The organism is Pseudaquabacterium terrae (assembly GCF_013266755.1).
GTDB classification, from domain to species: Bacteria; Pseudomonadota; Gammaproteobacteria; order Burkholderiales; family Burkholderiaceae_C; genus Pseudaquabacterium; species Pseudaquabacterium terrae.
The window spans coordinates 1-225,629 of sequence record NZ_JABRWJ010000006.1 but is presented as its reverse complement, the minus strand read 5'-3'; the positions used below and the strand labels follow the sequence as shown (position 1 = coordinate 225,629).

Annotated in this window: 189 protein-coding genes, 1 pseudogene and 1 riboswitch; of the genes and pseudogenes, 110 read left to right on the top strand and 80 right to left on the bottom strand. The window is 70.6% G+C overall.

The genetic code is table 11. The features are described 5' to 3' along the window. The first annotated feature begins 133 nt into the window (after window positions 1-133). From HLB44_RS20305 to HLB44_RS20295, 3 genes are read left to right on the top strand one after another with little or no spacing between them, the layout of a single operon-like run. On the top strand, window positions 134-820 hold the full coding sequence (locus tag HLB44_RS20305) for an ABC transporter ATP-binding protein (RefSeq protein WP_173126040.1): 687 nt from the start codon (window positions 134-136) through the stop codon (window positions 818-820). Next, window positions 817-2,079 carry an ABC transporter permease gene (locus HLB44_RS20300; RefSeq protein WP_173126037.1) on the top strand — a complete coding sequence of 421 codons (1,263 nt, stop codon included), beginning with the start codon at window positions 817-819 and terminating at the stop codon, window positions 2,077-2,079. The genes HLB44_RS20305 and HLB44_RS20300 overlap by 4 nt, the downstream gene beginning before the upstream one ends. An 11-nt stretch (window positions 2,080-2,090) precedes the next feature. Then, window positions 2,091-2,648: a DUF3299 domain-containing protein gene (locus tag HLB44_RS20295; RefSeq protein ID WP_173126034.1), complete on the top strand. Its 558-nt coding sequence runs from the start codon at window positions 2,091-2,093 to the stop codon at window positions 2,646-2,648. Here HLB44_RS20295 and HLB44_RS20290 read toward each other — a convergent pair. Beyond that, window positions 2,627-2,833 (bottom strand): hypothetical protein, encoded by a 207-nt coding sequence (locus HLB44_RS20290; protein ID WP_173126031.1) that lies wholly within the window; start codon window positions 2,831-2,833, stop codon window positions 2,627-2,629. The two genes, HLB44_RS20295 and HLB44_RS20290, sit on opposite strands and share 22 nt — an antisense overlap. 139 nt (window positions 2,834-2,972) lie before the next feature. On the opposite strand from HLB44_RS20290, the gene HLB44_RS20285 reads away from it, so the two are divergent. The 3 genes from HLB44_RS20285 to HLB44_RS20275 all read left to right on the top strand — a co-directional run bounded on the left by HLB44_RS20285 (window position 2,973) and on the right by HLB44_RS20275 (window position 5,768). Next, the gene (locus HLB44_RS20285; RefSeq protein WP_173126028.1) at window positions 2,973-3,293 is read left to right on the top strand and encodes a hypothetical protein; all 321 of its coding nucleotides are present in this window, start codon (window positions 2,973-2,975) and stop codon (window positions 3,291-3,293) included. A 101-nt stretch (window positions 3,294-3,394) separates the two neighbouring features. After that, the gene (locus tag HLB44_RS20280) at window positions 3,395-5,425 is read left to right on the top strand and encodes a TonB-dependent receptor (RefSeq protein WP_173126025.1); all 2,031 of its coding nucleotides are present in this window, start codon (window positions 3,395-3,397) and stop codon (window positions 5,423-5,425) included. A 70-nt stretch (window positions 5,426-5,495) separates the two neighbouring features. Next, window positions 5,496-5,768 (top strand): hypothetical protein, encoded by a 273-nt coding sequence (locus HLB44_RS20275; RefSeq protein ID WP_173126022.1) that lies wholly within the window; start codon window positions 5,496-5,498, stop codon window positions 5,766-5,768. 10 nt (window positions 5,769-5,778) lie between these two features. Here the strand turns inward: HLB44_RS20275 and HLB44_RS20270 are convergent, their stop codons facing one another. Both HLB44_RS20270 and HLB44_RS20265 read right to left on the bottom strand, forming a co-directional pair. Continuing rightward, entirely contained in the window at window positions 5,779-7,068 is a 1,290-nt protein-coding gene (locus HLB44_RS20270) for a tetratricopeptide repeat protein (RefSeq protein WP_173126019.1), read from the bottom strand. An 87-nt stretch (window positions 7,069-7,155) separates the two neighbouring features. Beyond that, the gene (locus tag HLB44_RS20265) at window positions 7,156-8,190 is read right to left on the bottom strand and encodes a M14 family zinc carboxypeptidase (protein ID WP_173126016.1); all 1,035 of its coding nucleotides are present in this window, start codon (window positions 8,188-8,190) and stop codon (window positions 7,156-7,158) included. Window positions 8,191-8,275: 85 nt separating this feature from the next. On the opposite strand from HLB44_RS20265, the gene HLB44_RS20260 reads away from it, so the two are divergent. The 15 genes from HLB44_RS20260 to HLB44_RS20195 all read left to right on the top strand — a co-directional run bounded on the left by HLB44_RS20260 (window position 8,276) and on the right by HLB44_RS20195 (window position 22,473). After that, window positions 8,276-8,938, top strand: coding sequence for an alpha/beta hydrolase (locus HLB44_RS20260; RefSeq protein WP_173126013.1), 663 nt, complete (start codon window positions 8,276-8,278; stop codon window positions 8,936-8,938). 85 nt (window positions 8,939-9,023) lie between these two features. Continuing rightward, window positions 9,024-9,149 (top strand): hypothetical protein, encoded by a 126-nt coding sequence (locus tag HLB44_RS37935; protein ID WP_281375195.1) that lies wholly within the window; start codon window positions 9,024-9,026, stop codon window positions 9,147-9,149. Between the two features lie 59 nt (window positions 9,150-9,208). Next, on the top strand, window positions 9,209-10,567 hold the full coding sequence (gene amrB, locus HLB44_RS20255; RefSeq protein ID WP_173126010.1) for an AmmeMemoRadiSam system protein B: 1,359 nt from the start codon (window positions 9,209-9,211) through the stop codon (window positions 10,565-10,567). Between the two features lie 2 nt (window positions 10,568-10,569). Continuing rightward, window positions 10,570-11,658, top strand: a complete 1,089-nt coding sequence (gene amrS / locus HLB44_RS20250) for an AmmeMemoRadiSam system radical SAM enzyme (protein ID WP_173126007.1) — start codon at window positions 10,570-10,572, stop codon at window positions 11,656-11,658. 87 nt (window positions 11,659-11,745) lie between these two features. After that, a complete protein-coding gene (locus HLB44_RS20245) occupies window positions 11,746-12,498 on the top strand; it encodes a VOC family protein (protein WP_173126004.1) in 753 nt (250 codons plus the stop codon). 5 nt (window positions 12,499-12,503) lie between these two features. Beyond that, on the top strand, window positions 12,504-13,070 hold the full coding sequence (locus HLB44_RS20240) for a YdeI/OmpD-associated family protein (RefSeq protein ID WP_173126001.1): 567 nt from the start codon (window positions 12,504-12,506) through the stop codon (window positions 13,068-13,070). Between the two features lie 104 nt (window positions 13,071-13,174). After that, a complete protein-coding gene (locus HLB44_RS20235) occupies window positions 13,175-13,630 on the top strand; it encodes a (2Fe-2S)-binding protein (RefSeq protein ID WP_173125999.1) in 456 nt (151 codons plus the stop codon). Continuing rightward, entirely contained in the window at window positions 13,627-15,807 is a 2,181-nt protein-coding gene (locus HLB44_RS20230) for a xanthine dehydrogenase family protein molybdopterin-binding subunit (RefSeq protein WP_173125996.1), read from the top strand. The genes HLB44_RS20235 and HLB44_RS20230 overlap by 4 nt, the downstream gene beginning before the upstream one ends. Continuing rightward, window positions 15,800-16,177 (top strand): sulfur oxidation c-type cytochrome SoxX, encoded by a 378-nt coding sequence (gene soxX / locus HLB44_RS20225; RefSeq protein ID WP_173125993.1) that lies wholly within the window; start codon window positions 15,800-15,802, stop codon window positions 16,175-16,177. The genes HLB44_RS20230 and soxX overlap by 8 nt, the downstream gene beginning before the upstream one ends. A gap of 1 nt (window position 16,178) precedes the next feature. Then, window positions 16,179-16,625: a SoxY-related AACIE arm protein gene (locus HLB44_RS20220; protein ID WP_173125991.1), complete on the top strand. Its 447-nt coding sequence runs from the start codon at window positions 16,179-16,181 to the stop codon at window positions 16,623-16,625. A 6-nt stretch (window positions 16,626-16,631) separates the two neighbouring features. Next, window positions 16,632-16,952, top strand: coding sequence for a thiosulfate oxidation carrier complex protein SoxZ (gene soxZ, locus HLB44_RS20215; RefSeq protein WP_173125988.1), 321 nt, complete (start codon window positions 16,632-16,634; stop codon window positions 16,950-16,952). Continuing rightward, the gene (gene soxA, locus HLB44_RS20210) at window positions 16,949-17,695 is read left to right on the top strand and encodes a sulfur oxidation c-type cytochrome SoxA (protein ID WP_173125985.1); all 747 of its coding nucleotides are present in this window, start codon (window positions 16,949-16,951) and stop codon (window positions 17,693-17,695) included. Before soxZ ends, soxA begins: the two co-directional genes overlap by 4 nt. Before the next feature lie 110 nt (window positions 17,696-17,805). Beyond that, complete coding sequence (locus HLB44_RS20205; RefSeq protein ID WP_173125982.1) at window positions 17,806-19,140, top strand: CE1 family esterase; 1,335 nt, start codon at window positions 17,806-17,808, stop codon at window positions 19,138-19,140. Between the two features lie 57 nt (window positions 19,141-19,197). Continuing rightward, window positions 19,198-21,813: an ATP-binding protein gene (locus HLB44_RS20200; protein WP_173125979.1), complete on the top strand. Its 2,616-nt coding sequence runs from the start codon at window positions 19,198-19,200 to the stop codon at window positions 21,811-21,813. Window positions 21,814-21,921: 108 nt separating this feature from the next. Further along, a complete protein-coding gene (locus HLB44_RS20195) occupies window positions 21,922-22,473 on the top strand; it encodes a hypothetical protein (protein WP_173125976.1) in 552 nt (183 codons plus the stop codon). On the opposite strand, the gene HLB44_RS20190 is transcribed toward HLB44_RS20195, so the two are convergent. The 9 genes from HLB44_RS20190 to HLB44_RS20155 all read right to left on the bottom strand — a co-directional run bounded on the left by HLB44_RS20190 (window position 22,470) and on the right by HLB44_RS20155 (window position 33,710). Beyond that, the gene (locus HLB44_RS20190; RefSeq protein WP_173125973.1) at window positions 22,470-23,504 is read right to left on the bottom strand and encodes a threonine ammonia-lyase; all 1,035 of its coding nucleotides are present in this window, start codon (window positions 23,502-23,504) and stop codon (window positions 22,470-22,472) included. The genes HLB44_RS20195 and HLB44_RS20190 overlap by 4 nt on opposite strands. A gap of 98 nt (window positions 23,505-23,602) precedes the next feature. Next, a complete protein-coding gene (locus HLB44_RS37930; RefSeq protein WP_281375194.1) occupies window positions 23,603-23,728 on the bottom strand; it encodes a hypothetical protein in 126 nt (41 codons plus the stop codon). A gap of 13 nt (window positions 23,729-23,741) precedes the next feature. Beyond that, window positions 23,742-24,995, bottom strand: a complete 1,254-nt coding sequence (locus HLB44_RS20185; RefSeq protein WP_173125970.1) for a cystathionine gamma-synthase family protein — start codon at window positions 24,993-24,995, stop codon at window positions 23,742-23,744. Between the two features lie 10 nt (window positions 24,996-25,005). Further along, a complete protein-coding gene (locus HLB44_RS20180) occupies window positions 25,006-25,866 on the bottom strand; it encodes a tetratricopeptide repeat protein (RefSeq protein ID WP_173125967.1) in 861 nt (286 codons plus the stop codon). 95 nt (window positions 25,867-25,961) lie between these two features. Next, window positions 25,962-26,468: a PEP-CTERM sorting domain-containing protein gene (locus HLB44_RS20175; RefSeq protein WP_173125964.1), complete on the bottom strand. Its 507-nt coding sequence runs from the start codon at window positions 26,466-26,468 to the stop codon at window positions 25,962-25,964. Window positions 26,469-26,506: 38 nt separating this feature from the next. Further along, window positions 26,507-29,608, bottom strand: coding sequence for an endonuclease/exonuclease/phosphatase family protein (locus HLB44_RS38210; RefSeq protein WP_173125961.1), 3,102 nt, complete (start codon window positions 29,606-29,608; stop codon window positions 26,507-26,509). Window positions 29,609-29,848: 240 nt separating this feature from the next. Beyond that, the gene (locus tag HLB44_RS20165; protein WP_343051428.1) at window positions 29,849-30,481 is read right to left on the bottom strand and encodes a class II aldolase/adducin family protein; all 633 of its coding nucleotides are present in this window, start codon (window positions 30,479-30,481) and stop codon (window positions 29,849-29,851) included. Beyond that, window positions 30,478-31,689: a 6-phosphofructokinase gene (locus HLB44_RS20160; protein ID WP_173125959.1), complete on the bottom strand. Its 1,212-nt coding sequence runs from the start codon at window positions 31,687-31,689 to the stop codon at window positions 30,478-30,480. The genes HLB44_RS20165 and HLB44_RS20160 overlap by 4 nt, the downstream gene beginning before the upstream one ends. A 47-nt stretch (window positions 31,690-31,736) precedes the next feature. Then, the gene (locus HLB44_RS20155; protein WP_173125956.1) at window positions 31,737-33,710 is read right to left on the bottom strand and encodes a GumC domain-containing protein; all 1,974 of its coding nucleotides are present in this window, start codon (window positions 33,708-33,710) and stop codon (window positions 31,737-31,739) included. A 245-nt stretch (window positions 33,711-33,955) separates the two neighbouring features. Here HLB44_RS20155 and HLB44_RS20150 point away from each other — a divergent pair, with 245 nt between their 5' ends. From HLB44_RS20150 to HLB44_RS20110, 9 genes are read left to right on the top strand one after another with little or no spacing between them, the layout of a single operon-like run. Further along, the gene (locus HLB44_RS20150; protein ID WP_246312370.1) at window positions 33,956-35,017 is read left to right on the top strand and encodes a TRAP transporter substrate-binding protein; all 1,062 of its coding nucleotides are present in this window, start codon (window positions 33,956-33,958) and stop codon (window positions 35,015-35,017) included. A gap of 19 nt (window positions 35,018-35,036) precedes the next feature. Then, window positions 35,037-37,571 (top strand): ATP-binding protein, encoded by a 2,535-nt coding sequence (locus HLB44_RS20145; RefSeq protein ID WP_173125953.1) that lies wholly within the window; start codon window positions 35,037-35,039, stop codon window positions 37,569-37,571. A 52-nt stretch (window positions 37,572-37,623) separates the two neighbouring features. After that, the gene (locus tag HLB44_RS20140) at window positions 37,624-40,011 is read left to right on the top strand and encodes a bifunctional salicylyl-CoA 5-hydroxylase/oxidoreductase (RefSeq protein WP_173125950.1); all 2,388 of its coding nucleotides are present in this window, start codon (window positions 37,624-37,626) and stop codon (window positions 40,009-40,011) included. After that, window positions 40,011-40,559 (top strand): MarR family winged helix-turn-helix transcriptional regulator, encoded by a 549-nt coding sequence (locus HLB44_RS20135; RefSeq protein WP_173125947.1) that lies wholly within the window; start codon window positions 40,011-40,013, stop codon window positions 40,557-40,559. Before HLB44_RS20140 ends, HLB44_RS20135 begins: the two co-directional genes overlap by 1 nt. Next, window positions 40,556-41,416 (top strand): enoyl-CoA hydratase family protein, encoded by an 861-nt coding sequence (locus HLB44_RS20130; protein WP_173125944.1) that lies wholly within the window; start codon window positions 40,556-40,558, stop codon window positions 41,414-41,416. The genes HLB44_RS20135 and HLB44_RS20130 overlap by 4 nt, the downstream gene beginning before the upstream one ends. A 2-nt stretch (window positions 41,417-41,418) precedes the next feature. Then, the gene (locus HLB44_RS20125; protein ID WP_173125941.1) at window positions 41,419-42,585 is read left to right on the top strand and encodes an acyl-CoA dehydrogenase family protein; all 1,167 of its coding nucleotides are present in this window, start codon (window positions 41,419-41,421) and stop codon (window positions 42,583-42,585) included. Further along, window positions 42,582-44,201, top strand: coding sequence for an AMP-binding protein (locus HLB44_RS20120; RefSeq protein WP_173125938.1), 1,620 nt, complete (start codon window positions 42,582-42,584; stop codon window positions 44,199-44,201). Before HLB44_RS20125 ends, HLB44_RS20120 begins: the two co-directional genes overlap by 4 nt. Then, entirely contained in the window at window positions 44,201-44,593 is a 393-nt protein-coding gene (locus HLB44_RS20115; RefSeq protein WP_173127088.1) for a Rid family hydrolase, read from the top strand. Before HLB44_RS20120 ends, HLB44_RS20115 begins: the two co-directional genes overlap by 1 nt. Continuing rightward, window positions 44,590-45,030, top strand: a complete 441-nt coding sequence (locus tag HLB44_RS20110) for a nuclear transport factor 2 family protein (protein ID WP_173125935.1) — start codon at window positions 44,590-44,592, stop codon at window positions 45,028-45,030. The genes HLB44_RS20115 and HLB44_RS20110 overlap by 4 nt, the downstream gene beginning before the upstream one ends. A 1-nt stretch (window position 45,031) precedes the next feature. On the opposite strand, the gene HLB44_RS20105 is transcribed toward HLB44_RS20110, so the two are convergent. Beyond that, entirely contained in the window at window positions 45,032-45,628 is a 597-nt protein-coding gene (locus HLB44_RS20105; RefSeq protein WP_173125932.1) for a thymidine kinase, read from the bottom strand. A gap of 72 nt (window positions 45,629-45,700) precedes the next feature. Between HLB44_RS20105 and HLB44_RS20100 the strand changes: the two genes are divergently transcribed. The 9 genes from HLB44_RS20100 to HLB44_RS37925 all read left to right on the top strand — a co-directional run bounded on the left by HLB44_RS20100 (window position 45,701) and on the right by HLB44_RS37925 (window position 55,460). After that, window positions 45,701-47,131, top strand: a complete 1,431-nt coding sequence (locus HLB44_RS20100; protein WP_173125929.1) for a C13 family peptidase — start codon at window positions 45,701-45,703, stop codon at window positions 47,129-47,131. 246 nt (window positions 47,132-47,377) lie between these two features. Then, window positions 47,378-48,259: an amino acid ABC transporter substrate-binding protein gene (locus HLB44_RS20095; RefSeq protein WP_343051425.1), complete on the top strand. Its 882-nt coding sequence runs from the start codon at window positions 47,378-47,380 to the stop codon at window positions 48,257-48,259. A 108-nt stretch (window positions 48,260-48,367) separates the two neighbouring features. Further along, window positions 48,368-49,267, top strand: coding sequence for an amino acid ABC transporter substrate-binding protein (locus HLB44_RS20090; RefSeq protein ID WP_173125923.1), 900 nt, complete (start codon window positions 48,368-48,370; stop codon window positions 49,265-49,267). A gap of 187 nt (window positions 49,268-49,454) precedes the next feature. Then, window positions 49,455-50,141: an amino acid ABC transporter permease gene (locus HLB44_RS20085; RefSeq protein WP_246312387.1), complete on the top strand. Its 687-nt coding sequence runs from the start codon at window positions 49,455-49,457 to the stop codon at window positions 50,139-50,141. 1 nt (window position 50,142) lies between these two features. Continuing rightward, the gene (locus HLB44_RS20080; RefSeq protein ID WP_173125917.1) at window positions 50,143-50,808 is read left to right on the top strand and encodes an amino acid ABC transporter permease; all 666 of its coding nucleotides are present in this window, start codon (window positions 50,143-50,145) and stop codon (window positions 50,806-50,808) included. Between the two features lie 13 nt (window positions 50,809-50,821). Continuing rightward, window positions 50,822-51,556 carry an amino acid ABC transporter ATP-binding protein gene (locus tag HLB44_RS20075; protein ID WP_173125914.1) on the top strand — a complete coding sequence of 245 codons (735 nt, stop codon included), beginning with the start codon at window positions 50,822-50,824 and terminating at the stop codon, window positions 51,554-51,556. 13 nt (window positions 51,557-51,569) lie between these two features. Beyond that, on the top strand, window positions 51,570-52,028 hold the full coding sequence (locus tag HLB44_RS20070) for a universal stress protein (protein ID WP_173125911.1): 459 nt from the start codon (window positions 51,570-51,572) through the stop codon (window positions 52,026-52,028). Window positions 52,029-52,156: 128 nt separating this feature from the next. Then, window positions 52,157-53,773, top strand: coding sequence for a methyl-accepting chemotaxis protein (locus tag HLB44_RS20060; RefSeq protein WP_246312369.1), 1,617 nt, complete (start codon window positions 52,157-52,159; stop codon window positions 53,771-53,773). A gap of 136 nt (window positions 53,774-53,909) precedes the next feature. Continuing rightward, window positions 53,910-55,460 carry a methyl-accepting chemotaxis protein gene (locus tag HLB44_RS37925; protein ID WP_173125907.1) on the top strand — a complete coding sequence of 517 codons (1,551 nt, stop codon included), beginning with the start codon at window positions 53,910-53,912 and terminating at the stop codon, window positions 55,458-55,460. Here HLB44_RS37925 and HLB44_RS20050 read toward each other — a convergent pair. Then, window positions 55,454-57,424, bottom strand: coding sequence for a sensor histidine kinase (locus HLB44_RS20050; protein WP_173125904.1), 1,971 nt, complete (start codon window positions 57,422-57,424; stop codon window positions 55,454-55,456). The two genes, HLB44_RS37925 and HLB44_RS20050, sit on opposite strands and share 7 nt — an antisense overlap. A gap of 82 nt (window positions 57,425-57,506) precedes the next feature. Here HLB44_RS20050 and HLB44_RS20045 point away from each other — a divergent pair, with 82 nt between their 5' ends. Then, a complete protein-coding gene (locus HLB44_RS20045; RefSeq protein WP_173125901.1) occupies window positions 57,507-58,634 on the top strand; it encodes an MBL fold metallo-hydrolase in 1,128 nt (375 codons plus the stop codon). Between the two features lie 16 nt (window positions 58,635-58,650). On the opposite strand, the gene HLB44_RS20040 is transcribed toward HLB44_RS20045, so the two are convergent. From HLB44_RS20040 to dnaA, 4 genes are all read right to left on the bottom strand, one after another. Then, a complete protein-coding gene (locus HLB44_RS20040; protein WP_173125898.1) occupies window positions 58,651-60,285 on the bottom strand; it encodes a gamma-glutamyltransferase family protein in 1,635 nt (544 codons plus the stop codon). Window positions 60,286-60,292: 7 nt separating this feature from the next. After that, window positions 60,293-62,875, bottom strand: a complete 2,583-nt coding sequence (gene gyrB, locus HLB44_RS20035) for a DNA topoisomerase (ATP-hydrolyzing) subunit B (protein ID WP_173125895.1) — start codon at window positions 62,873-62,875, stop codon at window positions 60,293-60,295. A gap of 113 nt (window positions 62,876-62,988) precedes the next feature. After that, a complete protein-coding gene (dnaN, locus tag HLB44_RS20030) occupies window positions 62,989-64,095 on the bottom strand; it encodes a DNA polymerase III subunit beta (RefSeq protein ID WP_173125892.1) in 1,107 nt (368 codons plus the stop codon). 230 nt (window positions 64,096-64,325) lie between these two features. After that, window positions 64,326-65,762, bottom strand: a complete 1,437-nt coding sequence (gene dnaA, locus HLB44_RS20025; protein WP_173125889.1) for a chromosomal replication initiator protein DnaA — start codon at window positions 65,760-65,762, stop codon at window positions 64,326-64,328. Window positions 65,763-66,025: 263 nt separating this feature from the next. Between dnaA and rpmH the strand changes: the two genes are divergently transcribed. The 5 genes from rpmH (at window position 66,026) to mnmE (ending at window position 70,303) form a co-directional block, all read left to right on the top strand. Next, window positions 66,026-66,163: a 50S ribosomal protein L34 gene (gene rpmH / locus HLB44_RS20020; protein WP_173125886.1), complete on the top strand. Its 138-nt coding sequence runs from the start codon at window positions 66,026-66,028 to the stop codon at window positions 66,161-66,163. A 32-nt stretch (window positions 66,164-66,195) separates the two neighbouring features. Continuing rightward, window positions 66,196-66,675: a ribonuclease P protein component gene (locus tag HLB44_RS20015; protein ID WP_173125883.1), complete on the top strand. Its 480-nt coding sequence runs from the start codon at window positions 66,196-66,198 to the stop codon at window positions 66,673-66,675. A gap of 16 nt (window positions 66,676-66,691) precedes the next feature. Then, complete coding sequence (gene yidD, locus HLB44_RS20010; protein WP_343051421.1) at window positions 66,692-66,970, top strand: membrane protein insertion efficiency factor YidD; 279 nt, start codon at window positions 66,692-66,694, stop codon at window positions 66,968-66,970. Next, window positions 66,967-68,634 (top strand): membrane protein insertase YidC, encoded by a 1,668-nt coding sequence (gene yidC, locus HLB44_RS20005; protein WP_173125880.1) that lies wholly within the window; start codon window positions 66,967-66,969, stop codon window positions 68,632-68,634. Before yidD ends, yidC begins: the two co-directional genes overlap by 4 nt. Before the next feature lie 259 nt (window positions 68,635-68,893). After that, the gene (gene mnmE, locus HLB44_RS20000) at window positions 68,894-70,303 is read left to right on the top strand and encodes a tRNA uridine-5-carboxymethylaminomethyl(34) synthesis GTPase MnmE (protein WP_173125877.1); all 1,410 of its coding nucleotides are present in this window, start codon (window positions 68,894-68,896) and stop codon (window positions 70,301-70,303) included. A 31-nt stretch (window positions 70,304-70,334) separates the two neighbouring features. On the opposite strand, the gene HLB44_RS19995 is transcribed toward mnmE, so the two are convergent. Further along, window positions 70,335-72,332 carry a cation:proton antiporter domain-containing protein gene (locus HLB44_RS19995; protein ID WP_173125874.1) on the bottom strand — a complete coding sequence of 666 codons (1,998 nt, stop codon included), beginning with the start codon at window positions 72,330-72,332 and terminating at the stop codon, window positions 70,335-70,337. Between the two features lie 81 nt (window positions 72,333-72,413). Between HLB44_RS19995 and HLB44_RS19990 the strand changes: the two genes are divergently transcribed. Genes HLB44_RS19990 through HLB44_RS19975 form a run of 4 tightly spaced genes read left to right on the top strand, consistent with a single transcriptional unit; the run spans window position 72,414 to window position 75,475 of the window. Next, window positions 72,414-73,403, top strand: coding sequence for a KpsF/GutQ family sugar-phosphate isomerase (locus HLB44_RS19990; protein ID WP_173125871.1), 990 nt, complete (start codon window positions 72,414-72,416; stop codon window positions 73,401-73,403). Continuing rightward, entirely contained in the window at window positions 73,403-73,972 is a 570-nt protein-coding gene (locus HLB44_RS19985; RefSeq protein ID WP_173125869.1) for a KdsC family phosphatase, read from the top strand. Before HLB44_RS19990 ends, HLB44_RS19985 begins: the two co-directional genes overlap by 1 nt. Then, window positions 73,962-74,693, top strand: a complete 732-nt coding sequence (lptC, locus tag HLB44_RS19980; protein ID WP_173125867.1) for an LPS export ABC transporter periplasmic protein LptC — start codon at window positions 73,962-73,964, stop codon at window positions 74,691-74,693. The genes HLB44_RS19985 and lptC overlap by 11 nt, the downstream gene beginning before the upstream one ends. Next, complete coding sequence (locus tag HLB44_RS19975) at window positions 74,690-75,475, top strand: SDR family oxidoreductase (protein WP_173125865.1); 786 nt, start codon at window positions 74,690-74,692, stop codon at window positions 75,473-75,475. The genes lptC and HLB44_RS19975 overlap by 4 nt, the downstream gene beginning before the upstream one ends. 65 nt (window positions 75,476-75,540) lie before the next feature. Here HLB44_RS19975 and HLB44_RS19970 read toward each other — a convergent pair whose 3' ends face one another. Then, complete coding sequence (locus tag HLB44_RS19970; RefSeq protein WP_173125863.1) at window positions 75,541-76,056, bottom strand: RNA recognition motif domain-containing protein; 516 nt, start codon at window positions 76,054-76,056, stop codon at window positions 75,541-75,543. Between the two features lie 251 nt (window positions 76,057-76,307). On the opposite strand from HLB44_RS19970, the gene HLB44_RS19965 reads away from it, so the two are divergent. The 8 genes from HLB44_RS19965 (at window position 76,308) to HLB44_RS19930 (ending at window position 86,301) form a co-directional block, all read left to right on the top strand. Next, the gene (locus HLB44_RS19965; RefSeq protein ID WP_173125861.1) at window positions 76,308-77,186 is read left to right on the top strand and encodes a hypothetical protein; all 879 of its coding nucleotides are present in this window, start codon (window positions 76,308-76,310) and stop codon (window positions 77,184-77,186) included. Between the two features lie 5 nt (window positions 77,187-77,191). Next, window positions 77,192-77,833 carry a MarC family protein gene (locus tag HLB44_RS19960; protein ID WP_173125859.1) on the top strand — a complete coding sequence of 214 codons (642 nt, stop codon included), beginning with the start codon at window positions 77,192-77,194 and terminating at the stop codon, window positions 77,831-77,833. Between the two features lie 12 nt (window positions 77,834-77,845). Further along, complete coding sequence (creB, locus tag HLB44_RS19955) at window positions 77,846-78,553, top strand: two-component system response regulator CreB (RefSeq protein WP_173125857.1); 708 nt, start codon at window positions 77,846-77,848, stop codon at window positions 78,551-78,553. Then, window positions 78,553-79,986, top strand: coding sequence for a two-component system sensor histidine kinase CreC (creC, locus tag HLB44_RS19950; RefSeq protein ID WP_173125855.1), 1,434 nt, complete (start codon window positions 78,553-78,555; stop codon window positions 79,984-79,986). The genes creB and creC overlap by 1 nt, the downstream gene beginning before the upstream one ends. A 114-nt stretch (window positions 79,987-80,100) precedes the next feature. Further along, window positions 80,101-81,519 carry a cell envelope integrity protein CreD gene (gene creD, locus HLB44_RS19945; protein WP_173125853.1) on the top strand — a complete coding sequence of 473 codons (1,419 nt, stop codon included), beginning with the start codon at window positions 80,101-80,103 and terminating at the stop codon, window positions 81,517-81,519. Window positions 81,520-81,528: 9 nt separating this feature from the next. Beyond that, entirely contained in the window at window positions 81,529-83,193 is a 1,665-nt protein-coding gene (locus HLB44_RS19940; protein WP_173125851.1) for a GMC family oxidoreductase, read from the top strand. 478 nt (window positions 83,194-83,671) lie between these two features. Next, window positions 83,672-84,493 carry an HDOD domain-containing protein gene (locus HLB44_RS19935; RefSeq protein ID WP_173125849.1) on the top strand — a complete coding sequence of 274 codons (822 nt, stop codon included), beginning with the start codon at window positions 83,672-83,674 and terminating at the stop codon, window positions 84,491-84,493. 113 nt (window positions 84,494-84,606) lie between these two features. Continuing rightward, the gene (locus HLB44_RS19930) at window positions 84,607-86,301 is read left to right on the top strand and encodes an AMP-binding protein (RefSeq protein WP_173125847.1); all 1,695 of its coding nucleotides are present in this window, start codon (window positions 84,607-84,609) and stop codon (window positions 86,299-86,301) included. A gap of 80 nt (window positions 86,302-86,381) precedes the next feature. Here the strand turns inward: HLB44_RS19930 and HLB44_RS19925 are convergent, their stop codons facing one another. The 6 genes from HLB44_RS19925 to HLB44_RS19900 form a co-directional block, all read right to left on the bottom strand. Further along, on the bottom strand, window positions 86,382-87,401 hold the full coding sequence (locus HLB44_RS19925; protein ID WP_173125845.1) for a Bug family tripartite tricarboxylate transporter substrate binding protein: 1,020 nt from the start codon (window positions 87,399-87,401) through the stop codon (window positions 86,382-86,384). A gap of 38 nt (window positions 87,402-87,439) precedes the next feature. Then, window positions 87,440-89,506 carry a diguanylate cyclase domain-containing protein gene (locus tag HLB44_RS19920; protein WP_173125843.1) on the bottom strand — a complete coding sequence of 689 codons (2,067 nt, stop codon included), beginning with the start codon at window positions 89,504-89,506 and terminating at the stop codon, window positions 87,440-87,442. Next, window positions 89,503-91,566, bottom strand: a complete 2,064-nt coding sequence (locus tag HLB44_RS37920; protein WP_173125833.1) for a diguanylate cyclase — start codon at window positions 91,564-91,566, stop codon at window positions 89,503-89,505. Before HLB44_RS37920 ends, HLB44_RS19920 begins: the two co-directional genes overlap by 4 nt. A 132-nt stretch (window positions 91,567-91,698) precedes the next feature. Then, on the bottom strand, window positions 91,699-92,607 hold the full coding sequence (locus HLB44_RS19910) for an alpha/beta fold hydrolase (protein WP_173125831.1): 909 nt from the start codon (window positions 92,605-92,607) through the stop codon (window positions 91,699-91,701). Then, on the bottom strand, window positions 92,604-92,741 hold the full coding sequence (locus tag HLB44_RS19905; protein ID WP_173125829.1) for a hypothetical protein: 138 nt from the start codon (window positions 92,739-92,741) through the stop codon (window positions 92,604-92,606). Before HLB44_RS19905 ends, HLB44_RS19910 begins: the two co-directional genes overlap by 4 nt. A 94-nt stretch (window positions 92,742-92,835) precedes the next feature. Further along, window positions 92,836-93,480, bottom strand: a complete 645-nt coding sequence (locus HLB44_RS19900) for a TetR/AcrR family transcriptional regulator (RefSeq protein WP_173125827.1) — start codon at window positions 93,478-93,480, stop codon at window positions 92,836-92,838. Window positions 93,481-93,611: 131 nt separating this feature from the next. Between HLB44_RS19900 and HLB44_RS19895 the strand changes: the two genes are divergently transcribed. The 3 genes from HLB44_RS19895 to HLB44_RS19885 all read left to right on the top strand — a co-directional run bounded on the left by HLB44_RS19895 (window position 93,612) and on the right by HLB44_RS19885 (window position 98,697). Next, on the top strand, window positions 93,612-96,557 hold the full coding sequence (locus HLB44_RS19895; RefSeq protein WP_173125825.1) for a PAS domain S-box protein: 2,946 nt from the start codon (window positions 93,612-93,614) through the stop codon (window positions 96,555-96,557). Between the two features lie 71 nt (window positions 96,558-96,628). Beyond that, window positions 96,629-97,927: a Fic family protein gene (locus HLB44_RS19890; protein ID WP_173125823.1), complete on the top strand. Its 1,299-nt coding sequence runs from the start codon at window positions 96,629-96,631 to the stop codon at window positions 97,925-97,927. Beyond that, window positions 97,924-98,697, top strand: a complete 774-nt coding sequence (locus tag HLB44_RS19885) for a substrate-binding periplasmic protein (RefSeq protein ID WP_173125821.1) — start codon at window positions 97,924-97,926, stop codon at window positions 98,695-98,697. Before HLB44_RS19890 ends, HLB44_RS19885 begins: the two co-directional genes overlap by 4 nt. Window positions 98,698-98,720: 23 nt before the next feature. Here the strand turns inward: HLB44_RS19885 and HLB44_RS19880 are convergent, their stop codons facing one another. The 3 genes from HLB44_RS19880 to HLB44_RS19870 are packed head-to-tail and all read right to left on the bottom strand — an operon-like array spanning window position 98,721 to window position 102,443. Beyond that, complete coding sequence (locus HLB44_RS19880; RefSeq protein WP_173125819.1) at window positions 98,721-100,421, bottom strand: ABC transporter ATP-binding protein; 1,701 nt, start codon at window positions 100,419-100,421, stop codon at window positions 98,721-98,723. Window positions 100,422-100,428: 7 nt separating this feature from the next. Further along, complete coding sequence (locus HLB44_RS19875; RefSeq protein ID WP_173125817.1) at window positions 100,429-101,508, bottom strand: ABC transporter permease; 1,080 nt, start codon at window positions 101,506-101,508, stop codon at window positions 100,429-100,431. Next, a complete protein-coding gene (locus HLB44_RS19870) occupies window positions 101,505-102,443 on the bottom strand; it encodes an ABC transporter permease (RefSeq protein ID WP_173125815.1) in 939 nt (312 codons plus the stop codon). The genes HLB44_RS19875 and HLB44_RS19870 overlap by 4 nt, the downstream gene beginning before the upstream one ends. Window positions 102,444-102,771: 328 nt before the next feature. Here HLB44_RS19870 and HLB44_RS19865 point away from each other — a divergent pair, with 328 nt between their 5' ends. From HLB44_RS19865 to HLB44_RS19840, 6 genes are read left to right on the top strand one after another with little or no spacing between them, the layout of a single operon-like run. Beyond that, window positions 102,772-104,547, top strand: a complete 1,776-nt coding sequence (locus HLB44_RS19865) for an ABC transporter substrate-binding protein (protein ID WP_246312368.1) — start codon at window positions 102,772-102,774, stop codon at window positions 104,545-104,547. After that, window positions 104,544-106,382 carry an ABC transporter substrate-binding protein gene (locus HLB44_RS19860; RefSeq protein WP_343051419.1) on the top strand — a complete coding sequence of 613 codons (1,839 nt, stop codon included), beginning with the start codon at window positions 104,544-104,546 and terminating at the stop codon, window positions 106,380-106,382. The genes HLB44_RS19865 and HLB44_RS19860 overlap by 4 nt, the downstream gene beginning before the upstream one ends. A gap of 14 nt (window positions 106,383-106,396) precedes the next feature. Beyond that, window positions 106,397-108,208, top strand: a complete 1,812-nt coding sequence (locus HLB44_RS19855; protein ID WP_246312367.1) for an ABC transporter substrate-binding protein — start codon at window positions 106,397-106,399, stop codon at window positions 108,206-108,208. Window positions 108,209-108,216: 8 nt separating this feature from the next. Continuing rightward, complete coding sequence (locus tag HLB44_RS19850; RefSeq protein ID WP_173125809.1) at window positions 108,217-110,034, top strand: ABC transporter substrate-binding protein; 1,818 nt, start codon at window positions 108,217-108,219, stop codon at window positions 110,032-110,034. Window positions 110,035-110,042: 8 nt separating this feature from the next. Further along, complete coding sequence (locus HLB44_RS19845) at window positions 110,043-111,833, top strand: ABC transporter substrate-binding protein (protein ID WP_173125807.1); 1,791 nt, start codon at window positions 110,043-110,045, stop codon at window positions 111,831-111,833. Continuing rightward, entirely contained in the window at window positions 111,830-112,735 is a 906-nt protein-coding gene (locus HLB44_RS19840) for an NAD(P)-dependent oxidoreductase (RefSeq protein WP_173125805.1), read from the top strand. The genes HLB44_RS19845 and HLB44_RS19840 overlap by 4 nt, the downstream gene beginning before the upstream one ends. A 7-nt stretch (window positions 112,736-112,742) precedes the next feature. Here the strand turns inward: HLB44_RS19840 and HLB44_RS19835 are convergent, their stop codons facing one another. After that, window positions 112,743-113,675, bottom strand: a complete 933-nt coding sequence (locus HLB44_RS19835) for a LysR family transcriptional regulator (protein WP_173125803.1) — start codon at window positions 113,673-113,675, stop codon at window positions 112,743-112,745. Between the two features lie 129 nt (window positions 113,676-113,804). On the opposite strand from HLB44_RS19835, the gene HLB44_RS19830 reads away from it, so the two are divergent. The 3 genes from HLB44_RS19830 (at window position 113,805) to HLB44_RS19820 (ending at window position 115,428) form a co-directional block, all read left to right on the top strand. Continuing rightward, complete coding sequence (locus HLB44_RS19830; protein WP_173125801.1) at window positions 113,805-113,969, top strand: hypothetical protein; 165 nt, start codon at window positions 113,805-113,807, stop codon at window positions 113,967-113,969. 66 nt (window positions 113,970-114,035) lie between these two features. Continuing rightward, window positions 114,036-114,563: a sigma-70 family RNA polymerase sigma factor gene (locus HLB44_RS19825; RefSeq protein WP_173125799.1), complete on the top strand. Its 528-nt coding sequence runs from the start codon at window positions 114,036-114,038 to the stop codon at window positions 114,561-114,563. Window positions 114,564-114,567: 4 nt separating this feature from the next. Continuing rightward, window positions 114,568-115,428, top strand: coding sequence for an anti-sigma factor family protein (locus HLB44_RS19820; protein ID WP_173125797.1), 861 nt, complete (start codon window positions 114,568-114,570; stop codon window positions 115,426-115,428). Window positions 115,429-115,432: 4 nt separating this feature from the next. On the opposite strand, the gene HLB44_RS19815 is transcribed toward HLB44_RS19820, so the two are convergent. Continuing rightward, entirely contained in the window at window positions 115,433-115,954 is a 522-nt protein-coding gene (locus tag HLB44_RS19815) for a GNAT family N-acetyltransferase (RefSeq protein ID WP_173125796.1), read from the bottom strand. Between the two features lie 47 nt (window positions 115,955-116,001). On the opposite strand from HLB44_RS19815, the gene HLB44_RS19810 reads away from it, so the two are divergent. Further along, complete coding sequence (locus tag HLB44_RS19810; protein WP_173125794.1) at window positions 116,002-117,606, top strand: AmpG family muropeptide MFS transporter; 1,605 nt, start codon at window positions 116,002-116,004, stop codon at window positions 117,604-117,606. 37 nt (window positions 117,607-117,643) lie between these two features. Next, window positions 117,644-118,588 carry a M48 family metallopeptidase gene (locus tag HLB44_RS19805; RefSeq protein WP_173125792.1) on the top strand — a complete coding sequence of 315 codons (945 nt, stop codon included), beginning with the start codon at window positions 117,644-117,646 and terminating at the stop codon, window positions 118,586-118,588. Window positions 118,589-118,598: 10 nt separating this feature from the next. Here the strand turns inward: HLB44_RS19805 and HLB44_RS19800 are convergent, their stop codons facing one another. The 10 genes from HLB44_RS19800 to HLB44_RS19755 all read right to left on the bottom strand — a co-directional run bounded on the left by HLB44_RS19800 (window position 118,599) and on the right by HLB44_RS19755 (window position 130,232). Continuing rightward, window positions 118,599-119,216: a Crp/Fnr family transcriptional regulator gene (locus tag HLB44_RS19800; RefSeq protein WP_173125790.1), complete on the bottom strand. Its 618-nt coding sequence runs from the start codon at window positions 119,214-119,216 to the stop codon at window positions 118,599-118,601. A gap of 101 nt (window positions 119,217-119,317) precedes the next feature. After that, window positions 119,318-120,058 carry a helix-turn-helix transcriptional regulator gene (locus HLB44_RS19795; RefSeq protein WP_173125788.1) on the bottom strand — a complete coding sequence of 247 codons (741 nt, stop codon included), beginning with the start codon at window positions 120,056-120,058 and terminating at the stop codon, window positions 119,318-119,320. A 105-nt stretch (window positions 120,059-120,163) separates the two neighbouring features. Then, window positions 120,164-122,080 (bottom strand): M48 family metalloprotease, encoded by a 1,917-nt coding sequence (locus HLB44_RS19790; protein ID WP_173125786.1) that lies wholly within the window; start codon window positions 122,078-122,080, stop codon window positions 120,164-120,166. A gap of 116 nt (window positions 122,081-122,196) precedes the next feature. After that, a complete protein-coding gene (locus tag HLB44_RS19785) occupies window positions 122,197-124,425 on the bottom strand; it encodes a xanthine dehydrogenase family protein molybdopterin-binding subunit (protein ID WP_173125784.1) in 2,229 nt (742 codons plus the stop codon). Next, window positions 124,422-124,913, bottom strand: coding sequence for a (2Fe-2S)-binding protein (locus HLB44_RS19780; RefSeq protein WP_173125782.1), 492 nt, complete (start codon window positions 124,911-124,913; stop codon window positions 124,422-124,424). The genes HLB44_RS19785 and HLB44_RS19780 overlap by 4 nt, the downstream gene beginning before the upstream one ends. A gap of 81 nt (window positions 124,914-124,994) precedes the next feature. Then, window positions 124,995-125,513: a nuclear transport factor 2 family protein gene (locus HLB44_RS19775; protein ID WP_173125780.1), complete on the bottom strand. Its 519-nt coding sequence runs from the start codon at window positions 125,511-125,513 to the stop codon at window positions 124,995-124,997. A gap of 123 nt (window positions 125,514-125,636) precedes the next feature. After that, on the bottom strand, window positions 125,637-126,959 hold the full coding sequence (deoA, locus tag HLB44_RS19770; RefSeq protein WP_173125778.1) for a thymidine phosphorylase: 1,323 nt from the start codon (window positions 126,957-126,959) through the stop codon (window positions 125,637-125,639). 1 nt (window position 126,960) lies between these two features. Next, the gene (ushA, locus tag HLB44_RS19765) at window positions 126,961-128,580 is read right to left on the bottom strand and encodes a bifunctional UDP-sugar hydrolase/5'-nucleotidase UshA (protein ID WP_173125776.1); all 1,620 of its coding nucleotides are present in this window, start codon (window positions 128,578-128,580) and stop codon (window positions 126,961-126,963) included. Between the two features lie 18 nt (window positions 128,581-128,598). Continuing rightward, on the bottom strand, window positions 128,599-129,411 hold the full coding sequence (locus HLB44_RS19760; RefSeq protein WP_173125774.1) for a purine-nucleoside phosphorylase: 813 nt from the start codon (window positions 129,409-129,411) through the stop codon (window positions 128,599-128,601). Beyond that, window positions 129,408-130,232, bottom strand: a complete 825-nt coding sequence (locus HLB44_RS19755; RefSeq protein ID WP_173125772.1) for a DeoR/GlpR family DNA-binding transcription regulator — start codon at window positions 130,230-130,232, stop codon at window positions 129,408-129,410. Before HLB44_RS19755 ends, HLB44_RS19760 begins: the two co-directional genes overlap by 4 nt. Before the next feature lie 127 nt (window positions 130,233-130,359). Between HLB44_RS19755 and deoC the strand changes: the two genes are divergently transcribed. Together deoC and HLB44_RS19745 are read left to right on the top strand one after the other, a co-directional pair. Continuing rightward, window positions 130,360-131,403, top strand: coding sequence for a deoxyribose-phosphate aldolase (deoC, locus tag HLB44_RS19750; RefSeq protein ID WP_173125771.1), 1,044 nt, complete (start codon window positions 130,360-130,362; stop codon window positions 131,401-131,403). 1 nt (window position 131,404) lies between these two features. Then, the gene (locus tag HLB44_RS19745) at window positions 131,405-133,807 is read left to right on the top strand and encodes an aldehyde dehydrogenase family protein (RefSeq protein ID WP_173125769.1); all 2,403 of its coding nucleotides are present in this window, start codon (window positions 131,405-131,407) and stop codon (window positions 133,805-133,807) included. Between the two features lie 158 nt (window positions 133,808-133,965). Here the strand turns inward: HLB44_RS19745 and HLB44_RS19740 are convergent, their stop codons facing one another. From HLB44_RS19740 to HLB44_RS19720, 5 genes are read right to left on the bottom strand one after another with little or no spacing between them, the layout of a single operon-like run. After that, window positions 133,966-134,385: a cytidine deaminase gene (locus HLB44_RS19740; RefSeq protein ID WP_173125767.1), complete on the bottom strand. Its 420-nt coding sequence runs from the start codon at window positions 134,383-134,385 to the stop codon at window positions 133,966-133,968. Window positions 134,386-134,387: 2 nt separating this feature from the next. Next, window positions 134,388-135,356, bottom strand: coding sequence for an ABC transporter permease (locus HLB44_RS19735; RefSeq protein WP_173125759.1), 969 nt, complete (start codon window positions 135,354-135,356; stop codon window positions 134,388-134,390). Continuing rightward, window positions 135,349-136,482, bottom strand: coding sequence for an ABC transporter permease (locus HLB44_RS19730; RefSeq protein WP_173125757.1), 1,134 nt, complete (start codon window positions 136,480-136,482; stop codon window positions 135,349-135,351). Before HLB44_RS19730 ends, HLB44_RS19735 begins: the two co-directional genes overlap by 8 nt. Next, complete coding sequence (locus tag HLB44_RS19725) at window positions 136,479-138,026, bottom strand: ABC transporter ATP-binding protein (protein WP_343051418.1); 1,548 nt, start codon at window positions 138,024-138,026, stop codon at window positions 136,479-136,481. The genes HLB44_RS19730 and HLB44_RS19725 overlap by 4 nt, the downstream gene beginning before the upstream one ends. Window positions 138,027-138,028: 2 nt before the next feature. Further along, window positions 138,029-138,997: a BMP family lipoprotein gene (locus HLB44_RS19720; RefSeq protein ID WP_173125755.1), complete on the bottom strand. Its 969-nt coding sequence runs from the start codon at window positions 138,995-138,997 to the stop codon at window positions 138,029-138,031. Between the two features lie 90 nt (window positions 138,998-139,087). On the opposite strand from HLB44_RS19720, the gene HLB44_RS19715 reads away from it, so the two are divergent. The 3 genes from HLB44_RS19715 (at window position 139,088) to HLB44_RS19705 (ending at window position 145,619) form a co-directional block, all read left to right on the top strand. Beyond that, window positions 139,088-140,134, top strand: coding sequence for an adenosine deaminase family protein (locus HLB44_RS19715; RefSeq protein WP_173125753.1), 1,047 nt, complete (start codon window positions 139,088-139,090; stop codon window positions 140,132-140,134). Beyond that, window positions 140,131-141,945, top strand: a complete 1,815-nt coding sequence (locus HLB44_RS19710; RefSeq protein WP_173125752.1) for a bifunctional metallophosphatase/5'-nucleotidase — start codon at window positions 140,131-140,133, stop codon at window positions 141,943-141,945. Before HLB44_RS19715 ends, HLB44_RS19710 begins: the two co-directional genes overlap by 4 nt. Before the next feature lie 326 nt (window positions 141,946-142,271). Next, the gene (locus HLB44_RS19705) at window positions 142,272-145,619 is read left to right on the top strand and encodes a TonB-dependent receptor (protein ID WP_173125750.1); all 3,348 of its coding nucleotides are present in this window, start codon (window positions 142,272-142,274) and stop codon (window positions 145,617-145,619) included. A 93-nt stretch (window positions 145,620-145,712) separates the two neighbouring features. Here the strand turns inward: HLB44_RS19705 and ssb are convergent, their stop codons facing one another. Then, window positions 145,713-146,225: a single-stranded DNA-binding protein gene (gene ssb / locus HLB44_RS19700; RefSeq protein WP_173125748.1), complete on the bottom strand. Its 513-nt coding sequence runs from the start codon at window positions 146,223-146,225 to the stop codon at window positions 145,713-145,715. A 153-nt stretch (window positions 146,226-146,378) separates the two neighbouring features. Next, window positions 146,379-148,361, bottom strand: coding sequence for a hybrid sensor histidine kinase/response regulator (locus HLB44_RS19695; RefSeq protein ID WP_173125746.1), 1,983 nt, complete (start codon window positions 148,359-148,361; stop codon window positions 146,379-146,381). A 120-nt stretch (window positions 148,362-148,481) separates the two neighbouring features. On the opposite strand from HLB44_RS19695, the gene recQ reads away from it, so the two are divergent. Continuing rightward, the gene (gene recQ / locus HLB44_RS19690) at window positions 148,482-150,362 is read left to right on the top strand and encodes a DNA helicase RecQ (RefSeq protein WP_173125744.1); all 1,881 of its coding nucleotides are present in this window, start codon (window positions 148,482-148,484) and stop codon (window positions 150,360-150,362) included. A 7-nt stretch (window positions 150,363-150,369) separates the two neighbouring features. On the opposite strand, the gene HLB44_RS19685 is transcribed toward recQ, so the two are convergent. After that, window positions 150,370-151,272 (bottom strand): LysR family transcriptional regulator, encoded by a 903-nt coding sequence (locus tag HLB44_RS19685; RefSeq protein WP_173125742.1) that lies wholly within the window; start codon window positions 151,270-151,272, stop codon window positions 150,370-150,372. Between the two features lie 73 nt (window positions 151,273-151,345). Here HLB44_RS19685 and HLB44_RS19680 point away from each other — a divergent pair, with 73 nt between their 5' ends. Together HLB44_RS19680 and HLB44_RS19675 are read left to right on the top strand one after the other, a co-directional pair. Then, window positions 151,346-151,780: a DoxX family protein gene (locus tag HLB44_RS19680; protein ID WP_173125740.1), complete on the top strand. Its 435-nt coding sequence runs from the start codon at window positions 151,346-151,348 to the stop codon at window positions 151,778-151,780. Next, entirely contained in the window at window positions 151,777-152,520 is a 744-nt protein-coding gene (locus tag HLB44_RS19675; protein WP_173125738.1) for a glutathione S-transferase family protein, read from the top strand. The genes HLB44_RS19680 and HLB44_RS19675 overlap by 4 nt, the downstream gene beginning before the upstream one ends. Here the strand turns inward: HLB44_RS19675 and HLB44_RS38205 are convergent. Then, window positions 152,498-152,899: an Ig-like domain-containing protein gene (locus HLB44_RS38205; protein WP_217283747.1), complete on the bottom strand. Its 402-nt coding sequence runs from the start codon at window positions 152,897-152,899 to the stop codon at window positions 152,498-152,500. The genes HLB44_RS19675 and HLB44_RS38205 overlap by 23 nt on opposite strands. A 56-nt stretch (window positions 152,900-152,955) precedes the next feature. Here HLB44_RS38205 and HLB44_RS19665 point away from each other — a divergent pair, with 56 nt between their 5' ends. From HLB44_RS19665 to uvrA, 3 genes are all read left to right on the top strand, one after another. Then, window positions 152,956-153,687, top strand: coding sequence for a sigma-70 family RNA polymerase sigma factor (locus tag HLB44_RS19665; RefSeq protein WP_343051416.1), 732 nt, complete (start codon window positions 152,956-152,958; stop codon window positions 153,685-153,687). 7 nt (window positions 153,688-153,694) lie between these two features. Continuing rightward, complete coding sequence (locus HLB44_RS19660; RefSeq protein WP_173125736.1) at window positions 153,695-154,948, top strand: hypothetical protein; 1,254 nt, start codon at window positions 153,695-153,697, stop codon at window positions 154,946-154,948. A gap of 79 nt (window positions 154,949-155,027) precedes the next feature. After that, complete coding sequence (uvrA, locus tag HLB44_RS19655; RefSeq protein ID WP_173125734.1) at window positions 155,028-157,931, top strand: excinuclease ABC subunit UvrA; 2,904 nt, start codon at window positions 155,028-155,030, stop codon at window positions 157,929-157,931. Here the strand turns inward: uvrA and HLB44_RS19650 are convergent. Continuing rightward, on the bottom strand, window positions 157,928-158,557 hold the full coding sequence (locus tag HLB44_RS19650) for a DJ-1/PfpI family protein (RefSeq protein WP_173125732.1): 630 nt from the start codon (window positions 158,555-158,557) through the stop codon (window positions 157,928-157,930). The genes uvrA and HLB44_RS19650 overlap by 4 nt on opposite strands. A gap of 58 nt (window positions 158,558-158,615) precedes the next feature. Here HLB44_RS19650 and HLB44_RS19645 point away from each other — a divergent pair, with 58 nt between their 5' ends. From HLB44_RS19645 to HLB44_RS19620, 6 genes are all read left to right on the top strand, one after another. After that, complete coding sequence (locus tag HLB44_RS19645; RefSeq protein ID WP_173125730.1) at window positions 158,616-159,941, top strand: aminotransferase-like domain-containing protein; 1,326 nt, start codon at window positions 158,616-158,618, stop codon at window positions 159,939-159,941. A gap of 87 nt (window positions 159,942-160,028) precedes the next feature. Continuing rightward, a complete protein-coding gene (locus HLB44_RS19640) occupies window positions 160,029-160,886 on the top strand; it encodes an amidohydrolase family protein (protein WP_173127066.1) in 858 nt (285 codons plus the stop codon). A 99-nt stretch (window positions 160,887-160,985) separates the two neighbouring features. After that, window positions 160,986-161,495: a DinB family protein gene (locus tag HLB44_RS19635; RefSeq protein WP_173125728.1), complete on the top strand. Its 510-nt coding sequence runs from the start codon at window positions 160,986-160,988 to the stop codon at window positions 161,493-161,495. After that, the gene (locus HLB44_RS19630; RefSeq protein ID WP_217283746.1) at window positions 161,495-161,821 is read left to right on the top strand and encodes an ArsR/SmtB family transcription factor; all 327 of its coding nucleotides are present in this window, start codon (window positions 161,495-161,497) and stop codon (window positions 161,819-161,821) included. The genes HLB44_RS19635 and HLB44_RS19630 overlap by 1 nt, the downstream gene beginning before the upstream one ends. Next, window positions 161,818-162,708 carry a DinB family protein gene (locus HLB44_RS19625; RefSeq protein ID WP_173125726.1) on the top strand — a complete coding sequence of 297 codons (891 nt, stop codon included), beginning with the start codon at window positions 161,818-161,820 and terminating at the stop codon, window positions 162,706-162,708. The genes HLB44_RS19630 and HLB44_RS19625 overlap by 4 nt, the downstream gene beginning before the upstream one ends. Beyond that, the gene (locus tag HLB44_RS19620; RefSeq protein WP_173125724.1) at window positions 162,705-163,586 is read left to right on the top strand and encodes a hypothetical protein; all 882 of its coding nucleotides are present in this window, start codon (window positions 162,705-162,707) and stop codon (window positions 163,584-163,586) included. Before HLB44_RS19625 ends, HLB44_RS19620 begins: the two co-directional genes overlap by 4 nt. Before the next feature lie 85 nt (window positions 163,587-163,671). Here the strand turns inward: HLB44_RS19620 and HLB44_RS19615 are convergent, their stop codons facing one another. Continuing rightward, window positions 163,672-164,103 (bottom strand): SWIB/MDM2 domain-containing protein, encoded by a 432-nt coding sequence (locus HLB44_RS19615; RefSeq protein ID WP_173125722.1) that lies wholly within the window; start codon window positions 164,101-164,103, stop codon window positions 163,672-163,674. A gap of 315 nt (window positions 164,104-164,418) precedes the next feature. Between HLB44_RS19615 and HLB44_RS19610 the strand changes: the two genes are divergently transcribed. Further along, complete coding sequence (locus tag HLB44_RS19610; protein WP_173125720.1) at window positions 164,419-164,778, top strand: phage holin family protein; 360 nt, start codon at window positions 164,419-164,421, stop codon at window positions 164,776-164,778. Window positions 164,779-164,799: 21 nt separating this feature from the next. On the opposite strand, the gene pbpC is transcribed toward HLB44_RS19610, so the two are convergent. Genes pbpC through HLB44_RS19595 form a run of 3 tightly spaced genes read right to left on the bottom strand, consistent with a single transcriptional unit; the run spans window position 164,800 to window position 174,475 of the window. Then, complete coding sequence (pbpC, locus tag HLB44_RS19605; protein WP_343051414.1) at window positions 164,800-166,995, bottom strand: penicillin-binding protein 1C; 2,196 nt, start codon at window positions 166,993-166,995, stop codon at window positions 164,800-164,802. Next, the gene (locus HLB44_RS19600; RefSeq protein ID WP_173125718.1) at window positions 166,992-172,817 is read right to left on the bottom strand and encodes an alpha-2-macroglobulin family protein; all 5,826 of its coding nucleotides are present in this window, start codon (window positions 172,815-172,817) and stop codon (window positions 166,992-166,994) included. Before HLB44_RS19600 ends, pbpC begins: the two co-directional genes overlap by 4 nt. A 47-nt stretch (window positions 172,818-172,864) precedes the next feature. Continuing rightward, complete coding sequence (locus HLB44_RS19595; RefSeq protein WP_246312366.1) at window positions 172,865-174,475, bottom strand: M48 family metalloprotease; 1,611 nt, start codon at window positions 174,473-174,475, stop codon at window positions 172,865-172,867. A gap of 130 nt (window positions 174,476-174,605) precedes the next feature. Between HLB44_RS19595 and moaC the strand changes: the two genes are divergently transcribed. After that, window positions 174,606-175,103, top strand: coding sequence for a cyclic pyranopterin monophosphate synthase MoaC (gene moaC / locus HLB44_RS19590; RefSeq protein WP_173125716.1), 498 nt, complete (start codon window positions 174,606-174,608; stop codon window positions 175,101-175,103). 16 nt (window positions 175,104-175,119) lie between these two features. Here moaC and HLB44_RS19585 read toward each other — a convergent pair whose 3' ends face one another. The 15 genes from HLB44_RS19585 to recA all read right to left on the bottom strand — a co-directional run bounded on the left by HLB44_RS19585 (window position 175,120) and on the right by recA (window position 189,398). Then, window positions 175,120-175,977, bottom strand: coding sequence for a hypothetical protein (locus HLB44_RS19585; RefSeq protein ID WP_173125714.1), 858 nt, complete (start codon window positions 175,975-175,977; stop codon window positions 175,120-175,122). Between the two features lie 5 nt (window positions 175,978-175,982). Beyond that, complete coding sequence (locus HLB44_RS19580) at window positions 175,983-176,630, bottom strand: hypothetical protein (RefSeq protein ID WP_173125712.1); 648 nt, start codon at window positions 176,628-176,630, stop codon at window positions 175,983-175,985. Between the two features lies 1 nt (window position 176,631). Further along, on the bottom strand, window positions 176,632-177,414 hold the full coding sequence (locus HLB44_RS19575; RefSeq protein WP_173125710.1) for a TIGR04255 family protein: 783 nt from the start codon (window positions 177,412-177,414) through the stop codon (window positions 176,632-176,634). Window positions 177,415-177,541: 127 nt separating this feature from the next. After that, on the bottom strand, window positions 177,542-179,305 hold the full coding sequence (locus HLB44_RS19570; protein WP_173125708.1) for a PglL family O-oligosaccharyltransferase: 1,764 nt from the start codon (window positions 179,303-179,305) through the stop codon (window positions 177,542-177,544). 47 nt (window positions 179,306-179,352) lie between these two features. Next, complete coding sequence (tfpZ, locus tag HLB44_RS19565) at window positions 179,353-180,144, bottom strand: TfpX/TfpZ family type IV pilin accessory protein (RefSeq protein ID WP_281375193.1); 792 nt, start codon at window positions 180,142-180,144, stop codon at window positions 179,353-179,355. Window positions 180,145-180,240: 96 nt separating this feature from the next. Beyond that, complete coding sequence (locus tag HLB44_RS19560; RefSeq protein ID WP_173125704.1) at window positions 180,241-180,735, bottom strand: pilin; 495 nt, start codon at window positions 180,733-180,735, stop codon at window positions 180,241-180,243. A gap of 192 nt (window positions 180,736-180,927) precedes the next feature. After that, window positions 180,928-181,707 (bottom strand): MBL fold metallo-hydrolase, encoded by a 780-nt coding sequence (locus HLB44_RS19555; protein WP_173125702.1) that lies wholly within the window; start codon window positions 181,705-181,707, stop codon window positions 180,928-180,930. A 255-nt stretch (window positions 181,708-181,962) separates the two neighbouring features. Beyond that, entirely contained in the window at window positions 181,963-182,667 is a 705-nt protein-coding gene (locus HLB44_RS19550; RefSeq protein ID WP_173125700.1) for an FHA domain-containing protein, read from the bottom strand. Window positions 182,668-182,729: 62 nt separating this feature from the next. Then, window positions 182,730-183,515 (bottom strand): Stp1/IreP family PP2C-type Ser/Thr phosphatase, encoded by a 786-nt coding sequence (locus tag HLB44_RS19545; protein ID WP_173125699.1) that lies wholly within the window; start codon window positions 183,513-183,515, stop codon window positions 182,730-182,732. 175 nt (window positions 183,516-183,690) lie between these two features. Further along, complete coding sequence (locus tag HLB44_RS19540; RefSeq protein ID WP_173125697.1) at window positions 183,691-184,629, bottom strand: serine/threonine-protein kinase; 939 nt, start codon at window positions 184,627-184,629, stop codon at window positions 183,691-183,693. A gap of 82 nt (window positions 184,630-184,711) precedes the next feature. Beyond that, a complete protein-coding gene (locus HLB44_RS19535) occupies window positions 184,712-185,437 on the bottom strand; it encodes a TerC family protein (RefSeq protein WP_173125695.1) in 726 nt (241 codons plus the stop codon). A gap of 157 nt (window positions 185,438-185,594) precedes the next feature. Next, the gene (gene sucD / locus HLB44_RS19530; RefSeq protein ID WP_173125693.1) at window positions 185,595-186,488 is read right to left on the bottom strand and encodes a succinate--CoA ligase subunit alpha; all 894 of its coding nucleotides are present in this window, start codon (window positions 186,486-186,488) and stop codon (window positions 185,595-185,597) included. A 16-nt stretch (window positions 186,489-186,504) separates the two neighbouring features. Further along, window positions 186,505-187,665 (bottom strand): ADP-forming succinate--CoA ligase subunit beta, encoded by a 1,161-nt coding sequence (gene sucC, locus HLB44_RS19525; RefSeq protein WP_173125691.1) that lies wholly within the window; start codon window positions 187,663-187,665, stop codon window positions 186,505-186,507. Between the two features lie 173 nt (window positions 187,666-187,838). Further along, window positions 187,839-188,351: a recombination regulator RecX gene (recX, locus tag HLB44_RS19520; RefSeq protein WP_173125689.1), complete on the bottom strand. Its 513-nt coding sequence runs from the start codon at window positions 188,349-188,351 to the stop codon at window positions 187,839-187,841. Between the two features lie 6 nt (window positions 188,352-188,357). Next, entirely contained in the window at window positions 188,358-189,398 is a 1,041-nt protein-coding gene (gene recA / locus HLB44_RS19515; protein ID WP_173125687.1) for a recombinase RecA, read from the bottom strand. Between the two features lie 185 nt (window positions 189,399-189,583). Here recA and HLB44_RS19510 point away from each other — a divergent pair, with 185 nt between their 5' ends. Together HLB44_RS19510 and HLB44_RS19505 are read left to right on the top strand one after the other, a co-directional pair. Beyond that, on the top strand, window positions 189,584-190,255 hold the full coding sequence (locus tag HLB44_RS19510; RefSeq protein WP_173125685.1) for a response regulator: 672 nt from the start codon (window positions 189,584-189,586) through the stop codon (window positions 190,253-190,255). A 45-nt stretch (window positions 190,256-190,300) separates the two neighbouring features. Beyond that, entirely contained in the window at window positions 190,301-191,872 is a 1,572-nt protein-coding gene (locus HLB44_RS19505; RefSeq protein WP_173125683.1) for a sensor histidine kinase, read from the top strand. A gap of 13 nt (window positions 191,873-191,885) precedes the next feature. Here the strand turns inward: HLB44_RS19505 and rodA are convergent, their stop codons facing one another. From rodA to HLB44_RS19480, 5 genes are read right to left on the bottom strand one after another with little or no spacing between them, the layout of a single operon-like run. After that, window positions 191,886-193,040: a rod shape-determining protein RodA gene (gene rodA, locus HLB44_RS19500; RefSeq protein ID WP_173125681.1), complete on the bottom strand. Its 1,155-nt coding sequence runs from the start codon at window positions 193,038-193,040 to the stop codon at window positions 191,886-191,888. Next, window positions 193,037-195,046, bottom strand: coding sequence for a penicillin-binding protein 2 (gene mrdA / locus HLB44_RS19495; protein ID WP_173125679.1), 2,010 nt, complete (start codon window positions 195,044-195,046; stop codon window positions 193,037-193,039). The genes rodA and mrdA overlap by 4 nt, the downstream gene beginning before the upstream one ends. Continuing rightward, window positions 195,043-195,561 carry a rod shape-determining protein MreD gene (gene mreD / locus HLB44_RS19490; RefSeq protein WP_173125677.1) on the bottom strand — a complete coding sequence of 173 codons (519 nt, stop codon included), beginning with the start codon at window positions 195,559-195,561 and terminating at the stop codon, window positions 195,043-195,045. The genes mrdA and mreD overlap by 4 nt, the downstream gene beginning before the upstream one ends. Continuing rightward, window positions 195,558-196,505, bottom strand: coding sequence for a rod shape-determining protein MreC (gene mreC / locus HLB44_RS19485; RefSeq protein ID WP_173125675.1), 948 nt, complete (start codon window positions 196,503-196,505; stop codon window positions 195,558-195,560). Before mreC ends, mreD begins: the two co-directional genes overlap by 4 nt. Before the next feature lie 57 nt (window positions 196,506-196,562). Continuing rightward, entirely contained in the window at window positions 196,563-197,606 is a 1,044-nt protein-coding gene (locus HLB44_RS19480) for a rod shape-determining protein (protein WP_173125673.1), read from the bottom strand. A gap of 254 nt (window positions 197,607-197,860) precedes the next feature. Here HLB44_RS19480 and gatC point away from each other — a divergent pair, with 254 nt between their 5' ends. The 3 genes from gatC to gatB are packed head-to-tail and all read left to right on the top strand — an operon-like array spanning window position 197,861 to window position 201,113. Continuing rightward, window positions 197,861-198,160: an Asp-tRNA(Asn)/Glu-tRNA(Gln) amidotransferase subunit GatC gene (gene gatC / locus HLB44_RS19475; RefSeq protein WP_173125671.1), complete on the top strand. Its 300-nt coding sequence runs from the start codon at window positions 197,861-197,863 to the stop codon at window positions 198,158-198,160. After that, window positions 198,157-199,638, top strand: a complete 1,482-nt coding sequence (gene gatA, locus HLB44_RS19470) for an Asp-tRNA(Asn)/Glu-tRNA(Gln) amidotransferase subunit GatA (RefSeq protein WP_173125669.1) — start codon at window positions 198,157-198,159, stop codon at window positions 199,636-199,638. Before gatC ends, gatA begins: the two co-directional genes overlap by 4 nt. Next, a complete protein-coding gene (gatB, locus tag HLB44_RS19465; RefSeq protein ID WP_173125667.1) occupies window positions 199,635-201,113 on the top strand; it encodes an Asp-tRNA(Asn)/Glu-tRNA(Gln) amidotransferase subunit GatB in 1,479 nt (492 codons plus the stop codon). Before gatA ends, gatB begins: the two co-directional genes overlap by 4 nt. On the opposite strand, the gene HLB44_RS19460 is transcribed toward gatB, so the two are convergent. Beyond that, complete coding sequence (locus tag HLB44_RS19460; RefSeq protein ID WP_173125665.1) at window positions 201,082-201,783, bottom strand: DUF4124 domain-containing protein; 702 nt, start codon at window positions 201,781-201,783, stop codon at window positions 201,082-201,084. The two genes, gatB and HLB44_RS19460, sit on opposite strands and share 32 nt — an antisense overlap. A 5-nt stretch (window positions 201,784-201,788) precedes the next feature. Continuing rightward, window positions 201,789-202,490, bottom strand: a complete 702-nt coding sequence (gene pyrE, locus HLB44_RS19455; protein ID WP_173125663.1) for an orotate phosphoribosyltransferase — start codon at window positions 202,488-202,490, stop codon at window positions 201,789-201,791. A gap of 22 nt (window positions 202,491-202,512) precedes the next feature. Between pyrE and HLB44_RS19450 the strand changes: the two genes are divergently transcribed. The 4 genes from HLB44_RS19450 to HLB44_RS19435 all read left to right on the top strand — a co-directional run bounded on the left by HLB44_RS19450 (window position 202,513) and on the right by HLB44_RS19435 (window position 207,006). Further along, window positions 202,513-203,301 carry an exodeoxyribonuclease III gene (locus HLB44_RS19450; protein ID WP_173125661.1) on the top strand — a complete coding sequence of 263 codons (789 nt, stop codon included), beginning with the start codon at window positions 202,513-202,515 and terminating at the stop codon, window positions 203,299-203,301. A 69-nt stretch (window positions 203,302-203,370) separates the two neighbouring features. Continuing rightward, complete coding sequence (locus tag HLB44_RS19445; protein ID WP_173125659.1) at window positions 203,371-205,854, top strand: serine/threonine-protein kinase; 2,484 nt, start codon at window positions 203,371-203,373, stop codon at window positions 205,852-205,854. 69 nt (window positions 205,855-205,923) lie between these two features. Next, on the top strand, window positions 205,924-206,325 hold the full coding sequence (locus HLB44_RS19440; RefSeq protein ID WP_173125657.1) for a DUF3597 domain-containing protein: 402 nt from the start codon (window positions 205,924-205,926) through the stop codon (window positions 206,323-206,325). A 90-nt stretch (window positions 206,326-206,415) separates the two neighbouring features. After that, complete coding sequence (locus HLB44_RS19435) at window positions 206,416-207,006, top strand: DUF937 domain-containing protein (protein WP_173125655.1); 591 nt, start codon at window positions 206,416-206,418, stop codon at window positions 207,004-207,006. A 6-nt stretch (window positions 207,007-207,012) separates the two neighbouring features. On the opposite strand, the gene metW is transcribed toward HLB44_RS19435, so the two are convergent. Then, window positions 207,013-207,597 carry a methionine biosynthesis protein MetW gene (metW, locus tag HLB44_RS19430; protein WP_173125653.1) on the bottom strand — a complete coding sequence of 195 codons (585 nt, stop codon included), beginning with the start codon at window positions 207,595-207,597 and terminating at the stop codon, window positions 207,013-207,015. Continuing rightward, window positions 207,594-208,751: a homoserine O-succinyltransferase MetX gene (metX, locus tag HLB44_RS19425; protein ID WP_173125651.1), complete on the bottom strand. Its 1,158-nt coding sequence runs from the start codon at window positions 208,749-208,751 to the stop codon at window positions 207,594-207,596. Before metX ends, metW begins: the two co-directional genes overlap by 4 nt. 47 nt (window positions 208,752-208,798) lie before the next feature. Further along, window positions 208,799-208,875, bottom strand: a riboswitch (SAM riboswitch). A gap of 89 nt (window positions 208,876-208,964) precedes the next feature. On the opposite strand from metX, the gene HLB44_RS19420 reads away from it, so the two are divergent. Genes HLB44_RS19420 through HLB44_RS19405 form a run of 4 tightly spaced genes read left to right on the top strand, consistent with a single transcriptional unit; the run spans window position 208,965 to window position 217,692 of the window. Beyond that, window positions 208,965-209,624, top strand: coding sequence for a ubiquinone biosynthesis protein (locus HLB44_RS19420; protein WP_173125649.1), 660 nt, complete (start codon window positions 208,965-208,967; stop codon window positions 209,622-209,624). A gap of 35 nt (window positions 209,625-209,659) precedes the next feature. Then, the gene (locus tag HLB44_RS19415; protein WP_173125647.1) at window positions 209,660-211,807 is read left to right on the top strand and encodes a flotillin family protein; all 2,148 of its coding nucleotides are present in this window, start codon (window positions 209,660-209,662) and stop codon (window positions 211,805-211,807) included. 30 nt (window positions 211,808-211,837) lie between these two features. Beyond that, a complete protein-coding gene (locus HLB44_RS19410; RefSeq protein WP_173125645.1) occupies window positions 211,838-216,988 on the top strand; it encodes a DNA repair ATPase in 5,151 nt (1,716 codons plus the stop codon). Further along, window positions 216,985-217,692, top strand: coding sequence for a phospholipase D-like domain-containing protein (locus HLB44_RS19405; RefSeq protein ID WP_173125644.1), 708 nt, complete (start codon window positions 216,985-216,987; stop codon window positions 217,690-217,692). Before HLB44_RS19410 ends, HLB44_RS19405 begins: the two co-directional genes overlap by 4 nt. 19 nt (window positions 217,693-217,711) lie before the next feature. Here HLB44_RS19405 and HLB44_RS19400 read toward each other — a convergent pair whose 3' ends face one another. Then, window positions 217,712-219,133 carry an FAD-dependent oxidoreductase gene (locus tag HLB44_RS19400; RefSeq protein ID WP_173125642.1) on the bottom strand — a complete coding sequence of 474 codons (1,422 nt, stop codon included), beginning with the start codon at window positions 219,131-219,133 and terminating at the stop codon, window positions 217,712-217,714. 128 nt (window positions 219,134-219,261) lie between these two features. Between HLB44_RS19400 and HLB44_RS19395 the strand changes: the two genes are divergently transcribed. The 7 genes and pseudogenes from HLB44_RS19395 (at window position 219,262) to HLB44_RS19365 (ending at window position 225,509) form a co-directional block, all read left to right on the top strand. Then, entirely contained in the window at window positions 219,262-221,064 is a 1,803-nt protein-coding gene (locus HLB44_RS19395) for a GMC family oxidoreductase (protein ID WP_173125640.1), read from the top strand. Further along, window positions 221,064-221,678: a gluconate 2-dehydrogenase subunit 3 family protein gene (locus tag HLB44_RS19390; RefSeq protein ID WP_173125638.1), complete on the top strand. Its 615-nt coding sequence runs from the start codon at window positions 221,064-221,066 to the stop codon at window positions 221,676-221,678. Before HLB44_RS19395 ends, HLB44_RS19390 begins: the two co-directional genes overlap by 1 nt. Next, on the top strand, window positions 221,678-222,340 hold the full coding sequence (locus HLB44_RS19385) for a 3-keto-disaccharide hydrolase (protein ID WP_173125636.1): 663 nt from the start codon (window positions 221,678-221,680) through the stop codon (window positions 222,338-222,340). The genes HLB44_RS19390 and HLB44_RS19385 overlap by 1 nt, the downstream gene beginning before the upstream one ends. Window positions 222,341-222,380: 40 nt before the next feature. After that, a complete protein-coding gene (locus HLB44_RS19380; RefSeq protein WP_343051409.1) occupies window positions 222,381-223,331 on the top strand; it encodes an HlyD family secretion protein in 951 nt (316 codons plus the stop codon). Between the two features lie 3 nt (window positions 223,332-223,334). Then, window positions 223,335-223,994: pseudogene (locus HLB44_RS19375) on the top strand (ABC transporter ATP-binding protein); the annotation flags it as partial. An 80-nt stretch (window positions 223,995-224,074) separates the two neighbouring features. After that, window positions 224,075-225,211: an ABC transporter permease gene (locus HLB44_RS19370; RefSeq protein ID WP_173125632.1), complete on the top strand. Its 1,137-nt coding sequence runs from the start codon at window positions 224,075-224,077 to the stop codon at window positions 225,209-225,211. A gap of 37 nt (window positions 225,212-225,248) precedes the next feature. Next, window positions 225,249-225,509 carry a hypothetical protein gene (locus tag HLB44_RS19365; protein ID WP_173125630.1) on the top strand — a complete coding sequence of 87 codons (261 nt, stop codon included), beginning with the start codon at window positions 225,249-225,251 and terminating at the stop codon, window positions 225,507-225,509. The last annotated feature ends 120 nt before the right edge of the window (window positions 225,510-225,629 follow it).

Sequence of the window (225,629 nt, the reverse complement as noted above, 5' to 3'; positions counted from 1 at the left end):
TTGTTCGATGACTGGACTGTAGGCAGTGCCCGCTGTGCGTTCCATCGACTTGCGACGAAGCCGCGCGAGCGTGCGCCGAAGCGTCGCCAGCGCCGACGAACCGTTCTCGAGCCCACTGCTAAGCTGCCGCGCCATGACACTCCCGGCGCTGCACCTCGCGGGCCTGCGCTACCGCTGGCCCGGCGCCCACCAAGACCTGCTGCAGATCGAATCGCTGGACATCGCGCCCGGCGAGCGCGTCTTCCTGCGCGGCCCGAGCGGTTGCGGCAAGAGCACGCTGCTGTCGCTGATGGCCGGCGTGCTGGTCGCCGATGCCGGCGCGCTTGCGCTGCTCGGCCGCGACTGGCGCGCACTGTCGTCGGCGGCGCGCGATGCGCACCGCGCCGACCACCTGGGCTACATCTTCCAGCAGTTCAATCTGCTGCCCTACCTGTCGGTGCTCGACAACGTGCGCCTGCCCTGCCGCTTCTCGCGCCGGCGCGCCGAACGCGCCGGCGCCGGCGCCGCCGAGCGGCTGCTCGAACGCAGCGCGCTGGCGCAAACGCTGTGGCGGCGCCCGGCCGGCGAGCTGTCGGTCGGCCAGCAGCAACGCGTGGCCGCCGCGCGCGCGCTGATCGGCGCGCCGGCGGTGGTCGTCGCCGACGAGCCGACCTCGGCCCTCGACGAGGACCTGCGCGAAGCCTTCATGGTGCTGCTGCTCGAGGCGTGCACCGAAGCCGGCAGCGCGCTGGTCTTCGTCAGCCACGACGCGCGGCTGGCCGCTCGTTTCGACCGTCAGCTCGACCTGCCGGCGCTGAACCGGGCCTTGCTCGCCGCATGAAGCCTTTGCTCAGCCTCGCGGCGCGCAGCGCCTGGAATCGCCGCTTCGCGCTGTCGCTGGTCGTCGTGTCGATCGCGCTGTCGAGCTTCCTGCTGATGGGCATCGAGCGCATCCGCCAGGACGTGCGCGACAACTTCTCGCAGGCCGTCTCCGGCACCGACCTGATCGTCGGCGCGCGCACCGGCCCGGTGCAGCTGCTGCTGTATTCGGTGTTCCGCATCGGCAATGCCACCAACAACATCCGCTGGTCGAGCGCGCAGGCGCTGGCGCAGCACCGCGCGGTGGCCTGGACGGTGCCGCTCTCATTGGGCGATAGCCATCGCGGCTTCGCGGTGCTCGGCACGACCGGCGACTACTTCAGGCACTTCCGCCATGGCGACAAGCAGCCGCTGCGCTTCGCGCACGGCAAACCCTTCGAAGGCCTGTACGACGTCGTGCTCGGCGCCGACGTCGCCGCGCGGCTCGGCTACCGCCTCGGCCAGCCCGTCGTGCTCGCGCACGGCGACGGCGCGCTGCAGGCCAACGACCATGCCGACAAGCCCTTCAGCGTCGTCGGCATCCTGGCACCCACCGGCACCCCGGTCGACCGCACGCTGCACGTCAGCCTGCAGGCGATCGAGGCGCTGCACGTCGACTGGATCGCCGGCGCGCGGCTGCCGGGCGTGGCGGTGTCCGCTGAAGCCGCGGCGCAGCGCGACCTGACACCGCGCAGCATCACCGCGCTGCTGCTCGGGCTGAAGAACCGCGCCGCGGTGTTCTCGCTGCAGCGCGAGGTGGCCGGCTTTCGCGACGAGCCGCTGCTGGCGATCCTGCCCGGCGTTGCGCTCGACGAGCTGTGGGAAGTCGTCGCACTCGGCGAGCGCGGGCTGCAGGCGATGAGCGCGCTGGTCGCGCTGGTCAGCGTGGGCGGTCTGGTCGCGGTGATCCTCGCCGGCTTGAACGAGCGCCGGCGTGAGCTGGCGATCCTGCGCGCGGTCGGCGCCGGGCCGCGCCAGGTGCTGTGGCTGCTGGCGCTCGAAGGCGCGCTGGTGACGCTCGCCGGCGTGGCGCTCGGCGTCGCCGCCTGCTGGCTCGCGGTGGCGGGCGCGGGCGGCTGGGTGCAGGGGCATTTCGGCCTGACGCTGCAGGCCGCGCCGCCGGGGGCGACAGAATGGCGCCTGATCGGCGCGCTGCTCGCCGGCGGCTGGCTCGCGAGCCTGCTGCCGGGCTGGCGCGCCTACCGGCTGTCGCTGGCCGACGGCTTGTCGCCCCGTCTGTAAAGAGTCCCCCGATGTCCCGTTCCTCACTCGTCTCCCGCCGACTGCTGCTGCTCGGCCTGCTTGGCAGCGTCGGCGCGCTGCGCGCACAGCCCGCCAGCAAGCCCGGCGGCTACACCGAGCTGCGCTGGGACGACCTGGTGCCCAAGGGCTGGGACCCGATGGCCGGCATGAAGGACAAGAACCTCGGTGCGCTGACCGACGGCGACCCACGCGCGATGGACATGATGAGCAAGCTGCGCGAGGCCTGGGACAACGCGCCGGCCGAACCGAAACTCGACGGCGCGGCGATCAAGCTGCCCGGCTACCTGGTGCCGCTGGACGAGACCAAGGCCGGCATCACCGAATTTCTGCTGGTGCCGTACTTCGGCGCCTGCATCCACAGCCCACCGCCGCCGGCGAACCAGATCGTGCTGGTGCAGCCGGCCAAGCCGATCACCGGCTTCCAGACGATGGACACGGTGTGGGTCAGCGGCCGCTTGCGCGCCGCGCGCCAGGGCTCGCCGATGGGTACGGCGGCTTATCGGCTCGAAGCCGCGCTGGTCGACCGCTACCAGGCGCCGGCACGCTGAACCACGGGCAGCGCGGCCATGCAAGCCGCGACTTGCCAGGCCAGCGGCAAATCCTGAGACAGCGCCTCGAACCCGCGGTGCTCGATCACCGCGAGCCCGCTCGACAGCTCGTGACTGGAGTCGAACCAGCCGCAACCGGCCAGCGGTTCGTCGCGCGTGTCGAATTCGTGGGTCGCCGTCGCCATGCAATCCTCCTGAAGTTGATCGTTGCCTGCTGCGCATCGTCCGTCCGCACCGGCCGCCGCACCATCGCCCCGGCGGGTGGAAGGCGCCCACCCATCGGGGGGATCCGCGCGCACTGCTAAGCTCTCGCGCCTTTCCGCCATGCGCCGCCGCCTGCTGATCCTGATGTCGCTGCTGGTGCTGCTGATGCAGCCCGCTGCGCTGCTGCATGGCCTGTCGCACCAGCGCTCGGGCGCGCAGGCCGCAGCGGCCGCGCACGGCGACGAAGAGGCGGCGACGATCGAGCTCGCCTGCCTGGAGTGCCTGGCCTTCACGGCGCTCGGCAGCGCCTTGCTGCCCTCGGCGTCGCCGGCCGCAATGCGCGCGCCCTCGGCGCCCGCACCGGCGCTGCCGGTGCTCGCGCACCGCGGCGGCACCGGCGCCGGTTATCACGCCCGCGGACCTCCCCCCTTCCTGGCCTGACCGAACGGCTGCAGCCGTTCCCTCCTCGACGACGCTGCGCGATGGCCTGAGCTGAAGGCCGCCGCGCCGCGCCGTCCGTGCCGACTTGCCAGGACGCTTCGATGTTCCGATCCCCTTTCCGCTTCACCCCGCTCGGCGCGCTGCTCGCGCTGGGCTCCTTCGCCACGCTGGCGCAACAGCCGCCGGCCACCGTCGTCATCACCGGCAACCCGCTCGGCCGCGACGAGTTGATCCAGCCCAGCAACGTGCTCGCCGGCGACGGCCTGGCGCTGCGCCGCGGCGGCACGCTGGGCGCAACGCTCGATGGCCTGCCCGGCGTCGCGCAAAGCGGCTTCGGCCCGCAGAGCGCGCGCCCGGTGATCCGTGGCCTCGACGGCGACCGCGTGCGCCTGCTCGACAACGGCGGCGCATCGGCCGACGCGTCGAACCTGAGCTTCGACCACGCCGTGGCGATCGATCCGCTGGTGATCGAGCGCCTCGAAGTGCTGCGCGGGCCCGCCGCGCTGCTGTATGGCGGCAACGCCACCGGAGGCGTGGTCAACGCCATCGACAACCGCGTGCCGCGGCGGCCGCTGGAGCGCCTGGGCGGCCGCGCCGAAGTGCGCTTCGGCGGCGCGGCCAACGAGCGCGCCGGCGCCGCGGTGATCGAAGGCGGCGCCGGCGGCCTGAACTGGCATGCCGATGTCGCCGCCCGGCGCAGCGAGGACCTGCGCGTGCCGCGCTTCAGGCCGGTGTTCGACGGCGAGCCCGGCGAGCCGACACGGCGCGTCATCAACAGCGCCGGCGACAGCAACGCCGGCGCGGTCGGCGTGAGCTGGGCCGATGCCGACGGCTACGTCGGCGCGGCGGTTGATGGCTACCGCAACTATTACGGCGTCGCCGTCGAGCCCGGCGTGACCATTCGCATGCGGCGCCAGCAGGCGCAGCTCGCCGGCGAGCGCCGCTCGCTCGCCGGCCCGTTCGCGCAGTTCGAGTTCCGCCTCGGCCAGACGCGCTACCGCCACGACGAGGTCGAGGGCAGCGCCGAGGTCGGCACGCGTTTTCACAGCCGCGGCCGCGAGCTGCGGCTGATGGCGCGCCAGGCGGCGGTCGGCCGCTGGCACGGCGTGATCGGGCTGCAGGCCGAGCAGCTGGACTTTTCCGCGCTCGGCGACGAAGCCTTCGTGCCGGACACGCACAGCCGCAGCGCCGGCGTCTTCACGCTGCAGGAGTGGCGCGGCGACGCGCTGACGCTCGCCGCCGGCGCGCGGCTCGAACGCAGCCGCGTGCGCTCCGACGGCGACCCGGCCGGCAGCGAAGCCGCGCAAGCGCGCTTCGGCGCCGCCGCCGAACGCCGTTTCTCGCCGCGCAGCGCGGCGCTGTCGCTGCAGGCGCCGCTGGCCGGCGGCTGGTCAGCCAGCGGATCGCTCGGGCACACCGAACGCGCGCCGGCGTACTACGAGCTGTTCGCCAACGGCGTGCACGTCGCCACCGGCGCGTTCGAGCGCGGCGACCCGAACCTCGCGACCGAGCGCAGCCGACAGGCCGAGCTCGGGCTGGCGTGGAAGCGCGGTCCGCACCGCCTGCAGGCGCAGGCCTGGACCGCGCGCTTCTCGAACTACATCGCGCTCGACGCCACCGGCGCATCGATCGAGGAGACCGGCGAGGACGGCGCGCCGGTGGCCGTGCCTGGATACGCCTTCCGCGGCATCCCGGCGCGGCTGCACGGCATCGAGCTCGAGGGCCACTGGCGCCTGCTCGAGCAACCGTGGCAGCTCGATGCCCACGGCAGCGTCGATCGGGTGCGCGGCAGTGACCGCGCCAGCGGTGCGCCGCTGCCGCGCCTGGCGCCGTGGCGGCTGATGCTCGGGCTGGAGGCGCGGCAGGGCGGCTGGCGGATCGGCGGCCAGGCGCGGCACGCGGCGCGGCAGAGCCGCTTTTCGCCCGGCGACGTCCCGACGCCGTCGTACACGCTGGTCGATCTGTGGGCCAGCTGGTCGATGCGCCTCGGCGCAGGCGACTTGAGCTGGACGCTCAAGCTCGACAACGCCGGCGACCGCCTTGCGTTCAACGCCAGCACCCTGCGCGCGGCCCGCGAAGTCGCGCCCTATGCCGGCCGCGCCGTGTCGGTGGGCCTGCGCTGGACGTTGTAACCAAATCTGGCGGGTGCGCGCCCGCCAGTTCGAGCGATCACTGAAGGGGCAAAAACCCTAGGATCGAGTCATGAATCCGCACGCGCGTCCCAAGCCCTCGCCCGCGGCCTCGCCGTGGGCGAGCGCCGAGGAACCGACGGCGGAGCAGGTGCCGCCGCTGTCGCAGATCCTGGCGCACTACCGGCGCCACGGCACGCTGGCCGGCAGTGTCGCGCGCAGCGAGGTGGTGGCCGCGCCGCCGCCCGCCGCCGCGGCGCCGTTTTCCGAGCAGATCGACGGGCTGCACACGCGCGAGCTCGACGGCCGCGCGCTGTTCGAACACTACTTCGGCACCGCGCGCTAGACCAACGGGTTCAGGACTTCTTCGCGCCGCTGTTGCGCAGGTGATAGCCCCACAGCCGCGCCAGGTCGGCCGTGCCTTCGTCGCCCCCCTTGACGGCCGCAAAGCTGCGCAGCGCATCGTCGGCGCGGCCGGCGCGCCACTGCACCCAGCCCAGGTGCAGCGTGGCCTCTTCCGGCCGACGCAGCCCGCCGCGCGATATGCCCTGCTCGATCAGCGTCGCCGCGCGGTCGTAGGCCCCGGTGCCGGCCAGCGCCACGCCCAGGTTGACCAGCGCATTGCCATCCTTGGCCTTCTGAGCCGCGGCTTCACTGTCGCCGAAGGTCTTCTGGTCCTGCGCCGCGACCTTCGTCGCCTGCTCGCGCAGCTTGGCGTGCGCGGCGGCGTCCTTGCCCTTGCCGAGCAGGCCGGCCGCATAACCTTCGTCGAGCAGCTTCTGCGCTTCGGCAGGCAGGCCGATCTGCACCGCCCGCTGCGCCATGTCGGCGATCTCGTCGCCCTGCAGCGCGACGCCGAGCGCGCGCTGCAGCCGGTAGACGTCCAGCCGCAGGCGGTCGTCGGCAAAGCCCGGCTTGCGCACGGTGCGTGACACCAGGTCGGCCCAGTAGTCGGGCGTCGGGTAGGTCTGCACCAGCTTCTCGAGCGTCTGCACGTAGCCGGTGTTGTCGGCTTGCTTCTGCTGGCTGAAGCCGAGGATGCGGTACAGCGACTCCGGCGGCTTGCGGCCGGCGGCTTCCTCGGCCTGGATCTGCGCCTTGGCTTCGGCGGCCGCGCCGGCGAAGTCGTTGGCCTCGGCGAGCAGCTGCGCATAGGCGCGCAGCAGCGCGGCATCGGCGCCGCCCTGGCTCTTGTAGCTCTTCAGCTGCGCCAGCGCCTTCGGATGGTTCTTGGTCTGGATCGCCAGCCGGGCCGTCGATTCGGTGATCGGCAGACGGTCCTTCTCGGGCAGGAAGCGCGAGCCCAGCACCTTCTCGAACAGCAGCAGCGACTGCGCCGAGTCACCGGCTGCCAGCGCCGCGACGGCCTTGGTGTGATTGATCGAATGCTGCTCGTAGGGCGTCGGATTCGGCGCGGCTTCGGCTTCGGCGATCTTGGCCAGCGCTTCCTTGCCCTGGTTGCTGCGGACCAGCGCCTGCGCGGCGGTCAGCGGGTTGCCGACCTCCGGCCGCACGGTCGGACCGGCGGGCGCGCTGGCCGCCGGCGCGGCGGTTTGCGCGGCGGCCGGCACGGTGGCCGCCAGCAGCGCCGACATCAACGAGGAAACGAGCGCCAGGCGGCGGGCGGAAGAACGGTTCGCGAACATGCCGAAGAGTCCTGCAGGCGGAAGAGATGGGGGCGAGAGTGTAGGCGGCGATCGATGGCCCGGGGGCACCGGGGTCGTGACCAGTCACTACCGCGCACTCGTGCGATACCAGCGCGCCAGCGCCGCCTCATGCCGCCGCGCACGCTCGTCGCCCTGCGGCAACCAGCGTGCCGCGCTGGCCGCGGCGCGGGCGGCGAAGTCCAGCCAGGCGACATGGCGCCGCAGCACGCGCTGCTGGCGGTGGCCGATCAGCGGGTTGAAGAGCCCGAGCCGCGAGAAGAGCTGGCGCGGGTTCTTCTTGACCCACAGCCATGAGCCCATTTCCAGCGTCAGCGGCAGCAGCACCGGCGCCGCGGCCATGCGCTCGCCCTGCAGCACCAGGTGGTCCCACAGGTCGCCGTGGGCGCGGTACTGCAGGCTCTGCGGCTCGACCAGGTAAGGGTGCTGCGGCAGCGACTGGTCGAGGATCTCGCAGAAGGCCTGCAGCTCGGCCAGGTGCGGAAACGGCCGCGCGGTGTGCGCAAACGGAAACCACAGCCGGTCGTGCAGGCCGAATCCGGAGTGGCAGTCGACGACCAGGCTGAACGGCCGCGGCAGCAGCTCGGCCTCGACCACCGCACACAGCGCCTGCGCCTCGGCCTGCATCGGCGCGCCCGCCGGCCCGCGGTACCACGGCAGCCGCGGCGAGATCCGATGCCCGCCGAGCAGCCACGGCAGGTGGTCCTCGCCATCGACGGGCGCATTGCGCATCAGGTCGACACCGTGCGGATTGGCGCGCGTGCCAAGCCGCAGGCCGCCCGGGTTGACCAGCGGCATCACGACGATGCGCAGGTCCTCGAGCAGCCGTTCGAGCGTCGCGTCCCAGCGCAGCCGCATCACCAGGCTGCGCAGAAAGGCCAGCGCCACCTCGGCGCCGATGCGTTCGAGCCCGTGCACGCCCCCGAAGACGCCGAAGCCGGGCCGGTCCGGCGCCGGGTTGCCGAGCGTGATCACCCACAGCGGCAGTCGCTGCGATCCCAGCGCGACCTCGCCCGCCCGCCGCGCATCGAGCCGCGAGCCGCCGGCGGCGATCAAGGCCTCCAGCTCGCGCAGTTCGGGCAGCGGGGTGGGAGGGCCGGTCATGCGGCCGCCACCCTAGCTGCGGCATGTGACGCAGCGAAGTAGCCGCTTACCATGCGCACAAACCCTCTGCTGAACGGATCCCGACATGAGCCTGGCCACGATCGAACTCCATCCCGCCGCCGACCCGGTGGCCAGCGTCATCGTGCTGCACGGCCTCGGCGCCGATGGCACCGACTTCCTGCCGATGTGTGACGAGCTCGACCTGTCGGCGATCGGCCCGGTGCGCTACCTGATGCCGCGCGCGCCGGTTCGGCCGGTGACGATCAATGGCGGCTACCGCATGCGCGCCTGGTACGACATCCTCGGCAACGACCTGGTGCGGCGCGAGGACGAGGCCGGGCTGCGCGAGTCGCTGGCGCTGGTGCATGCCTTGATCGACCGCGAGGTCGCGCGCGGCATGCCGGCACATCGGATCGTGCTGGCCGGCTTCTCGCAGGGCTGCGCCATCACGCTGCTGGCAGGGCTGCGGTATCCGCAGCGGCTCGCCGGGCTGGCCGGCCTGTCGGGTTACCTGGCGCTGGCGGCGAGCACCGCCGGCGAGCGCCACGCCGCCAATGCCGACACACCCGTGTTCCTCGCCCACGGCAGCCAGGACGGCGTGGTGCCGGTGCTGCGCGGCATTGCCGCGCGCGATGCGCTGGCCGAACTCGGCCACGACGTCGACTGGCACGAATACCCGATGGAGCACTCGGTGTGCCTGGAGGAGATCGCCGCGCTGAACCAGTGGTTGCTGCGCGTGCTGGCTTGAGACCAAGGCGGCCCTGACACCGTTTCGTCACGCCGCCGTCATCGGCGCGACCTAGCCTGGACCGCCGCCGTCCGGAGGTCCTTCGATGACAGTCCGCTTCCACCGCCTCGTCAGCCATCCTGCGCTGGCGATCGCCGGCACGCTGCTGGCAGGCCTGTTCGAGTGCTGGGCGCTGCTGCGCGCCGGCACAACCCGACGCCGACGCGCTTGAACTTTGGCCGCGGCGGCCCACACTGACTCTGAACACCAGAGCTCAGAGGGGATCCGCCCATGGCCGCCACCCGCCCCGCCGCCGTTGCCGGGATGTTCTACCCGGCCGAGCCTGCGGCGCTGCGCCGCAGCGTCGCCCGGCACCTGGCCCAAACGCGCGCCGAGCCGCCGCGCGCGCGGCCGCCGAAGCTGCTGGTCCTGCCGCACGCCGGCTACGTCTACAGCGGCGATTGCGCCGCCCAGGGCATGGCCTTGCTCGGGCCGTGGCGCGAGCGCATCCGCCGCGTCGTGCTGCTGGCGCCGGCGCACCGCGTGCCGCTGCACGGGCTGGCGCTGCCGGCCGAAACCGTGTTCGAGACCCCGCTCGGCACGGTGCCGCTGGACCTCGCCGCGATGGACGACCTGCGCGACCTGCCGCAGGTGCTGCACAGCAGCGCCGCGCATGCGCACGAGCATGCGATCGAAGTGCAGCTGCCCTTCCTGCAGACCGTGCTCGGCGACGGCTTCACGCTGGTGCCGCTGGTCGTCGGCCACGCGACGCCCGACGATGTCGCCGCGGTCGTGCGCCGGCTGTGGGGTGGCGACGAGACGCTGGTGATCGTCAGCTCCGACCTGTCGCACTACCTGAGCGAAGCCGCGGCGCAGGCGCGCGACCACGCGACGGTCGAGCGCATCCTGCATTTCGACCAGGCGCTCGACGGTGACGAGGCCTGCGGCGCCGCGGCGCTGAACGGCACGCTGCAGATCGCCCGCGCCGAGCGGCTCGAGCCGCGGCTGCTCGCCCAATGCACCTCGGCCGACAGCCCCGAGGGCGACCGGCGCCGCGTCGTCGGTTACGCGGCCATCGCCTTCGAACCGGTGGCGCCGCAGGACGATCCGGCCACGCTCGGGCCGGCGCTGCTCGCCGCGGCGCGCGAAGCGATCGCCAAGGCGCTCGGCCTCGATCCCGCGCCGGTGCGCGATCTGCCGGACTTCGAGCAACCCGGCGCCACCTTCGTCACGCTGCGCAGCGCCGACGGGCGCCTGCGCGGCTGCGTCGGCCGGCTCGAGGCGGTGCGCCCGCTCGGCGCCGACGTGCGCAGCAACGCCGTCGCCGCCGCGTTTCACGATGGCCGCTTCGCGCCGCTGACGCTGGCCGAGTGGCCGGGGCTGCAGATCGAGGTGTCGCTGCTCGGCCCGGCGGTGGAGATCCCCGCGCACGATGAAGCCGAGGCGCTCGCCGCCCTGCGGCCCGGCATCGACGGCGTGATCCTCGACTGGCGCGACAGCCGCGCGACGTTCCTGCCGCAGGTCTGGGAAGAGTTGCCCGACCCCACCGCCTTCCTGCGCGCGCTGAAGCACAAGGCCGGGCTGCCGCCCGACTTCTGGGCGCCGGGGGTGAAGCTGTCGCGCTACAGCGTGGAGAAGTTCGAGGAGTAGCGATGAGCAGCGGCGTTGCTGAGTCGAGGCATCCGGGGCGCTGGTGGCACCGGCTGGAGGATGGCCGCATCCAGTGCGACCTGTGCCCGCGCGATTGCCGATTGCACGAAGGCCAGCGCGGCCTGTGCTTCGTGCGCCAGCGCATCGACGACCAGATGGTGTTGACGACCTGGGGCCGCAGCTCCGGCTTCTGCGTCGACCCGATCGAGAAGAAGCCGCTGAACCACTTCCATCCGGGCTCCAGCGTGATGTCCTTCGGCACCGCCGGCTGCAACCTGGCCTGCAAGTTCTGCCAGAACTGGGACATCTCGAAGAGCCGCGAGATGGACCGGCTGATGGACGAGGCCACGCCCGAGCGGCTGGCCGAGGCGGCCATCGAGTCGGGCTGCCGCAGCGTCGCGTTCACCTACAACGACCCGGTCATCTTCGCCGAGTACGCGATGGACTGCGCCGACGCCTGCCACGCACGCGGCGTGATGACCGTCGCGGTGACCGCCGGCTACATCCATGCCGAGCCGCGCCGCGTCTTCTATTCGAAGATGGACGCGGCCAATGTCGACCTGAAGGGCTTCACCGAGGCCTTCTATTTCCAGCAGACCGGCGCGCACCTCGCGCCGGTGCTCGAGACGCTCGAATACATCCATCACGAGACCGATTGCTGGCTCGAGATCACGACGCTGCTGATCCCCGGCTTGAACGACAGCGACGACGAGATCGAGGCCGAAAGCCGCTGGGTGCTGGAGCACCTGGGCCCGGAAGTGCCGCTGCACTTCACCGCCTTCCATCCCGACTACAAGATGACCGACCGGCCGCCGACACCGCCGGCGACGCTGACGCGCGCGCGCCGCATCGCACTCGACCAGGGGCTGAAGCACGTCTACACCGGCAACGTGCACGACGGTGCCGGTGGCAGCACCTACTGCGCTGGCTGCAGCGCGCTGCTGATCGAGCGCGACTGGTACCAGATCGGCGACTACCGGCTCACGGCCGAGGGCGGCTGCCCCGAGTGCGGCCGACGCCTCGCTGGCCACTTCGCGGCCCGCTTCGAACGCGGCTTCGGCCGCCGCCGCATCCCGGTCCGATTGGCCTGATGCGGCTTTGCCGAAAGGGCGATGGTCAGCGCGCCGATGCAGGTCTATGCTGAACGCTCCCCCCAACCATCACCGACGAGGCGCACCATGGACCCCCTGCCCGGCAAATTCGTCTGGTTCGAACACCTGTCCGCCGACACCGGCGCGGCGCGCAGCTTCTACGAGCGCCTGCTCGGATGGCATGTCGAGATGATGCCGATCGGCGACGACCGCTATCCGCTGATCATGAACGGCAGCGACGGCATCGGCGGCTTCGTGGCCGCCAAGTCCGGTGAAGCGCCGCAATGGCGCGGCTTCCTGTCGGTGCTGGACGTCGACCACAGCCACCGCACGGCATTGGCCGCCGGCGCGAAGTCGCTGCAGGGGCCGACCGAATTCGGCGTCGTCGGCCGCGGCGCGACGATCGTCGACCCGACCGGCGCGGTGATCTCGCTGTGGAAGAGCACGCAGGGCGACCGCCCCGACGTGCCGCAGGCGCCCCCCGGCCAGTGGTGCTGGAACGAGCTGTGGACAGCCGATCCACGGCGCGCGCTGGCCTTCTACGAGGCCGCCTTCGGCTACGGCCACGAGACGATGGACATGGGCGAGCAGGGCAGCTACTACATGCTGGCCAAGGGCGGGCAATCGCGCGGCGGCATCATGCGCAGCGATGCGCCGGCGCAGTGGGTGCCCTATGTGGCCGTCGCCGATGCCGATGCAACGACGGCGCAGGCGCAGGCCCTCGGCGGGCGCACGATGGTGCCGCCGACCGACATCCCCGGCATCGGCCGCTTCTCGGTGCTGATCGATCCGCAGGGCGCGACCTTCGCGGTGATCAAGCTGATCCCGGCGCAAGCCTGAGCCCTTTGGAAGTCGGCGACGTCCGCTACTTCGCGCGTGCCGCCGACTTCCGGCGCTGGCTGAAGACGCAGCACGCGCGCGCCGAACCGCAGTGGGTCGGCTTCTGGAAGCTGGACTCCGGCCAGCCGTCGATCAGCTGGCCGGAGTCGGTCGACGAAGCCTTGTGCGTCGGCTGGATCGATGGCGTGCGCAAGCGCCTCGACGATCAGCGTTACGTCATCCGCTTCTCGCCGCGCCGCGCGGGCAGCATCTGGAGCGCCGTCAACATCAAGCGCTTCGGTGAACTGCAGGCCGCGGGCCGCGTGCTGCCCGCCGGCGAGACGGCCTTCGCGAATCGGCGCGAAGACAAGTCGCGCGTTTATGCCTTCGAGCAGGGCACGATCACTTTCAGCCCCGAGCAGGAAGCGGCGCTGCGCGCCGACCCCGCCGCGTGGGCCTTCTTCAGCCGCCAGCCCCCGTCGTACCGCAAGGTCATCACCTGGTGGGTCATCAGCGCGAAGCTGCCGGCGACACAGGCCAAGCGGCTGCAGAAGCTGATTGAGACCAGCGCTGCCGGCAAACGTGTGGAGTGAGCGACAGCGCCGGAGGGAGCTCGGCTAGAGCACTACGCTTGCCAGGGTCTCCGCCGCCGCGCCATGATCCGCCGGCTTCGATCCGCGAACGAGGAGATCCCGCGATGGCCCGTCTGAACGTCAATGGCAAGCAGCGCACGCACGACGCCGAACCCGACACGCCGCTGTTGTGGGTGCTGCGCGAGCAGCTCGCCCTGACCGGCACCAAATACGGCTGCGGCGTCGCGCAATGCGGCGCCTGCACCGTGCTGATCGACGGCGTGCCGACGCGCTCCTGCGTGCGCCCGGTGTCGACCGTCGAAGCCAAATCGAAGGTCGTGACGATCGAGGGCCTGTCGCCCAACAGCAGCCATGCCTTGCAGAAAGCCTGGGCCGAGCTCGACGTGCCGCAATGCGGCTTCTGCCAGTCCGGCATGCTGATGGCCGCCGCCGCGCTGCTGAAGGACAAGCCCAAGCCGACCGACGCCGACATCGATGCGGCGATGACCAACATCTGCCGCTGCGGCACCTACAACCGCGTGCGCGCGGCGATCAAGCGCGCGGCAGGAGTGCAAGCATGAAGCGCCGTGAATTCATCGCCGCGACCGGCGCGGCCAGCGCCGGCGGTTTCACGCTCGGCTTCCACATCCCGGCGGTGCCGCAGGCGGCCGCGAACCCCGAGCTCAACGCCTGGGTGCTGATCAAGCCCGACGACACGGTGATCATCCGCATCGCGCGCAGCGAGATGGGGCAGGGCAGCCTGACCGGCCTCGCGCAGCTGGTCGCCGAGGAGCTCGAATGCGACTGGGCCAAGGTGAGCACCGAATACCCGACGCCCGGCCAGAACCTGAAGCGCAACCGCGCCTGGGGCAATTTCTCCACCGGCGGCAGCCGCGGCGTGCGCGAATCGCACGACTATGTGCGCAAGGGCGGCGCCGCGGCGCGAATGATGCTGGTGCAGGCCGCGGCCGAACAATGGAAAGTGCCGGCGGCCGAATGCACGGCCGCCGCCAGCGTCATCACGCACACGACTAGCGGCAAGCGCACCAGCTACGGCAAGGTCGCCGCCGCGGCCGCCAAGCTGACGCCGCCGACCGAGATCACGCTGAAGGACCCGAAGAGCTGGAAGATCGCCGGCAAGCCGGTCAAGCGCCTGGACACCGCCGACAAGCTCAACGGCCGCCAGGTCTACGGCATGGACCTCGCGCTGCCCGGCATGCTGAACGCGGCGATCCGCGACTGCCCGGTGATCGGCGGCAAGGTCAAGCGCTTCGATGCGGCGTCGATCGCCGGCCGGCGCGGCGTCAAGAAGGTGGTGCCGGTCGGCGACAGCGCGGTCGCGGTGGTCGCCGACACCTGGTGGCATGCCAAGAGCGCGCTCGACGCGCTGACCATCGAATGGGACGAAGGCCCGCACGCCAAGCTGTCGAGTGCCGATGTCGCCGCGCTGCTCAAGGCCGGCCTCGACGCGCCCGAAGCGGTGGTCGGCCACGAGCGCGGCAAGGCGCGCGAGACGCTCGCCGGCGCGGCGCGCACCATCGAGGCGGTCTACAGCTACCCGTACCAGAACCACGCGACGATGGAGGTGATGAACGCGACGGCAAGGTTCACGCCGGGCTCCGCGGGGACGCCCGAACGCTGCGAGGTCTGGACACCGACGCAGAACGGCGAGTCCGCGCTGGCCGCAACCGCCGAAGCCGCCGGCCTGCCCGCGGCGCAGTGCGAGGTCTACAAGCTGCACCTGGGCGGCGGCTTCGGCCGCCGCGGCATGACCGACTGGATCCGCCAAGTGGTGGCGATCGCCAAGGAGCTGCCGGGCACGCCGGTCAAGCTGATCTGGAGCCGCGAAGAGGACATGCTGCATGGCTTCTTCCACCCGATAACGATGTGCAAGTTGAAGGCCGGCCTCGACGCGCAAGGCCAGCTGCAGGCGCTGCACATGCGCACCTCGGGCCAATCGATCCTCGCCGGGCTGTTCCCGCAGAACGTGCGCAACGGGCTCGATCCGGTCGTGTTCCAGGGCCTCAACAACGGCGGTCCCGAAGGCGCGTTCGGCTATGGCGTGCCGAACCTGCTGGTCGACCATGCGATGCGCAACCCGCCGGTGCGGCCCGGCTTCTGGCGCGGCGTGAACCTGAACCACAACGCGATCTACGTCGAGTGTTTCCTCGACGAGATCGCGCACGCGACCCAGCAGGACCCGCTGGCGCTGCGGCGGCAATTGCTCGCCGGCAGCCCGAAGCACCTGGCGGTGTTGAACGCGGTGGCCGAACGCGCCGGCTGGGACCGTCCGGCGGCGCCGATCGGCGGTTTACCGGTGCATCGGGGGCTGGCGCAGATCATGGGCTTCGGCAGCTACGTCGCGGCCTGCGCCGAGGTCTCGGTGTCGCCGGCCGGCGCGCTGAAGATCCACCGCATCGTCGCCGCCACCGACTCGGGCCATGCGGTCAACCCGCAGCAGATCGAGGCCCAGGTCGAAGGCTCGTTCGCCTACGGCCTGTCGGCCGCGCTGTACGGCGAATGCACGATCAAGGACGGCCGCATGCAGCAGGCCAACTTCGACACCTACCCGGTGCTGCAGATGGCGGCGATGCCGAAGGTCGAGACCATCGTGATGCCCTCGGGCGGCTTCTGGGGTGGTGTCGGCGAACCGACGATCGCGGTCGCCGCGCCGGCGGTGCTGAATGCGATCTTCGCCGCCACCGGCAAGCGCATTCGCGAGCTGCCGCTGAAGCACCATGACCTGAAGCATGGGTAGAGGGTGGTGGCTCCTGCTCGGGCTGTGCAACGTGGCGATGGCCGCCGCACCGGGCGATCCGGCGCGCGGCGCCGCGATCGTCGCCAATCGCGCATTGAGCCAATGCGTGCTGTGCCATCCGGCGCCCGGCGTGCCGGCGCACCTGCGCGGCGATCTGGCGCCCGACCTGGCGGGTGTCGGTGCGCGACTGAATGCCGAGCAATTGCGGCTGCGCATCGTCGAGCCGCAGCGTTTCAATCCCGAGACGATCATGCCGGCGTATGGGCGCATCGACGGCTTGACGCGTGCCGCGCCGGCGCAGCGCGGCAAGCCGCTGTTGGATGCGCAGCAGATCGAGGACGTCGTCGCGTATCTCGCGACGCTGCACTGACATGAGCACGCTGTCGCGCCGCACCGTGCTGCAGTCGACCGGCGCACTGTGGGCGTTCACGCTGCTGCCCGCGCACGCGCAGGTTCCGACGCTCGACGCGGCGATCCGCGCCTGGGCCGGCGCCGCGCAGCCGCGCGAAGGCCGCGTGGTACTGGAGATCGCGCCGTTGGTCGAGAACGGCAATGCCGTGCCGATCACAGTGCGCGTCGACAGCCCGATGACCGCCGCCGACCACGTGCAGGAGATTGCGGTCTTCAACGAGCACAACCCGCAGCGCGACGTCGCGCGCTTCCGGCTGTCGCCGGCGTCGGGCCGCGCTGTCGTCTCGACGCGCATCCGCCTCGCCACCTCGCAGCAGCTCGCCACGCTGGCGCGCTTTTCCGACGGCAGCATCGGCCTGCAGCGCGTCGACGTGCTGGTCACGCTGGCCGCGTGCATTGAAGGGTAGAACGTCGTGGCGCGCGTCCTGATCCATGTGCCCCCGAACCCGAAGCGCGGCGAGGTGGTCGAGATCCGCGTCACGCTCGCGCATCCGATGGAAAGCGGCTTCCGGCCCGATGCCGATGGCCGCGTGCTGCCGCGCGACATCGTCACGCAGTTCAGCGCCCGTTTCGACGGCGAGCCGGTGTTCGCCGCGACGCTGTACCCGGCCATCGCCGCCAACCCCTACCTCGCCTTCCACTGGCGCGCCGAACGCAGCGGCACGCTGCAGCTGCGCTGGGAAGGCGACAACGGCTTCGTGCAGGTCGAGTCGGTGGCCGTGCGGGTGGCATGAGGCGGGCCGCGAGCGCGCTGCTGCTGACGGCGCTGGCCGCGATGGCCGCCGACACGCGCCGCTCCGGCTTCGACGACCTGAGCCCGGCGCTGCAGGCGCTGCAGCGTGACGACACGCAGAACCCCGGCCAGCTCTGGGTGCAGGAGGGCCAGGCGCTGTGGTCACGCGCGCCGGCGCAGGGCCGAGCCTGCGTCGCCTGCCACGCAACCGACACGCTGCCGCCGATCGCCGCCAGCTTCCCGCGCTTCGATCCGGCCGCCGCACGGCCGCTCACTTTGTCCGCCAGCATCGATCGCTGTCGCGTGCGCCATCAACACGCCGCGGTGCAGGGGCCGGACGGTGCCGAGGTGCTGGCCCATGCCGCCTACCTCGGCCACCTGGCGCGCGGCCGGCCGCTGCAGCCCGATACCCACCGCGCGCTCGACGCCTGGCAGGCGCGCGGCGAGACGCTGTACCGCCAGCGCCTCGGCCAGCTCGACCTCGCCTGCCTGCATTGCCACGACCAGCGCGCCGGTCTGCGGCTCGGCGGCGCGCGCATTCCGCAGGGCCATCCCACCGGCTACCCGGCCTATCGCCTCGAATGGCAAGCGCTCGGCTCGCTGCAGCGGCGGCTGCGCAACTGCGTCACCGGCGTGCGCGCCGAAGCCTGGGCGCCGCAGGCCGACGAGTGGCTCGCGCTCGAGGTCTACCTGGCGCGCCGCGCTGCGGGCATGGCGCTGGAAGTGCCGGCGGTGCGGCCGTGATCACTGCGCAAAACTAGGTAGACCGCAGTTGATTTCCGGGTAGCCGGCGCGGCGCGCGAGCGCTGCCGCGGCACCTAGTCTTGCCCTCATCGCAAGACAGGAGGATCACCATGCAGTTCCCGAGCACCCTCGCGCGCCTCGTCGCCATCACGTCGCTGGCCGTGCTCAGTGCCTGCGGCGGCGGCGAGCGCCCCGCGGCTGACAGCCCCGGTGCCGCCGAGCCGGCCGACGCCCGCCGCCGCGCGCTCTTCACGATCTCCGACGACCTGCTGAACGAAGCGCTTGCAGTGACGCTGCTGCCGTACATCGAGCAGAACTACGCCAGCCTGTTCCCCGGCCCGCAGCCGACGCAGGTGCTCTCGCCCTACGTCTACCGCTGCTACCCGGGCACCGGCAACTGCGTCGGCTTCACGGCCAACGACATCTACGTACGCGGGCCCGCCGTCGGCAACCTGATCGAGCCGGTGCGGGTCAGCTCGGTGGCCGACTACTGCAACGCCCACCCGGCGGCCTGCGGCCTGAAGCTGCAGCGCCAGGCGGTGATCGGCGGGCTGATCCGCCACTACATCGTCTACCTGCCGTGGCGCGCACGCGGCCTGACCCATACGCCGACGGTCTTCATGCTGCACGGCACCACCGGCACCGGCGAGGAGTTCTACAACCACTCCGGCTGGCGCGAGAAGGCCGATGCGGAAGGCCTGATCGCCGTCTTCCCGACGGCACTGCGCCACTGCCTCTACGAGGACGACAACGCCAACGGCGTCTTCGACCATCCGGCGGAACGCCGCACGCCGACCAAATGGGCCGACGCGTTCCTCGGCGAGCCGAGCGAACGCCCGCTGTGCACCGCCGAACAGCGCGCGACGCTGCCCGCCGATGTGCTGGCCGCGGTCGACCACCCGCTGGCCGACGACGTCGCCTTCTTCCGCGCGATGGTCACCGACCTCACCACGAGCTTCGCCGCCGATACGCGCCGCATCTATGTCAGCGGCTTCTCCAACGGCGGGCAGATGGCGCTGCGGCTGGCGCACGAGGCCTCGGACCTGCTCGCCGCCGCGGCATCGAATGGCGGCGGCGCGCAGGCCCGGCTGAGCGGTGCGGCAGCGCGCCCGATGTCGATGATCTACGCGATCGGCGATCGCGACGACCGCTACAACGCCTCGGCCGAGAACCCCCTGCCGCTGACCGACGTCGGCGCGTCGCCGCGCTTCCAGCACATGACGCAGCCCTTCACCGGCGTGCTGAGCCTGGCCGACAGCTACACGTGGCAGCAGGTCACCCTCTACGGCCACCTGATGAGCGTCTACCAGCACTCGACGAGCACTGCCGTGCCCGCCGGCGGCAACACGCTGTTCACCGCGGTGATCCAGGGCCTGGACCACCACTACCCGAACTACATGCCCGACCTGCTGTGGAACTTCTTCCGCGACAAGTCGCTGCCCTGAGCCGGCCCCCGCCCCCATGCGTCGGTACCATGCGGCCCCAGGATCGAGGGGGTTCGCATGCAGCACTGCGCGGCGCCGGGCGCGCCGCCGCTGATCGAGCGTGAGATGCCGCTGACGCAGCTTGCAACGTGGCTGCGTCAGCTCGCCGCGCCGGGCGCAGCGGGGCGCTGCCTGCTGCTGCACGGCGAGGCCGGCGTCGGCAAGACCAGCCTGCTGAACGCCGCGCGCGCGGCGGCACCGGCGCGGCTCGACTGGCTGGTCGGCTGGTGCGAACCGCTGCTGTCGCCGACGCCGCTCGGGCCCCTGCTCGACATGCTCGACGGCTTGCCGCCCGGCCTCGCCGCGCTGGTGCAGCGCGGCCACCGCGTGCAGGACGTGATGCCCGAGCTGCTGGCCTGGCTGCGCCAGCGCCGCACGCCGCTGGTGCTGGTGGTCGACGATGCGCAATGGGCCGATCACGCCAGCCTCGACCTGCTGCGCTTCCTCGGCCGCCGCATCGAAGGGCTGCCGCTCGGCCTGGTGCTGAGCTACCGCGACGACGAGCTGCCGCCCGAGCATCCGCTGCACGTCGTGATCGCCGGGCTGCCGCCGGCGGCGACCCTGCGCCTGCCGCTGGTGCCGCTGTCGGCCAAGGGCGTCGAGCTCGCCGCGCGCCGCGCCGGCCGCTCGCCGCGCGGGCTGCACCGATTGACGCAAGGCAATCCGTTCTTCATCACCGAGCTGCTCGGCGGCGAGTCGAGCCAGGCGCTGCCGGCCTCGGTGCGGGACGCCGTGCTGGCGCGCGCGCAACGCCTGGCGCCGACGGCGCGGCGGCTGCTCGACGCGGCCAGCGTCTCGCCGGTGCCGCTCGAACGCCAGGTGCTCGCCGCGATCGACGCCGACCTGCTCGATGCGCTCGACGAATGCGCCGCCAGCGGCCTGTTGACCAGCAGCGGCGACACCATCGTCTTCCGCCACGAGCTGGCCCGGCGGTCCATCGAATCGGCGCTCGCCGACGGCCGCCGCCGCACGCTGCACCGCCAGCTGCTGCAGGCGCTGCCCGAGGCCAGCGCGACCCGCCGCGTGCACCATGCCGAGGGCGCCGGGCTCGACACCGAGGTGCTGCAGCTCGCGCCGCAGGCCGCCGCCGATACCGCACGCGCCGCGGCGCATCGGCAGGCGGCTGCCCTGTACACGATGGCGCTCGAACGCAGCGCCCACGCGCCGCCCGCCCTGCGCGCCGCGCTGCTGACCGACCAGGCCGAGCAATGCGAGCTGATCGCCGAGCTCGACCGCGCACAGGCCGCGCGCGAGCAGGCGATCACGCTGCACCGCGACAGCGGCGATGCGGTGGGTGCCGCACTCGGGCTGGCGCGATTGGCACGCCTGCTGTGGCTGCGCGGCGACCCGGCCGGCGGCAAGCGCCTCGCGGCCGAGGCGATCAGCTTGCTCGAGCCGCTGGGCCGGCCGCGCGAGCTGGCGCGCGCCTACGCGGTGATGGCCCAGCTGCACCTGCTCGATCCGTCGCGCGCCGCCGAGGACTGGGGCCGCCGCGCGCTGGCGCTGGCCGAAGCGAGCCGCGACGACGAGACGCTGGCGCATGCGCTCAACACCGTCGGCTCCGAGGAGCTGGTGCGCGCCGACCGCGCCGATGCCTGGGGCCGGCTCGAGCGCAGCCTGCGCATGTCGCTCGACCGCGGCTGGCCCGAGCAGGCCGCGCGCGCCTACATGAACCTGATCGCCCACGCGCTGGTGCACCGCCATGCCGAGCGCGCCGCGCAGCTGTGCGACGAAGCACTGGCCTACTGCGAAGCGCGCGACTTCGAGCTCTACGCCACGCGCATCCGCATCCGCCGCGCGTTCGGCCGCATCGAGACCGGCGAGTGGGCGCGCGCCGACGACGAGCTCGCCGCGCTGCTCGAACAACCCGGGCTGCTGCCGATCGATCGCGCGCAGTGCGAGCAGCACCGCATGCGCATTGCGCTGCGGCGCGGCCAGGCCGCGGCGCGCGGCTATTGGTCGCAGGTGCTGGCCGGCCGCCGCGGGCCGGACCCGGCCCCGTGGTACGCACCGCCCGCCCCAGCCGCGGCTGAAGCGGCCTGGCTGCTCGGCCGCCGCGACGAATTGCGACGCATCGTCGACAGCGCCTGGGGCGCCGCCAGCGCCACCGGCGAACCGTGGCGCTGCGGCCAGCTCGCGGTGTGGCGGCGCCGGCTCGGCGCTCTCGACGCCTTGCCGCCGGACGGGGTTGCCGCGCCCTGCGCCGCGGAGCTGCAGGGCCGGCTCGACGACGCCGCGGCCGCGTGGAGCGCGCTCGGCAACCGCTACGAGGCCGCGCTGGCGCTGCTCGGCGGCGATTCGGCGCAGCTCGAACGCGCGCTGGCGTTGTTCGAAGCGCTCGGCGCCGCACCGGCGGCGGCGCTGGCCCGGCGCCGGCTTCGCGAGCTCGGCGCGACCGTGCCGCGCGGCCGCGCCAAGGCCACGCGCGCCGACCCGCTCGGCCTGACGCCGCGCGAGCGCGCGCTGGTCGGACACCTCGCGCAAGGCTTGAGCGACCGCGCGATCGCCGCGCTCTGGCACCGCTCGCCGCGCACCGTCGAACACCATGTCGCGCACCTGCTCGCGAAGCTGGGCTTGAGCTCGCGCGGCGAGGTCGCCCAGATCCTCGTCCGATCGCCGGCAGGGACGGGTTGACGCCGCTGGAGGCCCCGGCGCAGCAACGATCGGCAGGCACGGGTTCAAGTTGCGGGCGGCGGCGGCCGATATCCCGTTCGACCCCACCGCGTCCGAAGCACTGCCGCCATGTCCACCCTGCGCCCCCGCTCCGACCCCTCCGCACCGGCTCCCGCGCGCGGCTTCTCGTTGCCCGCGCTGCTGCGCCGGTGGCTGGTGCGTTGGGGCGTCCTGCGCACCGACCGCCAGGGCAACGCGCAGCAGCCCGGCCCGCAGAAGCGCCCAGCACCGCCAAAGCCCGCGCGGTCGCCCCGCGCGGCCGATGCTCCGGCGCTGGCGGCCGCGGTGAAGGCGCGACTGGACCAGCATCCCGATGCGCGCCGCGCCTTCCCGCATCTGCGCTTCCTCGCGCAGCTGCTCGAACACCAGGGCTTCGGATCCTTCGGCGAGCTGCCGGATCAGACGCTGGCAAGGCTGCTGACGCAGCTCGACGTGCTGACCGCGTCGGCCGATCCGCTGCTGGCGCAGGTCCAGATGCGGCTGCTCGCCGAGCAACACGATCGGCGGCAGGCGGCGGCCCAGGCCGCCCAGGCGGCCCAAGCGGCCGAGAAGACGCTGCCGCTGGGCACGGTGTCGCCGAACGCCTACGCCGACACCATGCCCGTGGACTTCATACGTTAGGCTGACTGATCCAGTGCCGCGCCGCGCGCCAGCAGGCGTGCGAAGGTGTCGGCATCGAGGTTCGCGCCGCAGACGATCAACGCCACCTTGCGGCCGTCGAGCCGTTCGCGCAGCGGCCCGAAGAGCGCCGCGGTGGCCGCCGCGCCGGCCGGCTCGACCGCCAGCTTCATGTCGCGGAACAGCCAGTGCAGCGCCTGGCACAACGCGTCGTCGCTGACCCGCACGACCTCGTCGACGAAGCGCCGGCAGACGCCGAAGCTGTAGTCCATCGCATAGGGCGCGCCGAGGCTGTCGGCGACGGTGTCGACGCGCTCCAGCGTCACCGGCGCGCCGGCGTCGAAGCTGCGCGCCATCGCGTCGGCGCCGAGCGGCTCGACGCCGAAAACCTCGCAGCGCGGGTTCAGCTGCTTGACCGCCGCGGCGATGCCCCCGGCCAGGCCACCGCCGCCGACCGGCACGACCACCGCGTCGAGCCCGGCCACCTGCTCCATCAGCTCGAGGCCGACGGTGCCGGTGCCGGCAGCCGTCAGCGGGCCGTCGAAGGGGTGGATCATCGTGCGGCCTTCGCTCTCGACCAGCGCGCGTGCCGCGGCGAAGGCGTCGTGGATGGTGTCGAACAGCAGCACCTCGGCGCCGGCGGCGCGGCAGGCGGCCATGCGCGCCGGGCTGGCGTGGCGGGGCATGGCAACCTTTGCAGGGGTGCCGGCGGCCTGCGCCGCCAGCGCGACCGCCATCGCATGGTTGCCGGCGCTCGCCGCCGTGACGCCGCGCGCCCGTGCAGCGTCGTCCAGCACGGCCACGTTGTTCAGCGCCCCGCGCAACTTGAAGCTGCCGCTGCGCTGCAGCAGCTCGAGCTTCAGCCACACCTCGGTGGCCGGCGCCAGGCGTTCGGCGACCACCCCCGTCTGCCAGCGCCAGACCGGTGTGCGCAGCACGCGGCCCTGCAATCGCGCCGCGGTGGCGCGCAGCTCGTCGAGGGAGGGATAGGCGGTAAAAGACGCGGCAGCGGCGTCCTGCATCAAGGCTTGCATTTTCAATTCTCCAGAGTCGGTGATGAGCGTTGATTCGCGCCCGAGGGGCGCGTTGGCATCAGCGGGATCGCCGAGCACCGGCTCGCGGGAGCCGCAGCTCAACGACCCTGGCGAATTCGAATCTGCAGACGCTGGCCGGCCCGTTCGGTCGTGCCGATGCAGACCACGGTGACGTGGGCGGTGCAGCGGTGGAACGAGGACGAGGCCATGGAGGCCGCGATCATCGCACAGGCGCTTTCAGACCCGAAGCGCCTGGGCCCAATCCGCCTGCAGGTCGGCCAGCGCCTCGATGCCGACCGACAGCCGCAGCAGCCCGTCGGCGATGCCCATCTCGGCGCGGCGCTGGGGCCCGAGCTCCCAGAAGATCGTCTGCGCGACCGGGATCACCAGCGTGCGGTTGTCGCTCAGGTGGCTCGACAGGATCACGATGCGCAGGCGGTCGAGCACCGCCAGCGGATCGATGCCGGCCTTCAGCTCGAAGGCCAGCAAGCCGCCGAAGCGGCCGCCGAACAGCGCCTTCGCGCGCGCATGCTGCGGGTGACTTTCGAGCCCGGGGTAGAACACGCGCTCGACGGCCGGCTGCGCTTCGAGCCAGCGCGCCAGCGCCAGCGCGTTGGCATTCGTCGCCACGCTGCGCAGCGCCAGCGTCTCGATGCCGGTGGCGATGCGATGGGCATCTTCGGCGCGCAGCGTCGCGCCGAAGTCGCGCAGACCGCGCTTGCGGATCTGCAGCAGGCCCCAGCCGGCCGGGTCGCCGGTCTGGTACGCCTCGGCGATGTGCGGCCAGCGCTGCCAGTCGAAGCAGCCGGTGTCGACCACCGCGCCCCCCATCGCGTCGCCATGGCCGGACAGGCCTTTGGTCAGCGAATGCACGATCAGCCCCGCGCCGACCGTGCGCGGCTGGAACAGCGCCGGCGTCGTCATCGTGTTGTCGACAACGTAGAGCAGCCCCCGCGCACTGCAGAGCCGGCCGATGCCGTCGAGGTCGGCGACCTGCGTCGCCGGGTTGGCGATCGTCTCGACGAAGACCAGCCGTGTGGCCGGTTCGAGCGCCGCTTCGACCGCGGCGGCGTCGACGGTGTCGACGAAGCTGACGCCCAGCCCGAAGCCCTGCATCGTCTGCAGCAGGCTGCGCGTATTGCCGAAGAGGTGTTTGCTGGCGACCAGATGGTCGCCGGCTTTCAGCAGCGCCAGCAGGATGCCGGCGATCGCCGCCATGCCGGTCGAGAAGCCGGCCGCGGCACGCGCGCCTTCGAGCAGCGCGAGCTTGGCTTCGAGCGCCGCGCCGGTCGGGTTGCCCTGGCGGGCGTAGACATAACCCGCCTGCCGGCCCTGGAACACGGCGACCAGCTCGGCCGCCGTGCGGTAGCCGAAGGTCGCCGCCGGGTGCATCGGCTTGTGCAGCGCCCCCTGCTCGACGCCGGCACGGCGGTCGGCGTGCAGCAGGCGGGTGAGGGTGGATTCGGGCGTCGGGTCGTGGTCGGGGCTCATCCCCCGCGTTTTACCAGCCGTCGCCGCCGCCGGCATCACCGCCGCCGCCACCATCCCAACCATCTCCGCCGCCGAAGTCGATCGGCCGCTGCGTCACGTCGCCGGCATCGTCGAACAACCCCGGCACCAGGCCACCCTGGCCGCCGGCGCCGGCTTCAGCGCTCTGGCCGGTGCCGGCGGCATGGGCATCGTCGCCACGCAGCATGCGGTCGGCCAGCATGCCGAGCCCGAAGCCGCCGAGACCGGCCAGGCCCGCGCCCATCAGGCCGCCGCCGGCGCCACCGGCCGGCGTGCCGGGCATGCCGCCTTGGCCGGCCCAGCGCGGATCCATGCCCGCCTGCTGCTGCATCGCCGCGGCACGCCGGCGCGCGGCCAGCATGCGCCAGACCAGCAACGCGATCACCGCGCCGCCGAGACCGAAGGCCCAGCCGGGAATGCCGCCACCCGAGGCCGCCGGCCTCGGCGCGGCCGGCGCGACCGCACGCGGGCGCTCGATGGCGGCCGGTGCGGTGGTCGAGAGTTCGCGCGGCGAAGCTTGCGGCGCGGCGGCGGCCCGCTGCGCACGCTGCAGCTGCTGTTCGAACTGCGCGAACTTGTCGGGCGCGGTGAAGCCGATCTTCGGATCGAGCTGCCGTGCCCGCTGCACCGCCTGCTGCGCCTCGTCGAGCTTGCCGTTGTGCGCCAGCACCTCGGCCAGCACGTACTGCGCCCGGGCGCTCGACGGCCGCGCCGCGACCACCTCGCGCATCATCGATTCGGCGCGCGCGTGGTCGCCGCGCGCCACTTCGGCCTGCACCTGGTCGACGGTGGGCACCGCCCACGCAGCCAGCGACAACAGCAGGGCCCCGATCAATACCCACCAGCGTTTCATCGCTCTCGCTCCTTGCAACGCACCGCACGCGGCGGTCATGGCTGAACGGGGCAAAGATGGGGCCCGCGCGCGGCGCTTGCAAGCCCCTTGCTGTTTCAGCCGCGTGCGCGCCGCCGCGCCGCGCCGATGCCGGCCAGGCCGAGCGCCACCAGCGCCAGGCTCGCCGGCTCCGGCACCACCGCCGGCTGCAGCACGAAGCTCAGGTTGCCGTTGCCCGCGCCGACGCCGGCCAGGTCGAAGGCGAAGCTGGCGGCGAAGGGGCCCGTGGCCGGGATGAAGCTGAAGCTCGCGCCCGCCGCATCGAGCCCGCTGAAGGCGCCAGCGGAGCGCACCGCGTCGCCATAGACCAGGTCGCCGAGCTCGAACTGCAGCCCGGCGAATTCGAATCCGAAGCTCAGCAGCGGCGCGAACTCGTCGCCGCCGAAGCCGGGCACGAAGGTGGCGTCGTCGAAGCTGAAGCTGCCGCTGAAGGTCTGGCCGTTCAGCGCGCCGGCCGTGTCGATGATCACGTCGAAGCTGCCGTTGACGAGGGCCGCCTGCGCGACGGGCGCGAGCGCGAAGCCAGCCGCCAGGGCCAGCGCTTGCAAGGTGTTCTTGATCATGTGGATGTGCTTTCGTCGGTGTTCGGTGAAGGAGATGCTCAGGCGCCCGGCGCCAGCAGCAGATCGGGGTCGAAGGCGGCGACGCCGGTCAGCTCGGCCAGCACGCGCGCGGCGCCCGGACCGGCGGCGCCATCGGCGTCGAATGTCACGTAGCTGCGGCCATTGCCGGCGGTGAGGCCGAGATAGCCGGCGCCTACCGGATCGCTGCCGGAATAACCGACGCTCGTCAGCAGCGCGCGAATGACCAGGTAATCGACGCCCGGCTGGAAGTCGGTGATGACATCGCCAGCATCGAGCAGGCTCGTGTACACGAAGCCATCGGCCCCGGCGCCGCCCGTCAGCAGGTCGCGCCCACCACCGCCCTTGATCGTGTCGTTGGCCGCGGTGCCGATCCGCGTGTCGCGGCCATTGGTGCCGTTGATGACCTGGCCGAGCGCAATCGTGAACGCGGCGACGCTCGGATCGTGGTCGCTCATCTGCTCGGCGAATTCCGAGTTGATGTGCACCACGTCGAAGCCGACCAGCCGGCCCATCAGCCGGTCGCTGGCCATCACGTGGTCCAGCGTCTGCGCATTGCCCTCGAAGTTGTAGCTGTAGCGCTCGTTGGCCGGCAGCGTCTCGATCAGCGCATCGAGGCCGGCGTCCTTCAAGCGTTCGACCGGGTTCGCGAACTCGAAGTCGTTCAGGTCGCCGGCGACGATCACGTTGGCCTGCGGGTTGGCGGCCAGCAGTCCCTCGACGAAGTCGCCGACGATCTCGGCCTGCTGCTGGCGCTGCACTTCGCTCGACAGGATCGGCGGCTGCGTCGCGCCGAACAGCGCCTGGTCGCCGCCCTTCGAGTTGAAGTGGTTGCCGATCACGGTCACCGCCTCGCCGTGGAAGGTGAAGGTGCCGACCAGCGGCTTGCGGCTCGAGGCGAAGGCGTCGCCGTTGGCTAGGTCGGTGTCGGTCAGGCGCTGCAGCGACCCCTCGACGAAGCCGGCCCGCGCCGGGTTGAACAGGAAGGCAACGCGGATGTTGCCGCCGGGCTCCCCGCCATCCTGGCCGTTGACCGGATTGAGCTGGCGGAACTGGTAGGTCGGCCCGCCGGCCGCGGCGATCGCATCGATCAGCATCTGCAGCGTGACGTTGGCGTCGACGACGCCGTTGTTCGTCGCGCCGCTGTTGTCCTGCACCTCTTCGAGCGTGATGATGTCCGGCGCCAGCAGATGGTCGACGATCGCCTGCGCCAGCGCATCGAACTTCGCCGCGCCGTCGCTCGGGTCGAGGTTCTCGACGTTGAAGTTCGCCAGCCGCAGCTGGTTCGCGTTCGCCGCCAGCGTCGTCACCTCGCGCTGTAGCGGCGACGTGGCAACCACCGCCGGCGCCGCCGGCACCAGCACCTCGTAGTTGCCGAAGTCGTAGTTGATGACGCCGACCGCGGTGCCGAGCTGCGCGCCGACATCGACGGTCGGCATCACGGTGCCATTGATCAGGTCGTCGAGCTGCAGCCGCTCGGGGTTGAAGTCGTTCTCGTTGATCAGCGCGCCGCCGTGCGCGGTGGTGCTGCTGGCGCCGGCGCCGCCGTTGGCCAGCACCCAGATCTCCTGCGAGTTGTTGCTGAAGCTGATCGTCGGCGAGCTGGTGACCGCGTTGTTGACCTGCACCAGCATGCCTTCGAGGCTCTCGTAGAAGTCGATGCCTTCGGTGGCCGGGTCGAAGTCGCCGCCGGATTCGACGTGCGCCGGCGTCGTGAAGTCGTCGTGGATCACGCTGTTCGGGATCACGCGGTCGACGCCCATCACCGTCGGCGTGATGCCGCCGGCCGGCGCGCCGGCCCAGGCGCTGACCGACAGCGCCTGCACGCCGGCGTTGTTCGAGATCTGCGTCACCGTCAGGTTGTTCGACGCGGCGCCGCCGGCGCGGAACTCACCGACCGTGCCGCTGACCTGCACCGCTTCGCCGACCGAGCGCGCGGCGAGGATCGGCGAGTTGGCGCCGGTGAAGACGAAGATGCCTTCGGAGGTCGCCGGGTTGGCGTCCGGCTGCGGGTCCTGCAGGTAGAAGCCGTTGGCGCCGATCGCGGTGACGATGCCGCGCACGTTCTGCACCGGTGCGGTGTCGGTCGCCGAATCGAGCAGCGGCGAGATGTGGGCCGCGCCCTGGATCTCGGCGATCTTCAGCGGCGGCTGGCCGCTGTCGTTGTTGGTGATGACGATGTTCTGCGTCGTGGTGCCGCCGAGCAAGAGGCCGCTGCTCGGGTCGCTGATCGTCAGCACCGCCGTCTCGCTGCCTTCGGCGACGCCGTCGTCCTGCACCGTGAAGGTCACCGAACCGCTGGTCTGGCCGTCGGGGATGGTGATGGTCGTGCCGCTCAGCAGGTAGTCGCCCGCCGTGATGCCGCTGCCGCTCACGCCCAGGCTCACCGTCTGCGCGCCGCTGACGGCCTGCGTCGCCGTCGCGGTCACGGTGATCACGGTGGCGTCGGCCTCCGAGGCGGTCGCGCTGCTGACCGACAGGTTGACCACGGGCGTGCCGCCGCCGCCGGTGGTCGGCGTCAGGTTCAGGTCGTCGATCGCCAGGCCGTCGTCGGCGCCGCTGGCGTTGAAGTCGTTCCAGCGGATCCAGATCGTCGCGCCGGGCGCCAGGTTCAGGTTGTCGATGCTGCCGCTGACCGCGACGCGGTTGAGGTTGCCGTCGAGCGGGCCGGTGGCGGCGGGTGTGCCGGCCGTGAAGTCGAGCGTGTCGACGTTGGTCCAGGTGGCGGCCGTGTCGCCCACCGAAGTGGCATTCAGGCTGTACTGGAAGTCGAGCCGGTCGTTGCGGCCGGCGGTGCCGAAGCGCCATTGCTCGCCGAAATAGGACAGCGCCAGCGAGACCAGCGTCGCGCCGGTGTCGTTGCTGATCTGCGCGCCGATCGTCGGCGTCAGGCTGCCCGAGAGCAGGCCGCCGAATGCGCGTTCGCTGCTGGCGGCGGCACCGAAGCTGTAGACATCGCCGGCATTCGAGCTACCGTTGCCGGCCGTGTACAGGCCATTGTTGTTGGCACTGGTGCCGGACTCACTGAAGAACCAGCCGTCGGGCAACACCGACGAGGCTCCGCTCGACGCGAGCGTGTCGAAGTTCTGGGTGTAGGTCGAACCGTTCTGGAGACTGATCACGGGGCAAGCTCCTGCTGTTTGTGGTCAACCCGCCATCTGAGTGGCGGGCGGTGACGGTGCCATGACTAGCAAGTCATGGCGCACCCCGCAGCCGGGTGCTTGACAGCGATCGAAACTTGACCATTCGGTCAAAATAGCGAGAAATCCCCGGGCTAACCCGAAGAATGGCGGGGTGCGGATAAACCCGAGGCGGTGCGTGCACCTGCCGCATGCACTGCGGAGTGCACCCGCCACGTGCACCTACCGCGCGCGCTGACCGTAGTGCGCGAACTTCTCGACCACCCGCGCGATCTCGGCCTCGTCGAGCAGCACCGGCCCGCCGAGCGGCAGGCACATCACGTACTGCTGCGCCAGCGTCTCGACCTCGCGCGCCAGCCACATCGCGCGCTCGAGGTCGCGCTCGAAGGCCAGCAGGCCGTGGTTCGCCAGCAGGCAAGCCTTGCGGCCGTCGAGCGCGGCGACGGCGGCGGCCGACAGCTCGGCCGTGCCGTAGGTGTGATAGGGCGCGCAGCGAATGGTCGGCCCGCCGGCGGCGGCGATCATGTAGTGCAGCGGCGGGATCTCCAGGCCGCGGATCGCCAGCACCGTCGCATAGGTCGGGTGGCCATGCACCACCGCGCCGGCCTCGGGCCGCGCCTGGTACACCGCCTGGTGCATGCGCCACTCCGACGACGGCGCCAGCGCATGCTGCCAGCGGCCCGCGTCGTCGACGAAGACGATGTCCTCGGGCTGCAGCTGGTCGTAGTCGATGCCGCTCGGCGTGATCCACATCCCGCCGGTGCCGCGTTCGCTGAGGTTGCCCGAGGTGCCGGTGGCCAGGCCCAGCGGCCGCAGCCGCCGGGCCTGCTCGACCAGACGCTCGGCCGGCGTCACCCCAGGACCTTGGTCACCGCCGGCGCACGCAGGCGGTGCGGCTGCGGCATGTCGGGCCCCAGCAGCGGGCGCAGGTAACTGCGAAAAGCCTCGGTGACGTGGTTGCCGCTGTCGGCGATGAAGCCGGCGTCCATCACGCGCGTCTTCGCCGCCACCGCTTCGAGCGGCTGCAGCACGTAGTCGACGGCATAGTTGCCGACGCGGCGGATCGCCACCGAGCCGTCGCGGCCGCTCCACATCGCGTGCTGCACCGCCTGCTCGGCGACCTCGCGCGCCTCGCGCTGGTCGACCGGGCTGACACAGCCGAGGAACGAGCGCTGCACGTAGCCGAAGGTGTCGCCGCGCACGCGCTTGATCCCGAGCTGGGTCTTGATCTGGTCGCACAGCAGGTCGGCCAGCGCGCCGGTGCCCGACAGCTGCACGTTGCCGTGCGCATCGCGCTCGACCTTCTCGGCCAGCTGCGTCGCGATCGCCGTGCCGTCGGCATCGTGGATGCCTTCGCTGACGGCGATCACGCAGCGGCCCAGGCGCTGGTGCACCGCCTTGACGTCGGCGAGGAAGCTGTCCATGCGGAATTCGCGCTCCGGCACGTAGACCAGGTGCGGGCCGTCGTCGGGGTACTTCTGCGCCAGCGCCGCGGCGGCGGTCAGGAAGCCGGCATGGCGGCCCATCACGACGGCCACGTAGACGCCCGGCAGCGCCGCGTTGTCGAGGTTCGCGCCGGCGAAGGCCTGCACCACGAAGCGCGCGGCCGACGGGAAGCCCGGCGTGTGGTCGTTGCCCATCAGGTCGTTGTCGATGGTCTTCGGGATGTGGATCGCGCGCAGCGGGTAGCCGGTGCGCGCGGCCTCCTCGGCGACGATGCGCACGGTGTCCGACGAGTCGTTGCCGCCGATGTAGAAGAACTGGCCGATGCCGTGCGCCTTGAGCGTCGTGAAGATCTTCTGGCAGTAGGCGAGGTCGGGCTTGTCACGCGTCGAGCCGAGCGCCGAGGCCGGCGTCTGCGCCACCGCCTCGAGGTTCGCCGCGGTCTCCAGCGTCAGGTCGACCAGGTCCTCGTTGACGATGCCGCGCACGCCGTGGCGCGCGCCGTAGATGCGTTCGATGCCGGCATGGCGGCGCGCTTCGAGCACGACGCCGGCGAGCGACTGGTTGATCACCGCGGTCGGGCCGCCGCCCTGGGCGACGAGGATCCTGGTGGGGTTCATCGTGGACTCCTTGAAAAGTGCTCGAGGTCCGTGACCCTCGATAGGCCTCAAGCCGGTGGCGCCAGGCGCAGGGCCGGCATCAGCGGTTCGATCTCGTCGGCGCGACGCCGCAGGGCTTGCGACACCCGGCCGGCGAGGCCGGACACGGTGTCGATGTCGACCCGCCCGACCAGCGCCGACAGCTCGGCAAAACGCAGGCCCTGGCCGATCAGCCAGGCGATGCAGGTGTGCCGCAGCACCGCCGGCGTCACGTCGGCGGGTTGCACGAGACCGGCATCGACGGCGGCGCAGGTCACGCTGACGCGAAGCTGCTCGGCGTCCAACGCCTGCCCGGCGGCATCGCGCAGCAGCGGCTGGTCGGCTGGGCCGGCACCGGCCGCGAGCTCGTCGGCCAGCCACGGCGGCAGCAGGACGCGCCGCGCCGATGTACCGCCGACCGCCAGTGCGCCGCGGTCGCGATCGAGATCGCTGCAGCGCAGCGCGACCGTTTCATCGGCGGTCAGGCCGAGCAGCCCGGCGGCACAGGCCAGGCGCGTGCCGCCCTGCGCAGCGGCCAGCAGCGCGGCGGCCTCGTCCTGCTGCAGCTCACGCGGCATCGGCCGCGGCAGGGCCGGCGGCTGCGGCTCGGGCGCACCCGCCGGCAAGGTCGGCGGCGCGCCGTGCACCAGCAAGGTCGGCGGCGCGCCGCCCGCCGGGCCCGGCGCCGGCCAGGTCGGCAGCACCAGGGTCGTCGTCGCGGGCGCTGCCGCCGTGGCCGGCGGCCGGTTGAACAGCTCGATGAAGCCCATCGCCAGCAAGCCGGCCACGAACGCCGCCGCCACCGCCAGCGCGCCATCGCGCAGGTACTGCGGCGCAAACGGCTGCGTCGGCGTGGCCGCCGCTTCGAGCACGTTGAGCCGCGGCGCGCGGCTGCGCTCCGCCGCCTCCAGCCTGGCGAGCCGCTCGAGCACCTCGCGGCGCGCGCGTTCGATCTGCGCCAGGTCGTCCTCGAGCAGCTTCGATTGCGCAAAGCCGGTGCTGAAGCTGCGCAGCCCGGTGCGCTGCTGCTGCAGCTGGTCGCGCAGCCGCTCGACGGCGGCCTGCGCGCCGGCCGCGTCTTCCTGCGCCGCGGCCAGCATCGCGGCCTGGCTCGCCGCGCGTTGCTGGGTGATCTGGCGTTCCATTTCCGCCAGCCGGGCGCGCAGCGCACGCGCGCGCGGATCCATCGCCATGAACTCCGGCGTGAAGCTGCGTTCCATCTCGCGCACTTCCTCGCGCAGCTGCGAGGCGCGGCTTTCCTGCGCGGCCAGCGTCGGGTCGTCCTTGGCGCGCACGGTGGCACCGCCCGCGGCCGCCTGCTTCAGCGCCGTCAGCCGCGCCTCGGTCGCCGCCTGCTTCTCCAACGCGTTGTTGAGCGCCGTCGACAGCCCGCGGCTGCGCGCCACCGCCTCGGCATCCTCCCGCTCGGTGCTGACGATGCCGCTGCGCCCGCGAAAGTGCTCCAGCTGCACGCGCCGCTCGCCGGCACTCTTCTCCAGCCGGGCCAGCTCGCTGCGCAGGCCGGCCAGCTGTCGCTTGCTCTCGTGATCGAAGCCACTCAGCAGATGGTCCCGATACAGCGCCACCAGCTCGTTGAGCGCCGGCGCCAGGATGGCCGGGGTCGTGCCGCTGGCGCGCAGCTCGATCACCTCGGTATCGCCGACGCGACGGGCCACGATCATCCGGCGCAGTGCTGCCACCGGGTCGTCTTCGGCAGCCGGCAGCGCATGGCCCGCCGCCGCCAGCCGGCGCACCAGTTGCTGCAGCAAGGGTGCGCTGGCGATCGCCTGCACCTGCACGCCGAGCCCCGACTCGTTCGTCGACGACGCTGCTGCCGACGCCGCCATCATCGCGGCCAGCAGCACCTGCACCCGCGTGAAGGTCTGGTACTGCGCCGGGCGCATCAGATTCCAGGCCTGCCCGATCAGCAGGCCACAGGCGAACACCACGCCGAACACCAGCATTCGCCGGCGATTGCCGCGCTGAGCCCGGGCCTGCGCCATGGCGGCTGCAGGGGGGGTCACATCGGCATGCCAAGCGGGCGAGGTTCGCATCCAGCTTTTTTCCTGCGGTCCGGCTTCGGGGGCGCGGCCGGCTCGAGCCGCGGTGGTTCGCCAATGGTGCCATGCGATTCGCGCTGCACGGTGGCCCGCGCGGGGCACGCGCCGGCCGCACATGCCCGCCGTCCGCAGGCATCATCGCGTTGTCGGCGCCTGGCCGACGGAGCACCCCTGATGGAGCCGACACGATGCGTGGCGCCAAGCGTTTGATGCGTTGCCTGCTGGGCACCCTCGCTGCGTGCGCCGCCGCGTGCGCGCTCGCGGCCGACGCGCCGCAGAAGCTGCGCATCGTCGGCGGGCTGGCCGGCGTCAACCAGTTCCTGCGCCACGAGGAGCCGTTCTGGACCGAGACGCTGCAGCGGCTGACCGCCGGCCAGTGGAGTGCCGAGATCGTTCCCTTCGATCGCGCCGGCATCCGCGGCCAGGAGATGCTGCAGCTGATGCAGGTCGGCACCGTGCCCTTCGGCACGGCGCTGCTGAGCCAGAGTGCGGTCAACGAGCCGCTGATCGCCGCGCCCGACCTGGCCGGCCTGAACCCGGACATCGCCACGCTGCGCCGCTCGGTGGCCGCCTACCGTCCGCTGCTGGCCAAGACGCTGCGCGAACGCCACGGCATCGAGCTGCTGGCGGTCTACACCTACCCGGCGCAGGTGCTGTTCTGCAAGAAGGCCTTCGGCGGGCTGGCCGACCTGGCCGGCCGCCGCATCCGCGTCGCCAGCCCGCCGCAGGCCGACCTGGTCGAGGCGCTGGGCGCCGTGCCGGTGACGATCGGCTTCGCCGGCATCGTCGACAGCGTGCGCCAGGGCAATGTCGATTGCGCGATCACCGGCACGATGTCGGGCAACACCATCGGCCTGCATGAGCTGACCAGCCACATCCATCCGATGGCGGTCAACTGGGGCCTGGCGATCTTCGGCGCCAACCGCGCGGTGTGGGGCGCGCTGCCGGCCGAGCTGCGCACGCTGCTGCAGCGCGAGCTGCCGAAGCTGGAACAGGCGATCTGGGCCGAGTCGGAACGCGAGACCGGCGAAGGCCTGGCGTGCAATACCGGCGCCAGCGGCTGCTCGAGCGGCAAGCGCGGCCGCATGGTCGAGGTGCGACCCAGCGCCGACGACGAGCAGCGCCGGCGCCAGCTGTTTTCCGGCCCGGTGCTCGGCCGCTGGCTGCAGCGCTGCGGCGCCGGCTGCGCCGAAGCCTGGAACGAGACGATCGGCGCGCAGTCGGGCATCAACGCGCCGGTCCCGCGCTGATGCCGGCGTAGCTTTAGCGATGGCCGACTTTCGTCTCGCGCTGTGGGGCGGCGCCGCGCTGATGGTCGGCGCGATCGGTCTCGCCACCGGTGCGCTGCTGGCCTACCAGCACGACGCGGCGCTGCGCACCAGCGAGGTCCGCACGCTGCATTTCGCCAACGGCGCGGAAGCCGGCATGAACCGCAGCTTCGTCGGCGTCGACGTGCTGCTCGCCGGCATCGACGAAGTGCTGGGCGAGCATCGCGGCGCCGATGGCCAGCTCGACGCGCAGCGCCTGGAGCGCACCCTCGCGCGCATGAACCAGCAGCACCTGCTGGTGCGCGACCTCGCGGTGGTGGCCGACGACGGCCGGCTGATCGCCGCGGCCGAGCCGCAGACGCGCCGGCTCGGCCTCAAGCTGCCCGAAGGTTTCGCGCGGCAGGTGCTCGCGCAGGTGGTGCCGATGCTGACCATCAGCGCGCCGGCGGTGCCCTTCGCCAGCGCCGAGCGCGCGCTGTATTTCGCGCGGCCGGTGCGGCTGGACGACCAGCGCCGCGCAATGGTGGTCGCCGAGGTGCCGCTGCCGCTGCTGGCCGCGGTGCTGGCGCAGGCCAACGACCTCGCCGGGCTGCAGGTGACGATCGAACGCGACGACGACCTGCTGCTGCTCAGCATGCCGGCCGACGAGCGCCAGATCGGCCGCCGGCTTGCCGCCTGGCAGGGCGGCGGCAGCGGCGCATTGCCGGGGCCGGCCACCGCGCAGCGGGCGCCGGCGCGGCTGACCGGCGCGCCGGCGATCGTCGTCGTGCGGCCGGCGATCTACCGCGGCGTGCGCATCGTCGCCAGCCTGCCGCTGCAGGCCGCGCTCGGGCAGTGGCCGCAGGACAGCCGAATCATCGCGGCGATCGCTGCGTTGTTCGGCACGCTGGTGCTCGGCGCCGCAGCGTTCGGCCAGTGGCACGTCAACCGCCTGCACCGCACCCGTGCCGAGCTGGCGCGCTTCAAGGGCACGCTGGAGCAGGCGCTGGCGTCGATGCACGACGGCTTCGTGCTGTACGACGCGCAGATGCGGCTGCTGGCCTGGAACCAGCGTTATGTCGAGCTGTTCCCGTGGCTGAAAGACAGCGTGGCGGTCGGCGTCTCGGCGCGCACGATCGCCGAACGTGCGGCGCACGACATGGTGCCCGGTGGCGACGACGCCGCCCGCGCCGCCTTCGTCGAGCGCCGGCTCGCGTTGTGGGACCGCGCCGAAGGCGTGCACTCGCAGACCCTGCCCGACGGCCGCATCGTGCACACCACCGAACGCCGCACGCCCGACGGCGGGCTGGTCAGCGTCTACCGCGACATCACCGCCGACGAACGCGAGCTGGCGCGGGTCAAGCACGCGGCCGAAGCGGCGAGCCAGGCCAAGTCGCGCTTCCTCGCCGCGATGAGTCACGAGATCCGCACGCCGCTGAATGCCGTGCTCGGCATGAACGGCCTGCTGCTCGCGAGCCCGCTGAATGCCGAGCAGCGCCACCATGCCGAGCTGATCCGCAGCTCGGGCCAGAGCCTGCTGGCGATCATCAACGACATCCTCGATCTGTCGAAGATCGAGGCCGGCCGCATGGAGCTGGAGATCGTCGACTTCCTGCTGGTCGAGACGATCCAGGAAGTCGTCTCGCTGCTCGCGGTGCGCGCCGAGGCCAAGGGGCTGCGCTTGACGCTGCAGCTGCCGCCGGACCTGCCGCAGCGTGTGCGCGGCGATCCGAGCCGGCTGCGCCAGGTGCTGTTCAACCTGATCGGCAACGGGCTGAAATTCACCGATGAAGGGCGCGTCGAGGTCGCGGTTTCGCACCGCATCGATGCCGCGGCGCCGACCGAGACGTCGATCGAGCTCGGTATCGTCATCAGCGACACCGGCATCGGCATCGAACCGGCGGTGCTGCCGAAACTCTTCGAGCGTTTCAGCCAGGCCGACAGCTCGACCGCACGCCGTTTCGGCGGCACCGGCCTCGGGCTGGCGATCAGCCGCGAGATCGTCGAGCTGATGCACGGCCGCATCGACGTGCACAGCCAGCCCGGCGCCGGCAGCCGCTTCACCGTCACCCTGCATCTCGCCCCGGCCGCGGCGCCGGGCGCCGCAGCGGCGGCGGCGGCCCATGAGCCGGTGGCCGCCCCGCGACCGCTGCGCATCCTGGTCGCCGAGGACAACGGCGTCAACCAGATCCTGATCAAGGCGATGCTCGACCAGCAAGGCCATTTCAGCGACATCGTCGCCGACGGCATCGAGGCGCTGCGCCAGGTGCAGGCCGCGCGCTACGACCTGGTGCTGATGGACATCCAGATGCCCGAGATGGACGGCCAGAGCGCCACCGAGGCGATCCGCGCGCTGCCCGGCCCGGTCGGCCGCGTGCCGATCGTCGCGATGACCGCCAACGCGATGCCCGAGGAGCGCGCCGCGTACCTCGCCGCCGGCATGAACGACCACGTCACGAAACCGATCAACCCGCGGCTGCTGGCCGAGGCGATCGCGCGCGCGGTGGCGTCCCCGATACCCGAGTCGGTACCCGGTGAGTTGCCCGGATTTAGTTGACATCTAAAGTATCTGGGCCTAAATTGCAGCTTCACGAAGGAGTGAGCTGCCCATGCGCATCACCTGTATCGGCGCCGGCCCGGCCGGCCTGTATTTCGCGCTGCTGTTGAAGAAGCGCCACCCGTCGCACCAGGTGACGGTGATCGAGCGCAACCAGCACGACAGCACCTTCGGCTGGGGCGTCGTGTTCTCCGACCAGACGCTCGGGGCGCTGCAGCAGGCCGACCCCGAGAGCGCGCAGCAGATCCTCGACGCCTTCAACCACTGGGACGACATCGCCGTGCACTTCGAGGGCCGGCGCATCGTCTCCGGCGGCCACGGCTTCTGCGGCATCGGCCGCATGCGCCTCTTGCAGATCCTGCAGGACCGCTGCCGCGCGCTCGGCGTCGAGCTGAAGTTCGGCACCGAAGCGCCCGATGACGAGGCCATAGCCGCCGACCTGATCGTTGCCTGCGACGGCCTGAACAGCCGCGTGCGCCAGAAGTACGCCGCGACCTACCGGCCCGACGTCGACCTGCGCGCCTGCCGCTTCGTCTGGCTCGGCACCCACAAGCGCTTCGACGCCTTCACCTTCGACTTCCAGCGCACGCCCTGGGGCTGGTTCCAGGCCCATGCCTATCGCTTCGACGCCGACACCTCGACCTTCATCGTCGAGACGCCCGAAGAAGTCTGGCGCGCCGCCGGCCTCGAGACGATGGAGAAGGAGGAGGCGATCGGCTTCTGCGAGAAGCTCTTCGAAGGCGTGCTCGGCGGGGCCAAGCTGATGTCCAACGCGGCGCACCTGCGCGGCTCGGCGCAGTGGATCCGTTTCCCGCGCGTGGTCTGCAAGACCTGGGTGCATCACAACGGTCGTTGCCCGGTCGTGCTGATGGGCGACGCCGCGCACACCGCGCACTTCTCGATCGGCTCGGGCACCAAGCTGGCGCTGGAGGACGCGATCGCGCTCGAACGCGATCTCTTCGAGCACGCCGGCGATGTCGGCGCCGCGCTGCAGCAGTACGAGGCGACACGCAGCATCGAGGTATTGCGGATCCAGAACGCCGCGCGCAACTCGACCGAGTGGTTCGAGAACGTCGACCGCTACGCCACGCTGCCGCCCGAGCAGTTCGCCTATTCGCTGCTGACGCGCAGCCAGCGCATCAGCCACGAGAACCTGCGGCTGCGCGACCAGCGCTACGTCGAGGATGTCGAGCGCTGGATCGGCGAGCGCGCCGGGCTCGAACCGACGCCCGAGCGCACCCCCGGCGGCGCGCCGCGCCACCCGGTGCCGCCGATGTTCACGCCGTTCCAGGCGCGTTCGGTGCGGCTGAAGAACCGCATCATCGTCTCGCCGATGGCGCAGTACTCGGCCGAGGACGGCATCCCCGGCGACCACCACCTGGTGCACCTGGGCGCGCGCGCGATGGGCGGCGCCGCGCTGGTGATGGCCGAGATGACCTGCCCGTCGCCCGACGCGCGCATCACGCCGCAGTGCCCGGGCCTGTGGAACGATGCGCAGCGGGATGCCTGGGCGCGCATCGCGCGCTTCGTGCACAGCCAGCCCGACGTGAAGATCGGCATGCAGCTCGGCCATGCCGGCGCCAAGGGCTCGACGCGCGCGATGTGGGAAGGCATCGACCTGCCGCTGCCCGCAGACAGCCCGGTTGCCAACTGGCCGCTGATCTCGGCCTCGCCGCAGCAGTACCTCGACGGCATCAGCCAGTGGTCGCGTGCGATGACCCGCGACGACATGGTCCGCGTGCGCGACGATTTCGTCGCCGCCACGCGCCGTGCGGCCGAAGCCGGCTTCGACTGGCTGGAGCTGCACTGCGCGCACGGGTATCTCTTGTCCTCGTTCATCTCGCCGCTGACCAACCGGCGCGACGATGGCTATGGCGGCTCGCTGGAGAACCGTCTGCGTTACCCGCTCGAGGTCTTCGCGGCAGTGCGCGCGGCCTGGCCCGAACACCTGCCGATGTCGGTGCGCATCTCGGCGCACGACTGGGTCGAAGGCGGCATCACGCCGGACGATGCGATCCAGATCGCGCGCGCCTTCAAGGCCGCCGGTGCCGACCTGATCGACTGCTCGTCGGGCCAGGTCAGCAAGGCCGAGCAGCCGACCTTCGGCCGCATGTGGCAGACGCCGTTTGCCGACCGCATCCGCAACGAGGCCGGCATCCCGACGATCGCCGTCGGCGGCATCACCGAAGCCGACCATGCGAACTCGATCATCGCCGCCGGCCGCGCCGACCTCTGCGCGCTGGCGCGCCCGCACCTGGCGAACCCGGCCTGGGCGCTGAGCGAAGCCGCCAAGCTCGGCTACTCCGACATGCCGTGGCCGAAGCAGTACCTGTCCGGCAAGAACCAGCTCGAGCGCAACTTCGAGCGCGAAAAGGCGCAGGCCGCGCAGCTCGCAGGCCTGAGCCCGCTCGAACAAGCCAACAAGGCACTGGGGGTCTGATGGCCAAGAACGGACCGCTCGACGACGACCGCATCGGGATGGAAGCCCGCGCCGGCGCCGACGACCATGTCGCGCTCAAGCTGTGGCTGCGCCTGCTCGCCTGCAGCACGCAGATCGAGACCGAAATCCGCAAACGCCTGCGCGCGCGCTTCGGCATCACGCTGTCGCGCTTCGACTACCTGGCGCAATTGCAGCGCCACCCGGAAGGGCTGCGCATGAATGCGCTGTCGCGCTACCTGATGGTGACCGGCGGCAACATCACCGGGCTGACCGACGAGTTGGAGAAGGAAGGCCTGGTGCAGCGTGAAGCGTCGCCCGAAGACCGGCGTGCATCGGTCCTGAAGCTCACGGCCGTTGGCCGCGCCCGCTTCGAGCAAATGGCTGCTGAGCACGAAAGCTGGATCGTCGAGCTGATGGGCGGCCTGAAGGCCCCCGACCGCAAGGCACTGCACGCGCTGCTCGGCACGCTGCGCGTGACGATCGCCGACCGTCAGGCGCAGCAGGACGCAACCGACAACAAACCCACTTCCGATCCGGAGGCCCGATGAATCAACCCACGCCCCGCGTCGACCCGGCGCTCGCTGCCGGCAACCGCCGCCGCCTGGCCGCGTACGATGCGCGTCATTTCCTGTGGCAGCTCGACGGCGGTGTCGCGACGATCACGCTCGCGCGCCCCGAGCGCAAGAACCCGCTGACCTTCGATTCGTACGCCGAGCTGCGCGAACTGTTCGGCCAGCTGAAGTACGCGGAGGACGTGCACGCGATCGTGCTCACCGGTTCCGGCGGCAACTTCTGCTCCGGCGGCGACGTGCACGAGATCATCGGCCCGCTGGTGCGCCTGGCCGCACCCGAGCTGCTGATGTTCACGCGCATGACCGGCGACGTCGTCAAGGCGATGCGCGCCTGCCCGCAGCCGATCGTCGCGGCGGTCGACGGCGTGTGCGCCGGCGCCGGCGCGATCCTGGCGATGGCCTCGGACCTGCGCTTCGGCACCGCGCGCTCGAAGACCGCCTTCCTGTTCAACCGCGTCGGCCTGGCCGGCTGCGACATGGGCGCCTGCGCGATGCTGCCGCGCATCATCGGCCAGGGGCGCGCGAGCGAGCTGCTGTACCTCGGCCGCTCGATGAGCGGCGACGACGGCGCCGCGTGGGGCTTCTTCAACCGCCTGTGCGAACCCGACCACCTGCTCGGCGAAGCCCAGGCACTGGCGGCCGAGATCGCCGCCGGCCCGAGCTTCGCCAACGGCATCACCAAGACCATGCTGCACCAGGAATGGGCCATGACGATCGAGCAGGCGATCGAGGCCGAGGCGCAGGCGCAGGCGATCTGCATGCTGACCGGCGACTTCCGGCGCGCTTATGAAGCCTTCGTCGCGAAGCAGCGGCCGGTGTTCGAGGGGAACTGATCGTGAATGCCTTGTCCCACCTCGACTGGCCGTTCTTCGAGCCCCGCCACCGGCAGTTGGCGGCCGCGCTCGACGACTGGGCGGCCGCTCACATTGCTCATCAGCATGGTCCCGACGTCGATGTCGAGTGCCGTGGCCTGGTGAAGGCGCTCGGCGAAGCCGGCTGGCTGCGCCACGCGATCGCCGGCACCGCCCACGGCGGCACCAACGACGCGATCGATACGCGCGCGATCTGCCTGATCCGCGAAACGCTGGCGCGCCACTCGGGCCTGGCTGATTTCGCGTTCGCGATGCAAGGCCTCGGCTCGGGCGCGATCAGCCTGGCCGGTTCGGACACGCAGCGCGCCGCCTGGCTGCCGAAGGTCGCGCGTGGCCAGGCAATCGCCGCGTTTGCGCTGTCCGAGCCCGATGCCGGGTCGGATGTCGCGGCGCTGGCCTGCGCGGCGCGTGCCGACGGCGACCACTACGTGCTCGATGGCGAGAAAACCTGGATCTCGAACGGCGGCATCGCCGACTTCTACGTGCTGTTCGCACGCACCGGCGAGGCGCCGGGTTCGCGCGGCATCTCGGCCTTCATCGTCGAGGCCGGCACACCCGGTTTCGAGATCGCCGAGCGCATCGAGCTGATCGCCCCGCACCCGCTGGCGCGGCTGCGCTTCACGAACTGCCGCATCCCGGCGGCGAACCGCATCGGCGCGGCCGGCGAGGGCTTCAAGATCGCGATGCGCACGCTCGATGTCTTCCGCACCTCGGTGGCGGCGGCGGCGCTGGGCTTCGCGCGCCGCGCGTTGCACGAAGGCCTGCAGCGCGCGACGACGCGCAAGATGTTCGGCCAGACGCTGGCCGACTTCCAGCTGACGCAGGCCAAGCTCGCGCAGATGGCGCTGACCATCGACTCGGCCGCGCTGCTGACCTTCCGCGCCGCCTGGGCGCGCGACCAGGGCCGCAACGTCACGCGCGAAGCGGCGATGGCCAAGCTCGCGGCGACCGAAGGTGCGCAGCAGGTCATCGATGCCGCACTGCAGCTGTGGGGCGGACTCGGCGTCGTCAGCGGCCAGCCGGTCGAGAGCCTGTACCGCGAGATCCGCGCGCTGCGCATCTACGAAGGGGCGAGCGAGGTGCAGCAATTGATCATCGCCCGCGAACTGTTGAAGGAGGTCAGCGCATGACTGCCCATGTCGACACCTTCGCGCGTGACCGCCTGCCGCCGGTCGAACAGCAGCCCGAATACTTGTTCGACCTGCCGGGCCTGCAGTTCCCGGCGCAGCTGAACTGCGCCGCCGAGCTGCTCGACAAGCGGGTCGCCGCCGGCGACGGCGAGCGCCTCTGCATCCAGGCCCCCGGCGGCCTGCGCTGGACCTATGCCGATCTGCTGGAGAAAGCCAACCGCATCGCCAACGTACTGGTGCGCGAGATGGGCCTGATCCCCGGCAACCGCGTGCTGCTGCGCGCGCCGAACAATCCGATGATGGCCGCCTGCTGGTTCGCCGTCGTCAAGGCCGGCGGCATCGCGGTGGCGACGATGCCGCTGCTGCGCGCCAAGGAGCTCGGCCAGATCATTCACAAGGCGCAGGTCACGCACGCGCTCTGCGACCACGCGCTGGCCGACGAGCTGGCCACCGCGGCAGCGCAGTTCCCGGTGCTGCGCGAAGTCCGCCACTTCAATGACCCGCAGGGCCTGGAAGCGGCGATGGCACGCCAGCCCGCGCAGTTTGACAACGTGCCGACCGCTGCCGACGACACCTGCCTGATCGCCTTCACCTCCGGCACCACCGGCGTGCCCAAGGGCACGATGCACTTCCACCGCGACGTCATCGCCGCCTGCGCGTGCTGGCCGAAGCACGTGCTGAAGCCACGCGCCGACGACATCTTCATCGGCAGCCCGCCGCTGGCCTTCACCTTCGGCCTCGGCGGCCTGCTGCTGTTCCCGATGGCGGTCGGCGCGTCGACCGTGCTGCTGGAGAAGGCCGCGCCGCCGCTGCTGCTCGAAGCCGTCGCGCAGTTCCAGGCCACGGTGCTGTTCACCGCGCCGACCAGCTACCGCGCGCTCGCCGTCGAGTTTGGCCAGCGCAAGCTGTCGGCGCCGCTCGGCGGCTCGCTGCGCAAGGGCGTGTCGGCCGGCGAAGCGCTGCCCGCGGCCACGCGCGCGCTGTGGAAGCAGCACACCGGCATGGAGCTGATCGACGGCATCGGCGCGACCGAGATGCTGCACATCTTCATCTCGCACGACGAGTCCGAGGCCCGCCCGGGCGCCACCGGCAAGGTGGTGCCCGGCTACCGCGCCTGCGTGCTCGACGACGACGGCCGGCCGCTGCCGCCGGGGCAGATCGGCCGCCTCGCGGTCAAGGGCCCGACCGGCTGCCGCTACCTGGCGGACGAGCGTCAAACGCGTTATGTGCAGGGCGGCTGGAACCTGACCGGCGACGCCTACCGGATGGATGCCGACGGCTGGTTCCACTACTGCAGCCGCACCGACGACATGATCATCTCGTCGGGCTACAACATCGGCGCGCCGGAGGTCGAGGAAGCGCTGCTGCTGCATCCGGCGGTCGCCGAGTGCGCGGTCGTCGGCGTGCCCGACGACGAGCGCGGCCAGATCGTCAAGGCGTTCGTCGTGCTGCGGCCGGGCCATCCACCCGGCGAGGTGCTGGTGCGCACGCTGCAGGATTTCGTCAAGCAATCGATCGCGCCGTACAAGTACCCGCGGGCGATCGAGTTCATTCCCGCGCTGCCGCGCACCGAAACCGGCAAACTGCAGCGCTTCAAGCTCAAGGCATCCCAATGATCAAGACACTGCAACCGCCCGACTGGCCGCGGCCCAAGGGTTACGCGAACGGCGTGCTGGCCGAGGGCCGGATGGTCTTCGTTGCCGGCATGATCGGCTGGGATGCCGAGGGCCGCTTCCCCAGCGATCGGCTCGCCGACCAGGCGCGCCTGGCGCTGGCCAACATCGTCGCGGTGCTCGCCGAGGGCGGCGCAAAACCCGAGCACATCGTGCGCATGACCTGGTACGTCACCGACAAGCGCGAGTACCTCGAGCAGGGCCGCGAGATCGGCGCCGCATTCCGCGAGCTGATCGGCAGCTATTCGATCGCGATGACCGCGGTCGAGGTCAAGGCGCTGATCGAGGACGCGGCGAAGGTCGAGATCGAGGTCACCGCGGTGATTCCCGCATGAGGGGCGGGCTGGCGCTCGCCGCGGCGGCGATGATCGTCGCCGGCTGCGCGACGCCGCCCGCGACGGACACGAAAGCGCTGCTGGTCGCCCAGGCCAACGCCTGGGACCAGGCCATCGTGCGAAAGGACCGCGCGGCGATCGAGGCCAACATGCACGCGGCCTTCTTCCAGATCAGCCCGCGCGGTGAACGCTCGAGCCGCACTGAGTTCGTCGACAGCCTGCTCGACGCCAAGCTGACCATCGATCCCTACACCGTCGACGACCTGCAAGTCCATCTGCATGGCAACACCGCGCTGCTGACCGCGACCACGCGCATGAGCGGCCGCTACGACGGCAAACCCTTCAGCACCCACTACCGCTACATCGACGTCTACCTGCGCGAAGCCGGCGCGTGGAAGATCGTCTCGGTGCAGATCACCCCCCTCGCCGCGCGCTGATTCAGCCAAAGAGCCCAGGTGCCGACTCGGCGCCGCCGCCGTCGTCGCTGTAGAAGCACGACGGGCAGACCGCGCGGTAACGCTCGTTGCCGCCGATCACCACCTGCTCGCCGTGCTGCACGCGGCGGCCGTCGGCATCGACGCGGATGTTCATCGTCGCCTTGCGCGCGCAGGCGCAGATCGACTTCATCTCCTCGACCTCGTCGGCCAGGGTCAGCAGCATCGCCGAGCCGGGAAAGGCCTCGCCGCGGAAATCGCTGCGCAGGCCGAAGCAGATCACCGGCAGGTCGTCGACATGCGCCATGCGGTGCAGCTGCCGCACCTGCGCGGGCGTCAGGAACTGCGCCTCGTCGATCAGCAGGCAGGCCAGGCCGGGGCCGAGGTGGGCGCGCGTGAATGCGGTGTCGGGCCCGAAGGTCGCGGCCTGGCGCGCCAGGCCCAGCCGCGACGCGATCACGCCATGGCCGGCGCGGTCGTCGTGTGCCGCGGTGAACAGCAGCACCCGCATGCCGCGCTCTTCATAGTTGTGCGCCACCTGCAACAAGGCGGTCGACTTGCCGGCGTTCATCGCGGCGTAGCGGAAGTAGAGCTTGCTCATCTGGGTTGAGGGGCGCGAGTTTAGCGAGCCGGCCTGGCCGCGCTACAGTGCCGCGCCAGGGAGGAAACGGGCATGACAAGCTCGACAGGCGAAGAACGGCCGGCGGCGCGCGCGCCATTGGCACCCGGCGAGCTCGGCCGCTGGATCGGCGCCGGCGCGCGCACGGCGCTGTTGCGCGAACCCGCCGCGGCGCACCTGGTGCCGACGCCGCTGGTGCTCGCACTGCTGCTGCTGTGCCTGCTGGCAGCGACCCTGCTGCTGCAGCGGCTGCTGCACACCGGGCCGGTCTTCTTCAACCCGCACGCGCTGCAAGCCGGGTGGCCCAACGCCATCGCCTCGGTGTGGGCCTGCTGGCTGGCTGGCCGCGAGCAGCCGGGCGCCGATCAGCCGGCGCGCCTGTTCGGCTTGCTGCTCGCGCTGTCGCTGGTGATGCATTTCGTCGGGCTGCTGCTGCTGGTGCCGCTGGTGCATGCGGCGCCCGCGGCGGGCCGGCTCGGGCCGTGGCTCGTCTTCGGCCTCGGCCTGCTGCCGTGGGCCTGGAACGGCCTGGCGCAGGTGGTGGTGCTGCTGCGCGGCCGCCGGTCGTGCCGCGTCGTCGCCGGCGTGCTGCTGGCGACCGCGGCGCCGATGGCGCTGCAATGGGTCCTGCCCCCGGCGCAGTACTGGTACCCGGACGCGGCGCGCGCGCCTTCGCAGCCCGAGCCGGTGACGCTGAAGCTGACGCCCGAAGTGATCGAGCGCCAAGCCGCGCTGATGGGCGAGCAGCTGCAGGCACTCGCGCCGCAGCGCCCCGGGCGCATCGACATCTATGCGCTGACCTTCGCGCCGTACGCCGGCGAGGATGTCTTCCAGCGCGAGAGCGCGCTGGTCGCCGACGTGATGGCCACGCGCTTCGATGCCGGCGGCCGCACGCTGCAGCTGCTGAACCACGCCACCACCGCCACCCGCCTGCCCTGGGCCACGCCGCAGAACCTGCAGCGGGCGATCGCCGCGGTGGCAACGCGCATGGACCGCGAACGGGACGTGCTGTTCATCCACCTGACGTCGCACGGCGCCCGCAACGGCCAGCTCGCCGCCGAACTCTGGCCGCTGGAGATCGCGCCGCTGACGCCGCAGCGCCTGCGCGAGTGGCTCGATGCCGCCGGCATCCGCCACCGCGTGATCTCGGTGTCGGCCTGTTACTCGGGCCAATGGATCGCACCGCTGGCCGAAACGCACACGCTGGTGATGACCGCTGCCGACGCCGAGCACACGTCCTACGGCTGCGGCCGCGGCTCGGAGCTGACCTACTTCGGCCGCGCGATGTATGCCGAGCAGTTGCGGGACACCTACTCGTTCGAGACCGCCCACGCGAACGCGCGCGAAGTGATCCGCCGTCGCGAAGTGCAGGCCGGCAAGGACGACGGCTATTCGAATCCGCAGATCGCCGTCGGCGATGGCATCCGCCCTCTGCTGGGTGCGCTGGCGGAGCAACTGGAGGGCGACGGTCGACGCGCGCGTTAGATACCCTGCACCGGCCGGACGCGAGACCTGGGGTTTTCCCGGTCCAACAATGCATTTCGTGCATGACCCCGCCCGCAAACAGCATTGGCTCGGGCCGGTAACCGCACGTACAGTCCGCGCCCCATGGACAGCCCGCCCGCGTGCCGACAGCAGCCCACCCGCCACGCGGCGGGCGGCCGCGCACGCTCGGCGCTGGCATGAAAAGTGGTACGGTGGGGCATGCGACAGACCGATCGTTACCCCCTCGTGATCCGCACGGTCCTCCCGTCGATCGTGCTGCTGCTGGCCGCAGCCGGCGCCGCTGCCGGACCGGTGCTCGATCGCATCAAGAGCAAGGGCACGCTGGTGATCGCGCACCGCGAATCGTCGGTGCCGTTCTCGTACCTCGATGCCGACAAGAAGCCGGTCGGCTACGCGGTCGACCTGTGCCTGAAGCTGGCCGACGCGATCAAGAAGAAGCTCGGCGTGACCGCGCTGAAGACCGAGTACCTGATGGTCACGCCGCAGAACCGCATTGCGGCGATCGCCGAGGGCAAGGCCGATCTGGAGTGCGGCTCGACGACCAACAACGCCGAGCGCCGCAAGCAGGTCGCCTTCACCGTGCCGCACTACATCACCGGCGCGCGCTACATGGTGCGCGCCGACAGCCCGATCACCGTGCTGGCGCAGTTCGAGGGCAAGAAGCTGGTCTCGACCAAGGGCACGACCCCGCTGAAGGCGATCGACCAGGCCAACCGCGACCAGCTGCTGCGCATCAACATCCTCGAGGCGCCGGACCATGGCAAGGCGGTGCAGATGGTCGAGTCCGGCGAGGCCGACGGCTTCGCGATGGACGACGTGCTGCTCTACGGCCTGATCGCCGGCCGGCCCGATCCGTCGAAGCTGAAAGTGATCGGCAAGTTCCTGACGATCGAGCCGCTGGCGATCATGCTCAGCAAGGACGATCCGGACTTGAAACGCGTGGTCGACGACGAGATGAAGCGGCTGATCAGTTCGCGCGAGGCGAACAAGATCTACGAGCGCTGGTTCGCGCAACCGATCCCGCCGAAGAACACGGCGCTGAACCTGCCGATGAACTACCTGCTGAAGGACTTCTGGAAGTACCCCACCGACCAGGTCCCGAACTAGTTCTGCTCGCTTCCCCGGGTGGGGTTGTACGTGGTTCCACGTAGCCCCCGCTGCCTAGAATTTCCGTTTCTCTCCCTGTCGATCCCGACTATCACCCTAGGAGCTCGCATGAAGAAGTCGTTGTTCGTCCTGGCTGCGCTCGCGGCCGCCGGCCTGGCGCAGGCGCAGGCCACCGACACGCTGAAGAAGATCAAGGACAGCGGGGCCGTCACGATGGGCGTGCGCGAGTCCTCCGGCGCGCTTTCGTACACGCTGGGCGACGGCAAGTACACCGGCTACCACGTCGAGATCTGCTCGCGCGTGCTGGCCGATGTGCAGAAGCAACTGGGCCTGGCCAAGCTCGAGACCAAGTACCAGCCGGTGACCTCGCAGAACCGCATCCCGCTGGTGCAGAACGGCACCGTCGACATCGAGTGCGGCTCGACGACCAACAACGCCACGCGCCAGAAGGATGTCGCGTTCGCGGTCACCACCTTCGTCGAGGAAGTGCGCATCGCGGTGAAGGCCAATTCGGGCATCAACTCGATCGGCCAGCTCGCCGGCAAGAAGGTCGCGACGACCACCGGCACCACCTCGGTGCAGACGCTGCGCAAGCATGAGCGCGCCACCGGCGTGAACTTCGAGGAAGTCTTCGGCAAGGACCACGCCGACAGCTTCCTGCTGCTGGAATCGGGCCGCGCCGATGCCTTCGTGATGGACGGCGCGATCCTCGCCGGCAACATCGCCAAGGCCAAGAACCCGGCCGACTTCAAGATCGTCGGCGAAGTGCTGTCGGTCGAGCCGATCGCGATCATGATCCGCAAGGACGACCCCAACTTCAAGAAGGCGGTCGACGACAGCATCAAGGGCATGATGAAGTCCGGCGACATCGCCAAGCTGTGGGACAAGTGGTTCCTGCAGCCGATCCCGCCGGCGAACACCAAGGTCGGCATGGTCGTCAACGACAACACCAAGGCCGCCTGGGCCAGCCCGAACGACAAGCCGATGGAAGACTACGCCAAGAAGTGATCCCGGCTTAAGCGATGCAGGTAAGCCCTCTGGCCGCCCGGCCCGGGGCTTGCATATCCTGATGCGAGCGCGGCGGCGCAACGCCCCGCGCTCGTTGTTTTGTCGGCTCCAACAACAAGCTCCGGAGGCTTCCTTGAGCGCATGGGAATGGCAGGTGTTCTGCAAGAACACCGCAACGGGCGAGCAGATGGCGGGCTGCCTCGGCTCCGGCGGCGACATCACCTACCTCAGCTGGATGCTCTCGGCCTGGGGCTGGACCCTGTCGGTCTCGGTGTTCGCGCTGATCGTCGCGCTGGTCGTCGGCTCGCTGATGGGCATCCTGCGCACGACGCCGAACAAGTGGCTGGTGGCGCTGGGCACCAGCTGGACCGAGCTGTTCCGCAACATCCCGCTGCTGGTGCAGATCTTCCTCTGGTACCACGTGATCCCGGCGCTGATCCCGCCGCTGAAGGAGGTGCCGAGCTTCTTCCTGGTCGTGCTCGGCCTGGGCTTCTTCACCTCGGCGCGCATCTCCGAGCAGGTCAAGGCCGGCATCCTGGCGCTGCCCAAGGGCCAGCGCTACGCCGGACTGGCAGTGGGCTTCACGCTGCCGCAGACCTACCGCTACGTGCTGCTGCCGATGGCGTTTCGCATCGTCATCCCGCCGCTGACCTCGGAGTCGATGAACATCATCAAGAACTCGTCGGTGGCCTTCGCCGTGTCGATCGCCGAGCTGACGATGTTCGCGATGCAGGCGCAGGAGGAAACCTCGCGCGGCATCGAGATCTACCTCGCGGTGTCGCTGCTGTACTTCGTCTCCGCCTTCTCGGTGAACCGCGTCGCCGCGTTCATCGAACAGAAGGTCCGCCTCCCCGGCATGATCGGAGGCAAGTGAGATGAACCTCGACTTCGCATTCTTTTCCTGGGGTGTCGTCTCCAGCTTCGTCGTCAAGGGCCTGATCTTCTCGGTGCAGCTGACGCTGATCGCGATGATCGGCGGCATCGCGCTCGGCACCATCCTGGCGCTGATGCGCCTATCGGGCAAGCCGTGGCTGGTGTGGCCGGCGACGGTCTACGTCAACACGCTGCGCTCGGTGCCGCTGGTGATGGTGATCCTGTGGTTCTTCCTGCTGATCCCGCTGCTCATCGGTCGGCCGATGGGCGCCGAGCTGTCGGCGATCATCACCTTCACGATCTTCGAGGCGGCGTACTACTCCGAGATCATGCGCGCGGGCATCCAGAGCGTGCCGCGCGGCCAGGTCTATGCCGGCTACGCGGTCGGCATGACCTATGCGCAGTGCATGAAGCTGATCGTGCTGCCGCAGGCCTTCCGCAACATGCTGCCGGTGCTGCTGACGCAGACCATCATCCTGTTCCAGGACACCTCGCTGGTCTACGCCATCGGCGCCTACGACCTGCTCAAGGGCTTCGAGGTCGCCGGCAAGAACTTCAACCGCCCGGTCGAGACCTACCTCGTCGCCGCGGTCGTCTACTTCGTGATCTGCTTCAGCCTGTCCATGCTGGTCCGGCGCCTGCAGCAGAAGATCCAAATCATCCGATGAGCCCGGAGCCGTCATGATCGACATCAAAAATGTGAGCAAGTGGTACGGCAGCTTCCAGGTGCTGACCGATTGCAGCACCAGCATCCAGAAGGGCGACGTCGTCGTCGTCTGCGGCCCGTCGGGCTCGGGCAAGTCGACGCTGGTCAAGACCGTCAACGCGCTGGAGCCGTTCCAGAAGGGCGACATCGTCGTCGACGGCGTCTCGATCTCCGATCCGAAGACCGACCTGCCGAAGCTGCGCTCGCGCGTCGGCATGGTGTTCCAGAACTTCGAGCTGTTCCCGCACCTGTCGGTGACCGAGAACCTGACCATCGCGCAGGTCAAGGTGCTCAACCGCAGCACCGACGAAGCCAAGACGCGCGGGCTGAAGATGCTCGACCGCGTCGGCCTGATGGCGCACAAGGACAAGTTCCCGGGCCAGCTCTCCGGTGGCCAGCAGCAGCGCGTGGCGATCGCGCGCGCGCTGTCGATGGACCCGATCGTCATGCTGTTCGACGAACCGACCTCGGCGCTCGACCCCGAGATGGTCGGCGAGGTGCTCGACGTGATGGTGCAGCTGGCCCACGAAGGCATGACGATGATGTGCGTCACGCACGAGATGGGCTTCGCGAAGAAGGTCAGCCACCGCGTGATCTTCATGGACGCCGGCAAGATCGTCGAGGACTGCCGCAAGGACGATTTCTTCGGCAACCCCGACGCGCGCTCGCCGCGCGCCAAGGACTTCCTGTCGAAGATCCTCCAGCACTGAGCAGGAGCCGGCCATGAGCAACGGTTCACCGAACACCTTCCAGCGCGTGCTGGTCGGCATCGATTTCTCGGCCGACTCGCTGTCGGCGCTGCAGCTGGCCCATGCGCGCTTCGCCGACCCGGCAGCGACGCTGGTGCTGGTGCACGCCGCCGACGCGGCCGAGAACCTGAGCGACTACGCCGACCTGCGCGGCCAGGTCGTCAGCGCGCAGGCCGGCGACCTGCAGCGCCAGCTGCAGACGCTGGCCGCCGCCCACCGCGAAGGCTGGCAGGACGTGCAGTCGGTGCTCGAGCTCGGCAAGCCGGTCGACGTGATCCTCGCCGCGGCCCACACCTGGAAGGCCGACCTGGTGGTGCTCGGTTCGCACGGCAAGACCAGCCTGACGCGCACGCTGTTCGGCGGCACGACCTACAGCGTCGCGCGCAAGGTCGGCTGTTCGGTGCTGGTGCTGAAGGCCGGCCAGACCGCCTGAAGTCGACCCTCGGGAAGACCCGGGGCGGCTGACTCGAAACTGACCGCCACGGCCAGCGCTTCTTCGGCCTTTGCATACAAGGCTTCCGAGAGAGGATTCCGTACACGTGCAGTATGGAGTTCTCTCTCATGAAGTTCTCGAGCCCCGGACGTCTGTCCCTGAAGCTTTTGATCCCGGTGCTCGTCGCCAGCATGGCCATCGTTGCCGCCGTGCTGGCGGTCGTCGCCCACCAGCGGCAGCAGACGGTGCAGCAGGCCGGTCTGGCCACCGGCCGCGCGGTCGCCAACCAGATCGTCACGCTGCGCAATTTCTACACCGCCGAGATCGCGCCGCGCGCCAAGAAGTCCGGCATGGAGCTGGGCTACGACTTCGCAAGCAAGGACGGCACGCTGCCGCTGCCGGCGACGCTGGTCAAGGCGCTCGGCGAGAGCATCGCCAAGCAATACCCGGGCACCGACGTCAGGCTGCTGTCGCAGCATCCGTTTCCGCACCGCGCCGCCGCCAACAAGCTCGACGGCTTCCAGGTCGAGGCGCTGGCCGCGTTCCAGCGTGATCCGAAGGCCACGCTGCACCGCGTCGAGGACGTCGGCGGCCGGCTGTCGGTGCGCTACGCGGTCGCCGACGTGATGAAGGCCGGCTGCGTCGCCTGCCACAACAGCCATCCGCAGTCGCCGAAGAAGGACTGGAAGGAAGGCGACGTGCGCGGCATCGTCGAGGTCGTGGTGCCGGTCGACGAGGTCGACAAGAGCATCGCCGCCAGCTCGCTGATGCTCGCGGTGCTGGTGTGCATCGGTTTCGTCGCCGTCGCGATCGTGCTGGCCTTCGTGATCCGCCGTGTCGTCAGCAAGCCGCTTGTCCAGGCGGTCGAGGTGCTCGAGCAGGTCGCCGAAGGGGACCTGACGGTCAATGCGCCGCAAGCCCGCAGTGCCGAGCTGTCGCGCCTGTTCACCGCCATCGAAAGCATGGTCGGCCGGCTGCGTCGCACCGTCGGCCAGGTGCGTTCCAGCGCCGACAGCATCCAGACCGCCAGCAGCGAGGTCGCGATGGGCAACCACGACCTGAGCCAGCGCACCGAGCAGACGGCGTCGAACCTGCAGTCGGCCGCCAGCGCGATCGACCAGCTCAGCAGCACCGTGCGCCAGTCGGCCGAGTCGGCGCACACCGCGAACGCCCTCGCCAGCTCGGCGGCCCAGGTCGCCGAACGCGGCGGCACGGTCGTCGCGCAGGTCGTCGCGACGATGGACGAGATCCATGTCGCGTCGAAGAAGATCGCCGACATCATCGGCGTCATCGACGGCATCGCCTTCCAGACCAACATCCTGGCGCTGAACGCCGCGGTCGAGGCCGCCCGCGCCGGTGAACAGGGCCGCGGCTTCGCGGTCGTCGCCGGCGAGGTGCGCTCGCTGGCCCAGCGCAGCGCCGAGGCGGCGCGCGAGATCAAGCGCCTGATCGGCAACTCGGTCGAACGCGTCGACGCCGGCTCGCGCCTGGTGCAGGACGCCGGCTCGACGATGACCGACATCGTCGCCAGCGTGAAGCGCGTCTGCGACACGATCAGCGAGATCACCACCGCGGTCACCGAGCAGTCGGCCGGCATCGGCCAGGTCAACGGCACGGTCAACGAGCTCGACCAGATGACACAGCAGAACGCCGCGCTGGTCGAGCAGTCGGCTGCCGCCGCCGAATCGCTGAAGCACCAGGCCGACCAGCTCGCCACCGCGGTGGCCGCGTTCCGGGTCGCTTGACGAAATCCGGCGCTTGAGCCGGAACAGCACCGCGACCCGCCGGCTTCTTGGCCGATCGCCGGTCGCGCTGCCAAGAGACGATCGGGCCTGATCCTTGGGGGTTTTCCCACCCCCGTTTCCTGCCAAGAGGTGCCCCATGCTCAGCCAGCTGTCGATCCGCAACCGCCTGTTCGCCGCCTTCGGGCTGGTGCTCGTGCTCCTGATCGCCGTCGCGGCGGCGGGAGCGTTCGGCGTCTATGGCGCGCGGCAGAGCCTGGAGGTGGTGCTCGGCCGCCTGCAGCCGATCCGCTCCCAGGCCGAGACGCTCAACGTCGCGCTGCTGCGCGCGCGCGTCGCGGAGCAGACGATGGTCGCCAACAACCTCGACAACGAGGCGATCGCCACGCACAAGAAGGCCTGGGACCAGGCCGTCGCCGACGCGGCCGCATCGGTCGACAAGCTGCGCGCGCTGGTGCGCAGGCCCGACGCGGCGGCGATGGTCGAGGACATCGGCAAGCTGACCGCGGCCTACCGCAGCGCCTACGAGACCTTCCACAAGGACCTGGTCGGCGCCCGTTTCCCGGACGCCAAGGAAGCCGGCGCAGCGCTCGCGCCGGTGACCAAGGCCCACGCCGCCGCCGAAGCCAAGCTGACGGAAAGCCGCAAGGGCATCGACACCGCTTCGGCGCAGGTCGAGGCCGAGCTCGCCGCCATGATCACCAAGGTCGGCACCGGGCTGGGCGTGCTGGTGCTGGTCGCGTTGACCCTGGGCGTCGCGGCGGCCTTCACCGTCAGCCGCTCGATCGTCCGGCCGCTGGCCGATGCGCAGGCGCTGGCCACCCACATCGCGAACGGCGACCTGACCCGCGACATCACGGTGCGCGGCAGCGACGAGGCGGCACAGACGCTGCAATCGCTCAAGCGCATGACCGAGTCGCTGCGCCGCATCGTCGGCGAGGTGCGCACCAGCGCCGAGAACATCCAGACCGCCAGCTCGGAGGTCGCCTCCGGCAACCTCGACCTGAGCCAGCGCACCGAGCAGACGGCGTCGAACCTGCAGCAGGCGGCCAGCGCGATCGGCCAGTTGAGCGGCAACGTCCGCCACTCCGCCGAATCCGCCGCCACAGCGAACCAGCTCGCCAGCTCGGCCGCCGAAGTCGCCGAACGCGGCGGCGCGGTCGTCTCGCAGGTCGTCGCGACGATGGACGAGATCCACGCGGCGTCGAAGAAGATCGCCGACATCATCGGCGTCATCGACGGCATTGCGTTCCAGACCAACATCCTGGCGCTGAACGCCGCGGTCGAAGCCGCCCGCGCCGGTGAACAGGGCCGCGGCTTCGCGGTCGTCGCCGGCGAGGTGCGCTCGCTGGCGCAGCGCTCGGCAGAAGCCGCGCGCGAGATCAAGGCACTGATCGGCAACTCGGTCGAACGCGTCGACGCCGGCTCGCGCCTGGTGCAGGACGCCGGCTCGACGATGACCGACATCGTCGCCAGCGTGAAACGCGTCTGCGACACGATCAGCGAAATCACCGCCGCGGTCACCGAGCAGTCGGCCGGCATCGGCCAGGTCAACGGCACCGTGACGCAACTCGACGCGATGACGCAGCAGAACGCCGCGCTGGTCGAGCAGTCGGCGGCGGCCGCCGATTCGCTGAAGCAGCAGGCCGTGAAGCTCTCGACCGCTGTCGCTTCGTTCCGGGTTCAGTAAGCCGGCATCGGTGCGGCATCCAGCCGCACCGTGAACCGCGTGCCCTGGCCCGGCGCGCTGTGGACCTCGATGCGTCCGCCCATCGCCTCGACCAGCTGCTTGGACAGCGCCAGCCCGAGGCCGCTGCCCTGCACGCCGGTGTGCTGCGCGCCGAGCCGCTCGAACGGATTGAACAGCCGTGCCAGCTGCTCGGCCGACATGCCGCTGCCGGTGTCGGCGACCTGCAGCTCGACCGCGCCGTCGGCCGTTGCCGCGCTGCGCACACGCACTTCGCCGCCCGGCCGGTTGTACTTGACCGCGTTCGACAGCAGGTTGCTTAACACCTGCTTCAGCCGCCGGCCATCGGCATGCACCCACAGCGGCGCGCCGCCGGCGCCCTCGTCGACATAACGCAACCCGGCCGGCCGTGGCGTGGCCGGTGCCACGATCAGCATGGTCCAGCAGTCGGCGACAGCCTGGCGCAGTTCGACCGCGCCGAGCGACAGGTTCAACTGCCCGGCGTGCGCGCTCGACAAGTCCAGCACGTCGTCGACCAGCCCGAGCAGGTGCTGGCCGCTGGCCAGGATCTGCTGCGTCCAGGCGCGGTGCCGCTCGGCGAGGCTGGGGTCGCTCTCCAGCAGCTGACCGAAACCGAGCACCGCGTTCAGCGGCGTGCGCAGCTCATGGCTGACGCGCGACAGCAGCTGCGTCTTCGCGCGGTCGGCCGACTCGGCGCGGTCGCGCTCGGCACGCAGCGCGGCGGCCTGCTTCTGCGCGGTGATGTCGGTGTGCGTGCCGATCATGCGCGCCGGCCGGCCCTGCGCATCGCGGCGGATCACCAGTCCGCGCGTCAGCACCCACTTCCAGCTGCCGTCCTTGCAGCGGATGCGGTGCTCGTTGACGTAGGTCGGCGTCAGGCGGTCGAAGTGCGCCTGGCGATCGCGCTGCATCTGCGGCACGTCGTCGGGATGCGTGCGCTCGTCGAAGAAATCCAGTCGGTGCTCGATCTCCTCGGGCTCAAAACCGTACATCTCGCAGAAGCGGCGCGAATACACCTCGCCGCCGCTTTCGATGTCCCAATCCCAGACGCCGTCGCCGGTGGCTTCGAGCGCCAGCTTCCAGCGCTGCTCGCTCTCGCGCAGCGCGACCTCGGCCTGCTTCGATTGCGTGATGTCGATCATCACGCCGATGCGCACGCTGCCGGCTTCGTCGGAGATCACCGGCGCGGACGTCACCTGCAGCCACTTGGTCCGCGCGGCGTCGTTGCCGGGGGCGCCGTCGCCAGGAACCACGATGCGGAACTCGATCGTCAGCGGCTTGGCGCTGCGCACGCTGCTGGCGATCGCTTCGGCGATGCGCTCGCGGTCGTCCGGATGGCGGAACGCCTCGATCAGCGATCCGTCGGCCATCAGCTGCTGCGGCTCCAGGCCGAACAGCGAGCGCACGCCTTCGCTGACGAACTCGAACATCCGCCGGCCCGAGGGCGTCGTGCGCACGCGGTAGACGACGCCGGGCAGGTGCTCGGTGATCAGCCGCAGGTGCGCCTCGCTGCGCTGCAGCGCGGCCTGCGCGCGCACGCGGTCGGTGATTTCCTCGATCGTGCCCTCGTAGTACAGCACCTGGCCGGCGCCATCGCGCACGATGTGCGCGTTCTCGCTGACCCACACCCGTTCGCGCGTGCGGTGGCGCAGCATCTCGGAGACGAAGCCGGTCACCTGGCCGTCGCGCTCGAGCCGCTCGACGAAACGCGCGCGTTGCTGCGGATCGACATAGGCCTCGGTGGCCACGTCGCGGCAGGCGGCGAGCAGCTCACGCTCGTTTGCGTACCCGTTGAAGCGCACCAGCGCCGCATTGGCGCGCAGCATGGTGCCCTGCGGCGTCGAGCGGTAAGCGCCGACGGGCAGCAGGTCGAACAGGGTCGAGGCGTCGCCGTGACCGCCGGCGGCGGTGGCGGCGAGCAGAGACGGGGCCGGTGCGGCGGTCATGCGGGGTCTTCGGTGGGCGCCGCCGATTGTCGGTGCTCGCGCGTTATCGTCGCCGCGTCGACAACGTGCCAGGAGCGCGGCGATGAAATCTCTCGGCAGCCGGGCGCAGGGCGCGCGCCTCGAACGCATGCGCGCTTCGCCGCGCTGGGATGGCGCGGGCTTTCGCAACCTGCATCCGGTGCTGCCCGGGCTGCGCGACAGCGCAGCGCCGCGGCCGACGCTGGGCGACTTCCTCTGCGGCGGCGAAGGCCGCGTGCCACCGGGGCCGCTGCCGCTGCTCGATCCCCGCGCGGCCTGGACGCACGCGCCCGCGACCGGCCTGCGCGCGACCTGGATCGGCCACTCGACGGCGCTGCTGGAGATCGACGGCCACCGCGTGCTGACCGACCCGGTGTGGGGCCCGCGCGCCTCGCCGTCGCGCCTGGCCGGACCGAAACGCTTCCAGCCGGCAGCGGTGCCGCTGAAGGCCTTGCCAGCCCTCGACGCGGTGCTGATCTCGCACGACCATTACGACCACCTCGACTACCCGACGATCCAGGCCCTTGTGAAGCTGCCGGTGCCCTTCATCACCTCGCTCGGCGTCGGCGCGCACCTGCAGGGCTGGGGCGTGCCGCCCGAACGCATCACCGAGCTCGACTGGTGGGACAGCCATGCGCTGCCCGGCACCGGGCTGATCATCACCGCCGCGCCGTCGCAGCACTTCTCGGGCCGTGGGCTGAAGGACCGCAATGCGACGCTGTGGTCCGGGCTCGCCGTGCGCGGCCCGCGGCATGCGGTGTTCTTCAGCGGCGACACCGGGCTGACCGAGGAATACGCGGCGATCCGCGAACGCCTCGGTCCGTTCGACCTGGCACTGCTCGAGATCGGCGCCTTCCACCCGTCCTGGGGCGACATCCACCTCGGCCCGGCGAACGCGCTGCAGGCGCTGGCGCTGCTCGGCAACCCGCCGCTGCTGCCGATTCACTGGGCCACCTTCAACCTGGCGCTGCATGCCTGGGATCAGCCGGTGGAGACCCTGCTGCAGCTGGCGCCGGCGCAGGGCGCGGCGCTGGTGATGCCGCGGCTGGGCGAGGCGGTCGAGCCGGCGCGGGTCGACGGCGTGGTGCCCTGGTGGCGCGCCGTGCATGCCCCGGCACCGGGCCGGCGCCGCGTGCCGCCGCCGGCAGCCGACCAGGCGCCGCCGAAGGCGATGCCGTGGCCGCTGGACTGACCCCCGCGCGCCCCGCTCAGCTGCCGGCGACCTGCCCGTCGCGGCGCGGATCGCTGGCCGCCACGTAGCCCTCGACGCCAGGATCACCGAGGCGCCAGATGAACTGGCCGGCACCGAAGTCCTGGTAGCTGTCGTGGATCGACTCGATCTGGTGGCCACGATCGCGCAGGCCCTGGATCGTCTCGGGCCGCATCGTCGCCTCGACGTTGATCGACAGCGCCTGGTTGAAGCGCCAGCGCGGCGCATCGCAGGCGGCCTGCGGCGACTGCCGGTGGTCGAGCATCCGCGACAGCGTCTGCAGGTGGCCCTGCGGCTGCATGTTGCCGCCCATCACGCCGAAGCTCATCTGCGGCGTTCCATCGTCGCGCATCAGGAAGGCCGGGATGATGGTGTGGAACGGCCGCTTGGCCGGTGCGACGACGTTCGGACTGCGCTCGTCGAGGCTGAAGCCATGGCCGCGGTTCTGCAGCGACAGGCCCCACTGCGGCACCACGACGCCGGAGCCGAAGCCCATGTAGTTGCTCTGGATGAAGCTGACCATCATGCCGCGCTCGTCGGCCGCGCTCAGGTAGATCGTGCCGCCCTTGACCGGGTTGCCGGCGCGGAAGTCCTGCGCGCGCCGCGGATCGATCAGCGTCGCGCGCTCGGCCAGGTAGGCCTCGTCGAGCAGTTGTTCGGCGGTCACCGTCATCGCTTGGGCGTCGGCGACGAAGCGGTAGGTGTCGGCGAAGGCCAGCTTCATCGCCTCGATCTGCAGGTGTTGCGACTCGATGCCGTCGGGATCCATCGCACCGAGGTCGAAGCGGCGCAGGATCCCGAGCGCGATCAGCGCCGCGATGCCCTGGCCGTTCGGCGGGATCTCGTGCAGGTGGTGGCCGCGGTACTCGGTCGAGATCGTGTCGACCCACTGCGGTTGATAGGCGGCAAAGTCAGCGGCCGTCATCACGCCGCCGTGGGCCTTCGCGTGGGCCTCGGCCGCAGCCGCGATCTCGCCGCGGTAGAAGGCCTCGCCGCGCGTTTGCGCAATGGCCTTGAGTGCGCGCGCGGCCCCGGGGAACGTGAAGCGCTCGCCGACCGCGGGCGTGCGGCCATGCGGCAGGAAGGTCTCGGCAAACCCGGGGTACTCGCGCAGCACCGGCGTCGCCATCGCCCATTTCTGCTGCATCAGCACCGGCACCGCGTAGCCGCGCTCGGCGATCTCGATCGCGGGCGCCAGCAGGTCGCCAAATGGCAGCTTGCCGAAGCGTTCGCTCAGCGCGACCCACGCGCCGACGGCGCCCGGCACCGTCACCGCATCCCAGCCGCGCGCCGGCGGTGTGGTCGCGCCATCGCCGTACTTGCGCCTGAAGTAAGCGGGTGACCAGCCCGCCGGTGCGCCGCCGGAAGCGTTCAGGCCGTGCAGCTTCTGGCCGTCCCACAGGATGCAGAAGGCGTCCGAGCCGAGGCCGTTGCTGCAGGGCTCGACCAGCGTCATCACCGCGGCCGTGGCGATCGCCGCATCGACCGCATTGCCGCCGGCCTGCAGCATCTGCAGCCCGGCTTGCGCGGCCAGCGGGTGGGAGGTCGCGACGAGGTTGCGCGCGAACACCGGCTGACGAACGGAAGGGTAGCCGGCGCGCCAGTCGAACGGGGCAGTGGTGCTCTCGCTCATCGCGGCCTCACACGTCGATGTTCGCCGCGCGCAGCGCGTTGCTCTCGATGAAGTCACGCCGCGGCTCGACCTCGTCGCCCATCAGCATCGTGAACACCCGGTCGGCCTCGATCGCATCCTCGATCTGCACCTTCAGCAGGCGCCGCACGGTCGGATCCATCGTCGTTTCCCAGAGTTGCCCCGGATTCATCTCGCCCAGGCCCTTGTAGCGCTGGCGGCCGACGGCGTTTTCTGCCTGGGCCATCAGCCACGCCATCGCGACGCGGAAGTCGGTGACCTTCTGCTCCTTCATGCGCTCGCCCTCGCCGCGACGCACGATCGCCTCGGCGCCGAGCAGGTCCTTGAAGGTCACGCCGGCTTCCTGCAGCGCGGCGTAGTCGGCACCGTGCACGAAGTCCTGCGTGATCACGCTGTTCTTCAGGTTGCCGTGGTGGCGGCGGCCGATGCGCAGCAGGTGCTTGTCGGTGCGTTCGTCGAATTGCGCCTCGACCTCGGCGTCGTGCAAGGCGTCGCGCAGCGCGATCGCACTCGCTTCGGCCTGCGCCGCGCCGTCCAGGTCCAGCGTCAGGCCGTTGGTGATCGCCCGCAGCGCTTCGAGGTCCATCCAGTTGCCGAGCCGCTCGACCACGTGGTTCGCCAGCACGTACTTGCGCGCCAGCTCCTCCAGCACGCTGCCCACCAGCGGCGCGCGGCCCTTGCCGTCCGGCGCCATGCCGGCTGGCACGCCATCGGGCAGCACGGCAGCGCCGTCGAGCGCCACCTTGAGCAGGAAGGCGTCGAGCTCGTGGCCGTCCTTCAGGTACTGCTCCTGCTTGCCGACCTTGACCTTGTACAGCGGCGGCTGCGCGATGTAGATGTGGCCGTTCTCCACCAGCTCGTGCATCTGGCGGTAGAAGAAGGTCAGCAGCAGCGTGCGGATGTGAGCGCCGTCGACGTCCGCGTCGGTCATGATGATGATGCGGTGGTAACGCAGCTTGTCGATGTTGAAATCCTCGACGCCGATGCCGGTGCCCAGCGCGGTGATCAGCGTGACGATCGAGTCGCTGGACAGCAGCTTCTCGTAGCGCGCCTTCTCGACGTTGAGGATCTTGCCGCGCAGCGGCAGGATCGCCTGGAACTTGCGGTCGCGGCCCTGCTTCGCACTGCCGCCGGCGGAGTCACCCTCGACGATGTAGATCTCGCACAGCGCCGGGTCCTTCTCCTGGCAGTCGGCCAGCTTGCCGGGCAGGCCCATCCCGTCGAGCACGCCCTTGCGGCGCGTCATCTCGCGCGCCTTGCGCGCCGCCTCACGGGCGCGCGCGGCCTCGACGATCTTGCCGCAGATGATCTTCGCGTCGAGCGGGTTCTCGAGCAGCCAGTCGGTCAGCAGCTTCGAGACGATCTCCTCGACGGGGCCGCGTACTTCGGACGATACGAGCTTGTCCTTGGTCTGGCTCGAGAACTTCGGCTCCGGCACCTTGACGCTGACGATGCAGGCCAGGCCCTCGCGCATGTCGTCGCCGGCAATCTCGACCTTGGCCTTCTTCGCCAGCTCGTTGTCCTCGATGTACTTGTTGATGACCCGCGTCATCGCCGCACGCAGGCCGGTCAGGTGGGTGCCGCCGTCGCGCTGCGGGATGTTGTTGGTGAAGCAGAGCACGCTCTCGTTGTAGCCGTCGTTCCACTGCATGGCGACTTCGACGCCGACGTTGGTGCCCTGTTCGCTCAGCTTGTCCCCCATCGCGTGGAAGACGTTCGGGTGCAGCACCTTCTTGCCCTGGTTGATGAACTCGACGAAGCCCTTGACGCCGCCGGCGAAGGCGAAGTTGTCCTCCTTCGCATTGCGCTCGTCGACGAGGCGGATCTTGACGCCGTTGTTCAGGAACGAGAGCTCGCGCAAGCGCTTGGCCAGCACGTCGTAGTGGAAGTCGACGAGGCTGAAGATCGTGTCGTCGGGCAGGAAGTGCACCTCGGTGCCGCGCTTCTCGGTCTCGCCGACGATCTTCATCGGGCTGGTCTCGAAGCCGTCACGCTGCTCGACCTGCCGTTCCTGCACGACGCCGCGCGCGAACTCGAGGAAGTGCACCTTGCCGTCGCGGCGCACGGTCAGCCGCAGCCATTTCGACAGCGCATTGACGCAGGAGACTCCGACGCCGTGCAGGCCGCCCGAGACCTTGTAGCTGTTCTGGTTGAACTTGCCGCCGGCATGCAACTCGGTCAGCGCGATCTCGGCAGCCGAGCGTTTCGGCTCGTGCTTGTCGTCCATCTTGACGCCGGTCGGGATGCCGCGGCCGTTGTCGATCACCGAGATCGAGTTGTCCGAATGGATCGTGACGATGATGTCGTCGCAATGGCCGGCGAGCGCCTCGTCGATCGAGTTGTCCACGACCTCGAACACCAGGTGGTGCAGGCCGGTGCCGTCGGACGTGTCGCCGATGTACATGCCCGGCCGCTTGCGCACGGCCTCCAGGCCCTCGAGGATCTGGATGCTGCCCTCGCCATAGGCGGCGGACGCGGCCGAGCCGGTCGACACCGCTGCGCCCTCCGCGGACGGGACGGGCCGTTGCGTCACGCCGTGGGCGGCGTCTTGCGGCTTGCTGGAATCACTCATCACGGGTTCTCTTCACGCTCGGCCCGCGTGCAAGTGCAGGCCCTAAAAACGCTGAAGCGGGCACCAAGCCCGCCATCGGCTAAGCCGCCACGCCGGGCGGCTCGTTGCGACACTCAGATGCGCATCGGCATCACCACGTACTTGAAGCCGGTCTGGTCGGGCACGGTGATCAAGGCGCTGGAGTTGCTGTCCTGCAGTTCGATGCGCACCATCTCGTGGGCGATGTTGGCCAGCACGTCCATCAGGTAGGTCACGTTGAAGCCGATCTCGATCGCATCGCCGCCGTAGTCGATCTCGAGCTCCTCCTTGGCCTCTTCCTGCTCGGCGTTGCTCGACGCGATGCGCAGCGTGCCGGGCTCGATGTTGACGCGCACGCCCTTGAACTTCTCCGAGGTCAGGATCGCCGCGCGCTGCAGGCTGGCCAGCAGCGCTCCGCGGCCGAGCACGACGGCGTTCTTGTGGTTCTTCGGGATCACGCGGTTGTAGTCGGGGAACTTGCCTTCGACCAGCTTGGTGACGAACTCCATGCCGGAGAAGTTGAACTTGGCCTGGTTGCCGGCGAAGCGCATCTCGATCGGCGTGTCCTCGTCCTTCAGCAGGCGCTGCAGCTCCAGCACCGTCTTGCGCGGCAGGATCACCTCCTGCTTCGGGATCTCGTTGTCGAGCTGCGCCTGCGCCAAACCGAGCCGGTGTCCGTCGGTGGCCACCAGCGTCAGCATCTTGCCTTCGGCGACGAACAGGATGCCGTTCAGGTAATAACGGATATCGTGCACGGCCATGGCGAAGTGCACCTGGTTGATCAGCGCCTTCAGCACCTTCTGCGGCACCGCGAACGACGGCCCGAAGTCGACCGCCTCGTTGACCAGCGGAAAGTCGTCGGCCGGCAAGGTCTGCAGCGTGAAGCGGCTCTTGCCGCCGGTCAGCGTCAGCTTGTTCTGCGCGGCGGCGAGCGTGACGACCTGGTCGGTCGGCAGGCTGCGCAGGATGTCGATCAGCTTGCGCGCGCCGACGGTCGTCGCGTAGTGGCCGCCGTCGCCGCCGAGCTCGGCCTGCGTGCGCACCTGGATCTCCAGGTCGCTGGTCGTCAGCTCGAGCTCGCCGCCGGCCTTGCGCATCAGCACGTTGGCCAGGATCGGCAAGGTATGCCGGCGCTCCACGATGCCCGCAACCGACTGCAGCGCGTCGAGCAGTTTTTGTTGTGGAGCTTTCAGAACAATCATGTCTTCCTCTGTGAACTTAGTGGTTCTAGTAGGGCGCCGGCTGCGCTGTGGAGAACCCTATTTTCGCTTGTAATTTCAATGATTTAGGACGGCACGAACCCTGTGGGGCGGAGCGCCGGAAACAGCGGCTCGGCGTATAACAACTCGGCGGCGCGCGCCCCGCCTGTGGATGAGCCCCCGCTTGTTCGACAACTGTCCACAGGCTTGTGCCTTGACAGGCGGCTGATGTGTCATCCCTTGAGCGTCTGTTCCAGCACGTGCAGCTGCTGGTTGAGCTCGGTGTCCTTGGTGCGGTCGCCACCGATCTTGCGCACCGCGTGCAGCACCGTCGTGTGGTCGCGGCCGCCGAACAGCTCGCCGATCTCCGGCAGGCTTTTCTGCGTCAGCTCCTTGGCCAGGTACATCGCGATCTGGCGCGGCTTGGCGATCGACGCCGGCCGCTTCTTCGAGTACATGTCGGCGACCTTGATCTTGTAGAAGTCGGCGACCGTCTTCTGGATGTTCTCGACCGAGATCTGCCGGTTCTGGATCGACAGCAGGTCCTTCAGCGCCTCGCGCGCCAGCGCGATGTTGATGTCCTTGTGCGAGAAGCGGCTGTAGGCCAGCACCTTGCGCAGCGCGCCTTCGAGCTCGCGCACGTTGGCGCGCACGTTCTTGGCGATGAAGAAGGCGACGTCCTCGGGCATCTCGGTGCCCTCGGCCTGCGACTTGCGGATCAGGATCGCGACGCGCATCTCGAGCTCGGGCGGCTCGATCGCCACCGTCAGCCCGGCGTCGAAGCGGCTGGTCAGCCGCTCGTCGATGTCGACCAGCCCCTTGGGATAGGTGTCGCTGGTCATGATGATGTGCGCGCGCTTGGCCAGCAGCGCCTCGAAGGCGTTGAAGAACTCCTCCTGCGTGCGGTCCTTGCCGGCAAAGAACTGCACGTCGTCGATCAGCAGCAGGTCCAGCGAGTGGTACTTGGCCTTCAGCTCGTCGAAAGTCTTGCGCTGGTAGTTCTTGACGACATCGGAGATGAACTGCTCGGCGTGCAGGTACAGCACGCGCGCATCGCTGCGGTCTTTCAGCAGCGCATTGCCGACCGCGTGGATCAGGTGCGTCTTGCCCAGCCCGACGCCGCCGTAGATGAAGAGCGGGTTGTACATCACGCCCGGCGCGCCGGCGACGTGCAGCGCCGCGGTGCGGGCCATCTGGTTGGCCCGACCGGCGACGAGGGTGTCGAAGGTCAGCGCGGTGTTCAGCCGATGGCTGTGCGCGGCCGGCGGCAGGTGGCCGCCGTGCACACCGTTGGGCGGCCCGCCGAGCGGCTGCACGCTGGTCGCGTTGGCGAAGCCCTGGGTGTTCAGCAGTGCGGCCGCGCGCACCGGCTGGCCGATCGGTGCGCCGCCGGCACGCGCGGGCAGCGGGTCGCGCGGGGCGAGCGTCAGCTCCAGCCGCACCCGCTTGCCGGCCAGCTCGCTCAGCACCCCCTCGATGCGGCTGGCGTACTGCGAGCGGATCCAGTCCAGCTTGAAGCGGTTGGGCACGCGCACCGAAGCCACCGCCCCTTCTCCGCCATCATCGACGATGTCGGCAACCGGTAGCGGTCGGATCCAGGTGTTGAATTGCTGCTCGGGCAGCTCGGTCGCGAGACGCTCGCAACCCCGCTGCCACAGGTCTAGGCTCATTGTGGACAACTTATTCTGGGAGCGGCCGGATTGTAGGCCCCCTCAACCGGCCAGGGCGCTGTTATCCACAGTTCGGACGCCGCGGTCAAGCCCCCCGCTCAACCGCATGCCGCCGTGCAAGTGTTTGACCGGAAAAGGGGTTTTTGCTCTAATAGTGGGTTTCCCCAACGCCAGCGGCCTTAAGTAAGCCCGAGTCGAGCGAGCTTGAAGTGCTTGCGACTCGGCAGGGGACGCCTTAGAAGTTTTTCCAGGACAGCACAGCCATGAAGCGCACCTACCAACCCTCCAAGACCCGCCGTGCCCGTACCCATGGCTTCCTCGTGCGCATGAAGACGCGCGGCGGCCGCTCGGTGATCGCCGCCCGGCGCGCCAAGGGCCGCAAGCGCCTGACGCAGGTCTGATCGCCCGCCACAGCGGCGACCCCCGCCTGAGCATGGTCGGGCGCATCTTGACCATCACGAGATCGGCCGACTTCGAACGCGTTCTCGCGCAGCCGGCCCGCTCGCGCAGTGCTCACTTCGCCGTCCACCATGTCGCGGACAGGCCGACGCTGCCTGCCGGGCGCGCGGCGAAAGCCGTTGCGAGCGAGTTATCCACAGGCGATGCACCAAGTTGCCCACCGCTTGTGGATGAAACCCCGCTGGCAGGCTGCTGGCTCGGCACCGTGGTGCCCAAGCGCCATGCCCGGCGCGCCGCGACGCGCAACCTGCTCAAGCGCCAGATCCGCGCGCTGATGGGCGATAGCGCAGCGCGCCTGGCGCCCGGCCTGTGGGTCGTGCGGCTGAAGGCGCCGTTCGACCGTCAGCAGTTTCCGAGCGCCGCATCGCAGCCGCTGCGGATCGCCGCGCGCGTCGAGCTCGCTGCCTTGTTGCAGCGGGCAGCGCAGCCGTCCCCGCCTTCCGGCAAGCGCTAGTCGACCGGCCGATCGCATGCTCGCGCGACTGATCCGCCTGCCGCAGGCCACGCTGATCCTGGTCGTCCGCGGCTACCGCCTGCTGCTCAAGCCCTGGCTGGGCAGCGCCTGCCGCTTCGAGCCGACCTGCTCGGCCTATGCGCTGCAGGCGCTCGAGCACCACGGCGCGCTCGCCGGCAGCTACTTCACGGCCGCGCGGCTGCTGCGCTGCCATCCCTGGTGCGACGGCGGAATCGATCCGGTTCCGCTGCAGCCGCCCCTGTTCACCCGCTTGCTTTCGAAGACCCGCCCATGACCGACATGCGCCGCACCATCCTGTGGGTGGTGTTCTCTGCCTCGCTGTTCCTGTTGTGGGACGCCTGGAATCGACACACCGGCCAGCCGTCGTTCTTCGCGCCGCCGGCGCCGCGGCCGGCAGCCGCCGGCTCGGCGCCGCTGGGCGTGCCGGGCGCCACGAGCGGCAGCGCCGGGATCGCGGCCGCGACCCCCTCGGGCAGCGCCAGTGCGCCGGTGAACAGCGAAAAGCTCGTCGTCAAGACCGACGTCTACCAGGCGACGCTGGACAGCCAGGGCGGCGACCTGGTGCGGCTGGAGCTGCTCAAGCATGCCGACGATGCCGATCCCAAGCGACCGCTGCTGCTGTTCGACCGCAGCGCGAACCGCCACTACGTCGCGCAGAGCGGCCTGGTGACCAAGCAGGGTGGCGTCAACCTGCCGAACCACCTGACGCTGATGAAGCTGGTGCCCGGCGACGCCACGCTGAAGGACGGCAGCAACAGCGTGACGGTGAGCTTCGAGTCGCCGCCGATCGGTGGCGTCACGCTGAAGAAGAGCTACACCTTCCGCCGTGGCGACTACACGATCGGCGTCAAGCACGAGCTGATCAACGCATCGGGCGCGCCGCTGCAGCCCGAGCTGTACCTGCAGCTGGTGCGCGACGGCACGATCCCCCCGACCAGCATGTTCATGGCGCCGACCGCCTTCACCGGCCCGGCCCTGTACACCGACACCAAGCACTTCCAGAAGATCGAGTTCGCCGACATCGAGAAGCGCAAGCCGGGCGCCGATCCGGGCCACGAGATCAAGGGCGACAACGGCTGGATCGCGATGATCCAGCACTACTTCAACTCGGCCTGGATCGTGCCGCAGAAGGCCGAGCGCGAGTTCCGCACGACCAAGGTCGACAACAACCTGTATTCGGTGGCGATGGTGCTGCCGCTGGGCACCGTCGCGCCGGGCGCGACGGCCGTGCACGAGGCGACGCTGTTCGCCGGCCCGCAGGAGGAAAACAAGCTGGCCGCGCTGGCGCCGGGCCTGCAGCTGGTCAAGGACTACGGTTACTTCAAGATCATCGCCGAGCCGCTGTTCTGGCTGCTCGACAAGCTGCACACGCTGATCGGCAACTGGGGCTGGGCCATCGTCGCGCTGGTGGTGCTGCTGAAGATCGCGTTCTACTGGCTCAACGCCAGCGCCTATCGCTCGATGGGCAAGATGAAGGCGATCAACCCGCGCGTGATGGAGCTGCGCGAGCGCTACAAGGACAAGCCGCAGCAGATGCAGCAGGAGATGATGCGCATCTACCGCGAGGAGAAGGTCAATCCGATCGGCGGCTGCCTGCCGATCCTGATCCAGATGCCCTTCTTCATCGCGCTGTACTGGGTGCTGCTGTCGACGGTCGAGATGCGCAATGCGCCGTGGATCGGCTGGATCACCGACCTGTCGGCGAAGGACCCGCTGTACATCCTGCCGATCCTGATGACGCTGTCGACGCTGTTCCAGACCTGGCTGAACCCGACGCCGGCCGACCCGGTGCAGGCCAAGATGATGTGGATCATGCCGCTGATGTTCAGTGTGTTCTTCTTCTTCTTCCCGGCCGGCCTGGTGCTGTACTGGCTGACGAACAACATCCTGGGCATCGCCCAGCAGTGGTTCATCAACAAGCAGTTGGGCGTCGCATGACCTTCGGCGCTGCGGTGGCGTGAAAACCACCACGTGAGCGCGGGCCCCCTCCATACCCGGGGGGTTGAATCTGCGCGCGGTAGGTCGAATATGCAGTTGTCGGGGCGAGTCACGAAATGGACTGCCGCCCCAACCGGTCACTGCGGGGCCCCCTGGCGGTTTCCAAGACGCCAGCCCTGGAGCGTGCAACGTGCCGATCAAGCGGTCGGTCCGGCGCTCCACCCCGCGCCATCTGCTGCGGCCCTGGGACAATGCCCGGGTGCCGCTGTCCCGCCACCAGGACCCCATCGTCGCGATCGCCACCGCCCCCGGGCGCGGGGCGGTCGGCATCGTGCGCCTGTCGGGCCGCGGCCTCGACGGTGTCGCCGCGGCGCTCTGCGCGCGACCGCTGACACCGCGCCGCGCCAGCTACGGGCCCTTCGTCGATCGCGCCGGCGAGCCGATCGATCAGGGCCTCGCACTGCACTTCCCGGCGCCGCATTCCTACACCGGCGAGGACGTGCTCGAGCTGCAGGCCCACGGCGGGCCGGTGGTGCTGCAACTGCTGCTGGCGCGCTGCCTGGAAGCCGCCGCCGAGCCCGATCCGGCGACCGGTGCGCCGCGGCTGGCACGCCTGCGCCTGGCCGAACCGGGCGAATTCACCGAACGCGCCTTCCTCAACGACAAGCTCGACCTGGCGCAGGCCGAAGCCGTCGCCGACCTGATCGAGGCCAGCACCGAGGCCGCGGCGCGTTCGGCCGGCCGCTCGCTGTCGGGCGCCTTCTCGCAGCAGGTCGACCTGCTGCGCCAGCGCATCGTCAACCTGCGCCTGCTGGTCGAGGCGACGCTCGACTTCCCCGAGGAGGAGGTCGACTTCCTCGAGAAGGCCGACGCCCGCGGCCAGCTGGCGACGATCCTCGCCACGCTGCACAGCGTGCTCGACCGCGCGCAGCAAGGCGCGTTGCTGCGCGAAGGCCTGCAGGTCGTGCTGGCCGGCCAGCCGAACGTGGGAAAAAGCTCACTGCTGAATGCGCTGGCCGGCGCCGAGCTGGCGATCGTCACGCCGATACCCGGCACCACGCGCGACAAGGTCAGCGAGACGATCCAGATCGAAGGCGTGCCGCTGCACGTGATCGATACCGCCGGCCTGCGCCACGAGACCGAGGACGAGGTCGAGCGCATCGGCATCGCCCGCAGCTGGGACGCGATCGGCGAAGCCGACGCGGTGATCTTCCTGCACGACCTGACGCGGCGCGGGGAAGCGCCCTACGAAGCCGCCGAGCAGGCGATCGCCGAACGGCTGCACATCGACGACCCGGCGCGCATCCTGCACGTGCACAACAAGGCCGATGCGGCCACCGACGCCGCCGTCCCGCCCGGCGAGATCACGCTGTCGGCGCGCACCGGCACCGGCCTCGACGAATTGCGCCGTGCGCTGCTCGAACGCGCCGGCTGGCACGCTTCGACCGAGGGCGTGCTGATCGCCCGCAAGCGCCACGTGCAGGCGCTCCAGCGCACGCGCGCCCACCTGCTCGAAGCGCAGGCCCACGCGGCGGCCGCCGACGCGGCGCTCGACCTCTTCGCCGAGGAGCTGCGGCTGGCCCACGACGCGCTCGCCGAGATCACCGGTGCGTTCACCAGCGACGATCTGCTCGGGGAAATCTTCGGCCGCTTCTGCATCGGAAAGTGAGCGGCCTCCGCGCCTGGACTGCAGGCGGCGCTCAGCCCTTCAACAACTTCTCCTCCGCCAGCGCCAGCGGCTCCGGCAACCCCGACACCACGAGCGTGTCGCCGGCGGCCAGCAGCAGCTCGTCGTCGCCCGGCACGACGCGGCCCGAGGCCAGCCGCACCGAGATCACCTTGACGCCGACCGCGTGCAGCGCCAGGTCGGCGAGCTTGCTGCCGATGCAGGAGGCGGCCATCGGCAGCGAGATGCTGGCCAGGCGCTCCTGCTGCAGCTCCTCGGCGGTGTCGTCGTCGGCGCCGTGGAAGTAGCCGCGCAGCAGCCGGTAGCGCGCGTCGCGCGCGTCGCGCGTCAGCCGGATCACGCGCCGCATCGGCACGCCGACCAGCGCCAGCGCCTGCGCCGCCAGCATCAGCGAGCCCTCGATCGCCTCGGGCACGACCTCGGTCGCGCCGGCGTCGCGCAGCTTCTCGAGGTCGGTGTCGTCGATCGTGCGCACGATCACCGGCACGCGCGCTGCGTGCTCGCGCACCAGGTGCAGGATCTTCAGCGCCGACGCGGTGTCGTGGTAGGTGACGACCACGGCGCTGGCCCGTGCCAGGCCGGCGGCCATCAGGCTCGGCAGCCGCGCGGCATCGCCGAATACCACGCTCTGGCCGGCCGCCGCGGCCTGGCGCACGCGGTCTGGATCGAGGTCGAGCGCCATGTACGGGATGTGCTCCTGGTCGAGCATGCGGGCCAGGTTCTGGCCGCTGCGGCCGTAGCCGCAGATGATCACGTGGGCCTCGGTGCGGATCGACTTCTTGGCGATCGAGGTCAGCTGCACCGACTGCAGCAGCCACTCGCCGGCGTGCAGCTTCATCACGATGCGGTTGCTGTACATCACGATGAACGGCGTCGCCAGCATCGACAGCACCATGCTGGCCAGCACCGGGCTCATCCAGCGCGCACCGATCAGGCCCTGCGCCGCGCCCAGCGTCAGCAGCACGAAGCCGAATTCACCGGCCTGCGCGAGGTACAGGCCGGTGCGCATCGCCACGCCGGGGCTGGCGCGGAAGGCCCAGGCCAGCACCGCGACCAGCACCGCCTTCGCGACCACCGGCATCAGTGTCAGCAGCAGCACCAGCAGCCATTCGTCGATCACCGGCCGCCAGTCGAGCTTCATGCCGATGGTGATGAAGAACAGGCCCAGCAGCACGTCGTGGAAGGGCCGGATGTCGGTCTCGACCTGGTGCTTGTATTCGGTCTCGGCGATCAGCATGCCGGCGACGAAGGCGCCCAGCGCCAGCGACAGCCCGGCATGCTCGGTCAGCCACGACAGGCCCAGCGTCACCAGCAGCAGGTTCAGGATGAAGAGCTCTTCGCTCTTGCGCCGCGCGACCAGCGTCAGCCACCAGCGCATCACGCGCTGGCCACCCATCAGCAGCAGGCTCAGCACCGCCGCGGCCTTCAGCAGCGCGAAGGCGAGTGCCGAGGCCATCCGGTCGGCGCCCTCGCCGAGCGCCGGGATCAGCACCAGCAGCGGCACCACCGCCAGATCCTGGAACAGCAGCACACCCATCACGCGGCGGCCGTGCTCGGTCTCGAGCTCCAGCCGCTCGGCCATCAGCTTGACGACGATGGCCGTCGACGACATGGCCATCGCGGAACCGAGCGCCACGGAGCCCTGCCACGACAGCTCCCAGCTCCTTCCGAGCCAGGTGAAGGCCAGGGTGAGCAGCACATTGCCCAGCATCGCGCCGGCGATCGTCAGCGTCACCTGCGACAGCCCGAGGCCGAACACCAGCGTGCGCATGCTGCGCAGCTTCGGCAGGTTGAATTCGAGCCCGATGACGAACATCAGGAAGACGACGCCGAACTCGGCCAGGCGGGCGACTTCGGCGCTGTCGCCGGCCAGCGCCAGCGCGTTCGGGCCGATCAGGATGCCGACCGCCAGGTAGCCCAGCATCGGCGGCAGCTTCAGCGAGCGGCAGACCACCACGCCGAGCACTGCGGCCACGAGGTACAACAGCGCTGATTCGAGGTGTGATGCCATCGGTCGCGCCGCCGCGCGTGCCTCCTAGAATCCCCGATCCTAAGCGAGCCCCCGCCAACGACCGCAGCACGCGGCACCCCCATGAACACGCTCCCGCCCTTCGATCCGCAGCGCGCGCTGGCGCTGGCCCGCAGCACCTTCGAGATCGAGGCCGCTGCGATCAGCGGGCTCGCGGCGCGCCAGGGCGACGGTTTCACGCAGGCGGTCGCGGCGATGCTCGCCTGCCGCGGCCGGGTCATCGTGATGGGCATGGGCAAGAGCGGCCATGTCGGCCGCAAGATCGCCGCGACGCTGGCCTCGACCGGCACGCCGGCCTTCTTCGTGCATCCGGCCGAGGCCGGCCACGGGGACCTCGGCATGGTGACGGCCGGCGACGTCGTGCTGGCGATCTCCAACAGCGGCGAGAGCGACGAGCTGGCGGCGCTGCTGCCGACGCTGCGGCGGCTGGGCGTCACGCTGGTGGCGATGACCGGCAAGCCGGCGTCGACGCTGGCCAGCCATGCCGACATCGTGCTGTCGAGCGCGGTCGACCAGGAAGCCTGCCCGCTGAACCTGGCGCCGACCGCCAGCACCACGGCGCAGATGGCGCTCGGCGACGCGCTGGCGGTGGCGCTGCTCGATGCGCGGGGCTTTCGCGAGGAGGACTTCGCACGCTCGCACCCCGGCGGCGCGCTGGGCCGCAAACTGCTCGTCCATGTCGGCGACCTGATGCGCAGCGGCGATGCGCTGCCGATCGTCGGACCGGACACCGGCTTCACCGCGATGATGCGCGAGATGTCGGCCAAGGGCCTGGGCGCCGCGGTGGTCGTCGACGATCAGCGCCGCGTGCTCGGCATCTTCACCGACGGCGACCTGAGGCGCCTGGTCGAGAAGGGCGACGACCTGCGCGCGCTGAGCGCCGGCAGCGTGATGCACCCCCGGCCGCGCACGATCGGGCCGCAGGCGCTGGCCGCCGCGGCCGCCGAGCTGATGGAAGCGCACCGCATCACCTCGGTGCTGGTGGTCGATGCCGACGCGCAGCTGGTCGGCATGCTGCACATCGGCGAGCTGATGCGCGCCAAGGTGGTCTGATGCCCGCGCTCCAATTTCCCCCGGAGCTGCTGCTGCGCGCCCAGGGTGGCGGCCTCGGCATCAAGGTGGCGATCTTCGACGTCGACGGCGTGCTGACCGACGGCAGCCTGTACATCGACGAGCACGGCGAGCGGCTGAAGGCCTTCCACGTGCTCGACGGCCATGGGCTGAAGCTGCTGGCGCAGGGCGGCATTCAGCCGGTGATCGTCAGCGGCCGCGACTCGCCGGCGCTGCGGCGGCGCGTCGCCGACCTCGGGCTGCAGCGCGCCTACTACGGCGTCGCCGACAAGCTGCTGGTCGCCGACCAGCTGTGCCTCGAGCTCGGCATCGGCTTTGCCGAGCTGGCGGCGATCGGCGACGACTGGCCGGACCTGCCGCTGCTCGAACGCGCCGGCTTTGCCTGCGCCCCGCCCGGTGCGCATGCCGAGGCGCGCGCGCTCGCGCACCACGTGACGACGGCGCGCGGCGGCGCCGGCGCAGCGCGCGAGTTCTGCGACCTGCTGCTGATGGCCTGCGGGCGCTACGCTGCGCTGCTCGAGGGCCAGCGGCGCACGCTCGATGCGCGCTGACGCGACGCCGCCGCCCGAGCTGCACCTGCCCGATCTGCCGGAGGTGCCGGTCAGTCTGCGCCCGCTGACTCCGCCTCTCGCGCGCCGCCAACCCTTGCCATGGGGTCTGCGGCTGCGCAACCTCTTGTCCTCGTACCTGCCGCTGCTGCTGATGGCGGCGCTCGCCGCATCGACCTGGTGGCTGGTCAAGCGAACGCCCTCGCCGGACGCGCCGTCGGGCCCGGTCGCGCCGCGCCACGAGCCCGACTACACGATGCATCGCTTCAGCATCACGCGCTTCGATGCCGAGGGCCGCTTCGCGCTGCGCATCGACGGCGACGTGATGCGCCACTACCCCGACACCGACCACTTCGAGATCGACGGCGTGCGCATCCATGCGCGGGCGCCGGATGGTCGCAGCACCGATGCCAGCGCTCGCCGTGCGCTCGCCAACGGCGACGGCAGCGAAGTGCAGCTCATCGGCGGCGCGCAGGTGATCAGCCAGGTCGAGGGCGGCGACCGGCTGCAGATCGACGGCGAGTTCCTGCACGCCTTCCTGCGCTTCGAGCGCCTGCGCTCGCACCTGCCGGTGCAAGTGCGCCGCGGCAGCGACGACACCCGTGCCGCCGGGCTCGACTACGACCACCTGACACGCCAGCTGGTGCTGCAAGGGCCGGTGCGCTCGATCTACCGGCCCGGTGCGCGGCCGAGCCACAGCGAGCGGCGCAAGGACAACCCATGACCGATCCGGCGACGCCCCTCGTTTTCATCACCGGCGCGTCGAGCGGCATCGGCCAGGCCCTGGCCGCGCGCTTCCATGCTGCCGGCTGGCGGCTGGCGCTGGTCGCGCGGCGCAGCGCCGAGGTCGAGCAATGGGTGCGGGCGCAGGGTTACGCCGGCGACCGGGTGCGCGTCTACGCCGCCGACGTGCGCGATGTGCCGGCGATCATCGGCGCGGGCCGGGCCTGCCTCACCGAGCAAGGCCTGCCCGACGCGGTGATCGCCAATGCCGGCATCAGCGTCGGCATGGACTCAGCCGATGCCGCGGATCTGGAGGTCATGCGCGCGACCTTCGAAACCAACAACATCGGCATGGCGGCGACCTTCCAGCCCTTCGTCGCGCCGATGTGCGAACGGCGCAGCGGCCGGCTGGTCGGCATCGCCAGCGTCGCCGGCATCCGCGGCCTGCCGGGCCATGGTGCGTACTGCGCGAGCAAGGCCGGCGTCATCAGTTACTGCGAGAGCCTGCGCGGCGAGTGCCGGCCCTACGGCGTCAAGGTCGTGACGATCACGCCCGGCTACATCGACACGCCGCTGACGCGCGCGAATCGCTACGGCATGCCCTTCCTGATGCCCGTCGATGCCTTTGCCGACCGGGCGTACCGCGCCATCGTCGCCGGCGACAGCTACCGCGCGATCCCGTGGCAGATGGGCATCGTCGCGAAGCTGCTGCGCATGCTGCCGAATGCGCTGTACGACCGCCTGCTGGCGAACCGGCCGCGCAAGCGCCGGCAGCACGAGTGATACGACGCGCCCCATGACAAAGGGCGCCCGCAGGCGCCCTGGATCATGAAGCAGGACCGAAGGCTTCAGTAGCCCTGGCCGCCGCCACCGCCGCCGCCGCGCGGGCCGCGACCGGTGCCGTAGGGGCTGCGGCCACCGCCGCCGCCACCGTAACCGCCGCCGCCACCACCGTAGCCGCCACCCCCGCTGCCACCACCGCCGTAGCCGCCACCACCACTGCCGCCACCGCCGTAGCCACCACCCCCACTGCCGCCGCCGCCACCGAAGTTGCCGCGATTGCCGTACGGGCTGCGACCACCACCGCCGCCGCCACCGAAGCCGCCCGGACGCTCTTCACGCGGGCGCGCTTCGTTGACGACGATGGCACGGCCTTCGAGCGGCTGGCCGTTCATCGCGTTCATCGCCGCCTGCGCTTCCGCGGCAGACGACATCTCGACGAACCCGAAGCCCTTCGAGCGGCCGGTCTCGCGGTCCATCATGACTTTGGCGGAGGTCACGGCGCCGAACTGCGAGAACGCCGATTGCAGCGATTCGTCGCGCACCGAGTAGGCGAGGTTGCCCACGTAAAGCTTGTTTCCCATGACGGGGAAGCTCCTTCTTCAAACGATATAGAGAACGATGTGGAGCTTCTACCCAGCGTGAACCACTCAAGCTAAAGGCGCCCTCACCACAGGAGGCGTGTCCGGGCTTGGGGCCCGAACCACCCCCTCATGCGATTATGGGCACAAAGTCTTGGGCCAGACCAGACAGGCCGGGCGAGGGCTAACCCGCACGTATCATGGTTGTGATGCGGGTACAACAAGCTGGCCCTTCGCCGCTGCAGGCCTTGAACATGGTGCTCGCAAGCATCGATGCGGTGCGCAACGGCCGAGCGCTCTACCTGCTGCTGGCCACCACCGCGTTGTCCGGCCTGCTGCTGTGGGCGACGCGCCGCGCGCTGGTGGCCCAGGCCGATGCCTGGGCCGTGTTGTCCGCCGGCGCCACGTTCTTCGTCACCTTCTACGGCAGCAATGCGACCGGCATCGTGCTGATGGACGAGGCCTGCGGGCGCGCGCCGCGCCATCCGCGTGACGCGATCGCCGATGCGCTGGCGCGCGGCCATCGGCTGCTGGTCGTCGTGCTGTGCGTGCTGCTGGTGATGCTGGCGCTGCTCGCCGTGGTCGGCGGGCTGCTGTGGGTGGCGCGGCTGCCGGCACTCGGGTCGAGCCTGCTGAGCCTCGTCGTGCCGGCCGGCGTGCTGGTGCTCGGGCTGGCCGCGCTGTTGATCGTCGGCGTGATCGGGCCGCTCGCCGCGCCGGCGGTCTGGGCCGGCCTGCCGGTGGCCGCGGTGCTGCGCCTGCTGACGGCCGAATTGCGCGGCCGTGCGCCGCAGCTGCTGCTGTTGACGGCGGCGGTCAGCCTGCTGAGCGCGGCGGTGGCCGGGTTGGTCAGCTTCGCGCTGCTGGCGGGCGGCCGCGCGCTGCTGGCGCTGGCGGCGGTGCTGGTCGGGCTCGACCTGGCGCCGCAGGCGCTGCTCGGCGCCTTGTTCGGCCGCGGCGCGCCGCCGGGCCTGTCGCCGCATGCCGCGGCGGCGGTCACCGGCGGCGGCGTCGCGTTCGCCTTCGGACTGGTGCTGCCGGGGGTGGTGTACCTTCGCGGCCTGTGCGCCGTGTTCCTGGCGGTGCATCCCGATCCCGACGCCGCGGCGTCGGACCTGCCCCCGACGAGCTGAAGCCGATGGACCTGCTGAAACCGCTGATCGCGCTGCTGGCGATCGTCAATCCGATCGGCGCGGTGCCGTTCTTCCTCGCGCTGACGCAAGGCATGACCTCGCTGCAGCGGCGGCGCACGCTGCGCGTCGCCTCGTTCTCGGCCTTCTGCGTGATCGCGGTCAGCGCGGTCGCCGGGCTGCACATCATCCACTTCTTCGGCATCTCGATCGCCTCGTTCCAGGTCGGCGGCGGCGTGCTGCTGCTGCTGTCGGCGCTGCACATGCTCAATGCGCAGCCGGCCGAGAGCAAGAAGGATGACGTCGACGAAGGCCATGCCAAGGCCGATGCCGGCGACTCGGTGGCCGTGGTGCCGCTGACGATCCCGCTGCTGACCGGCCCGGCGACGATTTCGACGATGGTGATCTACGCCGAGAAGACCAAGACACTGCTCGAACACGCGGTGCTGGTCGGCTACGGCGTGGTGATCGGCATCGCCACCTTCCTCGCCTTCATGGCCGCCGGCCGCATCGCCAAGGTGCTGGGCAGCACCGGCATCAACGTGATGACGCGGTTGATGGGCCTGATCCTGGCGGCGATGGCAGTGGAGCTGCTGGCCGACGGGCTGATCAAGCTGTTCCCGGTCCTGTCCGCGCCCTTGCCGCGTTAGGAATCTGCGCCGATGCAGGCCGCGCCGCGCATCCTGCTGCTCGAGGACGATCCGGCGATCGCCCGCACGGTGGCCTTCGCACTGGAACGTGAGGGCTTCGCCGTCGAACAGGTGCTGCTGGTCGGCGTCGCGCGCGAACGCCTGGCCGCCGAGCCGCCGGCGCTGGCGATCCTCGACGTCGGCCTGCCCGACGGCAGCGGGCTCGACCTGTGCCGCACGCTGCGCCACGGCGGCGATGCACGGCTGGCGCACCTGCCGATCCTGATGCTGACCGCGCGCAACGAGGAGCTCGACCGCGTGCTCGGCCTCGAGCTCGGCGCCGACGACTACATGGCCAAGCCGTTCAGCCCGCGCGAGCTGGTGGCGCGCGTGCGGGCGCTGCTGCGGCGCGCCACGGCGCCCGCGCCGGCGCCGGCCGCGGCGCCGCTGTTCGAGCTCGATGCCGCCGGCCAGCGCGTGCGCTTCGCCGGTGAGGTGCTGGCGCTGACGCGGCTCGAATACGCGCTGCTGCGCACGCTGCTCGTTTCGCCCGGGCGCATCGTCAGCCGCGAGGCGCTGTTCGTTGCCGCCTGGGGGCCGCACAGCGAGGCCGGGGACCGCACCGTCGACACCCACGTCAAGACGCTGCGCGCCAAGCTGCGTGCGCTGCGGCCGGACCTGGAGCCGATCGTCACGCACCGCGGCATGGGCTACGAGCTGGTGATCGGCACGGGGCGCTGATGCACCTGGGCCTGCGCCTGCTGTTCGGTTTCTTCGTGATCACGGGCCTTGCGGCGTACTTCGTGCTGCGCGTCTTCCTCGCCGAGGTGCAGCCCAGCGTGCGCGAGGTCGCCGAGGACATCCTGGTCGATGCCGCGCACCTGCTGGCCGAGGGCGCCGGCGCCGAGCTCGCGGCGATGCCCGCCGGCGGCACGCTCGCGGGCGGCGCCTTCGCCGCCAGCGTCGAGCGCTACCGCGCGCGGCCGGTGGACGCGCAGATCTGGGGCCTGCACAAGCGCAGCCTCGACTTCCGTGTCTACGTCACCGATGCCGAGGGCCGCGTCGTCTTCGATGGCGGCGACACGCCGGCCACCGGCGCCGACTACTCGCGCTGGCGCGACGTCGCGCGCACGCTGCGCGGCGAGTACGGCGCGCGCGCCACGCGCGAGGTGCAGCACGACGAGCGCACCTCGGTGCTGTACGTCGCCGCGCCGGTGCAGCACGGCGGCCGCACGATCGGCGTGCTGACGGTGGCCAAGCCGGTGCGCACGATCCAGCAGTTCATCGATCGCGCCGAGCGCAAGATCCTCGTCGCCGGCGCCTGGCTGCTCGGGCTGTCGCTCGCGGTCGGCGTCGGCGTGACGCTGTGGACGGTGCATTCGGTGCGCACGCTGCGCCGTTATGCGCAGCAGGCGCGCGCCGGCGAACGCCAGGCGGTGCCGGCGCTGCCCGGTGAGCTCGGCGAGCTGGCGCAGGCGATGGCCGCGATGCGCGACCGGCTCGAGGACCGCGGCCATGTCGAGCAGGCGATGCGCGCGCTGACGCATGAGCTGAAGAGCCCGCTCGCCGCCATCGGCGGCGCGGCCGAGCTGCTGCACGATGCGCTGCCCGATGCCGACCGCGAAGCCTTTGCACGCCAGATCGGCGAGCAGGTGCAACGCCTGCGTGAACTGGTCGATCGGCTGCTGGAGCTGTCGAAGCTGGAGAGCCTGCGCGCGCCGGCTGAGCAACAGCCGGTGTCGCTGCTGGCGCTGGCCGACGCGCTGCTCGCCGAGCAGGCCGCGGCGCTGCGCCAGCGTGCAGTCACGATCGAGTGGCGCCAGCGCGATGCCGCGAGCGTGCCGGGGGACGCCGAGCAGCTGCGCCTGGCGCTGTCGAACCTGCTGGCCAACGCGCTGGGCTTCGCGCCGCCGGGCTCGACGCTCGCCTGGTCGGTCGCCGCCGACGCGAACGAGGTGACGATCGGCCTGCGCGACCACGGCCCCGGCGTCGCCGACTACGCGCTGCCGCAGCTCGGCCAGCGCTTCTTCTCGACGCCGCGCGTGGCCGACGGCCGCAAGGGCAGCGGCCTGGGCCTGGCGATCGTGCGCCAGATCGTGCTGCTGCACCGCGGCCGGCTGCGCTTCGAGCCGGCGCAGCCGGGCTTGCAGGTCTGGCTGACGCTGCCGCGCTGATAGAACGTTAGGACCCACGCCCACCAAGAACTTCACCCCCGCTTCACGCAGCCCTTCGTCGCCTCACGCCCGGCCGGCAGCATGCGGCGCATTCAGAGTCCGCGAGGAGGCGTGATGCGATTTCCGTTGTTGGCCAAGTTCCTGTCGATCGGCGTCGTGCTGCTGCTGATGGGCGGAGTGCTGATGCGCATCGGCTTCCTCGTCGACGAGCGCCAGGCGCGCCAGCAGGAGGCCGTGCGCAGCGTCGAGCAATCGCATGCCGGCGCGCAGACGCTGGCCGGGCCTTGGCTGCACCGCGCCTGCACCGAGGAGTGGGAGGTGGTGAGCGGCGAAGGCAAGGAACGCAAGACGGTACAGGAGCGGCGGATCTTCGCGCTGGCGGCGGTGCCGGCACGGCTCGAGGTGCAGGGGCAGACGCAGGCCGACGTGCGCCGCCGCGGCCTTTACCGCGTCAACAGCTACGGCGCGCAGTTGACGCTGCAGGCCGAGTTCAGCTCGCTGGCCGCATTGCAGCCGCAGCGCGAGCATGCCGGCTCAAAGCTGGCTTGCGGACCCGCGCTGCTCACCGTGGCGCTTTCCGACGTACGTGGCGTGCGAGCCGCCAACGTCAGCGTCGACGGGCAGGCGCTGACGGTGCGCCCCGGTACGCTGGATGGCCGCCGGCCGCGCGGACTGCACACAGAGCTTCCGCCAGCGCGCCTGCTCGATGCCGCAGCGCAAGCGCCGTTCGCGGCTCGTGTGACGCTCGAGCTGTCCGGCACCAGCCGGCTCGCGCTGGTGCCGGCGGCCGACGCGACGCGCTGGACGCTCAACTCCGACTGGCCGCATCCGTCGTTCGACGGCCGCTTCCTGCCGAGCTCGCGCCAGATAAGCGAGCGGGGCTTCAGCGCCAGCTGGTCTGTGTCGTCTCTCGCCAGCTCGGCGCCGGCTGAATTGCTGCGCGGGGCCGGCATGTGCGACGGGAGCGTCGAACCCGCCGCTCCGAGCGAGGTGGTCGCCGCGGCGCGCGCCGGCTGCCTCGACACGCTCTCCGTTTCGTTCTTCGACCCCGTCAACCCGCATGTGCTGAGCGACCGCGCGATCAAGTACGGCCTGCTCTTCGTCGTGCTGACCTTCATCGCCGTCGCGCTGGTCGAGGCCTTGTCGGGACAGCGCGTGCACCCGGTGCAGTACCTGCTGGTCGGGCTGGTGCTGAGCCTGTTCTTCCTGCTGCTGCTGAGCCTGTCGGAACACCTGCCGTTCGCCGCCGCGTACGCAGCAGCCGCCACCGCCTGCGCGCTGCTGCTCGGCTACTACGCCGTGCACATGCTGGGCCGCTGGATCGCCGGCGCGGCCTTCGGCGCGTCGATCGCCGCGCTCTACGGCCTGCTGTACGCATTGCTGCAGATGGAGCAGAACGCGCTGGTGATCGGCTCGCTGGGCCTCTTCGGCGCGCTCGCCGCGGTGATGCTGCTGACGCGGCGCATCGACTGGTACGCGCTCTTCGACGGCTGGCGCAGCAGCGCCGCCGGACGCGCCCGCGCCGCCGCATAGCATCGGGGGATGGATGACAACGTCACGACCTACGACCACATCATCGTCGGCGCCGGTACCGCCGGCTGCCTGCTGGCCAACCGGCTGTCGGCCGACCCGAAGAACCGGGTGCTCCTGGTCGAGGCCGGCGGCAACGACGACTACATGTGGATCCACATTCCGGTGGGTTACCTCTACTGCATCGGCAACCCGCGCACCGACTGGCTCTACCGCACCGAGCCCGATCCGGGGCTGAACGGCCGCCAGCTGGGCTACGCGCGCGGCAAGGTGCTCGGCGGCAGCTCCAGCATCAACGGCATGATCTACATGCGCGGCCAGCGGCGCGACTACGACGGCTGGGCCGAGGCCTGCGGCGATGCCAACTGGCGCTGGGAGCACTGCCTGCCCTACTTCATCAAGCACGAGGACCACTGGCGTGGTGCCGACCCGGCGCAGGGCACGGGCGGCCGCGATGCCGGCTTCGCCGCCGTGCATGGCACCGGCGGCGAGTGGCGCGTCGAGAAGCAGCGCCTGTCGTGGAAGATCCTCGACGCCTTCGCCGAGGCCGCGCAGCAGGCCGGCATCCCGGCGACCGACGACTTCAACTGCGGCAACAACGAAGGCGTCGGCTACTTCGAGGTCAACCAGCGCGCCGGCATGCGCTGGAACGCGACCAAGGCCTTCCTGCGCCCGATCCAGGAGCGCGACAACCTGCAGGTGTGGACCGGTGCGCAGGTCAGCCGGCTGCTGATCCAGGACGGCGACGGCGGCCCGCGCGTGACCGGCATCGAGGCGCTGCCGATCGGCGGCGGCGCGCCGGCGCGGGCCCGCGCCGCGCGCGAAGTCGTGCTGGCCGCCGGGGCGATCGGCACGCCGCAGCTGCTGCAGCTGTCGGGCATCGGGCCCGAGGACCTGCTGCGCCAGCACGGCATTGCGCCGCGCCACGTGCTGCCCGGTGTCGGCGAGAACCTGCAGGACCACCTGCAGATCCGCGCTGTGTTCGAAGTGCATGGCGTGAAGACGCTGAACACCATCGCCCACTCGCTGTTCGGCAAGGCCGGCATCGGGCTGGAGTACCTGCTCAAGCGCAGCGGGCCGATGAGCATGGCGCCGTCGCAGCTCGGCTGCTTCACCCGCTCGTCGCCCGAGCTGGCCTGGCCGGACCTCCAGTACCACGTGCAGCCGCTGTCGCTCGATGCCTTCGGCGAACCGCTGCACCGGTTCAATGCCTTCACCGCCAGCGTCTGCAACCTGAACCCAGGCTCGCGCGGCCACGTGCGCATCCGCTCGGCGCGCGCCCAGGATGCGCCGGCGATCCAGACCAACTACCTGTCGACCGAAGCGGATCGGCGGGTCGCCGCCGAGTCGCTGCGGCTGACGCGGCGCATCGCCGCGCAGCCGGCACTGGCGCCCTACCAGCCGCGCGAGGTCAAGCCGGGGGTGCAGTTCCAGAGCGACGAAGAGCTCGCGCGGCTGGCCGGCGACATCGGCACGACGATCTTCCATCCGGTCGGCACCTGCCGCATGGGACGCGACGACGATGCCGGCGCGGTCGTCGACAGCCGGCTGCGCGTGCGCGGCATCGCCGGGCTGCGCATCGCCGACGCCAGCGTGATGCCGACGATCACCAGCGGCAACACCAATTCGCCGACGCTGATGATTGCCGAGCGCGCGGCGCAATGGCTGCTGGCCTGATCGCCCCCCGCATCCCGGGGAGCGACTGTCGCGGCGCCGCCGCATGACGGGAAAACCCGCGCAGACGGGGCTGTGCCGCGTGCCTACATTGCGCGCACTCGATGCACCGGCCCCCAACGGCCGGCGGCATCCGGGGACTGAGGAGACAGCAACAGACTCGAACGAGCAACCACACAAGATTCCGCGGCGCAGCCGGGCGGTCGACTGACCCGGCGCGGCCAAGCGGACGCACTCGGCGCCGGTGACCCCGGCGCCATTTTTTTGCCTCGAGCCGTCACATCAACCCCTGCTCGCGCTGGCCGGCATGGACGTACCCAGGATCGCTGGAAGCTCCTGGGTCTGCTTTTGGCCGAACGCCGCGGTCGGAGGATTTGACCGCCTCCCACCCCACGATTCGTCGTTTTGCCCGATCACACGGCGCGCTACCCTTCGGCACGATCCCCCCACTCCCGGACGGGCCGCCCGAGCCCGACGCGCCATGTCCGTCAATTCGCAGTTGCGCACGCTCGACATCGACATCCCCGCCAAGCCGGACACGCTGGTGCGCCTGTCGCTGCTGATGGCCGACGAGGACATCAACCTGCAGGGCATCGCCGAGCTGGTCGAGTCCGACATGGCGCTGGCCGCGTCGGTGATGAAGGCGGTCAACTCCTCGCTCTACGGCCTGAAGGGCCGGGTGCAGAGCGTGCAGCAGGCGGTGACCTACCTCGGCACGCGTGAGATCGCCGGCATCACCTTCGAGATGGGGTTGCGCGCCGCCTTCCCGCCGGCGCCCGAGCTGGAACCGATCTGGCAGCGCGCTTCGCAGCGTGGGCTGGTGATGGGCCGGCTCGCGCAGGCGCTCGGCCTCGATGCCTGGGCCGCGCACTCGGCCGGGCTGTTCGAGGAATGCGGCAAGGCGGTGCTGTTCCGCCATGCACCGAACCACTACCGCTCGATGCTGCGGGCGGTCGACAACGATGCCGAGCTGTGCGAGCTCGAGCGCGCCGGCTTCGGCGTCAGCCACGACGCGCTCGGCGCGGCCTTGTGCGAGAGCTGGGGGCTCGGACCCCAGGCGGTGGCCAGCGTGCGCCACCACGTCGAGGCCCAGCGCACGCATGAGCTGACCGGCGTGGCGCAGGTCAAGCGCCCGACGGTCGCGCTGTCGGTGGTCGTCCATTCCATGTTGAACCAGCCCGAAGAGGTGGACGACGTCACGGCAGTCGTTGCCCCGCCCGCGGACCTCGACACCACCCTCGTGCTGCGCGCCGCCCGGCGCATCGAGCAGCAGCTGCAGGCGGCGACAGACCACGGACGCTGAGCGCAGGCTGTCTCCAGGGCGACGCCTCTAGACCCTGGAAAGCCCCAACCTGCGGCGGCAGCGCCCGCGGCTACCCTGCCCGGCGTTCCTGTATGCCCCGCGAGGACTGTCCGATGAGCCGCACTTCCGTTCCGCCCGACCAGCTGGCGCTGCAGCGCCTGTACCACTGGGAAAAGACCACGCCGGACCGCGTCGTCTTCACGCAGCCGATGGGCGGCGGTGAAGTGCAGACCTTCACCTGGCGCCAGGCGATGGACCAGACGCGGCGCATGGCCTCGCACCTGAAGAGCCTGGGCCTCGAGCCCGGCGACAAGGTCGCGCTGCTGTCGAAGAACACCGCCTGGTGGCTGATGGCCGACTGGGCGATCTGGATGGCCGGCGGCGTCTCGGTGCCGCTGTACCCGACGCTGGCCGCCGACACGATCCGCCAGATCCTCGACCACAGCGAATCGAAGCTGCTGTTCGTCGGCAAGCTCGACGGCTTCGACGGCATGAAGCCCGGCATCCCGGCCGGGCTGCCGTGCATCAGCCTGCCGCTGGCGCCGAAGAACAACTATCCGACCTGGGACGCGGCCATCGCCAAGGCCAAGCCGATGGGCGGCGAGCCGGTGCGCAACGGCGACGAGCTGTCGACGATCATGTACACCTCGGGCACCACCGGCAACCCGAAGGGCGTGATGCACAGCTTCGCGACCTTCGCGTGGTCGGTGCAGGCGGGGCTGAAGCGGCTGAACCTCGGGCCCGACACGCGCGTGCTGAGCTACCTGCCGCTGTCGCACGTCGCCGAGCGCACGCTGATCGAGAACGGCCTGTTCGCCACCGGCATGCAGATCTGGTTCGCCGAGAGCCTGGAGACCTTCACGCAGGACTTGCAGCGCGCCAAGCCGACGGCGTTCTTTTCGGTGCCGCGGCTGTGGGTCAAGTTCCAGCAGGGCGTCAGCGCGAAGATGCCGCCGGAGAAACTCAAGCGCATGCTGCGGATCCCGATCCTCGGCGGCATCGTGCGCAAGAAGATCCTCGGCGCGCTGGGCCTGGACAAGTGCGTGTTCGCCGCCGGCGGCGCGGCGCCGATGCCGCCCGAGCTGCTGAAGTGGTACGAGCGCCTGGGCCTGCCGATCGTCGAGGTCTACGGCATGACCGAGAACTGCGGCGTCTCGCACGCCACCTTCCTCGACCAGCCGCGCCCGGGCACCGTCGGCAAGCCCTACGACGGCATCGAGACGCGCATCGACCCCGCCAACGGCGAGATCCAGATGCGCAGCCCCGGTCTGATGCTGGGTTATTTCAAGGAACCCGAGCTCACCAAGCAGACCTTCACCGACGACGGCTGGCTGCACACCGGCGACAAGGGCCAGCTGGATCAGGAAGGCAACCTGCGCATCACCGGCCGCGTGAAGGACCTGTTCAAGACCAGCAAGGGCAAGTACGTCGCGCCGGCGCCGATCGAGGACCGGCTGGTGATGCACACGGCGATCGAGGCCTGCTGCGTCACCGGCGCCAACCTCGGCCAGCCGCTGGGCATCGTGATGCTGAACATCGACGCCGCCCAACGCACGAAGGACGCGGCCGGAAAGAAGGACCTCGAGACATCGCTCGCCGATCACCTGAAGACGGTCAACGCCAAGCTCGACCCGCACGAGCAGCTCGACACGCTGATCGTCGTCACCGAGCCGTGGACCGTCGACAACGGCTTCATCACGCCGACCTTCAAGGTCAAGCGCAACCGCGTCGAGGAGGTCTACGGCGCGCAGTACGAGCGCTGGTCGGAGTCCCGCAAGCCGGTGATCTGGATGCCGCCGGCCGCCTGACCGGCGCTCAGCCGATCCGGGTTTCCCGGTCGGCTGATCCCCCTTGGGGGGGCGACGCCGAAGGCGTCTTGGGGGCCAACTCAGTCCACCTTCGCGCCCGAGGCCTTCACCACCTTCGCCCACTTGGCGGTCTCGGCGGCGATGTGCCGGGCGAAATCGGCCGGGCTGTTGCCGCTGGGGATCGCGCCCTGCGCCTGCAGGCGCTCCTTCAGCGCCGGGCTGGCCAGCGCCTTCGCGGTTTCCTGCTGCACGCGGTTGACGATGTCCATCGGCGTGCCGGCCGGCGCCAGCAGGCCGAACCACGAGCTCGCCTCGTAGCCCTTCAGCACCGCGCCGCCGGCCTCTTCGACCGTCGGCAGCTCGGGCATTGCCGACGAGCGCGTGGCGCTGGTCACCGCCAGCGCCTTCAGCTTGCCGGCCTTGATGTGCGGCAGCGCCGAGGGCAGGTTGTCGAACATCAGGTCCATGTTGCCGCCGAGCAGGTCGATCAGCGCCGGGCCCGAGCCGCGGTACGGAAAGTGGACCATGAAGGTTCCGGTCATCGTCTTGAACAGCTCGCCGGCGAGGTGGATCGAGGTGCCGTTGCCTGAGCTCGCCATGTTCAGCCGACCGGGGTTCGCCTTGGCCGCCTTGACCAGGTCGGCGACCGAGTTGACGCCGTACTTCTGCGCGTTCGCCGGGTTCAGCACCAGCACGTTCGGCACGCCGGCGACCAGCGTGACCGGCTGGAAGTCCTTCACGTGGTCGTAGGGCATCTTCGGGTAGACCGAGGCATTGATCGCATGCGTGCCGACGGTGCCCATCAGCAGCGTATAGCCGTCGGGCGCGGCCTTGGCGACCTCGGCCGCACCGTTGTTGCCGCCGGCGCCGGGCTTGTTGTCGATCACGAAGGGCTGGCCGAAGGCCTTCTGCAGCTCGGGCGCCAGCGCGCGGGCCAGGATGTCGGTGGTGCCGCCGGCAGCAAACGGCACGACGATGCGCACCGGCTTGGCTGGCCACGCCGATTGCGCGTTAGCAGGGAGCACGGCCGCCAGCGGCAGCCAGGCGACGGCCTGCAGCAGCCGGCGGCGGGACGGGGCACGGGCAAGGCAATGCGGCATACGGTCTCTCCTCGTTGTTGGATGGCTGAAAGGCGGGGTCAGGCCACGACCGCCGCGCCCGCCGATTGGCGCCCGGCCGATTCGCCCGGGCCGGCGTCGATGCGCAGCTGTACCCGGCCCTCGACCCAGGCGCGCTCGAAGTCGCCCTCGAGCGCGCGCAGCGCCTGGGCATCGGCGACCTCGGCCTGCACGATGCCGACGGCCCGGTTGCGGCCCTGGCTCTTCGCGGTGTAGAGCGCCATGTCGGCCAGGTTGACCGCCTGCTCGGGCGTCAGCTTGACGCGATGCGGCGGCAGCGGGAACACCGCATGGCCGATCGACACCGTGGCGCGCAGGCCGCCGCCGCCGGCCAGCGCCACCGGCGTGCCGGCGACCGCCTGCAGCAGCCGCTGCGCCAGCGCCTCGGTGTCGTGGCGCTGCAGCGCCGGCGCGAGCACCAGGAACTCCTCGCCGCCCCAGCGCGCGACCGTGTCGGCCTCGCTGCGCACCGCGGCGGCGATGCGCTGCGCGACCTCGACCAGCACCTGGTCGCCGGCGGCATGGCCGTGGTTGTCGTTGATGTGCTTGAAGTGGTCGATGTCGATCATCAGCAGCGCGCCGCGGAAGCCTTCGGCCGCCTCGCCGCCGGCCTGCAGCACGGCCTGGAAGTGGCGCCGGTTCGCCAGGCCGGTCAGCGGGTCGCGTTCGCTCTGCACGCGCAGCTTCGCGCGGCTGTGCTCGAGCGCGCGGTTGGTCTCGCGCACGCGCCGCACCAGCAGCAGCATCAGCACCATCGTCAGCACCAGCACGCCGGCGCCCAGCGTCCACAGCCGCTGCGACAGCGCGCGGTTGTCGAGCTCGGTGGTCTTCAGCGCGTTGTCGCGTTCGAGCAGCACGATGTTGCGCTGCTGCGCCTCGCGGTCATAACGCGAACGCAGCTCGGCCAGCGCCGCCGTGCGGTTGGCGTCCATCAGCCGGCGCGACAGCTCGGTCTCGCGGTGGTGCAGCTCGAGCGCGCCGCGCAGGTCGCCGACCTTGGCCAGCGCATCGCCGAACTCGCGCATCGAGGTCACCTGCCGGCCGATCGCGCCGTCGGCCGACCAGGCCGCCTGCAGCGCCTCGAAATCGGCGCGCGCCTCCGCGCGGCGGCCGAGGGCCACGCGGGCCAGCATCGCGTTGTTGAGCAGCGAGCGCTCGATGCGCTTGATCTGCAGCGGCTTGACCGCTGCCAGCCCCTGCAGCGCATGCTCCAGCGCCTCGGCCGGCCGGCCCGACTGCACCGCCTGGTCGCTCAGGTTGACCAGCGCGATCGCTTCGTAGCGCGGCGACTGGGCCTGGCGCGCCAGCGCCAGCGCGCGCAGCTCGCTGCGGTGCGCGCGCGGCCAGTCGCCCTGGTCCTGCGCGAGGGTGCCTTCGGTCAGCGCGATGCGCGCGGCCAGCCGCGGCTCCTCTTCTCGCGCCGCCAGCTGCAGCGCGCGCTCGAGGTGGGCCTGGGCCCGCGAGAAATCGCGCTCGTGGCCGGCGGCCAGCGCCAGCTCACTTTCGCTCCAGGCCTGGCGCCAGAGGTCGCTGCCGGCGATCGCCAGCTCGAGCGCGGCGCGCGCATGCTGGCGCGCCGCGGCCGGCGCCCGCTGCGCGCGCGCGTGCTGTGCCAGCAGCTGCTGCAGGCGCCAGCGCGCGCGGTATTCGCAGTCCGGGCGCGGCGGCTGCAGCGCCTTGCAATGGCCGTCGTAGCCGGCCAGCGCAGCGCGCGCCAGCTCGTTCATCGAGCCGGCGTCCTCGTGTTCGGCGCGCAGCGCGAGCAGGTACTGCAGTTCGGCTTCGACCAGCGCGGCGGGCTCGGTGGCGCGCACCGCCTGCACCGCCGCCTCGCGCCAACGCTGGGCCTCGCCGGCGCTCGCGCTGCGCGCGGCGACCTCGGCGCGCGCGCGCGTCAGCCAGCGCGCCTCGACCGGCGACTCGGGCGCCGGCAGCGCATCGATCGCCGCCAGTGCCGGCGCGGGCCGGTCTTCGCCGACGCGCAGCAGCGCGTCGAGCTGCCGCTCCAGCGCTGGGGAGGCGTGCACGCCGGGGGCGATGCAGACCAGCGCGGCAGCGGCCCAGCCAAGCCAGCGGCGCAGCGTCATGCCGACTCCTGTGCCGCCGCCGCCGCCGCGGCGGCCTGCGACGGCCCGCGCAGCGGCGTCAGCTTGACGCGACCGTCGGTCCAGGCTTCCTCGAGCCCGCGGCTGATCTGCACCAGCTCGGTCTCGTCGCGCGCATGCAGCAGCCGCACGCCGTAGGCCAGGTTGCGGCCATGGGCCTTCGCCAGGTAGAGCGCGGTGTCGACCAGGTCGAGCGCATGCTCCCAGTTCACGGCCAGCTTCGTCGGCTCGGTCGGGAAGCAGGCATATCCGATCGAGGCGCTGATCGCCACCGACGGCGCCGCATCGGCGCCGGCCGCCGCCGGCGCCAGCAGCACCGGTGCGCCGCCGATGGCCGTCAGCAGCCGCTGCGCCAGCGCCTGCACCTGGTCCTGCGTCAGCGCGCGGGCGACGACCAGGAACTCCTCGCCGCCCCAGCGCACGACCAGGTCCTCGTCACGCAGCGTGGCGCGCAGCCGCCGCGCGACCTCGATCAGCACGCTGTCGCCGGCGGCATGGCCATGGCGGTCGTTGATGCGCTTGAAGTGGTCGAGGTCGATCAACAGCAGCGAGCCCTCGAAGGGCGGCGGCGCGCTGTCGGCATCGGGCTGCATCACGCGCTGCAGGAAGCGGCGGTTTGCCAGGTTGGTCAGCGGATCGCGCTCGCTCTGCGTCTGCAGCAGCGCATTGCCTTCGATCAGCAGGTGGCCGGTGCGGCGCAGGCGCAGCAGCAGCACGCCAGCCAGCACCAGCAGCAGCGCACCGGCGGCGCCGGCGGCGAGCCACACCCGCTGCTGCAGCTGCGCGCCGACCAGCTGCGCCTGCTTCAGGTGGTTCTCGCGCTGCAGCAGCTCGAGCTCGCGCAGGCGCCGCTCGTTGTCGAAGCCCTCCTGCAGCTCGAGGATCGCCTGCTGCTGGTCGCGACGGAACACCTCGTCGGACAGCTTGCGAAAGCGTCGGTAGGCATCGACGGCGTCGCCCAGGTAGCCGGCGCGTTCGAGGTAGATGCCGAGCTCCTCCTGCGTCTGCGCCAGGCTGGTGACGGCGCCGGAGCGTTCGTCGATGGCCATCGAGCGGCGCACCGAGGCCAGGCCCTCCTCGCGCTTGTGCAGCGAGATCAGCGCCAGGCCGATGTTGGCCAGCGCGACCGACTCGGACGCCGGGTCGGCGAGCTCGCGGGCCAGCGGCAGCGCCTCGCGCGACAGGCGCAGCGCGGTCTCGTAGTCGCCGCCCTTCAGGTAGTGGTCGGCCAGGTTGGCCAGGCCCAGCACCTCGTCTTCGCGCGCATGGGTCTCGCGCGCCAGCTCCATCATGCGCTGCATGGCCTGCAACTCGGCCGCCGCATCACCGGCTTCGGCGAGCAGCATGCCCTCGATGTTCAGCGCGCGCGATTCGGCCAGCTTGTCGCCGGCGCTGCGCGCGCGCGCCAGCGCCTCGCGGTTCAGCTCGCGCGCCGGCTCGGCCTGCTTGGCCAGCAGCAGCGCGTAGGCGAGCGAGCTGCGCGCTTCCGACTGTCGCCACGGCAGCCCGCCGGCATCGGCCTGCTGGATCAGCTGCTGGCGCAGGCGCACCGCTTCGTCGAGCTGGCCGGTCTCTTCCTTCAGCGACGCCAGCAGGTAGGTCAGCCGGTAGCGCAGCGAGGGCAGCGCATCGGCCGGCATCAGCGCCAAGGCGTCGGACGCCTGGCGGTCGGCGCGTGCCATCGGGCCGCGCCGCTGTGTCAACGCGGCGCGCACGAAGCCGGCGGCGGCGGCGGCGCTGGGCTCGCGGCCGCGCAGCTGCTCGATCTCTCGCAGCGCCAGCTCGGCGCCCTCGGCATCGTCGCGCTGCGCCTGCAGCTGGCCGCGCAGCGCCAGCGCCAGCACGCGCTGGGCGCTGGCCTCGGGCAGCATCGGTGCCAGTGCGCCGAGCCGCGCCATCGCGTCGCGCGGCTGAGCGCGCGATGTGTCTTCGAGCGCGGCCAGGCGCGGGTCGAGCGGCGGCGGCGCGGCATGGCTAGGCAGCGCCAGCGCGAGCAGCGCGGCGGTCATCCCGGAGCGCAGCATCGTCGCCAGCAACTTCATCGACGAGGAACAGCGCGCGCCGGACAACATGGGGTGCCCAGTGTACGGAGCCGACCCGGCGCGCCGCGCGCAAAAATGCGCGGCTTCGGACCGGGGAAACCCCGTCGTGCGGGGCCGCGCCGGCGGCGCTCGCTACCGACCGGCCGAGACGTGCGCCAGCAGCCGCTCGAGCACGCCTGCGTCGGCCAGGATGCGCCGGTGGCCGAGCTCGCGGGTGGTCTCCAGCCGCGCGCCGGAGATCGCCGCGGCCAGCCGCTCGGCACCGGCCAGCGGCGCGGTGCGGTCGTCCTGGTCATGCAGCAGCAGCGCCGGCTGCACCAGCCGCGCACCGAGCCAGGCCGCCTCGAACTCGTGCATCGGCACGCCCGTGTGGCGCTCGAACCAGGCCTGCATGCGCGCAGCCAGCGGTTCGCCGGCGCCGAGCACCCCCGCGAACCAGCGCAGGAACAGCCGCGGCGGCGGCGACACCGCGACCAGCGCCAGGCGCACGGCCGGCAGCCCGCGCGCCAGCGCGTGCGCCGCTGCCAGCCCGCCGAGCGAATGCGCCACCACCGCATGCCACGGCCCGAGCGCGGCGCTGACGGCGAAGAGCGCCCGCACCCACTGCGGCAGGTTCGCGCGCCGGCCATCGCTGCGGCCGTGCGCCGGCAGGTCGAGCAGGACCGGGTCGAACCCGGCAGCGGCCAGGCGGTCGCCGAGCACACGCCATTGCTGCGCATCGCCGGCCCAGCCGTGCACCAGCAGCACCTTCGGCGCGCCGGGTGCGACATCGCTGCGTTGCCAGGTCGCCAGCGTGCCGTCCTCGAAGCGGTGGCGCCGCGCCGTCCACGGTGCGGGCACCGGCTTCGCACGGGCGTGCCGTTTGCCCGGCAGCGGGGTGCAGAACAGCGCCATCGCCAGCCGCGTGCCGAGCGCCGGCGACCAGCGCTGCAGCGTGCGCAGCAGCGCCCCGGCGAGCCGCGCGCCGGGTGTCGCATAGAAGGCCGCAGCCGGGTTGGCGGCCGCCGCAGGCGGCGCGATGCCAGCGCCGGAAACACTCACGGCCGGCCCCCCGTGTCGCCTTCGACCAGGCCGAAGTCGGCATTGCGGCTCGGCAGCGCCGACCACAGGCGCCAGGCGGCACGTGCGACGCGGCCGACGATGTACAGCAGCAACAGGATCAGGATCAGGCTCATGACGGTCTCCAGGAAGGAGCAGCAGGCTTCGGCAAGTTAGCACGATCGTGCGAAATCAGGCCGAAGTTGAGATCACGCGGGGCGTTCATGGGCCTCAGCGTGGACGGGAAAGAGAGGCGGCCGGTGCCGCGGCCGCAGGCGCCAGCGCGGCCTGCACCACCCGTTGCCAGGCGGTCCAGGTGCGGTCGGGCGCGCGCGCATCGTCGAGGAAGCGCGCGTCGCGCATCAGCCCGGTGAACAGCGCATCCATCTCGAAGACGATCTGCTCGGCATCGGTGTCCGGCTTGAGGTGCCCGGCGTCGATGGCCTGGATCACGGTGCGCTTGAGCGCACTGCGCCAGCGCAGCACGCCGTCCTTCAGCCGGTCACGCACGGGGCCATCGCGGTCGTCGTACTCGAATGCACCGGCGCAGTAGATGCAACCGGTGCTCAGCTCGACCGTGCGCACGCGCTGCAGCCACAGCCGCATGATCGCGTCGAGCCGCGGCAGGCCGCGCGGCTCGCGCATCGCCGGCACGAAGACGTCCTGCAGGAAGCGGCGATCGTATTCCTCGACCACCGCGCACTGCAGTGCCTCGCGCGAGCCGACGCGCGAGAACACGCCGCTCTTCGACAGCCCGAGCCGCTTGGCGACCTCGCCGATCGTCAGGCTCTCGAGCCCATCGGCTGCCGCCATCTGCAAGGCGGTGTCGACGATCGCCGTCAGCGTGAGGCCGCTGCGTTCGGTCCGGGTTTCCATGGGCCGCACGATAGCACGACCGTGCGAAATCCGTGCAAGCAACAGGGCCATCGCCGGTTTGCCGCGCGGCCCCGAGCCGCGCGCCGGCCAGCCGCTAACATCGCCCGCAGCGGCCCGCCGCCGAAGGACGCATGCGCCACGACCCCGATCGAGCCGAGCCCGCGGACCGCGGCGCGGCGGAAACGCCGCCGCTTCCACCCGCGCAGACGCCGCTGTTCGAGCCTGCAGGTGCGCTGCCGGAGCCTGCCGAAGCGCCACTGCCGCCCCACGACGAATTCGCCCGGCTGGCAGCGCGCGTGCTGTGCCGCTTCGTGCTGCTGCTCGGCGGTCTGCTGCTGGCCTCGGCCGCCATCGAAGCCGTGCTCGCGGACAACGTCGGCCGCGTGCCGCTGCGCGCCTGGCTGGCCATCGTCGCAATGCTCGGCGGCGGCATCGGGCTGCTGCTCGAGCGCCAGGGCCGGCACCGGGCGGCGAGCCTGACGATCGTCTTGGTGTTGTTGCTCGCCGCGCTCGGCCATGCGGCGGGTTCCGGGCTCGGCTTGCATTCGCTGGCACTGGCCGGTATCAGCCTGCTGGTGGTGATTGCCGGCGTGCTGCTGACCTTGCGCGCCGCGCTGCTGGTCGCTGGCTTGCACCTGGCCGGCGTCGTTGCGCTGTACATCGCTCAGCGCGAGGGCTGGCTGCTCGCGCCGGACGCGGCGCTGCGGCTGGTGCCCGAGGCGCGGCTGATCGGGCTGGTGCTGCTGATCGGCGCCGCGCTGCTGGGCGCGCTGACCCTGTCGCGACCGCTGCAGCGCAGCCTGCAGCGCGCCTTGAACCAGGAGCGGCGGCTGAGCCAGCTGCTGCGGCTGGGCAGCGATTGGGCCTGGGAGCTCGGCCCCGACGGCCGCATCCAGATGCTGACGCCCTCGTTCGAGCACCACACCGGCCGCACGGTCGCCGAGTTCCTGCAGCTCGGCCGGCCCGGGGGCCCCAGCATCGTCGACGACCACGACTGGCGCGCCGTGCAGCAGGCGCTGCGTTCGCACGCCCCCTTCCGCGAACTGGTCGTCAGCTACCGCTGCGTCGACGACAGCCTGCTCGTCGTCAAGGCCAGCGGCGAGCCGATGCGCGACGAGCGCGGCCGTTTTCTGGGCTGGTGGGGCGTCAGCCGCAACGTCACCGCCGAGATCCAGTCGCAGCGCGAGCTGCAGCGCTCGCGCGACATGCTCGACCGGCTGTTCCGCGAATCGCCCGACGCGATCTTCGTCGCCCCGGTGGTCAGCGGCAAGCTGACGATGTTCAACGACGCCTTCATGCGGCTGACCGGCTTCGGCGAAGAGGAGCTGCTCGGCCGCAACGGAATCGAGCTCGGCCTGTGGCGCGGGTCGGCGCAGCCGCTGCTGCTGCGCGACCAGCTGCTGCAGCAAGGGCTTCTGCGCGACCAGCGCTCGGTGATCTTCAACAAGAGCGGCGAACGGCGCCACGTGCTGATCAGCGCCGGCCGCTTCGAGTGGGACGGCGAGGCGGTGGGTGTCTTCAGCGCGCGCGACATCACCGAGGTCGAACGGGCCTGGGCCGAAGGCGAGGCGATCCTGAACAACGCGTCGGTCGGCGTCGCGCTGGTGCGCGAGCACGTGTTCGAGCGCATCAACCCGGCCTTCGAGCGCATGTACGGCCGCCCGGTCGGCTCGCTGCGCGGTGCGCCGGTGGCGGCGCTGTTCGTCAAGTCGCGCCACTTCGAGCGCTTCTTCGCCGTCGCCGACGAGGCCTTCGCGCGCGGCGAGACGGTCGACGTGGAACGCCGTGCGTTGCGGCCCGACGGCAGCACGCTGCTGGTGCGACTGCGCGGCCGGGCCGTCGATGGCGCGCGGCCGCGCGAGAGCGGCGCGATCTGGGTCGCCGAGGACATCAGCGAGAGCCGCCGCGTCGAGCAGGCGCTGGCCGAGGCGCGCAACCAGGCCGAAGCCGCCAGCCAGGCCAAGAGCGCTTTCCTGGCCAGCATGAGCCACGAGATCCGCACGCCGCTGAACGGCGTGCTCGGCCTGGCGCGGCTGCTGCTCGATCCGGCGCTCGATGCGACGCAGCGCCAGGACTACCTGCGGCTGCTCGCCGAATCGGCCGAAGGCCTGTCGGGCATCGTCTCGGGCGTGCTCGACCTGACGAAGATCGAGGCCGGCCGGCTGCAGGTCGAGCGCGTGCCCTTCGACCTCGCCGGCCTGGTCGACAGCGCGTTCGGCGCCTTCGCGACGCTGGGCCGCGAACGCGGCCTCGAGATGCGCTGCGAGATCGACGAGGCGCTGCCGCTGCGCGTGCTGGGCGATCCGGTGCGGCTGCGCCAGATCCTGTCGAACTACCTGAGCAACGCGCTGAAGTTCACGCACCGCGGGACGATCACTTTGCGTGTCATCGCGACCGCCGCGCCGCAGGTCCGACTGGTCGTCGAGGACAGCGGCATCGGCGTCGCGCCGCAGGTGCGCGAGCGGCTGTTCCAGCCCTTCGAGCAGGCTGACGGTTCGACGACGCGGCGCTTCGGCGGCACCGGGCTGGGCCTGTCGATCTGCCGCCAGCTCGCCGAGCTGATGGGCGGCGCCGTCGGCATGGACAGCGACGGCAGCAGCGGCAGCGTGTTCTGGCTCGAGCTGCCGCTGCCCGAGGTGACCGACAGCGCCGGCAGCGACTCGGCGGGCGCGGGCATCGCGCCGCCGCAGGCGCTGGACGGCCTGCGCGTGCTGGTCGCTGAGGACAATCCTGTCAACATGTTGATCATCGTCGCGCTGCTGCGCCGGCTCGGCGCGCTGCCGCTGGAGGCCGAGAACGGCGAGCAGGCATTGGCGCTGGCGCGTGCGCAGGCGGCCACGCTGGATGCCGTGCTGATGGACCTGCACATGCCCGTGCTCGATGGCCTGGCCGCCGCCCGGGCGCTGCGCGAGGACCCGCGCACCGCTGCGCTGCCGGTGATCGCGCTGTCGGCCGCGGTGCTGGAGATCGAGCGCCAGCAGGCGCGGCAGGCGGGGATGTGCGACTTCATCGCCAAGCCGGTCGACCAGGCGGAGCTGCTGCGGGCGCTGGGGCGGCTGCGGCCGGTGCAGATCTGAGGCTATAGATTAGCCGCAAATTGAGCCGCAATACCGTACAAAATTCGTTACCTGACAATACATTACGGCTCATGAAGGAGTCGCAAAACAAGCCGCAACCAAAGCTTCGCCTGTTCGACGAACCGACGGACATGGAGCCCTTGCTGCCGCGCGAGTCCGTGCTGCACGATGCCCTGGCGATGGCGCATGACCTGCGCACCGAGGCGGCGCGCCTGAGCGGCATGTGCCGGCCCAACGTCAGCGACGAGTTGGCCGTCTTCCTGCGGGCAATGAATTCGTACTACTCCAACAAGATCGAGGGCCAGCACACGCGTCCGCTCGATCTCGAGAGGGCGCTGCACGCCGACTTCTCGGCCGATCTCGACAAGGCGCGATTGCAGAGGCTGGCGCTCGCCCACATCGAGACCGAGCAGTGGATCGCCGGCCAGCAGTGGTCGACGGCGACGCTCTACGCCGCCGACACCGTGACCCGGCTCCATGAGCACCTGTTCGGCCAGTTGTCGGAAGCCGACCGCACCCACCTCGACAAGACCAGCGGCGACGTCATCGTCACCGCGCCCGGCCACCTTCGCGAACGCAACGTCAGCGTATCGCGCCATGTCGCGCCGGCAATCAACGACGTGCCTGCGATGCTCGAACGCTGGTCGGTGATATACGGCTCGGCGCGCCGTGGCGAGATGCAGGTGGTCGCCGCCGCGGCATCGCATCACCGGCTGGCCTGGATCCATCCCTTCATCGACGGCAACGGCCGCGCCGCCCGCCTGCACACCTTGGCCGTGCTGCGCGGTCTCGGCCTGACTGACGGGCTGTGGTCGCCGTTGCGCGGCCTGGCGCGCGGTGCCGATGCCTATGCCGAGAAGCTTGCCAACGCCGACATGGCGCGCGCCGGCGATCTCGATGGCCGCGGCCAGCGCAGCGAGCGCTTTCTCGTCGAATGGATCGAACACTTCATCGCCGTGTGCCTGGACCAGGTCCGCTTCATGACCGGCCTGCTCGATCTGGCTGGCGTCGAGTCGCGCCTGGCGGCGCTGCTGGCGCATGAGCAGCACACGGTCAAGAGCGGCGTGCGCATCGAGGCACTGCGCCCGCTGCACTACCTGTTCGCGACCCAGCGCGAGCTCGATCGCCGCGACTTCGCTGCGATGACCGGCCTGGGCGAGCGCACGGCGTCGGGGCTGATCGCCGCGCTGCTCAAGCGGGCGCTGCTGCGCAGCGACACGCCGCGCGGGCCGCTGCGCTTCGCGGTGCCGCTGCATGCGCTGCGGCTGCTTTTTCCGAACCTGTGGCCGGAAGCCGAGGCCGATGCGGCCCAGAATGACGGACGCCCAAGACCCGACTCTTCCCGACACTCCTCCGGCGAACTTCGATGAAGCCTGCTGTCGTGCCTCGCCTGCTGCTCGGCGGCTCCCTGCTGTGTCTTGCCATGGCTTGCCCGGCACGCACGATCAAGGTCTGCATCCCCGCCAATCCCTTTCCGCCGCTGACCTTTCCCGATCGCGAAGGCCAGGGGCAATGGCTGGTGCGCAAGGCCGTGGAGCGCCAGGGCGACGCCGTGGAATTCGAGGCCGTGCCGTGGGTGCGCTGCACCGACGGCGTGGCGGCCGGCACCTACGACGTCGCGATGCCGCCATCGGCCCATGCCGCCTTCCTGCCGACCATGGCATTCCCGATGGCTGCCGGCCAGGTCGACCAGGGCCGGGCCGTCGGCAGCGTCACGCTGGTGGCGCTGCGGCGCGTCGGCAGCAGGGCCTACTGGGACGGCACGAGCTTCTCCGGGCTCACCACGCCGGTCATGTTCAACAAGGGCGTCGTCACCGTCCGCGAGAAGCTGGCCAGGCTCGGCGTGCCTGGCGACGAGGGCGCCAGCGCCAACGAGTCGCTGCTGAACAAGCTGCTGCTCGGCCGCGGCGAGATCCTGGTGCTCAACGCGCAGCAGGCCGCGGAGGAAGTGGCCAGCGACGAATTCCGAGGCAAGCTCGAGATTCTGCCGACGCCCTTTCTCAGCTTCACGCTGCACGCGGCGTTCAACCGCAAATTCCAGGCGGCGCAGCCGGCCTATGTCGAAGCGATATGGACCGAGATCGGCCGCCTGCGCGCGTCGCCGGAATGGAGCCGGGTCGCGCCGACGCTGGCGAAGTGAACGGTGGCCGCTGACAATAAGCGTTAGGCCACCGTCGCCGCCACCCGATCCGGCGACCAGCCGCGCGGCACGGCGCCGAGCAGGCGCTTGGTGTAGTCCTGCTGCGGCGCGGCCAGGATCTGCGCGGCGCTGGCTTGCTCGACCACCTCGCCGTCCTTCATCACCAGCACCTCGTCGCTGATGAAGCGCACGACCGCCAGGTCGTGGCTGATGAAGACGTAGGACAGGCCGAGCTCGTCCTGCAGGTCGCGCAGCAGGTTCAGCACCTGCGCCTGCACCGAGACGTCGAGTGCGCTGACCGCTTCGTCGAGCACCAGCACCTCGGGGTCCAAGGTCAGGCAGCGGGCGATCGCCACGCGCTGGCGCTGGCCGCCAGAGAACTCGTGCGGGTACTTGCCGAAAGCCGTGGAGTCGAGGCCGACCTTGGCCAGCAGCGCATGCGCGCGCGCCTCGCGTTCGGCGGTCGAGCCGCCGATGCCGTGAATGCTCATCGGCTCGACCAGCGTCTGCCCGATCGTGAAGCGCGGGTTCAGCGACGCATACGGGTTCTGGAACACGATCTGGATGCGCCGGCGCATGTGCTGGCGCTCGCGGTCGGTCAAGGTCAGCAGGTTCTTGCCGTCGAAGATCACCTCGCCGCCGGTCGGCTCGTGCAGCCGCAAGAGTGTGAGCCCCATCGTCGTCTTGCCGGAGCCGGATTCGCCGACGACGCCGAGCGTGTGGCCCTTGCGCAGCTGGAAGTTGACGTCGCGCACGGCGCGGAATTCGCGCTTGCCGAACAGGCCGTCGCGCAGCCAGAAGCTCTTGGCCAGCGATCGGACCTCCAGCACCACCGGCGCGGTCGGGTCCTTCGGCTTCGCGGTCTTGCGTGCGCCCCCATCGCCGGACTCGCTGGCGATGTGCTCGTCGATCACCGTCAGCCGCGCCGGCGTGTCGGTGAGGCTCGGCCGGCAGGCCAGCAGTGCGCGGGTGTAGGCGTCCTCAGGGGCCGAGAAGATGCGCGCGACCGCGGCCTGCTCGCGCACGATGCCATGGCGCATCACGACGACGTGGTCCGAGATCTCGCCGACGACACCGAGGTCGTGGCTGATGAACAGCACGCTCATGCGGTGCCGCTCCTTCAGCTTCGCCAGCAGCTCGAGGATCTGGCGCTGGATCGTCACGTCGAGCGCGGTGGTCGGCTCGTCGGCGATCAGCAGCTTGGGCTCGCACGACAGCGCCATCGCGATCATCACGCGCTGCTGCTGGCCGCCGGACATCTCGTGCGGATAGGACTTCAGGCGCCGCTTCGGCTCCGGGATGCCGACCTCGTTGAGCAGCGCCTCGGCACGTTCGATCGCTTGTCGGCCGCCCATGCCGAGGTGCTTGATCAGCGGCTCGGCCAGTTGCTGGCCGACGGTGAACACCGGGTTCAGCGAGCTCATCGGGTCCTGGAACACGCAGGCGATCTCGCGCCCGCGCAGCGCTTGCAGCTCGGGCAGCGTGGCCTGCAGCAGGTCGCGGCCCTGGTACAGGATGCGGCCCTCGCGCCGCGCGTTGTCGGGCAGCAGGTTCAGCACGCTCATCGCGGTGACGCTCTTGCCGGAGCCCGATTCGCCGACCAGCGCGACGGTGGAATTCTCGGGGATGTCGAAGCTGACGCCCCGGACGGCTTGCGCCAGCGTCTTGCTGCCGCGCTCGCCCATGCGGAACGCGACCTTCAGGTCTTGGATGCTCAGAAGCATGGGGTTCTCATTCGGCGCCGCGGAGTTTCGGATCGAGCGCGTCACGCCAGGCATCGGCCATCAGCGAGAACGCGGTGACGAAGACCGCCATGAAGAGGGTGGCGGCGGCCAGCTGCCACCAATGGCCGAGGATCAGCTCGGCCTGCGATTCGGCGAGCATCGTGCCCCAGCTGACCTGGTCGATCGGCACGCCCAGGCCCAGGTACGACAGGATCACCTCGCTCTTGATGAAGCCGACCACCAGCAGCGACATGCGCACCAGCACCACGTGGCTGACGTTGGGCAGGATATGGCGGAACATGCGCGCGGTGGTCGAGGCGCCGATCGCCTCGGCCGCGCGCACGTACTCGCGCGTCGAGTGCTTGATGAACTCGGCCCGCACTTGTCTGTACAAGTCGGTCCAGCCGACCAGGCCGAGGATGATCACGATGGTCCAGATGCCGCGCGGAATGATCGCGTCGGCGCGGTTCAGCACCGCGGCCAGCGTGAAGATCAAGAGGATGCTGGGGATCGACGTGAAGACGGTGTAGAGCCACTCGAGGAAGTCGCCGATCTTGCCGCCGAAGAAGCCCGACAGCGCGCCCAGCAGCGTGCCGAGCACGGTGGCCATCACGGCCGCCAGCACGCCGACGGCCACCGACACCTGCGTGCCCTTGATCGCCTTGTCGAGCACGTCGCGGCCGAGGCGGTCGCCGCCGAAGGGCAGCGTCTCGGCCTTGACCGTGTCGCTGCTCTTCAACTTGGCGGCGCGCTCTTCCCATTCCTTGTAGCGCGGCGCCAGCGGATCGATCGCCGACAGGTCGACGTTCGGCCCCTTCGGCGCGGCGATCGCGCCGGTGGCTTCGGCCGGCTTCGGGCCGACGAAGTGCGGCGGCGCGTTGGCAACGCCCACCTCGCGCTGCCAGTCCTGGGCCACCAGGCCGATGCCGGCCAGCAGGATCATCAGCAGGAAGCCGGCGACGATCAGCAGCGACGTGAGGCCGACGCGGTCGCCGCGAAAGCGCCGCCAGGCGGCATGCCAGACGCCTTCGGATTTCGGGGCGGTGGCGACCGGTGGGGTCACCGAAGTGGGGAGGACTGCACTCATTTGAGGACCACCCGCGGATCGACCACTTTGTAGAGGATGTCGGTGGCGAGGTTGATGAACATCGTCAGCACCGCCAGGTAGACGGTGGTCGCCTGGATCACCGGATAGTCGCTGCGGTTGACTGCCAGCAGCACTTCGCGGCCGAGGCCGGGAATCGAGAAGAAGACCTCGATCAGGAACGAGCCGACGAAGATCGACGGCAGCGCCAGGCCGACGTTGGTCAGGATCGGGATCATCGCGTTGCGCAGCACGTGCTTGAACAGCACGGTGCGTTCGGTCAGGCCCTTGGCGCGCGCGGTGCGCACGTAGTCATGGCCGAGCTCGTCGAGGAAGAAGCTGCGGTACAGCCGCGTCTGCGGCGACACGCCGACCAGCACCGCCAGCATCACCGGCAGCGGCACGTAGGTCGTCAGGTTGGTCCACGTCGAATCGCTCCAGCCCTGCACCGGGAACCAGCCGAACTGGAAACCGAACAGGTACTGGCCGACGATGATGTAGACCAGGAAGCTGATCGACAGCGCGACGGTCGTCACGACCATCAGCGACCGGTCGGTCAGCGAGCCGCGCACGTAGGCCACGCCCAGCGCGATCGGGATCGCCAGCATCGTGTCGAGCAGCAGGATCGGGATCATCACCGTCAGCGTCGCCGGCAGCCGTGTCGCGAACAGGTTGCTGACCGCCTCGTTGGTGGCCCAGCTGCGGCCCCAGTCGAAGGTGGCGATCTGCTTGATGAAGATCCACAGCTGCACGTACCACGGCTCGTCGAGCTTCAGCTGCTGGCGGATCGCCGCGATCTGCTCGGCGGTGGCATTCAAACCGCCGAGGATTTCAGCGGGATCGCCGCCGAAGAAATGAAACAGCACGAACACCAGCAGCACGACGCCGATCAAGGTCGGAATCATTTGCCACAGGCGTCGTATCAGGTAGGCCAGCATGACACTCAGCTCCAGACACGGGGTTGGGGGTCGCACCGGCTCGTGCCCGGCTCTCCCCCAATTTCAGGATGCGGGAGTTTAGGGGGGCGCGGATACCCGACCGCCCTATCGCAAACCCCGTGCCGGGGCACTTGTCTAGGCGGGTGGCTCTAGTCGTACGGCCGGGCTAATCGGGATGCGGCGCTCGGACCGGCGCCTTAGACTCGGCGCCATCTTCACCCGCTGTCCGCGCGCCGCCCGTACCCTGGGCTTGCGTGCCCCCGCCGAGATGAGCCACCCCTCGCTCCTGGCACTGACCACGAGTCTGATGCTGCTTTTGTCCGCTGCCATGCCCGCCGTGGCCGCCGATGCGCCGGCGCCGGCCGCGGCCCCGAAAACACTGCGTTATGCCTTCCGCGTCGCCGAGACCGCGTTCGATCCGGCGCAGATCACCGACCTGTATTCGCGCACCGTGTCGGCCAACATCTTCGAGGCGCCGCTGGCGTTCGCGTGGATGGCGCGGCCGGTCAAGCTGCGCCCGGCCACGGCGGCGGCGATGCCCGAGGTGTCGGCCGATTTCAAGACGATCACCATCCGCATCCAGCCCGGCATCTACTTCGCCGACGACCCGGCCTTCAAGGGCCAGCGGCGCGAGCTGACCGCCGCGGACTACGTCTACGCGATCAAGCGCCATTACGACCCGCGCTGGAAGAGCGGCAACCTCTACCTGCTGGAGAACGCCAAGATCCTGGGATTGAGCGAGCTGCGCAAGGAGCTGATGGCAGCGAAGAAGCCGTTCGACTACGACCGCGAGGTCGAGGGCTTGCGCGCGCTGGACCGCTACACGCTGCAGTTCCGCTTCGGCGAGCCGCAGCCGCGCTTCCTGTACCTGCTGGCCGACGGATCGTTCACCGGTGCGATGGCGCGCGAGGTGGTCGAGCTCTACGACGACAAGATCGGCGCGCATCCGGTCGGCACCGGGCCGTTCAAGCTGACGCAGTGGGTGCGTTCGTCGAAGATGGTGCTGGAGCGCAACCCCGGCTACCGCGAGGTCTACTACGACGAGCAGCCGCCGGCCGAGCGGCCCGACCTGCAGGCGGCGGCGAAGGCCTTCAAGGGCCGCCGGCTGCCGATGGTCGATCGCATCGAGGTCTCGATCATCGAGGAGAACCAGCCGCGCTGGCTGTCGTTCCTGAACGGCGGGCACGACATGCTCGACGAGCTGCCGCCGGAGTTCGCGACGATCGCGATTCCGAACAACAAGCTGGCGCCGAACCTCGCCAAGCACGGCATCCACATGGAACGCTATCCGCGCGCCGACGTGTCGGTGTCGTACTTCGGCATGGAGCATCCGGTGGTCGGCGGCTACACGCCGGACAAGGTCGCGCTGCGCCGCGCCATTGCGCTGGCGGTGGATGTCGAGCGCGAGATCCAATTGGTGCGGCGCGGCCAGGCGGTGCCCGCGCAATCGCACGTCGGCCCGAACACCTGGGGCTACGACGCCGCCTTCAAGTCGGAGATGGGCGAATTCAGCCGCGCCCGCGCCCGCGCGCTGCTCGACATGCACGGCTACATCGACCGCGACGGCGACGGCTGGCGCGACCTGCCCGACGGCACGCCGCTGCTGCTCGAATACGCCTCGCAGCCGGACCAGCAGAACCGCCAGCTCAACGAGCAGTGGAAGAAGAACATGGATGCAATCGGCATCCGCATCGAGTTCAAGCTGGCCAAGTGGCCGGAGCAGCTGAAGGCCTCGCGCGCCGGCAAGCTGATGATGTGGGGCGTCGGCTGGAGCGCGACGGTGCCTGACGCCGATGCCTTTCTCGAGCTCGGCTACGGGCCGAACAAGGGCCAGGCCAATCACGCGCGCTTCGACCTGCCCGACTACAACCGCCTGCATCAGCAGCAGCGCGTGCTGCCCGATGGCGACGAACGCCGCGCGCTGATCGACGAACAGAAGAAGCTGATGGTCGCCTACATGCCGTACAAGGTCCACGTGCACCGCATCTTCACCGACATGACGCATCCGTGGGTCAAGGGCTACCACCGCAACATCTTCGTGCGCGACTTCTGGAAGTACGTCGATGTCGACATGGACGAGATGAAGAAGCGGACTGCCAAGTGAACCCGCTGCGTCGACTGCTGATGACCGGCATCGGCAGCGCGCCGGTGGCCGCTGCCTTTGCCGGTCCGGCCCCGCAGCCCGTGCCGGCCGATGCCGGCAGGAAGGTGCTGCACCTGGCGTTCAGCTCGTCGGAGAGTGGGCTCGACCCGGCCAAGGTGGTCGACCTGTATTCGCGCACGGTGACGCCGCACATCTTCGAGGCACTGTACAAGTACGACCACCTCGCGCGGCCGGTGAAGATCAAGCCCAACCTGGCCGAGGCCATGCCCGAAGTCTCGCCGGACTTCCGCGTCTGGACGGTCAAGGTGCGGCGCGGCATCTTCTTCGCCGACGATCCGGTCTTCAACGGGGTGAAGCGCGAGCTGGTCGCCGAGGACTTCGTCTACGCGATGAAGCGCTTCTACGACCCGGCCAACAAGAGCCCGGCCATCGGCACCTTGCTGGGCTACGGCTTCGTCGGCATGAAGGCGCTGCGCGACGACGCCACCGAACGCAAGAAGCCGTTCGACTACGACCGGCCCGTCGAGGGTCTGCGGGCGCTCGATCGCTACACCGTGCGCTTCGTGACCGAGCAGCCGCGCCCGCGGCTACTGGAGTTGCTGGCCACGCCGGACCTGTGGGGCGCGGTGGCGCGCGAGGTGGTCGAGTTCTACGGCAACGAGATCGACGCGCATCCGGTAGGCACCGGGCCCTTTCGCCTGAAGCAGTGGCGGCGCGCGTCGCTGATCGTGCTCGAGCGTAACCCGCACTATCGCGACGAGCGCTGGGATGCGGAACCGGCGCCTGACGATGCCGAGGGCCAGGCGATCCTCGCGCGGCTGAAGGGCCGCAAGCTGCCGCTGGTCGACGAGGTGCAGATCTCGATCATCCTCGAGAGCCAGCCGCGCTGGCTGACCTTCCTCAACGGCCGCATCGATGCCCTGGCGACGAATTCGAACCCGCTGCCGCAGGAGTTCGTCGGCGTCGCGATGCCCAATGGCAAGCTCGCGCCGAACCTGGCCAAGCGCGGCATCCTCGGGCGCCAAAACGTCAATGCCGACGTGCACCTGACGATGTTCAACATGGAGCACGCGCTGGTCGGCGGCTACACGCCCGAGAAGGTCGCCTTGCGGCGCGCGATCTCTCTTGGCTACGACGTGCGGCGCGAGATCGATGCCTTCTGGAAAGGCGCGGCGGTGCCGGCGCAGTCCGCGCTGGTGCCGTACACCGTGGGCTACGACGCGGCGTTCAAGTGCGAGTCGAGCGACTACGACCCGGCGCGCGCGAAGGCGCTGCTGGACATGTACGGCTACGTCGACCGCGATGGCGACGGCTGGCGCGAGCAGCCCGACGGCAGCCCGCTGCTGCTGGAGATGATGACCCAGCCCGAGCAGCGCTCGCGCATCCTCGACGAGCTGTGGCAGAAGGCGATGAACGCGTTGGGCCTGCGCATCAAGTTCATCGTCGGCCAGTGGCCCGAGAACCTGAAGGCCGCGCGCAACGGCAAGTACATGGTCTGGCAGTTCGGTCTCTCGGCCGCCGCACCGGACGGCGAGACCGCCGTCGCGCGCTATGTCACCAGCGAGATCGGCAGCCAGAACTACGCGCGCTTCCGCCTGCCGGCGATGGACCGGATCTACGAGCGCCTCCAGGCGCTGCCCGACGGCCAGGAGCGTCGCGCGCTGTTCGACGAGGTCAAGCGCATCGGCGCCGCGTACATGCCGCTGAAGCACCGCGTGCACCGCATGGAATGCGAGCTGCGCCACCCCTGGCTGGTGGGCTACAAGAAGCCCATCTTCTGGCAGGACTGGTGGCACATGGTCGACATCGACGACAGCAAGCGCCCGGCGCGCTGAGCAGGGGAAGACCGTTGGACGCCACCCGCCGCCTGCTGCTCGCGCTGGCCGCCGTCAGCCCCGCCGGCCAGGCCGTGGCCGGCGACGGCGGCCGCAAGATCCTGCGCCTGGCATTCCGCTCTTCGGAGACGAGCTTCGATCCGGTGAAGGTGAGCGACCTGTACTCGCGCACCGTCACCCCGCACATCTTCGAGGCGCTGTACCACTACGACCACCTGGCGCGGCCGGCGAAGCTCAAGCCGCTGCTCGCCGAGGGCATGCCCGAGGTGTCCGCCGACTTCAAGACCTGGACCATCAAGGTCCGGCGCGGCATCTACTTCGCCGACGACCCGGCCTTCAAGGGCCGGCGCCGCGAGGTGGTTGCCGAGGACTTCATCTACCCCTTCAAGCGCGTCTTCGACCCCGCCACCAAAGCGGCCGGATTCGGCGAAGTGCAGTCGGTCGGATTCGTCGGCCTGAAGGCCCTGCGCGACGAGGCGCTGCGCGACAAGAAGCCGTTCGACTACGACCGGCCGGTGGCAGGCCTGCAGGCGCTCGACCGCCACACGCTGCGTTTCACGCTCGAAGCGCCGCGGCCGCGCCTTTTGGAGGTGCTGGCGCAGTCCGACCTCTATGGCGCGGTGGCGCGCGAGGTCGTCGAGTTCTACGGCACGGAGATCGATGGCCACCCGGTCGGCACCGGGCCCTTCCGGCTCAAGCAGTGGCGGCGCAGCTCGCTGATCGTGCTCGAGCGCAGCCCCGACTACCGCGAGGTCCACTACGACGGCGAGCCCGCGCCCGGCGACGCCGAAGGCCAGGCGCTGCTCGCCCGGTTCAAGGGACAGCGCCTGCCGATGGTCGACGAGGTGCAGATCTCGATCATCCAGGAGAGCCAGCCGCGCTGGCTGGCCTTCCTCAACGGCCAGATCGACACGCTGGCGACGCTGAGCAATCCGGTGCCCTCGGACTTCATCAACCTGGCCCTGCCCAACGGCCAGGTGGCACCGAACCTGGCGCGGCGCGGCATCCGCGGCGGGCTCACCGTCAATCCCGACACCGGCCTGTCGTACTTCAACATGGAGCATCCGGTCGTCGGCGGCTACACGCCGGAGCGGATCGCGCTGCGGCGCGCGGTCTCGCTCGGCTTCGACGTCCGGCGCGAGATCCGCCTGGTGCGCCGTGGCGCCGCGGTGCCCGCGCAATCGCCGGTGGTGCCGCACACCAGCGGCTACGACCCGGCGTTCAAGAGCGAGATGGGCGACTACGACCCGGCGCGCGCCAAGGCCCTGCTCGACATGTACGGTTACGTCGACCGTGATGGCGACGGCTGGCGCGAACAGCCCGACGGCAGCCCGCTGCTGCTGGAGATGTCGACCCAGCCCGACCAGATCTACCGCGCCTACGACGAGCTGTGGAAGAAGGCGATGGATGCCATCGGCCTGCGCATGCGCTTCGTCACCGCGCAATGGCCCGAGAACCTGAAGGCCGCACGCGCCGGCAAGCTGATGATGTGGCAGCTCGGGTCCTCGGCCGACAAGCCCGACGGCCAGGGCGCGCTGGCGCGGCTGTACGGCCCCGAGGCCGGCAGCCAGAACCTCGCGCGCTTCAATCTGCCGGCGTTCGATCGCATCTACGAGCGCATGCAGCAGCTGCCCGACGGGCCCGAACGCGACGCGCTGTTTCTCGAGGCCAAGCGCCTGGCCGTCGCGTACATGCCGTGGAAGAACCATGTGCACCGCCTCGAAGGCGACCTGGTCCATCCGCAGGTGCTGGGCTACCGCCGGCCGGTGTTCTGGAACGAGTGGTGGCACCTGGTCGACATCGACGAGAGCAAACGCAGGCCATGATCGACACCATGCGACGACTGATGCTCGCGCTGCTCGCTGTGCTCGGCGCAGCGGCCGCGAACGCGGGCGAGGCCGCTGCCGCGCCGGGCCCGAAGATCCTGCGCGTCGCCTTCGCCGCCGCCGAGACCAGCCTCGATCCGGCGAAGATCGTCGACAGCTATTCGCGCGCGCTCACGGCCCACATCTTCGAGGCGCCGTACCGCTACGACCATCTGGCGCGGCCCTACAGGATCAAGCCGAACTTGGCCGATGGCATGCCGGAGGTTTCGCCCGACTTCAAGGTCTGGACCGTCAAGCTGCGGCGCGGCATCCGCTTCGCCGACGACCCGGCGTTCAAGGGCCAGCCGCGCGAGCTGGTGGCGCAGGATGTCGTCTATTCGATGAAGCGCATCTTCGACCCGGCGGTCAAGAGCCCGGTGGTCGGTGGCATGCTGTCGACCGGGTTCGTCGGCCTGAAGGCGCTGCGCGACGATGCGATCGAGCAGAAGAAGCCCTTCGACTACGACCGTGAGGTCGAGGGCATGAAGGCGCTCGACCGCTACACAGTGCGCTTCACGCTCGAAACGCCGCGGCCGCGGCTGATCGAGACGCTGGCCGCGCCCGACCTGTTCGGTGCCGTCGCGCGCGAGGTGGTCGAGCACTACGGGAGCGAGATCGATGCGCACCCGGTCGGCACCGGGCCGTTCCGGCTCAAGCAATGGCGGCGCAGCTCGCTGATCGTGCTCGAACGCAACCCGCAGTTCCGCGAAGAGCTCTATGACGGCGAGCCGGCCGCCGACGACGCCGAGGCCCAAGCGCTGCTCCAGCAGTTCAAGGGCCGCCGCCTGCCGCTGGTCGACGAGGTGCACGTTGCGATCATCAACGAGAGCCAACCGCGCTGGCTGAGCTTCCTGAACGGCCAGGTCGATCTGCTCGCACCGCAGGCCAATGCGGTGCCGTCTGATTTCTTCGGCATCGCCATGCCCCGGGGCAAGCTGGCGCCCAACCTCGCCAAGCAGGGCATCATCGGCAAGCTCAACGTCAATGCCGACAGCGGCCTGACGTTCTTCAACATGGAGCACCCGCTGATCGGCGGCTACGCGCCGGAGAAGGTCGCTCTGCGCCGCGCGATCTCGCTGGCCTACGACGTCAGGCGCGAGATCCAGCTGGCCCGCCGCGGCGCCGCGGTGCCGGCGCAGTCGCCGGTCGTGCCGCACACCTCCGGCTACGACCCGGCCTTCAAGAGCGAGATGAGTGACTTCGACCCGGCGCGGGCGCGCGCGCTGCTCGACCTCTACGGCTACCTGGATCGCGACGCCGATGGCTGGCGCGAGCTGCCCGACGGCAGCGCATTGCAGCTGGAGATGGCCACCCAGCCGGAGCAACGCAACCGCACCTTCGACGAGCTGTGGAAGAAGGCGATGGACAAGGTCGGCTTGCGCATTCGCTTCGTCACCGGCGAATGGCCCGAGAACCTGAAGGCCGCGCGCGCCGGCAAGCTGATGATGTGGCAGCTCGGCTCGTCGGCCACGTCGCCCGACGGCCAGCAGGCGCTGGCGCGGCTGTACGGCCCGGAGACCGGCAGCCAGAACATGTCGCGCTTCAAGCTGCCGGCCTTCGACCGCCTCTACGAACGCATGCAGCAGCTGCCTGACGGGCCCGAGCGCGAAGCACTGTTCCTCGAGGCCAAGCGGCTTGCCGTGGCCTACATGCCGTGGAAGTTCCACGTGCATCGGCTCGAGGCCGATGTCTGGCATCCGTGGGTGATCGGTTTCCGCCGGCCGCTGTTCTGGTACGAGTGGTGGCACTTCGTCGATATCGACGACAGCAAGCGCAAGCCGCATTGACCGGCCCGATGCTGCGCCGTCGAGACCTGATCGCCAGCGCTGCCGCGGTTCCGATCGGCAGCGCTGCGGCCCCGCAGTCCGCGGCAGGCGGCCCGAAGACTTTGCACCTGGCGCTCGCCGCCACCGAAACGCAGCTCGACCCGCCGCAGACCGAGAGCAGCCGCTACACCTTCCAGCTGCTGGCCTGCATCCTCGAAGCGCCGCTGCGCTTCGACTACCTCGCGCGGCCGCCGCGGCTGCAGCCGGCCACCGCCGCGGCGATGCCGGAGATCACGCCCGACAGCAAGCAGATCACGCTGCGCATCCGCCCCGGCATCCTGTTCTCCGACGACCCGGCCTTCGGCGGCAAGCCGCGCGAGCTGACCGCCGCCGACTACGTCTATTCGATCAAGCGCTTCTACGACCCGCGCTGGAATTCGAGCGACCTGTATTTGTTCGAGGAGTCCAAGCTGCTCGGCCTGTCCGAGCTGCGCCGCGCGGCGATCGCCACGCGCAAGCCCTTCGACTACGACCGCGAGGTCGAAGGCGCGCAGGTGCTCGACCGCTACACCTTTCGGCTGCGCTTTGCCGAACCGGTGCCGCGCTTCATCTACAACCTGGCCCATCCGTACTTGACCGGCGCGGTCGCGCGCGAGGTGGTCGAGCGCTACGGCAACGACATCGGCACGCACCCGGTCGGCACCGGCCCGTTCCGGCTGACGACCTGGCGCCGCGGCTCGCGGCTGGTGCTCGAGCGTTCGCCGAGCTTCCGCGGCGACCCCTACAGCGGCGAGCCGGCCGACGATCCACTCGCGCAGGCCATCGCCCGGCGCCTCGCCGGCCGACGCCTGCCCTGCGTCGACCGCATCGAGTTCCAGATCATCGAGGAGCAGCAGCCGATGTGGCTGTCCTTCCTCGGCGGGCAACTGGACACGATCGAGGTGCCCGGCAGCTTCGGCACGCTGGCGGTGCCGAACGGCCAGCTCGCGCCGTTCCTGCGCAAGAAGGGCATCCGGCTCGACCTGAGCCAGGCGGCGGACATGAGCATGAGCTTCTTCAACGGCGACGACCGGATCGTCGGCGGCAATGCGCCCGAGAAGGTGGCGCTGCGGCGCGCGATCGCGCTGGCGCACGATGGCGCGCAGTGGATCCGCCTGGTGCGCGGCGGGCTGGCGGTGCCCGCGCAGTCGGTGGTCGTGCCCTTCACCTCGGGCTTCGACGAGGCCTACCGCAGCGAGATGAGCGAGCACGACCCGGCGAAGGCGCGCGCGCTGCTCGATCTCTACGGCTACCTCGACCGCGACGGCGATGGCTGGCGCGAGCTGCCCGATGGCCGGCCGCTGACGCTGCGCATCGCGGCGCTGCAGAACCAGGCCGCGCGCGACGGCAACGAGGTCTGGTACCGCTCGCTCAAGCGCATCGGCGTGCGCGTCGAGTTCGAGATCGCCGGCTGGGCCGAGATGCTCAAGCGCTCGCGTGCCGGCGCCCTGCAGATCTGGGGTTATGCCTGGAGCGCCGCGTCGCCGGATGGCGGCTTCTTCCTCGGCATTGCGTACGGCCCGAACGCCAACGAATCGAACGACGCACGCTTCGCGCTGCCCGCCTTCGACCGCCTCTACGAGCGCCAGCGCCGGCTGCCCGACGGCCCCGAGCGGATCGCGCTGATGCACGAGGCCAAGAATCTGCTGGTCGCCTACATGCCGTATAAAGTGCACGGCCACCGGCTGCAGGCCGATCTGCTGCAGCCGTGGCTGCTCAACTACTGGCGCCACCCGTTCATGCGCGACATCTACCACTACCTCGACGTCGAGGGCCGATGACCACGACGGTGCTGCTGTTGACGCCGGATCCGGCGCAGTCGGCCGCGCTGGCCGCGGTGGTGCAGGCCGCCGCGCCGGAGCTCACGCTGCTGACCGACCACCGCGCGCTCGACGACGCGCAGCTCGCCGCGATCGATGTCGTGCTCGGCTGGCGCCTGCCGCCGGGCCTTGCCGGGCGCCTGACGCGGCTGCGCTGGGTCTGCTCGATGGCCGCCGGCGTCGAGAAGCTGCTGGTGCCCGACCTGGCGCCGGGGGTGCCGATGTCGCGCGTCGTCGATCCGGAGCAGGCGCTCGGCATTTCGCAATACGTCGCGCTGATGTGCCTGCGCCACGCGCGCACGCTGCCGCTGTACGAGGCGCAGCAGATGGAGCGCCGCTGGACGCGCCACCCGCTGCCGGCGGCGCGGCACCGCATCGGCATGCTCGGCTGGGGCGAGGTCGGCCGCGCAGCCGCCGCGCCACTGCAGGCACTGGGCTTCGAGGTCGCGCCGTGGCGCCGCGACAGCGGCGCGCTGCACGCGCTGCTCGGGCGCTGCCAGATCGTCGTGATCGCCTTGCCGCTAACGCCCGAAACCAGCGGCCTGCTCGATGCCGCAGCCTTCGCCGCGATGCCGCGCGGCGCCTATCTGATCAACGTCGCGCGCGGCGGCCATATCGTCGAGACCGACCTGATCGCCGCGGTGCAATCCGGCCACCTGGCTGGCGCCGCGCTCGACGTGCAGCAGCACGAACCGCTGCCGGCCGACGATCCGCTGTGGGGCGTGCCCGGCATCACGATCACCCCGCACATCGCGGCGCAGCCGTCGCACGAGACCGTCGCGCGGCAGTTCGTCGCGGGCTTGCGCTGCCTGCAGGCCGGGCGGCCGTTGCCGAACGCGGTCGACCGCGGCCGCGGCTACTGATCCGGATTCAGGGCAGCGGATCGAGGCGGGCAGCAATCCCGTCGCCGACGTCCTGCATGAACGCCCGCACACGCGCCGTCTGGCGCAGATCCGGGTGCGTCAGCATCCACACCGGCACCGCCAGCTCGGGGATCGGCTCCGACACCGCGACCAGCTCCGGATGGCGCGCCTGCATGAAGGTCGGCAGCAGCCCGACGCCGATGCCGGTGTGCAGCATCGCGGCGACGGCGTTGAAGATGTCGACGCGCAGCCGCACGCGCGCCTGCGCCAGCTGCCGCTTCATCCACTGGTCGTAGACGCGGCTTTGCATGTCGCGCTCGAAGGCCACCCACGGCGCGTCGCGGATCAGCGCCGCCAGCGGCTCGACCGCCTGCGGCAGCCCCGGCGCGCCGCGGCGTGCGTAGACGCAGCATTGCGTCAGCCCGAGCGGCCGGCCGACCAGGTGCTCGGCCACCTGCGCCGACAGCCGCACCGCGACGTCCGCCTCGCGCCGCATCCAGGCCGGTGACTCGTCGGCCGTGCGCCGGCGCGACAGGTCGACCAGCACCGCGTTCTCGACCACCTCGACCTCGATGCCCGGGTAGGCGCGCGCGAAATCGGCCAGCGGCTGCGGCAGCAGGTGCTCCATCACGACGAAGGCGGTCGTCAGGCGCAGCAGGCCGGTTAGCGCGCGGTCGCGGCCGAGCACCTGGCGCTCGATCTCCTCGGCGCGATCGGCCATCCGCCGCGCCTGTTCGAGGACCAGCGCCCCGGCCTCGGTGGGTTGGTAACCACTTCGCGTGCGCTCGAACAGCCGTGCGCCCAGGCGCTCCTCCAACGCATCGAGCCGGCGCAACACGGTGGTGTGGTTGACCCCGAGCTGGCGCGCCGCCGCCGCCAGACCGCCCGACGCGCCGACCGCCAGTGCATAGCGCAGGTCGCTCCAATCGAGTTCATCCATGCCGGCGAGTATCCTAGTTCAGTGCAAGTTTGCAAAGTCGTGGTGCGCTTCCGGGCGTTGTGTGCGTGGATCGACGGTTCTACAGTGCCTGACCGCCCGGCGTCCCGCCGCGGGCGTTGGAGAAAACCGATGGACATGCGACTGCCCGCTGGCGTCGCCGCCGCCGCCGATGCCCCGCCGCCGCTGCGGCTGCTGCAGCGCTGGACGCCACCGGCACCGCCCCAGGTCCCCGCCCCGCTGCACGGCTGGGCGGCCTGCAGGCAGGCGCTGCAGCAGCTGTTCCTGGCGCGCTAAAGCGCGCAGCGCCGCCCGGCGCACTGGGCGCCGGAATAATGGGGCTTTCCGTGCCGTATCCCCTCGGTGCACGCCCCGGACTGCTTCCGCCAGCAACTGCTCGCCGCGATCCCGCGGCTGCGGCGTTACGCGCGCTCGCTGGTCTTCGACGCCGCGGCCGCCGATGACCTGGTGCAGGGCACGCTGGAGCGCGCGCTCGCCCACTGGCACCAGTTCGACCAGCGCCGCGACATGCTGCTGTGGCTGCTGTCGATCGCCCACAACGCCTTTCTCGATGGCCGCCGGCGCGATGCCCGCTTCACCGTGCTGGAGCCGGCGCGCCTGCAGGCGCAGCAGGAGCTGACGGCCAGCGATCCCGGCGTCGACGTCGGCCTGCGACTCGACCTGGGCGCCGCGCTGGCACGGCTGACGCCGGAGCAGCGCGAACCGCTGCTGCTGGTCAGCGTCGAACAGCTGACCTATGCCGAATGCGCCGAGGCGCTCGGCATTCCGATCGGCACCGTGATGTCCCGCGTCTCGCGCGGCCGCGCGGTGCTGCGTCAATGGCTGGACGGGCGCGCCGAGCCGGTGCGCACGCTGCGGCGGGTGGTTTGAAGCGATGACGAACGAGCGGCCCTTTCATCCTGACGACGAGCAGCTGTCGGCCTGGCTCGACGGCGAGCTCGACGCCGCGACGCACGCTGCCGTCGAGACCTGGCTGCACGAGCACCCCGACGACGCGGCGCGCGTGCGGCTGTGGGCTGCCGACCGCAGCGCACTGCGCGCACGCTTCGGCCCGCTGGCCGACGAGCCGGTCCCCGCCGGTTTGCAGCGCCTGGTGCAGGCGTCCGGGCGCCGCGGTGGGCTGATGCTGCGCGCGGCACTGGTGGCCGGCCTGCTGGTCGGTGGCGCACTGCTCGGCGCCGGCACCACTTGGCTGCTCAAACCGTCGATGACCACGCTGACGGCCGTCGAGGCGCCCAGTCCTGCCACGGCCAGCTGGACGCAGCGCGCCGCCATTGCCCACGCGGTGTATGCGCCCGAGCTGCGCCATCCGGTCGAGGTTGACGTCACGCAGGGCGACGCCGCGGCCCAGCGTGCGCAGGAGCAGCATCTGGCGCGCTGGCTGTCCAAGCGTCTGCAGATGCCGGTCAAGCTGTTCGACCTGCGCGCCCAGGGCTTCGAGCTCGTCGGCGGCCGCCTGCTGCCCGACGTGGCGGGGCCGAGCGCGCAGCTGATGTACCAGAACGCCGCCGGCGAGCGCGTCACCGTCTACCTGCGCCGGCCCGAGCCGGGCACGCACACGGCATTCCGCTTCCAGCGCGAAGGCGAGCTCGACATGTTCTTCTGGGCCGAGGAAGGTTTCGGCTGCGCGCTGGTCGGCAAGCTGCCGCGCGAGCGGCTGCTGGCGCTGGGCCAGGCGGCCTACCTGCAGATCGAGGCCGAGCTGCCGGCGCCGCGGCCGCGCCCCGGCACGTGAGGCTTCAGCCGTCGACCGGCTGCAGCGGCGTCGTGAGCGTGCGCTGGTAGAAGGCCAGGTCGAGCCAGCGGCCGAACTTGAAGCCGGCCTCGCGGATCGTGCCGGCGTGCTGGAAGCCCAGCTTCTCGTGCAGCGCGATGCTGGCGTCGTTGCGCGCATCGATGCCGCCGACCATCACGTGCACGTCGCGCTCGCCGGCGGCGTCGACCAGCGCCTGCAGCAGCACGCGGCCGAGGCCGTGGCCGCGGTGATCGGCATGGATGTAGATCGAGTGTTCGACCGAGTACTTGTAGGCCGGCCAGGCGCGGAACGTGCCGTAGCTGGCGAAGCCGAGCAGCGTGCCTGCGTCGTCCACGGCACCGATGACCGGGAAGCCATTGGCCCGCTTGGTCGCGAACCACGGCCCCATCGACTCGGGCGCGCGCGGCCGGTAGTCGTACAGCGCGGTCGAATTGGCGATCGCCTCGTTGAAGATCGCCAGGATCGCCGCGGCGTGCTCGGCTTCGGTGCAGGAGATGAGCTTCATGCGTCCATCATGACGCCCAGGCCGGTGCCACGACAATGGCGCCGCGCATGACGACCCCCCTCGATCCCCACCTTCGCCGGCCCCTGCCGCATCCGCGCCTGGCCGCGAGCTATCGCCTCTTCGTCACCGCGGTGCTCGGCTTCGCCTCCGGGCTGCCGCTGGCGCTGACCGGCCAGGCGATGCAGGCCTGGCTGTCGATCGAAGGGCTGGACATCGCGACGATCGGCTTCCTGAGCCTGGTCGGCCTGCCCTACACCTTCAAGTTCCTGTGGGCGCCGCTGATGGACCGCTTCGAGCTGTGGCCGCGCTGGGGCCGGCGCCGCGGCTGGCTGGTGCTGACGCAGCTGGTGCTGGCCGGGCTGCTGTGGCTGCTGGCGGCGACGCCGCCCAAGGGCGCGCTGCAGCTCTTTGCGCTGCTCGGCGTGGTGATCGCCTTCGTCTCGGCCTCGCAGGACGTGGTCATCGATGCCTTCACGACCGACCTGTTGCCGCCGGCCGAGCGGGGCCTGGGCTCGTCGCTGAAGGTGATGGGCTACCGGCTGGCGATGATTCTGTCCGGCGGCATCGCGCTGATCTGGACCGATGCGGTGACCGGCAGCGGCTGGACCTGGCCCGAGGTGTATCGGCTGATGGCCGTGCTGATGGTCGGCGCCGCGGTCTTCTCGGCGCTGGTGCTGCCGCGCCTGCCGCTGCCGGAGGCACCGACCAGCGTCGCGCGCAACGACCTGATCGGCTTCGTCGCGGTGATGCTCGCCGCGGCGACCGGCTACCTCGTCACGCTGCACCTGCTGACGCCGCTGGCCGGCCTGCTGCTCGCGCCGTGGCTCGAGGGCAGCACGCTGAGTGCCGCGCTGAAAACGCGCTGGGTCGACCTGCTCGCGCTGCTGCTGGGCATCGCCTTCACGCTGCCGCTGGCCGGCTGGGCGGCGCGGCGCGCGCGCTTCGACACGCTGATCGGCGGCCTGCGCGGCTATTTCTCCCAGCGCGGCGCGGCGGCTTTCCTGCTCTTCATCGTGCTCTACAAGCTGGGCGACGCCTTCGCCGGCGCACTGATGACGCCGTTCCTGCTGAAGGCGATGGCCTTCAGCTCGGCCGAGGTCGGTGTCGTCAACAAGGTGATCGGGCTGTGGCTGACGATCGGCGGCGCGCTGCTCGGCGGGCTGCTGATGCTCAAGCTCGGGCTGTGGCGCGCGCTGATGGTGTTCGGCGTGCTGCAGGCGGCGAGCAACCTCGGTTTCTGGTGGCTCGCGGCGCAGGGCAAGGGCAGCCTGGGCGCGCTGACGATGCCGGCCTTCGACTTCTGGATCGTGTCGCTCAGCCAGCCCACCGAGGTCGATGGCGCGCTGCTGATGGTCGTGACCTTCGAGAACCTGTCGGGTGGCATGGGCACGGCAGCCTTCCTCGCCTTCCTGATGAGCCTGACGCAGCAGCGCTTCACCGCGACGCAGTTCGCGCTGCTGAGCGCCTTTGCGTCGGTCGGCCGCGTGTGGGTCGGGCCGCTGGCCGGCGTGCTGGCCGAATCGATCGGCTGGCCGAGCTTCTTCATCGTCTCGACGGTGCTCGCGCTGCCGGCGTTGTGGATGTTGTGGGCCCTGCGCTTGCCGGTGCGGGCCTTGGAGGTGGTGCCCGGCCAGGCACCGGCCGACGACTAGACGGGGAACCCGCACCAGCGCTTAGGATCGCAGGCCCATGACCGAACTCTTCAACGCCGACGCTTCGATCGCCGTGCCGCCGATGGTGGCGCATGCCCGCGACTGCCGCTGCACGCTGCATGCGCGCCGCCGCCTCGGCGGTGCGCTGCTCGGCGCCGGTGTGCTGGCGACGGCCGCCCCGGCGGTGCTGGCGCAGGACCTGTCCGCCGAGTGCCAGCGCTCCGGTTTCACGAAGGTGGTGTCGGCCGAGCAGATCGAGAAGGCGGCCGGCCAGCAGTACCGCAGCATGCTGAACCAGGCCGGCAGCCAGCGCGCGCTGGGGCCGGTGGACCATCCGCAGGTGCGCCGCCTGCGCTACATCGCCGATCGCATCGTGCCCTTCACGACGACCTGCAATCCGCGCGCGGCGGACTGGAAGTGGGAGGTCAACCTGATCGGCTCGCAGGACCTCAACGCCTTCTGCATGCCCGGCGGCAAGATCGCCTTCTACTACGGCATCCTCGCCAAGCTGCAGCTGAGCGACGACGAGGTGGCGATGATCATGGGCCACGAGGTCGCTCATGCACTGCTCGAGCATGCCCGCGAGCGCATGGGCAAGACGATGGCCACGCGCGGCGCGATCGAGATCGGCGCGGCGCTGTTCGGCCTCGGCAACGCCGGCCGCATGATGGCCGACATGGGCGGCCAGTTGCTGACGCTGCGCTTCTCGCGCGATGACGAATCGGAAGCCGACGCGCTGGGCCTGATGATGGCCTCGCAGGCCGGCTACAACCCGCGCGCCGGCGTCACGCTGTGGCAGAAGATGATGTCGGCGAGCAAGGGCGCGCCGCCGCAATGGCTGTCGACCCACCCGTCGGGCGAAGCGCGCATCGCGGAGATCGAGGCGCGCATGCCGCGCGTCGAGCCGGTGTACCGGCAGGCGGCGAAGCCGGGCGAGCGCTTCGGACCGCCGGCGCCGGCGAGCGCTCAGCCGAAGAAGTGACGCTGAAGGCTCACCACTTTCCAGGCAGCGCGCGCGCGAGGGCCATGCCTCCGGCGCCGAGCGGCTCGACGAAGCCGCCGCGCTCCAGGTCCTTCACCAGCCGGCTGACCATCTCGCGCGAGCAGCCGAGGCGGTTGGCCATCTCCTGGTGCGTCAACCGCTCCAGCAGCACGCGGCGGCCGTCCGGCCCTGCCGTCGGGGCCAGCGATTCGAGCAGCTGCTTCAGGCGGCCGTAGACGTCGTTCAACGCCATCTGGCGCGCGCTCAGCGTCGCCGAGCGGGCACGCCGGATCACCTTGGACAGCAGCTCGAAGGCGAACGCCGGCCGTTCGGCGATGAAGGCCTCCAGCGTGCGCCGCGTGACCACCGCGCAGGTGCTGGCTTCGAGCGTGATCACGCTGGCCGAGCGGCGGCCGCCGTCCAGGCTCATCTCGCCCAGGTACTCGCCGGGGCCGTAGACGCCATAGGTGATCTCGCGTTCCTTGTCGCCGACACTGAAGGCGCGCAGCCGGCCGGAGACGATGATGAAGATCGTCTCGCCGATGTCGCCCTCGTGGATCAGCACGGTGCCGCGGCGATAACGGCGCAGCTCGCCCCGCTTGGCCAACGCGGTCAGCGCATCGCTCATCGGGGGCAGTTCGTCGGGCTGGGGCTGCGGCACCGCGCGATGCTAATGCACCCACGGTGACGGACCCGGCGCGGCGCGCCGGGCCCGGGGCGCCACGCCGGTCAGGCGGCCAGCGCCGTGCGCTGCTCGCGCTGTGGCCGATCCAATGCCGGCCGCAGCGGCCGCGGTGCCGGCAAGGGCGCCAGGCCCTGCAGCGCACTGACCAGCGGCGGCAGCATCGCCACCTGGCGCACCAGCGCGCGGATGCTGGGCGAGCGCGTCTTCGCGCGCACGCTGCCGATCTGCGTGCGGATCGTCGCCAGGCCGACGCCCTGCCGCAGCGCGATCTCGTGCGGCGTCAGGTCGGCGCACAAGCCCTTGACGACGGCGGTTTCGGCCAGCGTCAGGCCATGCGCGCGGGCGAACCATTCCACCGTCAGCTCCTCGCAGACCTGGCGCTTGCCGAGCACCAGCATCACGCAGCGCCCCGCTTCGCCCGGCAGCGCGGCCAGCGGCACGACGGCCAGCGTCACGCGCAGTTCGTCGCTGCCCAGGCACAGCAGCCGGCGCAGCCCGCGCTGCGCGGCGCCGGTGAGCGCGTCGCGCAGGGACAGCAGGTCGTGCGGATGGCGGGCGCGCAGCTCGTTGCCGATCAGCAGCAGCGGATGCTGGGCATCGAGCTCGCGGCGCGCCGCGCGGTTGGCCTGGCACACCAGGCCTTCGTCGTTGAGCAGCACGATCCCGTAGTCGAGTTCGTCGACCATCTGCAGCAGGCGCCGAGCCGGCGGCGTGGCTTGATCGAAGGCCAGCGCGCTGCTGCGCGGCAGGCTGGTCAGGTTGGGCAGGTCGAACGCGTCGAGCATGGGATCCTCCTGGGCGCCTCGCTTGCCGGCCGTGCCATGCGGGCGGACCGGTGCGAGCGTGGGCGGAAGCCTAGGCAGGTGCGCTTGTCACGGGTCGTGACAAATTCACCTCGCCAGCGACGCGCAGCGCCGGCGCGCGCCACGCACGGCGCGCAGACGCCGCTGCCAGGCGGCGGGCTGGCGGTCGAGCAGGCAGATCATCAGCGGCAGCGGCCACTCGTATGCGGCCGCCCGATCCAGCGCCTGCTGCGGCCGCCGGCCGCGGCGCGCCCACCAGCCGAATTCCAGCGCCAGCACGTACGCCGGGAACGACGGGTCGGCCGGCAGCGTGCGCCGGACCAGGTAGACCGCCGCGGGCTTGAAGCTGCCCAGCGCGGCCAGCAGCTCGTCGACGCGCAGCCGCGTGGCGGCATCGAGCTCGGCCGGCGCCAGCGCGTGGCCATGGTCGAGGCGGCCGAGCTGCTCGGCGCGCTCGCGCTCCAGCGTGTCGCGCCGGCGCCAGCGTTCGGCATAGACCTCGGCCTGCGCGCTGTCCCGGCGCTCGGCGAAGAAGGCATGGCAGCGCTCGCAGCCCGGCTTGATCGCATCGGCGTCCAGCGCCATCGCGCGTTCGATCAGCGTGAGGCCGGCGGCGTCGCCGGCGTCCAGGCGCAGCGTGCCCTCGAGGTACAGCGCCGGCGCGTGGTCGACATGGCCGGCGTTGAAATCGGCGACCGCGGTGGCCAGCTCGGGCGCCGGTTCGAGCTGCGCGCGCAGGCGCAGGCACTCGAAGGCTTCGTCGTCGTTCAGCGCTGCCTGCGCACGCAGCGCGGCCAGGCGGTTGCGCTGCTGCTGCGCCTGCTGGTGGCGCTCGGCCCACGGCTCGGCGATCCGCTCGGTCCAGGCCTGCTGCAGCTGCTGGCGCAGCGCCGGCAGCAGCGCGCCGAGCCAGGCCTCGGCAGCCGACGGGCCGGTGTGCGGCGGCGGCATCTCCTGCAGCGCCGCGGCGGCGCCGGGCAGCGCGGCGAGGCGGGCCCGCAAGGGAGGGTGGGTGTCGAGCACGCCGCCCTCGCGGTCCAGCGCATCGCCGAGCCAGCGCTGCGCATTCGGTTGCGTCGCGGCCTGGGCCGAGACCTCGGCCCAGCGCTGCTGCAGATCGGCCGGCGGGCGCGCGTCGTGGATCACCCGCTCGAAGACCTGGCCGTAGAACGCTTCGTGGTGCGCGCCGGCGAGGTTCACGCGCTTCAGCGCCGCCGCGGCCGCCGCGGCGCCGACCAGGTCGACCGAGGCGCGGTCGGCCTGGTATTCGTTGGCCCGCGCCAGCACGTGGGTGTAGGCATTGAAGTACGGCGCATACCAGCCGACCAGCCGCCGCAGCGCGCGGCCGGCGAAGCCCTGCCATTGCGATGCCAGTGCGTCGATCGTCGCCCAGGTCAGCCGCAGCCGGTAGATGAAGGCGGCGAAGCGTCCGTGCGAGCCGGCCAGGTGCCCGTATTCGTGCGCGACGACGGCCAGCGCCTCGTCGGGCGCCAGGCTGTCGAGCAGCGGCAGCCCGAGCAGCAGGTGGTTGCGCGGCCAGCCGATGAGCCCGAACAGCGGCCGCTGCACGATCGCCGCATTGACCTCGTCGACCAGCAGCACCTGGTGCACGCGCGGCCCGCGCAGGCGCCGGCGCATGCCGTCGAGGGCCTCGAACAACGCCGGCGCGTCGGTGCGCGTGACCGGCAGCCCCTGCGGCGCCGGCAGCCGCACGAACAGCGCCTTCAGCGCCGAGCGCACCAGGAACCACAGCGGAATCGCCAGCACCAGCAGCAGCTTGCCGAGCTTGAGCAGCAGCAGGATCAGCGCCGTGCCGTTGAACAGCATTCCGATCGCCAGCCCGGCCAGCAGCAGCAGCCCGAAGCCGGCGATGCCGAGCACCAGCGCCAGGATGCCGAAGCCCAGCAGTGCCAGCAACGCCACCTTGGCCTGGTAACGCGCGGGCGCCGCGGCACTCTCGGCCTCCAGATGGGCCACCATGCGCTTGAAGCGCTCGATCTCCACGGCGTCCTCCCTGCCCGTGCGTCCGGGCTGTCGCGTGTGTCGATCGATTATTGCGGCCCGCGCGGCGTGCCGGCATCACACCGATGGGGGGCGGACCTTGCCGCCCCCCCGGCCGCTCAGGCGGCCGCGGCGGGCAGCTTCAACGGCCACTCGGTCAGCCGCCCCCAGCCGGCGTTGGCCACCGCATTGGCGATCGCCGGCGCGACCATCGGCACGCAGGGCTCGCCCAGGCCCGTCGGCGCGACGCCGCTGTGAATGAAGGCCACGTCGATGCGTGGCATGTCGCCGATGCGCGCCACCGGATAGTCGTGGAAGTTGCTCTGCTGCACCGCGCCGCCGCCGAGCGTGATCTCGCCGAACAGGCACGACGACAGCCCGTAGACGATCGCCCCTTCGACCTGCGCGCGGGCGCTGTCCGGATTGATCACGCGGCCGCAATCGACGACGCAGCAGACACGCTCGACACGCAGCGCCGGGCCCCGGCGCGAGACCTCGGCGACCAGCGCGACGTAGGTGGCACTCTGCACGTGCGCCGCGAAGCCGCGGCCCCGCGCGGCGCCACCGGCCGGCAGCGGCGCCGACCAGTTCGACAGTTCGGCGACGCGACGGATCACGCCGGCCAGCCGGCCCGAATCGAACCAGAACTCGGTCGAAGCGCGGCTGCGGATGAACTGCGTGCGCCGCGCCGGCTCGAGCTGCTCGAGCCGCCAGGCCAGCGGATCGCGGCCGAGCTTGACCGCCAGCTCGTCGAGCGCCGACTCGACCGCGAAGCCGTGGAACGCATGCTGCACGCCGCGCATCCAGGCGCGGCGCAACGGCATGTCGACGTGCGTGCCCTCGATGCGCAGGTGCGGGAAGGGGTACGGCAGCCGCGTCGCGCCGCTCAGCACCTCGCCCATCTGCAGCTCGCGCGGCGACACCGCTTCCGAGGTCGGTTGCTGCGAGCCATGCGCCGTGTGATGGCGCCAGTAGAGCGGCCGGCCTTGGGGCTCGGCGCCGGCCTCGATCGCCTGCACGCAGGGGCTGCGGTAGAAGCCGTGGCGCAGGTCGTCCTCGCGGCTCCAGAACAGTTTCACCGGCTGGCCGATGCGGCGGCCGATGCGCACCGCTTCGAGCACGAAGTCATGCATCGCCTTGCGGCCGAAGCCGCCGCCGATGTCGGTGACGTGAACCGTCACCTGCTCGATCGGGCACTTCAGCTCCTCGGCGATGCGTTCACGCGCTTCGCCCGGGTTCTGCGTCGGCGCCCAGATTTCGCAGCGATCGGCGCGCACGTCGGCGGTGCAGTTCGGCGGCTCGAGCGGCGCGTGGATCAGCAGCGGCGTGTAGTAGCGGCGCGAGACGGTCACCGTGCCGCCGCCTTCACGGCGCGCGGCGTCGAAGTCGCCATTGCTGCGGTAGACGGTGCCGGCCTGCGTGGCCGCGTCTTCCAGGCGTTGGCGGATCTGCGCGCTGTCGGGGCTGGGCGGCGCGTCCCATTCGATCTGCAGCTGCTTTCGCGCCTGCAGGCAGGCCCAGCTGTCGCGCGCGACGACCACCACGCCGGCATCGGTCGTGCCCTCGGGGCGGAACACGCCGTCGAGCGCGAAGACCTGCTCGACGCCGGTGACCGCACGCGCGGCGCGGTCGTCGAAGCGCTTGAGCTTGACGTCGGGCAGCGGTGCGCGTGCGATCACCGCGTAGCGCATGCCCGGGCGCTGCACGTCGAGGCCGTAGACCATCGTGCCGGTGGTCTGCGCGCGCAGGTCGACGCCAGGCGTGGGCTTGCCGATCAGCGTGTAGTCGGCGGGCGATTTCAGCATCGGCGCCGCCGGCACCGGCAGCTTGGCGGCGCGGCGCACCAGCGCGCCGTAGCGCAGGCTCTTCGAGCCGTCCTTGGCCAGCACGCGGCCGGCCTCCGTGCGCAGCGCGTCGACCGGCAGCTTCAGCTGCTCGGCCGCGGCCTGCACGAGCATCGTGCGCGCGGCGGCCGCGGCCTGGCGCAGCGGCTCCCAGGTCAGGATCAGCGTCGCGTCGCCGACGGTGTTCTGGTCGCCATAGCGCGCATCGCCGTCGGCACGCTGCACCTGCACGCGCGACCAGTCGGCGTCGAGCTCGTCGCAGAGGATCATCGCCAGCGCGGTGCGCGTGCCCTGGCCCATCTCGGCGCGGTGGCTGGTCAGCAGCACACGGTCGTCGGGCGTGATGCGGATGAAGGCGTTGGGCTCGAAGCGCTCGCCGGCGGACGCCGCCGGCTGGGCGCCGAGGCGCAGCGGCAGCACCAGTGCGCCGGCCGCACCGGCGCCGGCGACGAGCAGGCTGCGGCGGCGCAGCGAGGGCCCGGTGGGTCGCATGCTGCCGCTCATGGCCGCGCCTTTCCGGCGTTGGCATGCAGCTTCGCCTGCAGGCTCGCGGCGAGCTGCACCGCCTGCTCGATGCGGCCGTAGGTGCCGCAGCGGCAGATGTGGCCGGCCAGCGCCTCGTGCACCTGCTCGGCGCTCGGCTTGGGCTGGCTTTGCAGCAGCGCGGCACAGGCCATCATCTGGCCGCCCTGGCAATAGCCGCACTGCGGCACCCGCAGCGCGCGCCAGGCCTGCTGCACCGGATGCTCGCCGTCGCGCGACAGGCCTTCGATCGTCGTGATGCGGCGTTGGCCGACCGACGACAGCGGCGTCTGGCAGGCGCGCGCCGGCTGGCCATCGAGGTGCACGGTGCAGGCGCCGCACAGGCCCTGGCCGCAGCCGTACTTGGTGCCGGTCAGGCCGAGGTGGTCGCGCAGCGCCCACAGCAGCGGCATCTGCGGATCGGCATCGACGGTGTGCGGGCGCTGGTTGATCTGCAGCGTGAACTTCATGTCAGTCCCGCCGGGCCGTTCCCAAGGGACTGACGCGCCCCCTCGGGGGGCAGCGAACGAAGTGAGCGTGGGGGCATCATGTCAGCGAGCCCCCGCCTCGGCCACCGCATGCAGCACGCGCCACTGGTTGTTCCAACGCACCAGCTGCAGCCGCTCGCTGCGGTCGGCGAACTGCAGCACGGCGCTGGCCAGGCCGCCCTGCACCTGCAGTGCGCTGACTTCGGCGCGGCGCTGGCCGGGCTCGGTGTTGCGGCCGTGGCCGCGGTCGGTCTGGTCGAGCAGCGCGAGGCCCGGGCTCATCTCCATCGCGTCCGGCTGGTTCGCCGTGTGGCGCAGCAGCTGGCGCTGGTAGTGCGGATGGATCGTCGCGGCCATCAGCGCGCTGTTGCCCTCGTACCAGGCGCGCGCGTGGCGCTGCAGCAGCGCCTGGATCTCGGCCTCGGGTTGCGCCGAAGCCTGCGCCGGACCGCCGGCCTGCGTGATGCCTATGGGCTGCGCCGTGCCGGCCGCGGGTTGCGCGAAGGCGCTGGCGACCGCGAGGCCGAGCGCGGCGAGGCCGCAGCACAGCGTGCCGCGGTGAAGAAGGGCGAGGGGCTGCATTGTGTGGGAAGAAGCGCTGGTCGAAGCCGCGCACGATAGGCAACCCCCGCCGCAGCGCGAAGCGCGCTGCGACGAGGCACGGGAAACGGGGGCCGAGCGGCGGTGCCGCCCGGGAACCCGATCTCAGCCGGTGATGGCTTCGACGATCACCGGCTGCTCGGCCGGCGCCGCATCGGCGATGGTGATGCTGCGCAGCAAGGTCGCCGCGACTTCGTCCGCATCGGCATCGCTCGCGGCGTGGATGCGCAGCAGCGCATCGCCCGCCTGCACCACCGTGCCGAGCGGCCGGCAGTGACTGAAACCGACGCGCGCATCGAGCACGTCGCCGGCGCGGCGGCGCCCGCCGCCGAGCGCGACCACCGCGTGGCCGATCGCGCGCGTGTTCATCGCCGCCAGCACGCCGGAGCGCGGTGCGGCGAAGTCACGCTGCACCGGCGCGGCCGGCAAGGCGCGGCCGGCTGCGAAGACGTCGGCCGGGCCGTCGAGCGCGGCGACCATGCGCGCGAAACGCTCGGCGGCGCGGCCGCTGTCCAGCGCCGCCTGCGCCGCCGCGTACGCCGCCCGGTCGTCCACGGCCAACCCCGCCAGCCGCAGCATGCGTGCCGCGAGCTGCAGCGTCACCTCGAGCAGCCGCGGCTCACGCGCGGTGCCGTCGAGGAAGTCCAGCGTCTCCTGCAGCTCCAGCGCATTGCCGGCGGTCCAGCCCAGCGTCTGGTTCATGTCGGTCAGCAGCGCCTCGGTCGGCAGCCCGGCCGCCTGCGCCACCTGCACCAGGCTGGTCGCCAGCGCGCGCGCCATCTCCAGCGACGCCGCGAACGCGCCGTTGCCGACCTTGACGTCGATCACCAGCGACTGCAGCCCCGCCGACAGCTTCTTGCTCAGGATGCTGGCGGTGATCAGCGGGATCGATTCGACGGTGCCGGTGACGTCGCGCGTCGCGTACAGCCGCCGATCGGCCGGCGCGATGCGCGCCGACGCGCCGACGATCGCACAGCCGACCTCGCGCAGCACGCGCAGCAGCTGCTCGGGCGGCGGATCGATGCGGTAGCCGGGAATGGCTTCGAGCTTGTCGAGCGTGCCGCCGGTGTGGCCCAGGCCGCGGCCCGAGACCATCGGCACCACGCCGCCGCAGACCGCGATGATCGGCGCCAGCATCAGGCTGACCTTGTCGCCGACACCGCCGGTCGAATGCTTGTCCAGCACCGGGCCGGGCAGCGCGCTCGCGCCTTGCCAGCGCATCACGTCGCCCGAATGCAGCATCGCGCGCGTCAGCGTGACGATCTCGTCGCGCTGCATGCCGCGCAGAAAGATCGCCATCGCCATCGCGGCGACCTGGCCTTCGCTCCAGGTGTCCTTCGCGACGCCGTCGACGAAGGCCTGGATCTCCTCGGGCGACAGCTGGCCGCCGTCGCGTTTGGTCTGGATGACTTGAACGGGGAGAAGCACGTCAGCGCCTCGTCACGGCATCGCCGGGTTCGTAGTCGGCCACCTTCAGCGGGCTGCGCTTGGCGATGTACGCGCGCAGCACGTCGGCGTCGTTGAAGCCGGAGTCGACGTAGCCGGGGTGCGTGTTGAGCTTCGGATAACCGTCGCCGCCGGTGGCGGTGAAGTTGGTCAGCGCGAGGCGGTAGTCGCGCAGCGGATCGATCGCCTGATTGCCGATGCGCGCGTCCTTCAACTCGCCGGCCTCGATCACCAGACGCACGCCCGCGGTCTGCGGGAACGCGCCGGAGCCGGGCGTCATCTTTGCCGCGGCCTTCAGGTAGGTCAGCAGCTCGGCGCCCTTCATCTGCACGATGGCGACGGTGTTGCCGAAGGGCTGCACCTTCAGCACGTCGCGGTAGCTGATCTGGCCGGCGGGCAGCGAATCGCGCACGCCGCCGGAATTGATCAGCGCCAGGTCGGCGCCGGTCTTGTCCATCATCGCGCGCGCGATCAGCGTACCCAGCGTCGTCGGCTGCTTGCGCACGCGTTCGCGGTCGCCGTCGAGCACGCCGTCGGTGGCGCCGACCGGCACCGCCAGCCGCGCCTGGCCGTTGGCCTGGAAGGGCTGCAGGTAGGCCTTCATCTCGGCGTCCTCGGCGATGGTCTCGCCGGCCGGCACCTTCTTGCCGTCGGGCGCGCGCTTCTTCATGTTGACCGGCAGCAGCTCGTACCTGACGAGCTCGATCTTCGGACCGTCTATCACGAAATCGGCGCGGCCAACGTACTTGCCCCACTCGTGCGCCTGCACGATCCAGGCGCCGTTCTGGCGATCGGGCGCGCACGGCGAGCCGGGCACGTAGGCATCGTTGCGCTTGTTCTCGCCCAGCATGCACACGGGGTTCTGGCTGTGGCCGCCGACGACCAGGTCCAGGCCCTTGACGGCACGCGCCATCTCGACGTCGCCCGCCGCGTTGACGCCGGCCTGGCCATCGGTGTAGTGGCCCATGTGCGTCGTGGCGATCACCATGACGGCCTTGGCGCGCAGCTCGGGCACCAGCTTCGCCGCTTCGGCGGCCGGCTTGGTGAACGTGATGCCGCGGATGTTGTCCGGCAGCACCATCTTCTGCGTGTCGTCGGTGGTCAGGCCCATCACCGCGATCTTGTAGCCGGCGCGCTCGAAGATGCGGTAGGGCTCGAAGAGGCGCTGGCCGTCCTTGTAGATGTTGGCCGACAGCATCGGGAACTTCAGCCACGAGCGCTGCTTGGCCAGCACCGCCGGCGACTTGTCGAACTCGTGGTTGCCGACCGCCATTGCGTCGTAGCCGATGCGGTTCATGGCCTGGAGGTCGGGCTCGGCATCCTGCAGGTCGGATTCCGGCACGCCGGTGTTGACGTCGCCGCCGTCGAGCAGCAGCACTTCGCCGCCTGAGGCCTTGACCTCGGCGCGCAGCCGGTCGATCAGCGTCTTGCGCGCGGCCATGCCGTACTCGCCGTCGGCATTCGGCCAGAAGCGGCCGTGGTGGTCGTTGGTGTGGAGGACGGTGAGTTTCAGCGGGGGGCGCGGGGTGGGGGTTGTCGCGCAGCCGGTGAGCAGCGCGGCGAGCGCGCAGGCGCTCAGGCGGATCAGGGGGGTGTTGTGCATCTTCGAGCTCCTCTGCGTTCAGATCGACAGCGCCGGGATGATCGCCTGCAACGCCTTCGCCGCGGTGTCACGCGTGGCGTCAGCGGTGTTCAGCGTGTGGGCGTGGGAGAGCACCTCGGCCTCCATGCCGCAGCCCATGTTGGTGAGCATCGAGATCCCCAGCACCTTCAGCCCGGCGTGGCGGCACAGGATGGTCTCGGCCACGGTGCTCATGCCGACCGCCTGCGCACCCAGGCGCTGCAGCATGCGGATCTCCGCCGGCGTCTCGAACTGAGGACCCAGCACCCAGGCATAGACGCCCTGGTGCAGCGTGATGCCGGCGGCCGCGGCCGCGTCTTTCGCCTGCCGGCGCAGCGCCGGGTCGTAGGCATCGGCCATGTTGACGAAACGCTCGTTGCCCGGCTCGTCGTGCAGCGGCGTGCGCTGCACGATGTTCAGGTGGTCCTCGATCAGCATCAGCGAGCCGGGGCGCATCGCGGGGTCGAGGCTGCCGGCGGCGTTGGTCAGCAGCACGGTGCCGCAGCCGATCGCCGCCAGCGTGCGCAGCGCGCCCTTCATCGCCGCGGCGTCACCGCTTTCGTAGGTGTGCTTGCGGCCGCGCAGCAGAGCCACCTCACGGCCGCCGATGCGGCCCAGCCGCAGCACGCCCGCATGGCCGGCGATCGCCAGCTTGGGAAACGCCGGCAGCTCGCCGTACGGGATGTCGAGCGGGTCGTCGACCGCCGACGAGATGCCGTCCCAGCCGGAGCCGAGCACGATCGCGAGTTGCGGTGCGCGGCCGGTCGCGCGGATGCGCGCGGCGCTGTCGGAAATGGCGGGCTGAAGGCTCATGCGGTGGCTTTCCTGCGGAGGGGAGCGGAGGACGATCGGGCGCCGGCGACGTCGAGCGCGATGCCCTTAAATGCGGCACGCGCGGCGGCCGTCGGCGCGCCGCCGACGATGATGCGCGAGAAACGCTGCAGCGGCGCGATGAAGGCGGGCCGCAGCTGGCCGAGCTTGCTGTCATCGACCACCAGGATGGTCTCGGCCGCGCTGTCGATCGCCGCGCGCTTGATCGGCACCTCGTGGAAGTTGGCGCAGCTCGCGCCGCGGGCGGCATGCACGCCGGCGGCCGAGATGAAGGCCTTGTTGACGCCCAGGCGCTGCAGGTAGGTGAGCCCCTCGTCGGACGTGAAGGTGGCGGCCGACGGGTGGTACAACCCACCGAGCAGCATCAGCTGGGTGTGCGGACGGCGGCTGAGCACGCTCGCAATGTTCAGAGAGTAACAAACGACGTTGAGCGGGATGTCCGGCGGCAAGGCTTCGGCCAGGTGCACCATCGTCGTGCCGCAGTCGATGAAGAGGCTGTCTCCTGCCTGCACCAGCTGCGCGGCGCGCCGGCAGGCCAGGCGCTTGGTCTCGGCATGCTGGTCGCGCTCGGCCTCCAGCGTGTAGTGCGGCGTTCGTGGCGGTGCGGCCAGCGGCGCGACGACGTAGCCGCCCAGGCAGGCCAGCGGGGCATCGGCCACCGCCAGGTCACGCCGTATCGTCATCGCCGACACCTGCAGCGCCGCGGCGGCCTCGGCCAGCGGCAGCGCGCCGTGGCGGGCGTGGAGCTGCTGCAGCCGAGCCCAGCGGGCGGCGCGGGCGGCAGTGCCGGAAGGCTTGGGCATCGGGCGGGGCGCAATCCGCGGTTTGTGACGCGGAAAACAGATTGTGGTCGGTAATGTTTCTAGAATAACATCTAACCTCGCCCGGCCGGAACCCCCGCCGGCCGTTTGTTTGCTGTCGAGGCCCGCCATGAACGCCGCTTCCGCCACCCCCCTGCTGCGCGATGCCGCCGTGCCGCCTGCTGCGTCTACCGAAACGGCGGCCGACACGGCAGCCGAACCGGCGCCGGCGCGCAATCCGGGCCAGCCCTTCGATCCCGACTGGTTCACCGACCTGCGCGTGAACCTGTCGGCGGTCGAACGCCGCATCGCCGGCCTGGCCGGCCGCCGCTCGGTGAAGAAGGACGCGCAGGCGGCCTGGCTGCTGAAGGCCATCACCTGCATCGACCTGACGACGCTGTCCGGCGACGACACGGCAGAGCGCGTCAAGCGCCTGTGCGCGAAGGCGCGCCAGCCGCTGCGGCCCGACCTGCAGGCGGCGCTCGGCGTGGCCGACCGGCGCATCACCACCGGCGCGGTGTGCGTCTACCACCGCTTCGTCGCCACTGCGGTGGCCGCGCTCGAGGGCTCGGGCATTCCGGTGGCGGCGGTGTCGACCGGCTTTCCGGCCGGGCTGATTCCGCACGAGCTGAAGTTGAAGGAGATCGAGGCCTCGGTGCGCGACGGCGCGCAGGAGATCGACATCGTCATCACCCGCGAGCATGTGCTCGCCGGCCAGTGGCGCGCGCTGTACGACGAGATGCGCGACTTTCGCGCCGCCTGCGGCGAGGCGCACGTCAAGGCCATCCTGGCCACCGGCGAGCTGAAGACGCTACGCAACGTCGCCAAGGCCTCGATGGTCTGCATGATGGCCGGCGCCGACTTCATCAAGACCTCCACCGGCAAGGAGCCGGTGAATGCCACGCTGCCGGTGTCGCTGGTGATGCTGCGCATGATCCGCGACTACGAGGAGCGCACCGGCGTGCGCATCGGCTACAAGCCGGCCGGCGGCGTTGCCACCGCGAAGAACGTGCTCGAGTACCAGGTGCTGATGAAGGAGGAGCTGGGCCGGCCCTGGCTCGAACCGGAGCTGTTCCGCATCGGCGCGTCGAGCCTGCTGGCCGACATCGAACGCCAGCTCGAACACCACGTCACCGGGCGTTATTCCGCCTTCAACCGCCACGGAGTCGCCTGACATGAGCGTCGCCCACTACATGGACACGATGGACTACGCGCCGGCGCCCGAAGGCAGCGGCGAGGCCAAGGCCTGGCTGGCAACGCATGCCGCGGGCTTCGGCCACTTCATCAACGGCGCCTGGGTCGGCGCCGGCCGCGCCGAAAGCTTCAGCAGCAACGACCCGTCGACCGGAAAGCGGCTGGCGCGCATCGCGCAGGGCTCGCAGGCAGACGTCGATGCCGCGGTGGCCGCGGCACGCGCGGCGCAGGGGCCTTGGGCTGCCGCGGGCGGCGCGGTGCGTGCGCGCCATCTCTATGCGCTGGCGCGGATGGTGCAGCGCCATGCGCGGCTGCTGGCGGTGGTCGAGAGCATGGACAACGGCAAGCCGATCCGCGAGACGCGCGACATCGACGTGCCGCTGGTCGCGCGCCACTTCTACCACCACGCCGGCTGGGCCCAGGTGCAGGCGACAGAGTTCGCCGACCAGCGGCCGGTCGGCGTCGTCGGCCAGATCATTCCGTGGAACTTCCCGCTGCTGATGCTGGCGTGGAAGATCGCGCCGGCGCTGGCGCTGGGCAACACGGTGGTGCTCAAGCCGGCCGAGTACACGCCGCTCAGCGCACTGCTGTTCGCCGAGCTGGCGGCCGCGGCCGGGCTGCCGGCGGGCGTGCTGAACATCGTCACCGGCGATGGCACCACCGGCGCGCTGCTGGTCGATCATCCCGGTGTCGACAAGCTGGCCTTCACCGGCTCCACCGAGGTCGGCCGCCTGATCCGCGAGCGCACGGCCGGCTCGGGCAAGGCGCTGACGCTCGAGCTGGGCGGCAAGTCGCCGTTCATCGTCTTCGACGATGCCGACCTCGATGCCGCGGTCGAAGGCGTCGTCGACGCGATCTGGTTCAACCAGGGCCAGGTCTGCTGCGCCGGCTCGCGCCTGCTGGTGCAGGAAGGCGTGGCCGAGCGCTTCATCGGCAAGCTCAAGCGCCGCATGGCGGCGCTGCGCGTCGGCGCGCCGCTGGACAAGGCCATCGACATGGGCGCCATCGTCGCGCCGGAGCAGCTGGCGCGCATCCGCGCGCTGGTCGCCACCGCGGCGGCCGAGGGCGGCACGGTCTACCAGGCACCCGGCGCCGAGGCCGCCTGTCCGGGCGAGGGCTGCTTCTACCCGCCGACCCTGATCACCGGCGTGCAGCCCGGCGCCACCGTGGTGCGCGAGGAGATCTTCGGCCCGGTGCTGGTGACCGGCAGCTTCCGCACGCCCGACGAGGCGGTGATGCTGGCCAACAACAGCCGCTACGGCCTGTCGGCCAGCGTGTGGAGCGAGAACATCGGCCTGGCGCTGGACATCGCGCCCAAGCTGGTCGCCGGCGTCGTGTGGGTCAATGCCACGAACCTGTTCGATGCCGCGGTGGGCTTCGGCGGCACGCGCGAGTCGGGCTTCGGCCGCGAGGGTGGGCGTGAAGGCTGCTACGAATACCTGAAGCCTATCGCCTGGGATGAGCGGCCGCTGCGCAGCGCGCCGGTCGCGACTCCGGCGGCCCCGGCAGCGCCGGCGGCGAACGTTTTCGCGATGCCGCCGATCGACCGCACCGCCAAGCTCTTCATCGGCGGCAAGCAGGCGCGGCCCGACGGCAACCACGCGCTGCCGCAGTTCGCGGCCGATGGTCACCCGGCCGGCGAAGTCGGTGCCGGCAACCGCAAGGACATCCGCAATGCGGTGGCCGCGGCGCGCGGCGCCGAGGGCTGGACCAAGGCGACGTCGCACAACCGCGCGCAGGTGCTGTACTACCTGGGCGAGAACCTGTCGGCGCGCGCCGACGAGTTCGCGCGCCGCATCGGCACGCTGACCGGGGCGACGCCCGAGCAGGCGCGTGCCGAAGTGGACGCGTCGATCGCGCGCTTGTTCACCGCCGCCGCCTGGGCCGACAAGTACGAAGGCCGCGTGCACCAGCCGCCGTTGCGCGGCGTCGCGCTGGCGCTGCCCGAGGCGCTCGGCGTCGTCGGCGTGGTCTGCCCGCCCGAGGCGCCGCTGCTGGCCTTCGTCAGTCTGGTTGCGCCGCTGATCGCGCTGGGCAACCGCGTGGTCGTGGTGCCCAGCGGCCCGGCCGCGCTGGTGGCCACCGACCTCTACCAGGTGCTGGAGACCTCCGACGTGCCGGCCGGCGTGGTCAACATCGTCACCGGCGACGCCCTGACGCTGGCGCGCACGCTGGCCGAGCACGACGACGTCGACGGCCTGTGGGCCTTCGGCTCGGCCGAGCTCAGCACCTTGGCCGAAAAGCTCTCGGTGGGCAACCTGAAGCGCACGCTGGTCGACCACGGCCGCGCGATCGATTGGTTCGACGACCGCGCCGCCGCGGGCCCGCTGCTGCTGCGCCACGCGGTGCAGGTGAAGAACGTCTGGATCCCCTACGGGGAGTGAGCTCCAACGGCTCCACCCGCGGCGCATCCTTCGTCAAGCTGACTGGAGTCTCCCTCACGGAGGGAGGCTGGAGGGAGCCGTCGAACAAGCTGGAGCCCCCTCGCGGAGGGGGCTCGGGGGAGCGGAACGAAAAGCACCTGACTTAGGAGCCCCGGCTCCTAAGTCAGATGCTCGGGCCCGAAGCTCGCCGGCAGCAGCTGCCCCAGCGTGTACTTCGCGCGCACGATCTGCTGGTCGGCCATCCAGATCGGCACGTCGTCGGACGCGAATTCACGCAGCCGCTGGCGGCAGCCGCCGCAGGGCGTGACCGGCTCGGCGGCGACGCCGACGACGGCGACCGCCAGGATGCGGCGCCCGCCCGTCAGCACCAGGTGGGCGATCGCCGAGGCCTCGGCGCACTGGCTTTGCGGATAGGCGGCGTTCTCGATGTTGCAGCCGGCGTGCAGCCGGCCGTGGTCGTCGAGCAGCGCCGCGCCGACCTGGAACTTCGAGTACGGCGCATAGGCGCGCTCACGCGCGGCGCGTGCGGCCTGCACCAGCGCGTTCATCACGTTCTCGTCGACGAGGGTGGGGTTCATGCTCAGCGCTCCTTGACGTAGGGTACGCCCAGCGCCGCCGGCGCGCGAGCCCGGCCGATGAAGCCGGCCAGCAGCACCACGGTCAGCACGTAGGGCAGCGCCTGGATCGCCTGCACCGGCACGGTGCCGACGCCCGGCAAGGTCACCCCCTGCAGTCGGATCGCCACCGCATCGAGGAAGCCGAACAGCAGGCAGGCCCACAGCGCGCCGACCGGATGCCACTTGCCGAAGATCATCGCCGCCAGCGCCATGTAGCCGCGGCCGGCGGTCATGTTCGGCACGAAGGACGGGTTCTGCGCCAGTACCAGGTAGGCGCCGGCCAGCGAGCACAGCGTGCCGTTGAAGGCCAGCGCGAGGTAGCGCAGCCCCTTCACCGACAGCCCGGCGGCGTCGACCATCGCCGGGTTCTCGCCGGTCGCGCGCAGCCGCAGGCCCAGCCGCGTGCGGTACAGCAGCCACCAGACTCCGGGCACTGCCAGCAGCGCCAGGTAGACCATCACGTTGTGGCCGAAGAAGGCCAGCGCGAGCGCGGGACCGAGCAGCGGCACGGCCTGCAACGCGTCGCCGGCGCCCGTGAACCACGCCGCCAGGCGCACCGTGTCCGCCAGCGGCGGCGTCTGTCCGCCCTGCTTGAACCACGCGATGCCGAGCACGACGGTCAGGCCGGCCGCGGTCATCGTGATCGCCATGCCGGCCACGACCTGGTCGCCGGTGTGGCTGACGCAGGCATAGGCATGCAGCATCGACAGTGCGATGCCCACCGCCAGCGCCGCCAGCAGCGCCAGCATCAGCGACCCGCTGGTGGCACCCGCAGCACCGGCGGCGAAGGCCGCCATCAGCATCTTGCCTTCGAGGCCGAGGTCGATGACGCCGGCGCGTTCACTCAGCGTCGCGGCCAGCGCGCACAGGATCAGCGGCACCGAGACGCGCAGCGTCGATGCCAGCAGCGTGCCGATCAGCACCTCATCCATGGGCCACTCCGGCCGGCTTGGGCGCGACGGGTCGACGCGCGCGCGCGTACAGCCTTGCCAAGGTCGGCGCTGCGACGGTGGCCATCGCGCCTGAGAACAGCACGATCAGGCCCTGCAAGGTTGCCACCATCTCGCGGCTGAAGCCCGGGATCTCGAAGGCCAGCTCGGCGCCGCCCTGGTACAGCGCGCCGAACAGCAGCGACGCGAGCACGATGCCCAGCGGATGGTTGCGGCCGATCAGCGACACCGCGATGCCGGTGAAGCCGGCGCCGGCGACGAAGTCCATCAGCAGCCGATGCTGCACGCCGGCGAGCTCGTTGATCGCCACGCAGCCGGCGAGCGCGCCGGACAACATCATCGCCACCATGACCTGGCGCCGCGGCCGCACGCCGGCATAGTGCGCGGCATCGGGCGAGAAGCCGACGGTGCGCAGCTCGTAGCCGGCGCGCGTCTTCCACAGCAGCAGGCCAACGCCGACCGCCGCGGCCAGCGCCAGCAGCAGCGACAGGTTCAGCGGCGTCTTCGGCCAGGCGAGCCCGAGCCAGCCGAGCGCCTCGTGCATGCCGGGCATGTGCGCCGAGGGCTCGAACGAGCGGCTCTCGGGCGTCATGTTGCCGGGCTCCTTCAGCACGTTGACGACCAGGTAGCCGAGCAGCGCCGAGGCGATGAAATTGAACATGATCGTCGTGATGACGACGTGACTGCCGCGCCAGGCCTGCAGCGCCGCCGGCACCGCCGCCCACGCGGCGCCGAAAGCGGCGGCGGCCAGCACCATCAGCGGCAGCATCAGTGCCGTGGGCAGCCGCTGCGCAAAGGCCAGCGCGGCGAGCGAGGCGCCGAGCCCGCCGATCAGCGCCTGGCCCTCGCCGCCGATGTTGAACAGGCCGCCGTGGAAAGCCATCGCCACGGCGAGCCCCGTGAAGATGAAAGTGGTCGCGTAATACAGCGTATAGCCGATGCCGGCGCGGCTGCCGAAGGCCCCCTTGACGAGCAGCGTGATGACCTGCAGCGGATCGAGGCCGATGCCGGCGACGACGATGCCGGCGACGATCAGCGCCATGCCGAGGTTGACCAGCGGCAGCACGCCGATGTCGATCCAGCGCGGCAGTTCGATCGGTTGACTCATTGTTCTTGTTCGCTGGCGCTGGCGCCGCACATCAGGCGGCCGAGCGCCGCTTCGTTGCAATCGTCGATCGGCAATTCGCCGGCGATGCGGCCGCGGTCCATCACCAGCACGCGGTCCGACAGCGCGAGGATCTCGTCGAGCTCGGACGACACCACCAGCACGGCGCCGCCGGCGTCACGCATCGCGCGCAGCTGGCCGTGGATGAACTCGATCGCGCCGATGTCGACGCCGCGGGTCGGCTGGCCGACCAGCAGCACCTTCGGCTTGACGATCGCCTCGCGCGCCAGCACCAGCTTCTGCTGGTTGCCGCCGGAGAATTTCGACGACCGCAGCTGCGGGTTGCGCGGCCGCACGTCGTAGGACTCCATCATGCGCACGGTGTCGGCCTGCATCGCCGACTGCTTCATCCAGCCGAAGCGGCCGGCGAAGCGCCCGAGCTTCTGGTGCCCAAGGATTGCCGACTCCCAGGCCGCGAACGGCAGCACCAGCCCGACGCGATGGCGGTCCTCCGGCACGTGCGCCAAGCCGAGCGCGCGCGCACGCGCCGGGTCGAGCCAGGCCTTCGGCGTGAAGTGGCCCGCGCCGAGCTGCAGCTCGCCGCCGTGCGGCGTCAACATGCCGGACAGCGCTTCGAGCAGCTCACTCTGGCCGTTGCCGGACACACCGGCAATGCCGACGATCTCGCCAGCACGCAAAGTGAGCGACACATCGGCGAGCCGGATCACGCCGAGCGCATCGTGCCACTGCAGATGCTTCGCTTCCAGCAAGGGCGCGCCGGGCTTCGCCGCGGCGCCGCCGTCGCGGCCGAGGTTGACGCGGCGACCGACCATCGCCTCGGCCAGCTTGTCGAGGCTGGTCTCGGCGATCGGGCAATCCAGCACCACCGCGCCGGCGCGCATCACCGTCACCTTGTCGCACAGCGCGAGGATCTCCTTCAGCTTGTGCGTGATCAAGAGGATCGTCGTGCCGTTGGCGCGCAGCTTGCGCAGCGTGACGAAGAGCTGATCGGTCTCCTGCGGCGTCAGCACGGCGGTCGGCTCGTCGAGGATCAGGATGCGCGCGCCGCGGTACAGCGCCTTCAGGATTTCCAGCCGCTGCCGCTCGCCGACCGGCAGGTCCTCGACGGGCGTGTCCAGCCGCACGACCAGCCCGGTGTCGTGCATCAGCGTCTCGAGCTTCGCGCGCACCTCGGCGCGCGCGGCCTGCAGCCGCCAGTCGGGCTCGGCGCCGAGCATGATGTTGTCGAGCGCCGACAGCGGATCGACCAGCATGAAGTGCTGGTGCACCATGCCGATGCCCAGCGCGATCGCCTCCTTCGAACGGGTGATGTTCGCCGGCTGGCCCTCGATCTCGATGGACCCGGAATCGGCCTGGTAGAAGCCGTAGAGGATCGACATCAGCGTGCTCTTGCCGGCACCGTTCTCGCCGACGATGCCGTGCACCGTGCCCGAAGACACGCTGAGCGTCACCTCCTTGTTGGCCTGAACGGCGCCGAAGCGCTTGTTGATGCCGCGCATCAGCACGGCCGGCGCACGAATCGACAAGATCAGTACTTGCAGGCGTTGTCCGCCATGTAGTCGGCCACCTTGATCTTGCCGGCAATGATGTCGGCCTTCGCCGCATCGACCTTCTTCTTCATGTCGGCGCTGACCAGCTTCTCGTTGTGCTTGTCCAGCGCATAGTCGACGCCGCCTTCCTTCAGGCCGAGCACGCTGACGCCGGGGTTCGACTTCTTCGCCGCGCTGTAGACCGCGACGTCGACGCGCTTGACCATCGAGGTCAGCATCGTGCCGGGCTGCAGGTGGTTCTGGTTGCTGTCGACGCCGATGGCCAGCTTGCCGCCGTCCTTGGCCGCCTGGTAGACGCCGATGCCGGTACCGCCGGCGGCGGCGAAGATCACGTCGACGCCCTTGGCGAACTGCGCCTTCGCGAGCTCGGCGCCGCGCGTCGGGTCGTTCCAGGCGGCCGGCGTCGTGCCGGTCATGTTGGACGTTACTTCGGCCTTCGGATTGGCGAACTTCGCGCCCTGCTCGTAGCCGCACTGGAAGCGGCGGATCAGCGGAATGTCCATGCCGCCGACGAAGCCGACCTTGCCGCTCTTGCTGGCCAGCGCGGCCATCATGCCGACCAGGAAGCTGCCTTCCTGCTCCTTGAAGACGATCGATTCGACGTTCGGGTTCTTGACCACCGAATCGATGATCGCGAACGACAGCTTCGGATAGTCCTTCGACACCTTCTCGACCGTCGAGCCCTGCGAGAAGCCGATCGCGATGATCGGGTTCGCGCCCTTGTCGGCCATGCGGCGCATCGCCTGCTCGCGCTGCGCTTCGTTGGCGATCTCGAAGTCGAGATAGGCCTTGCCGCTCTCCTTCTTCCAGCGCTCGGCGCCGTTGTAGGCGGCCTCGTTGAAGGACTTGTCGAACTTGCCGCCCATGTCGTAGATCACGGCGGGCTCCGCGTGCGCCGCGCCGGCGGCGAAGGTCAGACTGGCCAGGGCGAGGAGCTGGTGCTTCATATGCGGGTTACCCCTTGGAAGACGTTGATGTGGCGGGCAGGATAGCAAGACTCGGACCGCTATCTCCCCGGTAGTTGCTAGCATGAGGCGATGAAAGACCCCGCATCTGAAACGCTCGAGACCACGGCGCGGCGACTGCCGAAAGTCCTCTTGCACGAGCACCTCGATGGTGGCCTGCGCGTCGCCACCTTGCTCCAACTGCTGCAGCAGCGCGGGCTGCAGGCACCCGCCGCCGACGAGGACTCGCTGGCCGCCTGGTTCGATGCGCGCGCGCATGCCGGCTCGCTGGTCGAATACCTGCGCGGCTTCGCATTGACGATTGCCGCGATGGCCACGCCCGCCGCACTGCAGCGCGTCGCCTTCGAAGCCGCGGAAGACGCGCGGCTCGATGGCTGCGTGCTGGCCGAGTTCCGCATCGCGCCGCTGCTGTTCGAGCCGCATGGCGTCAGCGGCGAAGTGGCGATCGAGGCGATGCTCGCGGGCCTGCTGCGTTCGCCCTTGCCCTCCGGCCTGATCATCTGCGGCATGCGCCAGCACGATGCCGCGGAGATCCGGCGCAGCGCCGAGCTCGCGCTGCGCTACCACGGCCAGGGTGTCGTCGGCTTCGACCTGGCGGGCCCCGAGTACGGCTTCCCGGCGACACCGCACGCGGCCCTGCTGGCCCAGCTGACCGACCAGGGACTGCCGCTGACTTTGCATGCCGGCGAAGCCGACAGCGCCGAGCGCGTGATCGAAGCCGGCCGGCTCGGGGCGCGACGCATCGGCCATGGCGTACGGCTGGCCGAGGTGATCGGCACGCCGATGGGCGATGCGATGCTCGCCGAGGTGCACGCGCTCGGCCTGCACCTGGAGGTCTGTCCGACCAGCAACGTGCACACCGGTGCCGCGATGTCGGTCGCCACGCACCCGATCCGTGCGTTGTGGGACGCCGGCGTCTCGCTGTCCTTTCACACCGACAACCGGTTGATCTCGTGCATCCACCACTCCAGCGAGGCTGCGGCGCTGGTGCGCGAAGCGGCCTTCAGCTGGGACGATTTGAAGCGCATGGGCCTGGCGGCCGCCGACGCCTCCTTCCTGCCGGCGGCCGAACGGGCCACGGCGCGTGCGGCGATCGAAGCCTGGAGCAGTCCCGCATGAGGTTTGCCCGCCGCCGTTTTCGACTCGCCACGGGCGCGTTCACGGCCTCCCTCGCAGCCGTACTCGCCGGCTGCTCGACCGCCCCGATCGCGCCGCCGCAGCCGGTGCAACCGGTGCAACCGGTGCAGTTGCGCGTGATCGGCTTCAACGACTTCCACGGCCATCTCGAGCCCAGCGGCATGACGCTGAGCCTGCCCGACCCCGCCAAGCCGGGCGCCACGCAGCGCGTGACGGTGGGCGGCGCGGCGGCTTTCGCCGGGCTGGTCAACCGCCTGCGCGCGGGCTCGCCGCACAGCGTCGTCGTCTCGTCGGGCGACATGATCGGCGGCGCCCCGCTGGTCTCGACGCTGTTCCGCCACGAGTCGACGATCGAGGTGATGAACCGCATGGGCGTCGAGGTCGGCGCGCCGGGCAACCATGAGTTCGACGCCGGTAGCGTCGAATTGCAGCGGGTGCTGGCCGGCGGCTGCGGGCCCAATCCGCCCGGTGCGATGACGAACTCCTGCGCACTGCAGCCGTATGCCGGCGCGCGTTTCCAACTGGTCGCCGCCAACGTCGAGCGTGCCGACGGTGCGCACCTGCTTGCGCCGAGTTGGGTCAAGCAGGTCGGGCCGGTGAAGGTCGGCTTCATCGGTGCGGTGACACGCTGGACGCCGGGCATCGTCGTCCCCTCGGGCGTCGCCGGGCTGCGCTTCGTCGACGAAGCCGAGGCCATCAATCGCGCCGCCGCGGCGCTGAAGGCGCAAGGTGTGCACACGCTGGTCGTCACGATGCATGAAGGCGGTGAAATCGGCGGCCCGCAGCAGGCGGGCGACTGGAACGACGAACGCTGCCCGGGCCTGCGCGGCCCGATCGTCGATCTCGCGAAGCGCATCACGCCGGACGTCGACCTGATCCTCACCGGCCACAGCCACCAGGGTTACCGCTGCGTCGTCGACGGCCGGCCGATCATCCAGTCGTTCTCGTACAGCCGCGCTCTGTCGGCGACCGATCTGTTCATCGATCCGAAGACCGGCCGCGTCGATCGCGCGGCGACACGCAGTCGCAACCTGCCGGTGTTCAACGAGCACACCGAAGCCGCGCAACGCACGGCAATCGCCGCCGCGCAGCCGGCGCCGTGGGATGCGGTGCTGCGCGATGCCACGCCCGACGCCGCGGTGGCGCAGCAGGTGGCGGTCTTCAGCGCCGCGGCCGCGCCGCGCACTCTGCGCGTGGTCGGCCGCATTGCCGGCAGCTTCGAACGCGGCGAGCGGGGCAAGGGCGACAGCGCCGCCGGTCGGCTGATCGCCGATGCACAGTGGGCGGCCACGCGCGCGCCGGCGCAAGGCGGCGCACAGTTGGCACTGATGAATCCTGGCGGCATCCGCAGCGATTTGCACTGCCGCGGCACGCCGCCATGCGCCGTCACCTTCGGCGACGTCTTCACGATGCAGCCCTTCGGCAACAGCCTGGTGGTGATGAGTTTCAGCGGCGCCGAGCTGAAGGCCCTGCTCGAATCGCAGCAGCCGCCGGGCCGCGCGGGGGCGCACCTTTTGCATCCGTCGGCCAGCCTGCGCTACCGCTGGGTCGCCTCGGCGCCGCACGGCCAGCGGGTGCAGGACCTGAGCATCGACGGCACGCCGCTGCGGCCCGAGGCGACCTACCGGGTCACCGTCAACAGCTACCTCGCCGAAGGCGGCGACGGCTTCACGCTGCTGAAGACCGGCCGCGACCGCCTCGGCGGCGCGGTCGACCTCGACGCACTGCTCGAGTACCTGCGCACCACCACCCTGGCACCGGTCGCCGCGCCACGCATCACCTGGGTCGACTGAGGCTGCAGGCTCCCGCGTTGCGCCCGCGCATCAGCGGGCGCTGCCGTCATCGGGCTTGCATTGACCGGCTGCACAGTCCGTGCAGCCGGCGACCACTGCACCAGGTCGGCGCCGATGTGCACCAGCGAAGTGTTGGCGAAATGCCGAATCGCGGGCAAACCCGCGGTCGGACGCGCCTCGCCTTTGCGTGAAATTGACCCTTTGGTCAGATTCTGGTGCGCGGGCGCTGGCAAGCCACTTGCAGTGGCGACGCCTCGGCACCCATGGCTTCGGCCGGCGCTGAGGGCGGCGGCCGAATCTTTTTTGACTCTCGAGGAGTGAGCACGATGAACGACAAGCACTGGTTCGGTTTTCCGCGCACGGTGATCAGCATTGCCGTCGCGATGGCGGCGGCGCCGGTGCTGGCCCAGAACACGACGGCTGCCATCGGCGGGCGGGTGGCCGATGCAGCGGGCAAGCCGGTGGCGGGCGCGGCGGTGTCGATCCGGCACGTCGAGTCGGGCTCGGTCGCCAACGTCGTCTCCGATGCCGAAGGCCGTTATTCGGTGCGCGGCCTGCGCGTCGGCGGACCCTACACCGTGACGTTCACGAAAGACGGGCAGACGGATACACGCAACGACGTCTTCCTCACGCTGGCCGAGACGACCACGCTCGATGGCGCGATCGGCATCGGCACCGCGACGGTGGTCGTGACGGGTGCATCGACGGCTGCCGCGCGCTTCAGCACCTCGAGCATGGGTGCCGGCACCAACATCGGCAGCCGTGAGCTGAATTCGCTGGCATCGATCGGCCGCAACCTGCAGGACTACGCGCGCACCGATCCGCGCTTGGCGCAGACCGACAAGGATCGTGGCGAGATCTCCGCGCTCGGCATGAACAGCCGCTTCAATCGCGTCACCGTCGACGGCGTGTCGATCACCGACACGTTCGGCCTCGAGGCGAACAACCTGCCGACGCTGAAGCAGCCGATCTCGATCGACGCGATTCAGTCGGTTCAGGTCAACATCTCGAACTACGACGTCACGCAGAAGGGCTACACCGGCGCCAACATCAATGCGGTGACGAAGAGCGGCACCAACGAGTTCCACGGCAGCGTGTACTACGTCTACCGCGACGATGACCTCGCCGGCGACCGCTACAACCGCACCACCGGCACCTACTCTGCACCGCCGGCCTTCAAGGAGGATCTGAAGGGCTTCACGCTCGGCGGTCCGATCATCAAGGACAAGCTGTTCTTCTTCGCCAGCTACGAGGAGCTCGCCAGCTCGCGCTCGAGCCCGACCTTCGGTCCGGTCGGCAGCAGCCTGACCAACGTCGGCATCACGCCGACGCAGGTGGCCGCGGCGCAGAACATCGCGCGCACCGTGTACGGCATCGAAGCCGGGGGCTCCGACGTGCCGTCCGGCGTCGAGCTGACGGTCAAGGACACGCTGCTGAAGCTCGACTGGAACGTCAACGACAACCATCGCGCCAACCTGCGCTACACCAAGACCGACCAGGCCGAGCCGATCTTCAGCGGCTTCAACGCCACCGGCCTGTCGTTGAGCTCGTACTGGTGGACCACGCAGAAGACGAACGAGTCCCTCGTCGGCCAATGGTTCGCCGACTGGACCGACCAGCTGTCGACCGAGCTGAAGGTCTCGAAGACCGAGATGGCGCAGGTCCACAACACGGTCGCGAACCTGCCGTCGATCCAGCTGACCTTCACCGATCCCGCACCCGCCGGCACCGCCACCGGCCCGCGCCGGCTGCTGTTCGGCACCGAGTTCTCGCGCCACTTCAACCGGCTGAGCACGAAGAGCGAGGACCTCTACGCTGCCGGCACCTGGAACATTCAGGACCACGAGATCAAGTTCGGTGCCGACTACCAGAGCATCGACATATTCAATGCCTTCGTCGACAGCAGCAAGGGCGTCTACGAGTTCTCCGGCTCCGATCCGGTCGCGCTGTTCGCGAGCGGCCGGCCGACGACCTACACCGTGCGCCTGCCGCTGGCCGGCCGCACGCTGCAGGACAGCGCGGCGAACTGGACGCTCGACAACCTGGGCGTGTTCCTGCAGGACACCTGGAAGGTCAACCGGCAGCTGTCGCTGACCGGCGGCCTGCGCGCCGACCGCGTCAGCACCGACGACCGGCCGATCGCCAACACCGCGTTCATGCAGCCGCTGGCGGCCGGCAACCCGGCCACCGGCGCCGCGCAGACCGGCGGCTTCGGCATGGACAACACCGTCTCGATGGACGGCAAGAACCTGGTGCAGCCCCGCCTGGGCTTCAACTTCGACCTGACGCCCGGCGCCAAGGAGCGGCGCATGCAGATGCGCGGTGGCCTCGGCCTGTTCCAGGGTGCGGCAATGAACGTCTGGTTGACGAACCCGTACCAGAACACCGGCGTTGTCAACGCCAGCTTCCGCTGCGGCGCCGGTGCGGCGCCGTGCCCGGCCGACCTGCGCTTCTCGGCCGACGGCGACAACCAGCCGACGATCACTGGTGTGCCGCCGGCGGCGGCCGTCGACGTGATCGCGCCGAACATGCAGCAGCCATCGGTGTGGAAGGCCAATCTCGCATTCGACGCCGAGTTGCCGTGGGCCGGCCTGGTGGCCGGCGCCGAGTGGGTGCACACCCGCACCAAGCATGGCCTGCACTACCGCCACCTGAACCTCGGCGCGCCGACGACGACCGGTCCGGATGGCCGTCCGCTGTACTACAACGCGCAGGGCCGCTCCACGGCCTGCTGGAACGGCAGCGACGGTCTGGTGACCGGCTGCGGCGGGCAGAGCCGCTTCCTACGCAACCGCAACTTCCTCGACGTGGTGCTGGCAGAGACTTCGGAGCAGGGCCGCGGCGACGCGCTGACGCTGTCGCTGGCCGGCGCCGCGTTCTCGCGCTCGATGAACTGGGGCGTCGCCTACACGAAGACCGCATTGACCGAGGTCAATCCGCTCACCTCGTCGCGCGCGATCTCCAACTGGGCGAACCGCTCGGTCTTCGATCCCAACGAGGACATCGCCGGCCGCTCGTCCTACGTGGTTCGCGATCGCGTCAGCGGGACGATGAGCTGGTCCAAGGCCTTCATCTCGACCTACCGCACCAACCTCGGCGTGTTCTACGAGGGCCGGCGCGGCAAGCCGTACAGCTGGACCTTCCGCAACGACATGAACGGTGACGGCGTCGCGGGCAACGACCTGATGTACGTCCCGACGGCTCCCGGCTCCGGTGAAGTGCTGTTCTACGGCGCGACCGAGGCCGATCGGGCCGCCAACGAGAAGCGCTTCTGGGACATCGTGAACGCCGACTCGGCGTTGTCCGGTGCGCGCGGCACGGTCGCCAGCCGCAACAGCGGCACCAGCCCGTGGGTCAACAACTTCGACCTGCGCTTCAGCCAGGAAGTGCCCGGCTTCATGGCCAAGCACAAGGGCGTCTTCACGATCGACATCCTCAACTTCGGCAACCTGCTGAACAAGCGCTGGGGCCGCATCGACGAGGTCGGCTTCAATGCCGGCACGGTCGGCGGGGTTCAGAACAACGGCGCCAACGCCCGCAGCTTCGTCAACTACGCGGGCATCAGCAACGGGAAGTACATCTACAACACCGTTGCGCTGGAAGACTACGAGACCCGCCAAGCCAAGGGCGAGTCGCAGTGGGCCGTGCAGATCACCCTGAAGTACGAGTTCTAACAACAAAAAGAACGGGCCACCCACAAGGCGGCCCGCTTCGCTGTCAAGCGTTTCAGACGCGGGCCCTCGGGCCCGCGTTTTTCGTTGGTTAGCTCAGAACGGAATGTCGTCGTCCATGTCCTCGAAGCCGCCGCTCGACTTCTGGGCCGGCTTCTGCGAGGCCGCCGGTGCCCGCGGCGGTGCGCTGCGCCGCGGCGGGGCGTCGCCACCCCCACCACCACCTTCGTAGCCGCCGTCATCGGCACCGCCCGAGGCGCCGCCGCCCATGCCTTCGCGGCCGCCGAGCAATTGCATCTGCTCGCCGTAGATCTCGGTGGTGTACTTCTCGACGCCGTCCTTGTCGGTCCACTTGCGGGTGCGCAGGCGCCCTTCGATGTAGACCGAGCGGCCCTTCTTGAGGTATTCGCCGGCGATCTCGGCCAGGCGGTCGAACAGCACGACGCGGTGCCACTCGGTCTCTTCCTGGCGCTCGCCGGACTCCTTGTTCTTCCAGTTGCGCGTGGTGGCGACGCCCAGGTTGCAGACCGCGCTGCCGTTGGGCGTGTAGCGGACCTCGGGGTCGCGCCCGAGGTTGCCGACGATGATGACCTTGTTGACTGATGCCATGGCGCGCACTCCGTGTATTGCCTGCCGCGGGATCCTTCGTGGCGCGGCCGGCGGCCGGCATGGATCCCAGGCGGCCATGATAGCCAGCCGCCGGACCCCTTCCAGGACCCGGAAGGGGGAAGCCGGGGCACCCGTTCGGGGGTGCCGCTGCAGTCAACCGGGCGCGCGCGCGCTGCCGGAGGCGGCAATCGCCGCGATGCGCTCGGCCAGGCCGATCATCGCCAGCGGCTTGGTCCAGTAGTCATCGAAGCCGGCCGCGCGGGCGCGCGCGACCTCTTCGGGCATCGCGTCGGCCGACACCGCGACGCAGGGCAGCCCGGCGGTCGCGGCATCGGCGCGCAGCTGCGCCAGCACCGCGTAGCCGTCGGCGCCGGGCAGGTTCAGGTCGAGCAGCACGACGTCGGGCCGCTCCTCGGCGACCATCGCCAGCCCTTCCTCGCCGGTCTCGGCGATGCGCAGCCGGTGCCGCGGCTGCTGCACCGCCAGCGCCTCGCGCACCAGCATCGCGTTGACCGGATGGTCCTCGACGTACAGCACGTGGCAGGTGCCGGCGCCGTCGGCCGCGGCATCGACGGCAGGCGGCGCGGCCGCGGCCGGCGCCGGGTCGGCACGGCGCAGCACCACCCGCATCTCGGTGCCGGCGGGGGCCCCCGCGGGCGGCGCCGGGGCCAGCTCCAGGCGCCCGCCCATCGCCTCGGCCAGGTGGCGGGCGATCGTCAGGCCGAGGCCGCTGCCGGGCACCGCGCCGCCCTCGGCGCCGAGCCGGTTGAAGGGCTGGAACAGCTCGCGCCGGCGTTCGGCGCTGATGCCGGTGCCGCTGTCGATGATGCGCAGCGTCAGCCCTTCCGGACCCTCGTGCTGCAGCAGGCGCACGTCGCCGCCGGGACGGTTGTACTTGATCGCGTTCGACAACAGGTTCAGCAGCACCTGCCGCAGCCGCGTCGGATCAGCCTCGACCCAGGCGCCGTTGAGCGTCCACGGCCGCAGCACGACGCCCGCGGCCAGCGCCTGCGGGGCGACCAGTCGCAGCGCCTCGCCGACCACCGCGTCCAGCGCCACCGCCCGCAGGGTCAGCCGTGGCGCGCCGGACTCGATCGAGCCCAGGTCGAGCATGTCGTCGATCAGCGTCAGCAGGTGGTCGCCGGCCTGGCGGATCAGCCGCAGCGGCTCGGCCGTCCAGCCGGGTAGCTCGCCGGCGCGGTGCTGCAGCAGCTGCGCGAAACCGAGCACGCCGTTCAGCGGCGTGCGCAGCTCGTGGCTGACGCGCGACAGGAACTCGCTCTTCGCGCGGCTGGCGCTTTCGGCAGCCGCCTTGTCGAGCAGCGCCTGCGCGTGCTGCTCGCGCTCGGTGATGTCGTGGAACAGGCCCGCGACGCGCACCACGCGGCCCTGGTCGCACTGCGCACTCCCGATCAGCCGCACGCGCTTGGCCTGTCCCGTTGCGCTGACCAGGCTGAGCGGCAAGTCGAACGGCGTGCCGTGAATCAGCGCCTCGCGCATCGCGGCGCGCACGCGGCGCTGCGAACTGTCGTCGTAGAAGGCGAGCGCCGCCTCGGGATCGGGTTCGGCGCCGGGCGGCAAGTCGTGGATCGCGAAGGTCTCTTCGCTCCAGCGCAGCCGGTAGGCGAGGTAGTCGAAGTCCCAGGCGCCGATGTGGCCGAGCCGCGCCGCCTCGCGCAGCAGCTGGCCTTCGCGGCCGGCTTCCTCGCGCAGCCGGCGCTGCTCGGTGACGTCGATCAGCGCCAGCGCACCGCCGAGCTGCTGCGCCGCACGTTGCTCCGGCGGCAGCCGCTGCAGCTCCAGCCGCAGCCAGCGCGGTGCGCCGCGCAGTTGCAGCTCGAAGCCGGGGTGCAGCGCCTCGCCGCTGGCCAGGCAGGCCTCCAGGCGCTCCAGCGCCGGCTGCTGCGCTTCGTCCTCGGTGAAGAAACTGCGCAGGCCGCGGCCCTGCAAGGTCTCCGGCTGGCCGCCGAGCAGCGCGGCGGCCGCCAGGTTCGCCCAGCGCAGCCGCCCATCGGGCGCCAGCAGCACGACGCCGAGCCACGACCCGCGCAGCACGCCGGCGAGCACCGCGTCCAGCGACGCGGGGTCCACGTTGGGCGGGGTCAACGCCACGATGGCCTCGGGATTTCTCGTCATGAAGTGACTGGCAGTCTATTCGCTCACCTGATGCACTCTTCAGGGGGATGGCCCGGGGTCGCGCCGAAGCCGAAGATGGCGGCCGGCGACAATCGCCGACTCGTCCGAACCTTCACACCCATGTCCCCAGCCGCCGACACCCCGCTCGCGATCCTGAACGAGGTGTTCGGATATGCCGCCTTCCGCGGCCAACAGGCGCGCATCGTCGAGCATGTCGGCGCCGGTGGCGATGCGCTGGTGCTGATGCCCACCGGCGGCGGCAAGAGCCTGTGTTACCAGGTGCCGGCGATCGCGCGCCATCGCGGAGGGCGCGGCGTCACGCTGGTCGTGAGCCCGCTGATCGCGCTGATGCACGACCAGGTCAGCGCGCTCGAAGAAGCCGGCGTGCACGCCGCGTTCCTCAATTCCACGCTCGAAGGCGACGAGGCGCGGCGCATCGAGCGTGAGCTGCTCGGCGGGCGCCTGGTGCTGCTGTACGCCGCGCCCGAGCGCATCCTGACGCCGCGCTTCCTGGCGATGCTCGACTCGCTGCACGAGCGCGGCCTGCTGAGCCTGGTCGCCATCGACGAGGCGCACTGCGTCAGCCAGTGGGGGCACGACTTCCGCGAGGAATACCTCGGCCTGTCGCAGCTGCATGAGCGTTTCCCCACCGTGCCGCGCATCGCACTGACAGCCACCGCCGACGACCACACCCGCGCCGACATCGTCGAGCGTCTGGCGCTGAACGGCGCCGAGCAGTTCGTCGCCAGCTTCGACCGGCCGAACATCCGCTACACCATCGTCGAGAAGGACGAGGCGAAGAAGCAGCTGCTGCGCTTCCTGCGCGACGAGCACGAGGGCGACGCCGGCATCGTCTACTGCCAGAGCCGCAAGAAGGTCGAAGAGACCGCCGCCTGGCTGCAGTCCGAGGGCATCAGCGCGCTGCCGTACCACGCCGGGCTGGATGCCGACGTGCGCAAGCGCCACCAGGACCGATTCCTGCGCGAGGACGCTCTGGTGATGGTCGCGACGATCGCCTTCGGCATGGGCATCGACAAGCCCGACGTGCGCTTCGTCGCCCACCTCGACCTGCCCAAGAACATCGAGGGCTACTACCAGGAGACCGGCCGCGCCGGCCGCGACGGCGCCGCCGCCGATGCCTGGATGACCTACGGCCTGGTCGACGTCGTCAACCAGCGCCGGATGATCGACGAGAGCCCGGCGAACGACGAGTTCAAGCGCCTGCAGCGCGCCAAGCTCGATGCGCTGCTGGCGCTGGCCGAGGCGCACGACTGCCGGCGCGTGCGCTTGCTGTCGTACTTCGGCGAGCACAGCACCGCCTGCGGCAACTGCGACAACTGCGTGCATCCGCCCGCGGTGTGGGACGGCACCGAGGCCGCGCGCAAGGCGCTGTCCTGCGTCTACCGCTTCCGCCAGCATGGCGGCATCAGCTTCGGCACCGGCCACCTGATCGACGTGCTGCGCGGCAAGCACAGCGACAAGGTGGCGCAGCACCAGCACGAGCGGCTGTCGACCTTCGGCATCGGCGCCGACCTGTCGGAGCAGCAATGGCGCGGCGTGCTGCGCCAGCTGATCGCGCAGGGTCACATGCGTGCCGAAGGGGAATACAACACGCTCGAGCTGGCCGATTCGGCGCGTGCGGTGCTAAGGGGTGAGGTGAGCGTGCATCTGCGCGTGCCGAGCGATCCCCCGAAGCGCGGCAAGGCGAGCCGCGCCGGCCGCGCTGGCAACGGCGGGAATGGCGCCGCGGGCCACGACAAGCCGCCGCCGCTGCCGCTGGACGAACCCGGCCTGCAGCGCTTCGCGGCCTTGAAGGCCTGGCGCGCCGAGGTGGCGAAGGAGCACAACCTGCCGGCCTACATCGTCTTCCACGACGCCACGCTGGCCGAGATGGCGCGCGAGGCGCCCGGTTCGCTCGACGCGCTGGCAGGCATCAGCGGCGTCGGCGCGAAAAAGCTCGAGGCCTACGGGCGCGAGATCCTGCGGGTGCTGTGCGCCTGAATTCGGTTCAGGGCAAGACCAGCCGCTCGCGCACGAAGTCGAAGAACACCTTGATGCGCCGCAGGTGGCGCACGTCCGGGTGCGTCAGCAGCCACAGCTCGGTGTCGAGCGCCGGCTCGTCGCCGGTCAGCGCCACCAGGCCCGGCTGATCCTGCAGCAGGAAGCGCGGCGCGACGCCGACGCCCGCGCCGCAGCGCACCGCCTGCGCGACCGCGAGGATGCTGTTGCAGCGCAGGGCAGGCTGCACCTGCGGATAGACCCGGCGGCGCCAGCGCACCGACAAGTGGTCGGCGAGCGATTCGTCGGCATCCGGCGACACCCAGGCCAGCGTCGACGGATCCGGCACTGCCGGCGGCGCCGGCAGCAGCGAGCGATGCGCCCACAGCGCCGAGCGGATGGGCCCCAGCCGCGCGCCGACCAGGTGCTCGGGCGGCTTCGTCGTCGCGCGTATCGCGACGTCGGCTTCACGCCGGCTCAGGCTGGCGAGCTGGTTGTCGGCGATGAAGTCGAGCGTCAGCAGCGGGAACAAGGCGCGGAACTCGGCCACCAGCGGCAGCAGCAGGCCGATCAGCATCGTGTCGGTCGTCGTCACGCGCAGCGTGCCGGCCAGGCGCCGCTCGCCGGGGCGCAGCAGGGCATCGGCGCGGTCGAGCTCGTCTTCGACGGCCTCCGCGCTCTTCGCCAGCGCGAGCGCCAGCTCGCCGGGCACCAGGCCGCTGCGGCCGCGTTCGAACAGGGTCAGGCCCAGGCGCTGCTCCAGCCGCTTCAGCGCGCGGAACACCGTCGACAGATCCTGGCCGAGCAGCCGCCCGCCCTCGGCCAGCGTGCCGCCGCGCACCAGCGCGAGCACGAGTTCCAGGTCGCGGGCGTCGAGGCGCGGGCTGGGCGTTGCTGCAATCGAAAGGTTCATGGGCGCCTATTTTCATCGGCGGCCGCGCCGATGACGATCGCGCCCTGTCCATGACCTTTCGAGGAGTCCCCCGATGTTCTTCACCTCCAAGCCCGATGCCGCGGCGGCGCTGCTGCGGCTGTCGCTGGGCACGATGTGGCTGGCCCATGCCTGGCTCAAGCTGTCTGTCTTCACGATGGCCGGCTTCAGCGGCTTCCTGGCCCAGCAAGGCCTGCCGACGCTGCTCGCCTGGCCGGTCGTAGCCGCCGAAGTGAGCGGCGGTGTTCTGATCCTGCTCGGCTGGAACGGCCGCTGGGTCTCGCTGGCCTTGCTGCCGGTGCTGGCCGGCGCGACGCTCGTGCACGCCGCGAACGGCTGGGTCTTCAGCGCGCCGAACGGCGGCTGGGAGTACCCGGTGTTCCTGGCCGCGATGTCGCTGGTGCATGTGCTGTTCGGCGACGGTGCATGGGCGCTCCGTGGGCGGGCGGCGTCGACGCCGTCGCCGCGGCTGGCCGGAGCGCGCGCATGAGTCGCACCATCCTGCCATTCGCCGTCGGCGACGAGCCGGTGCTCGTCAGCCATGTCTTGTGCCCGTACGTGCAGCGCGCGCTGATCGTGCTGGCCGAGAAGGGCGTCGCGCATCGCCGCATCGACGTCGATCTCGCCGACAAGCCGACCTGGTTCAGCGCGCTGTCGCCGCTGGGCAAGACGCCGATGCTGCTGCAGCGCGACGGTGCGGCCATCGTGCCGCTGTTCGAGTCGGCGGTGATCTGCGACTACCTCGACGAGACGCACGCGCCGGCGCTGCATCCGGCGGCGCCGCTGGCGCGCGCACGGCATCGCGCCTGGGTCGAGTTCGGATCGGCCGTGCTGCAGCAGATCGGCCAGCTCTACGGGGCGCGCGACCGGGCCGGGTTCGATGCGGCCTGCCAAGGCCTGCGCCAGCGCTGCGAGACGCTGGAACGCGAGCTCGCGGCGCATGGCGGCAGCGCGCCGTGGTTCGGTGGCGCGGCGTTCTCGATCGTCGATGCGGCGTTCGCGCCGGCCTGGCGCTATTTCGAGGTGATCGAGCCGGCGGCAGCCACCGGCATCTTCGACGGTCTGCCGAGGCTGGCGGCGTGGCGTGCGGCGCTCGCGGCACGCGCCTCGGTACGCGCGGCGGTGGCGCCGGACTACGCCGAGCGGCTGCGCGAGTTCATCGTCCAGCGCGACAGCTGGCTCGGCCGGCGGCTGGTGGAGACCACGCTCAGCGCAGCACCGTCACCGTGACCTGGTCGCTGTCGTTGAACTGGTCGCCCTCGTCGAAGGCGCGGGCGAAGTAGCGCACCGTGTTCGCGCTGGTGTTCGGCATGGCAGTCTGCTGCTGGTACGGCGCGCTGCTGTCGCTGCCCAGCGAGACGGCGTTGCCGTCGGACTCGATGCGGAAGAACTGCACGCGGTCGACGCCGAAGTCGTCGCTCGCTGCGGCCATCAGCGTCACCGTCTGGCCGGGTGCGGCGGCATTCAGGCTGCTGGCCAGGCCGACGATCGGCGGGCGGTCGTCGTCGCCGCCCCAGCCGATGTAGATCCCGCCGCCGCAGCCGGCGAGGGCGATGACAGCGGCCGCCACGGCGCTGGCGGGCCGGGAGGTGAACGAGGACCTGGCCACGTTCTGATGCTACTCGCGCAACCCCGTTGCGATGTGTCGGCCGTGCAAGCCTTCGTATGGAGCTGCGTTTCCCATTCCCCGTGCCGCATGCGCTGCTGCGCATGGCAGACTGCCCGCCGATGATCGAGCCGCAGCGCACCGACGCCGACGAAGACGCCCGCCTGATGGCGGCCTTCGCGCGCGGCGATGCGCGCGCCTTCGACCGGCTCTACGAGCGCCACCAGGCGGCGCTGTACCGCTTCGTGCGGCGCCTGCTCGGCCGCGCATTGGCGGCGCAGGCCGACGAGGTGTTCCAGGACACCTGGCTGCGCGTGGTGCAGGCGCGCGACCGTTTCGTCGCCCGGCCGCAGGACGCCGACGGCGCGCGCGCGGCGAGCTTTCGCACCTGGCTCTTCACGCTGGCGCAGAACCGGGCGATCGACCAGCTGCGGCGCAGCGGCCGCGAGGTCTCGAACACCGCGTTCGAGAGCGACGATGGCGACGCGAGCTTCGTGCCCGAAGGCGAACCCTGGCTCGACTGGCCCGCGCCGGGCGCCGCGCCGGCCGAGGACCAGCTGTTCTGGCGCCGCGCCGGCGAACGGCTGCTCGGCTGCCTGGATCAGTTGCCGCCGCCGCAGCGCGTCGTCTTCCTGATGCACCACGACGAGGACTGCACGCTCGACGACATCGCCCGCGCGCTGGAGCTGGGTTTCGAGACCGCGAAGAGCCGGCTGCGTTATGCGATGAGCAAGCTGCGGACGTGCATGGGGGCCTACCTGGCGCCCGACAACCTGCGCGGCGCGCGATGAGGCGGACATGAGCGAGCGCGACGACTTCCGCCCCGATCCGCGCTTGAAGGCGGCGTTGCGCCACGCGCCGGACCACGATGCCGCACCACCGCCGGCGATCGCCGCGGCGATCGCAGCGGCTGCGCGCGCGGCCGTGGCGCCACCGCGGCCGAGCCTGCCGGCGCGTGCGCTCACCGCGCTGCAGCAGGGCTGGCAGGCCTTGCTCGCGCCGCGGCCGGTGTGGGCCGGCGGGCTCGCGGCGCTGGTGGTCGCAAGCCTGACGATGACGCTGTGGTTCAACGAACCCGTGCCGCCGATGAGCGATGACGCGCCGCCGCTGGTACCAAGTCGAGCGCCCGCGCCCAGGCCCGCTGCGCCGACGATCGCCCAGGCGCCGTCGGTGGTGCCCGATCCGGCGCCGGCGCCGGCGGTGCGCGAGGAAGCCGCCGCCGCGCCGCGCATGCCGGCCGACAAGGCACCGGCGCGTGCAGCCGCGCCGCAGCCGCCGCAGCGCCGCGATGCCGCGCCCGCCGCGCCACCCGCCCCCGCCCCCGCCCCCGCCCCCGCCCCCGCCGAACCCGCGCTGGCGAAATCGCGCGAAGCGCGGGCTGCCGCAGCCGAACGCGCGGCCGGGCCAACGCAGGAGGCGAAGAACGCCGAGGTCGCTGCCGCTACGCCACCACCCCCCGCCGCCGCGCCGACGCCACCGCCGGCACCACTCGCTGCACCCCCTGCGCCCGCCGCGCCGCCGGCCCCGGCCACCGCCACCGCGCCACCGCGCGCCTTCCCCGAATCGCCTTCGTCGGCCGACGTGGCGGTCGAATCGCGCGCGCGCGCCGCCGCCGCACCGGGCGCACGCGATGCCGTGCGCGCCGAGCGCGGCCTGTCGCAAGGCGCGCTCGCGCAGGCGCCGGCCACCGGCGCGGCAGTGCCACAGCCCAACACGGCGCGCAAGGCCACGCCGCCGCAGCTGGCCGCCGCGACGATGATGCCGCCGCAGCTCGCCGCGCTGCTGGCGCTGCCCGGCGATCACGCGCAGCAACGCTGGCTTCCGCTGCTCGACCAGCTGACGCGCGGCCGCTGGCAGCGGCTGTCGACGCCAGCGGCATCGAACTTCGCTTCGTCCGGCGGCACGATCGTGCTCGGCCGCGCCGCCAATGTGCCGCCCGCGATGCTGCGCATCGATGCCGACGGCGTGCGCTGGGCCGAGCCCGACGGCAGCGCCTGGTTCGCGCCGCTCGACGCGGCGGCGGTGCAGTCGCTGCGCGACGCGACGCGTTAAGGTCGCCGCAACCGCCGCGGCTGCCCTGAAAGCGCCGCGCGGCTATCATGCCCGGTTGCCTTCGCCCCGCCTGCAGTGAATGCCCCCCGATGACGATGATCGCCGCCCGCAGCAAGGCCAGACCTTGCACATCCGCGGCGCGCGCACCCACAACCTGAAGAACATCGACCTCGACATCCCGAAGCACGCGCTGGTGGTGATCACCGGGCTGTCGGGGTCGGGCAAGTCGAGTCTGGCCTTCGACACGCTGTATGCCGAAGGCCAGCGGCGCTATGTCGAGAGCCTGTCGGCTTATGCGCGGCAGTTCCTGCAGCTGATGGACAAGCCCGACGTCGATGTCATCGAGGGCCTGTCGCCGGCGATCAGCATCGAGCAGAAGGCGACCTCGCACAACCCGCGCTCGACCGTCGGCACCGTCACCGAGATCCACGACTACCTGCGCCTGCTGTACGCCCGCGCCGGCACGCCTTACTGCCCCGACCACGAGCTGCCGCTCGAGGCGCAGAGCGTGGGCCAGATGGTCGACACCGTGCTCGCGCTGCCGGAGGAAACGCGGCTGATCGTGCTGGCGCCGGTGGTGCGCGACCGCAAGGGGGAGTTCGTCGAGCTGTTCGCCGATATGCAGGCGCGCGGCTACGTGCGCTTTCGCGTCGACGGCCAGATCGTCGAGGCCACGGACCTGCCGAAGCTGAAGAAGAGCGAGAAGCACGACATCGACGTCGTGATCGACCGGCTGAAGGCCCGCGCCGACGTCAAGCAGCGCCTGGCCGAGAGTTTCGAGGCGGCGCTGCGGGCTGCCGATGGCCGTGCCATTGCACTGGAGATGGACAGCGCGAAGGAACACTTGTTCAGCAGCAAGTTCGCCTGCCCGGTCTGCAGCTATTCGCTGCCGGAGCTGGAGCCGCGCCTGTTCTCGTTCAACGCACCGATGGGCGCCTGCCCGGCCTGCGATGGCCTGGGGGTGCAGACGGTGTTCGACCCCGAGCGCGTCGTCGCCTTTCCGTCCCTGAGCCTGGCCGGCGGCGCGGTCAAGGGCTGGGACCGGCGCAATGCCTACACCTTCTCGCTGCTCGAGTCGGTGGCGCAGCACTACGGCTTCGACATCGATGCGCCCTTCGAGGCGCTGCCGAAGAAGGCGCAGCAGGCGCTGCTGTACGGCTCCGGCAGCGACGACATCCAGTTCATCTACCAGGCCGAGGGCGCGAAGGGCAAGACGCGCACCGTCAAGCGCTCGCACCCGTTCGAAGGGATCATTCCGAACTTCGAGCGGCGCTACCGCGAGACCGATTCGGTGGCGGTGCGCGAGGACCTGGCGCGCTACCAGGCCGCCAAGCCCTGCACGCAGTGCCACGGCACGCGGCTGCGGCGCGAGGCGCGGCATGTCTTCCTGCAAGGCGAAGACGGCGTCGATCGCAAGGCGATCTTCGAGGTCGAGCACGCGACGCTCGCCGACACGCAAGCCTATTTCGAGCAGCTGAAGCTGAAAGGCTCCAAGGCCGAGATCGCCGACAAGGTCGTGCGCGAGATCCGCTCGCGGCTGAAGTTCCTCAACGACGTCGGCCTGAACTACCTGAGCCTCGACCGCAGCGCCGACACGCTGTCCGGCGGCGAGGCGCAGCGCATCCGGCTCGCCAGCCAGATCGGCTCCGGGCTGACGGGGGTGATGTACGTGCTGGATGAGCCGAGCATCGGCCTGCACCAGCGCGACAACGAGCGCCTGATCGGCACGCTGCGTCATCTGCGCGACCTGGGCAACAGCGTGCTCGTCGTCGAGCACGACGAGGACATGATCCGCGCCGCCGACTTCTGCGTCGACATGGGCCCCGGCGCCGGCGTGCACGGCGGCCGCGTGATCGCGCAGGGCACGCCGGACGAGGTGGCGGCCAGCGTCGAGTCGCTGACCGGCCGCTACCTGGCGCAGGTGATGCGCATCGAGGTGCCCGAGTTGCGCCACACGCTGGCCGAGAGCGACGAGCCGCGCTCCTTGCGCATCGTCAACGCCCGCGGCAACAACCTGAAGCGCGTGACGGTCGAGATCCCGGTGGGGCTGTTCACCTGCGTCACCGGCGTCTCGGGCTCGGGCAAGAGCACGCTGGTCAACGACACGCTGTATGCGTCGGTCGCGCGCAAGCTCTACAACAGCCATGCCGAGGCCGCGCCGCACGACGAGATCGAGGGCCTGGATGCCTTCGACAAGGTCATCAACGTCGACCAGAGCCCCATCGGCCGCACACCGCGCTCGAACCCGGCGACCTACACAGGGCTGTTCACGCCGATCCGCGAGCTGTTTGCCGAGGTGCCGATGGCGCGCGAGCGCGGCTATGGCGCCGGGCGCTTCAGCTTCAACGTCGCCGGCGGCCGCTGCGAGTCGTGCCAGGGCGACGGCGTGCTGAAGGTCGAGATGCACTTCCTGCCCGACGTCTACGTGCCCTGCGACACCTGTCACGGCAAGCGCTACAACCGCGAGACGTTGGAGGTGCTCTACAAGGGCCGCAACATCAGCCAGGTGCTCGGCCTGACGGTCGAGGACGCGCACGCCTTCTTCAGCGCGGTGCCGACGCTGGCGCGCAAGCTGCAGACGCTGCTCGACGTCGGCCTGGGCTACATCACGCTCGGCCAGAGCGCGACCACGCTGTCCGGCGGCGAGGCGCAGCGCGTCAAGCTGGCGCTGGAGTTGAGCAAGCGCGACACCGGCCGCACGCTCTACATCCTCGACGAGCCGACCACCGGCCTGCACTTCGCCGACATCGAGCTGCTGCTGCGCGTGCTGCACCAGCTGCGCGATGCCGGCAATACGATCGTCGTCATCGAGCACAACCTCGATGTCATCAAGACGGCCGACTGGGTCATCGACATGGGCCCGGAAGGCGGCGCCGGCGGCGGCCGCGTGTTGTGCGAGGGGCCGCCCGAGCTGATCGCCGAGTGCGGCGACAGTCACACCGGGCGTTTCCTGAAGCCGATGCTGGCGCGGACTTCGGCCTAACGCTCGATGCCGCCGGCGAGCTCGCGCTGCGGCGCCACGTGCGCGAGGGCGCGCTCGACATAGGCGTCCTTCTCTCCCACCGGTGCGAAGTAGTGCAGCACCTCGCGCGCCTCGTCCAGTCCTTTCAGCCGGTTGATCAACCAGGCCGCGATGTACTGGGCCGACAGGCAGCCGCCCGCCGTCGCGACGTTGCCCTGCGCGACGAAGGGCTGGTTCAGGATCTGGACGCCGGCCGCCTGCACCCACGGCTTGCTGGTCGAATCGGTGCACGCCGGCAGCGGGCCGAGCAGCCCCAGCTTCGCCATCAGGAAGGTGCCCGAGCACTGCGCCGCGATCAATTGCCGAGCCGGGTCCAATTGCAGCTGGCCCATGATCGATGCATCGGCGGCCACCTCGCGCGTCTTCATGCCGCTGCCGATCAGCACCGCATCGGCCGCATTGGCGGCCGCCAGGTCGACGTGCGCATCGAGCGTGAGGCCGTTCATCGAGGTCACGCGTGCGGTCGGGCTGGCGATGCTGACGCGCCAGTCCGCGTCGCCGCGCAAGCGAATGCGGCTGAGCATGCCGTAGGCAATCAACGAATCCAGCTCGTTGAAGCCGTCGAAGGTCAGGATGGCGATGTGCATGGCCGGCAGCGTACGCCGTCGATCCAGTACGATCAAACGATTGTTCTAGATACAAGCCATGCGCCCGGCCCGTTACCACGCCATCGTCGACGAGCTCGCGGCCCGCATCCACAGCGGCGAACTGCGCCCCGGCGACCGCCTGCCGACGATCCGCGCGCTGATGCAGTCGCACGGCGTGGCGCTGGCGACCGCTTCACGCGCGATGGGCGAGCTCGCCGCGGCGGGCCTGGTCGTCGGCGAAACCGGGCGTGGCACCTTCGTGCGCGATGCCTCGCTGCCGCGCGGCTCGGGGCTCGAGCACCATCCGGCCGGTTTCGGCGCCATCGACCTGAGCCTGAGCTACCCGACGCTGCCGGGCCAGGATCAGATGCTGCGCGAGGGCCTGCGTGGCATCGCCGCGTCCGGCGACCTCGATGCCCTGCTGCATTCGGCGCCGCAGGGCGGCCGGCCGCACGAGCGGCAGACGATGGCCCGGCACCTGCGCAACCGCGGCATCCGCCTGCCGCCCGAGCAGGTGCTGATCGTCGCCGGCGCGCAGCACGGGCTGGCGGTGACGCTGATGGCGCTGTTGAAGCCGGGCGACGTGCTGGCCGTCGATGCGCTCAGCTACCCCGGCCTGCTGGCGCTGGCGCGCGCGCAGCGGCTGGACATCCTGGCCCTGCCGCAGGCGGGCGGGCAGACCGACCTCGATGCGCTGGCGCGGCTGTGCAAGCGCCGCCCGGTGCGCGCGATCTACACGATGCCGACGCTGCACAACCCGCTCGGCTCGGTGATGCCGGCCGACGACCGCATCCGGCTCGCGCGGCTGGCCGAGCAGCACGAACTGATGATCATCGAGGACGGCACCTACGCCTTCCTCGGCGAGCCCGCGCCGGCGCCGGTGATCACCCTCGCGCCGCAGCGCACGGTCTACGTGTCCGGACTGTCGAAGAGCGTGGCCGCCGGGCTGCGCGTGGGGTACGTCGCCGCGCCGCTCGCGCTGATGCCCGCGCTCGAGCGGGCCATCCGCATCTCGACATCGCAGACCGCGTCGGTGACGACGGCGCTGGCCTGCGTGTGGATCGAATCGGGCCAGGTCGATGCGCTGGAAGACGCCAAGCGCGCCGACGCGCGGCGCCGCCAGGCGCTGGCACGCCGGGCGTTGCGCGGTTGCACGGTGGTGGCGCATCCCATGTCCTACTACCTGTGGCTGCCGCTGTCCGGTGGGCAACGCGCCGACCGCATCGCCGCCGCGCTGGAGGCCGACGGCGTGCTGCTCACCACCGCCGAGCCCTTCGCTGCGACGACGCATGTGCCGCAGGCCGTGCGCGTGGCCCTGGGCTCGGTCGCACCGGAGGCGCTGGCGCGGGCGCTCGAGATCATCCGGGCGGCGGTGACTGCGTGAGTCGCCGGGCCTAGACTGGCGGGCATCCCGCACCGGAGGCCTTGCATGCGTCCCATCGTCGAATTCGCGCAGGCCGCCGTGCTCGCGATGGCGCTGTTGTCGCCGCTGTCCGCATCGGCGCAGACGCCCTACCGCGGCCCGCTGTTCGACGCCCATCTGCACTACAACGACGAGGCGTGCGCCTTCCCCGGTGCCTGCCCGTACCCGATCAGCGAGGTGCTGGCGATGATGCAGCGCTCCGGCGTGCGCGCGATCATCGCCAACAGCCGGCCCAACGACGGCACCAAGTCGCTCGCCGCCGCGCGCGACGAGACGCGCCGCGCCGGCGTCACCGTCGTGCCCTTCGTGCGTCTGTACCGCAACCGCGCCGACTACTCAGGCTGGTTCGCCGACGAGACCATCCACACGATGGTGCAGCAGGAGCTCGCCGCCGGCACCGCCGCTGGCCCGTACCGCGGCCTCGGCGAATTCCACCTCTACGACAGCGCGAACGCCGATGGCCCGGTGGCGGCGAAGCTGGTGCGGCTCGCGCAGGCGCGCGGCCTGGCAGTGCTGGCGCATGTCGACGACGTGGCGATCGACAAGCTGATGGCGCATGCGCCGCAGGCGCGCGTGATCTGGGCCCACACCGGCATCGGCGGCGTGCCGGTCGAGCGCGTGCGCGGATTGCTGCAGCGTTATCCGCTGCTGATCGGCGAGCTGTCGTACCGGCCCGGACTGACCGCCGGCGGCGGTGGCCTGAGCGCCGAGTGGCAGGCGCTGCTGAACGAGTTTCCCGAGCGTTTCGTGGTCGGCTCCGACACCTGGATCAACGGCCGCTGGAGCGGCTACGAGACGCTGATGGCCGAGGCGCGGCGCTGGCTCGGTGACCTGCCGCCGGCGACAGCGCGGCGCATCGGCTGGGGCAACGGCGCGCGGCTCTTCGGGCTGCCGGACCCGGACTGAGCGAGGTGTCGATACGCAATCGAAGGGTTGCGTATCGACGGCGCTGCTGGCAACATGCAACCATCGAGTTGCCTGTCGGGCCGGCCCCGACACCCCGTCATGAGCACCGATCTGCTGCTGCCCTCCCTGTTCCGCTACAAGGCCTGGGCCGGCGATGCGCTGCTGGCCTGCCTCGCGCGCATCGATGCGCAAGTGCATGCCGCCGAGCGACACACGGCGATGCGCATCGCGAACCACATCCACATCGTCGACCGGCTGTTCGAGGCGCAGCTGCAGCGGCTGCCGTTGCCCTTCGCCGCCACCAACACGCCCGACACGCCGACGCTCGATGCGCTGCACGACGCGGTGCGCACGACCGATGCCTGGTACCTGCGCTTCGTCGAGGACCAGCCGCCGCAGGCACTGGCCGAGCGCCTGCACTTCGTCTTCACCGACGGCGAGGCCGGCTGCATGTCGCGTGCCGAAATGTTGATGCACGTGATCGCGCACGGCACCTATCACCGCGGTGCGATCGGCCGCATCCTGCAGCAGCTGGGTATTGCGCCGCCGCGCGACCTCTTTACCGGCTTCCTGCATGCCAGCGAGCCGGAGCGGCGCGCCGCGGTCTGATGAACGACGACGACATCGATCAGCTGCTGCGCGCGCTGTCCGACGCGACGCGGCGCCGCCTGCTCGACCGCCTGCGCGACCAACCCGGCCTGACGCAGACCGAGCTGGCGGAGGGCTTCGCGCAGTCGCGCCAGGCGCTGTCGAAGCACCTTGCGGCGCTGGAGGCGGTCGACCTGGTGGTTGCGGTCTGGCGCGGGCGCGAGAAGCTGCACTACCTGAATCCGGTGCCACTGCAGGCGCTGCCGGCGCGCTGGGTCACGACGACCGCGCGCGAGCACAGCGCGGCGCTGGCCGCCTTGCAGAAGGCCTTGGAGGGCACCCCATGATCACGCGCCTGGCCGCGCCGCATGCCGTGCGCTCGTCGCGCCTGCCGGCGCCGCCGAGCGTGGTGTGGCCGCGCATCTGCGACAGCGCCTTCGTCGCCGACTACCTCGGTGCCGCGCTGCCGCCGATGGCGCTCGAAGCCGGCTGCGCGCTGCACGGCCACGATGCACAGGGCCGTGCGCTGACATTGACGGTGCTCGAAGCGCTGCCGCCGTCGTGCCTGAGCCTGCAGCTGCAAGCGGCCGACGGCGTGCAGTCGCTGCGCTGGTCGATCGCCGCCTGCGCGGGTGGCAGCCGCCTGACGGTGGTGCACGAGCGCCCGGTCGAGGCCGTGTCGAAGCCGACCCTCGATCCGCTCGCTTCGGCGCTCGCTGCGGCGCCGCTCGGCCTGCTGCCGGGCGCGCGCATCGCGGATGCCGCGGCACTGCAGGCGGCGCGCGCCTACCTCGCGGGCAGTGCCGAAGCGGTGCGGCAGCTGCTCGCGGCGATGCCGCCGCACGAAGGTTATGAGAAGCCCGCGCCCGATCGCTTCTCGCTGGTCGAGCACCTGTGGCACCTGGCCGATGTCGAAGCGCTCGGCTGGGCGCAGCGCTGGCCGCGCGTGCTCGCCGAAACCGAGCCGACGCTGGCGGGCGTCGACGGCGACCGGCTGGCGATCGAGCGGCGCTACCAGCAGCGGCCGTGGCGCGCGGCGGCGCGGCGCTTCATCGCGCAGCGGCGGCGCACGCTCAGCGCGCTGGCACGCTGCGATGCCACCACGCTGGCGCGGCCGCTGCACTTCGGCGGGCAAGCGACCGACGCCGGCGCGCTGCTGGCCGCGATGCTGGCGCACGACCAGGAGCACCGCGTCGAGATGGCGCTGCTGTGGACGTCGAGGGCAACACGATGAGCGTCGCGATCCCGCTGCGCGCCTTTCTCGATCAGGCTCACGACCGCCACGCGACGACGCCGCAGGCGGTCGCCGATGGCCTCGCCGCGCGCGCCGCGGCACTGCCATGCGACGACGAAGGCGCCGAGGCCGTGCGCCTGGCCGAGCACGTGATGCTCGGCCACCTGGCCGATCCGAGCGGCCTGCGGCGCTTCGTGCAGGCCCTGCCCCAGGCGCTGCGCGGTGCACGCGAGGGCGCCTGCGCCGAGGCCGTCGGCCGCGTCTCATGGGCGCTGGCACAGCTAGAGGCAGCGGGCGGCGAGCGCGGCGCGATCATGCTTGCCGACGCCCTGCGCTGGCGCGCGCTGCAGAACGTGGTGCTCGCGAGGGTCGCGTCAGGCCACGTGCCGGCGGCGGCGCAAGCGCTGCGTGATGCCGAGCCGGCGGCGGCCGCCCATGCCGACAACACCGCGCGCCAGGCCTACGCGGCCTGCGCCAACAACGTCGCGCAGCACCTGCGCGACGGCCCGCGCGGCGACGCCGATCGCGAAGTCTTGATGATCGAAGCCGCCACCATCGCGCGCCGCGCCTGGCAGCGTGCGGGCACCTGGCAACACGTCGAACGCGCCGACTACCAGCTCGCGCTGTGCCATGCGGCGCTCGGCCACGGCGCCCTCGCGCTCGACCATGCACGCGCGTGCCTCGCGGCTTGCGAAGCCGAAGGCGCCGATGCGGCCGAGCGCTTCTTTGCGCACGAGGCCTGCGCGCATGCCGCGCGCGCGGCCGGCGATCAACCCGCAGTCGCCGCGCAGCGCACGCGCATGCAGGCCTTGCTCGACGAGATTGCGGACCCGCAGATGCGCGCCTGGTGCGCGCAGACGCTCGCCGCGCTGCCATGAAAAAGGCCGGCTGCTAGCCGGCCTTCATCGCATCGCCCGCTCCGCCTGCAGGGCCGTCGTGCCCCTGCGGCGGGTCGGCTTCAGCTCACTTCAGATGCGCATTGATGAGCTTGGTCATCTCGAACATCGACACCTGGGCCTGCTTGAAGATCTCCTTCAGCTTGGCGTCGGCGTTGATCATCGTCTTCTTGACCTTGTCCTGCAGACCGTTCTTCTTGATGTATTCCCAGACCTTCTTCGTCACCTCGGTGCGCGGCAGCGCCTTGTCGCCGATCACGGCGGCCAGTGCAGCGCTCGGCGTCATCGCCTTCATGAACGCTGCATTCGGGGTGCGCTTCTTGGCCGGTGCGGCCTTCTTCGCTGCGGTCTTCGCCGGGGCCGCCGCCTTCTTCGCAGGAGCGGCCTTCTTCGCCGGCGCGGCGGCCTTCTTTGCCGGGGCCGCTTTCTTCGCGGGCGCTGCCGCCTTCTTTGCCGGAGCGGCCTTCTTGGCCGGAGCGGCCTTCTTCGCAGTTGCCATGTTGATTCTCTCCATCACTTAAGGTGGTTGATGTGCCGGGGTCCGGGTCGGGGTCTCATGCACCCTCGTTTCTCTCATGACCTCTGCGGGCGCAATGGTACTGCGACACATAGGGGCTGAGAAGCGGTTTTCCCTCGTAGAAGCCCGCTTCTTCCCTCTGAAAACGCCGATTTGTCGCCTCGCTGCATCACTCGCTGCGCTTCGAAGGGCTCACGAGGGCACGCACGAGGCGCTGCCGAGTGCATTGCGGAGCCTTGCGAGGCGCTGCCGCGTGCAGCGCGCGAGCGCTCGCGATGCCTTGTGTATGCTCGTCGCATGAAGATCATCGTGCGCTGGTTGTTGCTCGCAGCGGCGCTGCTGCTGGTGGCCCACCTGTACTCCGGCGTCGTCGTGACGAGCTTCGTCTCGGCGATGATCGCGGCCCTCGTGCTCGGGCTGTTGAACACGCTGGTGCGGCCGCTGCTGGTGCTGCTGACCTTCCCGGTCACGCTGCTGACGCTGGGCCTCTTCCTCTTCGTGATCAACGCGCTGATGTTCTGGGCCGCGGCCGGCGTGCTCAACGGGTTCAACGTCACCGGGTTCGGCGCCGCGCTGATCGGCTCGGTGATCTACAGCCTGTGCGGCATGGTGATCGACGTGGCGATGGAACGCGTGTTCAGCCGCTCCGAGGTGTGAGCGCCTCGCGGAACCAGCGTCTCATCGCCTGACGTAGGCACCGCGCACCTCGAAGGCGATGCGGTCGATGACGCGGCCGTCGGCCGCCTTCAGCTCGAGCCGATGGCGTCCCGGCCAGGGCATCCACTGCAATGACGCGCCGCTGCCGAGCGGCTGGCCATCGAGCCACCACTGGCCCGCCTCGCCCTCGAAACGGATGCGCTGCACCGGCGCGGGCATGTCGGGATCGAGCGCGAACACCGAGCCGTCGCGCGGGCTGCTGATGCCGCTCGGCCGCTTCTGCGCCAGCTGCTCGCCGACACGCAGGCGGCCGCGTGCGTGCTCGTTAGGATGCACGCGGCCGCGTGCGTGCTCGCTGATAGGCACGCGGCCGCGCGCATCGGCCAGCGTCTCGCCGCTGCCCTGCAGGAACCACTCGTCGCGCGGCGCTTCGAGCTGGTTGTCGAAATGGATCGCGCGGCGTTCGAGCCCCGGCGGCGGCGGCGGTGCACGCGAGGGCTGCTGCGCGTGCAGCTGCTGCACCAGCGCGCGCCACACCGGCGCCGCGCCCTGCGTGCCGCTGACGTGGTGCATCGCGTCGCCGCTGGCATTGCCGACCCAGACGCCGACGGTGTAGCGGTCGGTGAAGCCGATGCACCAGTTGTCGCGCATGTCCTTGCTGGTGCCCGTCTTCACCGCCGCGAAGCCGCGCGTGACGAGCGCGCTGTCGAGGCCGAAGGTGGTCGCGCGCGCGCCGGCATCAGCCAGGATGTCGCCGACCTGGAAGGCCACGCGCGCATCGAACACCGCACGCGCCGCGCCCGGCGTGCCTGCCACCGGCGTCCAGCGGCCACCGTTGGCGAGCATGCGGTAGGCATTGCTCAGCTGCAGCAGCGTGACGTCGGCACTGCCCAGTGCGAGCGCGAGGCCGTGGTAGCCGCCGCTCTCGCTCAATTGCAGGCCGGCGGCATTCAGCCGCTCGAACAAGGGCTCGGGTCCGACCAGGGCCGCGAGCCGCGCGGCCGGCACGTTCAAGCTCGCGGCGAGCGCGCTGCGCGCCGAGACCCAGCCGCGATAACGATGGTCGTAGTTGCGCGGCATGAAGGCGCCGCTGCCGCCGTCGAGATCGGCCGGCGCGTCGTGCAGCAGGCTGGCCGGTGTCAACGTCCCGCGCTCGAAGGCCAGCGCGTAGACGAAGGGCTTCAGGGTCGAGCCCGGCTGCCGCCGCGCGAGCACCGCATCGACCGCAGGCGCATCGGACCAGGCCGGGCCGCTCGAGCCGACCCACGCCAGCACTTCGCCGCTGCGGTTGTCGAGCACCAGCACCGCACCGTCCTCGACCTGCCGGCCTTGCAGCTCGGCCATCTGCGTGCGCAAGGCCTGCAGCGCGCTGCGCTGCAGCCGCGCATCGAGCGTGCTGCGCAAGCGGACCGAAGTGATCGGCTTCGCCTGCTGCGCCAGCAGCCAGCGCGCATGGTGCGGCGCGAGCTGCTCGCCGAGCGGCGGTGCGCTGCGGCGCACGAGCGCACGCGATGCGAGGCTGCCGATGCGTTCGCAGTCCGGCGCTTCGCCCAGCAGCGCACAGGCGCGCCGCTGCACCAGCGCCGGCGCGGCATTCGGCGCGCGCAGCAGCGCGACCAGCAGCGCCGCTTCGCCGCGATCGAGCCCCGACGCCTGCTTGCCGAACAGATGATGACTCGCCGCCGGCACGCCGATGAGCTCGCCGCGCAGCGGCACCAGATTCAGATAGGCCTCGAGGATCTGCGCCTTGCTCCAGCGTGCTTCGAGTGCGTGCGCGGCGCCGATCTGCGACCACTTCTGCAGCGCGCCCCGGCCGCCGGCGGGCCGCGCGAGCGCCGGGTCGAGCAAGGCGGCGAGCTGCATCGTCAAGGTCGAGCCGCCTTGCACGCGGCCCTGCGTGCGCGCCAGCGCGCCACGCGCGAGGCCGCTCCAGTCGACGCCACCATGCGACCAGAACTGCCGGTCTTCGCCGTGCACGATCAATTCGCGCAGCGCCGGCGAGAACGTGGCCAGCGGCTGCCACGGCAAGCGGCGTGCCTTGTCATCGATGCGCAGTGTCTGGATCGGCTCGCCATGGCGGTCGAGCACGATCAGGTCCGATGGCCGGTGCGCGGCGCGCAGCGTTTCGAACGCCGGCACGCCGTCGTCGGCCGCACGTGATGGCGTGGTGGCGGCCAGTGCCGCGACGACCACGCACAGCACGCGCCACGTCTTCACGGCCGCACCTCCAATGCGGCATTCGGCCACTCGCCGAAACTCTCCGGCGCATACATCGCCTCGATCCGCGACGGCGGCAGGCCGAAGCGGCCGCTGCTGTTCAAACGCAGCGTGTACTCGATGACGTGCTTGCCGCGCGGCATCAGCTCCCAGGTCGCGCGGAAGGCGTCCTGCGCGCGCTCTTCATAAGCCAGCCACGCGCTGCCTTCGCGGCGCTCGCCGCTGGCGCCGATTGCCGAATCGCGGCCGAGGCCGCTGCCGAGCAAGGTGGCGCCGGTGGGCACCGGATCGTTCAATGCGACCCAGCTCATGTCGGCCTGCGCGTCGATCTCGATCCGAATGCGCAGCACGTCGCCGCGGGTCCAGGCGCCCTCTGCCTTGCGTTCGACGGCGCTGATGCTGCGCGTCAGGCGATAGCCTGCTGCCAGCGGCGCTTTCAGCGGCACGGCGGCCAGCGCCTGCACGCTGAGCCACGGCTTGCCGCTCCCCTGCTGCTGGACCTGCAGGCTCGGTGCCGAGGCCGCCACCGGCCACGGCAAGGACAAGCGGCCGCCCTCTTTGCCCACCGACCAGTCGTGCGTCGCGCTCGCCGCGCCGAGGATCGCGACGCTGCGCCCACCGACCGCGGCTGACTCGAAGCGCGCCGCGAAGCGCTCGAGCGCCAGCACGCCCCACAGGTTGGCCGTCGTCGTCAACCACGCGCCGCGTTGCTGGCGGCCCAGCGCCCCCAGCACCAGCCGCGGCAGCTCGTCCTTCCACGCGGGCTCGTCGACCAGCGCGAGCACCAGCTTCGCCGCGTTCGCGTCGCCGCTGTCCATCAGCCACCACCAGAAGTCGCTGGCCTCGGTGCTGAACTTCAGCACGCTGCCGGCGTAGTGGATGCGCGAACGCAGCAGCGTCTGCGCTTCGGCCAGGCGTTGCGCGCGTTCGGGCACCGCGTCGAGCCGCTGGAGGATGCGCAGCCAGTCGATCAGCGCCGCGGTCGGCCAGCGGTTCGGCTCCAGCGTGATCGACTGCAGCTGGCTCGCGCGGGCGCGGCCGTGGCGCGACAAGGCTTCGATCGCGGCGAGCTTGCGCACGTCGAGGTCGATGCCGGCGGCGCTGGCCGGCGCCCAGGGCTTGCGCTCGAGCCGGCCTTCGACGAAGGCGGTCAGCGCCAGCAACAAACGTTCGCGCGGGGCCTCGGGAATGGTCTGGCGCGCCTCGTGCGCGGCGGCGACCAGGTAGGCCGTCAAGCGGTCGCTGCCGCGGGGTGGATCGCCTTCGCGCGGCGGGTAGTACAGCGCGAGTCCGTCGGCATCGAGATAGCCCGGCAGGGCATTGACGATGCGCGCCCAGCCCGCGCTGTCCTGCAGCGCCAGCGCACGCGAGGCCTGCTGCTCGAGGCAGGTGAACGGGTACTGCTCGAAATAGCGCCGGATGCCGGGCAGCGCGCCGGCGAGCGTCGGCTGCAGGCCGATGACGATGCCGCCGGCGCGCGCACCGTCGGGCTTCGCCGGATCGGCGGCGATCGCGTCGGCCGGCGGCGCGACCGGCAGTGCGACGCTGCCGTCGAGCTGCTGCAAGGTCGCGGCCCACGTGCGCACCGGCAGCGCCGGCCGCACCAGCTGCGTGGTCTTCACCGCATCGCGCGCGCCACCGCCCTGGACGCTCGCTTCGTAGACCAGGCTGATCGCGCCGGACGGCGGCTCGACGGGCCACTTGACTTCGGCCGCAGCGCCCGCGGGCAAGGTCAGCGCCTGCGGCGGGAAGGCCAGCGCCGTGCGCGACAGCCCACCCGCGCCATCGTCGCGCTGCACGCTGCCGGCGAGCGTCGCCTCGACCTTCAACTCGCGCGCCGTCGTATTGCGCAGCGTGTAGATGGCGTCGAACCGGTCGCCTTCGCGCGCGACCGGCGGCAGGCCGGGCAGCATCTGCAGGTCCTGCGTGACGCGCACGGTCGCGCTGCCGCTGCCGAAACGGTCGGGCCCGGCCGAGGCCAGCGCGACCAGCCGGAAACTGGTCAGCGCATCGTTCAGCGGCACGTCGACGACGGCCTCGCCGCGCGCATCGAGGATCAGGCTGCCGCGCCACAGCAGCAGCGTGTCGAAGAGCTCGCGCGTCGGATTGCGGCCGCCGCCACCGCCGGCCGGCAGCGCCTTGCGGCCGTAGTGGCGGCGGCCGATGATCTCGCCCTGGGCCGTCGCCGTCTCGACGGCCCAGGCGCGCGGCGGGAACATCGATTCGAGGACCTTCCAGCTGTCGTTCTCCAGCAGCGCGAGCAGCGCTTCGTCGACCGCCGCGAAAGCGATCTCCGCGCCGGCGGCCGGCTGCCCGCCCTGCAGGACCTGGATGCGCGTCTTCACCGTCTGGCGCACCGCGTACTGCGCGCGTTCGGGCGTCACCTTGACGTCGAGCCGGTGCGCATCGAGCCCGATGCGAAGCTGCGCGACGCCGAACTTGTGCGAGGGTTTCGCCAGGTCGACCATCGCCGTCGGCGCCTGGTATTCGCGGCCTTCGAAACGATAGGCGCGCCACCATTCGCCGGGCGAGCGCCAGCCCCAGTTGAAGAACGAATACCACGGCACGTGGCGCACGCGGCCGCGCAGCACCAGCACGCTGGCGTAGACGTTCGGCGCCCAGGTCGTGGTCTCGGGCTTCGCGCCCTTGGCATCGCGGTTCGGAATCGGCACCTCGATGACCGGATCGTCGCCCTGCAGCGTCACGACGCGGCTGTCGACGATGCCCTCGCGCTCGATCGACAGCAGCGCGGTCGCCTGGCGATAGGGCATGCGCACCTGCAGCTTCGCGACCTCGCCGGGTGCGTACGAGGTCTTGTCGGCCAGCACGTCGATGCGGTCGTCGTTGTCCTGCTCGAACCACAGCTCGCCCTGGCGAGTGACCCAGACGGTCGTCGCGGCCTCGGCGCTGCGGCCGGCTTCGTCGGCCGAACGCACCACCAGCTCGACCTCGCCGGCGGCATCGATCGGCGCCTCGCACAACAGCATGCCGCGCGCATCGGTCTTGCCGGAACACACCTCGCCGAGCGGCTTCTGCGCCGACTGCTGGTCGTAGGCGTAGAAGCCGCCGACCAGGCGCTTGCGGCTGGCGGTCCACTGCGTGACGCGGGCCTGCACAGCAACCTTCGCGTCGGCCAGCGGCTTGCCGCGCAGGTCGAGCACCAGCGCCTGGAACTTCACCTTCCCGAGGGCTGCCGCCCAGCTGCCGGTGCGCACGCCGACGACCCGCGCCGCCGGCCACAGTGGCACGCGCGCCGAGATCGTCTGCACCTCGCCGTTCGGATCGTTGAACGTCACCTCGGCCTGCAGCTCGCTCGGCCGCTTGACCGGCGGCAGGCCCTTCAGTGCGACGGTGGCGGCGCCGTTCGCATCGGTGGTGAGCGCCTGCTTGTCGACCACCAGCTTCGCGCCGTCGCCGCTGGCCGGCTCGTCGTCGCTGGTGTCGCGGCGCCGGTCCTCGCGCGGCGGCTGGAACGAAAAACCTTCGTAACCCGCGAAACGCACGTCGCGCTCACGCAGCACGGCGCTGGCGCGGGCCGGTGCGCGCGCGACACCGCCACCGGACAGGTGCGTCAGCTGCAGCGCCAGCTGCACTTCGGCCGGCGCGATGGCATCGCCGCGCGACGGCATCAAGCGCGCATCGATCAGCGGCAGGCGGAACTCTTCGACGCGGAAGCGCCCGCCGGACCATTCGTGGCGCTCATTCTTCAGCCGCGCTTCGTAGAGCCCGAGCCTGGCGGTCGGCGGGATGGCCCAGCTCGACAACGCGGCGCGGCCCGCGCCGTCGAAGCGCAGCGGCTGCGTCAGCTCGTCGCCCGAGCCGACGTGCACGATCTTCAGTGTCGTCGGCAGCTGGGCCTTGTCCGCGTCGCGCAGGCCGGCGCTGGTCTCGTTGCGCACCAGGTGCTTCATCGACACCGTCTCGCCGGCGCGCAGCAGCAGCCGGTCGAACACCGTGTGCACGCGCAGCAGCTCGGCGCCGCGCTGGTCGTTGTACAGGGCAGACGCGTGATTGAAGCGCCACGGCTCGATGCCCTGGTTCCAGTTGCTGAAGACGAAGGCGCTGTCGCGAACCGGCTGGCCCTGCGCGCCGCGCATCAGCTTCGTCGCGGTGACGTAGTAGCCGGACTGCCAGCTGCAGTGCTCCTCGTTCGGATCGGGCAGCGCCTGCGGCACCAGCGCGCGGCCCTGCGCATCGGTGCGACCCTGCCAGAGGGGTTTGCCGACGCAGTCGTGCAGGGCGACCTCGGCCTCGGCGACCGGCTGCGCGCGGTCGAGCGTCGTCACCCAGACGAGCGAGTTCTCGTGGCCGCGCTTGAAGTGCACGCCGAGGTTGGTGACCAGCACTCCTGTGCGGACGAACATCGGCGCGCGCGAGGCCAGCAGGCGTTCGCCCAGCACCTGTGACTCGATCTCGACCACGTGGTAGCCGGGCTCGCTGAACGGGATGCCGACGACCTCGAAGGGCCGCGGGTCGCCGCCTTGCAGCTGCGGCAGCTCGAGCCGCCTGACTTCGGGCTGGCCGGCGAGCAGCGCCGATTCGCGGCTCTTGAATTCGTTCTGCTGCGCGCGGTAGACCTTGGCCATCCACGGCAGCCAGTCGCGCTCGGCGATCTTCTTGATGCGCACCGCGCCACCCGCACGGATCTCGCCCTGCACATGCCGCACGGTGATCGGCAGCATGGCTTCGGGTCCGAACTCGACGATGCCGAACGGCGACGCCGCGAACTTGGCCAGCGGCGGCATCGGGCCGGTCGCGACCGTCAGTGGAAAACGATCGGCATTCGCCAGCGGCCGCTCGGCGACATCCTTGACTTCACGTGGCAGCGTGACCTGCAGCGTCGCGCCCTCGGGCAGCGGCGCGGGAAAGCGCACTTCGTTGAACTGCGCTTCGTTGTCGGCGAGCTTCGGTGCCCGCGCCTGGCCGTGCTTGGCATCGGCCGGCGTCAGCCGCAGCGCTTCGGCGACCGCGCGCGGCACCGGCGCCGAGAACCGCACCACGGCGGCGGCAAGCGGCATGCACGGCGCCTGCGCGCGTTCACGCTCGCAGCTGAACTCGGCCGTGAAGCGGGGCTGCACCTCGAAGCGCAGGCGCTGCGGCGTGCGCGTCAGCACGGCAGGGTCGGCGGCCGAAGCGATGCCGCTGCCCCAGACGATGCGCAGCTTGGTCTGCGGCGGCAGCGGCCGGGCGCAGTTCACCAGCAGCGTGCGCGCCGCATCGGCCGCGCGGATGCGGCGCGCCTTCAGCACCGCGTCGCGCGCCGCGCCGGTGACGATCTGCAGTCCGATGCGCTCTCCGATGCCGTCGACCTCGCACCAGGCGTTCGCGGCGATGCTGGCCGGCGTCGCCGGGCCGGTCAGGCGTAGCAGGAAGTGCTGGTCCTCGGCGATCGTCTTGGAGCCGTCCCACGGATCGCTGCGCTCGATCGCCGGCCCGCCGGTCGAGAAGCTGTAATCAGTGCGGCCTTCCAGCGCACCCTGCTGCGGCTGCCAGCCCGCGGCGCGCTGCAGCGTGCAGCGCACGCCGGGCGGCAGCGCGGCGCTGAAGTCGATCACCCATTCGCGCTCGTTGTTCCAGCGCGCCTGGCGCTCGGGCAGCGAGCCGCTGCACTGCAAAGTGAGCGGTGGCTGACGGTTCGGGTCGCCGAGCGGCATCACCGCGTCGTCGAAGCGCACGACCACCTGCCGCACCTGCGCCACCTCGCCCTGCGGCGTGACGCCGGTGATGCGCGCGGCGAAGGCCGGTGTCGCCAGTGACGCTGTGGCGGCCAGTGCGGCCACGATGCTTGCGATGCGGCCACCGGCCGCGAGCCTCTCACTCATTGCCGAATCCTCTTGTCAGGACGCGGCCGAGTGTAGGAGGCGACTTGCTATTCGGGGTCGGAGGTGCGCGGGCCGCGTTCCGGACCGCGCTGCTCGGCAATCAGCTGGCGGCGTTGCGCGAGCAAATCGCGCAGGCGCGCATCGATCACCGAGGCCTCGATGAAGTCGATGTTCGGGCCACCGCGCTTGGCCAGCTGCTGGCCGGCGCGCAGGCGGTCCATCGCGCCTTGCAGGTCGCCGAGCGCGGCCTGCGCTTCGGCCTGCGCGCGCAGCGAGCGCAGCGGCTGGTTCAGCCGCTCGCTGGTGCCGGCCAGCGCACGCCAGGCGCCGGCGTCGCCGCGGTGCTCGGCCACCCAGGCCTGCAGGGCTTCGGTGCTGTCGCGCAAGATGGCCGGGTCGCCGGCCAGCAGCGCGAGCTGGGCGCGCAGCAGCAGCTGGCTGCGCGTGCCGTCGGCGGGCAGCGTGGCGAGCGCTTGCGCGGCGCGCGGCGCCTGGCCGCGGGCGATCGCGGTTTCGCCCGCCAGCTGCGCCCAGGCGCTGCGGCCTTCGGCGTCGGCGAGCAGCGGCGTGCCGGCGGCGAGCGCCTCGTCGGCGAGCGTGAAGTCGCGCAGCCGGACCGAGGCCAGCGCGCGGGTGTAGTGCGCGGCGAGCCGCTGGGTCGGCGTCGCGTCGTTGCGCGGCACGGTCTCCTGCTGGCGCCGCAGCGCCTGCGTCGACGCATCCATCAGCACGCGTGAGCGCGCCTGCATCAGCGCGTGGCGCAGCGGGTTGGCGCGGGGCGTCGCGGCGCCGGAAGTCGATGCGCGCTGGCGTGCCTCGCCGACGCGGTCGACGGTCAGCGGGTGGCTGCGCAGGTACGGGAAGCCGCCGCTGTCGTTGATCCGGTTGGCGGAGTCGAGCTTCTCGAACATCGCCGCCATGCCGCCGGGCGCGAAGCCGGCCTGCGTCATCAGGTTGTAGCCGTTGCGATCGGCTTCGCGCTCCATGTCGCGCGAGAAGTTCAGCTGGGCCTGCGCTGCGGCGGCCTGGCCGCCGACGATCGCCGCCTGGGCCATGTCGGTGCTCTGCGCGCGGCTGGCCGCCAGCACGCCGAGCACCATCGCCACCAGGCTCAGGGTGCTGCTGCGCTGCGCGGCGACGACGCTGCGCGCGATGTGGCGCTGCGTCACGTGCGACAGCTCGTGCGCCAGCACCGAGGCCAGCTCGTCGCCGCTGCTGGTGATGCCGATCAGCCCGAGGTGCACGCCGACATAACCGCCGGGCAGCGCGAAGGCATTGACGCTGCGGTCGCGCACCAGGAAGGCCTCGTACGGGAACAGGCCGTCGCTGTCGCGGTCGATGTCGCCGCGCGCGCGCGCCGCGCGCACCAGCGGCTGCCACAGCGACTGCAGGTAGTCCAGCAGCACCGGGTCGTCGAGGTAATCGGGGTCGCGCCGCACCTCGCGCATGATCTGGTCGCCGATGCGCTTCTCGGCGTTGAGGTTGAACTCGTCGGACGCCGATTCGCCGAGCGCCGGCAGGCGAACGTTCGATTCGGCCGCGCGCGCGGCGGCGCTGTCGTCGATCTTGGCCGCCTGGGGCCACGCGGGGCCGGCGAGCGCCGCCGACAACAGGCAGCAGAGCGCGCGCAGGCGAAAGGGAGTGCGGGATTTCTGCAAGCGGGACACCGGGGACAGCGGGCTACAGCCGCGGGCAACAAACAGCGAGCGACCCCATCGTCGCCCGGGAAAAAGCGTCGCCTATGATGGCACCGCTCCTTTGCCCTTACGTTTCTGGTTGTCCCCGACGATGACGCAGTCGCTGACCCCCCCGCTGACGCACTTCGACGCCCAAGGGCAGGCCCACATGGTCGACGTGGCGGCCAAGCCGGACACCCATCGCGTCGCGCGCGCCGGCGGCACGATCCGCATGCAGCCGGCGACCTGGGCGCTGATCGCGCACGGATCGGCGAAGAAGGGCGACGTCATCGGCATCGCACGCATCGCCGCGATCCAGGCCGCCAAGCGCACCGCCGAGCTGATTCCGCTGTGCCATCCGCTGCCGTTGACGCGGGTGGCCGTCGACTTCACGCTCGACGAGGCGGCCAGCGCCGTGCACGTGGTCGTGCAGGCCGAGACCGTCGGCCGCACCGGCGTCGAGATGGAAGCGCTGACCGCCGTGCAGGTGGCGCTGCTGACGATCTACGACATGTGCAAGGCGGCCGACCGCGGCATGGTGATGGGCGAGATCCGGCTGCTCGAGAAGAGCGGCGGCAAGTCGGGGCACTGGGTGGCCGACGGCGCCTGACAGCCTCCGGACCTCGTCACGGCGCGAGCGGAGCCGGTGGCGCGTTGTCCGCGCGCAGGCTCATGTGCTCCAGGCGCCATTGCATGAGCAATTTCGCCTTGCTCACGGACAGGTCGTCTTCCGAAATCGGCACACAGCCAATGAGCTGAACACCCGCCCACTTCTCCGATTTCTTGTCAAAGCACCGGTCCGCAAACAGCCGTTCGACCTCTTCGCTCGCCTGCTCAGCTTTGTCGGCGGACGCCTCCGGGTCGTCGCCCGGTGCGAACGTCAGCACGATGCTCAAGCGGTAGGGATTGCCGTCTTCACGGGTGAGTTCCTTGCCTTCGTCCACCACGAAGAACACAGCGGAGACAGTGTCGTTGAACGGGTCGAGCGTCTGCATCAACTTCGCGTCGAGCTTGCGTGCTCGCATGCGGGTGACAAACGGGTCGGGGAAGGCGGCCCGGTTGTACCGGACCGAGAGCCAGGCCCTGAGCACGTTAAGCGACCTCGGTTCGAGAGCAAAGCTCGAGTCGTGGGTATGGGCTGCAAGTGCCGTCTTCGCAACGAGCTGCTTCGCGGTTGCCACAAGTTCGATGGCGAGCGAGGCGCCATTGCGCATCATGTCCAGGTGCAGCGTGCGCGGGGCCTTCCCCCACCGGTAATTGCCGTCGGGAGGCTCGGCGACCCTGCCGACAATCACTTCGACATCGGGTTCTGCGGTGAGGTCTTCATTGGCAAGGTCGCAGTCGTGGGCGATCACGACAACGCATGTTCTTGCACTCTCGACCGGGTGGATCAGTCCGAGCGCAGTCGCCGTTTCGGCGCGAAGAACGTGGCCCTGCCGCCAGGTTGTTTCGCGCGTCCACTGCGGCGGCGACGTGCCCTCCATGCCCGTCAGGCGTCCTCAACGAGCGACGGAGTCCCCATGTCGGCCGCATCAAGCCGCGGAGCTTTGCGGCCGCCGAGGACGGCGTCGAGCTTGGTTCGGGCTTCGCTGCCGCGTTGGGAGACTCGGACCAGTCTTCTCGCTACTTCGTCTCCGTTCGCACCGTCGCCGATCAGCTGAAGCAGCGACTTGCCGTGCAGGACGGTGCGCCCGAGTGAGCTCGAGGTCGGCTTGAAGCCAAGCTCCTGAAACACGCGCGCCGCGGCCGCAAGCGCCTGAAGCTTCGCGTGGTGCTGCTCTTTCGGAATCTCGCCGGCAAGCCAGTTGTAGAGGGTCTGGCGCGATACGCCGAACACTTCCGGCAGGGATGACATCGTCCTGCCGAAACCGTCCTTGACCGTTTGCATCAAGTCGACGAAGGGGGCTGGACGCTCCGCCACGGCCGCAGCGGGCTCCGCGGGGTGCAAGACCTCATACGGGCGATACCCCGCTCGTGCGAGGTAATACGAGGCGCTCTCCAGCCCACCGGTGCCGATGCCACCGAACAGGGGAAGGGGGCCTCCATCCACGACCGGCGCGGGGACACACGCGGCCGGCACCGGTCGATAGCCGAAGTGCTCAGGCAAGACAGGAACCGGAAGGAGTACGGAGAGCATCTCATTCGTTCCAGACGACAAAGGCGTGCGGCGTTGCCGTCGCTCGAAATGCGTCGCCAATCACCTGATGGATGGCGTCCAGGTGCTTGGCCACTCCCTTCACGGAGTAGACCTCGCGACGCTCGAAGAAGCCATCATTGTCAAGGATGGCGTGCAAGCCTTCGTATTCGGCCAGGCGCGGTACCACGACCATGTCGCCAAGGACCACGTCCGGGGGAAACACAAGTCCGCCGCTCTGGATGACCACGCGCGAGCGCAGCTTGTAGAGGCCTGCATCGCTCAGCGTTTCCGCATAGGACTGCAGCGTCGTGCCTCCCAGGCGGTTGCCCAGGCCCATCGCCTCGGGGAACAGGTACTTGTCGAGGGTGTCTCCCTTCCGAGGGAAGACGCGGTCCAGATAGCGCAGCCCGATTCGGTCCGTGTAGTCAAGCTGAACCGCCTCGTGGACGCGCGACATCCCCGTCATGAAGACCTCCGAGAATGACTCGAAATGCCCATAGTGCGTCGACTGGAGGGCGAAGGCTTCGTTGTCGAGCCAGAAGGTATGGGTCTTGTCGAGGTTGCCGAATGAATACCGCTCCCGGAGCGTCGGCATCGGCGTCGGCTGGCCGTCCTGGACTGCAATTTGAAGCACGACCGCCTTGTGGGCCTGATAAACGGGGTAGCCCGCCTTGCGCAAGGCCTCCTGAATGTCCGGCAAGTAGTTCGCAAGCTTCAGAACCGCGTTGAAGCGCACCTGCGCCATCGTGAGGTACACGGGTGGGTTCTTCAGCGGTGCTCCCATGAACGCCCTCTCATTCAAGAATACCCAGTTTACACTTCGGTTGACACATGCGGTGGCGGCCTTCGTTCAAACCTCCTCAACTCGGGTGAACGCTGATGTCCCGCTCCCCTCGTCCTGAATCGACGACTCAAGGCTGAAGCGCTCGCTGCTTCGGCCGCCGTCCCAGGTACTCGCGCCACGGGTGCGGCGACTGCGCCGGCTGGCACTGGAAGGCCGCGCGATCACCCTCGTCGCAGGGCTTGAAGAAGTCGTCGGACGCTGAATTGCGGAACTCGCGCAGCCGCTCGGCCAGCGCGCGCGCCTGATCCGGCTCGCCGTTCTCGGCCAGATGGCGCGCCCAGGCGATCATCAAGCGCGTGTCGAGCAGGTAGTGCGGTGCGCGCCGAAACGCGAGTGCCGTGCCGGGCAGCGCCTCGCTGCCGGTGGCTGCGGCGTAGTCGGCGTGGTGGCCGAAGAACGGGCTGCGCTGCCCGGCCGCGATGCGCTCGGCCAGCGGTCCGGCCTGTTCGCCGGGCGCGTAGATCTCGACCACGCGCCGGTAGTCGACCAGCGCGAACGCGGCGCCGAGCACCAGCAGCACGCCGGCGATCCGGCCGGCGGTTGAGCTCGACACCGCGGGTGCGGGTGGGCCGCCGGCACCGAGGGCATAACCCCAGGCAAACGCGGCCGGCAGCAGGAAGTAGGCGTACCACAGCGGGTACTCGGACAGGCTGTGCAGCCCGATCAGCAGCACCAGCATCCAGGCCGCGCGCGCGCAGCTGCCGTCGTCGCCCGTGGCCGCGCTGCTGCGGCGCCAGCCCTGCCACAGCGCGACGCCCATCAGCACCATGATCAGCGCCGCCAGCGGCAGGCCGAGCTCGACCGCCAGCTGCAGCGGCAGCGTGTGCGTGTGGTCGAAGAAGGCCGTCGGCCGCCCCGGGAACGGCGTCAGCGACCAGGCGAGGTTGAATTCCCCGAAGCCGACGCCGAGCCACGGCTGTTGTGCGATCAGCGCCAGCGCGTTGGCCCAGATGCGGCGCCGCGAATTCGGGCTCTCGATGCCGCTGCCTTCGCCGGCCAGGCGCGCCGCGGCGCCGATCGCCTGGTCGCTCCACTGGCCGTACAAGGCCATCGCGCCGTAGGACAGCGCGTAGATCAGCGGCGTCGCCAGCAGCAGCAATCGCGTGCTCTTGGCCAGCCGCCGGTCCAGCACGCCCCACAACGCCAGCAGGCCGAGGCCGAGCGCACCGGTGCGCGAGGCGCTCAATTCGACCGCGAAGACCATCAGCACGACCAGTGCCACCGTCGCGCCGAGGCGCAGCACGTGCAGCTCGCGCAATGCGACGGCCGCGATCACGCCCCACAGCAGCAGGCTGCACAGGTGGTTGGGCTGGCGCAGGTTGCCGACGGCGCGGCCGGGCAGGCCGCTGTGGGCGATCCAGTTGCCGTCGGTCAGCGACGAGGCGAAGACCTGGACCAGCGCGACGAGGGCGCTCAGGACGCCTGCGACCAGCAGGCCGAGCGCGAACCAGGTGAAGACGCTGCTGCGGTCGGGGCGGTCGGCGGCCGCGCAGCCGGTCCAGGCCAGCGCGAGCGCGGCGACCAGCAGCGCGATGCCCGAAGCGGCGAGCGGAAACGGCAGGTCGGCGAAGAGTGCGCTGCCAAGCGCGCCGGCGAGCGTGGCCAGCAGCGCGGCGTAGAGTACGCCGGCCCGCCGCAGCGCCTGGCCGGCCGGCGCGAGCGCCGCGACCACGCCGCCCCACAGGCCGACTGCCAGGCACTGGTTGAGCATCGTCGACGACGGCGGCAGGTTGTAGGCCAGCAGCGCGGGGATGCTGCCGGCCAGCAGCAGGGCCGGGATGCTCAAGGCGCCGCGCGCGGGTTGCACGCCGGCGGTGGAGGTGAGAAGCATCGGCGCATTCTAGGAATGCGCCACAGGCCGGGCCTGACGCGCGTCCGTCAGTACGCGTTGAAGGGCGCGAAGCCGATGATGTCGCCGGAACCGGCGTCGACCAGCGCGATCCAGTCCGCGTGACGCGCCAGGATGGGCAGATAGCGCAGTTGCTGTTCCGTCCGTCCGGTGCGCTGGATCGCGGCGTCGAGCTCTGCGGCGCGTTCCGGATAGCGCTTGCGCATCTCGGCCAAGGGCCTGGCCACTGCTTTGGAGCTTGCGCGGGCAGCATCGTCCCAGGGCCGCCAGAACTTCGGGCGCATGCCCATGTCCAGGCCGCCGAGCGCTTGCTGGATCGCGTCGAACTGCTCGTCGGCCGTGCTGGGTGTTGCCGTGGCGATGATCAGCGGGCCGGTGTTCGACAGGGTCTGCAGCGGCGGCAGCGCCTTCGGCAGTTCTTCGAGCACGACGTCGTTGGCGGTCACCACGCGCAGCCGGTCGCCTTCCAGCGCCATGACGACGGGCCGCACCGCGTGCATCACGTACAGGCCATAAACCAGCGCGGCGAGCTGCAGGGCCACCACGACGGCCAAGTCGCGGCGCAGCTCGCGCCAGGGTTTGCGCCGATCGAAGACCGCGAAGGTGATCAGCGGCCCCATCACGACGTCGACGCCGGTGATCAGGAGGAAGAGGCCGGTTCCTCCCGCGAGCACGCTGTACGGCCACGGATACCACAGCAGGAACACCAGGGCGGCGGCCAGCGCAGCGACCAAGGCACTGCCGAGCAGGTGGTAGCCGGCAGCCTTGGCGCGAAAGCCCCAACCGCTCGCGAGTGGCGAGGGGGGGAGTGCCGAGGGCATCGATTCCATGGGACCGGGAAGCGTCATAGGAGGGGACTCGACTGAAACGACAAAGGGCGCCCGAGGGCGCCCTTTTTAACTCAGCTCGTGCCGAGCTTATTGCTTGCAGGAGCCCGGAGCGTACTTGCGGTGCGCGGCAGAGGTCGAGCAGTGCCAGTGGTGGACCGTGTCGCCGATGTTGGCGGCGACAGTGAACGGCGCGTTGGCAGCGGTCTGCGGCTGAATGGTGACGACCATGCCCTGCGCGCCCTGCGAACCACCGATGCCCGCGAGGTCAGCTTCAGCGGCCGGCGCGGTGATTTGGATCTCACCATTGAGGGTCGTGGCAATGCCGGCGACGAACTTGGTGGTGGTCTGGGTCTCGTTGCAGCCCCAGCCGTTGGCGCCTGGTGCAAAGCCGGTCGGTGCGGTCTGGTAGGCCTCCGAAATTGCCGCCTTGCACATCTTGGCCGCGTCGATGATTTCAGACACGCGCGCCTTGATCATGTAGTCGCGATAGGCCGGCAGCGCAACCGCTGCCAGGATGCCGATGATCGCCACGACGATCATCAGTTCGATGAGGGTGAAACCTTTTTGAATGCTGCGCTTCATGAGTGCTCCTGACGGGGTGTGTTGGGGCTGGGGTGGGGGACTGTGCCCTCTCTTCATTGCAGGGGCTGTGCCAGCCTTCAAACGTGGGGTTTTGGTGCCGCAGACGTGCAATCCTCACGTCTGGCCGGATTTCCGGCCCAATTCCGTCAGTCGCGCTTGGCAAGGAGTGACGCTTTTCGTCACTCGGCGACTTCAGCCGACCGTCATCACCTGCCCGGCCGTCAGCGCATGTACCGCGTGCCGGCTGCCGATGGCGCCGATCTCGCTCATCACCGGATCGAGCTCGCCCGGCTTGATGTGCGTGATGTAGACCTGCACGCCGGCCGCAAGCTGTTGCAGCTGGCGGCCGAGCGCGGCCGGATGCATGTGGCGGCTGATGTCGGCCAGCAGGTGCTCGTCGTTGCGGAAGGCGGTCTCGATCACCAGGCTGCCGACGCGCATCGACGCCAGCCGCTGCCACAGCGCCGGATCGGGCGCGGTGTCGCCGGTGAAGACCCAGGCACCGCCGCCATCGGCCGGCGGCATCACCGCGAAGCCGACCGCCGGCACCGTGTGCAGCGCCGGCAGCACCTCGATGCGGCGGCCGCCGAGCTCGATCACGTCGCCGGTCTGGAAGGGCTTCAGCGTCAGCACCGGCTGCTCGGCCGACGGCAGGCGGGTGAAGTCGGGCCAGATCGCGCCGTTGAAGATGTGGCGGCGCAGTGCGTCGAGCGTCGCCGGCAGCGCGTGGACCTGGATCGGCGGCCGGCCTGCGCGCCGACGCATCACGCTGTCGGCCAGCAGCGGCACGCCGAGCACGTGGTCGAGGTGCGAATGGCTCAGCAGCACATGGTCGATGCGTTCGAGCTGCTCCAGCGACAGGTCGCCGACGCCGGTGCCGGCGTCGATCAGCACGTCGTCATCGAGCAGGAATGCGGTCGTGCGGCAACCGGCCGCGATCGACCCCGAGCAGCCTAGAACCCGGATTTGCATGGGGCGCGTCGAGGCGGCTGAAGCCTCGGCCGAGGAAAAGACCGATCGTCGCGCCGGTGTCGCTCGCCCGCAAGGTCGCTTTGTCCACACTCGACCCCCCCAGTGATGACGGGGCCGCCGATCGTGACGGTGACGTGACCTAGTTCACGGCAGCCTGAGCGCTATCGGAGGGAAGCTCGGCCGGCGCCGGGCCGCCCCAAGGCGGCCGAGCACCCGCTCGGCGGGCGCCACGTACCCGCGGCGCCGGGTGCCCATTCAGGCCTGGATGAACTGCATCTGCGTGCCGGCGAGCTCGATCAGGTCGCCGTTCTTCAGCGGCGCGATGTCGCCGGCGAGCGGCATGCCGTTGATGCTCGGGCGCGCGAGACCCTCGACGTGGGCGATGACGTAGCCGCCCGGCCGCTTGGTGATCGAGGCGACCTGCACGCCGGGCTTGCCGACGGTGGTGACGACCTTGGTCAGCGTCACCTCACGGCCCGCTGCAGCACCGCTCAACACCTTGATCGACGCCGGCAGGCTGCTCATCACGCCCCCACCGACGCTGCCGCTGAGCACAGGACGGGGCGACGTGGCCACCGGGTTGAAGGCGCCATGCCCGGAGGGCGGGCCGGCATGGTGGACCGGCGCCATCGCACCCGGCCGCATGATCATCGTCTTCTCGTAGTCGCCGCTGTCCTCGACCAGGTACTTGATCTTGTACTTGCCGATCTCGACCGTGTCGTTGTGCGCCAGCAGCTGCTTCTTGATCGCCTTGCCGTTGATGTAGGTGCCGTTGGTGCTGTTCAGGTCTTCGATGAAGACGTCTCCGCCCACCATCTGCAGCACGGCATGCTCGCCGCTGACGGCGAGGTTGTCGATGACGATGTCGTTGTAAGGACGGCGCCCGAGCGTGGTCTTGTCCTTGGTGATCTGGACTTCCTTGATGACCACACCATCGAGCGAAACCACCAGTTTGCCCATGCTTGCCCTTATCTTGACTGCGGACCCCATCCCTCGGTCCGGCACGTTCCGCCTTCAGCTCTTCAGCGCCCGAAGCGCCACCAGGGCTTGGCGTTGGACGCCGGGTTGCCCGCGACGCGCACGAGAACGAGCGCGATATTATCCTTTCCGCCTGCATCATTGGCGGCATCGATCAGCGCGCGACCGGCCTTCGGCAACTCGTCGTGCGCCTGCAACATCTGCGACAGCGTCGCGTTGTCGAGCATGTCCGACAAGCCGTCGGAGCACATCAGGTAGAGGTCGCCCGGCTGCACGTCGTGCAGGTGGGTCTCGAGCAGCACCGTGTCCTCGACGCCGACGGCACGCGTCACCAGGTTCTTGTTGGCCGAGAAGGCCGCCTGCTCCGGCGTGATCAGGCCGGCGTCGATCTGTTCCTGCAGCAGCGAGTGGTCGCGCGTGATCTGCACCAGCTGGCCGCCGCGCAAGCGGTAGGCGCGTGAGTCGCCGACGTGGCCGAGCCGCAGCTGACCCTCACGGAACACCGCGACGACCAGCGTCGTGCCCATGCCAGCGTATTGCGGATTGGCGTTCGCGGCATTGAAGATCGCCCGGTTGGCGTTGTCGACGCAGATGTCCATCGCGCGGCGGACTTCGGCGTCGTTGGCCTTGCCGCCGGCTTCGTGCAGCCAGCGGCCGAGCTCGCTCTTGATGAACGAGGTGGCCATGTTGCTGGCCACTTCGCCGGCGTTGTAGCCGCCCATGCCGTCGGCCAGCACGGCCAGCGCGTTGGTTTCGTCGATGGCCACCGAGTCCTCGTTGTTCGAGCGCGCGCGGCCGGTGTCCACGGCATGAAAGAACTCGAAGCTCATCGGGGCACTCGGATGCAGCGTAGCAGCGCGGCGAGCGCGAACGAGCCTGCTTGCGGGCGGGGCAGTGGGCTCATTGCGACGTGCGGGAGGGTGATCGGCGTCAGGTCGTGTGCGGCGATTGTGCCTTGTCCTTCACACGCTTCGCCTTGCGGGTGGACCCGAGCCGTGGGGGACATCACGATGGTGCCGGGCGTTGCAGCAGCGTCGCCCAGTGCTCGAGTTCATCGGCGAGCCGGTCCAGATCGGCAGGTCGCGCCTGCGGCAACGCCTTCAGCAGTGTGCCCAGGAACTGCTCCAGCCCTTCGGGCAACTCGGGGCGCCAATGTCGCAGCGGCGCCGGCGTGCCCGCGGCGACGGCCCGCAGCAGCTCGCCGAGGTGCGTCGCCGGATAGGGCAGATGCCCGGTCAGCAGCTCGTAGAGCATCACGCCGAGCGCATAGGTGTCGCCGGCCGGGCCGGCGGTCTCGCCGACCAGTTGTTCGGGCGCCATGTAGGCCGGCGTGCCCAGCGTCACGCCGGTGCGCGTGACCTGGGCGTCCTCGAGCCTGGCGACGCCGAAGTCGAGCAGCTTCAGCTGGTCGGTGCTCAGGTCGATGCGGACGTTGGCCGGCTTCAGATCGCGGTGCACGATGCCATGGCGGTGTGCATGCGCGAGTGCGCGAGCGACGCGCGCGCCGATGCGCAGCGCCAGCGGCTCTGGCAGCAGGCGGTTGGTGCGGGTGTAGCGCGTGAGGTCGGTGCCGGGCGCGACTTCCATCGCCACCCACGGACGGCCTTCGGTCTCACCGCTGTCGAGCAGCGCCACGATGTCCGGATGCGACACGGTGCGCATGATCTCGGCCTGGCGCAGGAATCGCTGCCGCAGGTCGGCCTGTTCGCGCGGGTTGAGCCGGGGATCGAGTGCGAGGACCTTGATCGCCGCCGATTGTTCGCCGGCCTGCGCCAGGTAGACCGGCCCCGAGGCGCCTTCGCCGAGCACGGCGGTGGCCTGGTAGCGGCCAAAGCGCGGCGCCGTCGGCGCCGTCACTGGCGCGTCGGCGGCTTCAGGCGTCTGGCGTGGCGGCCACAGGCGGCGCCACCATCCAGGCGCGCCGGGCGGAGCGGCATCGTGCATGTCGTTGCGAAAGCCCTGCGGATACGCCGCAAGCTACCACAGCGACGCCCGCAACGGGGCGCTGCGCCGCGTCTCGCGCGCGCTACTCGCTGACCGTCTGCGGCGTCGTCTGCCGGCGCTTCAACAGCAGGCCGACGATCAGCACCAGCAGCGCGCCGGCGATGCCGGCGGCATAGCGCACCGTGGCGGTCGCTTCGCCGTTGACCTGCGTGATGGTGCCGGCGAGCGCCGGATCGCCCACGGCCATCGTGCCGGCGATCCAGCCCAGCAGCATGCCGCCGAGCGTGATGACGATCGGGAAGCGGTCCATCAGCTTGATCACGAACTGGCTGCCCCAGACGATGATCGGGATGCTGACCAGCAGGCCGAAGATCACCAGCGGCATCTTGTGGTCGCCGCCCGCGCCTTCGGCGGCGCCGGCAATCGCGATCACGTTGTCCAGGCTCATCACGAAGTCGGCGACGATCACCGTGCGAACGGCAGACCACAGCTTGTCGCTGGACTGGATGTTGCCGTGCTCGTCCCCGTCCTCGGGCAGCAGCAGCTTGACGCCGATCCACAGCAGCAGTGCCGCGCCGACCAGCTTCAGGAACGAGATCTTCAGCAGCGTCAATGCGAAGAAGATCAGCGCCACGCGCAGCACGATGGCGCCGGCGGTGCCCCAGATGATGCCCTTCGTGCGCTGCTTGGCCGGCAGGCTGCGGCAGGCGAGCGCGATGACGACCGCGTTGTCGCCGCCGAGCAGGATGTCGATCATGATGATCTGCCCGACGGCGATCCAGAACTCGACATGCATGAATTGGTCCATCGGGGATCCCTTGTGATCGTTCGGTGTGCGCCCGCCAGCGGAGGCGGCGGAAGTTTATGCCCGGCGTCCGGCCGCCACGTTGCGGGGACTACATAGGGCAGGGGCAAAACAAACAGGCCACCCGAAGGTGGCCTGTACGTGCGCATACCGGAGCCGTTTACAGCAGCTGCTTCAGCAGCCGGGCCATCTCGCTCGGGTTGCGGGTGATCGTGAAGCCGCACTCTTCCATGATCGCGAGCTTGGCGTCGGCGGTGTCGGCGCCGCCCGAGATCAGCGCGCCGGCGTGGCCCATGCGCTTGCCCGGAGGCGCGGTGACGCCGGCGATGAAGCCGACGATCGGCTTCTTCATGTTGTCCTTGCACCAGCGCGCGGCCTCGGCTTCGTCGGGGCCGCCGATCTCGCCGATCATGATCACCGCGTCGGTGTCCGGATCGTCGTTGAAGGCCTTCATCACGTCGATGTGCTTCAGGCCGTTGATCGGGTCGCCGCCGATGCCGACGGCGCTCGACTGGCCGAGGCCGATCTCGGTCAGCTGGGCGACCGCTTCATAGGTCAGCGTGCCGGAGCGCGAGACCACGCCGATGCGGCCCTTGCGGTGGATGTGGCCCGGCATGATGCCGATCTTGATCTCTTCGGGCGTGATCAGGCCGGGGCAGTTGGGCCCCAGCAGCAGCGTCTTCTTGCCGCCGGCCGCTTCCTTGGCCTTCATCTTGTTGCGCACCTCGAGCATGTCGCGCACGGGGATGCCTTCGGTGATGCAGATCGCCAGGTCGAGCTCGGCCTCGACGGCTTCCCAGATCGCCGCTGCGGCGCCTGCGGGCGGCACGTAGATCACGCTGACGCTGGCGCCGGTCTGCGCCTTGGCTTCGGACACGTTGGCGTAGATCGGGATGCCTTCGAAGTCTTCGCCGGCCTTCTTCGGGTTGACGCCGGCGACGAAGCAGTTCTTGCCGTTGGCATAGGCGACGCAGCCGCGCGTGTGGAACTGGCCCGTCTTGCCGGTGATGCCCTGCGTGATGACCTTGGTGTCTTTGTTGATCAGGATGCTCATTGGATTTCCTTCGGGCTCACTGCACGGCAGCGACGATCTTGGTCGCGGCTTCGGCCATGGTGTCGGCTGCGATGATCGGCAGCCCCGATTCGGCGAGCATCTTCTTGCCCAGGTCCTCGTTGGTGCCCTTCATGCGCACGACCAGCGGCACGCTCAGGTTCACCGCCCTGCAGGCGCTGATCACGCCTTCGGCGATGGTGTCGCACTTCATGATGCCGCCGAAGATGTTGACCAGGATGCCCTTGACCTCCGGGTTCTTCAGCATGATCTTGAACGCCTCGGTGACCTTCTCGGCCGTGGCGCCACCGCCGACGTCGAGGAAGTTGGCCGGCTCGCCGCCGAAGAGCTTGATGGTGTCCATCGTCGCCATCGCCAGGCCGGCGCCGTTGACCAGGCAGCCGATGTTGCCGTCCAGCGAGATGTAGGCGAGGTCGAACTTGCTGGCCTCGATCTCGGCGGCATCCTCTTCGTCGAGGTCACGGTAGGCGACGATCTCCGGATGGCGGAACAGCGCGTTGGAATCGAAGTTGAACTTCGCGTCGAGCGCCTTGATGTTGCCGTTGCCCTCGAGGATCAGCGGGTTGATCTCGGCCAGGCTGGCGTCGGTCTGCATGTAGCAGGCGTAGAGCTTCTTCAGCACTTCGATGGCCTGCGCCTGGCTGGCCAGCGGCACGCCGATGCCGGCGGCGAGCTCGAGCGCCTGCTTGTCGGTCAGGCCTTCGCTCGGCTCGACGAAGATCTTGATGATCTTCTCGGGCGTCGCGTGGGCGACCTCCTCGATGTCCATGCCGCCTTCGCTGGAGGCCATCATCGCCACCTTCTGCGTGGCGCGGTCGGTCAGCGCGGCGACGTAGTACTCCTTCTTGATGTCGGCGCCTTCTTCGATCAGCAGCCGGCGCACCTTCTGGCCTTCGGGGCCGGTCTGGTGCGTCTTCAGCTGCATGCCGAGGATCTGGCCGGAGAGGGCCTTGACCTCGTCCATCGAGCGCGCGAGCTTGACGCCCCCGCCCTTGCCGCGGCCGCCGGCGTGGATCTGCGCCTTGACGACCCAGACGCTGCCGCCGAGCTTCTGCGCGGCTTCGACCGCTTCCTGCACGGTGAACGCGGGGTAGCCCCGGGGGACCGGTACGCCGAACTGGCGCAGGATCTCTTTGCCTTGGTACTCGTGGATCTTCATCGGGGGCTCACTGCGAAGGGTCGTGGATCACCGAGCCGGATGCGCTTTTCGGGCACATCCGGACGGCTAAAGGGGCCTGCCACGGAAGCAAACCGACGCAATTTAGCATGCTGCGCTGCGGCAAAGCTGACGGGTACTACGTGCACCCCGCGGGCCGGGTGCGGCCGCTTCGGTCAGTCGTCCCCGTTGGCCGGGTCGGCGTCCGCGGCGCGATCGGTCGCTGCGGCGTCGCGCAACACGCGGCGCACCACCTCCGCCGAGAAGCCGCGGCCGACCAGGAAGCGCATCTGGCGCAGCCGCGCCGCGGTGTCGCTCGCCGGCGTGGCCGCGTACTTCTTGCGCCAGATCGATTGCGCGCGTTCGAACTCGGACGCTTTCAGCGCCTGCAAGGCATCGGCATCGAGCGCCACGCCATGCTGCTGCAGCTCGCGCTCGATGCGCAGGTTGCCGAAGCGCTTCTCGCGGGCGTGGACGCGGCTTTCGACGAAGCGCGCCTGCGACAGGAAGCCGTGGGCCGTCAGCCAGTCGAGCAGCGTGTCGACCTCGGCGGCGGCGGTGGTTTCATCGGATTCGCTGCCGCGCAACAAGCGCAGCAGCTTGCCTTGCAGCTCGGCGCGGCTGTGCTCGCGCTGCGCGAGCCATTGCAGCGCGCGCACCTTCAGCGAAGCGGGTTTCTTCGGCGCCAAGCCTGATCAGGCTTCGGCCGCGCCCGCGGCGGGCAGTGCCGGGATGCCCAGCGACTCGCGCACCTTGTTCTCGATCTCGCGCGCCAGGTCGGCGTTCTCGCGCAGGAACTCGCGCGCGTTGTCCTTGCCCTGGCCGATCTTCTCGCCGTTGTAGGCGTACCAGGCGCCGGACTTCTCGACGATCTTGGCGTTGACGCCCAGGTCGATGATCTCGCCCTGGCGGCTGGTGCCTTCGCCGTAGAGGATGTCGAACTCGGCGGTCTTGAAGGGCGGCGCAACCTTGTTCTTGACGACCTTGACCTTGGTTTCGCTGCCGATCACTTCTTCGCCGCGCTTGATGCTGCCGGTGCGGCGGATATCGAGCCGCACCGACGAATAGAACTTCAGCGCGTTGCCGCCGGTCGTCGTCTCGGGGTTGCCGAACATCACGCCGATCTTCATGCGGATCTGATTGATGAAGATGACCATCGTGTTGGTCTTCTTGATCGTCGCGGTCAGCTTGCGCAGCGCCTGGCTCATCAGCCGCGCCTGCAGGCCGGGCAGCGAATCGCCCATCTCGCCTTCGAGCTCGGCCTTGGGCGTCAGTGCGGCGACCGAGTCGATGACCACCAGGTCGACCGAGCCCGAACGCACCAGCGCATCGACGATCTCCAGCGCCTGCTCGCCGGTGTCGGGCTGGCTGATCAGCAGCTCCTGCAGGTTGACGCCGAGCTTCTGCGCATAACCCGTATCGAGCGCGTGTTCGGCATCGATGAAGGCGCAGGTGCCGCCGAGCTGCTGCATCTGCGCGACGACCTGCAAGGTCAGCGTCGTCTTGCCCGAGGATTCCGGGCCGTAGATCTCGACCACCCGGCCGCGCGGCAGGCCGCCGACGCCGAGTGCGATGTCCAGGCCGAGCGAGCCGGTGGAGACGACTTCGATCGGCTCGACCTCGCCGTCGCCCAGCCGCATGATCGAGCCCTTGCCGAACTGTTTCTCGATCTGCGCCAGTGCGGCCTGCAGGGCCTTGGCCTTTTCGGTGTTCAGGGCTTTGACGGGTGCATCCATGGGGCTCTCCTCGGGTCTTGGTTGCGGCGGATTATGTCAGCGACTGGATATTTGTACAGTAGGTGCGATCCGCGCATCCACAAGGCGGTGCTTGACAGCGCGGGCGCCGCGGTGAAGCGAACTGCCTAGAATCGAACGACCATCGGGGACCGACAGCCCGCAGAGGCTTCAGCAGGAGACAAGCGATGCGGATTCTGATCGCCGAAGACGACCAGGTGCTGGCCGACGGGCTGATGCGCTCGTTGCGCGCGTCGGGTTATGCCGTCGACCAGGTCGGCAGTGGCAGCGAAGCGGATGCGGCCTTGCAGTCGCACGAGTTCGACCTGCTGATCCTCGACCTCGGGCTGCCCAAGATGCATGGCTTCGACGTGCTGCGCAAGCTGCGCGGCCGCGGCTCGTCGATGCCGGTGCTGATCCTGACCGCGGCCGACAGCGTCGAGCAGCGCGTCAAGGGCCTGGACCTCGGCGCCGACGACTACATGGCCAAGCCGTTCTCGCTGCAGGAGCTCGAGGCGCGCGTGCGGGCGTTGACGCGCCGCGGCCTCGGCACCGCGTCGAGCCTGATCCGCCACGGCCCGCTGACCTTCGATGCCACCGGCCGCGTGGCCTACATCAGCGACCAGATGATCGAGCTGTCGGCGCGCGAGCTGAGCCTGCTCGAGGTGCTGCTGCAGCGCGCCGGGCGGCTGGTCAGCAAGGACCAGCTGGTCGATCGCCTCTGCGAATGGGGCGAAGAGGTCAGCAACAACGCGATCGAGGTCTACATCCACCGGCTGCGCAAGAAGATCGAGCAGGGGCCGATTCGCATCGCCACGGTCCGCGGGCTTGGGTACTGCCTGGAGAAGATCCAGAGCTGATCCCACCCGCTGGGAAGACGCCGTCGCGGCTATGCTGCGACAAGCATGCAAGCCACTTCGCAGCGTGAGCAGCGTTCGCTCTTCGGCGAGATCCTCGACTGGATGCTCGCGCCGCTGCTGCTGCTGTGGCCGATGAGCGTCGCGCTGACCTGGCTGGTGGCGCAGAGCATCGCCAACCGGCCGTTCGACCGCGCGCTGGCCGAGACGGCGCGCACGATCGCGCGCCAGGTGATCGTCGAGCGCGAGACGGCGGGCCAGCGCAGCCGCGTGCGCTTGCGCCTGCCCGAAGTGGCCAACGAGGTGCTGCGCTCGGACGAGGCCGACCGCGTGTTCTTCCAGGTGCTGGGCGCACGCGGCGAATACATCGCCGGCGATCGCGAGCTGCCGGTGCCCGACGAGCCCGCCGCGCCGGCGCAGGAGCTGCGCTACCGCGACGACGACGTGCAGTCCGACGCGGTGCGCGTGGCCTACGTCTGGCTGCCGTCGACGGGCATACCCGGCGAAGTGCCGCCGCTGGTGCAGGTGGCCGAGACGCTGGACAAGCGCTCGCGGCTGGCCACCGAGATCATCAAGGGCGTCATCGTGCCGCAGTTCGTCGTGCTGCCGCTGGCGGTGCTGCTGGTGTGGTTCGCACTGGCGCGCGGCATCAAGCCGCTCAACGAGCTGCAGCAGCGCATCCGCCGCCGCGAGAGCCACGACCTGTCGCCGCTGCAGGAGCGTGACGTGCCGGAGGAAGTCGCGCCGCTGGTCGGTGCGATCAACGAGCTGCTGGGCCGGCTCGACCACTCGATCGGCGCGCAGAAGCACTTTCTCGCCGACGCCGCGCACCAGCTGAAGACGCCGCTGGCCGGCCTGCGCATGCAGGCCGAGCTGGCACAGCGCGAGATCGACGCCGGCGAGCAGGATCCGAAGGCGCTGAAGCGCTCGCTGCAGCAGATCGCCCATGCCAGCCAGCGCGCCGCGCACATGGTCAACCAGTTGCTGGCGATGGCGCGCGCCGAGGACAAGGAGAGCGCCGCGCGCGGCAAGCAGGAGGTCAACCTGGCGCGGCTGGCGCGCGAGACGGTGCGCGACTTCGTGCCGCGCGCGCTCGAGAACCGCATCGACCTCGGCTACGAAGGGCCCGAGGAAGGCCAGGCGCTGCACGGCAGGCTGGCTGGCCAGCCGCTCTTGATCCGCGAGCTGATCCGCAACCTGGTCGACAACGCGCTGCAGTACACGCCGGCCGGCGGCAGCGTCACTGTGCGGGTGATGGACGACCCGTTCGGCCAGGTCATCGTGCTGCAGGTCGAGGACACCGGCCCCGGCATCCCGCAGGCCGAGCGCGAGCTGGTGTTCCGGCCGTTCTATCGCGCGCTGGGCACCAATGTCGATGGCAGCGGACTGGGTTTGGCGATCGTGCGCGAGATCGTGCAGCAGCACGGCGCCGAGGTGGCGATCGGTGATGCGCGCAACCGCGCCGGCGCGGCGCCGGTCGGCAGCGGGCCGGGGGCCTTGTTCACCGTGCGCTTTCCGCTCGCGCGGCGCGACGAGACGGTGGCCGATGGCGCATCGGCGCCGTCCTCGCCGCGGCCCGACGATCAGCCCGGCGGGCTGGCGGCCCCGGCGCGCCGGTAGCCGGCCGACACTTTCAGCGCTGCATCAAGCCGCGGCTGCGCGAGATCGACATCAACATGCCGAGCGCGAGCCCCAGCGTGACCATCGCCGTGCCGCCGTAGCTGACGAAGGGCAGCGGGATGCCGACCACCGGCAGGATGCCGCTGACCATGCCCATGTTGACGAAGGCATAGGTGAAGAAGCTCAGCGAGATCGCGCCGGCGAGCAGGCGCGTGAACACCGTCGGCGCCTGGGCGGCGATCACCAGCCCGCGCAGGATCACGAAGACGAAGGCCAGCAGCAGCACGGCCGCGCCGACCAGGCCGAACTCCTCGGCATACGCGGCGAAGATGAAGTCGGTGGTGCGCTCGGGAATGAACTCCAGGTGCGTCTGCGTGCCGTTCATGAAGCCCTTGCCGCCGACGCCGCCGGAGCCGATCGCGATCATGCCCTGGATGATGTGGAAGCCCTTGCCGAGCGGGTCGGTGGTCGGATCGAGCAGCGTGCAGACGCGGTGTTTCTGGTACTCGCGCAGCAGCGGCCAGACGCGGTCGGGCTCGCAGATCGTGTCCGCACTCGCGACCAGCGCGACCAGGCCGATCGCGGCCGCGCCGAGCACCGGGATGATCAGTTTCCACGACAGCCCGGCAAAGAAGATCACGTACAGCCCCGCCGACAGGATCAGGATCGCGGTACCCAGGTCCGGCTGCTTCGCGACCAGCCCCACCGGCAGCAGCAACAACAACCCGGCGATCGCGAAATCGGGCACCTGAAGCTGGCCCTCGCGCTTCTGGAACCACCACGCCAGCATCAGCGGCATCGCCAGCTTCATGATCTCGCTCGGCTGGATCACGACGCCGACATGCAGCCAGCGTGTCGCGCCCTTCTTCGTGATGCCGAACAGCGCGGTGGCGATCAGCAGCGTGACGCCCAGCGTGTACAGCGGCACAGCCAGCCGCATCAGCTTCTGCGGCGGCAGCTGTGCCATCGCGAACATCACCAGGAAGCCCAGCGCCATGTTGCGGCCGTGGTCGACGAAGCGCGTGCCATGGTCGAAGCCGGCCGAGTACATGATCGTCAGCCCGATCGCCGCCAGCAGCAGCAGCCCGCCGGCCAGCGGCGCATCGAACACCGCCAGCACCGGCCGCACGCGCTGCCACAGCGTCGCCTGCTCGACGATGGCGCTCACCGCGCGACTCCCGAGGCCGCTCCCGAAGGGGCGAGGGCCGCCGCCGAAGCCGGCGCCGAGGTCTTGAAGACCACCTGCGCCAGCGGCCGCGGCGGCTTCAACGGTGCCGGCGACTGGCCCTGCTGCACCGCGGCGATGTCCTCGTCGGTGGGGTACAGGCCCTGCAGCCAGTAGTCGAAGATGCGGCGCGCGATCGGCGCCGCGTTCTGCGCGCCGAAGCCGGCGTTCTCGACGATCAGCGCGACGGCGATGCGCGGATCCTCGGCCGGCGCATAGGCGACGAACAGCGCGTGGTCACGCAGGTGCTCGGCCATCTTCGCGGCGTTGTACTTCTCGTTCTGCTTGATGCCGACGACCTGCGCGGTGCCGGTCTTGCCGGCAGACGTGTAGGCGGCGCCGCGGAAGGCCGTGGCCGAGGTGCCCTCGATGTTGACGCCGACCAGCGCCTGGCGGATCACCGCCAGGTGCTCGGGCTTGATCGGCACCGGATCGATGCGCTGGTCGCCGACCGGCCGCCGCGTGCCGTGCACGACGTCGACGACCTCGCGCACCAGGTGCGGCTTGTGGCGCTCGCCGCCGCTGGCCAGCGTGCCCAGCGCCTGCGCCAGCTGCAGCATCGTGTAGCTGTTGTAGCCCTGGCCGATGCCCAGCGAGATCGTCTCGCCGGCATACCAGCGCTGCTGCTCGGGCCGCTTGTAGGCGCGCTTCTTCCACGTCGTCGACGGCAGGATGCCCTTGACCTCGCCCTCGAGGTCGATGCCGGTCAGCTGGCCGAAGCCGAACGGCGCCAGGTGCTCGGCCATCATGTCGACGCCGAGCTCGCTGGCCAGCACGTAGTAGTAGGTGTCGCAGCTGTGCACGATCGAGCGGTACATGTCGACGAAGCCGTGGCCGCCTTCCTTGTCGTCGCGGAAGCGGTGGTTGCCGAACATGAAGTAGCCGGGATCGGAGATCGCCTGCTGCGGCGTGCGCTTGCCCGTGGCCAGACCGACCAGCGCCATGAAGGGCTTGAAGGTCGAGCCCGGCGGGTAGGTGCCGCGCAGCGCGCGGTTCAGCAGCGGCTTGTCGATGGATTCGTTGAGCTCGCGCCAGCTGTCGGCGTCGATGCCGTCGACGAACAGGTTCGGGTCGAAGGTCGGCTTGCTGACGAAGGACAGCACTTCGCCGGAGCGCGGATCCAGCGCCACCAGCGCGCCGCGCCGATCGCCGTAGAGCTTCTCGATCAGCTGCTGCAGCCGCATGTCGACCGACAGCACCAGCGTATTGCCGGGCGTGGCCGGATGGCTGCGCAGCCGCCGCACGGCGCGGCCGCCGGCGCTGGTCTCGACCTCCTCGAAGCCGGTGATGCCGTGCAGGTCGCGCTCGTAGCTCTGCTCGAGGCCGAGCTTGCCGATGTAGTCGGTGCCGCGGTAGTTGCCTTGCGTCTCCTCGTCCCAATCCTCCATCGCCGCCTTTTCCTTGGCATTGATGCGGCCGATGTAGCCGAGCAGGTGGCTCGCCGATTCACCCTCGGGATAGTTGCGGAACAGCCGCGCGCGCACGTCGACGCCGGGGAAGCGGAAGCGCTGCGCCATGAAGCGCGCGACTTCCTCGTCGCTCAACTTGGTGCGGATCGGCAGCGATTCGAAGCTCTTGCTCTCGTCGAGCAGGCGCTTGAAGCGGCGGCGGTCGCGCGGCTGGATGTCGAGCAGCGCGCCGAGCTGGTCGATCATCGGATCGAGCTCACCCTCGACCTTCGACGGCGTGATCTCCAGCGTGTAGGCCGAGTAGTTCGTCGCCAGCACGATGCCGTTGCGATCGACGATCAGCCCGCGGTTCGGCACGATCGGCACCACCGCGATGCGGTTGGCCTCGGCCTGCGTCGCCAGCTCGGCATGGCGCACGATCTGCAGCCAGGCCAGGCGCGCGGCGAGCAGGCCAAAGCACAGCAGCACGAACAGCGCCGCGGCGAGCAGGCGGCCGCGAAAGCGGCTCAGCTCGCGCTCGAGGTTCTTCAGCTCCGTCATAGCGGACGGTTCTCATCGGGGTCCGGTGCGCGGCGCTGCGGCGCCAGCAGCAGCCAGCCGACCACCGGCCACAGCAGCGATTCGAAGACCGGCGCCAACATCACCGACCAGCCCGGGAACATGCCGCCGACGATCAGCCGCGTGGCCAGCGACACGCCATGGGCCGCGGCGAACAGCGGCAGGATCTGCAGCGCCTGCGACGGCACCGAAAACCACAGCAGGCGCCGGTGAATGCTGACCGCGAAGAACGCCAGCAGCGTGTAGGCCAGCGCGTGCTGGCCGAGCACCGCGCCTTCGTGCACGTCCATCAGCAGCCCGAAGATGAAGCCCAGGCCGACGCCGACGCGCTGCGGCTGGTGCACGATCCAGAACACCAGCACCAGCGCCAGCAGGTCGGGCGACGCGGCGTGACGGCCGATCGGCAGCATCTCGAGCGCCAGCGCGAGCAGCAGCGACAGCCCGATGAACATCGGGTTCGCCGGCAGCAGCAGCTCGGAGCCGCGCGGCATGATCATGGTGCTGCCCCCGATGCAGAGGGCTTGGCGCCCGCCTTGGTCCGGTGGCTCGGCTTGGCCGGCGTCGGGGCCGGTTCCGGTGGCGGCGGCAGCTGCACCGACAGCGGCTCCAGCACCAGCACATGGCGCACGCCGTCGATCGCCGCGGCCGGCGCCAGCAGGATGTGCGCGAAACCGGAGTCGACCTTGCGGTCGATGCGGCTGATCTGCGCGACCGCCAGCCCCGCGGGGTAGACGCCGTCGACGCCCGAGGTGACGAGCTTGTCGCCGACCTGCACGTCGGCATTGCCGGCCATGAAGCGCAGCTCGAGCAGGCCGCCCGCAGCGCCGCCGAACGCCGCGCTGCGCTGCTGGCTGCGTGCGTTCAGCACCGGAATCGCCGCGTCCTTGTCGGTCAGCAGCGTGACCATCGAATTGAGCGGAAAGACGCGCGTCACCTGGCCGAGCACGCCGGCCTCGTTGATCACCGGCGCGCCGAGCACGATGCCGTGCGTCGCGCCGCGGTCGATGTAGGCCTTGCGCGAGTACGGATCGGCCGCTTCGTACATCACCTCGGCGGAGATCGATTTCACCTGCAGCGCCGGGCGCAGGTCGAGCAGCGCGCGCAAGCGGGTGTTTTCCAGCGCCAATTGGTCGCCGCGGGCGGCGCGCTCGGCCTGGCTCGCCATCAGCCGGCGCACGCTGTTCTCGGCGCTGATCGCGCGTTGCAGCCCGCGCAGGTAATCGATGCCGGTGTAGCTCAGGTTCACCGGCACCATCAGCGACCGCTGCACCGGCAGCAGCGCGGTGGCGACGGCGGCGCGCAGCGGCTGCGTCAGCTTCAGGCGGTTGTCGGCGGCCATCAGGAAGACGGCCAGCGCCGAGCACAGCACGAGCTTGGTCAGCGCCGGTGTTCCTTGGCGGAAGAACGGCGGCGGGGTGCGGTCCAGGGTACCCAGAGGCATGGTGGTGGCCGCCGTGGTGTCGCTGCACCGATCTCGTGGATCAGCGCAGCATGAACCTTACTCCGAGGTGAAGATGCTGCCCAGGCGTTCCATGCGTTCGAGCGCCATGCCGCAGCCGCGCACGACGCAGGTCAGCGGGTCTTCGGCGACCAGCACCGGCAGGCCGGTCTCCTCGGCCAGCAGGCGGTCGAGGTCGCGCAGCAGCGCGCCGCCGCCGGTCAGCATCATGCCGCGCTCGGCGATGTCGGCGCCGAGCTCGGGCGGGGTCTGTTCGAGCGCGTTCTTGACGCTGGAAACGATCTGGTTCAGCGGGTCGGTCAGCGCTTCGAGGATCTCGTTGGAGCTGATCGTGAAGCTGCGCGGCACGCCTTCGGAGAGGTTGCGGCCCTTGACCTCCATCTCCTTGACTTCGCTGCCGGGGAAGGCGCTGCCGATGCTCTTCTTGATGCTCTCGGCGGTGGGCTCGCCGATCAGCATGCCGTAGTTGCGGCGGATGTAGTTGATGATCGCCTCGTCGAACTTGTCGCCGCCGACGCGCACGCTGCCTTTCCAGACCATGCCGCCGAGCGAGATCACGCCGACCTCGGTGGTGCCGCCGCCGATGTCGACGACCATCGAGCCCGAGGCTTCCGAGACCGGCAACCCCGCGCCGATCGCTGCGGCCATGGGTTCCTCGATGAGGTAGACCTGCGATGCGCCGGCGCCGAGCGCCGATTCGCGGATCGCGCGGCGCTCGACCTGCGTCGAGCCGCAGGGCACGCAGATGATGATCCGCGGGCTCGGGCGCAGCACCGACCGCGGATGGACCATCTTGATGAACTGCTTGAGCATCTGCTCGGTGACGGTGAAGTCGGCGATCACGCCGTCCTTCATCGGGCGAATCGCCTCGATGTTGCCCGGCACCTTGCCGAGCATCGCCTTGGCCTCGGCACCGACCGCCTGGATCGTCTTCTTGCCGTTGGGGCCGCCTTCGTGGCGGATGGAGACGACCGAGGGCTCATCGAGCACGATGCCCTTGCCACGCACATAGATCAGCGTGTTGGCGGTGCCGAGGTCGATGGCCAGGTCGGTGGAGAAGTAGCGGCGCAGGGATCCGAACATGGAGGGATGAAGACGATAGACGCTTGGGGGCGCGCACTCTGCAGCGCGCGCGAATCTCGAGGCGCGCGCACTTGAAGCGCGCAAGTGGGCCGCGAGGGCGTGCGCGGCGGGCAGCGGTTGGGATTTCGGGGGGAATTCGGTGCCGCTGGACCCGGGAACAGGCCGCGGCGGATAGCCGGCGATAATACCCGATCACCCTCGGATTTCCGCTCTTGCAAACCCGCTGCAGGACGTAACGCACCGCCCTCATCCCGATGCCCCTGACCCCCGTGGACGTGAGCCGGATCGCCCATCTGGCGCGGCTCGCACTGACCCCCGATGAAGAGCGCCTGATGCTGGCGCAGCTCAACGGCTTCTTCTCGCACGTCGAACAGATGGGCAGCGTCGACACCAGCGGCGTCGAGCCGCTGTACACGCCACTGTCGGCGGTGCGCGAGGTGGCGTTGCGCCTGCGCGAGGACGTCGTCACCGAGACCGACGAGCGCGCGGTCAACCAGTGCAGCGCGCCGGTCGTCGAGGATGGCTTGTTCCTGGTGCCGAGGGTCATCGAATGACCGCGCTGCACGACCTTGGCGTGGCCGAGCTGGCCCGCGCGCTGGCCGCACGCGAGGTATCCAGTGATGAGCTCGTGACACATCTGCTCGCGCGCATCGACAGCCAGTCACGATTGGGCGCCTTCCTGCAGATCGATGCCGAGGGCGCGCATGCCGCCGCGCGGGCTGCCGATGCGCGGCGTGCCGCGGGCGACACCGCGCCGCTGCTCGGCGTGCCGATGGCCCACAAGGACATCTTCGTCACCGTTGACGCGCCGACGACCGCCGGCTCGAAGATGCTCGCCGGCTACCGCAGCCCCTTCGACGCCACGGTGATCGCCCGGCTGAAGGCCGCCGGCACCATCAGCCTGGGCAAGCTGAACTGCGACGAGTTCGCGATGGGCTCGGGCAACGAGAACTCGGCCTATGGCCCGGCGCTGAACCCCTGGGACCTCGGGCGGGTGCCCGGCGGCTCGTCGGGCGGCTCAGCCGCCGCGGTGGCCGCACGGCTGGTTCCCGCCGCCACCGGTACCGACACCGGCGGCTCGATCCGCCAGCCGGCCGCGTTCACCGGCGTCACCGGCATCAAGCCGACCTACGGCGTCTGCTCGCGCTACGGGATGATCGCCTTCGCGTCCAGCCTGGACCAGGCCGGCCCGCTGGCGCGTTCGGCCGAAGACTGCGCGCTGCTGCTGTCGGCGATGAGCGGCTTCGACGAGCGCGACTCGACCAGCGCCGAGCGAGCGCCGCAGGACTTCCATGCGCAGATGCTGCAAGCGCGCGCCGGCGCCAGCGCCGCGCGGCCGCTCGAAGGCCTGCGCATCGGGCTGCCGAAGGAATTCTTCCCGGCCACGCTGGCCGCCGATGTGAACGGTGCACTGCGTGCGGCGCTCAGCGAGCTCGAGAAGCTCGGCGCCACGCTGGTCGACGTCAGCCTGCCGCGCACCGAGCTGTCCATTCCCGTCTACTACATCATCGCGCCGGCCGAGGCGAGCTCGAACCTGTCGCGCTTCGACGGCGTCAAGTTCGGCCACCGCGCGGCGCAGTACACCGACCTGCTCGACATGTACAAGAAGACGCGGGCGGAGGGGTTCGGTGCCGAGGTCAAGCGCCGCATCATGATCGGCACCTACGTGCTCAGCCACGGCTACTACGACGCGTACTACCTGCAGGCGCAGAAGCTGCGCCGCATGATCGCCGACGACTTCCAGCGCTGCTTCGCCGACTGCGACCTGATCGCCGGCCCGGTGGCGCCGAGCGTCGCCTGGAAGCTCGGCGAACAAGGTGACGACCCGGTGAAGGCCTACCTCGCCGACATCTTCACGCTGCCCGCCAGCCTGGCCGGGCTGCCCGGCATGAGCCTGCCCGCCGGCTTCGGCGAGCACGGCATGCCGGTCGGCCTGCAGCTGATAGGCAACTACTTCGCCGAAGGCCCGCTGCTGCACGCGGCCCACGCGTTCCAGCAGGCGACCGACTGGCACCGCCGTTCCCCCACATGAGCACATCTGCCTTGGTCCGCGGCTACGAGGTCGTCATCGGCCTCGAAACGCATGCCCAGCTCTCGACGCAGAGCAAGATCTTCTCCGGCGCATCGACGGCTTTCGGCGCGGCGCCGAACACGCAGGCCTGCGCGGTCGACCTGGCGCTGCCGGGCACGCTGCCGGTGATGAACCGCGCGGCGGTCGACCGGGCGATCCGGCTCGGCCTGGCGGTCGGCGCGAAGGTGGCGCCGCAGTCGATCTTCGCGCGCAAGAACTACTTCTACCCGGACCTGCCCAAGGGCTACCAGATCAGCCAGTACGAGATTCCCGTCGTGCAGGGCGGCAGCATCTCGTTCCTGCTCGGCGAGCAGAAGAAGACCGTGCGGCTGACGCGTGCGCACCTCGAAGAGGACGCGGGCAAGAGCCTGCACGAGGACTACCACGGCCAGTCGGGCATCGACCTGAACCGCGCCGGCACGCCGCTGCTGGAGATCGTCACCGAGCCCGACATGCGCTCGGCCGCCGAGGCGGTGGAGTACGCGCGCGCTCTGCATGCGCTGGTCGTCTGGCTCGGCATCTGCGACGGCAACATGCAGGAAGGCAGCTTCCGCTGCGATGCCAACGTCTCGGTGCGCAAGCCGGGGGCGGATTTCGGCACGCGCCGCGAGATCAAGAACCTGAACTCGTTCCGCTTCATGCAGCAGGCGATCGACTTCGAGGTGCATTGGCAGATCGACCGCATCGAGGACGGACTGGCGATCGAGCAGGCCACGGTGCTGTTCAATCCCGACACCGGCGAGACGCGTGCGATGCGCAGCAAGGAAGACGCGCACGACTACCGCTACTTCCCCGACCCCGACCTGCCGCCGCTGGTGATCGCGCCCGAGTGGATAGCGCGCGTGAAGGCCGCGATGCCGGAGCTGCCGGCGGCGATGGCCGGGCGTTTCCAGCAGGCCGACGGCCTGTCGGCAGAAGACGCGGCGATGATGACGCAGAGCCTGGGCTTCGCGCGCTATTACGAGGCCGCGCGCGACGCTTGCATGTCTTCGGAGGGCGGCCGCGATGCGGCCGCGTGGCCCAAGCTCGTCGCCAACTGGCTGATGGGCGAGCTCGCGCGGCGCCTGAACGCCGAGGACCGCGAGATCGACGCGAGCCCGGTGCCGGCGGCCACGCTGGCCGCGCTGATCCGGCGCATCGGCGAGGGTGTGATCTCGAACAACGCCGCCAAGCAGGTGTTCGATGCGCTGTGGTCGGGCGAGTCGACCGACGTCGATGCCGTCATCGAGGCCAAGGGCCTGAAGCAGATGAACGACTCGGGCGCGCTGGAAAAGATCGTCGACGAAGTGGTGGCAGCAAATCCGAAGTCGGTCGAGGAGTACCGCGCCGGCAAGGACAAGGCCTTCAATGCGCTGGTCGGCCAGGTGATGAAGGCCAGCCGCGGCAAGGCCAACCCGGCGCAGGTCAACGAGCTGCTGAAGCGGCGGCTCGGCTGACGGCGGCGGCGGGCGCCGCCACCGGCAGCGATCCGGGCTGCGCGCCGCCCCACAGCTTGCGCAGGCGGGCGAGCTCCTCGTCGTAGAGCTTGTTGATGCGCACCAGCTCGGCTTCCTGATTGGACACGGCGTCGCGCTGCGCATCGACGGCGGCGTCGTTGGCGTCGATCTGCTGCCTCAGCTTGGCCGGCAGGTTCTTGCCCTTGTAGAACTCGGCTTCTTCGTTCAGGGGCTTGCGCTCCGCGGCGAGCTCCAGCTTGCGCTGCTCGGTGGTCTTCATCGCGACGCGCACCGTGTCGAGCGCGGCCTCGCGCGCCTTGCGGTGCGCCGCCTCGTCCGGAAAGCGCGCCACCAGGTTGCGGTCGCGCCGCACCGCGTCGGCTTGCGCGGCGCGCACCAGCGCCATGCGGCGTTCGGTGGCCTCGCGCTCGGCGCGTTCCTCGGCCGACAGCGTCGGCGGCACGATGCGGCGCAGCGAGCCGTCGCGGTTCAACTCGCGCTGTTCCTTGCCGACGCAGGCCGGGATCGGCCGATCGGAGGTCAGGCGGCGGCCGTTGTCGTCGGTGCAGGTGTAGATGCCGGCCGCCGAAGCCGCCGGGCCCGCGCCCTGGGCCGACGCGAGGCCGGCGGCGCCCAGCGTGGCGAGCAGCAACAACAGCCGGCCGCCCATGGTGCTCAGTGCGCGGCGACGCCGTAGCGGTCGCGGTAGGCGGCGATCGGCGCCGCGTGTTCGGCCAGCGCCGGGTCGGCCGTGTTCGACAGCGTCTGCAGCAGGTCGGCCAGCGTGGCGATGGCCACCACCGGCAGCTGCAGCCGATCGCGCACGAACTGCACTGCCGACCACGCCAGCTCCTGCGTGCCCTCGGCCGCGCGTTCCTGGCGGTCGAGCGCAATCAGCACGCCGGCCGGTGTCGCGCCGGCGGTCTGGATCATCGAGATCGATTCACGCACCGAGGTCCCCGCTGAAATCACGTCGTCGATGATGACAACGCGGCCGCGCACCGGCGCGCCGACCAGCGTGCCGCCCTCGCCGTGGTCCTTGGCTTCCTTGCGGTTGTAAGCAAAGGGTGCGTTGCGCCCCAGCCGCGCCAGCTCGATGGCAACCGCCGCGGCAAGCGGGATGCCCTTGTACGCGGGGCCGAACAGCATGTCGAACTGCAGGCCCGAGTCGAGCAGCCGGCGTGCATAAAATCCCGCCAGACGGCCCAGCTTGGCGCCGTCGTCGAACAGGCCGGCGTTGAAGAAGTAGGGCGACAGCCGCCCGGCCTTGGTCTTGAACTCCCCGAAGCGCAGCACGCCGGCCTCGACCGAGAAGCGGACGAAGTCCTGCGCCAGCTCGTCGCTGGCCAGCGTGTCGCGCGAGGTGGGAGGCGGCATCGAAGACATCGTTGGAGTCACCTTGGCATTTCGTCTCGTCACGCTGAACCTGAACGGCATCCGTTCGGCCGCCAACAAGGGCCTCCTCCCATGGGCGGAGGCGGTGGGCGCCGATTGTATGGGCGTGCAGGAGGTCAAGGCCCAGGCCGAGGATGTGGCCGGCCGCTTCGACACGATCGCGGGATTGCAGGGGCATTTCCACTTCGCGCAGAAGAAAGGCTACTCCGGCGTCGGGCTCTACACGCGCAAGCCGCCTTCGGCCGTGATTGCGGGATTGGGTAATCCCGAATTCGATGCCGAGGGCCGCTATGTCGAGACGCGCTTCGACACCGACCGCCGCCGCCTGAGCATCATCAGCTGTTACTTCCCCAGCGGCTCGTCGGGCGAGCAGCGCCAGGCGGCAAAGTACCGCTTTCTCGACGTCGTGTATCCGCACCTGATGGCGCTGAAGGCCGAGCGCGAATTCATCCTCGTCGGCGACGTCAACATCGCGCACAAGGAAATCGACCTGAAGAACTGGCGCAGCAACCAGAAGAATTCGGGCTTCCTGCCCGACGAGCGAGCCTGGATGACGCGCCTGCTCGAGGAGGCCGGCCTGGTCGACGTGTTCCGCCGCCTCAATCCGCACCCCGAGCAATACACCTGGTGGAGCAACCGCGGCCAGGCCTGGGCGAAGAACGTCGGCTGGCGGCTCGACTACCACCTGGCGACGCCCGGCGTCGCCGCGAAGGCGACGCGCGAGGCGATCTTCCTGGATCAGCGCTTCTCGGACCACGCACCACTGATCATCGATTACGACTTCAGCCTGTAGCTCGGCCGTCGCCTCGGCGGCGAACTCGGCTCAGAATCGACCTCCGCGCGAAGCACGGAGGCAAGCCTGATGAACCCGCACGAGGTGCCCTCGCCCTTGCTCGGCGCGAGCGACGAGCAGACCCGGGTGCTGGCCGAGCCGGCAAGCGAGGCGCTCGGCGATGCCCTGCGCCAGGCTGCGGCCGCCGGCGCGGAGCCGCGCAGCGGCCAGCGGGTGGCCGGCTACCGCCTGCTGCGCCCGCTCGGCGAGGGCGGCATGGCCACGGTGTGGCTGGCCGAGCGCGCCGACGGCCAGCTCAAGCGCCAGGTGGCGATCAAGCTGCCGAAGGCGTCGCACGCATCGGGCGTGCTGGCCGAGCGTTTCGCGCGCGAACGCGATGTGCTGGCGGCGCTGGACCATCCGCACATCGCGCGCCTGATCGATGCCGGCGTCGCCGAGAGCGGCCAGCCGTTCATCGTGCTGGAACACGTGGCCGGCGTGCCGATTACCGAGTACGCCGCCGGCCGGCCGCTGCGCGACAAGCTGCGGCTTTACCTGCAGGTGCTCGACGCCGTCGACCACGCGCACCGGCACATGACGGTGCACCGCGACCTGAAGCCCAGCAACATCCTGGTCGATGCCGAGGGCCAGGTGAAGCTGCTCGACTTCGGCATCGCCAAGCTGCTGGCGCCGACGGCCGACGCGCCCGCGCTGACGCAGGAGGCCGTCTACCTGATGACGCCGAAATACGCCGCGCCCGAGCAGGTGCCCGGCGGCGGCGCGGTGACGACGGCCACCGACGTCTACAGCGCCGGCGTGGTGCTCTACGAGCTGCTCACCGGCCGCATGCCCTATGGCCGCGCCGACGACAGCGCCGCGCAATCGATCCAGGCGCTGACGCTGACCGAGCCGCGCCTGCCCGGCCTGGGCCGCGACGTCGACACGGTGCTGCTGAAGGCCCTGCGCAAGGCGCCGCGGGATCGCTACGCGTCGGTCGAGCACTTCGCGGAGGACCTGCGCCGCCTGCTCGCCGACCGCCCGGTGCTGGCGCGGCGCGTGCCGTGGTGGCAACGCCTGCGGCTGCTGCTGCGCCGCCACCGGCTGGCGAGCGCGGCGGCCGTGGTCGGTGCATTGCTGATCGGCGGCGCCGCTGCACTGGCCTGGCAGCAGGGCCGCGAGTCCGAAGCGCAGCGAGCGCGCGCCGAGACGGTGCGCGATTTCATCTACCGCATGGTCAGCGATGCCGAGCCGGCGCAGGGCCGCAGCGAGGTCACCGGACGCGAGATGATCGACGCGGCGGTGGCCCGGGCGGGCAGCGATTTCGCCAGCCAGCCGCGCCTGCGCGGCGAGCTGCTGGGCGAGCTGGGCCGTGTGTACTTCCGGCTGCGCCAGACCGAGGCCTCGGTGGCCACGTTGCAGGAGGCCATCGGCCTGCTCGAGGCGAGCGCCGAATCCGACGACGCGGCCTTGAACCGCAGCCGCGCGGCGCTCGCCGAAGCACTGCTGCGCAGCGATGGCCCGCGTGCCACGGCGCTGGCCCGCCAGGCCCTCGATGCCTGCACCCGACCCGGCACCGCATGTGCCGAGGCACGCGCGCTGGCGCACTATGCGCTGACGGCGGCCGAGAGCTGGCTCGGTCATGCCCCGCAGGCGCTGATGCACGCACGCGCGTTCGTGGCCGAGACCGAGCGCGCCAGAGGGCCCGATCACCTGGACCTGGCCTCGGCGCTGGAGGCCTTCGCCACCACGGCGCGCAACCAGGGCGAGCTGCGCGAAGCCGCCGCCGCCATGCAGCGCGCCCAGGCCATCGCGGCCCGGCGCTCGATGAAGGCCGTCAACCGGGCCCGGCTCGACGCCGTGCAGTCGGTCATCGACATCGACCTCGGGCACTACGGCGCGGCACGCGAGCGCCTGCTGCGCCTGACGCGCGGCAACGATGCGCCGACCGAGCACCCGTTGCAGTGGCGCCTGCTGGCCAGCGCCGAGATCGGCCTCGGCCGGCCCGAGGCGGCCATGGCCGCGGCACGCAACGCGCTGTCGGACACGGCGCGCGGCGCCGAGGGCTGGGTCGCGGTTCAGGCCTGGGGACTGGCGGCGTCGCTGGCCGGCCAGGCCGACGACGGCATCGCGGCGCTCGCCGAGGCGCACGCCGGGCTGGCGGCCGCGGGCTTTCCGCCGGCGTCGTCGTCGATGCTGAAGTTGCGCCGCATGCAGGCCGAAGCGCTGCTGCGCGACGGACGGGCCGACCCGGTGGTCGACCTGCGCGCGCTCGCGGCCGAGCATGCCGCCGTGCCGACACCGCACCGCGTCGAATGGGGCCAGGCACTCGACGCGCTGGGCTGCGCCGAGGCGCTGGCCGGGCGTGCCGACGCGGCGCGTCGGCTGCATGCCACGGCCGATGAGCGTTATGCCTCGGCGCTGCCGCCTGAGCACCCGCTGCGCCTGCGCAATGCGCTGCTGCGGGATCTGCTCGAAGGCCAGGCTGCTGCCGCGCTGGCGGCCTGGCATCGGACGCTGGCCGCCGACAGTCCCTGGCGGCAACGCGCGGTGCGCAATTGCCGGGTCGTGATCTGATCCCCAGGTTGTCACGGCTTCACGAGGTGATGCGGCGTAGGATCGACGCAGCCACACAAGGAGCGCGACATGGGATTCTTCAGCAAGATTCTCGAGAAGCTGGGCATCGGCGGCGGTGATGCCGAGCAGGCCCCACCCGCGCAGCCCTCGGCTGACGCATCACCGAGCCCGGGCGCGGCGCCTGCAGCGCCGGCGGTCAAGCCGATCGCGGTCGTCGATGTCGTTGCCCAGCTCGAGCAGCGCGCGGCGGCGAATCCGCAGAAGCTGAACTGGCGCACCTCCATCGTCGACCTGCTCAAGCTGCTCGACATCGACAGCAGCTTCACGGCACGCAAGGAGCTCGCGACCGAACTGCGTTGCCCGCCGGAGCTGATGGACGACTCGGCGAAGATGAACATGTGGCTGCACAAGACGGTGCTCGCGCAGATCGCCGCCAACGGCGGCAACGTGCCGAACGAGCTGCTGGACTGAGCACCCCCAAACCTGCCGCTTTGCGTCAGGCCCCCCGAGGGGGGTCAAGCAAAGTGGCAGAGCCACATTTGCTTGAGAGCGGGAGACGCCATGCAGCAGATCACGGACATCCTGGCCCAGATGGGCGGCCTCCAGTCGGTGGCCCGCGAGCTGGGCGTCAGCGAGGACCAGGCGGCCAGCGGCGCCGAGGCGCTGATGCCGGCCATCCTGGGCGGCCTGAAGAAGCAGGCGCAAACGCAGCCCGGCGGCCTCGGCGGGTTGGGCGATCTGCTCGGCCAGCTCGGCGGCGGCGGCCTGCTCGATCAGGTGCTGTCGCCGCAGCCCACCGACGTGAGCGCGGGCAACGATGTGCTGGGGCAGATCTTCGGCTCGAAGGACGTGAGCCGTACGGTTGCGCAGAACGCCGGGGCGCAATCGGGCATCGACCCGGCACTGCTGAAGAAGATGCTGCCGATGCTGGCCATGCTGGTCACCGGATTCCTGGCCAAGCAGGGTGGCGCGTCCGCAATGCAGCCCGAGGCGGAACCCGAGGCCGGCGGTCTCGGCGGCCTGCTGGGTGGACTGCTGGGTGGCCGAACCGGCGGCGCGGGCGGGTCGGGACTGGGCGCGATGCTCGACATGAACGGCGACGGCAATGCGCTGGACGACATCCTGCGCCTGGCAGGCAAGGCGATGCGCTGACGCCGCTCAGCCTCTTTCGAACTTGAACACCGCGACGGTCGCCAGCAGGTTCGGCATCCGCCGCACCGGCTGGCCGCGGTGCAGGCCGAAGCTGTCGAGCACGCGCAGGCCGTTCTTGCGCGCCAGCACCTCGAAATCGGTGTGCGTGCCGACGCGGATGTTCGGCGTGTCGTACCACTGGTAGGGCAGCGTCTTGGTCACCGGCATGCGGCCGCGCAGGATCGAGAAGCGGTTCTGCCAGTGCGCGAAGTTCGGGAAGCTCAAGATGCCCAGGCGGCCGACACGCGCCGTCTCGCGCAGCATCTTCTCGGTGTTGCGCAGGTGCTGCAGCGTGTCGAGCTGCAGCACGACGTCGAAGCTGGCGTCGTCGAACAGCGCCAGCCCTTCCTCGAGGTTGAGCTGGATCACGTTGACGCCGCGCCGCGCGCAGGCCAGCACGTTGGCATCGGCGATCTCGATGCCGTAGCCCGAGCAGCCCTTCTTCTCGCACAGGTGGGCCAGCAGCGCGCCGTCGCCGCAGCCGAGGTCGAGCACGCGCGAGCCGGCCGGTACCAGCTCGGCGATGACTTCGAGCTCTCGTCGTTCACTCATATCGACAGCTCCGCCGCAATGCGATCGAAATACGCCCGCAGCACGCCGTGATACCGCGGGTCCTCGAGCAGGAAGGCATCGTGGCCGTGCGGCGCCTCGATCTCGGCGTAGCTGACGTCGATGCGGTTGTCCACCAGCGCCTTGACGATCTCGCGCGAGCGCGCCGGCGGGAAGCGCCAGTCGGTCGTGAAGCTGATGACCAGGAAGCGCTGCGCGCGGGCCGCGGCGAAGGCGCGCGACAGGTCGCCGCCGTGTTCGCGCGCCGGGTCGAAGTAGTCGAGCGCGCGGGTGATCAGCAGATACGTGTTGGCGTCGAAGTACTCGCTGAACTTGTCGCCCTGGTAGCGCAGGTAGCTCTCGATCTGGAACTCGATCTCCTGCGTCGAGTAGCCGAGCTCGGGCGGTGCGCCGTCGACGCTGCCGTTGCGCAGGCTGCGGCCGAACTTCTCCTCCATCGAGTCGTCCGACAGGTAGGTGATGTGGCCGATCATGCGCGCCACGCGCAGCCCGCGCCGCGGCAGCACGCCGTGCGCATAGAAGTGGCCGCCGTGGAAATCGGGGTCGGTGATGATCGCCCGCCGCGCGACTTCGTTGAAGGCGATGTTCTGCGCCGACAGGTTCGGCGCCGTCGCCACCGCGATGCAGTGGCCGACGCGCTGCGGGTAACGCAGCGTCCACGACAGCGCCTGCATGCCGCCCAGGCTGCCGCCGAGCACCGCGGCCAGCCGCGTGATGCCCAGCCGGTCCAGCAGCCGCGCCTGCGCATCGACCCAGTCCTCGACGGTGACTACGGGGAAGTCGGCGCCCCAGGGTTGACCGGTGTCCGGATTCACCTGCATCGGGCCGGTCGAGCCGAAGCAGGAGCCGAGGTTGTTGACGCCGATGACGAAGAAGCGGTCGGTGTCCAGCGGCTTGCCCGGGCCGACCAGGTTGTCCCACCAGCCTTCGCTCTTCGGCTGGCCGGCGTAGCTGCCGGCGACGTGGTGGCTGGCGTTCAGCGCATGGCACACCAGCACCGCATTGCTCTTCGCGGCGTTCAGCGTGCCGTAGGTTTCGTAGACGAGCTGATAACGCCCGATCGACGCGCCACTCTTGAGCGGCAGCGGATCGGCGAATTCCAGCGTCTGCGGCGTGACGTGCCCAAGCGATGCCATCGAAATACCAGCCAATGAAAAAACCCGGCGCCGCTTCAAGGCGGACACCGGGTTCATGGCGTCCCTCTTTAGCGGCATTTGTTAAAGCGCCCGCAATCCGGAACAAATCGGCGCTGTGGAGGCGGAGTATATCGACCGCGCCGGTAGCGCTTGCGCTTGACGGCAGCGCCGCATTCGACCGACCATCGCCGCCGTTCGACCACCGAGGTGTGCATGGGCGACTTCAGCGCAGCAGTGTCTTCCTACCCCACCGCGGTCTACACCGTGCTGCTGGGCATCGTGCTGGTCTACTGGGTGCTGGCGGTGATCGGCCTGGTCGACTTCGAGCATTCCGGCCTCGACATCGACCTGCACATCGAGGCGCAGGCCGACGCCGATCCGTCGGAGCTGACGACGCTGGCGAGCTATGTCGTCACCTTCGGGCTGAACGGCGTGCCGTTTTCGGTGGCCGCCAGCCTGCTGGTGCTGTACGCCTGGGTCGCCAGCTGCCTGGCCGGCATGTGGCTGCTGCCGCAGTTGCAGACGCTGACGCCGCTGCCGGATGGGGTGCAGACGATCGTCGCCGGCAGCGTCGTGCTGCTGCTCGCCTTCGCGGTCGCGATCCCGCTCGCCGCGGCGACCATCCGGCCGCTGCGCAAGCTGTTCATCACCCATGCCGCGCTGTCGAACCACGCGCTGGTCGGCCAGGTCTGCCGAGTGGTGACCGGTGTCGTCAACGCCAGAGTCGGCCGCGCCGAGGTCGCGCAGCGCGGCGCCAGCATCAACATCCGCGTCTGGGCCGAAGAGCCGAATGCGCTGACCAAGGGCTCGTCGGCGCGTATCGTCGACTACGACGCCGAGCGCGCCCGCTACCGGATCGTCCCGGCCGCCTGACGACCACTGCCCACCACCTGACCTGAGGGAAATCGATGGAACCGCTCATCATTGCCGCCATCGTGCTGGCCGTCCTGATCCTCGGCCTGTTCGCGATGCTCGCGAAGTTCTACCGCAAGATCGAGCAGGGTTATGCGCTGATCGCCAATACGCTGCGCGCCGAACCCGAGGTCACCTTCACCGGCCGCATGGTCTACCCGATCATCCACAAGGCCGAGCTGATGGACATCTCGGTCAAGACGATCGAGATCGACCGCTCCGGCAACGAGGGCCTGATCTGCCGCGACAACATCCGCGCCGACATCAAGGTGCGCTTCTACGTGCGCGTCAACAAGACCGCCGAGGACGTGCTGAAGGTCGCGCAGGCGGTGGGCTGCGCGCGCGCGTCGAACCACGACACGCTGGAAGAGCTGTTCTCGGCGAAATTCTCCGAGGCGCTGAAGACGGTGGGCAAGTCGCTCGATTTCATCGACCTGTACGGCGCGCGCGACCGTTTTCGCGACGAGATCATTGCGCAGATCGGCGACGACCTGTCGGGTTACGTGCTCGAGGACGCGGCGATCGATTACCTCGAGCAGACGCCGCTGTCCAAGCTCGACAACAGCAACATCCTCGATGCGCAGGGCATCAAGAAGATCACCGAGCTGACGGCGGTCGAGCATGTGCGCACCAACGAGCTGCGCCGCAACGAGGAAATGCAGATCAAGAAGAAGGACGTCGAGACGCAGGAGGCGCTGCTGGAGCTGGAGCGCCAGGCCGCCGATGCGCAGGCACGCCAGGCCCGTGAGGTGGCCAGCGTGCGTGCCCGCGAACAGGCCGAGACGCTGAAGATCCAGGCCGAGGAGCGCTCCAAGTCCGAGCTGGCGCGGCTGCAGTCCGAGCAGGTCATTGCGGTGCAGAACGAGAACACGCAGCGCGAGAAGGAAGTGGCCGAGAACAACCGCAAGCGCGCGGTGGCGATCGAGGAAGAGAAGGTCACGCGTGCGCGCGAGCTCGAGGTCGTCGACCGCGAGAAGGAAGTGACGCTGCAGAAGATCGACAAGGACCGCGCGGTCGAGGTGCAGAAGAAGGCGATCGCCGACGTGATCCGCGAGCGCATCGTCGTCGAGCGCACGGTCGCCGAGCAGGAAGAGGCGATCAAGGAGCTGCGCGTCACGTCCGAAGCCGACCGCACGAAGAAGTCGACCATCATCATGGCCGAGGGCCAGGCCGAGGAGAAGTTGCTGCTCGAGGTCAAGGCCGCCGAGGGCCAGGAGCGCCGCGCCAAGCACCTGGCGGCCGAGGAGATCACGATGGCCGAGGCGCGGCTGAAGGTCGCCGAGAAGTCGGCCGAGGCGAAGAAGCGCGAGGCCGAGGGCGTCGAGGCGCTGTCGGCCGCGTCGGGCCTGGCCGAGGCCAAGGTGCTGATGGTCAAGGCCGATGCGCTGGAGAAGCAGGGCATGGCCGACGTGCACGTGCGCTCGGCCGGCGCCGAGGCGACGCTGAAGGTCGGCCAGGCCGAGGCGCAGGTGATCGAGGCGCGCGCCTCGGCCGAGGCCACCGGCCTGCGCGCCAAGCTGGGCGCCGAGGCCGAGGGCAAGGAGAAGCTCGGCCTGGCCGATGTCAACGTGCGCCTGCTCGATGCCGATGCCACCGTGAAGTCGGGCCAGGCCGAAGCATCGACCATCGAGGCCCGCTTCCTCGCCGAGGCCAAGGGCCTGGAGACCAAGTTCGCTGCGATGAAGGCGATGAGCGCCGAGACGCGCGACCACGAGGAATTCCGCATGCGGCTGGAGAAGTCGCACGTCGAGACGCTCAAGGGCATCGATGCGCAGCAGGCGATCGCCAAGGACCAGGCCGAGGTGCTGGGCACGGCGATGGCCAACACCAAGATCGACATCGTCGGCGGCCAGGGCGACTACTTCGAGCGCTTCGTCGGCGCGCTGGCGCTCGGCAAGGGCATCGACGGCGTGATCGGCAAGAGCCAGACGCTGCAGGCCGGGCTGAAGGACTACCTGAGCGGCGAGCGCGACATGGTCGGCGACCTGCGCGGCCTGGTCGGCGCGCTCGGCAGCTCGTCGGCCGAGCTGCAGAACCTGACGCTCGCCGGGCTGATGGCCAAGGTGATGCGCGACGGCACCGAGCCGCAGAAGGCCGCCTTCCAGGCCGCGCTGCAATCGCTGCAGGCGCGGCTGCCGCAGTAACGCGTTATCGACGCGTCAGGACCTCAGCGCATGGCATCGACCGATGGCGCGGTGAGCGCCGACACCGCTGCAGCCGTCGAGGCGCCCGCGGCCGGCGACCCGCTGGTCGCGCAAAGCGGCAGCTACGAGCTGCTGAAGTCGCGCCTGGCGACGCTCGGCCGCACGCTGAACGGCAAAGCGCAGGCGCTGAACGAGGCGCGGCTGGCGGCCTTCGGGCGCAGCGAGCAGGCGCTGCTGAAGCGCACGCGCGCGCGCACCGACAACAATTGCGTCGCGCGCGACATCGTGCGCATCGGCGAGCTGCTGCTGTTCGGCTACAACGTCTTCATCGGCTTGCGCAAGGAAACGGCGGTCGGCGACGTGTTCGCGCTGTACCGCCTGGCCGACGGCAGCGGCGATGAGCTGGAGCCGGTGCCGCTGGCCGGCAGCTTCCTCGAGGAAGCGCGCTTCGTCTCCGACTTCCGCGAGCTCTACGCTTATTACAAGCAGGCCTCGCTGCTGCAGCTGCGCGTCACCACCGACAAGCTGCTGGCGTCGTTCCAGATCGGCCAGCAGCTGAGCGACGTGCGCGTCTTCCGCTGGCAGCTCGAGCGCGACGGCAGCGTGCGCTACGTCGACAATCGCGGCGAGCGCGACATCGCGCTTCCCGCCAGCCATGACTTCGAGTGGACGCCCGCCACGCGCGAGGACCATGTGCTGGGCAAGCATCCGCACGTCAACGTGCTCGACACGGTGTTCGTCGAGACCACCGGCGGCGACCTGACGGTCAAGGTCGAGAACAACACCGAGACGGGCCTGGGCATCTACAGCGAGCCGGTCGACGATGCGCACCAGTCGCTGGCCGATGCCGAGCTGGCCTATGCGCGCGTCGGCCAGCTGATCCTGCTGCGCATGCGGCCGTACCGCGAATCGCAGCAGCGTCATCTCGTCTACATCCCGCGCACGCAGCAGGTGCAGCGCATCGATGCGATCGGCAGCGCCTGCGTGCAGCTGCCCGAGGACCACGGCATCGTCTTCCCCGGCGGTTATGTGCTGCAGTCGGGCGAGCACAAGCGCTTCGATCTGCCCGCGGAGGTGGTCGCCGGGCTGCGCTTCAAGCGGATGATCCGCTCGCCCAACGGCGAGGACGTGCTCTACGTCTTCTACGAGCCGCTCAAGGGCCTGTACGCGCTGTTCTCGTACAACCTGATCGACAAGGCGCTGGCCGCGCCGATCGTCGCGCATGGCTACGCGCGTTTCCCGGATGGCCGCCTGCTGGTGTTCCAGGACGAGCGCGGCGAGCCGACGCGTTTGCACCCGATGCAGCTGTGGCGCACGCCGTTCGCGCACGACGAATACGCACAGGCGCAGCCGCCGGCCGAAGGCTTCTTCGGTCGCATCGGCAATGCCGAGCTGGTGCGCGGCATCTCGGACCTGATCGGCATCGCGCGCGCGCTGGCCGAGCAGGCGCCGACGCGCGCGGCCTACGAGGACCTGATCCGCCAGGCTGGGCGCATCGCCGATGCGTTCTTCTGGCTCGACGAACCCGAGGCGCAGGGCCTGTCGGACGACCTGCGCGCGGTCGTCGATGGCGCGCGCGCGACGCTGGCCGAGTTCGAGAAGGTCGATGCGATCCGGCGTCAGACCGCGCAGGCGATCGAGCAGGCCACGCGCTCGCAGCGCGCGCTGCTGACCGACATCGCCAGCATGCTGTGGCGCCAGCCCGAGGACTTCGTCAAGGCGCTCGACCGCTTGCGCGAGCACCGCGGCGCGCTGCACGGCTTGAAGGACCTGCGCTACGCCGACGTGTCGGCGATCGCCGCGATGGACGTGGTGCTCGCCGCCGAGCAACAGCGCGTCGGCGAACGCGCGCTGCAGTTCCTGGCCGCCGACAACGCCTTCGACGGCCAGCAGCGCGGGCTGCAGCAACTGGCGGCCGAGCTGGCGCAAGCCCAGAGCTCGCCGGCGCTGGCCGAACTGCTGCGCAAGCTCGATGCACAGGCGGCGGGGCTGGACCTGCTGACATCGCAGCTCGGCAGCCTGCCCGGCGGCGACGCGGTGGTGCGCACGCGCATCCTCGACCGCATCTCGACGCTGTACGCCGACATCAACAAGCAGCGCGCCGAAGCGCGCCAGCGGCGCAAGGCGTTGGGCGCGACCGAGGCGCGGGCCGAGTTCGGCGCGCAGTTCAAGCTCTTCGGCCAGGCGGTCGAGAACGCGCTGGAATTCGCCGACTCGCCGGAGAAGTGCGACGAGGCCTTGACGCGCCTGCTCGCACAGCTGGAGGAGCTGGAAGGCCGATTTGCCGAGCACGATGAATTCATCGCCGACATCGCCGAGCAGCGCGAGACGGTCTACGAGGCGCTGGCCGCGCGGCGCCAGGACCTGGTCGAGGCGCAGCAGCGCCGCGCGCAGGCGCTGGCCGAGGCAGCGGGCCGCATCCTCGACGGCGTGCCGCGCCGTGTCGCGGCGCTGCGCGAGCCGGCGCAGGTGCACAGCTACTTCGCCGCCGACCCGATGCTCGGCAAGCTGCGGCAGCTGATCGACGAGCTGCGCTCGCTCGGCTCGGCGGTGGCCGCCGACGACATCGCCACGCGGCTGAAGGCGGCGCACGATGCGGCATTGCGCGCCGTGCGTGATCAACGCGAGCTGGTCGCCGACGACGGGCAGACGCTGCGCTTCGGCCCGCATGCGTTCACCATCAACCGCCAGCCGCTGGACCTGACGCTGGTGCCCGCGGGAGACGGCCTGGTCTGGCAGCTGACCGGCACCGACTACCAGGCGCCGGCGCACGATGCCGAGCTGGAGGCGCTGAAGCCGTTCTGGCAGCAGGCGCTGCTGTCCGAGAGCGCCACGCTCGCCCGTGCCGAGTACCTGGCCGGCACGCTGCTGCGCGAGCTGCTCGACGGCCGCGGCGCGATCGATGCGGCGCTGCTGCAGGTCACGCCCGAGGGTGGCGCGGATCCGCTGCGCGATGCCGTGCGCAGCGCCGCCACCGCGCGCTACCAGGAGGGTTACCAGAAGGGCGTGCACGACGAGGACGCGACCAGGCTCTTGCGCGCGCTGGCGCGGCTGCAGCAGGGCGCCGGCCTGCTGGCCTACGGGCCGGTGGCGCGCACCCTGGCGCTGCGCTACGTCGAGCAGGGCATCGATGCCGAGGCCCGCGCAGCGTTGCAGCGGCGCGCCCGCACCGCGCTGCAGCTGCAGGCGGCATTCGGCGCCGGCGCGGCGCTCGAGACGCTGCAGCACGAGCTGGCGACGGCGCTGTCGGCATTCAACGCCGAGCCGGGTGTTCGCGCCGAGGCGGCCGCTTACCTGGTGCGTCAGCTCGCCGATCCGCGCAGCGCCGACGGCTGGATCATCAGCGGCCGCGCCGAGGATCTGGCGGCGGACCTGAAGCGCGCTCTCGAACGCTCGGGCCAGCTCGCCGCGTGGCAGCACGACCTCGATGCCGCGGCGCCGGCCGAGCGCTGGCAGCTGGCGCGCGACTGGGTCGCCGCGTTCGCCGGCACGCAGGGCGACGCGGCCAGCGCCTGGGTCGACGAGGCGGCCGCCGCGCTGGCGCTGCCGGGCGCGCGGCAGCGTCACAACGCCGAGCTCTCGGCCACGATCGAAGGCCTGCTCGGCGAGCATGCCCGCATCAGCCACGGGACGCTGCCGCTGCAGCTCAATGATTTCTGGCAGCGCTTCAACCACCACGTCACGCAGGTGCAGCCCGGCTTCGAGGCCTTCCGCCGCCGCCGCCATGCGCTGCTGGCGGCCGAGAAGCAGCGGCTGAAGCTTTCTCAGTTCCAGGCCAAGCCGTTGTCGACCTTCGTGCGCAACCGGCTGATCGACGAGGTCTACCTGCCGCTGGTCGGCGACAACCTGTCCAAGCAGCTCGGCGCGGCCGGCGCGGCCGCGCGCAGCGACCGCATGGGCCTGCTGCTGCTGATCTCGCCACCGGGCTACGGCAAGACGACGCTGATGGAGTACGTGGCCGACCGGCTGGGCCTGGTCTTCGTGCGCATCAACTGCCCGGTGCTCGGCCACCACGTCACGTCGGTCGACCCGGCGGCAGCGCCGAACAGCGCGGCGCGCCAGGAGCTGGAGAAACTGAACCTCGGTCTTGCGATGGGCAGCAACGTGATGCTGTACCTCGACGACATCCAGCACACCGCGCCCGAGTTCCTGCAGAAGTTCATCGCGCTGGCCGATGCGACGCGGCGCATCGAAGGCGTGTGGAACGGCGAGCCGCGCACCTACGACCTGCGCGGCAAGCGCTTCGCGATCGTGATGGCCGGCAACCCGTACACCGAGTCGGGGGAGGTCTTCAAGATCCCCGACATGCTGGCCAACCGCGCCGACATCCACAACCTGGGCGACGTGCTGTCGGGCCGCGAGGCGCTGTTCGCGCTGTCGTACATCGAGAACTGCCTGACCTCCAATCCGGTGCTGCTGCCGCTGTCGTCGCGCGACCCGAAGGACCTGCACCGGCTGGTCGCGCTGGCCGAGGGCGGTGACGTCGCGAGCAGCGAATTCGCGCACCCGTACAGCGGCGCCGAGCTCGACGAGCTGGTCGCGCTGCTCGGCCGGCTGGCGCGTGCGCGCGACCTGCTGCTGAAGGTCAACCTGGCCTACATCGCCTCGGCCGCGCAGCAGGACGCCTACCGCGACGCGCCGCCGTTCAAGCTGCAGGGCAGCTACCGCAACATGGTCAAGCTGGCCGGGCGGATAACGCCGTTGATGAGCGACAGCGAGCTCGACGCGCTGCTGCGCGACCACTACCGCGGCGAGGCGCAGACGCTGACCACCGGGGCCGAGGAGAACCTGTTGCGGCTGGCGCAGCTGCTGGGCGCGCCGAGCGCCGATGAAGCGGCGCGCTGGCGGGCGATCACCGAGGCCTTCACGCGCCGCCGCCAGCTCGGCGGTGACGATGCCGATGGCAGCACGCGCATCGCGTCGACCTTGCTCGAAGTGGCGCGCGCGGTCGGCGAGCTGAAGCCGGCGCCGGCCCCGGCGCCCGATGCCGAGGAACCCGAGTCGCTGCGCCTCGCGCAGGCGGTGCTGGAGATTGCCGTGACCTACCGCAAGATCATCATGCCGTTGATCGCCGCCACCGAGGAGCGGCTGAAGCTCGATCACACCGCATCGAACCAGGTCGAGCGGCTGGCCAAGCAGCTCGATGCAAAGCTGGCGCGCGGCAAGGGAAGCAGCGAATGACGGACGCCGCGAATACCACCGCAGCCCTGCTCGATCAGCTGCAGCGCACGCTCGACGACGATGTGCTCAGCGACGACGAGAAGCGCTCACTGAGCCAGGCGCTGCGCGAGGCCGAGCCACCGGAGGACGCGCTGCGCCAGCTGCGCAACCGTGCCTTCGCGCTGGTGCGCGAGCGGGCAGCCGAATCTCCTTCCCCACCGCTGGCGCTGCTGCGTTGGCTCGAAGGCGTCGTGCGCTGTCTCGACAACGCGCGCGCACCGGTGGCCGAGGTGCAGGCCCACGCCGCGTTCAGCCCCGGCGAGCACTGCCTGTCGATGATCCGCGGCCAGCTGCGCAGCGCGAAGCGCCGCGCCGACCTGTGCGTCTTCACGCTGTCGGATGACCGCATCAGCGCCGAGGTGCTGGCGATGCACCGCCGCGGTATCGCGGTGCGGCTGATCACCGACGGCGCCAAGGCGTTCGACGCCGGCAGTGACGTGCATGCGCTGCGCGCGGCCGGCGTGCCGGTGGCGCTGGACACCAGCGACGCGCACATGCACCACAAGTTCGCGATCATCGACCAGGCCTGGCTGCTCAACGGCAGCTACAACTGGACGCGCAGCGCCTGCGAGCACAACGAGGAGAACGTCGTGCTGTGCAACCACCCGGCGCTGGTGGCGCAGTTCGGCGTGGTGTTCGAGCGGCTGTGGCGAGCGCTGGCCTGAGTGCCGCGTCCGACGGACGTTAGGCAGCCGCCTCGCGCAGCGGCAGCGCCGGCTTGCGCCAGCGCGCGCTGAACACCCGCGCCATCATTGCCGGCCGCAGCAGCGCCGGCGGCGCATCGAGCAGGTGCGAAACGCGCTCGAAGGCCACGGCCACCGCGGCATCGGTCTGCGCCGCGTCGAAGAGCCGCGCGATGTAGGCATTGATCAGGCGCACCGGCAGTGGCCGCTCCCCTTGCACGCTGGGAATCGCCAGGTCGGCGCCGACGGCGGTCTGCCAGGCGATGTCGATGCTCTTCGCGGCGCTGCGGAAGTAGCGCCGCGCGAGCCCGGCGTCACCGCCTTGCAGCGCCTGCTGCAGCGCCAGCGCCTCGCACGCCGCGACGCTCATGCCCTGGCCGAACACCGGGTTGAAGCTGCAGATGCTGTCGCCGATCGCCAGCACGCCGTCGGGCATCCGGCGCAGCGTTTCGTAGCGCCGGCGCTGGCTGTGCGGGAAGCGGTAGCCGAAGGGCTCGCAGAGGAACTCGGCCTCGCGCACGACCGCGGCCAGCTCCGGCGGTGACGATTCCTGGGCGCGCCGGATGAAGCCGGCGCGGTCGAGCGGCGGCGCATCGTCGCCGTAACCGCCGAGCGTCACGACCCACTGGCCACCTTCCTGGCTCAGCAGCACCGAAGGCCGCGGATGGTCGGGCGTCGCCGCGCCGATCACGGCTTCCAGCCCCGGCGCGTGCTGCGGCTCGCGCACCAGGTAGGCGGTGGCGTAGCGGATGTCGACCTGCACCAGCTCCTCGCGCGGCGGCTCGTGGCCGAGCTCGACCAGCCACTTCGGCAGCTTCGATGCGCGGCCGGTCGCGTCGACCACCAGCGCGGCGCGCAGGCCGAACGTGCGGTGCGCGCCCTCGTCGTCGAGCAGGCGCCAGCGCAGACCGCTGACACGGTCGCCACCCGGCGCGCCGAGCAGGCCCTGCGCGTCGACGCCGGTGACCAGCGTGATGCGCGGCAATGCGCGCAGGCGCCAGCGCAGCACGCCTTCGATCGCGCCGCGGCCGAGGCAGATGGCGCTGGCGTCGGCATGGGCCTGCGCGAAGCGGCGGCGCCCGGCGTAGAACAGCGCCTCGCTGCCGACGTCGCCCAGCCGCCCGCCGGCCGCCAGCCATTCGTCGCCGATGCCCGGGAAGAGGCTCTCGATCGCCTGCCGGCCGCGCGCCAGCAGCGCATGCGTGTGGCGGGTGTGCGGTGTCGCCTGGCGCGGCCCGAGGTCCATCGGCAGCGGGTGGCGGTCGAGCAGCAGCACCTCGTCGAAGTGCTCGTGCAGCACGCGCGCAGCGAGCAGCCCGGCCAGGCTGGCGCCGAGCACGACGGCGCGCCGCGGCGGCCGGGCGTCGGCAGTGGATTCCTTGTCGCACAGCGCGGCCAGCGCGCGGGCGTCGAGCGTGTCCATCGATCTCTCCTCCATCGTTTCGGCCCGCGCGATGCGCCCGGCGATGCGGGACATACGGTGCGGTGCGGCCCACGGATGCAGCGCTGGCGGCACGGGCTGGGATATCGTTGCCCTCCGGGAGCGGACCCATGCCTTTCATCACCCCACGCACCGCGCAGCGCGACTACGACGTCATCGTCGTCGGCTCGGGCGCCGCCGGTGGGCAGACCGCCTACACGCTGGCGATGGAAGGCGTCAGCGTGCTGATGCTCGAGGCCGGCCGCAACTACGACGTCGCGGCCGAGACGCCGATGTTCCAGACCGCCCACGACGCGCCCTTGCGAGGCGCCGGCACACCCGACAAGCCCTTCGGCTTCTACGATGCGACGATCGACGGCGGCTGGACGGTGCCCGGCGAGCCCTACACCAACGCGTCGAAAGCCGCCGGCCAACAGTTCGAATGGTGGCGCGCGCGCATGCTGGGCGGGCGCACCAACCATTGGGGGCGCATCGCGCTGCGCAACGGGCCCTACGACTTCAAGCCGCGCACGCGCGACGGCTTCGGCTTCGACTGGCCGATCTCGTACGACGACGTCGCCGGCTACTACGACAAGGTCGAGATGCTGATCGGCGTCTACGGCTCCAGCGAAGGCCTGGAAAACACGCCGGACTCGCCCGAGGGCTGCCTGCAGCCGGCGCCGGCCGCGCGGGTCGGCGAGCGGCTCATCCAGCAGCGCGCCGGCCCACTCGGCATTCCGGTGGTGCCGATCCACCGCGCGGTGCTGACCCGCCCGCTCGACCACACGACGCTGCCCGCCAAGCTGCACCCGGGCAATCCGAACGCGCAGCGCATCCTCGCGCAGGACATGCGCTCGCGCGCCGCGTGTTTCTGGGCCACACCGTGCTTCCGGGGCTGCTCGATCCGCGCCACCTACCAGTCGCCGGCGGTGCACCTGCCGCCGGCGCTGGCCACCGGCAAGCTCGACATCCTGTGCAACGCGATGGTCTACGAGGTGGTGCTCGATGAGGCCGGCAAGGCCTCGGGCGTGCGCTTCGTCGACAAGGCCAGCGGCCGGCACGAGCTGGCCCAGGCCCGCGTGGTGGTGCTGGCGGCCAGCGCCTGCGAGTCGGTGCGCATCCTGTTGAATTCGAAGTCGGCACGCTTTCCGAACGGGCTGGCCAACTCCAGCGGCAAGCTCGGCCGCTACATCATGGACACCGTGGGCAGCGATCTCTCCGGCCAGATCCCGCGGCTCGAGAACCTGCCGCCGCACAACGAAGACGGCGCCGGCGGCGCGCACGTGTATGCGCCGTGGTGGCTGTACCAGCAGCAGGCCAAGGGCGCGCTCGACTTTCCGCGCGGCTACCACATCGAGATGGCCAGCGGCCGGCGTTTGCCGAGCCTGGGCACCGCGGCCGGGCTGGAATGGCTGACCGAGGGCAGCTACGGCCGGCGCTTCAAGGAAGACGCGCGGCGCTACTACGGGTCGTTCGTTTACTTCGCCGGGCGCGGCGAGATGATCCCGAACGAGCACTCGTACTGCGACCTCGACCCGCTGGTCAAGGACCGCTGGGGCATCCCGGTGCTGCGTTTCCACTGGCAATGGGCAGACCACGAAACCGCCCAAGCCGCGCACATGCAGAAGACCTTCGCCGAGATCATCGACGCGATGGGCGGCCGGGTGCACGGCAGCGTCGAGCGCGACGGCCGCAAGGCGATCGCCGCCGGCGGCGCGATCATCCACGAGGTCGGCGGTGCGATCATGGGCAGCGACCCGGCGACGTCGGTGACCAACGGCTGGTGCCAGACCTGGGACGTGAAGAACCTCTTCATCACCGATGGCGCGCCGTTCTGCTCCAACGCCGACAAAAACCCGACGCTGACGATCATGGCGCTCGCCTGGCGCGCGGCGGACTACCTGGTCGAGCAGCTGCGCAGGAAGGAGATCTGATGGACCGGCGAACCAGCCTGCAATGGATGCTCGCGGCGGCGTCCGCGCCGCTGGGGGACAGCGCCCTCGCCGCCGCCGCTGCGCGCAAGCCGGCGGTCGGCTACGGCACCGACCCGAACCTCATCAAGACCTATCGCCCGGGCGAGCTCTGGCCGCTCACTTTCAACGCAATTCAGCGTCGCACCGCGGCGGCGCTGTGTGCGCTGATCATTCCGGCCGACGAGCACTCGCCGAGCGCGGCCGACCTCGAGGTGCACCGATTCATCGACGAATGGGTCAGCGCGCCCTACCCGCGCCACCGCAAGGACCGCCAGCTGATCGTGCACGGCCTCGGCTGGCTCGAGCGGGAAGCCCGGCGGCGCTTCGGCAAGTCTTTCGCCGGCAGCCGCGAAGCGCAACAGCGCCTGATCTGCGACGACATCTGCTGGGCAGCACGGGCCGCGCCGCGCCTGGCCGAGGCGGCCAGGTTTTTCGCGCGTTATCGCGACCTCACCGCCGGCGGCTTCTACACGACCCCCGAGGGCACGAAGGACCTGCGCTTCGTCGGCAACACGCCCTCATTGACCTTCGACGGCCCGCCCTCCGAGGTGCTGCAGATCGTGGGAGTGGCCTGATGCGACGCTTCCTTCTTCGTGCGCTGCTTTTCTTCGGCTTCGCCAACCCTGCTGCATTCGGTGCCGACATGAACCTGCTGACATCCCAGGAGAAGGCCGACGGCTGGCAATTGCTCTTCGATGGCCAGTCGCTCGCCGGCTGGCGCGCCAGCGACGCGCCCGGCAGCTTCAGTGTCAAGGACGGCGCCATCGTCGTGCGCGGGCCGCGTTCGCACCTGTTCTACGTCGGCGCGGTCGAGCATTCCGTGTTCAAGAACTTCGAGCTGAAGCTCGACGTGCTGACCTTCCCGAGCGCCAACTCCGGCGTCTACTTCCACACCGAGTGGCAGGCGGTCGGCTGGCCGAACAAGGGCTACGAGGTGCAGGTCAACAACTCGCACAGCGACTCAAGCCGCAGCGGCGGGCTGTGGGGCATCCGCGACTACCGGGAGGTCGCCGTGCCCGACGGCCGGTGGTTCACGCTGGTCACGCGGGTCGTTGGCTCGCGCGTGCTCACGACGATCGACGGCAAGACCATCGTCGACTACACCGAAGAGCCGAACCCGGCGCGGCCGAAGGGCCTCGAACAGCGCCTCATCGGCAGCGGCACGTTCGCGCTGCAGGGGCACGACCCGGGCAGCGAGGTGCACTACCGCAACATCAAGGTGCGCGCGCTGCCGTAGTCGCACCGACGACGCTGCGACGCGGCGAGGAGGCAGGACTGTGAAACGTGTGGGCGGGATGCTGATGGCCGCGCTGCTGGGCGCCGGCTGCGCCGAGCGTCCGCCCGCGGGTTGGTCGGGTTATGTCGAAGGCGAGTACGTGCTGGTGTCGTCGCCGCTGGCCGGCACGCTCGCGCAGCTGCCGGTGCAGGCCGGCGGCAAGGTGGCGCAAGGCGCGCCGCTCTTCGTGCTCGACGATGAGGCCGAAGCCCTGGCGCGCGCCGAAGCGCAGGCGCGGCTGGGCGTCGCCGAGGCACAGGCGCGCAACACGGAGACCGGCCGCCGCGCCGACGAGGTCGCGGTGGCCCGCGCGCAGCTCGCGCGCGCCAAGGCGCAGGCGGCACTGGCGCGCACCGAGCTCGCGCGCGTCAAGCAGCTGGTCGCGCAGAACTTCGTCTCCGCTGCGCAGCTCGACGATGCGCAGGCCGCGCTGAGCCAGGCCGATGCGCAGGTCACCGAGCTCGAAGCCGCGTTGCGCGTCGCGCAGCTGCCGGCGCGCGTGCAGGAGCGCGCCGCCGCGCAGGCCGGCGCCAGTGCCGCGCAGCAGCAGCTGAAACAGGCCGACTGGCGGCTGCAGCAGAAAGCGCAGCGCGCGCCGGCGGCGGCCGAGGTCGCCGACACCTTCTTCCGCGTCGGCGAATGGGTGCCGGCCGGGCAGCCGATCGTCTCGCTGCTGCCGGCCGGCGCGGTGAAGGCGCGCTTCTACGTCGCCGAAACGGAGGCCGGCGCGCTGGCGCCGGGCCAGGCGGTGCTCATCCGCTGCGACGGCTGCGGCGCGCCGATCAACGCGCGCATCAGCCGCATCGCGACGCAGGCCGAGTACACGCCGCCGGTGATCTATTCGAACGCCCAGCGCGCGAAGCTGGTGTTCATGGTCGAGGCGCGGCCGGCGCCGGCCGATGCGCCGCGGCTGCGGCCGGGACAGCCGATCGACGTGCAACGGGCGAGCTGAAAAGTGCTAGCAATCGATGTACGCGGCCTGACCAAGCGCTACGGCGGCCGCGCCGTCGTCGACCACGTCGACCTGCAGCTCGCGCGCGGCCGCATCTGCGGCTTCCTCGGCCCCAACGGCAGCGGCAAGACGACGACGATCCGCATGTTGTGCGGGCTCTTGAAGGCCGACGAGGGGCATGGCACCTGCCTGGGCCTCGACATCGCCTCGGGCGGCGCCGAGATCAAGCGCCAGGTCGGCTACATGACGCAGAAGTTCGGCCTCTACGAGGACTTGTCGATCCGCGAGAACCTGGATTTCGTCGCCCGGCTCTTCGAGCTGCCCGAGCGGCGCAAGGCGGTCGATCGCGCGCTGGCCGAGCTGGATCTCGTCGAGCGCCAGCAGCAGCTCGCCGGCACCTTGTCCGGCGGCTGGAAGCAGCGCCTCGCGCTCGCCGCCTGCCTGCTGCACGAGCCGCAGCTGCTGCTGCTCGACGAGCCGACCGCCGGCGTCGACCCGAAGGCGCGGCGCGACTTCTGGGACCAGATCCACCGCCTCGCCGCCGAGGGCATCACGGTGCTCGTGTCGACGCACTACATGGACGAGGCCGAGCGCTGCCACGAGCTGTGCTACATCGCCTACGGCAAGGTCCTCGCCCGTGGCACGGCCGCCGAGATCGTGGCCGAGGCCGGGGCGCGTGACCTCGAAGACGCCTTCATCCGCCTGGTCGGCCGCGCGCAGGACAACTTCAAGGCGCTGCCCTCGTGACGCGCGGCTTTTCACTGGGTCGCATCGCGGCGGTCTTCATCAAGGAGTTCCAGCAGATGCTGCGCGACCGCCTGACCTTTGCGATGGCGGTCGGCGTGCCGGTGCTGCAGCTGGTGCTGTTCGGCTACGCGATCAACACCGATCCGAAGGGCCTGCCGACGGTGCTGGTCGCGGAGGATGGCGGCGCGTTCGCCCGCAGCATCAGTGCCGCGTTGCAGCACAGCGGCTACTTCCGCATCCAGCGCACGACCGGCAGCGAGGCCGAGGCCGAAGCGCTGCTGGAGCGCGGCGACGTGCAGTTCATGATCGTCATCCCGCCCGGGTTCACGCGCGACCTGGTGCGCGGCGCGCGGCCGGTGCTGCTGGTGGCGGTCGACGCCACCGACCCGGCGGCGTCGGGCAACGCGATCGCCGCGCTGCAGCCGCTGCTGACGCAGGCGCTGGCACACGAAACGAGCGGCCCGTTGGCGGCCTTGGCGCCGCGCCCGGCCCCGATCGACCTGCGCATCCACCGCCGCTACAACCCGGAGGGCCTGTCGCGCTACAACATCGTGCCCGGGCTGATCGGCACCATCCTGACGATGACGATGGTGATGTTGACCGGCCTGGCGATGACGCGCGAGCGCGAGCGCGGCACGATGGAGAACCTGCTCGCGACGCCGGTGCGCCCGCTCGAGGTGATGGCCGGCAAGATCCTGCCCTACGTGGTGATCGGCTACATCCAGCTCGGCGTGATCATGCTCGCCGCGTGGCTGCTGTTCGAGGTGCCGATGAACGGCAGCCTGGCGCTGCTGCTGGCGCTGATCGGCGTCTTCATGCTGGCCAACCTCGGCGTCGGCTTCACCTTCTCGACGCTGGCGAAGAACCAGCTGCAGGCGCTGCAGATGACCTTCTTCTTCTTCCTGCCGTCGATCCTGCTGTCGGGCTTCATGTTCCCGTTCCGCGGCATGCCGGGCTGGGCGCAGGCCATCGGCGAGCTGCTGCCGCTGACGCACTTCCTGCGCATCGTGCGCGGCATCCTGCTCAAGGGCAACGGCATCGCCGAGCTGTGGCCCGAGCTGTGGCCGATGCTGGCCTTCGTGCTCGTCGCCGGCGTGCTGGCGCTCACGCGCTACAAGCGCACGCTGGATTGATGCACCATTCGGCGCATCGCAGTTCTCGCCCACGCCGATGCCCACCTGGCTGATCGCGCTCGACCGCCACTTCCCCGTTCGCTACCTGACGCTGCTGCTGGCGGCGATCTTCGCGCTCCTCGGCCTGTTCGCCTGGGTCGGCTTCGGCCAGCTCGCGTGGATGGCGCTGGCGGGCCTCGCGGGCTTGGCCATCGGCGCGCACGACCTGCGGCAGACCCGGCGCGCGGTGCTGCGCAACTACCCCGTCATCGGCCACCTGCGCTTCCTGCTGGAGTGGGTGCGGCCGGAGATCCGCTAGCCCGCATGTTTCACGGTAGGTGAGCTGTACGGCCGATTTGGTTGGAGGCAGCCGATTTGGCCGAGATTTGGATCTCGAATTGGGACATTGCGACCCCTGTCGTCCGCAATGGGGCCGCTG

What these genes read in the sequence shown, in the direction of transcription:
- HLB44_RS19390 (WP_173125638.1), top strand. Translation starts at nt 221,064, where the DNA reads ATGGACCGGCGAACCAGCCTGCAATGGATGCTCGCGGCGGCGTCCGCG.
- HLB44_RS19715 (WP_173125753.1), top strand. Translation starts at nt 139,088, where the DNA reads ATGAAAGACCCCGCATCTGAAACGCTCGAGACCACGGCGCGGCGACTG.
- HLB44_RS20300 (WP_173126037.1), top strand. Translation starts at nt 817, where the DNA reads ATGAAGCCTTTGCTCAGCCTCGCGGCGCGCAGCGCCTGGAATCGCCGC.
- HLB44_RS20090 (WP_173125923.1), top strand. Translation starts at nt 48,368, where the DNA reads ATGAAGAAGTCGTTGTTCGTCCTGGCTGCGCTCGCGGCCGCCGGCCTG.
- HLB44_RS19805 (WP_173125792.1), top strand. Translation starts at nt 117,644, where the DNA reads ATGACCGAACTCTTCAACGCCGACGCTTCGATCGCCGTGCCGCCGATG.
- HLB44_RS19835 (WP_173125803.1), bottom strand. Translation starts at nt 113,675, where the DNA reads ATGGATGAACTCGATTGGAGCGACCTGCGCTATGCACTGGCGGTCGGC.
- HLB44_RS20145 (WP_173125953.1), top strand. Translation starts at nt 35,037, where the DNA reads ATGGCCGACTTTCGTCTCGCGCTGTGGGGCGGCGCCGCGCTGATGGTC.
- HLB44_RS19975 (WP_173125865.1), top strand. Translation starts at nt 74,690, where the DNA reads ATGACCGATCCGGCGACGCCCCTCGTTTTCATCACCGGCGCGTCGAGC.
- metX (WP_173125651.1), bottom strand. Translation starts at nt 208,751, where the DNA reads ATGGCATCGCTTGGGCACGTCACGCCGCAGACGCTGGAATTCGCCGAT.
- HLB44_RS19560 (WP_173125704.1), bottom strand. Translation starts at nt 180,735, where the DNA reads ATGAAGCGCAGCATTCAAAAAGGTTTCACCCTCATCGAACTGATGATC.
- HLB44_RS19400 (WP_173125642.1), bottom strand. Translation starts at nt 219,133, where the DNA reads ATGGACACGCTCGACGCCCGCGCGCTGGCCGCGCTGTGCGACAAGGAA.
- HLB44_RS19610 (WP_173125720.1), top strand. Translation starts at nt 164,419, where the DNA reads ATGAAGATCATCGTGCGCTGGTTGTTGCTCGCAGCGGCGCTGCTGCTG.
- HLB44_RS19775 (WP_173125780.1), bottom strand. Translation starts at nt 125,513, where the DNA reads ATGCAGCCCCTCGCCCTTCTTCACCGCGGCACGCTGTGCTGCGGCCTC.
- recQ (WP_173125744.1), top strand. Translation starts at nt 148,482, where the DNA reads ATGTCCCCAGCCGCCGACACCCCGCTCGCGATCCTGAACGAGGTGTTC.
- HLB44_RS20040 (WP_173125898.1), bottom strand. Translation starts at nt 60,285, where the DNA reads ATGAGCGAGAGCACCACTGCCCCGTTCGACTGGCGCGCCGGCTACCCT.
- HLB44_RS19420 (WP_173125649.1), top strand. Translation starts at nt 208,965, where the DNA reads ATGGGCGACTTCAGCGCAGCAGTGTCTTCCTACCCCACCGCGGTCTAC.
- deoC (WP_173125771.1), top strand. Translation starts at nt 130,360, where the DNA reads ATGAACGCCGCTTCCGCCACCCCCCTGCTGCGCGATGCCGCCGTGCCG.
- HLB44_RS19535 (WP_173125695.1), bottom strand. Translation starts at nt 185,437, where the DNA reads ATGGACCAATTCATGCATGTCGAGTTCTGGATCGCCGTCGGGCAGATC.
- HLB44_RS19935 (WP_173125849.1), top strand. Translation starts at nt 83,672, where the DNA reads ATGTCCGTCAATTCGCAGTTGCGCACGCTCGACATCGACATCCCCGCC.
- HLB44_RS19820 (WP_173125797.1), top strand. Translation starts at nt 114,568, where the DNA reads ATGACGAACGAGCGGCCCTTTCATCCTGACGACGAGCAGCTGTCGGCC.
- HLB44_RS19395 (WP_173125640.1), top strand. Translation starts at nt 219,262, where the DNA reads ATGCCTTTCATCACCCCACGCACCGCGCAGCGCGACTACGACGTCATC.
- HLB44_RS20285 (WP_173126028.1), top strand. Translation starts at nt 2,973, where the DNA reads ATGCGCCGCCGCCTGCTGATCCTGATGTCGCTGCTGGTGCTGCTGATG.
- HLB44_RS20050 (WP_173125904.1), bottom strand. Translation starts at nt 57,424, where the DNA reads ATGACCGCCGCACCGGCCCCGTCTCTGCTCGCCGCCACCGCCGCCGGC.
- HLB44_RS19620 (WP_173125724.1), top strand. Translation starts at nt 162,705, where the DNA reads ATGAGCGTCGCGATCCCGCTGCGCGCCTTTCTCGATCAGGCTCACGAC.
- HLB44_RS19730 (WP_173125757.1), bottom strand. Translation starts at nt 136,482, where the DNA reads ATGAGTCAACCGATCGAACTGCCGCGCTGGATCGACATCGGCGTGCTG.
- HLB44_RS19440 (WP_173125657.1), top strand. Translation starts at nt 205,924, where the DNA reads ATGGGATTCTTCAGCAAGATTCTCGAGAAGCTGGGCATCGGCGGCGGT.
- HLB44_RS19645 (WP_173125730.1), top strand. Translation starts at nt 158,616, where the DNA reads ATGCGCCCGGCCCGTTACCACGCCATCGTCGACGAGCTCGCGGCCCGC.
- HLB44_RS19600 (WP_173125718.1), bottom strand. Translation starts at nt 172,817, where the DNA reads ATGAGTGAGAGGCTCGCGGCCGGTGGCCGCATCGCAAGCATCGTGGCC.
- HLB44_RS19785 (WP_173125784.1), bottom strand. Translation starts at nt 124,425, where the DNA reads ATGAGCGGCAGCATGCGACCCACCGGGCCCTCGCTGCGCCGCCGCAGC.
- metW (WP_173125653.1), bottom strand. Translation starts at nt 207,597, where the DNA reads ATGAGTGAACGACGAGAGCTCGAAGTCATCGCCGAGCTGGTACCGGCC.
- HLB44_RS20220 (WP_173125991.1), top strand. Translation starts at nt 16,179, where the DNA reads ATGAGCACGCTGTCGCGCCGCACCGTGCTGCAGTCGACCGGCGCACTG.
- HLB44_RS20305 (WP_173126040.1), top strand. Translation starts at nt 134, where the DNA reads ATGACACTCCCGGCGCTGCACCTCGCGGGCCTGCGCTACCGCTGGCCC.
- HLB44_RS20200 (WP_173125979.1), top strand. Translation starts at nt 19,198, where the DNA reads ATGCAGCACTGCGCGGCGCCGGGCGCGCCGCCGCTGATCGAGCGTGAG.
- HLB44_RS19850 (WP_173125809.1), top strand. Translation starts at nt 108,217, where the DNA reads ATGCGACGACTGATGCTCGCGCTGCTCGCTGTGCTCGGCGCAGCGGCC.
- HLB44_RS19555 (WP_173125702.1), bottom strand. Translation starts at nt 181,707, where the DNA reads ATGCAAATCCGGGTTCTAGGCTGCTCGGGGTCGATCGCGGCCGGTTGC.
- HLB44_RS20275 (WP_173126022.1), top strand. Translation starts at nt 5,496, where the DNA reads ATGAATCCGCACGCGCGTCCCAAGCCCTCGCCCGCGGCCTCGCCGTGG.
- HLB44_RS19760 (WP_173125774.1), bottom strand. Translation starts at nt 129,411, where the DNA reads ATGAGCCTTCAGCCCGCCATTTCCGACAGCGCCGCGCGCATCCGCGCG.
- HLB44_RS19720 (WP_173125755.1), bottom strand. Translation starts at nt 138,997, where the DNA reads ATGAAGCACCAGCTCCTCGCCCTGGCCAGTCTGACCTTCGCCGCCGGC.
- HLB44_RS19780 (WP_173125782.1), bottom strand. Translation starts at nt 124,913, where the DNA reads ATGAAGTTCACGCTGCAGATCAACCAGCGCCCGCACACCGTCGATGCC.
- HLB44_RS19985 (WP_173125869.1), top strand. Translation starts at nt 73,403, where the DNA reads ATGCCCGCGCTCCAATTTCCCCCGGAGCTGCTGCTGCGCGCCCAGGGT.
- HLB44_RS19545 (WP_173125699.1), bottom strand. Translation starts at nt 183,515, where the DNA reads ATGAGCTTCGAGTTCTTTCATGCCGTGGACACCGGCCGCGCGCGCTCG.
- yidC (WP_173125880.1), top strand. Translation starts at nt 66,967, where the DNA reads ATGACCGACATGCGCCGCACCATCCTGTGGGTGGTGTTCTCTGCCTCG.
- HLB44_RS19510 (WP_173125685.1), top strand. Translation starts at nt 189,584, where the DNA reads ATGCGGATTCTGATCGCCGAAGACGACCAGGTGCTGGCCGACGGGCTG.
- HLB44_RS37925 (WP_173125907.1), top strand. Translation starts at nt 53,910, where the DNA reads ATGCTCAGCCAGCTGTCGATCCGCAACCGCCTGTTCGCCGCCTTCGGG.
- HLB44_RS20080 (WP_173125917.1), top strand. Translation starts at nt 50,143, where the DNA reads ATGAACCTCGACTTCGCATTCTTTTCCTGGGGTGTCGTCTCCAGCTTC.
- dnaA (WP_173125889.1), bottom strand. Translation starts at nt 65,762, where the DNA reads ATGAGCCTAGACCTGTGGCAGCGGGGTTGCGAGCGTCTCGCGACCGAG.
- HLB44_RS19865 (WP_246312368.1), top strand. Translation starts at nt 102,772, where the DNA reads ATGCCCGCCGTGGCCGCCGATGCGCCGGCGCCGGCCGCGGCCCCGAAA.
- HLB44_RS20120 (WP_173125938.1), top strand. Translation starts at nt 42,582, where the DNA reads ATGACTGCCCATGTCGACACCTTCGCGCGTGACCGCCTGCCGCCGGTC.
- creD (WP_173125853.1), top strand. Translation starts at nt 80,101, where the DNA reads ATGCGATTTCCGTTGTTGGCCAAGTTCCTGTCGATCGGCGTCGTGCTG.
- HLB44_RS19960 (WP_173125859.1), top strand. Translation starts at nt 77,192, where the DNA reads ATGGACCTGCTGAAACCGCTGATCGCGCTGCTGGCGATCGTCAATCCG.
- HLB44_RS37930 (WP_281375194.1), bottom strand. Translation starts at nt 23,728, where the DNA reads ATGATCGCGGCCTCCATGGCCTCGTCCTCGTTCCACCGCTGCACCGCC.
- HLB44_RS20150 (WP_246312370.1), top strand. Translation starts at nt 33,956, where the DNA reads ATGCGTGGCGCCAAGCGTTTGATGCGTTGCCTGCTGGGCACCCTCGCT.
- HLB44_RS19695 (WP_173125746.1), bottom strand. Translation starts at nt 148,361, where the DNA reads ATGACGAGAAATCCCGAGGCCATCGTGGCGTTGACCCCGCCCAACGTG.
- HLB44_RS19630 (WP_217283746.1), top strand. Translation starts at nt 161,495, where the DNA reads ATGAACGACGACGACATCGATCAGCTGCTGCGCGCGCTGTCCGACGCG.
- HLB44_RS20205 (WP_173125982.1), top strand. Translation starts at nt 17,806, where the DNA reads ATGCAGTTCCCGAGCACCCTCGCGCGCCTCGTCGCCATCACGTCGCTG.
- HLB44_RS19815 (WP_173125796.1), bottom strand. Translation starts at nt 115,954, where the DNA reads ATGAAGCTCATCTCCTGCACCGAAGCCGAGCACGCCGCGGCGATCCTG.
- HLB44_RS19385 (WP_173125636.1), top strand. Translation starts at nt 221,678, where the DNA reads ATGCGACGCTTCCTTCTTCGTGCGCTGCTTTTCTTCGGCTTCGCCAAC.
- HLB44_RS19585 (WP_173125714.1), bottom strand. Translation starts at nt 175,977, where the DNA reads ATGGAGGGCACGTCGCCGCCGCAGTGGACGCGCGAAACAACCTGGCGG.
- HLB44_RS20110 (WP_173125935.1), top strand. Translation starts at nt 44,590, where the DNA reads ATGAGGGGCGGGCTGGCGCTCGCCGCGGCGGCGATGATCGTCGCCGGC.
- HLB44_RS19570 (WP_173125708.1), bottom strand. Translation starts at nt 179,305, where the DNA reads ATGCTTCTCACCTCCACCGCCGGCGTGCAACCCGCGCGCGGCGCCTTG.
- HLB44_RS19995 (WP_173125874.1), bottom strand. Translation starts at nt 72,332, where the DNA reads ATGGCATCACACCTCGAATCAGCGCTGTTGTACCTCGTGGCCGCAGTG.
- HLB44_RS19810 (WP_173125794.1), top strand. Translation starts at nt 116,002, where the DNA reads ATGACGACCCCCCTCGATCCCCACCTTCGCCGGCCCCTGCCGCATCCG.
- HLB44_RS20130 (WP_173125944.1), top strand. Translation starts at nt 40,556, where the DNA reads ATGAATCAACCCACGCCCCGCGTCGACCCGGCGCTCGCTGCCGGCAAC.
- tfpZ (WP_281375193.1), bottom strand. Translation starts at nt 180,144, where the DNA reads ATGCCCTCGGCACTCCCCCCCTCGCCACTCGCGAGCGGTTGGGGCTTT.
- HLB44_RS19705 (WP_173125750.1), top strand. Translation starts at nt 142,272, where the DNA reads ATGAACGACAAGCACTGGTTCGGTTTTCCGCGCACGGTGATCAGCATT.
- HLB44_RS20270 (WP_173126019.1), bottom strand. Translation starts at nt 7,068, where the DNA reads ATGTTCGCGAACCGTTCTTCCGCCCGCCGCCTGGCGCTCGTTTCCTCG.
- HLB44_RS19745 (WP_173125769.1), top strand. Translation starts at nt 131,405, where the DNA reads ATGAGCGTCGCCCACTACATGGACACGATGGACTACGCGCCGGCGCCC.
- HLB44_RS19895 (WP_173125825.1), top strand. Translation starts at nt 93,612, where the DNA reads ATGCGCCACGACCCCGATCGAGCCGAGCCCGCGGACCGCGGCGCGGCG.
- HLB44_RS20015 (WP_173125883.1), top strand. Translation starts at nt 66,196, where the DNA reads ATGGTCGGGCGCATCTTGACCATCACGAGATCGGCCGACTTCGAACGC.
- dnaN (WP_173125892.1), bottom strand. Translation starts at nt 64,095, where the DNA reads ATGATTGTTCTGAAAGCTCCACAACAAAAACTGCTCGACGCGCTGCAG.
- moaC (WP_173125716.1), top strand. Translation starts at nt 174,606, where the DNA reads ATGACGCAGTCGCTGACCCCCCCGCTGACGCACTTCGACGCCCAAGGG.
- HLB44_RS19640 (WP_173127066.1), top strand. Translation starts at nt 160,029, where the DNA reads ATGGCGCTGTTGTCGCCGCTGTCCGCATCGGCGCAGACGCCCTACCGC.
- soxX (WP_173125993.1), top strand. Translation starts at nt 15,800, where the DNA reads ATGGGTAGAGGGTGGTGGCTCCTGCTCGGGCTGTGCAACGTGGCGATG.
- uvrA (WP_173125734.1), top strand. Translation starts at nt 155,028, where the DNA reads ATGCCCCCCGATGACGATGATCGCCGCCCGCAGCAAGGCCAGACCTTG.
- ushA (WP_173125776.1), bottom strand. Translation starts at nt 128,580, where the DNA reads ATGCACAACACCCCCCTGATCCGCCTGAGCGCCTGCGCGCTCGCCGCG.
- yidD (WP_343051421.1), top strand. Translation starts at nt 66,692, where the DNA reads ATGCTCGCGCGACTGATCCGCCTGCCGCAGGCCACGCTGATCCTGGTC.
- HLB44_RS20160 (WP_173125959.1), bottom strand. Translation starts at nt 31,689, where the DNA reads ATGAACCCCACCAGGATCCTCGTCGCCCAGGGCGGCGGCCCGACCGCG.
- HLB44_RS19550 (WP_173125700.1), bottom strand. Translation starts at nt 182,667, where the DNA reads ATGGGCAAACTGGTGGTTTCGCTCGATGGTGTGGTCATCAAGGAAGTC.
- HLB44_RS19660 (WP_173125736.1), top strand. Translation starts at nt 153,695, where the DNA reads ATGAGCGAGCGCGACGACTTCCGCCCCGATCCGCGCTTGAAGGCGGCG.
- HLB44_RS20290 (WP_173126031.1), bottom strand. Translation starts at nt 2,833, where the DNA reads ATGGCGACGGCGACCCACGAATTCGACACGCGCGACGAACCGCTGGCC.
- HLB44_RS19615 (WP_173125722.1), bottom strand. Translation starts at nt 164,103, where the DNA reads ATGGCAACTGCGAAGAAGGCCGCTCCGGCCAAGAAGGCCGCTCCGGCA.
- HLB44_RS20260 (WP_173126013.1), top strand. Translation starts at nt 8,276, where the DNA reads ATGAGCCTGGCCACGATCGAACTCCATCCCGCCGCCGACCCGGTGGCC.
- HLB44_RS19840 (WP_173125805.1), top strand. Translation starts at nt 111,830, where the DNA reads ATGACCACGACGGTGCTGCTGTTGACGCCGGATCCGGCGCAGTCGGCC.
- HLB44_RS19505 (WP_173125683.1), top strand. Translation starts at nt 190,301, where the DNA reads ATGCAAGCCACTTCGCAGCGTGAGCAGCGTTCGCTCTTCGGCGAGATC.
- HLB44_RS19885 (WP_173125821.1), top strand. Translation starts at nt 97,924, where the DNA reads ATGAAGCCTGCTGTCGTGCCTCGCCTGCTGCTCGGCGGCTCCCTGCTG.
- HLB44_RS19795 (WP_173125788.1), bottom strand. Translation starts at nt 120,058, where the DNA reads ATGCTCGACGCGTTCGACCTGCCCAACCTGACCAGCCTGCCGCGCAGC.
- HLB44_RS19650 (WP_173125732.1), bottom strand. Translation starts at nt 158,557, where the DNA reads ATGCACATCGCCATCCTGACCTTCGACGGCTTCAACGAGCTGGATTCG.
- rpmH (WP_173125886.1), top strand. Translation starts at nt 66,026, where the DNA reads ATGAAGCGCACCTACCAACCCTCCAAGACCCGCCGTGCCCGTACCCAT.
- HLB44_RS20235 (WP_173125999.1), top strand. Translation starts at nt 13,175, where the DNA reads ATGGCCCGTCTGAACGTCAATGGCAAGCAGCGCACGCACGACGCCGAA.
- HLB44_RS19675 (WP_173125738.1), top strand. Translation starts at nt 151,777, where the DNA reads ATGAGTCGCACCATCCTGCCATTCGCCGTCGGCGACGAGCCGGTGCTC.
- HLB44_RS19575 (WP_173125710.1), bottom strand. Translation starts at nt 177,414, where the DNA reads ATGGGAGCACCGCTGAAGAACCCACCCGTGTACCTCACGATGGCGCAG.
- mrdA (WP_173125679.1), bottom strand. Translation starts at nt 195,046, where the DNA reads ATGACGGAGCTGAAGAACCTCGAGCGCGAGCTGAGCCGCTTTCGCGGC.
- HLB44_RS20100 (WP_173125929.1), top strand. Translation starts at nt 45,701, where the DNA reads ATGACAAGCTCGACAGGCGAAGAACGGCCGGCGGCGCGCGCGCCATTG.
- creB (WP_173125857.1), top strand. Translation starts at nt 77,846, where the DNA reads ATGCAGGCCGCGCCGCGCATCCTGCTGCTCGAGGACGATCCGGCGATC.
- HLB44_RS19625 (WP_173125726.1), top strand. Translation starts at nt 161,818, where the DNA reads ATGATCACGCGCCTGGCCGCGCCGCATGCCGTGCGCTCGTCGCGCCTG.
- HLB44_RS20195 (WP_173125976.1), top strand. Translation starts at nt 21,922, where the DNA reads ATGTCCACCCTGCGCCCCCGCTCCGACCCCTCCGCACCGGCTCCCGCG.
- gatB (WP_173125667.1), top strand. Translation starts at nt 199,635, where the DNA reads ATGAGCACATCTGCCTTGGTCCGCGGCTACGAGGTCGTCATCGGCCTC.
- gatA (WP_173125669.1), top strand. Translation starts at nt 198,157, where the DNA reads ATGACCGCGCTGCACGACCTTGGCGTGGCCGAGCTGGCCCGCGCGCTG.
- HLB44_RS20075 (WP_173125914.1), top strand. Translation starts at nt 50,822, where the DNA reads ATGATCGACATCAAAAATGTGAGCAAGTGGTACGGCAGCTTCCAGGTG.
- HLB44_RS20265 (WP_173126016.1), bottom strand. Translation starts at nt 8,190, where the DNA reads ATGACCGGCCCTCCCACCCCGCTGCCCGAACTGCGCGAGCTGGAGGCC.
- creC (WP_173125855.1), top strand. Translation starts at nt 78,553, where the DNA reads ATGCACCTGGGCCTGCGCCTGCTGTTCGGTTTCTTCGTGATCACGGGC.
- HLB44_RS19540 (WP_173125697.1), bottom strand. Translation starts at nt 184,629, where the DNA reads ATGCACGATGCCGCTCCGCCCGGCGCGCCTGGATGGTGGCGCCGCCTG.
- HLB44_RS19970 (WP_173125863.1), bottom strand. Translation starts at nt 76,056, where the DNA reads ATGGGAAACAAGCTTTACGTGGGCAACCTCGCCTACTCGGTGCGCGAC.
- HLB44_RS19445 (WP_173125659.1), top strand. Translation starts at nt 203,371, where the DNA reads ATGAACCCGCACGAGGTGCCCTCGCCCTTGCTCGGCGCGAGCGACGAG.
- HLB44_RS20045 (WP_173125901.1), top strand. Translation starts at nt 57,507, where the DNA reads ATGAAATCTCTCGGCAGCCGGGCGCAGGGCGCGCGCCTCGAACGCATG.
- ssb (WP_173125748.1), bottom strand. Translation starts at nt 146,225, where the DNA reads ATGGCATCAGTCAACAAGGTCATCATCGTCGGCAACCTCGGGCGCGAC.
- HLB44_RS20280 (WP_173126025.1), top strand. Translation starts at nt 3,395, where the DNA reads ATGTTCCGATCCCCTTTCCGCTTCACCCCGCTCGGCGCGCTGCTCGCG.
- HLB44_RS19925 (WP_173125845.1), bottom strand. Translation starts at nt 87,401, where the DNA reads ATGCCGCATTGCCTTGCCCGTGCCCCGTCCCGCCGCCGGCTGCTGCAG.
- HLB44_RS19680 (WP_173125740.1), top strand. Translation starts at nt 151,346, where the DNA reads ATGTTCTTCACCTCCAAGCCCGATGCCGCGGCGGCGCTGCTGCGGCTG.
- HLB44_RS19415 (WP_173125647.1), top strand. Translation starts at nt 209,660, where the DNA reads ATGGAACCGCTCATCATTGCCGCCATCGTGCTGGCCGTCCTGATCCTC.
- pyrE (WP_173125663.1), bottom strand. Translation starts at nt 202,490, where the DNA reads ATGCCGCCTCCCACCTCGCGCGACACGCTGGCCAGCGACGAGCTGGCG.
- HLB44_RS19410 (WP_173125645.1), top strand. Translation starts at nt 211,838, where the DNA reads ATGGCATCGACCGATGGCGCGGTGAGCGCCGACACCGCTGCAGCCGTC.
- HLB44_RS19990 (WP_173125871.1), top strand. Translation starts at nt 72,414, where the DNA reads ATGAACACGCTCCCGCCCTTCGATCCGCAGCGCGCGCTGGCGCTGGCC.
- HLB44_RS20245 (WP_173126004.1), top strand. Translation starts at nt 11,746, where the DNA reads ATGGACCCCCTGCCCGGCAAATTCGTCTGGTTCGAACACCTGTCCGCC.
- HLB44_RS19480 (WP_173125673.1), bottom strand. Translation starts at nt 197,606, where the DNA reads ATGTTCGGATCCCTGCGCCGCTACTTCTCCACCGACCTGGCCATCGAC.
- soxA (WP_173125985.1), top strand. Translation starts at nt 16,949, where the DNA reads ATGAGGCGGGCCGCGAGCGCGCTGCTGCTGACGGCGCTGGCCGCGATG.
- HLB44_RS19460 (WP_173125665.1), bottom strand. Translation starts at nt 201,783, where the DNA reads ATGGGCGGCCGGCTGTTGTTGCTGCTCGCCACGCTGGGCGCCGCCGGC.
- HLB44_RS19830 (WP_173125801.1), top strand. Translation starts at nt 113,805, where the DNA reads ATGGACATGCGACTGCCCGCTGGCGTCGCCGCCGCCGCCGATGCCCCG.
- HLB44_RS19665 (WP_343051416.1), top strand. Translation starts at nt 152,956, where the DNA reads ATGGAGCTGCGTTTCCCATTCCCCGTGCCGCATGCGCTGCTGCGCATG.
- HLB44_RS20180 (WP_173125967.1), bottom strand. Translation starts at nt 25,866, where the DNA reads ATGAAACGCTGGTGGGTATTGATCGGGGCCCTGCTGTTGTCGCTGGCT.
- gyrB (WP_173125895.1), bottom strand. Translation starts at nt 62,875, where the DNA reads ATGAGTGATTCCAGCAAGCCGCAAGACGCCGCCCACGGCGTGACGCAA.
- amrB (WP_173126010.1), top strand. Translation starts at nt 9,209, where the DNA reads ATGGCCGCCACCCGCCCCGCCGCCGTTGCCGGGATGTTCTACCCGGCC.
- HLB44_RS19365 (WP_173125630.1), top strand. Translation starts at nt 225,249, where the DNA reads ATGCCCACCTGGCTGATCGCGCTCGACCGCCACTTCCCCGTTCGCTAC.
- HLB44_RS19965 (WP_173125861.1), top strand. Translation starts at nt 76,308, where the DNA reads ATGGTGCTCGCAAGCATCGATGCGGTGCGCAACGGCCGAGCGCTCTAC.
- HLB44_RS19755 (WP_173125772.1), bottom strand. Translation starts at nt 130,232, where the DNA reads ATGCCCAAGCCTTCCGGCACTGCCGCCCGCGCCGCCCGCTGGGCTCGG.
- HLB44_RS20190 (WP_173125973.1), bottom strand. Translation starts at nt 23,504, where the DNA reads ATGCAAGCCTTGATGCAGGACGCCGCTGCCGCGTCTTTTACCGCCTAT.
- HLB44_RS37920 (WP_173125833.1), bottom strand. Translation starts at nt 91,566, where the DNA reads ATGAAGTTGCTGGCGACGATGCTGCGCTCCGGGATGACCGCCGCGCTG.
- HLB44_RS19875 (WP_173125817.1), bottom strand. Translation starts at nt 101,508, where the DNA reads ATGAGTGCAGTCCTCCCCACTTCGGTGACCCCACCGGTCGCCACCGCC.
- HLB44_RS19905 (WP_173125829.1), bottom strand. Translation starts at nt 92,741, where the DNA reads ATGAGCCTGATCCTGATCCTGTTGCTGCTGTACATCGTCGGCCGCGTC.
- HLB44_RS19870 (WP_173125815.1), bottom strand. Translation starts at nt 102,443, where the DNA reads ATGCTGGCCTACCTGATACGACGCCTGTGGCAAATGATTCCGACCTTG.
- lptC (WP_173125867.1), top strand. Translation starts at nt 73,962, where the DNA reads ATGCGCGCTGACGCGACGCCGCCGCCCGAGCTGCACCTGCCCGATCTG.
- mreC (WP_173125675.1), bottom strand. Translation starts at nt 196,505, where the DNA reads ATGCCTCTGGGTACCCTGGACCGCACCCCGCCGCCGTTCTTCCGCCAA.
- HLB44_RS20295 (WP_173126034.1), top strand. Translation starts at nt 2,091, where the DNA reads ATGTCCCGTTCCTCACTCGTCTCCCGCCGACTGCTGCTGCTCGGCCTG.
- amrS (WP_173126007.1), top strand. Translation starts at nt 10,570, where the DNA reads ATGAGCAGCGGCGTTGCTGAGTCGAGGCATCCGGGGCGCTGGTGGCAC.
- HLB44_RS19920 (WP_173125843.1), bottom strand. Translation starts at nt 89,506, where the DNA reads ATGACGCTGCGCCGCTGGCTTGGCTGGGCCGCTGCCGCGCTGGTCTGC.
- HLB44_RS19685 (WP_173125742.1), bottom strand. Translation starts at nt 151,272, where the DNA reads ATGAACCTTTCGATTGCAGCAACGCCCAGCCCGCGCCTCGACGCCCGC.
- HLB44_RS20175 (WP_173125964.1), bottom strand. Translation starts at nt 26,468, where the DNA reads ATGATCAAGAACACCTTGCAAGCGCTGGCCCTGGCGGCTGGCTTCGCG.
- HLB44_RS19635 (WP_173125728.1), top strand. Translation starts at nt 160,986, where the DNA reads ATGAGCACCGATCTGCTGCTGCCCTCCCTGTTCCGCTACAAGGCCTGG.
- HLB44_RS37935 (WP_281375195.1), top strand. Translation starts at nt 9,024, where the DNA reads ATGACAGTCCGCTTCCACCGCCTCGTCAGCCATCCTGCGCTGGCGATC.
- HLB44_RS20185 (WP_173125970.1), bottom strand. Translation starts at nt 24,995, where the DNA reads ATGAGCCCCGACCACGACCCGACGCCCGAATCCACCCTCACCCGCCTG.
- HLB44_RS19940 (WP_173125851.1), top strand. Translation starts at nt 81,529, where the DNA reads ATGGATGACAACGTCACGACCTACGACCACATCATCGTCGGCGCCGGT.
- gatC (WP_173125671.1), top strand. Translation starts at nt 197,861, where the DNA reads ATGCCCCTGACCCCCGTGGACGTGAGCCGGATCGCCCATCTGGCGCGG.
- HLB44_RS19580 (WP_173125712.1), bottom strand. Translation starts at nt 176,630, where the DNA reads ATGCTCTCCGTACTCCTTCCGGTTCCTGTCTTGCCTGAGCACTTCGGC.
- HLB44_RS20140 (WP_173125950.1), top strand. Translation starts at nt 37,624, where the DNA reads ATGCGCATCACCTGTATCGGCGCCGGCCCGGCCGGCCTGTATTTCGCG.
- HLB44_RS19930 (WP_173125847.1), top strand. Translation starts at nt 84,607, where the DNA reads ATGAGCCGCACTTCCGTTCCGCCCGACCAGCTGGCGCTGCAGCGCCTG.
- HLB44_RS20135 (WP_173125947.1), top strand. Translation starts at nt 40,011, where the DNA reads ATGGCCAAGAACGGACCGCTCGACGACGACCGCATCGGGATGGAAGCC.
- HLB44_RS19800 (WP_173125790.1), bottom strand. Translation starts at nt 119,216, where the DNA reads ATGAGCGATGCGCTGACCGCGTTGGCCAAGCGGGGCGAGCTGCGCCGT.
- mreD (WP_173125677.1), bottom strand. Translation starts at nt 195,561, where the DNA reads ATGATCATGCCGCGCGGCTCCGAGCTGCTGCTGCCGGCGAACCCGATG.
- sucD (WP_173125693.1), bottom strand. Translation starts at nt 186,488, where the DNA reads ATGAGCATCCTGATCAACAAAGACACCAAGGTCATCACGCAGGGCATC.
- HLB44_RS19435 (WP_173125655.1), top strand. Translation starts at nt 206,416, where the DNA reads ATGCAGCAGATCACGGACATCCTGGCCCAGATGGGCGGCCTCCAGTCG.
- HLB44_RS20155 (WP_173125956.1), bottom strand. Translation starts at nt 33,710, where the DNA reads ATGGCGCAGGCCCGGGCTCAGCGCGGCAATCGCCGGCGAATGCTGGTG.
- HLB44_RS20085 (WP_246312387.1), top strand. Translation starts at nt 49,455, where the DNA reads ATGGCGGGCTGCCTCGGCTCCGGCGGCGACATCACCTACCTCAGCTGG.
- HLB44_RS20060 (WP_246312369.1), top strand. Translation starts at nt 52,157, where the DNA reads ATGAAGTTCTCGAGCCCCGGACGTCTGTCCCTGAAGCTTTTGATCCCG.
- HLB44_RS19845 (WP_173125807.1), top strand. Translation starts at nt 110,043, where the DNA reads ATGCTGCGCCGTCGAGACCTGATCGCCAGCGCTGCCGCGGTTCCGATC.
- sucC (WP_173125691.1), bottom strand. Translation starts at nt 187,665, where the DNA reads ATGAAGATCCACGAGTACCAAGGCAAAGAGATCCTGCGCCAGTTCGGC.
- HLB44_RS19710 (WP_173125752.1), top strand. Translation starts at nt 140,131, where the DNA reads ATGAGGTTTGCCCGCCGCCGTTTTCGACTCGCCACGGGCGCGTTCACG.
- HLB44_RS19900 (WP_173125827.1), bottom strand. Translation starts at nt 93,480, where the DNA reads ATGGAAACCCGGACCGAACGCAGCGGCCTCACGCTGACGGCGATCGTC.
- HLB44_RS20070 (WP_173125911.1), top strand. Translation starts at nt 51,570, where the DNA reads ATGAGCAACGGTTCACCGAACACCTTCCAGCGCGTGCTGGTCGGCATC.
- HLB44_RS19880 (WP_173125819.1), bottom strand. Translation starts at nt 100,421, where the DNA reads ATGCTTCTGAGCATCCAAGACCTGAAGGTCGCGTTCCGCATGGGCGAG.
- HLB44_RS20230 (WP_173125996.1), top strand. Translation starts at nt 13,627, where the DNA reads ATGAAGCGCCGTGAATTCATCGCCGCGACCGGCGCGGCCAGCGCCGGC.
- HLB44_RS19405 (WP_173125644.1), top strand. Translation starts at nt 216,985, where the DNA reads ATGACGGACGCCGCGAATACCACCGCAGCCCTGCTCGATCAGCTGCAG.
- HLB44_RS19735 (WP_173125759.1), bottom strand. Translation starts at nt 135,356, where the DNA reads ATGGATGAGGTGCTGATCGGCACGCTGCTGGCATCGACGCTGCGCGTC.
- HLB44_RS19740 (WP_173125767.1), bottom strand. Translation starts at nt 134,385, where the DNA reads ATGAACCCCACCCTCGTCGACGAGAACGTGATGAACGCGCTGGTGCAG.
- recA (WP_173125687.1), bottom strand. Translation starts at nt 189,398, where the DNA reads ATGGATGCACCCGTCAAAGCCCTGAACACCGAAAAGGCCAAGGCCCTG.
- HLB44_RS20105 (WP_173125932.1), bottom strand. Translation starts at nt 45,628, where the DNA reads ATGAGCAAGCTCTACTTCCGCTACGCCGCGATGAACGCCGGCAAGTCG.
- HLB44_RS19890 (WP_173125823.1), top strand. Translation starts at nt 96,629, where the DNA reads ATGAAGGAGTCGCAAAACAAGCCGCAACCAAAGCTTCGCCTGTTCGAC.